General features: G+C 60.3%; 196 protein-coding genes, 5 tRNA genes, 6 rRNA genes and 2 pseudogenes (1 of these 209 cut by a window edge). 79 read left to right on the forward strand and 130 right to left on the reverse strand.

Annotated elements, in window-relative coordinates; genetic code table 11:
• Nucleotides 1-679, forward strand: the 3' portion of a protein-coding gene (nagE, locus tag J3D60_RS15580) for an N-acetylglucosamine-specific PTS transporter subunit IIBC (protein ID WP_253491927.1). It extends 1,028 nt beyond the left edge of the window; only the last 679 of its 1,707 coding nucleotides appear in the window; its start codon lies beyond the left edge, outside the window; it ends in the stop codon at nucleotides 677-679.
• Nucleotides 680-805: 126 nt separating this feature from the next.
• Here nagE and J3D60_RS15585 read toward each other — a convergent pair whose 3' ends face one another.
• The 3 genes from J3D60_RS15585 to J3D60_RS15595 all read right to left on the reverse strand — a co-directional run bounded on the left by J3D60_RS15585 (nucleotide 806) and on the right by J3D60_RS15595 (nucleotide 2,503).
• Nucleotides 806-1,069 (reverse strand): DUF6124 family protein, encoded by a 264-nt coding sequence (locus J3D60_RS15585; protein ID WP_253491928.1) that lies wholly within the window; start codon nucleotides 1,067-1,069, stop codon nucleotides 806-808.
• 362 nt (nucleotides 1,070-1,431) lie between these two features.
• The gene (locus J3D60_RS15590; RefSeq protein ID WP_253491931.1) at nucleotides 1,432-1,881 is read right to left on the reverse strand and encodes a hypothetical protein; all 450 of its coding nucleotides are present in this window, start codon (nucleotides 1,879-1,881) and stop codon (nucleotides 1,432-1,434) included.
• Nucleotides 1,865-2,503 (reverse strand): DUF6036 family nucleotidyltransferase, encoded by a 639-nt coding sequence (locus J3D60_RS15595; protein WP_253491932.1) that lies wholly within the window; start codon nucleotides 2,501-2,503, stop codon nucleotides 1,865-1,867. The genes J3D60_RS15590 and J3D60_RS15595 overlap by 17 nt, the downstream gene beginning before the upstream one ends.
• A gap of 251 nt (nucleotides 2,504-2,754) precedes the next feature.
• Between J3D60_RS15595 and J3D60_RS15600 the strand changes: the two genes are divergently transcribed.
• Complete coding sequence (locus J3D60_RS15600; protein ID WP_253491933.1) at nucleotides 2,755-8,472, forward strand: membrane-targeted effector domain-containing toxin; 5,718 nt, start codon at nucleotides 2,755-2,757, stop codon at nucleotides 8,470-8,472.
• Between the two features lie 94 nt (nucleotides 8,473-8,566).
• Here the strand turns inward: J3D60_RS15600 and J3D60_RS15605 are convergent, their stop codons facing one another.
• Complete coding sequence (locus J3D60_RS15605; RefSeq protein WP_253491934.1) at nucleotides 8,567-8,878, reverse strand: NGG1p interacting factor NIF3; 312 nt, start codon at nucleotides 8,876-8,878, stop codon at nucleotides 8,567-8,569.
• A 4-nt stretch (nucleotides 8,879-8,882) separates the two neighbouring features.
• Nucleotides 8,883-12,779: a phosphoribosylformylglycinamidine synthase gene (gene purL / locus J3D60_RS15610; RefSeq protein ID WP_253491935.1), complete on the reverse strand. Its 3,897-nt coding sequence runs from the start codon at nucleotides 12,777-12,779 to the stop codon at nucleotides 8,883-8,885.
• A 286-nt stretch (nucleotides 12,780-13,065) separates the two neighbouring features.
• Here purL and mltF point away from each other — a divergent pair, with 286 nt between their 5' ends.
• Nucleotides 13,066-14,526: a membrane-bound lytic murein transglycosylase MltF gene (gene mltF, locus J3D60_RS15615; RefSeq protein WP_027605438.1), complete on the forward strand. Its 1,461-nt coding sequence runs from the start codon at nucleotides 13,066-13,068 to the stop codon at nucleotides 14,524-14,526.
• A gap of 187 nt (nucleotides 14,527-14,713) precedes the next feature.
• Here mltF and J3D60_RS15620 read toward each other — a convergent pair whose 3' ends face one another.
• The 5 genes from J3D60_RS15620 to treP all read right to left on the reverse strand — a co-directional run bounded on the left by J3D60_RS15620 (nucleotide 14,714) and on the right by treP (nucleotide 22,121).
• Nucleotides 14,714-15,001 (reverse strand): PTS transporter subunit EIIB, encoded by a 288-nt coding sequence (locus J3D60_RS15620; RefSeq protein ID WP_253491936.1) that lies wholly within the window; start codon nucleotides 14,999-15,001, stop codon nucleotides 14,714-14,716.
• Between the two features lie 2 nt (nucleotides 15,002-15,003).
• Entirely contained in the window at nucleotides 15,004-17,529 is a 2,526-nt protein-coding gene (gene ptsP / locus J3D60_RS15625) for a phosphoenolpyruvate--protein phosphotransferase (RefSeq protein ID WP_253491937.1), read from the reverse strand.
• 61 nt (nucleotides 17,530-17,590) lie between these two features.
• The gene (locus J3D60_RS15630; protein WP_027605435.1) at nucleotides 17,591-18,811 is read right to left on the reverse strand and encodes a carbohydrate porin; all 1,221 of its coding nucleotides are present in this window, start codon (nucleotides 18,809-18,811) and stop codon (nucleotides 17,591-17,593) included.
• Nucleotides 18,812-18,975: 164 nt separating this feature from the next.
• Nucleotides 18,976-20,622: an alpha,alpha-phosphotrehalase gene (treC, locus tag J3D60_RS15635; RefSeq protein WP_253491939.1), complete on the reverse strand. Its 1,647-nt coding sequence runs from the start codon at nucleotides 20,620-20,622 to the stop codon at nucleotides 18,976-18,978.
• Between the two features lie 56 nt (nucleotides 20,623-20,678).
• Nucleotides 20,679-22,121 (reverse strand): PTS system trehalose-specific EIIBC component, encoded by a 1,443-nt coding sequence (gene treP / locus J3D60_RS15640; protein ID WP_115487235.1) that lies wholly within the window; start codon nucleotides 22,119-22,121, stop codon nucleotides 20,679-20,681.
• Nucleotides 22,122-22,360: 239 nt separating this feature from the next.
• On the opposite strand from treP, the gene treR reads away from it, so the two are divergent.
• The 4 genes from treR (at nucleotide 22,361) to J3D60_RS15660 (ending at nucleotide 29,758) form a co-directional block, all read left to right on the forward strand.
• A complete protein-coding gene (gene treR, locus J3D60_RS15645; protein ID WP_027605432.1) occupies nucleotides 22,361-23,065 on the forward strand; it encodes a trehalose operon repressor in 705 nt (234 codons plus the stop codon).
• 65 nt (nucleotides 23,066-23,130) lie between these two features.
• Nucleotides 23,131-26,190 (forward strand): membrane-targeted effector domain-containing toxin, encoded by a 3,060-nt coding sequence (locus J3D60_RS15650; protein WP_253491941.1) that lies wholly within the window; start codon nucleotides 23,131-23,133, stop codon nucleotides 26,188-26,190.
• A 155-nt stretch (nucleotides 26,191-26,345) separates the two neighbouring features.
• Complete coding sequence (locus tag J3D60_RS15655) at nucleotides 26,346-27,185, forward strand: alpha/beta hydrolase (RefSeq protein WP_141696517.1); 840 nt, start codon at nucleotides 26,346-26,348, stop codon at nucleotides 27,183-27,185.
• Nucleotides 27,186-27,454: 269 nt separating this feature from the next.
• The gene (locus J3D60_RS15660; protein ID WP_253491943.1) at nucleotides 27,455-29,758 is read left to right on the forward strand and encodes an autotransporter outer membrane beta-barrel domain-containing protein; all 2,304 of its coding nucleotides are present in this window, start codon (nucleotides 27,455-27,457) and stop codon (nucleotides 29,756-29,758) included.
• 156 nt (nucleotides 29,759-29,914) lie between these two features.
• Here J3D60_RS15660 and guaA read toward each other — a convergent pair whose 3' ends face one another.
• The 4 genes from guaA to J3D60_RS15680 all read right to left on the reverse strand — a co-directional run bounded on the left by guaA (nucleotide 29,915) and on the right by J3D60_RS15680 (nucleotide 34,555).
• On the reverse strand, nucleotides 29,915-31,492 hold the full coding sequence (gene guaA / locus J3D60_RS15665; RefSeq protein ID WP_027605430.1) for a glutamine-hydrolyzing GMP synthase: 1,578 nt from the start codon (nucleotides 31,490-31,492) through the stop codon (nucleotides 29,915-29,917).
• 81 nt (nucleotides 31,493-31,573) lie between these two features.
• Nucleotides 31,574-33,043, reverse strand: a complete 1,470-nt coding sequence (gene guaB, locus J3D60_RS15670) for an IMP dehydrogenase (RefSeq protein ID WP_010207937.1) — start codon at nucleotides 33,041-33,043, stop codon at nucleotides 31,574-31,576.
• Between the two features lie 104 nt (nucleotides 33,044-33,147).
• Nucleotides 33,148-33,696, reverse strand: coding sequence for a sugar ABC transporter ATPase (locus J3D60_RS15675; RefSeq protein WP_065924854.1), 549 nt, complete (start codon nucleotides 33,694-33,696; stop codon nucleotides 33,148-33,150).
• 91 nt (nucleotides 33,697-33,787) lie between these two features.
• Nucleotides 33,788-34,555 carry a sulfite exporter TauE/SafE family protein gene (locus J3D60_RS15680; RefSeq protein ID WP_253491945.1) on the reverse strand — a complete coding sequence of 256 codons (768 nt, stop codon included), beginning with the start codon at nucleotides 34,553-34,555 and terminating at the stop codon, nucleotides 33,788-33,790.
• 99 nt (nucleotides 34,556-34,654) lie between these two features.
• Between J3D60_RS15680 and J3D60_RS15685 the strand changes: the two genes are divergently transcribed.
• The 4 genes from J3D60_RS15685 to leuA all read left to right on the forward strand — a co-directional run bounded on the left by J3D60_RS15685 (nucleotide 34,655) and on the right by leuA (nucleotide 39,764).
• The gene (locus J3D60_RS15685) at nucleotides 34,655-35,545 is read left to right on the forward strand and encodes a LysR family transcriptional regulator (protein ID WP_253491946.1); all 891 of its coding nucleotides are present in this window, start codon (nucleotides 34,655-34,657) and stop codon (nucleotides 35,543-35,545) included.
• A 10-nt stretch (nucleotides 35,546-35,555) separates the two neighbouring features.
• The gene (xseA, locus tag J3D60_RS15690) at nucleotides 35,556-36,935 is read left to right on the forward strand and encodes an exodeoxyribonuclease VII large subunit (RefSeq protein ID WP_053135528.1); all 1,380 of its coding nucleotides are present in this window, start codon (nucleotides 35,556-35,558) and stop codon (nucleotides 36,933-36,935) included.
• 3 nt (nucleotides 36,936-36,938) lie between these two features.
• Nucleotides 36,939-37,760: a M23 family metallopeptidase gene (locus tag J3D60_RS15695; protein WP_065939243.1), complete on the forward strand. Its 822-nt coding sequence runs from the start codon at nucleotides 36,939-36,941 to the stop codon at nucleotides 37,758-37,760.
• 324 nt (nucleotides 37,761-38,084) lie between these two features.
• Nucleotides 38,085-39,764, forward strand: coding sequence for a 2-isopropylmalate synthase (gene leuA, locus J3D60_RS15700; RefSeq protein WP_027605424.1), 1,680 nt, complete (start codon nucleotides 38,085-38,087; stop codon nucleotides 39,762-39,764).
• A 90-nt stretch (nucleotides 39,765-39,854) separates the two neighbouring features.
• On the opposite strand, the gene J3D60_RS15705 is transcribed toward leuA, so the two are convergent.
• The 21 genes from J3D60_RS15705 to trmJ form a co-directional block, all read right to left on the reverse strand.
• Nucleotides 39,855-40,646 (reverse strand): amidohydrolase, encoded by a 792-nt coding sequence (locus J3D60_RS15705; RefSeq protein ID WP_065939245.1) that lies wholly within the window; start codon nucleotides 40,644-40,646, stop codon nucleotides 39,855-39,857.
• The gene (locus J3D60_RS15710) at nucleotides 40,634-41,782 is read right to left on the reverse strand and encodes a pyridoxal phosphate-dependent aminotransferase (RefSeq protein WP_253491947.1); all 1,149 of its coding nucleotides are present in this window, start codon (nucleotides 41,780-41,782) and stop codon (nucleotides 40,634-40,636) included. Before J3D60_RS15710 ends, J3D60_RS15705 begins: the two co-directional genes overlap by 13 nt.
• Before the next feature lie 135 nt (nucleotides 41,783-41,917).
• A complete protein-coding gene (der, locus tag J3D60_RS15715; protein WP_005791167.1) occupies nucleotides 41,918-43,387 on the reverse strand; it encodes a ribosome biogenesis GTPase Der in 1,470 nt (489 codons plus the stop codon).
• 139 nt (nucleotides 43,388-43,526) lie between these two features.
• Nucleotides 43,527-44,678, reverse strand: a complete 1,152-nt coding sequence (gene bamB, locus J3D60_RS15720; RefSeq protein ID WP_253491948.1) for an outer membrane protein assembly factor BamB — start codon at nucleotides 44,676-44,678, stop codon at nucleotides 43,527-43,529.
• Nucleotides 44,671-45,312, reverse strand: coding sequence for a YfgM family protein (locus J3D60_RS15725; RefSeq protein WP_027605420.1), 642 nt, complete (start codon nucleotides 45,310-45,312; stop codon nucleotides 44,671-44,673). The genes bamB and J3D60_RS15725 overlap by 8 nt, the downstream gene beginning before the upstream one ends.
• Nucleotides 45,313-45,353: 41 nt before the next feature.
• Nucleotides 45,354-46,643 (reverse strand): histidine--tRNA ligase, encoded by a 1,290-nt coding sequence (gene hisS, locus J3D60_RS15730; RefSeq protein WP_092489908.1) that lies wholly within the window; start codon nucleotides 46,641-46,643, stop codon nucleotides 45,354-45,356.
• Between the two features lie 23 nt (nucleotides 46,644-46,666).
• A complete protein-coding gene (gene ispG / locus J3D60_RS15735; protein ID WP_003175952.1) occupies nucleotides 46,667-47,776 on the reverse strand; it encodes a flavodoxin-dependent (E)-4-hydroxy-3-methylbut-2-enyl-diphosphate synthase in 1,110 nt (369 codons plus the stop codon).
• Between the two features lie 2 nt (nucleotides 47,777-47,778).
• Nucleotides 47,779-48,780, reverse strand: a complete 1,002-nt coding sequence (locus J3D60_RS15740) for a RodZ family helix-turn-helix domain-containing protein (RefSeq protein WP_065939249.1) — start codon at nucleotides 48,778-48,780, stop codon at nucleotides 47,779-47,781.
• A complete protein-coding gene (pilW, locus tag J3D60_RS15745; protein WP_253491949.1) occupies nucleotides 48,780-49,538 on the reverse strand; it encodes a type IV pilus biogenesis/stability protein PilW in 759 nt (252 codons plus the stop codon). The genes J3D60_RS15740 and pilW overlap by 1 nt, the downstream gene beginning before the upstream one ends.
• A gap of 12 nt (nucleotides 49,539-49,550) precedes the next feature.
• A complete protein-coding gene (gene rlmN, locus J3D60_RS15750; RefSeq protein WP_027605416.1) occupies nucleotides 49,551-50,699 on the reverse strand; it encodes a 23S rRNA (adenine(2503)-C(2))-methyltransferase RlmN in 1,149 nt (382 codons plus the stop codon).
• Nucleotides 50,700-50,728: 29 nt separating this feature from the next.
• The gene (gene ndk / locus J3D60_RS15755) at nucleotides 50,729-51,154 is read right to left on the reverse strand and encodes a nucleoside-diphosphate kinase (RefSeq protein ID WP_017846179.1); all 426 of its coding nucleotides are present in this window, start codon (nucleotides 51,152-51,154) and stop codon (nucleotides 50,729-50,731) included.
• Between the two features lie 91 nt (nucleotides 51,155-51,245).
• Complete coding sequence (gene iscX / locus J3D60_RS15760; RefSeq protein ID WP_017846180.1) at nucleotides 51,246-51,446, reverse strand: Fe-S cluster assembly protein IscX; 201 nt, start codon at nucleotides 51,444-51,446, stop codon at nucleotides 51,246-51,248.
• A 14-nt stretch (nucleotides 51,447-51,460) separates the two neighbouring features.
• Complete coding sequence (gene fdx, locus J3D60_RS15765; protein ID WP_027605415.1) at nucleotides 51,461-51,802, reverse strand: ISC system 2Fe-2S type ferredoxin; 342 nt, start codon at nucleotides 51,800-51,802, stop codon at nucleotides 51,461-51,463.
• A 3-nt stretch (nucleotides 51,803-51,805) separates the two neighbouring features.
• Entirely contained in the window at nucleotides 51,806-53,668 is a 1,863-nt protein-coding gene (hscA, locus tag J3D60_RS15770) for a Fe-S protein assembly chaperone HscA (protein ID WP_253491950.1), read from the reverse strand.
• 53 nt (nucleotides 53,669-53,721) lie between these two features.
• Nucleotides 53,722-54,243 (reverse strand): co-chaperone HscB, encoded by a 522-nt coding sequence (gene hscB / locus J3D60_RS15775; protein WP_027605413.1) that lies wholly within the window; start codon nucleotides 54,241-54,243, stop codon nucleotides 53,722-53,724.
• An 8-nt stretch (nucleotides 54,244-54,251) separates the two neighbouring features.
• Complete coding sequence (gene iscA / locus J3D60_RS15780; RefSeq protein ID WP_003175963.1) at nucleotides 54,252-54,575, reverse strand: iron-sulfur cluster assembly protein IscA; 324 nt, start codon at nucleotides 54,573-54,575, stop codon at nucleotides 54,252-54,254.
• Between the two features lie 28 nt (nucleotides 54,576-54,603).
• On the reverse strand, nucleotides 54,604-54,990 hold the full coding sequence (iscU, locus tag J3D60_RS15785; protein ID WP_003175965.1) for a Fe-S cluster assembly scaffold IscU: 387 nt from the start codon (nucleotides 54,988-54,990) through the stop codon (nucleotides 54,604-54,606).
• A gap of 99 nt (nucleotides 54,991-55,089) precedes the next feature.
• Entirely contained in the window at nucleotides 55,090-56,304 is a 1,215-nt protein-coding gene (locus tag J3D60_RS15790) for an IscS subfamily cysteine desulfurase (protein WP_017530022.1), read from the reverse strand.
• Nucleotides 56,305-56,354: 50 nt separating this feature from the next.
• Nucleotides 56,355-56,846 carry a Fe-S cluster assembly transcriptional regulator IscR gene (gene iscR, locus J3D60_RS15795; RefSeq protein WP_003194020.1) on the reverse strand — a complete coding sequence of 164 codons (492 nt, stop codon included), beginning with the start codon at nucleotides 56,844-56,846 and terminating at the stop codon, nucleotides 56,355-56,357.
• Nucleotides 56,847-57,149: 303 nt separating this feature from the next.
• A complete protein-coding gene (cysE, locus tag J3D60_RS15800; RefSeq protein WP_065924871.1) occupies nucleotides 57,150-57,932 on the reverse strand; it encodes a serine O-acetyltransferase in 783 nt (260 codons plus the stop codon).
• A gap of 2 nt (nucleotides 57,933-57,934) precedes the next feature.
• Nucleotides 57,935-58,705, reverse strand: a complete 771-nt coding sequence (gene trmJ, locus J3D60_RS15805) for a tRNA (cytosine(32)/uridine(32)-2'-O)-methyltransferase TrmJ (protein WP_003210307.1) — start codon at nucleotides 58,703-58,705, stop codon at nucleotides 57,935-57,937.
• 145 nt (nucleotides 58,706-58,850) lie between these two features.
• Between trmJ and suhB the strand changes: the two genes are divergently transcribed.
• Nucleotides 58,851-59,666: an inositol-phosphate phosphatase gene (suhB, locus tag J3D60_RS15810; RefSeq protein ID WP_003175971.1), complete on the forward strand. Its 816-nt coding sequence runs from the start codon at nucleotides 58,851-58,853 to the stop codon at nucleotides 59,664-59,666.
• Nucleotides 59,667-59,774: 108 nt separating this feature from the next.
• On the opposite strand, the gene J3D60_RS15815 is transcribed toward suhB, so the two are convergent.
• From J3D60_RS15815 to queA, 6 genes are all read right to left on the reverse strand, one after another.
• Nucleotides 59,775-60,317 (reverse strand): glycine zipper 2TM domain-containing protein, encoded by a 543-nt coding sequence (locus tag J3D60_RS15815; protein WP_015885750.1) that lies wholly within the window; start codon nucleotides 60,315-60,317, stop codon nucleotides 59,775-59,777.
• Nucleotides 60,318-60,441: 124 nt separating this feature from the next.
• The gene (gene secF / locus J3D60_RS15820; RefSeq protein ID WP_027605409.1) at nucleotides 60,442-61,356 is read right to left on the reverse strand and encodes a protein translocase subunit SecF; all 915 of its coding nucleotides are present in this window, start codon (nucleotides 61,354-61,356) and stop codon (nucleotides 60,442-60,444) included.
• Nucleotides 61,357-61,365: 9 nt separating this feature from the next.
• Nucleotides 61,366-63,234, reverse strand: a complete 1,869-nt coding sequence (secD, locus tag J3D60_RS15825; RefSeq protein ID WP_027605408.1) for a protein translocase subunit SecD — start codon at nucleotides 63,232-63,234, stop codon at nucleotides 61,366-61,368.
• 62 nt (nucleotides 63,235-63,296) lie between these two features.
• The gene (gene yajC / locus J3D60_RS15830; RefSeq protein ID WP_003175975.1) at nucleotides 63,297-63,635 is read right to left on the reverse strand and encodes a preprotein translocase subunit YajC; all 339 of its coding nucleotides are present in this window, start codon (nucleotides 63,633-63,635) and stop codon (nucleotides 63,297-63,299) included.
• Nucleotides 63,636-63,678: 43 nt separating this feature from the next.
• On the reverse strand, nucleotides 63,679-64,794 hold the full coding sequence (gene tgt / locus J3D60_RS15835; protein ID WP_003175976.1) for a tRNA guanosine(34) transglycosylase Tgt: 1,116 nt from the start codon (nucleotides 64,792-64,794) through the stop codon (nucleotides 63,679-63,681).
• A 5-nt stretch (nucleotides 64,795-64,799) separates the two neighbouring features.
• Complete coding sequence (gene queA, locus J3D60_RS15840) at nucleotides 64,800-65,849, reverse strand: tRNA preQ1(34) S-adenosylmethionine ribosyltransferase-isomerase QueA (protein WP_065939254.1); 1,050 nt, start codon at nucleotides 65,847-65,849, stop codon at nucleotides 64,800-64,802.
• A gap of 108 nt (nucleotides 65,850-65,957) precedes the next feature.
• Between queA and J3D60_RS15845 the strand changes: the two genes are divergently transcribed.
• Nucleotides 65,958-66,042 (forward strand) — tRNA-Leu (locus tag J3D60_RS15845).
• A 337-nt stretch (nucleotides 66,043-66,379) separates the two neighbouring features.
• Here J3D60_RS15845 and rrf (J3D60_RS15850) read toward each other — a convergent pair.
• The 5 genes from rrf (J3D60_RS15850) to J3D60_RS15870 all read right to left on the reverse strand — a co-directional run bounded on the left by rrf (J3D60_RS15850) (nucleotide 66,380) and on the right by J3D60_RS15870 (nucleotide 71,590).
• Nucleotides 66,380-66,495 (reverse strand): 5S ribosomal RNA (gene rrf / locus J3D60_RS15850).
• A gap of 152 nt (nucleotides 66,496-66,647) precedes the next feature.
• Nucleotides 66,648-69,539, reverse strand: a 23S ribosomal RNA gene (locus J3D60_RS15855).
• A 249-nt stretch (nucleotides 69,540-69,788) separates the two neighbouring features.
• Nucleotides 69,789-69,864: transfer RNA gene (locus J3D60_RS15860), tRNA-Ala, on the reverse strand.
• 30 nt (nucleotides 69,865-69,894) lie between these two features.
• Nucleotides 69,895-69,971: transfer RNA gene (locus tag J3D60_RS15865), tRNA-Ile, on the reverse strand.
• A gap of 82 nt (nucleotides 69,972-70,053) precedes the next feature.
• Nucleotides 70,054-71,590: ribosomal RNA gene (locus J3D60_RS15870) — 16S ribosomal RNA — on the reverse strand.
• Together the 16S, 23S and 5S rRNA genes with 2 tRNA genes alongside form the textbook arrangement of a ribosomal RNA operon.
• Before the next feature lie 602 nt (nucleotides 71,591-72,192).
• Between J3D60_RS15870 and J3D60_RS15875 the strand changes: the two genes are divergently transcribed.
• From J3D60_RS15875 to J3D60_RS15890, 4 genes are all read left to right on the forward strand, one after another.
• Nucleotides 72,193-72,522 carry a hypothetical protein gene (locus J3D60_RS15875; protein ID WP_092489666.1) on the forward strand — a complete coding sequence of 110 codons (330 nt, stop codon included), beginning with the start codon at nucleotides 72,193-72,195 and terminating at the stop codon, nucleotides 72,520-72,522.
• A gap of 24 nt (nucleotides 72,523-72,546) precedes the next feature.
• A complete protein-coding gene (locus tag J3D60_RS15880) occupies nucleotides 72,547-72,918 on the forward strand; it encodes a PH domain-containing protein (protein WP_253491952.1) in 372 nt (123 codons plus the stop codon).
• 653 nt (nucleotides 72,919-73,571) lie between these two features.
• On the forward strand, nucleotides 73,572-74,219 hold the full coding sequence (locus J3D60_RS15885) for an S-type pyocin domain-containing protein (protein WP_253491954.1): 648 nt from the start codon (nucleotides 73,572-73,574) through the stop codon (nucleotides 74,217-74,219).
• A gap of 7 nt (nucleotides 74,220-74,226) precedes the next feature.
• Entirely contained in the window at nucleotides 74,227-74,484 is a 258-nt protein-coding gene (locus J3D60_RS15890; protein WP_253491956.1) for a colicin E3-like toxin immunity protein, read from the forward strand.
• Between the two features lie 245 nt (nucleotides 74,485-74,729).
• Here the strand turns inward: J3D60_RS15890 and J3D60_RS15895 are convergent, their stop codons facing one another.
• The 3 genes from J3D60_RS15895 to J3D60_RS15905 form a co-directional block, all read right to left on the reverse strand.
• Nucleotides 74,730-75,272 (reverse strand): hypothetical protein, encoded by a 543-nt coding sequence (locus J3D60_RS15895; RefSeq protein WP_253491958.1) that lies wholly within the window; start codon nucleotides 75,270-75,272, stop codon nucleotides 74,730-74,732.
• 74 nt (nucleotides 75,273-75,346) lie between these two features.
• Nucleotides 75,347-76,699, reverse strand: coding sequence for a sensor histidine kinase (locus J3D60_RS15900; RefSeq protein ID WP_253491959.1), 1,353 nt, complete (start codon nucleotides 76,697-76,699; stop codon nucleotides 75,347-75,349).
• On the reverse strand, nucleotides 76,696-77,358 hold the full coding sequence (locus tag J3D60_RS15905; protein ID WP_027607596.1) for a response regulator: 663 nt from the start codon (nucleotides 77,356-77,358) through the stop codon (nucleotides 76,696-76,698). Before J3D60_RS15905 ends, J3D60_RS15900 begins: the two co-directional genes overlap by 4 nt.
• A 147-nt stretch (nucleotides 77,359-77,505) precedes the next feature.
• Between J3D60_RS15905 and J3D60_RS15910 the strand changes: the two genes are divergently transcribed.
• From J3D60_RS15910 to J3D60_RS15930, 5 genes are read left to right on the forward strand one after another with little or no spacing between them, the layout of a single operon-like run.
• Nucleotides 77,506-77,772 carry a PepSY domain-containing protein gene (locus J3D60_RS15910; RefSeq protein WP_167656666.1) on the forward strand — a complete coding sequence of 89 codons (267 nt, stop codon included), beginning with the start codon at nucleotides 77,506-77,508 and terminating at the stop codon, nucleotides 77,770-77,772.
• Nucleotides 77,772-78,317 (forward strand): cytochrome b/b6 domain-containing protein, encoded by a 546-nt coding sequence (locus tag J3D60_RS15915; protein ID WP_065939042.1) that lies wholly within the window; start codon nucleotides 77,772-77,774, stop codon nucleotides 78,315-78,317. Before J3D60_RS15910 ends, J3D60_RS15915 begins: the two co-directional genes overlap by 1 nt.
• 22 nt (nucleotides 78,318-78,339) lie before the next feature.
• The gene (locus J3D60_RS15920; RefSeq protein ID WP_253491960.1) at nucleotides 78,340-79,608 is read left to right on the forward strand and encodes an exo-alpha-sialidase; all 1,269 of its coding nucleotides are present in this window, start codon (nucleotides 78,340-78,342) and stop codon (nucleotides 79,606-79,608) included.
• Entirely contained in the window at nucleotides 79,608-80,207 is a 600-nt protein-coding gene (locus J3D60_RS15925; protein ID WP_065939040.1) for a hypothetical protein, read from the forward strand. Before J3D60_RS15920 ends, J3D60_RS15925 begins: the two co-directional genes overlap by 1 nt.
• On the forward strand, nucleotides 80,207-82,228 hold the full coding sequence (locus J3D60_RS15930) for an LTA synthase family protein (protein WP_253491961.1): 2,022 nt from the start codon (nucleotides 80,207-80,209) through the stop codon (nucleotides 82,226-82,228). The genes J3D60_RS15925 and J3D60_RS15930 overlap by 1 nt, the downstream gene beginning before the upstream one ends.
• Here the strand turns inward: J3D60_RS15930 and J3D60_RS15935 are convergent, their stop codons facing one another.
• Together J3D60_RS15935 and J3D60_RS15940 are read right to left on the reverse strand one after the other, a co-directional pair.
• On the reverse strand, nucleotides 82,229-82,603 hold the full coding sequence (locus tag J3D60_RS15935) for a cytochrome c family protein (RefSeq protein WP_141155962.1): 375 nt from the start codon (nucleotides 82,601-82,603) through the stop codon (nucleotides 82,229-82,231). It abuts the gene before it with no gap.
• 42 nt (nucleotides 82,604-82,645) lie between these two features.
• Nucleotides 82,646-83,188: a demethoxyubiquinone hydroxylase family protein gene (locus tag J3D60_RS15940; protein WP_253491962.1), complete on the reverse strand. Its 543-nt coding sequence runs from the start codon at nucleotides 83,186-83,188 to the stop codon at nucleotides 82,646-82,648.
• Nucleotides 83,189-83,386: 198 nt separating this feature from the next.
• On the opposite strand from J3D60_RS15940, the gene J3D60_RS15945 reads away from it, so the two are divergent.
• The 3 genes from J3D60_RS15945 to J3D60_RS15955 all read left to right on the forward strand — a co-directional run bounded on the left by J3D60_RS15945 (nucleotide 83,387) and on the right by J3D60_RS15955 (nucleotide 86,817).
• The gene (locus J3D60_RS15945) at nucleotides 83,387-83,767 is read left to right on the forward strand and encodes a response regulator (RefSeq protein ID WP_027607604.1); all 381 of its coding nucleotides are present in this window, start codon (nucleotides 83,387-83,389) and stop codon (nucleotides 83,765-83,767) included.
• Nucleotides 83,768-83,962: 195 nt separating this feature from the next.
• Nucleotides 83,963-84,577, forward strand: a complete 615-nt coding sequence (locus tag J3D60_RS15950) for a biliverdin-producing heme oxygenase (protein ID WP_115488669.1) — start codon at nucleotides 83,963-83,965, stop codon at nucleotides 84,575-84,577.
• On the forward strand, nucleotides 84,574-86,817 hold the full coding sequence (locus J3D60_RS15955; protein ID WP_253491964.1) for an ATP-binding protein: 2,244 nt from the start codon (nucleotides 84,574-84,576) through the stop codon (nucleotides 86,815-86,817). Before J3D60_RS15950 ends, J3D60_RS15955 begins: the two co-directional genes overlap by 4 nt.
• A 22-nt stretch (nucleotides 86,818-86,839) precedes the next feature.
• On the opposite strand, the gene J3D60_RS15960 is transcribed toward J3D60_RS15955, so the two are convergent.
• Entirely contained in the window at nucleotides 86,840-88,159 is a 1,320-nt protein-coding gene (locus J3D60_RS15960; protein WP_065939037.1) for an ATP-binding protein, read from the reverse strand.
• A complete protein-coding gene (locus J3D60_RS15965) occupies nucleotides 88,156-88,866 on the reverse strand; it encodes a response regulator (RefSeq protein WP_253491976.1) in 711 nt (236 codons plus the stop codon). Before J3D60_RS15965 ends, J3D60_RS15960 begins: the two co-directional genes overlap by 4 nt.
• 164 nt (nucleotides 88,867-89,030) lie before the next feature.
• On the opposite strand from J3D60_RS15965, the gene J3D60_RS15970 reads away from it, so the two are divergent.
• The 4 genes from J3D60_RS15970 to J3D60_RS15985 all read left to right on the forward strand — a co-directional run bounded on the left by J3D60_RS15970 (nucleotide 89,031) and on the right by J3D60_RS15985 (nucleotide 93,294).
• Nucleotides 89,031-89,819, forward strand: coding sequence for a VacJ family lipoprotein (locus J3D60_RS15970; RefSeq protein WP_253491977.1), 789 nt, complete (start codon nucleotides 89,031-89,033; stop codon nucleotides 89,817-89,819).
• Between the two features lie 127 nt (nucleotides 89,820-89,946).
• Complete coding sequence (locus J3D60_RS15975; RefSeq protein ID WP_065939035.1) at nucleotides 89,947-90,147, forward strand: hypothetical protein; 201 nt, start codon at nucleotides 89,947-89,949, stop codon at nucleotides 90,145-90,147.
• 110 nt (nucleotides 90,148-90,257) lie between these two features.
• On the forward strand, nucleotides 90,258-92,156 hold the full coding sequence (locus tag J3D60_RS15980; protein WP_253491978.1) for an alkaline phosphatase D family protein: 1,899 nt from the start codon (nucleotides 90,258-90,260) through the stop codon (nucleotides 92,154-92,156).
• Between the two features lie 136 nt (nucleotides 92,157-92,292).
• Nucleotides 92,293-93,294 (forward strand): diguanylate cyclase, encoded by a 1,002-nt coding sequence (locus J3D60_RS15985; RefSeq protein WP_065939033.1) that lies wholly within the window; start codon nucleotides 92,293-92,295, stop codon nucleotides 93,292-93,294.
• A 10-nt stretch (nucleotides 93,295-93,304) separates the two neighbouring features.
• Here the strand turns inward: J3D60_RS15985 and J3D60_RS15990 are convergent, their stop codons facing one another.
• A complete protein-coding gene (locus J3D60_RS15990; RefSeq protein WP_253491979.1) occupies nucleotides 93,305-94,333 on the reverse strand; it encodes an amino acid ABC transporter substrate-binding protein in 1,029 nt (342 codons plus the stop codon).
• A gap of 223 nt (nucleotides 94,334-94,556) precedes the next feature.
• On the opposite strand from J3D60_RS15990, the gene J3D60_RS15995 reads away from it, so the two are divergent.
• Complete coding sequence (locus J3D60_RS15995; protein WP_253491980.1) at nucleotides 94,557-95,807, forward strand: aspartate aminotransferase family protein; 1,251 nt, start codon at nucleotides 94,557-94,559, stop codon at nucleotides 95,805-95,807.
• 101 nt (nucleotides 95,808-95,908) lie between these two features.
• Complete coding sequence (locus J3D60_RS16000; RefSeq protein ID WP_253491983.1) at nucleotides 95,909-96,625, forward strand: hypothetical protein; 717 nt, start codon at nucleotides 95,909-95,911, stop codon at nucleotides 96,623-96,625.
• Nucleotides 96,626-96,674: 49 nt separating this feature from the next.
• Here the strand turns inward: J3D60_RS16000 and J3D60_RS16005 are convergent, their stop codons facing one another.
• Together J3D60_RS16005 and glyA are read right to left on the reverse strand one after the other, a co-directional pair.
• On the reverse strand, nucleotides 96,675-97,757 hold the full coding sequence (locus J3D60_RS16005; protein ID WP_253491984.1) for a pyridoxal phosphate-dependent aminotransferase: 1,083 nt from the start codon (nucleotides 97,755-97,757) through the stop codon (nucleotides 96,675-96,677).
• A 147-nt stretch (nucleotides 97,758-97,904) separates the two neighbouring features.
• Nucleotides 97,905-99,260 carry a serine hydroxymethyltransferase gene (glyA, locus tag J3D60_RS16010; protein WP_253491985.1) on the reverse strand — a complete coding sequence of 452 codons (1,356 nt, stop codon included), beginning with the start codon at nucleotides 99,258-99,260 and terminating at the stop codon, nucleotides 97,905-97,907.
• Nucleotides 99,261-99,564: 304 nt separating this feature from the next.
• Here glyA and J3D60_RS16015 point away from each other — a divergent pair, with 304 nt between their 5' ends.
• Nucleotides 99,565-100,170, forward strand: a complete 606-nt coding sequence (locus J3D60_RS16015) for a helix-turn-helix transcriptional regulator (protein WP_253491986.1) — start codon at nucleotides 99,565-99,567, stop codon at nucleotides 100,168-100,170.
• Entirely contained in the window at nucleotides 100,157-101,035 is an 879-nt protein-coding gene (locus tag J3D60_RS16020) for a queuosine precursor transporter (RefSeq protein WP_027607618.1), read from the forward strand. Before J3D60_RS16015 ends, J3D60_RS16020 begins: the two co-directional genes overlap by 14 nt.
• 47 nt (nucleotides 101,036-101,082) lie before the next feature.
• Here the strand turns inward: J3D60_RS16020 and queC are convergent, their stop codons facing one another.
• The 6 genes from queC to cyoA form a co-directional block, all read right to left on the reverse strand.
• Nucleotides 101,083-101,781, reverse strand: coding sequence for a 7-cyano-7-deazaguanine synthase QueC (gene queC / locus J3D60_RS16025; protein ID WP_065939028.1), 699 nt, complete (start codon nucleotides 101,779-101,781; stop codon nucleotides 101,083-101,085).
• 104 nt (nucleotides 101,782-101,885) lie between these two features.
• Nucleotides 101,886-102,773 (reverse strand): heme o synthase, encoded by an 888-nt coding sequence (gene cyoE, locus J3D60_RS16030; RefSeq protein ID WP_027607620.1) that lies wholly within the window; start codon nucleotides 102,771-102,773, stop codon nucleotides 101,886-101,888.
• 11 nt (nucleotides 102,774-102,784) lie between these two features.
• Nucleotides 102,785-103,126 carry a cytochrome o ubiquinol oxidase subunit IV gene (gene cyoD / locus J3D60_RS16035; protein WP_010206434.1) on the reverse strand — a complete coding sequence of 114 codons (342 nt, stop codon included), beginning with the start codon at nucleotides 103,124-103,126 and terminating at the stop codon, nucleotides 102,785-102,787.
• The gene (locus tag J3D60_RS16040) at nucleotides 103,126-103,752 is read right to left on the reverse strand and encodes a cytochrome o ubiquinol oxidase subunit III (RefSeq protein ID WP_010206435.1); all 627 of its coding nucleotides are present in this window, start codon (nucleotides 103,750-103,752) and stop codon (nucleotides 103,126-103,128) included. Before J3D60_RS16040 ends, cyoD begins: the two co-directional genes overlap by 1 nt.
• A gap of 3 nt (nucleotides 103,753-103,755) precedes the next feature.
• Entirely contained in the window at nucleotides 103,756-105,774 is a 2,019-nt protein-coding gene (gene cyoB, locus J3D60_RS16045; protein ID WP_065939027.1) for a cytochrome o ubiquinol oxidase subunit I, read from the reverse strand.
• A 3-nt stretch (nucleotides 105,775-105,777) separates the two neighbouring features.
• A complete protein-coding gene (gene cyoA, locus J3D60_RS16050) occupies nucleotides 105,778-106,719 on the reverse strand; it encodes a ubiquinol oxidase subunit II (RefSeq protein WP_027607622.1) in 942 nt (313 codons plus the stop codon).
• 27 nt (nucleotides 106,720-106,746) lie between these two features.
• Between cyoA and J3D60_RS31375 the strand changes: the two are divergent.
• Nucleotides 106,747-107,040, forward strand: a pseudogene (locus J3D60_RS31375) (hypothetical protein).
• Between the two features lie 473 nt (nucleotides 107,041-107,513).
• Here J3D60_RS31375 and J3D60_RS16055 read toward each other — a convergent pair.
• The gene (locus J3D60_RS16055) at nucleotides 107,514-108,020 is read right to left on the reverse strand and encodes a disulfide bond formation protein B (RefSeq protein ID WP_027607623.1); all 507 of its coding nucleotides are present in this window, start codon (nucleotides 108,018-108,020) and stop codon (nucleotides 107,514-107,516) included.
• Nucleotides 108,021-108,186: 166 nt separating this feature from the next.
• Nucleotides 108,187-109,368, reverse strand: coding sequence for an NO-inducible flavohemoprotein (gene hmpA, locus J3D60_RS16060; protein WP_253491987.1), 1,182 nt, complete (start codon nucleotides 109,366-109,368; stop codon nucleotides 108,187-108,189).
• Nucleotides 109,369-109,514: 146 nt separating this feature from the next.
• Between hmpA and norR the strand changes: the two genes are divergently transcribed.
• On the forward strand, nucleotides 109,515-111,059 hold the full coding sequence (gene norR / locus J3D60_RS16065) for a nitric oxide reductase transcriptional regulator NorR (RefSeq protein ID WP_065939025.1): 1,545 nt from the start codon (nucleotides 109,515-109,517) through the stop codon (nucleotides 111,057-111,059).
• A 65-nt stretch (nucleotides 111,060-111,124) separates the two neighbouring features.
• Here the strand turns inward: norR and J3D60_RS16070 are convergent, their stop codons facing one another.
• Nucleotides 111,125-112,036, reverse strand: a complete 912-nt coding sequence (locus tag J3D60_RS16070; protein ID WP_065939024.1) for a DMT family transporter — start codon at nucleotides 112,034-112,036, stop codon at nucleotides 111,125-111,127.
• A gap of 138 nt (nucleotides 112,037-112,174) precedes the next feature.
• On the opposite strand from J3D60_RS16070, the gene J3D60_RS16075 reads away from it, so the two are divergent.
• On the forward strand, nucleotides 112,175-113,047 hold the full coding sequence (locus J3D60_RS16075; RefSeq protein WP_253491988.1) for a helix-turn-helix domain-containing protein: 873 nt from the start codon (nucleotides 112,175-112,177) through the stop codon (nucleotides 113,045-113,047).
• Here the strand turns inward: J3D60_RS16075 and J3D60_RS16080 are convergent.
• From J3D60_RS16080 to J3D60_RS16120, 9 genes and pseudogenes are all read right to left on the reverse strand, one after another.
• On the reverse strand, nucleotides 113,044-115,545 hold the full coding sequence (locus tag J3D60_RS16080) for a LuxR C-terminal-related transcriptional regulator (RefSeq protein ID WP_253491989.1): 2,502 nt from the start codon (nucleotides 115,543-115,545) through the stop codon (nucleotides 113,044-113,046). The genes J3D60_RS16075 and J3D60_RS16080 overlap by 4 nt on opposite strands.
• 243 nt (nucleotides 115,546-115,788) lie before the next feature.
• A complete protein-coding gene (locus J3D60_RS16085; RefSeq protein WP_065939021.1) occupies nucleotides 115,789-117,147 on the reverse strand; it encodes a DUF1329 domain-containing protein in 1,359 nt (452 codons plus the stop codon).
• A gap of 26 nt (nucleotides 117,148-117,173) precedes the next feature.
• Nucleotides 117,174-118,955, reverse strand: coding sequence for a DUF1302 domain-containing protein (locus tag J3D60_RS16090; protein WP_081744486.1), 1,782 nt, complete (start codon nucleotides 118,953-118,955; stop codon nucleotides 117,174-117,176).
• Nucleotides 118,956-119,437: 482 nt separating this feature from the next.
• Nucleotides 119,438-120,349: an SDR family oxidoreductase gene (locus tag J3D60_RS16095; protein ID WP_253491990.1), complete on the reverse strand. Its 912-nt coding sequence runs from the start codon at nucleotides 120,347-120,349 to the stop codon at nucleotides 119,438-119,440.
• A 125-nt stretch (nucleotides 120,350-120,474) separates the two neighbouring features.
• Nucleotides 120,475-120,558 (reverse strand): annotated as a pseudogene (locus J3D60_RS16100) (outer membrane lipoprotein carrier protein LolA); the annotation flags it as partial.
• A 28-nt stretch (nucleotides 120,559-120,586) separates the two neighbouring features.
• Nucleotides 120,587-121,489 (reverse strand): alpha/beta fold hydrolase, encoded by a 903-nt coding sequence (locus J3D60_RS16105; RefSeq protein ID WP_065939019.1) that lies wholly within the window; start codon nucleotides 121,487-121,489, stop codon nucleotides 120,587-120,589.
• Nucleotides 121,489-122,271, reverse strand: a complete 783-nt coding sequence (locus J3D60_RS16110) for a class II aldolase/adducin family protein (protein ID WP_065939018.1) — start codon at nucleotides 122,269-122,271, stop codon at nucleotides 121,489-121,491. Before J3D60_RS16110 ends, J3D60_RS16105 begins: the two co-directional genes overlap by 1 nt.
• A 154-nt stretch (nucleotides 122,272-122,425) precedes the next feature.
• A complete protein-coding gene (locus tag J3D60_RS16115; protein ID WP_253491992.1) occupies nucleotides 122,426-123,112 on the reverse strand; it encodes an LrgB family protein in 687 nt (228 codons plus the stop codon).
• Entirely contained in the window at nucleotides 123,102-123,488 is a 387-nt protein-coding gene (locus tag J3D60_RS16120) for a CidA/LrgA family protein (RefSeq protein WP_115488650.1), read from the reverse strand. Before J3D60_RS16120 ends, J3D60_RS16115 begins: the two co-directional genes overlap by 11 nt.
• A 98-nt stretch (nucleotides 123,489-123,586) precedes the next feature.
• Here J3D60_RS16120 and J3D60_RS16125 point away from each other — a divergent pair, with 98 nt between their 5' ends.
• Entirely contained in the window at nucleotides 123,587-124,483 is an 897-nt protein-coding gene (locus J3D60_RS16125; RefSeq protein WP_027607636.1) for a LysR family transcriptional regulator, read from the forward strand.
• Here J3D60_RS16125 and J3D60_RS16130 read toward each other — a convergent pair.
• Nucleotides 124,464-124,919, reverse strand: coding sequence for a flavodoxin (locus J3D60_RS16130; RefSeq protein ID WP_253491994.1), 456 nt, complete (start codon nucleotides 124,917-124,919; stop codon nucleotides 124,464-124,466). The two genes, J3D60_RS16125 and J3D60_RS16130, sit on opposite strands and share 20 nt — an antisense overlap.
• A gap of 129 nt (nucleotides 124,920-125,048) precedes the next feature.
• Here J3D60_RS16130 and J3D60_RS16135 point away from each other — a divergent pair, with 129 nt between their 5' ends.
• Both J3D60_RS16135 and J3D60_RS16140 read left to right on the forward strand, forming a co-directional pair.
• Nucleotides 125,049-125,516 (forward strand): PAS domain-containing protein, encoded by a 468-nt coding sequence (locus J3D60_RS16135; protein ID WP_253491996.1) that lies wholly within the window; start codon nucleotides 125,049-125,051, stop codon nucleotides 125,514-125,516.
• 58 nt (nucleotides 125,517-125,574) lie between these two features.
• Nucleotides 125,575-126,180, forward strand: a complete 606-nt coding sequence (locus tag J3D60_RS16140) for a hypothetical protein (protein ID WP_253491998.1) — start codon at nucleotides 125,575-125,577, stop codon at nucleotides 126,178-126,180.
• 2 nt (nucleotides 126,181-126,182) lie between these two features.
• On the opposite strand, the gene J3D60_RS16145 is transcribed toward J3D60_RS16140, so the two are convergent.
• Nucleotides 126,183-127,142: a MerR family transcriptional regulator gene (locus J3D60_RS16145; RefSeq protein WP_253492000.1), complete on the reverse strand. Its 960-nt coding sequence runs from the start codon at nucleotides 127,140-127,142 to the stop codon at nucleotides 126,183-126,185.
• Between the two features lie 214 nt (nucleotides 127,143-127,356).
• On the opposite strand from J3D60_RS16145, the gene J3D60_RS16150 reads away from it, so the two are divergent.
• From J3D60_RS16150 to J3D60_RS16175, 6 genes are read left to right on the forward strand one after another with little or no spacing between them, the layout of a single operon-like run.
• Nucleotides 127,357-127,917 carry an antibiotic biosynthesis monooxygenase gene (locus J3D60_RS16150; RefSeq protein ID WP_253492002.1) on the forward strand — a complete coding sequence of 187 codons (561 nt, stop codon included), beginning with the start codon at nucleotides 127,357-127,359 and terminating at the stop codon, nucleotides 127,915-127,917.
• A gap of 57 nt (nucleotides 127,918-127,974) precedes the next feature.
• Nucleotides 127,975-128,685 carry a dihydromonapterin reductase gene (gene folM / locus J3D60_RS16155; protein WP_253492004.1) on the forward strand — a complete coding sequence of 237 codons (711 nt, stop codon included), beginning with the start codon at nucleotides 127,975-127,977 and terminating at the stop codon, nucleotides 128,683-128,685.
• A 20-nt stretch (nucleotides 128,686-128,705) separates the two neighbouring features.
• A complete protein-coding gene (gene folE, locus J3D60_RS16160) occupies nucleotides 128,706-129,266 on the forward strand; it encodes a GTP cyclohydrolase I FolE (protein ID WP_065939009.1) in 561 nt (186 codons plus the stop codon).
• A gap of 2 nt (nucleotides 129,267-129,268) precedes the next feature.
• A complete protein-coding gene (gene folX, locus J3D60_RS16165; RefSeq protein WP_003194073.1) occupies nucleotides 129,269-129,640 on the forward strand; it encodes a dihydroneopterin triphosphate 2'-epimerase in 372 nt (123 codons plus the stop codon).
• Nucleotides 129,641-129,663: 23 nt separating this feature from the next.
• Entirely contained in the window at nucleotides 129,664-129,960 is a 297-nt protein-coding gene (locus J3D60_RS16170) for a DUF1244 domain-containing protein (RefSeq protein ID WP_065939008.1), read from the forward strand.
• Complete coding sequence (locus tag J3D60_RS16175; protein ID WP_253492005.1) at nucleotides 129,953-130,294, forward strand: HopJ type III effector protein; 342 nt, start codon at nucleotides 129,953-129,955, stop codon at nucleotides 130,292-130,294. The genes J3D60_RS16170 and J3D60_RS16175 overlap by 8 nt, the downstream gene beginning before the upstream one ends.
• A 102-nt stretch (nucleotides 130,295-130,396) precedes the next feature.
• Here J3D60_RS16175 and trxB read toward each other — a convergent pair whose 3' ends face one another.
• Complete coding sequence (trxB, locus tag J3D60_RS16180) at nucleotides 130,397-131,359, reverse strand: thioredoxin-disulfide reductase (protein WP_025858049.1); 963 nt, start codon at nucleotides 131,357-131,359, stop codon at nucleotides 130,397-130,399.
• Between the two features lie 294 nt (nucleotides 131,360-131,653).
• Here trxB and cysZ point away from each other — a divergent pair, with 294 nt between their 5' ends.
• Both cysZ and J3D60_RS16190 read left to right on the forward strand, forming a co-directional pair.
• On the forward strand, nucleotides 131,654-132,418 hold the full coding sequence (gene cysZ, locus J3D60_RS16185) for a sulfate transporter CysZ (RefSeq protein WP_027607646.1): 765 nt from the start codon (nucleotides 131,654-131,656) through the stop codon (nucleotides 132,416-132,418).
• 54 nt (nucleotides 132,419-132,472) lie between these two features.
• Nucleotides 132,473-133,651: a glycosyltransferase family 1 protein gene (locus J3D60_RS16190; RefSeq protein ID WP_065925974.1), complete on the forward strand. Its 1,179-nt coding sequence runs from the start codon at nucleotides 132,473-132,475 to the stop codon at nucleotides 133,649-133,651.
• Between the two features lie 858 nt (nucleotides 133,652-134,509).
• Here J3D60_RS16190 and J3D60_RS16195 read toward each other — a convergent pair.
• The 7 genes from J3D60_RS16195 to rplU form a co-directional block, all read right to left on the reverse strand.
• The gene (locus J3D60_RS16195; protein ID WP_253492006.1) at nucleotides 134,510-135,613 is read right to left on the reverse strand and encodes an NADH:flavin oxidoreductase; all 1,104 of its coding nucleotides are present in this window, start codon (nucleotides 135,611-135,613) and stop codon (nucleotides 134,510-134,512) included.
• Between the two features lie 147 nt (nucleotides 135,614-135,760).
• A complete protein-coding gene (locus J3D60_RS16200) occupies nucleotides 135,761-136,243 on the reverse strand; it encodes a glutathione peroxidase (protein ID WP_253492007.1) in 483 nt (160 codons plus the stop codon).
• A gap of 101 nt (nucleotides 136,244-136,344) precedes the next feature.
• Entirely contained in the window at nucleotides 136,345-136,809 is a 465-nt protein-coding gene (locus J3D60_RS16205; protein ID WP_065939005.1) for a CreA family protein, read from the reverse strand.
• Between the two features lie 16 nt (nucleotides 136,810-136,825).
• Entirely contained in the window at nucleotides 136,826-137,944 is a 1,119-nt protein-coding gene (gene proB / locus J3D60_RS16210; protein ID WP_253492008.1) for a glutamate 5-kinase, read from the reverse strand.
• Between the two features lie 109 nt (nucleotides 137,945-138,053).
• On the reverse strand, nucleotides 138,054-139,277 hold the full coding sequence (gene cgtA, locus J3D60_RS16215; protein WP_015885843.1) for an Obg family GTPase CgtA: 1,224 nt from the start codon (nucleotides 139,275-139,277) through the stop codon (nucleotides 138,054-138,056).
• A gap of 194 nt (nucleotides 139,278-139,471) precedes the next feature.
• A complete protein-coding gene (gene rpmA / locus J3D60_RS16220; RefSeq protein WP_003176049.1) occupies nucleotides 139,472-139,729 on the reverse strand; it encodes a 50S ribosomal protein L27 in 258 nt (85 codons plus the stop codon).
• 34 nt (nucleotides 139,730-139,763) lie between these two features.
• Complete coding sequence (gene rplU, locus J3D60_RS16225) at nucleotides 139,764-140,078, reverse strand: 50S ribosomal protein L21 (RefSeq protein ID WP_253492009.1); 315 nt, start codon at nucleotides 140,076-140,078, stop codon at nucleotides 139,764-139,766.
• Between the two features lie 239 nt (nucleotides 140,079-140,317).
• On the opposite strand from rplU, the gene J3D60_RS16230 reads away from it, so the two are divergent.
• The 3 genes from J3D60_RS16230 (at nucleotide 140,318) to J3D60_RS16240 (ending at nucleotide 142,237) form a co-directional block, all read left to right on the forward strand.
• The gene (locus J3D60_RS16230; protein WP_027607652.1) at nucleotides 140,318-141,286 is read left to right on the forward strand and encodes a polyprenyl synthetase family protein; all 969 of its coding nucleotides are present in this window, start codon (nucleotides 140,318-140,320) and stop codon (nucleotides 141,284-141,286) included.
• A gap of 192 nt (nucleotides 141,287-141,478) precedes the next feature.
• A complete protein-coding gene (locus J3D60_RS16235; RefSeq protein WP_017254008.1) occupies nucleotides 141,479-141,820 on the forward strand; it encodes a zinc ribbon domain-containing protein YjdM in 342 nt (113 codons plus the stop codon).
• Nucleotides 141,821-141,979: 159 nt separating this feature from the next.
• The gene (locus J3D60_RS16240) at nucleotides 141,980-142,237 is read left to right on the forward strand and encodes a hypothetical protein (protein WP_003194088.1); all 258 of its coding nucleotides are present in this window, start codon (nucleotides 141,980-141,982) and stop codon (nucleotides 142,235-142,237) included.
• A 135-nt stretch (nucleotides 142,238-142,372) separates the two neighbouring features.
• Here J3D60_RS16240 and J3D60_RS16245 read toward each other — a convergent pair whose 3' ends face one another.
• The gene (locus tag J3D60_RS16245; protein WP_003176055.1) at nucleotides 142,373-142,990 is read right to left on the reverse strand and encodes an FKBP-type peptidyl-prolyl cis-trans isomerase; all 618 of its coding nucleotides are present in this window, start codon (nucleotides 142,988-142,990) and stop codon (nucleotides 142,373-142,375) included.
• Nucleotides 142,991-143,252: 262 nt separating this feature from the next.
• Here J3D60_RS16245 and J3D60_RS16250 point away from each other — a divergent pair, with 262 nt between their 5' ends.
• Complete coding sequence (locus tag J3D60_RS16250) at nucleotides 143,253-145,172, forward strand: methyl-accepting chemotaxis protein (protein ID WP_253492010.1); 1,920 nt, start codon at nucleotides 143,253-143,255, stop codon at nucleotides 145,170-145,172.
• A 225-nt stretch (nucleotides 145,173-145,397) separates the two neighbouring features.
• Here J3D60_RS16250 and J3D60_RS16255 read toward each other — a convergent pair whose 3' ends face one another.
• Genes J3D60_RS16255 through J3D60_RS16270 form a run of 4 tightly spaced genes read right to left on the reverse strand, consistent with a single transcriptional unit; the run spans nucleotide 145,398 to nucleotide 149,483 of the window.
• The gene (locus J3D60_RS16255) at nucleotides 145,398-145,766 is read right to left on the reverse strand and encodes a glyoxalase superfamily protein (protein WP_253492012.1); all 369 of its coding nucleotides are present in this window, start codon (nucleotides 145,764-145,766) and stop codon (nucleotides 145,398-145,400) included.
• 29 nt (nucleotides 145,767-145,795) lie between these two features.
• Entirely contained in the window at nucleotides 145,796-147,259 is a 1,464-nt protein-coding gene (locus J3D60_RS16260; RefSeq protein ID WP_253492014.1) for an amidohydrolase family protein, read from the reverse strand.
• 1 nt (nucleotide 147,260) lies between these two features.
• Nucleotides 147,261-148,121, reverse strand: coding sequence for a MurR/RpiR family transcriptional regulator (locus tag J3D60_RS16265; RefSeq protein WP_253492016.1), 861 nt, complete (start codon nucleotides 148,119-148,121; stop codon nucleotides 147,261-147,263).
• A gap of 12 nt (nucleotides 148,122-148,133) precedes the next feature.
• Nucleotides 148,134-149,483, reverse strand: coding sequence for a gluconate:H+ symporter (locus tag J3D60_RS16270; protein WP_253492018.1), 1,350 nt, complete (start codon nucleotides 149,481-149,483; stop codon nucleotides 148,134-148,136).
• Nucleotides 149,484-149,730: 247 nt separating this feature from the next.
• Here J3D60_RS16270 and J3D60_RS16275 point away from each other — a divergent pair, with 247 nt between their 5' ends.
• Nucleotides 149,731-150,111, forward strand: a complete 381-nt coding sequence (locus J3D60_RS16275) for a lysozyme inhibitor LprI family protein (RefSeq protein ID WP_065938998.1) — start codon at nucleotides 149,731-149,733, stop codon at nucleotides 150,109-150,111.
• Nucleotides 150,112-150,113: 2 nt separating this feature from the next.
• Here J3D60_RS16275 and J3D60_RS16280 read toward each other — a convergent pair whose 3' ends face one another.
• The 5 genes from J3D60_RS16280 to J3D60_RS16300 form a co-directional block, all read right to left on the reverse strand.
• Nucleotides 150,114-151,559 (reverse strand): SulP family inorganic anion transporter, encoded by a 1,446-nt coding sequence (locus tag J3D60_RS16280; protein WP_253492020.1) that lies wholly within the window; start codon nucleotides 151,557-151,559, stop codon nucleotides 150,114-150,116.
• A 239-nt stretch (nucleotides 151,560-151,798) separates the two neighbouring features.
• The gene (locus tag J3D60_RS16285) at nucleotides 151,799-152,692 is read right to left on the reverse strand and encodes an NAD-dependent epimerase/dehydratase family protein (protein ID WP_253492022.1); all 894 of its coding nucleotides are present in this window, start codon (nucleotides 152,690-152,692) and stop codon (nucleotides 151,799-151,801) included.
• A gap of 103 nt (nucleotides 152,693-152,795) precedes the next feature.
• Entirely contained in the window at nucleotides 152,796-153,692 is an 897-nt protein-coding gene (locus J3D60_RS16290; protein WP_065938995.1) for a LysR family transcriptional regulator, read from the reverse strand.
• A 30-nt stretch (nucleotides 153,693-153,722) separates the two neighbouring features.
• The gene (locus J3D60_RS16295; RefSeq protein ID WP_027607662.1) at nucleotides 153,723-154,313 is read right to left on the reverse strand and encodes an NAD(P)H-dependent oxidoreductase; all 591 of its coding nucleotides are present in this window, start codon (nucleotides 154,311-154,313) and stop codon (nucleotides 153,723-153,725) included.
• A gap of 118 nt (nucleotides 154,314-154,431) precedes the next feature.
• Nucleotides 154,432-155,196, reverse strand: a complete 765-nt coding sequence (locus tag J3D60_RS16300; RefSeq protein WP_253492023.1) for a sulfite exporter TauE/SafE family protein — start codon at nucleotides 155,194-155,196, stop codon at nucleotides 154,432-154,434.
• Between the two features lie 107 nt (nucleotides 155,197-155,303).
• Here J3D60_RS16300 and J3D60_RS16305 point away from each other — a divergent pair, with 107 nt between their 5' ends.
• Entirely contained in the window at nucleotides 155,304-156,200 is an 897-nt protein-coding gene (locus J3D60_RS16305) for a LysR substrate-binding domain-containing protein (protein WP_253492024.1), read from the forward strand.
• Here J3D60_RS16305 and J3D60_RS16310 read toward each other — a convergent pair.
• Together J3D60_RS16310 and kynU are read right to left on the reverse strand one after the other, a co-directional pair.
• Nucleotides 156,146-157,552, reverse strand: a complete 1,407-nt coding sequence (locus J3D60_RS16310; RefSeq protein ID WP_253492025.1) for an amino acid permease — start codon at nucleotides 157,550-157,552, stop codon at nucleotides 156,146-156,148. The genes J3D60_RS16305 and J3D60_RS16310 overlap by 55 nt on opposite strands.
• A gap of 102 nt (nucleotides 157,553-157,654) precedes the next feature.
• On the reverse strand, nucleotides 157,655-158,905 hold the full coding sequence (gene kynU, locus J3D60_RS16315; protein ID WP_253492026.1) for a kynureninase: 1,251 nt from the start codon (nucleotides 158,903-158,905) through the stop codon (nucleotides 157,655-157,657).
• A gap of 144 nt (nucleotides 158,906-159,049) precedes the next feature.
• On the opposite strand from kynU, the gene J3D60_RS16320 reads away from it, so the two are divergent.
• The gene (locus tag J3D60_RS16320; protein WP_003176072.1) at nucleotides 159,050-159,523 is read left to right on the forward strand and encodes an Lrp/AsnC family transcriptional regulator; all 474 of its coding nucleotides are present in this window, start codon (nucleotides 159,050-159,052) and stop codon (nucleotides 159,521-159,523) included.
• A gap of 59 nt (nucleotides 159,524-159,582) precedes the next feature.
• On the opposite strand, the gene catA is transcribed toward J3D60_RS16320, so the two are convergent.
• From catA to J3D60_RS16335, 3 genes are read right to left on the reverse strand one after another with little or no spacing between them, the layout of a single operon-like run.
• On the reverse strand, nucleotides 159,583-160,512 hold the full coding sequence (gene catA / locus J3D60_RS16325; RefSeq protein ID WP_253492027.1) for a catechol 1,2-dioxygenase: 930 nt from the start codon (nucleotides 160,510-160,512) through the stop codon (nucleotides 159,583-159,585).
• 41 nt (nucleotides 160,513-160,553) lie between these two features.
• The gene (gene catC, locus J3D60_RS16330; protein WP_027607668.1) at nucleotides 160,554-160,844 is read right to left on the reverse strand and encodes a muconolactone Delta-isomerase; all 291 of its coding nucleotides are present in this window, start codon (nucleotides 160,842-160,844) and stop codon (nucleotides 160,554-160,556) included.
• Between the two features lie 12 nt (nucleotides 160,845-160,856).
• Nucleotides 160,857-161,984: a muconate cycloisomerase family protein gene (locus J3D60_RS16335; protein WP_253492028.1), complete on the reverse strand. Its 1,128-nt coding sequence runs from the start codon at nucleotides 161,982-161,984 to the stop codon at nucleotides 160,857-160,859.
• 114 nt (nucleotides 161,985-162,098) lie between these two features.
• Between J3D60_RS16335 and J3D60_RS16340 the strand changes: the two genes are divergently transcribed.
• Complete coding sequence (locus J3D60_RS16340; RefSeq protein WP_253492029.1) at nucleotides 162,099-162,974, forward strand: LysR family transcriptional regulator; 876 nt, start codon at nucleotides 162,099-162,101, stop codon at nucleotides 162,972-162,974.
• 45 nt (nucleotides 162,975-163,019) lie between these two features.
• Here J3D60_RS16340 and J3D60_RS16345 read toward each other — a convergent pair whose 3' ends face one another.
• A complete protein-coding gene (locus J3D60_RS16345) occupies nucleotides 163,020-164,012 on the reverse strand; it encodes a helix-turn-helix domain-containing protein (RefSeq protein WP_253492030.1) in 993 nt (330 codons plus the stop codon).
• 312 nt (nucleotides 164,013-164,324) lie between these two features.
• Between J3D60_RS16345 and antA the strand changes: the two genes are divergently transcribed.
• Genes antA through J3D60_RS16365 form a run of 4 tightly spaced genes read left to right on the forward strand, consistent with a single transcriptional unit; the run spans nucleotide 164,325 to nucleotide 168,706 of the window.
• The gene (gene antA / locus J3D60_RS16350; protein ID WP_253492031.1) at nucleotides 164,325-165,716 is read left to right on the forward strand and encodes an anthranilate 1,2-dioxygenase large subunit; all 1,392 of its coding nucleotides are present in this window, start codon (nucleotides 164,325-164,327) and stop codon (nucleotides 165,714-165,716) included.
• Complete coding sequence (gene antB / locus J3D60_RS16355; RefSeq protein ID WP_065925950.1) at nucleotides 165,716-166,207, forward strand: anthranilate 1,2-dioxygenase small subunit; 492 nt, start codon at nucleotides 165,716-165,718, stop codon at nucleotides 166,205-166,207. Before antA ends, antB begins: the two co-directional genes overlap by 1 nt.
• 27 nt (nucleotides 166,208-166,234) lie before the next feature.
• Nucleotides 166,235-167,242, forward strand: a complete 1,008-nt coding sequence (antC, locus tag J3D60_RS16360) for an anthranilate 1,2-dioxygenase electron transfer component AntC (RefSeq protein WP_253492032.1) — start codon at nucleotides 166,235-166,237, stop codon at nucleotides 167,240-167,242.
• Between the two features lie 57 nt (nucleotides 167,243-167,299).
• Nucleotides 167,300-168,706, forward strand: a complete 1,407-nt coding sequence (locus J3D60_RS16365) for an amino acid permease (protein WP_253492034.1) — start codon at nucleotides 167,300-167,302, stop codon at nucleotides 168,704-168,706.
• Between the two features lie 42 nt (nucleotides 168,707-168,748).
• Here J3D60_RS16365 and kynA read toward each other — a convergent pair whose 3' ends face one another.
• Together kynA and kynB are read right to left on the reverse strand one after the other, a co-directional pair.
• Entirely contained in the window at nucleotides 168,749-169,606 is an 858-nt protein-coding gene (gene kynA / locus J3D60_RS16370) for a tryptophan 2,3-dioxygenase (protein ID WP_253492036.1), read from the reverse strand.
• Entirely contained in the window at nucleotides 169,603-170,253 is a 651-nt protein-coding gene (gene kynB / locus J3D60_RS16375; RefSeq protein ID WP_253492037.1) for an arylformamidase, read from the reverse strand. The genes kynA and kynB overlap by 4 nt, the downstream gene beginning before the upstream one ends.
• 366 nt (nucleotides 170,254-170,619) lie before the next feature.
• Here kynB and J3D60_RS16380 point away from each other — a divergent pair, with 366 nt between their 5' ends.
• On the forward strand, nucleotides 170,620-170,964 hold the full coding sequence (locus J3D60_RS16380) for a cupin domain-containing protein (protein WP_003230905.1): 345 nt from the start codon (nucleotides 170,620-170,622) through the stop codon (nucleotides 170,962-170,964).
• A 64-nt stretch (nucleotides 170,965-171,028) separates the two neighbouring features.
• Here the strand turns inward: J3D60_RS16380 and mmsB are convergent, their stop codons facing one another.
• Both mmsB and J3D60_RS16390 read right to left on the reverse strand, forming a co-directional pair.
• Nucleotides 171,029-171,916, reverse strand: a complete 888-nt coding sequence (gene mmsB / locus J3D60_RS16385; protein WP_027607678.1) for a 3-hydroxyisobutyrate dehydrogenase — start codon at nucleotides 171,914-171,916, stop codon at nucleotides 171,029-171,031.
• Nucleotides 171,917-171,930: 14 nt separating this feature from the next.
• Nucleotides 171,931-173,448, reverse strand: a complete 1,518-nt coding sequence (locus tag J3D60_RS16390) for a CoA-acylating methylmalonate-semialdehyde dehydrogenase (protein WP_253492038.1) — start codon at nucleotides 173,446-173,448, stop codon at nucleotides 171,931-171,933.
• Nucleotides 173,449-173,579: 131 nt separating this feature from the next.
• Between J3D60_RS16390 and J3D60_RS16395 the strand changes: the two genes are divergently transcribed.
• Nucleotides 173,580-174,527, forward strand: a complete 948-nt coding sequence (locus J3D60_RS16395; protein WP_253492039.1) for a LysR family transcriptional regulator — start codon at nucleotides 173,580-173,582, stop codon at nucleotides 174,525-174,527.
• A 144-nt stretch (nucleotides 174,528-174,671) separates the two neighbouring features.
• On the opposite strand, the gene J3D60_RS16400 is transcribed toward J3D60_RS16395, so the two are convergent.
• From J3D60_RS16400 to mrcB, 20 genes are all read right to left on the reverse strand, one after another.
• Nucleotides 174,672-175,163 (reverse strand): OmpA family protein, encoded by a 492-nt coding sequence (locus J3D60_RS16400; protein WP_253492040.1) that lies wholly within the window; start codon nucleotides 175,161-175,163, stop codon nucleotides 174,672-174,674.
• A 4-nt stretch (nucleotides 175,164-175,167) separates the two neighbouring features.
• Nucleotides 175,168-176,430, reverse strand: coding sequence for a diguanylate cyclase (locus J3D60_RS16405; protein WP_253492041.1), 1,263 nt, complete (start codon nucleotides 176,428-176,430; stop codon nucleotides 175,168-175,170).
• Nucleotides 176,427-176,993 carry a YfiR family protein gene (locus J3D60_RS16410; RefSeq protein ID WP_065938977.1) on the reverse strand — a complete coding sequence of 189 codons (567 nt, stop codon included), beginning with the start codon at nucleotides 176,991-176,993 and terminating at the stop codon, nucleotides 176,427-176,429. Before J3D60_RS16410 ends, J3D60_RS16405 begins: the two co-directional genes overlap by 4 nt.
• Nucleotides 176,994-177,005: 12 nt before the next feature.
• Nucleotides 177,006-179,111 carry an exodeoxyribonuclease V subunit alpha gene (gene recD, locus J3D60_RS16415; protein WP_065938976.1) on the reverse strand — a complete coding sequence of 702 codons (2,106 nt, stop codon included), beginning with the start codon at nucleotides 179,109-179,111 and terminating at the stop codon, nucleotides 177,006-177,008.
• Nucleotides 179,108-182,782: an exodeoxyribonuclease V subunit beta gene (recB, locus tag J3D60_RS16420; protein ID WP_253492042.1), complete on the reverse strand. Its 3,675-nt coding sequence runs from the start codon at nucleotides 182,780-182,782 to the stop codon at nucleotides 179,108-179,110. Before recB ends, recD begins: the two co-directional genes overlap by 4 nt.
• Nucleotides 182,779-186,228, reverse strand: coding sequence for an exodeoxyribonuclease V subunit gamma (gene recC, locus J3D60_RS16425; protein WP_253492043.1), 3,450 nt, complete (start codon nucleotides 186,226-186,228; stop codon nucleotides 182,779-182,781). The genes recB and recC overlap by 4 nt, the downstream gene beginning before the upstream one ends.
• A 136-nt stretch (nucleotides 186,229-186,364) precedes the next feature.
• Nucleotides 186,365-186,480, reverse strand: a 5S ribosomal RNA gene (rrf, locus tag J3D60_RS16430).
• 152 nt (nucleotides 186,481-186,632) lie between these two features.
• Nucleotides 186,633-189,524: ribosomal RNA gene (locus J3D60_RS16435) — 23S ribosomal RNA — on the reverse strand.
• Between the two features lie 249 nt (nucleotides 189,525-189,773).
• Nucleotides 189,774-189,849: transfer RNA gene (locus tag J3D60_RS16440), tRNA-Ala, on the reverse strand.
• Between the two features lie 30 nt (nucleotides 189,850-189,879).
• Nucleotides 189,880-189,956, reverse strand: a tRNA-Ile gene (locus J3D60_RS16445).
• 82 nt (nucleotides 189,957-190,038) lie between these two features.
• Nucleotides 190,039-191,575: ribosomal RNA gene (locus J3D60_RS16450) — 16S ribosomal RNA — on the reverse strand.
• A gap of 544 nt (nucleotides 191,576-192,119) precedes the next feature.
• The gene (gene msrQ / locus J3D60_RS16455; RefSeq protein WP_065938258.1) at nucleotides 192,120-192,740 is read right to left on the reverse strand and encodes a protein-methionine-sulfoxide reductase heme-binding subunit MsrQ; all 621 of its coding nucleotides are present in this window, start codon (nucleotides 192,738-192,740) and stop codon (nucleotides 192,120-192,122) included.
• Nucleotides 192,740-193,753: a protein-methionine-sulfoxide reductase catalytic subunit MsrP gene (gene msrP / locus J3D60_RS16460; protein WP_253492045.1), complete on the reverse strand. Its 1,014-nt coding sequence runs from the start codon at nucleotides 193,751-193,753 to the stop codon at nucleotides 192,740-192,742. Before msrP ends, msrQ begins: the two co-directional genes overlap by 1 nt.
• 63 nt (nucleotides 193,754-193,816) lie before the next feature.
• Nucleotides 193,817-194,674 carry a CDP-diacylglycerol--serine O-phosphatidyltransferase gene (gene pssA / locus J3D60_RS16465; protein WP_053137711.1) on the reverse strand — a complete coding sequence of 286 codons (858 nt, stop codon included), beginning with the start codon at nucleotides 194,672-194,674 and terminating at the stop codon, nucleotides 193,817-193,819.
• Between the two features lie 145 nt (nucleotides 194,675-194,819).
• The gene (ilvC, locus tag J3D60_RS16470) at nucleotides 194,820-195,836 is read right to left on the reverse strand and encodes a ketol-acid reductoisomerase (protein WP_003176099.1); all 1,017 of its coding nucleotides are present in this window, start codon (nucleotides 195,834-195,836) and stop codon (nucleotides 194,820-194,822) included.
• A 47-nt stretch (nucleotides 195,837-195,883) separates the two neighbouring features.
• On the reverse strand, nucleotides 195,884-196,375 hold the full coding sequence (ilvN, locus tag J3D60_RS16475) for an acetolactate synthase small subunit (RefSeq protein WP_003176102.1): 492 nt from the start codon (nucleotides 196,373-196,375) through the stop codon (nucleotides 195,884-195,886).
• A gap of 2 nt (nucleotides 196,376-196,377) precedes the next feature.
• The gene (locus J3D60_RS16480) at nucleotides 196,378-198,102 is read right to left on the reverse strand and encodes an acetolactate synthase 3 large subunit (RefSeq protein ID WP_065925350.1); all 1,725 of its coding nucleotides are present in this window, start codon (nucleotides 198,100-198,102) and stop codon (nucleotides 196,378-196,380) included.
• Nucleotides 198,103-198,533: 431 nt separating this feature from the next.
• Nucleotides 198,534-198,863: a YqcC family protein gene (locus J3D60_RS16485; protein ID WP_065938260.1), complete on the reverse strand. Its 330-nt coding sequence runs from the start codon at nucleotides 198,861-198,863 to the stop codon at nucleotides 198,534-198,536.
• Nucleotides 198,863-199,597 carry a hypothetical protein gene (locus J3D60_RS16490; RefSeq protein ID WP_253492046.1) on the reverse strand — a complete coding sequence of 245 codons (735 nt, stop codon included), beginning with the start codon at nucleotides 199,595-199,597 and terminating at the stop codon, nucleotides 198,863-198,865. Before J3D60_RS16490 ends, J3D60_RS16485 begins: the two co-directional genes overlap by 1 nt.
• Before the next feature lie 16 nt (nucleotides 199,598-199,613).
• On the reverse strand, nucleotides 199,614-201,938 hold the full coding sequence (mrcB, locus tag J3D60_RS16495) for a penicillin-binding protein 1B (RefSeq protein ID WP_253492047.1): 2,325 nt from the start codon (nucleotides 201,936-201,938) through the stop codon (nucleotides 199,614-199,616).
• Between the two features lie 118 nt (nucleotides 201,939-202,056).
• Here mrcB and J3D60_RS16500 point away from each other — a divergent pair, with 118 nt between their 5' ends.
• The 3 genes from J3D60_RS16500 (at nucleotide 202,057) to J3D60_RS16510 (ending at nucleotide 204,525) form a co-directional block, all read left to right on the forward strand.
• The gene (locus J3D60_RS16500; protein WP_253492048.1) at nucleotides 202,057-203,613 is read left to right on the forward strand and encodes a bifunctional aminoglycoside phosphotransferase/ATP-binding protein; all 1,557 of its coding nucleotides are present in this window, start codon (nucleotides 202,057-202,059) and stop codon (nucleotides 203,611-203,613) included.
• A 92-nt stretch (nucleotides 203,614-203,705) separates the two neighbouring features.
• Nucleotides 203,706-204,050 carry a pentapeptide repeat-containing protein gene (locus J3D60_RS16505; protein WP_065938264.1) on the forward strand — a complete coding sequence of 115 codons (345 nt, stop codon included), beginning with the start codon at nucleotides 203,706-203,708 and terminating at the stop codon, nucleotides 204,048-204,050.
• Nucleotides 204,051-204,252: 202 nt separating this feature from the next.
• Complete coding sequence (locus tag J3D60_RS16510) at nucleotides 204,253-204,525, forward strand: TfoX/Sxy family protein (protein ID WP_027605391.1); 273 nt, start codon at nucleotides 204,253-204,255, stop codon at nucleotides 204,523-204,525.
• Between the two features lie 244 nt (nucleotides 204,526-204,769).
• Here the strand turns inward: J3D60_RS16510 and J3D60_RS16515 are convergent, their stop codons facing one another.
• The 3 genes from J3D60_RS16515 to J3D60_RS16525 are packed head-to-tail and all read right to left on the reverse strand — an operon-like array spanning nucleotide 204,770 to nucleotide 207,449.
• On the reverse strand, nucleotides 204,770-205,537 hold the full coding sequence (locus J3D60_RS16515; RefSeq protein WP_253492049.1) for a heme ABC transporter ATP-binding protein: 768 nt from the start codon (nucleotides 205,535-205,537) through the stop codon (nucleotides 204,770-204,772).
• A complete protein-coding gene (locus J3D60_RS16520; protein WP_175539066.1) occupies nucleotides 205,537-206,520 on the reverse strand; it encodes an iron ABC transporter permease in 984 nt (327 codons plus the stop codon). Before J3D60_RS16520 ends, J3D60_RS16515 begins: the two co-directional genes overlap by 1 nt.
• 50 nt (nucleotides 206,521-206,570) lie before the next feature.
• Nucleotides 206,571-207,449 (reverse strand): hemin ABC transporter substrate-binding protein, encoded by an 879-nt coding sequence (locus J3D60_RS16525; protein WP_092488560.1) that lies wholly within the window; start codon nucleotides 207,447-207,449, stop codon nucleotides 206,571-206,573.
• A gap of 157 nt (nucleotides 207,450-207,606) precedes the next feature.
• Between J3D60_RS16525 and J3D60_RS16530 the strand changes: the two genes are divergently transcribed.
• Nucleotides 207,607-207,924 carry a Rieske 2Fe-2S domain-containing protein gene (locus J3D60_RS16530; protein ID WP_065925298.1) on the forward strand — a complete coding sequence of 106 codons (318 nt, stop codon included), beginning with the start codon at nucleotides 207,607-207,609 and terminating at the stop codon, nucleotides 207,922-207,924.
• On the opposite strand, the gene sfsA is transcribed toward J3D60_RS16530, so the two are convergent.
• Nucleotides 207,921-208,631, reverse strand: coding sequence for a DNA/RNA nuclease SfsA (sfsA, locus tag J3D60_RS16535; protein ID WP_253492050.1), 711 nt, complete (start codon nucleotides 208,629-208,631; stop codon nucleotides 207,921-207,923). The genes J3D60_RS16530 and sfsA overlap by 4 nt on opposite strands.
• Complete coding sequence (locus J3D60_RS16540) at nucleotides 208,631-209,803, reverse strand: pyridoxal phosphate-dependent aminotransferase (RefSeq protein ID WP_253492052.1); 1,173 nt, start codon at nucleotides 209,801-209,803, stop codon at nucleotides 208,631-208,633. The genes sfsA and J3D60_RS16540 overlap by 1 nt, the downstream gene beginning before the upstream one ends.
• Nucleotides 209,804-210,123: 320 nt before the next feature.
• On the opposite strand from J3D60_RS16540, the gene dksA reads away from it, so the two are divergent.
• The 14 genes from dksA to J3D60_RS16610 all read left to right on the forward strand — a co-directional run bounded on the left by dksA (nucleotide 210,124) and on the right by J3D60_RS16610 (nucleotide 229,666).
• Nucleotides 210,124-210,558, forward strand: a complete 435-nt coding sequence (gene dksA / locus J3D60_RS16545) for an RNA polymerase-binding protein DksA (protein ID WP_005791430.1) — start codon at nucleotides 210,124-210,126, stop codon at nucleotides 210,556-210,558.
• An 83-nt stretch (nucleotides 210,559-210,641) separates the two neighbouring features.
• Nucleotides 210,642-211,529, forward strand: coding sequence for a tRNA glutamyl-Q(34) synthetase GluQRS (gluQRS, locus tag J3D60_RS16550; RefSeq protein WP_141607328.1), 888 nt, complete (start codon nucleotides 210,642-210,644; stop codon nucleotides 211,527-211,529).
• Between the two features lie 176 nt (nucleotides 211,530-211,705).
• Nucleotides 211,706-211,882 carry a hypothetical protein gene (locus J3D60_RS16555; RefSeq protein WP_003176118.1) on the forward strand — a complete coding sequence of 59 codons (177 nt, stop codon included), beginning with the start codon at nucleotides 211,706-211,708 and terminating at the stop codon, nucleotides 211,880-211,882.
• On the forward strand, nucleotides 211,866-214,820 hold the full coding sequence (locus tag J3D60_RS16560; RefSeq protein ID WP_027605383.1) for a sensor histidine kinase: 2,955 nt from the start codon (nucleotides 211,866-211,868) through the stop codon (nucleotides 214,818-214,820). Before J3D60_RS16555 ends, J3D60_RS16560 begins: the two co-directional genes overlap by 17 nt.
• Before the next feature lie 22 nt (nucleotides 214,821-214,842).
• Nucleotides 214,843-216,282 carry a sigma-54 dependent transcriptional regulator gene (locus tag J3D60_RS16565; RefSeq protein ID WP_253492055.1) on the forward strand — a complete coding sequence of 480 codons (1,440 nt, stop codon included), beginning with the start codon at nucleotides 214,843-214,845 and terminating at the stop codon, nucleotides 216,280-216,282.
• 696 nt (nucleotides 216,283-216,978) lie between these two features.
• A complete protein-coding gene (locus tag J3D60_RS16570) occupies nucleotides 216,979-218,382 on the forward strand; it encodes a polynucleotide adenylyltransferase PcnB (RefSeq protein WP_027605381.1) in 1,404 nt (467 codons plus the stop codon).
• A gap of 2 nt (nucleotides 218,383-218,384) precedes the next feature.
• A complete protein-coding gene (gene folK / locus J3D60_RS16575; RefSeq protein WP_253492057.1) occupies nucleotides 218,385-218,882 on the forward strand; it encodes a 2-amino-4-hydroxy-6-hydroxymethyldihydropteridine diphosphokinase in 498 nt (165 codons plus the stop codon).
• 213 nt (nucleotides 218,883-219,095) lie between these two features.
• A complete protein-coding gene (panB, locus tag J3D60_RS16580; RefSeq protein WP_065938273.1) occupies nucleotides 219,096-219,896 on the forward strand; it encodes a 3-methyl-2-oxobutanoate hydroxymethyltransferase in 801 nt (266 codons plus the stop codon).
• On the forward strand, nucleotides 219,893-220,744 hold the full coding sequence (gene panC / locus J3D60_RS16585; RefSeq protein WP_027605378.1) for a pantoate--beta-alanine ligase: 852 nt from the start codon (nucleotides 219,893-219,895) through the stop codon (nucleotides 220,742-220,744). Before panB ends, panC begins: the two co-directional genes overlap by 4 nt.
• 223 nt (nucleotides 220,745-220,967) lie before the next feature.
• Complete coding sequence (gene pgi, locus J3D60_RS16590; RefSeq protein ID WP_027605377.1) at nucleotides 220,968-222,632, forward strand: glucose-6-phosphate isomerase; 1,665 nt, start codon at nucleotides 220,968-220,970, stop codon at nucleotides 222,630-222,632.
• A 105-nt stretch (nucleotides 222,633-222,737) separates the two neighbouring features.
• Nucleotides 222,738-224,675: an acetate--CoA ligase gene (acs, locus tag J3D60_RS16595; protein ID WP_253492059.1), complete on the forward strand. Its 1,938-nt coding sequence runs from the start codon at nucleotides 222,738-222,740 to the stop codon at nucleotides 224,673-224,675.
• Nucleotides 224,676-224,690: 15 nt separating this feature from the next.
• A complete protein-coding gene (locus J3D60_RS16600) occupies nucleotides 224,691-225,560 on the forward strand; it encodes an oxygenase MpaB family protein (RefSeq protein WP_253492060.1) in 870 nt (289 codons plus the stop codon).
• A gap of 67 nt (nucleotides 225,561-225,627) precedes the next feature.
• Nucleotides 225,628-226,644: a class I SAM-dependent rRNA methyltransferase gene (locus J3D60_RS16605; RefSeq protein WP_253492061.1), complete on the forward strand. Its 1,017-nt coding sequence runs from the start codon at nucleotides 225,628-225,630 to the stop codon at nucleotides 226,642-226,644.
• A gap of 88 nt (nucleotides 226,645-226,732) precedes the next feature.
• Entirely contained in the window at nucleotides 226,733-229,666 is a 2,934-nt protein-coding gene (locus J3D60_RS16610; protein ID WP_253492062.1) for a DUF748 domain-containing protein, read from the forward strand.
• Nucleotides 229,667-229,846: 180 nt separating this feature from the next.
• Here J3D60_RS16610 and J3D60_RS16615 read toward each other — a convergent pair whose 3' ends face one another.
• Nucleotides 229,847-230,467: a BON domain-containing protein gene (locus tag J3D60_RS16615; protein ID WP_027605372.1), complete on the reverse strand. Its 621-nt coding sequence runs from the start codon at nucleotides 230,465-230,467 to the stop codon at nucleotides 229,847-229,849.
• Nucleotides 230,468-230,686: the final 219 nt, after the last annotated feature.

The raw sequence follows: 230,686 nt of genomic DNA on the forward strand, positions 1-230,686 counted from the left end.
GGGCCTGGCATACGCGGCGATCTACTACAGCGTGTTCAGCTACTGCATCCGCCGCTTCAACCTGAAAACCCCGGGTCGTGAGGATATCCAGGTGGCACAGGCTGAAGCGATGACTGATAACCAGCGCGCCACGGCTTATATCCGGGCCTTGGGCGGTGCGGCCAATTTGCTCAGTGTGGGCGCCTGCACCACGCGCCTGCGGTTGGACATGGTCGACCGCAACAAAGCCGTGGATGCCGAGTTGAAAGCCCTGGGCGCCATGGCCGTGGTGCGGCCTGGCAATGGGGGAAGTTTGCAGGTGGTGGTCGGGCCGTTGGCGGACAGCATTGCCGATGAGATTCGGTTGGCGATGCCAGGGTTTGTGGCCCCCGCTCCCGTAACGGCTGCGCCTGTGGATAAGCCGGCTGCGGTGAATGTGCAGGAGGCCGAACAATGGCTGGCCGCACTGGGCGGTCGAGGCAATGTGCGCCAGCTGGAAGCGGTGGCGATGACCCGGCTGAGGGTGGAGTTGGGCGATGATTCGGTGGTGTCCGAAGCTCAACTGACGGCGTTGGGTTGCCAGGGTGTGCGCCAGTTGGATAGCGGGGTCTGGCACCTGTTGATGGGTGACAAGGCGTCGGGGTTGGGAGAAGCATTGGAGCGCCTGGTTGGTGGTCGTGAGGTAGGCGCCGGGGTATAGAGCTGCGGTGACCGTACTGGCCAATCGCGAGCAAGCCCGCTCCCACATTTTGATCGGTGCCCGACTTGGCAATTCGGTCAAATGTGGGAGCGGGCTTGCTCGCGAATGGGCCTCATCGGCGCCGAATTACTGCTGCGCAGGCACCTCGGATAAATCCAGCACTCGATCCACCATCAACTGGATCCCCTCCACCATCCGGTGAATGCCCAGCACCGCATCACGCTGCGAGCCGTCGATGTCAAACGCCAGATGGGCCGCCAGCGCCTGCACGGACGCCAGGTCCTGGGATGCATTGGCAAGCAAGGTTTCGCTGTTCAGATGGGGACGTACGGTGAAGAGTTGGTCGGTGGGTTGAGAGGCGGATAGGGGATTTGGACTGTCTTTGATCATGGTAAACCTCTGGTGTGAAGTAAGAGCTACCAGCATCACTTGCAGTTGATGGGTGGCAGCTGTGTGCAGGCCTGCAAGACCGAGAATCACCAGTAAATCTCGGTAGACCCGAAGGTCTCCCGCACACAGCCACCATTGGATGACCATGAAAAAGCGCCGCAATTATAAAGGCGCTTGTGACTAACTGGTGAGGTTTCGGCGGGCTTGCAGTCCCGGTCGCTGAATAAGCAGCGACTGGCGAAGGTTAGTGAGGGGCGTTCCGAGGGACAACCTGAACAGCTTGTGGGAAATCTCCGAGAGCTGAAGATATCGAAGACAATAAAAAACCGGCCTAAGCCGGGTCCTTTGATCGCGACCAACGCTTAGGTAGATGCTGCTTCACGTTGTTGCGCCTCGTAATGGCGGGTCTGAAAAGGTATCAACGCCTGGGCCTTCAAACCCAGCCCTTCACTCAACCCCCAAGACACTGCCAGCTCATCACGACGACGGCGAAGCGCAACAGTACCTTGTGGTTTCACGTTTTGTCTGGAAGCAGAAAACAACTCAAGCGCTTTCAACGCTTCCATTACCCGACTGTCTGTCGCACACGAAAAACGCGTGAATCGCTCAAGCAAGTAGCCTGCGCGACGAAGTTCCACCTCACTGGAGTGTTCCTCCAGAAAAGCTTTCACCTCGCCCACAAGGTTCGCTTCCGAGTACCAAACCGCTTTCGCTGCACTGACAAGAGCAGTGTCATCAGCCTGACTCAAAGGTTCTTTGACCAGAGTCCCCAAGGCGCAAGAGAGGACTGGACCATCAAAAGGCTTCGTCAACTTCAGTGTCCAGATAATCGTGCAAAATATTGGTCAGAATGGATATAGGTGGCTCTTTATTACCAACATACATATCAATCGCCTGCAACGCCAGCCGGCGGAACTCAGTGGTCACAATGAAGCCGGCCCTAAGCAACGCCATGATATCGCCAATGTCCTGATCAGTCGCTCTACCCAGTTTGGAAATTGCAATATCGATAGGCGCAGCTATACGCAGATGCAATGCAGACTCATCAGGAAACTCTTCGAGGGGAAGACTGCGTTCCCAGTAATCTTCGTGAAGCGGGCCAAAACCCGTGTTGTACTGAAGATCGTAATTCAGTTCCATTACACGGCCAGACTGCTGGTCGAAAAACTGCTCTGGAAACTCGGCCAGCAATGTCCGCAGACGCAGCTTGTCCTGAATATTCGCGCAATAAATCTCTGCATCCACGTCAGTGGAAACACGGTGGTGCGTATATAAATGAACAGCGCAACCACCGAATACAATGACCTTGACCGCGCCTGACGCGGCGCCCTCAAGCATTAACTCCACCTCGATGGACTTGAACATTGAAACCAATGCTTGCCCCAGTGCAGTACTCGTATTGAGCCTAGGAACAACGACGTCTGGTAACTCCATTATTGAATCTCAAGCCGGTGCAACGTTACTGAACGGGTCTTGAGTTCAAACCCCGATCACTGAATTGTCAGCGACCGGCGAAGGTTATTGAGGCGGGTTCCTAGGGACAACCTGAAAGGGTTGTAGGAAACATACAGGTTGTCGTCGGGTAGATTCATTCCCACAAATCAAAAAACCTACTTATCTACCTCTCTGCCAATGGCCCGCCTGCGCATGCTCAAGGTTCTTATCCCCGCATGGAGAGCGTACCCGTGAGCACAACATCCCAGACCTTTGAAGGTATCAAAGGCCACCTCAATCAGATCGGGCACCACCTGCTCCAGATCGAAAAGCCGCTAGTGCCCGAACACACACCGTCTACCGAACTGGCCTACCTGGAAAAAACCAACGGCATCCTGAAGCGTTACCGCCAGCAGTTCCTGGCCAAGAGCCGCGCGCTCTATCAGGACATCACCCAGGGCGATCTGCTCGCCCGAGTCGAAGCACTCAAGTCCAGCTTGAATACCTATCTGCTGGCACTCGATCGCAACGAGCAAATCGACGGCAAGCCGCGCAAATCCTTCATGACTTTTGAAGCCGGCTACACCGCCCTGGCCAATGAAACGGCGGTCAGTGCCCAGGACCGACTGCTGCATCCGCAGCAACAGGCCATGCTTGCGCGTGTACCGCTGGGCGCCACGTTGCGCCCAGGCCTGTATGCGCTGAGCTTTCGTTACCAGGACCGGACGGTGGAGCTGGCCGGCGCCTTTGTGCTGACCGAAACGTCCAGCCCCGTGGTCACCGACCTGAGCGCTGTGCCGGTAGGGGAAGTGATGCTGTTCACGCCTTCGCGCGGGATCGAGGCATTCGGCTCGCTGGCGCAACTCAATACGCACGTGCTCCAGGGCCTGGAGGATGCCGGGCAGCGACGCGACTTCATGGCATTGTTGCCCGTGCGTTATCGCGATGTAACGCCCGGCGCCATCTGGCCGCTGCAACTGACGCCGATCACCGACAAACCGCTGTTCGAACACACCTACAACGCCCTGCTCGACAAGCGCACCGAGGACATCGAGCGCGCCTTGAGCCTGGTAGATAATCCGGCCCACAAGGCCGCTGTGCTGATCGACGCCCTGGACCAGGCCATCGCGGCGGCCTTGCCGGACTTAGAAGCACGCCTGCAGTGGCGCAGCCGACGCCTGCTGGAGCGCCACCTGCGCCACAGCGCACCGGACTGGTATCGCAGCGCCAGCGAACCCCGCCGGGCCGCGCTCGCCGCTCACCTGGCGAGCTATAACGCGGCCCGCCAGGATCTGCTCGACGTGCTGGGCCCGGTCGCTACCCCTGAGGCCCTGGCCCGCTATCGACTGCTCGAACGCTTGAGCGATGAGCTGGACATCCACGACCTGGCGCCGGAACACCTGCTGGTCAACACCCGGCGCTACGTCGATCCCATCGGTGAATACGAACACGACCGCAACCTGGTTGACCTGGCCCTGCGCGGGCTGCAAGCCGGTGATGCCGAGCCGGGTTCGGACTTCCTGAACAAAACCACGCTGACCTACCACGAGGCACCGCTGCCGCCGGCCTATCAGGACCTGACCGCCGCCTGGCTGGCACAGGTATTGACCACCCTGCAGCCGCGTATCGAGTTCGGTGAGCTGCAACAGCAGATGCATGCCAAGCCTGCGCTCAGCCGCGCGATCGAACAGATGCTCGACCAGCGGATCAACGCACTGGCCTATACCGCCATGCTCCAGGGTCATCTCAGTGAAGAGGACTTTCAGTTGGTGCAGAATCTGCGCCAGGGCACCGACACGCGCCTGAGCGCCGCCACCCTGTCGCTGCACGAGGCCCAGTTGCAGGATATATGGGTATTGCGCCAAACCGACGCCAGCGGCGCGGTCACCCGCCTGCTGCTGTGCACGCCCGAGGCACCAAGGGAGCAGCAATTCCAGGCCTTCGACACTGAGCTTGCGTGCCAGCAGCACATCCTCGGCTGGAGCCTGGACAACGGTGCAAAACACCCGCCTGGCAGCCTGACCGACTACCTGATCAAGCGGGTCGCCCTGCGTTTTCGCGCAGCGATGAAGCGGGTGCTGAGCGGCTTGAGCTTCAAGTTTCAAGACCGCGAGTACACAGCGATCAGCTTTGGCAACGTCGGCAGCCACGCCGACTGCCTCAAGGCGATGTCTGCCCATGTGCTGGCGACCCGCGTCGACGACTACGAATTCAGCACCCCGAACTGGTACCGCTCCACCCACGCCGACAACCGCCGCAAGCTGTTGAAACTGGCCGAGGACAGCGAAGGCGCGTTGCTCACCTATCAGGACTTTCCGCTGTCTGACGCGCAGTTTCCCAGCTTCGCTGACTACCTGCATGACCAGGCAAAAAAACGCTTGAACCTGCTGCTGGGACGTCCTCAGAACGATGTCGACCCCGACACCATCTGGGCATTTTCACCGCCGGCGCTGCTCGGTTCATTGACCCCGCCGCCCCTGACCTACACCCAGCTGTACCGCGACGGTTATGCCGACGGTGTGGGGTTCCTCGACGAGAAGTTCTCCCGCGCCGCCCAGTTCAAAGGCCCCAAGGGGATTGACCTGAGCGCGTTGACCGCCGAGAAAGTCGCCCGCTCGGTCACCGGCACCTGGGTCGGCGCGCGCTATATCAGCGAGGTGCGGAGCCGATTGCTGAATGTCGGCAGCGCGGACTATGACCTGCGGCGCAATGCAACGCTGAGTATCACCCAGCGCCAGATGCAGAACGCCGCCCTGGAGTGCCGGCTCGAGGGCCACATCGCCGGGGTCGATTGGGACTGGCTGGAGCGCAGTATCGCCAGCATGGGGGAAACGGCCACCGAGACACGCGGCACCTACGCCATTCATCGCCTGATGATCAATGGCGAATGGGTGATGGGCACTTTCCTCTTCAGCCATGCTGATTTTCCGACCCTGCTCTATACCCCCAACGCACCGGATGGCATCAGCTTTCGCGAGGCCAGGCAGTTCAACTACCTGCTGAAAAAGGTGCCCGGCATGGTCGCCTATTTCACCCTACGGGTCGGTGCCCAATCCCAGGTTAAAGTGCGTACCTTTCTGGAGACCGCCAAGGCGCAGTTGCCCGAGGACCTGAACAAAACCGACACCAGCCCGGCACGCTATGACGCAACCCGTGCACAGCCGCCCCTGCTGGATCTGCGTCGGGCCCTGTACGACATGAAGCTGCAGCGCAGGATCGACGACGTTGAAGGCACCACGGCCAATCGCACCCAGGTGATCACGGGCATCCTCTGGACCTGCGTGGAATGGGTCACCGCCATTGCTACCGCACCGTTTCCCATCGTCAGCCTGAGCCTGGGCATGCTGCTGGCGTTCAAGGACGGCATGCTGGCCCTGAACGCCTATCAACAAGGCGATACAAGTGCCGCCGTGGCACACTTGATCGGTTATGTGCTGAACAGCGCCGGCGCGGCGTTCACCGACCTGCGTCCGGCATTGGTTTCCCTTAAACAGCTGGCAAGACCGGCCCTGCGCGAGGCCGCCCAGAGCGCCACCGCGACCAGCGAGGCCCTGAAGCTGGTGCATCCCCTGCAACCCCCGGTACTTGCGCCGGCAGACATGCAGGCGGTGCTGTTCGACGGCGAGTTGCTTTGGGCAAAAAACACCCCGGACCCGATCGGACGTTATTTGCTGTACCGACTCGATCCGCCTACCGGCAAACTGATCTCCACGACTCGCGTGGCCGCGCCCGATACACAAGGCGTCTGGCGCCGCACCGGCGTCACCGGTGGCGCACCCAAGTATGAAAAATTGCCCGACACACCGGAGCCGCTCAAGCCTTATGAGATGCCGGCAAAGTACGCCAACAAACTGGAACTGGTGCTCGACCCGGATGTGCGCACCGGGATACTGCTGCGGTCGGAGTGGGATTTCGGCTCGCAAGACGTGATCCTGGGAAGCGCCGCCATTGAACTCAAATCCCTTCGTACCGCTTACCTGCAACAGGCCGAACGCCTGGCCACCGACGCCCAGGACTTTTTCAAGACCCTTGACCCGTTGCCGGCCCGCGCCGAGCTTCCGGCCCTGGACGCCAGCACGTCGTTTGCACAACTGATCGCCAGCGATGCCTTCAGCGGTAACAAGAACCTGGTCATTGGCGCGGTGCCCGGCTCCATTGCCAGTAAACAGCTGCTGGTCACACACATGGACGCGTTGATCAGCAAGGGTTTCAAACACCTTTATATCGAGTACCTGCCCGGTGATGTGTTTCGTCCAAAACTGGAGAAGCTCAACAGCGGAAAATCCTGGCAGCACATCGAGCGGCACCTGAAGACTGTCGACAAAGCCTTTGGCTTGGCCGAGAACGCCGAGTACTCCTACGTCGCCCTGGTACGCAAGGCTCAGGAAAAGGGCGTGAAGATCAAGGCCCTGGATGCCTCAACCTCGTACTTGCTGGACGACGCCCTGCAAATGGGCGACACCCCACCGACGACGCCACGCGGCAACAGCATCAGAAACTATTACTCCCACAAGGCGATTCAGACCGATGCCCTCGACGAGCAGGATGAACGCTGGGTGGCCCTGGTGGATCATTCCCGGCTGCGTACTTTCGAGCAAACGCCTGGCCTGGCGGACCTGCAGGACGCGGTCGCGCTGCGCGTGGTGGATGTGGGTACGGACCAACCCGTGGGCGTGTGGATCGACACCCCCTTGGCGGGTGAAGCGCTGGCCAGAGGCGATTACCAATTGACCATGCGCACCCCGTACAAAGCCCCCGAACCGGCAACATCGCCCAGCGCTGCGCCTGTGGCCGCAGCGCATTACAGCGAGTACGACATTGCCGTCCCGCTCCGGGAGAGCATCGTCCGACAGACCAGCACACGGCATGGCCTGGACACGCGCTACTTCCCGCAGAACCCGGAGCATCAGGAAGCCTTCAGGGCATTTGTGGATACCCGCGCACGCCTGAGTGCGGATGCCGACACGTACCTGGCCAGCCACGTGCCGCCAGCCCGGCCCGAGCCATCCGTCCTGGGCCTGCCGAACACCCCCGAGGCATTGCTGGAGAAAATCCGTCACAGCGAGTTTTCGGGGCTGGTGATCGGTGAAGGGCACAACGCGCAATCGAGCAAACGCTTGCTGCGCGATTACATGGGAAAGCTCAAGGAACTGGAGTTCAAGACGCTGTACGTGGAGCATCTGCTGACCGATTTGCACCAGCACGAGTTGGATATTTTTCTGCAGACCCAACGGCTGCCGGACAACCTCAAGCGCTACCTCTCCCAGCTGGATCGGGGCCATATGCCGGGCTACAAAGGCAGCGATACCTACACGGAAGTGATCCAGATCGCGGCAAGACACGGCATGCGCATCCGCGCCCTGGACTGCACCGCCAGTTACCACATCAAGGGGTTGGGGGACGCGGATGTCTCACGCAACCAGCTGTTCAGTTACTTCGCCTCCAAGGTCATCGACGCCGACCAGGCCGCACACGGGCCCCACAAGTGGGTGGCCTTCGTGGGCAGCGCGCACACCAACACCCACCTGAGCGTGCCTGGCCTCGCGGAACTCCAGGGTGCCGTCAGCCTGCATGTGCGGGACACCGCCCCGGCGCTGGCCCGGAACATTCGAGCGGGGGCCTGGGAGACCGTTTCCGAAGGCATCAGCCCTTACACCAGGGCCTTGCGCAGCGACTTGATCCTCGACGCCGGAGTTGCCGGCACCAAAGCCCCGGCGCCCTTCGCAGCGGTGGACAGGACACGCCTGAACCGGCCCGGCCTGTTCCTGATCGAACGCCCGTCGCCCTCGCAGAACATCCTGCTGCACCGTTCGCGCACCGGGGAAATCGTGTCGACGCCGATCAAGGTCGACCACAATGGCCTGTTTTATGTCGAGCGCTGGGAGCCGATGCAGGGTAAGCGGTTCAGCTACGAAAACATGTTGATCAGTGCATTGAAGGCAGAAGTCGGGTTGACCCCCGCGCCCTGAGCCATTGAGACTTTGACACCGGGTTCATGACCACCCACAAAAAACCCGCTGGCCAAACTGGCCCAGCGGGTTTCTTGTTTCTACAGCGGGCGGATCAGAAATCCGCCAACGGCCACACTTCATAAGCCGGTGTCTCATAGGGGTGGCTGAGCTTCAACGCGGCGACCACTGCGTTGATCAACTCATCGGCCACCACCAGCTCGACCTTCCATTCTTCAACCACTTCAACCTGGCCAACCTGCCCGATAAACGGCTGGCTGCCGTCCAACGCGCGAAACTGGCCCTGGCCCGGCACTTGCCAGGCGCAGTGGTCGTAGTCGCCGATGCGCCCGCCGCCAGCAGCGAAGACGGCGGCTTTCACCGTCTCCACATGGCTGTCGGGCACAAAGAAGGCAAGCTTGTACACCGCCTTAGTTCACCCACACGCGGGCGTTGCGGAACATGCGCATCCACGCACCGTCTTCGTTCCACTCTTCCGGACGCCAGGAGTTCTGCACGGCGCGGAACACACGTTCCGGGTGCGGCATCATGATGGTCACGCGACCGTCGCGGCTGGTGAGGCCGGTGATCCCGCGCGGCGAGCCGTTCGGGTTGGCCGGGTAGCTTTCGGTGACCTTGCCGTGGTTGTCGACGAAACGCATGGCCACGCAGCCGGACAGATCGGCCTCGAGCAACGCCTCTTCGCTTTCGAACTCGGCATGGCCTTCACCGTGGGCGATGGCGATCGGCATGCGCGAACCGGCCATGCCTTGCAGGAAGATCGAGTTGGATTCCTGCACCTGCACCATGGCGACGCGGGCTTCGAACTGCTCGGAACGGTTACGCACGAAGTGCGGCCAGAACTCGCTGCCCGGGATCAGCTCGTGGAGGTTGGACATCATCTGGCAACCGTTGCACACACCCAGGGTGAAGCTGTCGTTGCGTTCGAAGAAGCCCTGGAACGCATCGCGGGCACGGCTGTTGAACAGGGCCGATTTGGCCCAGCCTTCACCGGCACCCAGTACGTCGCCGTAGGAGAAACCGCCGCAGGCCACCAGGCCTTTGAACTCGTTGAGGTCAACGCGACCGGCGAGGATGTCGCTCATGTGCACGTCGATCGCATTGAAGCCGGCGCGGTCGAACGCGGCCGCCATTTCCACCTGGCCGTTGACGCCCTGCTCTCGCAGCACGGCAACTTGTGGGCGGATGCCTTTCTTGATGTACGGCGCGGCGATGTCCTGGTTGACGTCGAAGCTGAGCTTGGTGCTCAGGCCTGGGTTGTCTTCTTCCAGGATTACGTCGAATTCCTGCTCGGCGCAGTCGGCGTTGTCACGCAGGCGTTGGATCTGGTAGCTGGTCTCGGCCCACTGGCGTTGCAGCAAGCGGCGCTGGCCGGCAAACACGGTGTCGCCATTGAACGAGATGTTGATCTCGCCGTTGTTGATCGGCTGGCCGATCACCGCGACGCAGTCGTCCAGGCCAGCGGCGCTGAACTGTGCGAGTACGTCCGGGGTTGCGTCCTGGCGAACCTGGATCACCGCACCCAATTCTTCGTTGAAGAGGATGCCGTTGATTTCAGAGGCGTCCTCGGCAACGCTGTCGAGCACGATGTTCAGGCCGCAGTGACCGGCGAAGGCCATCTCGACAACGCTGGTCAGCAAACCACCGTCGGAACGGTCGTGGTAGGCCAGCAGGTGGCCGTCGGCGTTGAGGCCCTGGATCACGGCGAAGAAGGCTTTCAGGTCTTCGGCGTCATCCACGTCCGGGGCCTGTTTGCCGAGCTTGCCGTGGGTTTGCGCGAGGATCGAGGCGCCCATGCGGTTCTGGCCACGGCCCAGGTCGATCAGGATCAGGTCGGTGGTGCCCTTGTCCATGCGCAGTTGCGGGGTCAGGGTCTGGCGGATGTCGGTGACCGGCGCAAAGCCGGTGACGATCAGCGACAGCGGCGAGGTGACGCTCTTGTCCACGCCTTCATCGTTCCAACGGGTGGCCATGGACATGGAGTCCTTGCCCACCGGAATGGTGATGCCCAGCTCCGGGCACAGCTCCATGCCGACCGCTTTCACGGTGTCGTATAGACGCGCGTCTTCACCGGGGTGACCGGCAGCGGACATCCAGTTGGCCGACAATTTGATGTCGGACAGCTTGCCGATGCGCGACGCGGCGATGTTGGTGAGGGTTTCACCAATGGCCATGCGGCCCGACGCCGGGGCGTCCAGCAGGGCCAGCGGCGTACGCTCGCCCATGGCCATGGCTTCACCGGTGTAGACGTCGAAGCTGGTGGCGGTGACGGCAACGTCGGCCACCGGCACCTGCCATGGGCCGACCATTTGGTCACGGGCCACCAGGCCGGTGATGGTGCGGTCGCCGATGGTGATCAGGAAGCTTTTGCTCGCCACGGCCGGGTGGTGCAGCACGCGTTCAATGCTGTCAGTCAGGTCCAGCGTGCTTGGGTCGAAATCATCGCCCAGCTCGGTTTCACGAACCGCCGAACGGTGCATGCGCGGGGCTTTGCCCAGCAGCACTTCGAGGGGCATGTCCACCGGGCTGTTGCCGAAGTGGCTGTCGGTGACCGTCAGTTGCGGCTCGGCAGTGGCTTCGCCGACCACGGCAAACGGGCAACGCTCGCGTTCGCAGATGGCCTGGAAGCGCGCGAAGTCTTCAGGGCCGACCGCAAGTACGTAACGCTCCTGGGATTCGTTGCTCCAGATTTCGTGCGGGGCCATGCCCGGCTCGTCGTTTGGAATGTTGCGCAGTTCGAAGCGGCCACCGCGGTCGCCATCGTTGACCAGCTCCGGGAAGGCGTTGGACAAACCGCCGGCGCCGACGTCGTGGATAAAGCTGATGGGGTTCTTGTCACCCAACTGCCAGCAACGGTCGATGACTTCCTGGCAGCGACGTTCCATCTCAGGGTTTTCGCGCTGTACGGAGGCGAAGTCGAGGTCTGCCGAGCTGGTGCCGGTGGCCATGGAGGAAGCCGCGCCGCCGCCCAGGCCGATCAACATTGCCGGGCCGCCGAGCACGATCAGCTTGGAGCCGACCAGGATCTCGCCTTTCTTGACGTGTTCTTCACGGATGTTGCCCATGCCGCCGGCCAACATGATTGGCTTGTGGTAGCCGCGCACTTCATCGCCACGGGGGGTGGTGATGGACTGTTCGAAGGTACGGAAATAACCGGTCAGCGCCGGACGGCCGAACTCGTTGTTGAACGCGGCGCCGCCCAGCGGGCCTTCGATCATGATGTCCAGCGCCGTCACGATGCGCTCAGGCTTGCCGTACGGCACTTCCCATGGCTGTTCGAAGCCCGGGATCTGCAGGTTGGACACGGTGAAACCGGTGAGGCCGGCCTTTGGCTTGGCGCCACGGCCGGTGGCACCTTCGTCGCGGATCTCGCCGCCGGAACCGGTGGCTGCGCCCGGGAACGGGGCAATCGCGGTCGGGTGGTTGTGGGTCTCGACCTTCATCAGGATGTGCACCGGTTCCTGCACCGCGCCGTATTGGCGGGTTTCAGGGTCCGGGAAGAAACGGCCGGCAACCGAGCCGACGATCACCGATGCGTTGTCCTTATACGCTGACAGAACGCCTTCGCTGTGCATCACGTAGGTGTTCTTGATCATGCCGAACAGGCTTTTTTCCTGGCTTTCGCCGTCGATGTCCCAACTGGCGTTGAAGATCTTGTGACGGCAATGCTCGGAGTTGGCCTGGGCGAACATCATCAGTTCGATGTCGTGGGGGTTGCGCTTGAGACCGTTGAAGGCGTTGACCAGGTAGTCGATCTCGTCTTCGGCCAGGGCCAGGCCCAGCTCGGTGTTGGCCTTCTCCAGCGCAGCGCGGCCACCGCCCAGCACGTCAATCGCGGTCAGCGGCTTGGGCTCGGCGTGGCTGAACAGGCCGGCAGCCTGTTCCAGCTGGCTGACGATGATCTGGGTCATGCGGTCGTGCAGGCTGCTGGCGATCAGCTCGGCCTCGGCGTCGCTGAACCCACCTTCGACGTAGAACGCGATACCACGCTCCAGGCGCTGGATCTTCTCCAGGCCGCAGTTGCGGGCGATATCGCTGGCCTTGCTCGACCAGGGCGAGATGGTGCCGAACCGTGGCAGGACCAGGAACAAGCGGCCGGTCGGCTCTTGAACGGGAACGCTTGGGCCGTACTTCAGAAGGCGTGCGAGCACTTGCTGTTCGTCGGCGGTCAAGACGCCGGTAACGTCGGCGAAGTGAGCAAATTCAGCATACAGGCCTGTAACCGCTGGAACCTTCTGGCTCAGTTGTTCAAGGAGTTTGCTGTGGCGAAAGGCAGAAAGGGCAGGAGCGCCGCGCAGGATCAACATCTTCGGGACAGCCTCGGGAAGGGGTGTGCTTTGAGGCCGTGCATTCTAGCGTAAACCATCGCCAACGGCACCCGAAACGGCACCGCTGGCGGCTGCCGAACGTCAGTTGGCACGGTTTGCACGCTATCGGGGCGTTATCCAAGGCATTCCGCGCAGTTATTTTAACCGTCACAATCGAGCGCCAAGCCACGTTTCTGCGGGTTGCAGCACAGTTTTGGCGGCGCTAGCAGACAAGTCCGCCGCTGTCGAGATATGGCGCCGTGGGCCGTTTGCGTATACTGCGCAGATGTTCTCCCCAACTGCTTTGCGCCCGCGATGCGCCAGATGGCTCATCGTCACCGGACTCTTCCTGATGCTCAGCGCCTGTGTTGATAAACCCAGCACGCTCGAGCGAATCAAGGAGGATGGCGTATTGCGGGTGATTACCCGAAACAGCCCGGCGACTTACTTCCAGGACCGCAACGGTGAAACCGGTTTCGAATACGAACTGGTCAAGCGTTTTGCCGATGACCTGGGCGTGAAGTTGGAAATCGAGACCGCCGACAACCTTGACGACCTGTTCGGCCAGTTGGGCAAACCCAACGGCCCGGTGCTCGCCGCGGCCGGCCTGGTCAGCAGTGAGCAACGCCAGCAACAGGTGCGGTTCTCCCACCCTTACCTGGAAGTCACCCCGCAGATCATCTACCGCAACGGCCAGTCACGCCCGACGAACGCGGCGGACCTGGTGGGCAAGAAGATCATGGTGCTCAAGGGCAGCACCCACGCCGAACAACTGGCCGCGCTTAAGAAGCAGAACCCGGCCATCGAATACGAAGAATCCGATGCCGTCGAGGTGGTCGACCTGCTGCGCATGGTGGACGAGGGGCAAATCGACCTGACCCTGGTGGACTCCAACGAAGTGGCGATGAACCAGGTGTACTTCCCCAACGTACGGGTGGCGTTCGACCTCGGCAACGCCAGCAACCAGAGCTGGGCCGTGGCCGCCGGCGACGACAACAGCCTGCTCAACGAGATCAACAGCTACCTGGACAAGGTGGAAAAGAACGGCACCCTGCAACGCCTTAAAGACCGCTATTACGGGCACGTCGATGTACTCGGCTATGTCGGCGCCTACACCTTCGCCCAGCATTTGCAGCAGCGGCTGCCCAAATACGAGAAGCACTTTCGCGCCTACGCCAAGGAAGAAAAAGTCGACTGGCGCCTGCTCGCGGCCATCGGCTATCAGGAATCGCTGTGGCAACCGGCGGTCACCTCAAAGACCGGCGTGCGCGGCCTGATGATGCTGACCCAGAACACCGCCCAGGCGATGGGCGTGTCCAACCGCCTGGATGCCAGGCAAAGCATCATGGGCGGCGCCAAGTACCTGGCCAAGATCAAGGACGAGCTGGACGACAAGATCGCCGAGCCCGACCGCACCTGGTTTGCCCTCGCCGCTTATAACGTCGGCACCGGCCATCTGGACGACGCGCGCATCCTGGCGAAGAAGGAAGGCCTGAACCCGAACAAGTGGCTGGACGTGAAGAAGATGCTGCCGCGCCTGTCGCAGAAGCAGTGGTACAGCAAGACCCGCTACGGCTACGCCCGGGGCGGCGAGCCGGTGCACTTCGTGGCGAACATCCGGCGCTACTACGACATCCTGACCTGGGTGACCCAGCCGCAGTTGGAGGGTAACCAGGTGGTGGAAGGTAATCTGCATGTGCCGGGTGTGGATAAAACCAAGCCGCCGGAAGACACCCCGCAGTTGTAAAACTGATCTTCCCAACACCACAAAACCAATGTGAGAGGGGGCTTGCCCTAATGCCAGTCAGTTAAGGCTTTTTGTAGGAGCGAGCTTGCTCGCGAAAAACTCACAGGCACCGCGTTCATTCAGGAAGCACGCGTTATCGTTGACGTTTCTCGCGAGCAAGCTCGCTCCTACAGGAGGCGATGTACGCCTACTTGGCTTCGAGCCCGATGAGCAAATGGACCACCCCACCCGTCAATACCATCACCCCAGAGACCCCCGCGGCCTTTAACGCCGCAGCATCAAACGTCTCAGCATCCTGCAATTGCACCCGCACCCGCGTCAGCGCCACACGCTGCTGCGACCTGAGGTTATCCGCACCGCCCAACGCGCTCAGCACCTCGGCCGACAACAGCACCTGTGTCGGCACCGCCACCGTCTCGGCAATCAAATCCGGGGTCAGGGCTTTCCAGAACGCCCGCTGCAATTTCTCGAACATGCTCAGTGCTCCACGACAGGTGAGGTTTCAACGGTGGCCGCGTGGTACAGGCGCAAGGCCTCGCGCACCTGGGCGGCCTCTTCCAGGCCCAGTACCTGACGGGCGATGGTCTGGCAGCCGGCCAGGTCCAGCTCGCGGACGGTGGCCTTGATGCTGGGGATCAGCGGCACACTGACCGACAGTTCATCCACCCCCAACCCGAGCAACACCGGCACCGCCAGGGCTTCGGAGGCCAGTGCGCCGCATACGCCCACCCACTTGCCATGGGCATGGGCGGCCGTGACGGTGGCGGCGATCAGGCGCAATACCGCCGGGTGAAAGCTGTCGGCCTGGCTGGCCAGGCGCGGGTGATCACGGTCCATGGCCAGGGTGTATTGGGTCAGGTCGTTGGTGCCGATGGAGAAGAAATCCACATGGGGCGCAAACACATCCGCCATCAGGGCCGCCGACGGCACCTCGATCATGATGCCCAGTTTGGGCAACGCGCTGAGCCCAAGGGCCTGGGCTTCTTCCTTCATAATCTGGCGGGCCAGGTGCAGCTCCGACAGCAGGCTGACCATCGGCAACATGATATGCAGGCGTGCCAGCCCGGCACTGGCGAGGATCGCGCGCAACTGTTCACGCAACAGCTCCGGGCGCTCCAGGCACAGGCGTATGCCGCGCAGGCCCAGGAACGGGTTGGTTTCACTGTCCATCGGCACGTACGCCAGGGGTTTATCGCCGCCGACGTCCAGGGTGCGCACCACCAGATTGCGCTCGGTGCCCAGGGCACGGGCGATGGCGCTGTAGGTGGCGGCCTGCTCATCCACGCTTGGGGCGCGATTGCGATCCAGGTACAAAAACTCCGAGCGCAGCAGGCCGACGCCTTCGCCCCCGAGGGCCCGGGCTTGTTCCACCTCCTGCAACGAAGCGACGTTGGCGCTCACCTCGACGTGATGGCCGTCGCGGGTAATCGCAGGCACTAAAGCCTGCGCCACGTCACGCTGGCGTCGCAGCACGTGCTGCTTACGCGCAGCTTCCAGCTGTTCGATCTCGGCCAGGTTGGGGTCCAGGTGCAGCTCGCCTTTGTCGGCATCGAGCAGGACCTGTTTGCCGTTGGCCAGCGCCAGCACTTCAGGCCCGACCCCACACATGGCAGGCAGGCCCAGGGCCCGCGCCAGGATCGCGACATGGCTGGTCGCCCCGCCGCCGACGGTGACAAACCCCAGTACCTTTTGGGTGTCGAGGCTGGCGGTTTGCGAAGGCGTCAGTTGCTCGGCGACCAGGATCGCGCGGTCGGGCAGGTCCCAGGCGCGGTCTTGAATACCGAGGATCAGCTTCAGCACACGCCGGCCGACATCCGCCAGGTCCGCCGCACGTTCGGCCAACAGGGCGTTGCCCAGGTTCTGGAACAGCTGGGCAGTGGCGACCGTGGCGCTGTTCCAGGCAAATGCGGCGCTCTTGCCTTCGGCCAGCAGGCCATCGGCTTGTTCCAGCAGCGTCGGGTCTTCGAGCAACTCCTGATGGGCGCGGAAAATCTGCGCCTGGGCACTGCCTGCCGCCTGGGTTTGCAGGGCTTGCAGCGCTTCGGTTGCAGCCAACAGGCCACGCGCCAAAGCGACACGTTCGAACGCCTCGCCAGCGCCCTGTTCAGTCACCTTCAGCTCGGGCTCAGCAACCTGGACCACCTGGCCAAACGCCGATCCCGGCGATGCGCAAACGCCTCGCAGCAGCGTCGCCGACGATACCGGCACGGGCGCTTCAAGCTGTGCAGCCGGTGCCGCGATGGCCTCGCCGCAGCCTTCAAGCAACAGCGCGACCAGCGCCTGGATCGCCGCCTCGGCGTCGTCACCGGCCGCACTCACTTGCAAGGTATCGCCCTGTACGGTTTGCAGCGCCATGATCGCCACCAACGACTTGGCGTTGGCACTCTGGGTTTGCTTGTGCAGGTAAATGCTCGCGTTAAAACCTTTCGCGGCTTGTGCCAATACGGCGGCCGGGCGCGCGTGCAAACCGTTGGCGTTGGGTAAGGTCAACGGCTTGGAGAAGCGTGCATCGCCCTCCTCCTCATCGGCCTCCTCTACCCGGTTGCCGGGTGCTACCTGCAACACCGGTTGGCCCAATTCCACCAGGCCGCTTGCCAATGGCGTGAACGGCTCGCCGCTGACCACCAGCATCAAGGTCAGCAAACTGCGTGCGTTGAGCGCCACGTAGTCGGCGTCGAATTCGATCAGCGCTTGCCCGGCCTCCACCCGCTGGCCTTCCTCGACCAGGCGGGTGAAGCCCTTGCCTGCCAGGCTCACGGTGTCCAGGCCGATATGCATCAGCACCTGCACGCCGTTGTCGTTGGTGACGCTGACCGCATGCCCGCTGTCCTGGATATTGCTGATCACCCCGGCCAGGGGCGCGCACAGGGTCTGCGAGGTGGGATCGATGCACAGGCCGTCGCCGATCATGCGGCTGGCGAACACCGGGTCAGGCACCTTGTCCAGTGCCAGCAGCACGCCGGACAAGGGCGCCAGCAGTTCCAGGGATTGAGTTGCGGTCATGACGTCACCTGCCGTTTTGTTCTGTAAAAATCCTTGGGTGGATGCCTATCCCATGGATGACTTATTTCCACCAGTATTCAACCTGCACGCCCACGTTCGACCCATGCCGCGCGGTGCCATAGGCGCCGGTGTCGGACAATGCCGAGCCCGCCGCCAGTTCATTCGCTGCACGCTTGGCCGCTTCGTTCCAGGTCGCATAGGTGTAGTACAAACGCACTTCCGGCCGCGCCCAGAAATCCGGGCCGTTGGGCGACCAGGTCGGGGCGAAGGTAAATTTGCTCAGCTTGCGCGTGCCGCCGGTGGCATCGACCTGATCATGCCCAAGCTCGGTGACCAACTTGAATTGTTCGCTGATCGCATACGCAGGGCGCACGCCGATGGACATCCAGGTCTGGTCCTGGCTGCCGGGGCGAATATCCTTCTGGTACACCGCCTCGATCTGCCCACCAAAGCGCGGGGTCACTTGCCAGTCGAAGAACTCCACGGCGCGATAACTTTTGCTGCTGTTATCCAGGAAGGTATTGCCGGTGTAGCCCAGGCCGGTGCCGGGGCCTTCGCCGTACTGCAAAGCGAATTTGTTCTTGCCGCCCAGGAAGGGCTTTTGCACATGCTGCGCGGTGAGTGCCCAGCCGCTGTGGGTATCGCGCCCACCGGCCTTTTCGATATGGCTCAAGCCCAGCTCCAGCTCGCCGCCGGGGTTGGTCTTGAAGCCCGCGACGTTGAAGTCGTGACGGGTGGCGTATTCCTTCTGGTACAGGTTGTCCTTACGCGAAATGGCGTAGCTGTACTTGAGGTCGCCGATCAGCACGTCCTCGATTCCGCCGCCGGTGGCGCTCTGGTTCCAGTAGTAGAAGTCGGAAATATGGATGTCATTGCGTTTGTAATAACGCCGACCGGCCCACAGCGAACCGCCATTGAGGGCAGGCAGGTTCGACCACTGCGCATACATCTGTGGCATGCGCGCCGAGCCGTTGTCTTCGCCCTGGAATTTAAGGGCGCGGTCGTATTGGTTGTACAGCGATGCCATGGCGTCGACGCTGAGCACCGAGCCATCGTCGAGGGTCAGCAGGTCCTGACGCAGTTCCAGCTCGGCGTACTGCTCGCATTCGTTGCCCAGTCGGTATTTGGTTTGCGCCCCCGGCAACTGGAAACACTGCTGCTTGCCACTGCCTGTCGACGTCCCCGCGCCGCTGCGTAAGTAACCGGCAAATTCCAGGGCCTGCGCGCCGAATGGCAGGCTCAGGCAGGATGCAACGAGGCCCAGCTTTATTGTTGTTTTCATGAATGCTCCTTCTATTTTTATTGTTTTATTACTGTCCTTGCACGACACGATTCCCTGTAGGAGCGAGCTTGCTCGCGAAGAACGCTAACGATTACGCAGCGATACTGGTTTAGCGCGGCGCTCTCAGGTTTTTCGCGAGCAAGCTCGCTCCTACAGGGGGCGTATCAATCAATCAGGTGCAGCACGAACGATTCGTAGGGACGCAAGACGACCGTGGCCGTGCGTGGTGGGCAGTCGGGGTAGTTGCTGATCAGCAGGCGTTGCTCGGTCGCGGCGCCGATCACGTCGCCAGGCAGTTGGATCTCACAGGGTTGGCCGTAGAAGTTGTTCAGCACCAGCAGGCGCTCACCGTGGCCTTCGCGCAGGTACGCCCAGACCTGCAAATGGTCTTGCAGCAGTTGGCGGTAAACCCCCTCTTGAATCAGCGGTTCGTGGCGGCGCAAGGCGATCAGCGCGCGGTAGTGATGCAGCACGGAGTCGGGATCGTCGCGCTGGTATTCAACGTTGATCTGCGCGGCATTCGCCGGGAGGCCGATCCAGGGCTCGCCGGTGCTGAAACCCGCATTCGGCTGCGCGTTCCACTGCATCGGCGTACGGCCGTTGTCGCGGGACTTCTGCATGATCGCCGCCATGCTCGCCGCTTCGGATTCACCGGCATCGCGCTTGAGGCGGAAGATGTTCAGGGTCTCCACATCGCGGTACTGATCGATGCTGTCGAAGCCCGGATTGGTCATGCCCAGTTCTTCGCCCTGGTACACGAACGGCGTGCCCTGGAGGAAGTGCAGCGCGGTGGCGAGCATCTTGGCCGAGACCACACGATGCTCACCGTCGTCACCAAACCGCGAGACCACCCGGGGTTGATCGTGGTTACACCAGAACAGCGCGTTCCAGCCGCCACCGGCCTGCATGCCCAGTTGCCAGTCGGAGAGGATCTGCTTGAGTTGCAGGAAGTCGAAGTCAGCCTTCACCCACTTCTGCAGGTTCGGGTAATCGACTTTCAGGTGATGAAAGTTGAAGGTCATCGACAGCTCTTTCGACTCTGGCCGCGAGTAGCGAATGCAATGCTCAAGGCTGGTGGACGACATCTCGCCGACGTTGATCAGGTCATGGCCTTCAAAGACTTCGCGGTGCATCTCCTGCAGGTATTCATGCACGTTCGGGCCGTCGGTGTAGAAGCGGCGGCCGTCGCTGTTGTCTTCGGGGAAATCCGCGGGCTTGGAGATCAGGTTGATCACGTCCAGGCGGAAACCGCCCACGCCCTTGTCGCGCCAGAAGCGCATCAACTTGAACACCTCGGCACGCACCTGGGGGTTGTCCCAATTGAGGTCGGCCTGGGTGTGGTCGAACAGGTGCAGGAAGTACTGGCCGGTTTGCGCCTCGTATTCCCAGGCCGACCCGCCGAACTTGGATTCCCAGTTGTTCGGCTGGTCGCGCCAGATGTAGAAGTCGCGGTAGGGGTTGTCGAGGCTGCTGCGCGCCTGCTGGAACCACTCATGCTCGATGGAGGTGTGGTTGACCACAATGTCGAGCATCAGCTTGATGCCACGCTTGGCCGCTTCGCTGATCAACAGGTCACAGTCGGCCATGGTCCCGTAGCTGGGGTCGATGGCGTAGTAGTCGCTGATGTCGTAGCCGTTGTCCCTTTGCGGCGAGCGCAGGAACGGGGTGATCCACAGGCAATCCACGCCCAGCCATTTGAGGTAGTCGAGTTTGTCCACGATGCCCAGCAGGTCACCGGTGGCGTTACCCGCGTGGCTGTGGAAGCTCTTGGGGTAGATCTGGTAGATCACCGAGTGTTGCCAGTCTTGCATGGTGGATTCCTTCAGTAGAGTTTTGTGCTGGCCTCTCGGGCCTTGATGGCGATTGATCAGGCGACGCGATAACCCGGCCGAACAATCTTCATGCTCAACGCACAGGTCAATGCAAACGGCACGACCATCGCGATGACCATCCCGATCACAAACATCGCGATGGATTGCGGCACGATCGAGATAAACCCAGGTAAACCACCGACGCCGATGGCCGAGGCCTGCACCTTGTTCAGCGACAGGAAAATGCTGCCCAGCGCCGAGCCCACCAGGGCCGCGTAAAACGGAAACTTGAAGCGCAGGTTCACCCCGAACATCGCCGGTTCCGTGATGCCGAAGTAGGCGGAAATCGCCGAGGTCGAAGCCATGCTTTTATCCCGCGCATTGCGGGTGGTGTAGAACACCGCGAGCGCGGCGCTGCCCTGGGCCAGGTTGGACATCACGATCATCGGCCAGATAAAGGTGCCGCCCTGGGTAGAAATCAGTTGCAGGTCCACGGCGAGGAACATGTGGTGCATGCCGGTGATCACCAGCGGCGCATACAGCAGGCCGAAAATCGCTCCGCCAACCATCGGTGCCAGGTCAAACAGGGTGACCACGCCTTCGGTGATCAGGATGCCGAGGTGACGGGTCACCGGGCCGATGATCGCCAACGCCAGCACGCCGGTGACGACGATGGTGGTGATTGGCACGACCAGCAATTGAATGGCGTTGGGCACGCGAGCGCGCAGCCATTTCTCGATGACACTCATGACATACGCCGCCATCAGGATCGGCAGGATCTGCCCCTGGTAGCCGACTTTCTCGATCTTGAACCAACCGAAAATATCGAAGTAAGGCAGGCTCTGGCCGTCGAGCCCGGCGACCGCCTTGCCGTAGTTCCAGGCGTTGAGCAGATCGGGATGCACCAGCATCAGGCCGAGCACGATGCCGAGGATTTCACTGCCGCCAAAACGCTTGGCCGCCGACCAGCCCACCAACGCCGGCAGGAACACAAACGAGGTGTTGGCCATCAGGTTGATCAGGCTCCACAAGCCATCCAGGTTCGGATACGCCTCCAGCAGCGTCTGGCCCTCGATGAACATGCCCTTGGCGCCCATCAGGTTGTTCACGCCCATCAACAGGCCGGCGATGATCAACGCGGGCAGGATCGGCATGAACACATCGGAGAACACCCGCACCAGGCGCTGCATGGCGTTGGTCTTGTCGGCGCCCTTCTTCTTCACATCGGCGATGGTGGCGGCAGCGAGGCCGGTCTGTTCGCGCAGGGCGGCGTAGACCTTTTCCACTTCGCCGGGGCCGATCACCACCTGGAACAAACCGCCGGTGAAGAACGAGCCCTTGACCAGATCGACCTGGTTCAACGCGCTGTTGTTGACCAGGCTCGGGTCCTTGAGCGCCAGGCGCAGGCGGGTCACGCAGTGGGCAGCTTGCTCAAGGTTGTCGCTGCCCCCGAGGTGCTCGAGGATCTCGCGGGCAATGTTGGAATAGTCGTGGCTCATGCTTGGTTTCCACTTTGATTTTTTTATTTGGGGGGCAGTCATTGGCAGCACGCCGAAGGCAAAAGTACTCGTACAGACGAGTTAAAGCAACAACTCGTCTGTACGAGTTTGATTTTGTTTATTCCCTACAGGACACCGCTGCGCTGCAAGCCGCAGAAATCCTTGGGTCTAATGGACAAACCGCCGCTCTGCCTCTAAGGTTCCTGCCTTGAACGCCAACGCGGCACAGAGCCCTATCCATGAGCAAATACAACCAGATCTATACCGATCTGCTTGCCAGCATCACCACCGAACGCCTGCAACGCGGCACGCGCCTGCCCTCCGAAACCGAATTGATGGACAGCTACCAGGCCAGCCGAGGCACCGTGCGTCGCGCCATCGAGCAGTTGCAGGAGCGAGGGTTTGCGCAAAAGATCCACGGCAAGGGCACCTTCGTGCTCTCGCCCAACCCGATTGAGTTCCAACTCGGCGGCATCGTCAGCTTCCACGAAACCCACGCCGACCTGGGCGATGACGTACGCACCGAAGTGGTCGAATTCACCCAGCTCCCCCTGGAAGGCCCGCTGTTGCAACACATCGAGGCCGAACCCGGCAGCCTCATCACACGCATCAAACGGGTACGGCGCATCGGCGGCAAACGGGTGATCCTCGACATCAACCACTTCGTCGCCGATCTGATCCCCGGCCTGGACCAGGCGATTGCCGAACAGTCGATCTACGCCTTCATCGAGCAGACCTTGCAACTGCAGATCAGCTACGCCCAGCGCACCATCGAAGCCCTGCCCCGCAGCAAGGACGACCAGACGCACCTGGACCTCGAAGGTCAGAGCCATGTGATCGTGGTGAGCAACCAGACGTTTTTGCAGGACGGGCGGCAGTTCGAGTACACCGAGTCGCGGCATACGTTGGATAAGTTTTACTTCTCCGATATCGCCAGGCGCTAACTATCTACCCAACGCCCGTCTAAACGGCTTGGCATGCTCGGCTCTTCCCCCTTAAGGAGAGCAGCATGCCGCTTGCCGACACCTCCCCCGCCGCTCAGCAACAACTCAGGGCCCTGGCGCCCATCGTGCTGGATGCGTGCCCGAACATGCAGAGGATGGCCATCGAGGCCGCCCGCGAGATTCTCGCAAAATACGATCTGGCGAACCTGGATCCCGATCACGTGTACTGGCACCGCTTCAACGGCGGCGTCGGTGACCCGGCGACGTTTACGGGCTGGAGCCACAACGAAAAACCCCAGGCGTCGATGACGCTGACGCAGTTGGTCATTCACCGCTTCGAGGTCCATGACCAGGACAATGCCGACCTGCTCGACGGTGATGGTGGCTTTTATCGCGAAGGTGCCGAAGCGCGGTTATTCGATCAGCATAACGAAGTGCCGCTGTCCGCCAGCGCGGTGCTCAAGGACTTCTGGGCGATCAATTTCAGCGATCGCTACACCACGCGCATGGATGCATTCTGGCGCACTCACTTCGATGATTTTCGCACCCTGGCCAAGGTCAACTGCCTGGCCGAGGCCCTGCAAGCACGACAGGCCGGGCATCTCAGCAAGTCGCAGTTGCAGACGGTGATTCGAGCCCTGGCCAGCAATCTGTGCTGGCCCCCAACCCTGTCCAACCTGCAAGCCAAGGCCACTTCAGCCAGCGGGCTGCGTGTGGCGGCGCTGGATATTGGTGGACATACCGCTACGGATATCCTGCGCATCGTCGACGGCGATGGCCGGCAAATTCTCTACGTTCCGGGTGAGTCCCAGGCCTTCCACTGTTTCGAGACCGCAGCTGACCTGCATTTCTGGCTGCTGAACCAGACCAGCCACCCGGATAATCGCGCACGCTTCATGGCTCACTTTCCACTGTCGGCCCAGGTGCAGCAGGACGACACCGATGCCGTGACGTGGAAACAGATGCTGCTCACCCCCGTGCTGATCTATCGCACCGCCCAGGCCCTGGCGGGTACCCTGCCGCCGGACTGGGTGGACAAGGGCCTGTCCCACCAACTCGACCAGTTGTTTGTCGACTGGGGCACCTGGGACCACCGCCTGATCAATCAAGCCGACCAGACCATCGAGGACGATGCCTTTACCTGGCTGGCGCAATCGAGTCAGACGCGCATGCGCAATGACGCGGATTTTTCCCTGCGCAGCAATGGCGACCTGCGCAAGAAACTCTGGATCGGCTACCTGAACGCCTTTGGCAAAACCTTCGGCCCGATGGCCGTGGTCGGCTGGCCGGTAGCGTTGGTGGTGGTGGGGGCCAGTGCGGCAAATCTTGGCCTGAACATCGACCAGGCCATCAACGGCAAGACCCCGGCCGAACGCCACGCCGGGGAGCTGGGCGCGGTATTCAGTGCCATCGATACGCTGTTTAACCTGGCACTGTTGAAAGCCGACGGGGTCGTGCCCGATATCACCGAAGCAGCCGATACCCTCGCAACGGAGCCCATTGAGCTGACGCCGCCCACAGCGCCCGCCAGCGCACCGCCGGTGCCTGAGCCTGTGGTACCCGCCACCTACCAGGCCAACCTGATACTGGAAGGAGAACACCTGGATACCGCCCCCGGAAAGTTCCAGCAGGTCTATAGCCTGCGGACCTCCGACGGCATGCCTCAGCAAGCCATCCTGATGAACGACCAAGCCTATTACGTGCGCTACGAAGCCGACCCCAACGGTCGTGGGCATTGGGCGATTGTCGACCCGAACAACCCCCATGGCTTTTCCGGCGCGCTGCCGGTGCGCCTGAACGAACTCAACGAATGGGAACCTGTGCCCCACGGCAACGGTTTGAAAGGCGGCGGGGGAAACTCCAGCAAAAGCGCCCGGAGGCTGGCCCCCTCGCAGGTTCCGCCACCGCCACAAGCGATGACCACGCCACCCCACTCGCTGCGCAGGGTGACCAGCCCCTTCGATACCCCGCCATCCACCCGCCCGGAAGTGAAACGCTGGGCAATGGGCCTCACTGAAACCCATGTTCACAGCCGCTTCGGCCGCATTGACCGCTTCACCTACTACTTCGGCGAAACTCAGCGCAAACTGCTGCAATCAGCACAAGACTTCTACAAGGAACTGTCCTGGACCCGCCTGCCACCTCGTCCGGACATCCCCGCCTTTGAACCGACAACGGCCTTCGAAGAAGTCCTCGAACGCCTGCCCGAAGACCTACCGGGCTACGTCATCGGCGAAACCCTGGACCGCATCACCAGCACCCGCCTGGTGATCAGCAACATGCCGCTCTTCGCGCGCAAGGGCGTGAAAACCTTGTATGTGCGGCGCCTGCTCAACGACTTCGCCCAGGATGATCTGAACCACTACTTCCAGACCGGCGAGATGCCGGAGGACCTGGAAAGCTACCTTGGCAAGCTGGGCACCGATCCATCCGGGCGGTTCAACGAACTGGAACTGGTCAAGACCGCCAGGGCCAATGGCATACGCGTGCAGGCTATCGACTGCGCAGCCCATTACAAATACCCCACCCCTATCGCCGATCTTTCAGAGCAGGTGATGAGCAATTACCTCGCCCACATCCTTGTTCAAGCCGACAGAGCGCTGAACGGCGGCGGTAAATGGCTGGTACTGACCGGCGCCAGAAACATCAACACCTTCAATGGATTCGCCGGTCTCAGTGAACTGGAAGGAGGTATCGGTCTGCGTATAGAAGAGGTCTTTCCGGGGCAAGGCAACGAGGTGCGTATCGACCCCGGCATCGCCATTGATCGCGACAGCGCCCCCAGTCATGAAAGCATCGGTGACAGCTTCGACACCTTGCATGCCGACCTGCGCGTACAAGTGGAAGCGCCGCCGGTGCACCGGACATTGGAGCAACAGCAGAGGCTGCTGTTTCGCAAGGGCATGTACCTGATCGACGAAAACCAGGGCAACTACACCCTGCGGCACCACAGCAGAGACAGGGGCATCGTTGCGACCCCCATCAATCGGCTGGCCGACGGCAGCTTTTACATTGACCGCCCGGCCTGGGCAGGCGTGCATGACATACGGTTCCCCACGCTGGAACAGCTGTCCAGCGCCCTCACCAATATGGGCATGAGTCTGCAAAGTCGGCTTCCTGCCTGACAGGTAATAAAAAACCTGGCCGAGGCCAGGTTTTTTACTCACTCTAGCGGAGGGTGTCGATGCCCCCGCCATCAGACTCAGACTTTGCCTTTCCCATGAATAAACACTTTCCCTGTCGTCGGACATTGGCCTGCCTTTATAAAGCCTGGATGGTGATGGTCAGCGCGCTTCTCATCGCCTGCCAATCGCCGCGCGAGGCACTGCAACAACTGGCTGAAGAGCATGGACGACAATTGGAAGTCCTGCCGGGACACGCCTTCCCCCTCTTCATACTTGCGCCGCGCACGGCAGAAAAGATGACTCGCCTGCGTGTTTACCTGGAAGGCGATGGCCATTCCTGGGCGACGGCCACTCAACCCAGCCTGGATCCGAGCCCGCACAATCTGTTAGTGCCACGGCTGGCAGTCGATGATCCGACACCGAATGCGTACCTGGCACGCCCCTGCCAGTTCGTCATGACCGCAGCCTGTCAGCCAGCACTCTGGACCAACCGACGATTTTCCCAGGAAGTGGTCACCCGCCTCAGCCAGGCGTTGGACCAACTAAAACAGCGATATGGCAATAGTGAGTTCGAACTGGTGGGGTATTCAGGTGGTGCCGCTCTCGCATTATTGTTAGCGGCGCAGCGCAATGATGTTACCCAGGTGCAGACCCTTGCTGGCAATCTCAGTCCACGCCTGTGGGCGACGATGAAAGGGCTGTCGCCGCTCGACGGTTCACTGGATCCGCTGGACTACCGTGATCGACTCGCCTTATTACCCCAGCGTCATTTCATCGGAGAAGCTGACCTGATCATTCCCGGTAAGCTAGCTGATAAGTACCAACAGGCGCTTGACTCCCCCCTCTCCCAATACGTTCCTGTACCAGGAGCAAACCACGACAGTGGGTGGGAAGCAACTTGGAGCCAATGGGTCAAAACTCCGTTGGCACATGAGAATCCTCAGATTGAGGACGGGAAGGTCCGTTTAAAAACATCCGAATCCCCTTCCCCCTAGTGCCTGACCCGCCCGGGACTGCAATAGCGACTCTAACGTTCCGATTATTGCTGAATGTTCCCGTAAAACTTCAAAAAACAACTGGGACGTCGCATTTTTTAGCTTTTTGTTCGGCATTAATTATTTTTATGATGAATTGTCCTACAGGGATCATGTAAATTCGAGCGCGCTTGAATCAGCACTCACTGACAAGCTGGCAGGGATGCCTAAAAACTGACGCTGACGCGTGCGTTATTCCCTGTCAGTTTTTGCCCTGTAAGGATACTGCCTTGAACATTTCCCACCTGCGCCGCTCGTTGTTGGCGCTGTCCGTCGCGGCTGCCACTGCCACGGTCCATGCCGCAGCCGCACCCGACCTCAACTACGACCTGAGTACAGGGGCGTACAGCAACTCCGATGAGGTTTTCAATAACGCCACCTTCACCGGGACGTCGCAAAACGCAGGTGTAAATCTGATGAATGTGACCCTGGCGGGTAACTTGGTCAACCAGGGCAAAATCAACCTGACGGCTGCGACCCCCACCGACTTCCCGTCCGGTATCGCCATGACCCTCAATTCCAACGTCGGTGGCGACTTGGTAAATAATGGCGACATTACGGTGAGCGGCAACGCCGTCGTCGGGCTGGACCTGTATCTGGCAAAGATCGCTGGTGAAGTGAACAACAACGGCAACATCACTGTGACTGGCGCAAATGCCGAAGGCATGCTGATCACCTCTACCCAGGCGCGCATCAATAACTCGGGCACTATCACCGCGCGTGGCATCGACTCTGTGGGTATCGACATCGAGAAAGCACGCTTTACCGGTCAGATGGCAGGCGCTCCCTTCAAGAGTGATATCAACAACAGCGGGACTATCTCCGCTGACGGGGTCGGCATCCGCTTTCGCAGCCTCGACACCTCCGGCGGTTTCGACACCCTCTCCATCAGGCAGACAGGTGGCCTCATCGAAGGCGGCACCGCAGCCATTCTGGCGGACGACAATACCTCCCCTTCGTATTTCTACTGGCAGGGTGGTCAGGTCAAGGGTGACCTGCTGGGCCTGAGTGGTGTGCTGGTGCGAGGGGACGCGATGTTCGATGGCTCGACCATCCGCGCCGGTTACGTCGATATCGACGGTGGCCGCCTGACTCTCCTTCGCCCGCAGACCACGATTGTGGGCGACCTCGACATGGACAGCGACACTGCGCGCCTGCGCCTGCTGCTGGATAACAACACGCAGCCCAACACGCCGATCCTGAAAGTCACCGGCAATACCTTCTTCTCTCCAGGCAGCCAGGTCGAACTGCAGGCTCGCTCCGACGACTTCCGCACGTCGGCCCAGGGCACCCGCTACACCCTCATTAACTCTGGCACTTGGGAAGACCCGCAGAACCTGTCCGTGGTTTCCTCCTCAGCGCTGCTTGAAGTGAGGAACTTCGGCATCGAAGGCCAGGACGTGAAAGCACTGGTTGCCACCCGCAGTGATGAGGTGATCACACAAGACCTGCTGGGTGCCCGTGGTTCGCGCAATGCGGTGAACGCCATCACGCCGCTCAAGAACACGGCCCTGGGCCAGATGGACGAAAGCGACCCGGTATTCCAGCGTTTCGCCAGCGCCGCCACCAGTGAAGAGCTGGCCAAGCTTGCCGAAACCCTGGCCCCGGACGTCAGCCGTGGGGCGATCAACGCCGCCACCAACAGCCAGAACCTGGTCGCAAGTGCCATCAACCGCCGCGCCAGCAAAGCACGTAGCGGCCTGTCCTCCGGTGACGTCCTGGCAGAACAAGGCGTATGGCTGCAAGCGCTGTCCAGCGATGCCAACCAGGACAGCCGCCACGGTGTCGACGGCTACGACGCCAACACCAACGGCATCGCCGTGGGTGCCGACGGCAAACTCAACACCGATACCACCGTGGGCTTGGCTTACAGCTACCTGACCAGCGACGTCAAATCCGACCTGGGCAACAAAACCGACGTCAGCGGCCATGCACTGACCCTGTATGGCAACTGGGCCCGTGACAACTTCTTCGTCGACACCTCGCTGATGTATGGCTGGAACGACAACGAGTCTAAACGCTACATCGCCGGCACCCGCGCCAAGGCCGACTACGACAGTGAGATCTTCGGCGTCAACGCACTGGCAGGCTACACGTTCCAGCTCGACAAGCAGTGGCTGCTGGAACCACAGGTCGGTGCGCGCTATGCCAACGTATCGATTGATTCGTACCGTGAAAAAGGCAGCTCAGCCGCCCTCAACGTCGGCAGCCAGCGTTATGAAATCGGCGAAATGGGCCTGGGCGCTCGCCTGGCGGCCGCTTTTGACGTAGGCGTGGGCAGCCTGGAACCGGAAGCCAAGCTGATGGCCTGGCACGATTTCATCGGCGACAAGGCCGGTACCACCTCCACCTTCGTGCTCGGCGGTACCCCGTTCACCACCACCGGCGCGACACCCGCACGCGACAGCTACGAGCTGGGACTGGGCGCGAACTACCGCGTGGGCGCGTGGAGCGTGGGAGGGATGTACAACTACCTGACCAGCAGCGGTTTCGACGCCGACACCTTCACTGCGAACGTGCGTTACGATTTCTGATTAACGTGTTCGTCTGAAACAACAAAGCCCGCCAATGCGGGCTTTGTTGTTTCAGACGAGACCCGCACCACGCACCATGAACCGAGCCATTGATGACGTGGGAAAATCGCAGCCACCTGGTTTTTTACCTATGAATCAGGTGGTTGCGGATCAGCCTTACTCCCACTCAATCGTCGCCGGCGGCTTGCTCGACACGTCATAAGTAACGCGCGAAATACCTTCGATCTCATTGATGATACGGCCGCTGACGGTTTCCAGCAGTTCGTACGGCAGGTGTGCCCAACGGGCGGTCATGAAGTCGATGGTTTCTACCGCACGCAGGGCCACGACCCAGGCGTAACGACGGCCATCGCCTACAACGCCTACGGACTTAACCGGCTGGAACACCACGAACGCCTGGCTGACCTTGTGGTACCAGTCGGCCTTGCGCAGTTCTTCGATGAAGATGTGGTCGGCACGACGCAGCAGGTCGGCGTATTCCTTCTTCACTTCACCGAGGATGCGCACGCCCAGGCCCGGGCCTGGGAATGGGTGGCGGTAGACCATGTCGTACGGCAGGCCGAGTTCCAGGCCCAGACGACGGACTTCGTCCTTGAACAGTTCGCGCAGCGGTTCTACCAGCTTGAGGTTCATTTCCTCAGGCAGGCCACCCACGTTGTGGTGGGACTTGATCACGTGGGCCTTGCCGCTCTTGGCGCCGGCCGACTCGATCACGTCGGGGTAGATGGTGCCCTGGGCCAGGTACTTGATGTTGTCCAGCTTGTTGGACTGGGCATCGAACACGTCGATGAAGGTGCGACCGATGATCTTGCGCTTCTTCTCCGGGTCGGACTCGCCGGCCAGGTTGTTCAAGAACTGCTCTTCGGCGTTGGCGCGGATCACCTTGACGCCCATGTTCTCGGCGAACATGGCCATTACCTGCTCGCCTTCGTGCAGGCGCAGCAGGCCGTTGTCAACGAACACGCAGGTCAGTTGGTCGCCGATGGCCTTGTGCAGCAGCGCAGCGACCACGGAGGAGTCAACGCCGCCGGACAGACCGAGCAGCACGTTGTCGGTACCGACCTGGGCGCGTACGTTGGCGATCGCGTCTTCAGCGATTTTCGACGGGGTCCACAGGGCTTCACACTCGCAGATGTCGAGAATGAAGCGCGACAGGATGCGCCCGCCTTGCTTGGTGTGGGTCACTTCCGGGTGGAACTGCACGCCGTAGTAGCGACGCTCGTCGCTGAACATGCCGGCGATCGGGCAGCTCGGGGTGCTGGCCAGGATGTGGAAGTCTTCCGGCATCCTGGTGACCTTGTCACCGTGGCTCATCCACACGTCGAGGCCGAACAGGCCGTCGGCGTCGATGTGGTCTTCGATGCCGTCCAGCAGGCGGCTCTTGCCGACCACGTCGACACGGGCATAACCGAATTCACGCAGCTCGGAACCTTCAACCTTGCCGCCCAGTTGCTCGGCCATGGTCTGCATGCCGTAGCAGATACCAAAGACAGGAACACCCAGGTCGAACACGGCTTGCGGGCAACGCGGGCTGTTGGCTTCGTGCACGGACTCGGGGCCACCGGCGAGGATGACGCCTTTCGGTGCGAATTCGCGAATCGCTTCGTCATCCATGTCGAACGGGTGCAGTTCGCAGTACACGCCGATTTCACGCACGCGGCGGGCGATCAGCTGGGTGTACTGGGAACCGAAGTCGAGGATCAGGATGCGGTGGGCGTGAATGTCGAGGGCCATGAAGTCAGTCTCGTCTAATGAATCAGAAACAACTCGGGGCTGAAAGAACAGCCCCGGTTACTTAACGTTTTGCTGGAAGCCTCAACCTACGCGGTAGTTTGGCGCTTCCTTGGTGATCTGCACGTCGTGGACATGGGATTCAGCCATGCCGGCGCCGGTGATCCGTACGAACTCTGGCTTGGTGCGCATTTCTTCGATGTCGGCGCTGCCGGTGTAGCCCATCGAGGAACGCAGGCCGCCCATCAGTTGATGGATGATGGCGCTCAGGGTGCCCTTGTACGGCACACGGCCTTCGATGCCTTCCGGTACGAGCTTCTCGGCGCCTGCCGAAGAGTCCTGGAAGTAACGGTCGGAAGAGCCTTGCGCCTGGGACATGGCGCCCAGCGAACCCATGCCGCGGTAAGCCTTGTAGGAACGGCCCTGGAACAGTTCGATCTCGCCCGGCGCTTCTTCGGTACCGGCGAACATCGAGCCCATCATCACGCAGGAAGCACCGGCAACGATGGCCTTGGACAGGTCACCGGAGAAACGGATGCCGCCGTCGGCGATCAGCGGTACGCCAGTGCCTTCAAGGGCAGCGGCGACATTGGCGATGGCGCTGATTTGCGGCACGCCCACACCGGCAACGATACGCGTGGTGCAGATCGAGCCAGGGCCGATACCGACCTTGACCGCATCGGCACCGGCTTCGGCCAGGGCCTTGGCGGCAGCGCCGGTGGCAATGTTGCCGCCGATCACCTGCACCTCAGGGAAGTTCTGCTTGACCCAGCGAACGCGGTCGATCACGCCTTTGGAGTGACCGTGGGCGGTATCGACCACCACCACGTCAACACCGGCCGCCACCAGGGCCGAAACGCGATCACCGGTGTCTTTGCCGGTACCGACCGCAGCGCCGACGCGCAGACGACCTTGGTCATCCTTGCTGGCCAGCGGGTAAGCCTTGGCTTTTTCGATGTCGTTGACGGTCATCATGCCCTTGAGGGCGAATTTGTCGTCGACGATCAGCACGCGCTCGATACGGTGCTTGTGCAGCAGTTCGCGCACGTCGTTCTTGTCGGCACCTTCCTTGACAGTCACGAGGCGCTCTTTAGGCGTCATCACTTCGCGGACGGTGACTTCAAGACGGTTCTCGAAACGCACGTCACGGGAAGTGACGATGCCGACCAGGTCGCCATCGTGCAGTACCGGAACGCCGGAGATGTTGTGCAGGCGAGTCAGGTCGAACAGGTCACGCACGGTAGCGTCGGCTTCGATGGTGATCGGATCCTTCACCACACCGGCTTCGTAACGCTTGACCTTGCGCACTTCGGCAGCTTGCTGCTCGATGGTCATGTTCTTGTGGATGATGCCGATGCCGCCTTCCTGGGCCATGGCGATTGCCAAACGGGCTTCGGTGACGGTGTCCATGGCAGCGGAAACCAGGGGAATATTCAGCTCGATGCCACGGGTTAGGCGGGTCTTGAGACTGACTTCGTTAGGAAGCACCTCGGAATAACCGGGCACTAGGAGAATGTCGTCGAATGTCAGAGCTTCTTGGCTGATACGCAGCATCGCGGGGGCTCCCGAGCGGGAAAATGGAAGCGCGCCATTATACTCAGACACCCCCCAGGTCTCAATGTAAAACTCTGACATATTTGGGAATAGTGATAGAAGGACTACAGCTCGACTTTGACCCAGCTGATCTTCTGGTCCAGCCAATCGGCGAATTCGTCGATAAAGCTCTGCTTGAACCCCGCCTCCGCCCAGTTGTTGAAGATGAATCCCAGGTTGGAAAACCCGCACGCCTGCAGGAACAGGAAGCCGTTGATGTCATCTTCATGCCCACACAGCGGGCAGGTGAAGTTGTCGGTGTGGCCGGGCATCCAGTCTTCCAGGCTTTCGAACAGCGCCTCGCCGACTTCCTTGAGGCATTCCGGGCAGCCGGCTTCTTCGAGAAAGCCCTTGGCCGGGGTATAGATGCAGCGCTTGTAGATGATCTCCAGGCCATTGACCGGCTCGTTGAACGGCAGCGCCTCGGGGTGCAGCACCACGGCGCGGGCGCCGTCGGCCAGGGCATAGGCCATGCGGTTGCCGGTGCGGCCACAGGTGGTCAGTTCTTCCTTGATGATGTTCTTGCGCACCAGCCACCGCACGATCGCCCGGGCGCGGGGTTCGTGGACGGGCAAGGTGGAGATTTTCGGGACAAGGATGCTTTGGGAATTCATGGGAGACCTGCGGCGTGGCTTCTGGCCTCATCGCGGACAAGCCCGCGATGAGGCTCGGGAGGACGGCAGCTTAATCCCTGAAGAAATCAGGTCAAGTGCTCAAGTACCGCCCAATCAACGCAATGCCACTGGCCAGCACCAACCACGTCACCAGCCGGACGAAGGCCTCACGGGACATGCGCATGGTCAGCCTGCGCCCACACCACAGCCCCAGGGCCATCGCCGGCAGCAGGCACAGCGCCAACATCAGTAGCGGCCAGTCAGCATACACCCCGGCGATCAGGAACAGGCTCAGGCGCACCACCGTGCTGCAGCTGATCAGCGCGCTTTGGGTGGCGCGCGCCGCGTCCTTGGGCAACCGGCTGTTGAGGTAGATTGCATATAAAAAGCCACCACTGCCGAACAACGCACCGAACAACCCGCCTACGGTGCCCATGGGGATCGACCAGCCAGCGGCCAGCTGCGTTGGCCGGGTTTTTACCGCCAGACTGTAAATCGCATAGGCGCTGATAAACAGCCCCATCAGCAGCAGCAACAGGTCCGAATGCAGGTTGAGCAGAAACACCACGCCCAGGGTGCAACCGATGGCCATGCACGGCAGCAGGCGCAGCAACTCAGCCTTGTTCACGTCACGCCGCGTTTGCAGCAGGCCGCCGAAGGCCGCGACGAAATCCAGCAGCACCAACAGCGGGATGATCTTCGACAGCGGCATAAACACGAGCAGGATCGGCCCCGCCACCAGCGCCGTGCCAAAACCGGCGATGCCGAACACGATATAGGCCACCCCCACGCCCAGGCCGATCGCCAGCCAATCCATACCACCAAATGACCACTGACTCATCAGCTCAACCGGGCTCATGGGTAATTCCTTATTGAAGATGACCATCACTTTAGCCATCGGTGAGGGATGCGACTAATATCTTCAAAGCCCTCTACCCATCTCGAAAAGGCATGACGTGTGATCTCCACCCGCCAACTGCGTTACTTCGTCGAAATCGCCGACAGCGGCAGCTTCAGTGCGGCCGCCGAACGTTTGTTCGTGGCGCAATCGGCCCTGAGCCGGCAGATCAAGGAGCTGGAAAACCAACTGCAAACCCCGCTGTTCGAACGCACCGCGCGCCAGCCGCGGCTGACCGCCGCCGGTGAAGCCTTCTATCCACGGGCACGCAACCTGCTGAGCGAATTGCTCAAGGCCAGCCAGATGGCGACCCAAGTGGGCAACGGCGAATTGGGCACACTGCGCCTCAGCCATTCGAGCACCGTGCCGATGAGCGGGCCTTTATTGCAAGGCATCGGCACCTGGCTGGAGCGCTGCCCTGGGGTGTCGATGGATATCGGCAAACTGTCCTCCGAAGCGCAGCTGGAAGAAATCGCCGACGGTCGCCTGGAAGTCGGGGTGCTGCGTTTACCCGTGCTGCGCCAGCGCGAAGGTGTGCGGGTCATGCCTTTATACAGCGAACCCCTGCTGCTGGCCGTGCCTGCGAATCATGCGCTGGCACGCAGCCAGGCGCCCATCGAACTGGAGCAACTGAAAGACCAAGCGTTTATCTCGATCCCCCATCCCCAGCGCGGCGGCCTGAGTTATCTGTCGGCCGAACTGTGCATGCGTGCGGGATTTTTCCCCAAGGCCGCGCGAGTGATGTCACGCAAGACCACCCAGTTACAGTTGATCCAGGCCGGTTTCGGTATAGCCTTGCTGCCAAAGTCCATGCAGGACATCGCCCCCGCCAACGTGCACTTTTTGCCCCTGGCCGACCCGGACTGCCTGAGCACCGTCGCCCTGGCCTGCCAGCAGTCACCGAGCGCGTTGGTGGAGCAGTTCTGTCAAACCCTGCGCGAATGCCTATAAACTGCCGCCCATGATTAAAGATCCCTTTGCCCGCTTGGGCCTGGACCGCGAAGTCCTGACTGTCAGCCAGCTCAACGGCCGCGCGCGGGTGTTGCTGGAAGACGTGTTCACCAATATCTGGGTCGAAGGCGAGATCTCCAACCTCGCCCGCCCGGCCTCCGGCCATGTGTACTTCACCCTCAAGGACAGCGGCGCCCAGGTGCGCTGCGCACTGTTCCGCAATAACGCCGCGCGGGTTCGCCAGGCGTTGAAGGATGGCCTGGCGGTGAAGGTGCGCGGCAAGGTCTCGCTGTTCGAGGGCCGTGGCGACTACCAGTTGATCCTCGATACCGTGGAGCCGGCCGGGGATGGCGCGCTGCGCCTGGCCTTCGATGCCCTGAAGGAAAAACTCAGCGCCGAGGGCCTGTTCAGTGCCGAACGCAAGGTGCCGCTGCCGGCGCACCCTCGGCGTATTGGCATTATCAGCTCGCCGACCGGTGCGGTGATACGCGACATCATCAGCGTGTTCCGCCGTCGAGCGCCGAACGTTGAACTGACCTTGATCCCGACGGCCGTGCAAGGCCGCGAAGCGATCCCCCAGATTGTACGTGCGTTGAAACTCGCCGACGCCCGCGGCTTTGACGCGTTGATCCTGGCGCGTGGCGGCGGTTCGCTGGAAGACCTCTGGTGCTTCAACGAAGAAGCCGTGGCGCGGGCGGTGGATGCTTGCGTGACGCCAATCGTCAGTGCCGTCGGCCATGAAACCGATGTGTCGATCAGCGACTTCGTAGCGGACGTGCGCGCCCCCACCCCCTCCGCCGCCGCTGAACTGCTGGCGCCGGACGCCAGCCACCTGGTGCGCCAGGTGGAGAACCTGCACCGCCGCCTGGTGATGCTGATGCGCAATCGCCTGACCCACGACCGCCTGCGTCTGGAAGGCATGGCCCGGCGCCTGCGGCACCCCGGCGAACGTCTGCGCCAGCAGGCCCAGCGCCTGGATGATCTGGATATGCGCCTGCGCCGCGCCTTCGAGCGCAGCCTCAATACCCGCCGCGAACGCCTGATCCGCCTGGAAACCCGCCTCGCCGGCCAGCATCCGGGGCGCCAGTTGGCCCTGCTGCGCCAGCGCCTGGACAGCCTTGCCGAACGCCTGCCCCGCGCCATGCGCGAAGGCCTCAAGGCGCGTCGCCTGCAACTGCAAAGCCAGGTGCAGACGTTGCAGGTGGTCAGCCCGCTGGCAACCTTGGGCCGTGGCTACAGCATCCTGCTGGACGAGCGTGGCCAGGCCATCCGCAACGCCGCACAGACCCACACCGGCCAGCGCCTCACCGCGCGCCTCGGTGAAGGCCAATTGCAGGTGCGGGTGGAAGATAACCACCTGACCCCCGTCACCCTTTCGTTATTGGATTGATTGATGCCACGTTTCTTTAGTGTGTTGTTGCTGCTATGCCTCGCCGTTAACGCTCATGCCGACAGCTATATCAGCCGTACCTTGAACAAGCCGGTGCCCGGCGGCGTTGCGGTGGTTGAACTCGGCCCTTCGGCTGCCGCGCCGAAAGCCACGTACCAGGGCAAACCCGTGCTGGTGGTGAAGGAGCAGGACAACTGGCTGGCGATTGTCGGCATCCCACTGACGGTCAAACCGGGCAACGAGCGTATCAGCAGCGGCGGGCGCAGCCTGCCGTTTATCGTTGGTTACAAGAAGTACCCGGAACAGCGCATCACCTTGAAGAACAAAAGCCAGGTCAACCCGGCCCCTGCGCAACTCAAGCGCATCGAGGCGGAACTGGCGGTACAGATCAAGGCGTATCGCAGCTTCAGCCCCAACCTGCCAAGCAATCTGGTGCTGGATAAGCCGGTGAACGGGCCGCTGTCGAGCAAGTTCGGCGTGCGTCGCTTCTTCAACGGTGAAGAACGCAACCCGCATTCGGGCCTGGATTTCGCCGTACCCGCAGGCACGCCGATCAAGACTCCGGCGAACGGCAAGGTGATTCTGGTCGGTAACTACTTCTTCAACGGCAATACCGTGTTTGTCGACCACGGCCAGGGCTTTATCAGCATGTTCTGCCACATGTCGAAGATCGATGTAAAAGTCGGCGATCAACTGGTGCGCGGTACGGTGGTGGGCAAGGTCGGCGCAACCGGCCGCGCCACCGGACCGCATATGCACTGGAATGTGAGCCTGAACGATGCACGGGTCGACCCGGCGATTTTCATCGGGGCGTTCCAACCGTGAATGAAGCGATTGCGCGCCCGATAACGGTCGCGCAATTTAATCTAGCCCAGGCGCAATTCCCAACCATAAAATCCCGTTTCTTACGCAGATAAAAGAACTTCTCTCAATTTTTAGCGACTGCTTGCCATCTTTCACCCCGGCGGTTAGGGTTGAGCTTATGAAAACCTCTCACACCCTCATTCAGCTCCGCCAGCACCGCAGCCTGTGCCTTGTCAGCGCACGACTGCCAGGCTGAATCGATCTGCCTCGTCTTTACGTTTTATCCCTAAAAACAGTTCTACGGCAGGCCGCCTTTTCTCGGCCCCTACAACAAAGGATTTCCCGATGAGCATGCTCAAAGACCCGTCTTCGAAGTACCGCGCGTTTCCGACCATCGACATCCCGGATCGCACCTGGCCTTCCAAAACCATCACCACCGCGCCGATCTGGTGCAGCTCCGACCTGCGTGATGGCAACCAGTCGCTGATCGAGCCGATGGACGCGGTGAAAAAGCTGCGCTTCTGGAAGACCCTGGTCGCGGTCGGCGTGAAGGAAATCGAGGCTTCGTTCCCGGCCGCATCGCAAACCGACTTCGACTTCGTGCGTACACTGATCGAAGACAATCATATCCCCGAGGACACCACCATCCAGGTGCTGACCCAGGGCCGTGAAGACTTGATCGCACGCACCTTCGAATCCCTGCGCGGCGCCAAAAAGGCCATCGTGCACCTGTACAACGCCACGTCGCCGTCGTTCCGCCGCATCGTGTTCAACCAGGACAAGGACGGCATCAAGGCCATCGCGGTCAACGCGGCCAAGCTGTTCGTCAAGTACGCCGCCCAGCAGCCGGAAACCCAGTGGACCTTCGAATACTCGCCGGAGACCTTCAGCGCTACCGAGCTGGAGTTTGCCAAGGAAGTCTGTGATGCGGTGATCGAGGTCTGGAACCCGACGCCTGAGCACAAGATGATCCTCAACCTGCCGGCCACCGTCGAGTGCGCCACGCCGAACATCTATGCCGACCAGATCGAGTGGTTCGGTCGCCATATCAACCGTCGTGACAGCGTGATCATCAGCCTGCACACCCACAACGACCGCGGCACCGGCGTAGCCGCCACCGAGCTGGGCCTGATGGCCGGCGCGGACCGTGTCGAGGGCTGCCTGTTCGGTAACGGCGAGCGTACCGGTAACGTCGACCTCGTCACCGTGGCGTTGAACATGTACACCCAGGGCCTCGACCCGCAACTGGACTTCTCCGACATCGACGGCGTGCGCAAAGTCGTCGAGGAGTGCAACCAGATCCAGGTTCACCCCCGTCATCCGTACGTCGGCGATCTGGTGCATACCGCCTTCTCCGGTTCTCACCAGGACGCGATCCGCAAAGGCTTCTCCCAGCAGAAAGAGGATGCGCTGTGGGAAGTGCCGTACTTGCCGATCGACCCGGCCGATATCGGTCGCAGCTACGAGGCGGTGATTCGGGTGAACAGCCAGTCGGGCAAAGGCGGCATCGCCTACCTGCTGGAGCAGGAATACGACATCAGCTTGCCACGCCGCATGCAGATCGAATTCAGCCAGGTGGTCCAGGCCGAAACCGACCGCGTGGGCCTGGAGATGACCGCACCGCAGATCTACGCCTTGCTGCAGCGTGAATACCTGCAAGCCAACACCCCGTATGCGCTGGTCAGCCATCGCCTGCAGGAAGAGAACGGCAACAGCTTTGTCGAAGTGGAAGTCTCGGGCAAGGGCCAGGGCGAAACCAACCTGCACTGGAAAGGCAAAGGCAACGGCGCACTGGAAGCGCTGGTGGCCGGCCTGCCAATTGGGGTGGAGATCATGGACTACAACGAACATGCCATCGGCGCAGGCACCAACGCCAAGGCCGCGGCCTATATCGAACTGCGTGTGAACGGTGAACGCCCGGTGCATGGCGTGGGTATTGATGAAAACATCACCACGGCGAGCTTCAAGGCACTGTTCAGTGCGCTGAACCGCTCGTTGAGCCAGCAGGAAGCGAAAGCGGCGTAACCTTCGCCGTCATACAGAAGGCCCCTGGGTGAGCACCCAGGGGCCTTTTTTATTGAGTTTCAGATTTGGGTTGCCCCCGATAACGGCCTGTCAGACAAACTGAAAGCTATCGGCATCCAGGTTCGCCGGAAACCTGGTGCGATACGCCGCCAGTTCAGCCGCGCCCAGGCACACCTGGAACACACCGTCGGCCTCCCCCGCACTCAGCAGGCTCTCGCCCTGGAAATCCAGCACCTGGCTATCGCCGGTGTAGGCAAAGCCCTTGCCGTCGGTGCCCACTCGATTCACCGCCGCTACGTAGCACAGGTTCTCGATAGCCCGCGCCGGCAACAAGCGGTTCCAATGCTGGCGCCGCGCCCCCGGCCAATTGGCGGTGTAGAGCAGCAAGTCAGTGTCGTGGGCATCCCGACTCCACACCGGGAAGCGCAGGTCGTAGCAAATCAGCGGCCGAACACGCCAGCCTTTCAACTCGAACTGCACCTGGCGCTCGCCGGGGGTGTAGTGATTGTGTTCACCGGCCATACGAAACAGATGACGCTTGTCGTAGTGCAACACCTCACCATCCGGCCGCGCCCACAACAGGCGGTTGCGGTGGCTGCCATCAGCGGCCTGGATGATCACGCTGCCGGTGATCACGGCGTTGTACTTCGCAGCCTGGGCCTGGAGCCACTGATGGGTCGGGCCGTTTTCCGGCTCGGCGAGGGTTTGCGACGCCATGGAGAAACCGGTGGTGAACATTTCCGGCAGTACGATCAGGTCGGCGCCGCGGGCCTGCTCCAGCAGCCCCTCGAAATGCTCGAGGTTGGCCTGGCGGTCGTGCCAGGCCAGGATGGTCTGGACCAAGGCGATATTCAAGTCAGGCAATGCCGTCAGATCACGCATAGTTTTTCAGCCGCTTGTCGCAGCGTCTCCTCGCGTTTGGCAAAACACAGGCGCACCAGGCGCTGGCCTTGCGGTGGGCTCTGGTAGAACACCGAGACCGGGATGGTCGCCACGCCATGCTCGCGGGTCATCCACAGGGACATGGCGACGTCATCCAGGTCCGGGCGTATTTGTGAGTAATCGACCAACTGGAAGTAGGTGCCGGCCACCCGGGTAAAGCTGAAACGCGACGGTGCCAGCAGGTCGCAGAACAGGTCGCGCTTGGCCTGGTAGAACCCCGGCAGTTCATCGACGTGCTCCGGGTGTTCAGCCATGAAATCGGCCAACGCGAACTGCAACGGGGTCACGCCACAGAAATTGACGTATTGATGCACCTTGCGCAGTTCGGCCGTCAGGGCCGGTGGCGCGACCACGTAGCCGGTTTTCCAGCCGGTGACGTGGTAAGTCTTGCCGAAGGAGCTGACCACGAACGCCCGCGGGTACAGCTCTTCATGGGCCAGCACGCTGACGTGGGGCACACCGTCGAATACCAGGTGTTCGTAGACCTCGTCGCTGACCAGGTAGATATCGCGGTCGCGGATCAGTTCAGCCAACTGGTCCAGCTCGGCGCGGTTGATCAGCGCGCCGGTTGGGTTGTGCGGGGTATTGAGGATGATCATGCGCGTACGTGGCGACAGCGCGGCCTTGATCTTCTCGAAGTCCAATGCAAAGCCTTGCAGGCTCAGTTGCACATGCACGCAGCGGCCACCGGCCAGTTCGACCGAGGGCTCATAGCTGTCGTAGCAGGGGTCGAACACAATGACCTCATCGCCAGTGCGAATCACCGCCTGGATCGCGCAGAAGATCGCGGCGGTGGCGCCAGGGGTGATGGTCACTTCGCTGTCGGCATTCACCGTGGCGCCATAGCTGCGGGCGATCTTGGTCGCCACTTGCTGGCGCAAGGCCGGCAGGCCGGTCATCGGTGAATATTGGTTGTGCCCGCTGGCAACATGTTTGCCCACGGCATCGAGCAAAGCCTGAGGCCCATTGAAGTCGGGAAACCCCTGGGACAGGTTGAGCGCGCCGGTTTCGGCAGCGAGTTGCGACATGGTGGTGAAAATGGTCGTGCCGACATTTGGCAGCTTGCTGGTGATCATGGGAGCCCCCTTCGGGTGAGCTGCAAGTTTTAAGCTGCAAGCTGCAAGCAGGTCAAGCGACAAACCGCCAGGCACAAAAAAGGGCTCCAAAGGAGCCCTCTCTTGCAGCCTGTAACTTACAACGTGAAGCGGCTGCTATTTCTTGTCGCGACGCTTCTTGTCGGCCTTCTTGTGGTGAGTCATCAAACGACGCTTCTTGTTCACCTGGCGGTCAGTCAGTGTGTTCTTGTTGCCTTCGTATGGGTTCTCGCCCCCCTTGAACTCGATACGGATCGGCGTACCCACCAGTTTCAGGACACGGCGGTAGGTGTTTTCCAGATAACGCACGTAGGACTTGGGTACCTTCTCGATCTGGTTACCGTGGATCACGATAATCGGCGGGTTGGCACCACCCAAGTGGGCGTAACGCAGTTTGATCCGGCGGTTGTTGACCATCGGCGGTGCGTGCTCGCCAACGGCGTCTTCGAGGATCTGGGTCAGGCGGTTGGTCGGCCAACGGGTGACCGCAGACTTGAACGAGTTCTGTACGGAAGCGTAGAGGTTGCCCACACCCGTGCCGTGCAGGGCCGAGATAAAGTGGATATCGGCGAACTCGACGAAGAACAGGCGGCGCTGCAGCTCGATCTTGACGAAATCGCGCTCGCTCGGCGTCATGCCGTCCCACTTGTTGATCGCGATAACCAGCGCCCGACCGGCTTCGAGGGCAAAGCCCAGCAGGTTGAGGTCGTGGTCCACCACGCCTTCGCGGGCGTCCATCACGAAGATCACCACGTTGGCGTCTTTGATCGCCTGCAGGGTTTTCACCACGGAGAACTTTTCAACTTCCTCGTGGATCTTGCCGCGCTTGCGCACACCGGCGGTGTCGATCAGCGTGTACTTCTCGTCGTTACGCTCGAACGGGATGTAGATACTGTCGCGGGTGGTGCCGGGCTGGTCGTAGACGATTACCCGGTCTTCACCGAGCATGCGGTTGACGAGGGTCGACTTGCCCACGTTCGGGCGGCCGATGATTGCAATCTTGATACCGTCTTTTTCGCTTGGGCCGGGAATGCGCTTGGCTTCCTCGCCTTCGGCAACGATCTCTTCTTCGCCTTCTTCTTCCTCGACGTCATCCTTGGGGAAGTCGCGCAGGGCGATTTCCAGCATCTGGGTGATGCCGCGACCGTGGGCACCGGCGACCGGGATCGCGTCGCCAAGACCCATCGGGCTGAATTCGGCACGGGCCGCCTCAGGATCGATGTTGTCGATCTTGTTGGCGACCAGATAGGAACGCTTGTTGCGCTTGCGCAGGTGCTCGCCAATCATCTGGTCGGCAGCCGTGTAGCCCGCGCGGGCGTCCACCAGGAACAACACGACATCGGCTTCTTCAATGGCCAGCAGGGACTGCTCGGCCATCTTTTCGTCCATGCCATGCTCATCACCGGAGATACCACCGGTGTCGACAATAATGTAGGAGCGCCCTTGCCACTTTGCCTCACCGTATTGGCGATCACGGGTCAGACCGGACAAGTCGCCGACGATGGCGTCACGAGTCCTGGTCAGGCGGTTGAACAAGGTGGACTTGCCGACGTTAGGTCGGCCCACCAGGGCGATTACGGGAACCATGCGGCTCTCCACTTCGTTATTTCAGAAAATACAAAAGCCGCTGCAAGGCAGCGGCTGGTGCTCGGGGCAGCATATTCAAATGCCGCATGCCCCGCCGAAGCGGGGCCGCCTGGGTTTTACCCCAAGCATAGTCAAACCTTTACTTGATGGTCAGGGCTTCCAGCTTGCCGCTGTTGCCATACACATAAAGCATGTTGCCCACCACCAGCGGACGGGCACGCAGGCCGTCGCTGTCGATACGCTCACGACCTACAAAACGACCATCCACCTGGCTCAGCAGGTGCAGGTAGCCTTCGAAGTCGCCGACCGCTACATAGCTGGAGAACACTTCCGGGGCCGACAGTTGACGACGGGCCAGGGAGTCATTGCTCCACAGTGCAGTGGTGGAACGCTCGTCGACACTTTCAACGGTGCCGGACGCCAGGCTTACGTAGACGCTGCCAAACCCTTGGGCGACACCCGCATAACTGGAAGCATCACGCTGCCAGTTGACACGGCCGCTCTGCAGGTCCAGCGCGGCAACGCGGCCCTGGTAAGTGGCGACGTAGAGGGTTTCACCCGACAGCAGCAAGCCACCGTCGATGTCCACTACGCGATCCAGCTCGGAACGACCTTGGGGGATGGCCACACGGGTTTCCCAGGCCGGCACGCCGTTCCTGGTGTCCAGGGCGACTACTTTACCGGTCGACAGGCCTGCAACGGCCAGATTGTTGGTCACAACCGGACCACTGGTACCGCGCAAGGTCAGCACCGCCGGGGTGCTGTCGTACAACCAACGCTGTTCGCCGGTGCCGGCGTCCAGGCCGATCACACGGTCATCCTGGGTTTGCACCACGACGATATCGCCGTTGGTGGCAGGCGGTGCGAGGACTTCACTGGTCACGCGAGCGCGCCATTTCTCTTCACCGGTGCTGGAGTCCAGCGCCACGACTTCGCCCTTGAGCGTGCCGAGCATGACCATGCCGTAACCCACGCCTACGGCGCCGGATACAGGCAATTCGAGGTCTTTCTTCCACTTCACGTCGCCGTTCATGCGATCCATGGAGATCACCACGCCGGTTACGTCAGCGGCCACAATGTTGTCACCGTCGATTGCCGGCACCAACATGTTGTAGGTCTCGCCCTGGCCATCACCGATGGAGCGGCTCCATTGCTTTTGCAGGACGACTTCTTCCTTGAAGCTGGTCAGCTCGGCCGGAGGCAGTTCTTTTTTACTGTTGCTGCTGCAACCCGCGGCCAGAACGGCCAGAGCCAGCAATGCTGCATGTTTCCAACGGATCACGTCATGCATCCCCTTTGGCCAAGTCGTCCAGCTTGATTTGTAAGCCACCGACCGCCGCTTCATCAGACAGCGCCGCCTTGGCTTTCTTGTACGCAGCATTGGCTTCGTCGGTACGACCCAATTGGACCAACAGGTCGCCCTTGAGCTCTTCGCGAGTGGCTACAAATGCCTTGTCCGCATCGCCGTCGAGCAGTTTGAGTGCTTCGTCAGCCTTGTTCTGTGCCGCCAATACCTGGGCCAGGCGCTGACGCGCGATTTCACCCAGGGTCGGGTTGGTCGGCTTGTCGGCGATGGCCTTGAGTTCTGCGGCGGCGTCATCCAGCTTGCCGGTATCGACCGCGACTTTCGCGACGAACAGGCTGCCGTATTGGGCGTAGGTGCTGCCGCCGAATTCGTTCTTCAGCTTGCCTGCCAGGTCTGCAACCTGCGCGGGGTCGGGCTTGCCGTCCGGCGTCAGGGTGGTTTCCAGCAATTGCTGATAAACGATCGAGGCGCCCTGGGACTGGTTGGCCTGATACTTTGTCCAGGCTTGCCAGCCGAACACCACCACTAAAGCCAGCAGACCGCCAGTAACCAGGGGCTTGCCGTTACGCTGCCACCAGTCCTTGAACTCGGCCAACTGCTCATCATCAGTACTCGACACCCCAATACTCCTTAATCGCTAAATTCGGCTGTTCGACAGCTTCAACCCTGCACGACGCAGGTGGCCAAGTGCGCAGCGAGCGCATCAAAGGCAATGTTCTGTTGCTCGCCCTGGCCACGCAGGGGTTTGAAACCTATCACTTGCTGGGCCAGCTCGTCATCGCCAAGGATCAGTGCGTACAGCGCACCGCTCTTGTCGGCCTTCTTGAACTGGCTCTTGAAGCTGCCTGCGCCGGCATTGACCTGAAGGCGCAGGTTGGGCAACTGGTCACGTACTTTTTCGCTCAGGGCCAGGGCAGCCAGTTCGGCGGCCTCGCCAAAGGCGCACAGGTACACGTCCACCTGACGGGAGATTTCTTCCGGAACCTTCTCCAGGGTTTCCAGCAGCAGGATCAGCCGCTCGATCCCCATGGCGAAGCCCACGCCGGTGGTCGGCTTGCCGCCCATCTGCTCGACCAGCCCGTCGTAACGGCCACCCGCACACACGGTGCCCTGGGCGCCGAGCTTGTCGGTGACCCACTCGAACACGGTCTTGCTGTAGTAATCGAGGCCACGCACCAGCTTGGTATTGATCACAAACGGAATGCCGGCCGCGTCCAGACGAGCCTTGAGGCCTTCGAAGTGAATGCGGGATTCGTCGTCCAGGTAATCGGCCATTTTCGGCGCATTGACCAGTACGGCCTGGGTGTCGGCGTTCTTGGTGTCGAGGACGCGCAACGGGTTGGTCTTCAGACGACGCTGGCTGTCTTCATCCAACTTGTCCAGATGGGCGGACAGATACTCGACCAGGGCCACTTTATAGCGGCCGCGGGATTCACTGGTGCCCAGGCTGTTGAGCTCAAGCTTGACCGCGTCGCGGATGCCCAGCAGGCCCCATAGGCGCCACGTCAGCACGATCAGCTCCGCGTCGATGTCCGGGCCGTCGATGTTGAACACTTCCAGGCCGATCTGATGAAACTGGCGATAACGGCCTTTTTGTGGACGTTCGTGACGGAACATCGGGCCGATGTACCACAGTTTCTGTGGCTGGCCAGCACCGGTGAGGCCATGCTCAAGCACGGCGCGCACGCACGCGGCGGTACCTTCCGGACGCAAGGTCAGGGAGTCGCCGTTACGGTCTTCAAAGGTGTACATCTCTTTTTCGACGATGTCGGTCACTTCACCGATGGAGCGCTTGAACAGCTCGGTGAACTCGACGATCGGCATGCGGATCTGCTTGTAACCGTAGTTATCCAGCAGGCGCGCGACAGTACCTTCGAAGTAGCGCCACAACGGCGTTTGCTCCGGCAGGATGTCGTTCATGCCACGAATGGCTTGCAGAGACTTGCTCACATCAAATCCTTAAATTCGTTCAATCAGCCGCGAGCGATCAGCGCTGCGTCAGCCGCGACCTTTTCGGCCGCTTTCTCGCGGATCAGCTTTTCCAGCTCATCCACCAGATTGTCATTCGTTAACTTCTGCGACGGCTTACCGTCGATGTAAATCAGGTTCGGTGTACCGCCAGTCAAGCCCACATGGGCTTCCTTGGCTTCACCCGGGCCGTTGACCACACAACCGATCACTGCAACATCCAGCGGCACCAGCAGGTCTTCGAGGCGCAACTCAAGGTCGTTCATGGTTTTCACCACGTCGAAGTTCTGCCGCGAGCAACTCGGGCAGGCAATGAAGTTGATACCGCGTGAACGCAAACGCAGGGATTTGAGAATGTCGTAGCCGACTTTCACTTCCTCTACCGGGTCTGCCGCCAACGAGATGCGGATAGTATCGCCAATCCCTTCGGCGAGCAGCATACCGAGACCCACCGCAGATTTCACTGTGCCTGAGCGCAAACCGCCGGCTTCGGTGATCCCCAGGTGCAGCGGCTGCACGATTTCCTTGGCCAGCAGGCGGTAGGCTTCCACCGCCATGAACACGTCGGAGGCCTTTACGCTGACCTTGAAGTCCTGGAAGTTCAGGCGTTCGAGGTGTTCAACATGACGCAGTGCAGACTCGACCAGCGCTGCCGGGGTCGGCTCGCCGTACTTCTTTTGCAGGTCTTTTTCCAGGGAACCGGCGTTGACGCCGATGCGGATCGGGATCCCGCGATCACGGGCAGCGTCCACCACGGCGCGCACACGGTCTTCACGACCGATGTTGCCCGGGTTGATGCGCAGGCAATCGACACCCAGCTCGGCCACGCGCAGGGCAATCTTGTAGTCGAAGTGAATGTCGGCCACCAACGGCACCTTGACCAGCTGCTTGATGCGACCGAAAGCCTCGGCAGCGTCCATGTCCGGGACGGATACCCGAACGATGTCTACCCCAGCCGCTTCCAGGCGATTGATCTGGGCAACGGTAGCGGCAACGTCATTGGTGTCGCTGTTGGTCATGCTCTGTACCGCGATGGGGGCGTCGCCACCCACCGGCACCGAGCCAACCCAGATCTTGCGCGATACGCGACGTTTGATTGGAGATTCGCCGTGCATGACTATTGTCCCAACTTCAGGCGAGCGGTCTCGCCAGTGGTGAACGGCGCTACGTCTACAGGCTGGCCGTTGTAGGCCACTTGCGCGCCACGGGCGAAGCCCAGACGCAGCGTCAAAGGAGGCTTGCCGCCCAGGTCGAGCGTATCGCCCTTACGCTTGAGACCACTGGCCAGCACTTTGCCGTTGCCATCGGTGACTTGCGTCCAGCAGTCAGCGACGAAGGTAATTTGTACACGCCCGTCACCGGCGATCAACGCAGGGGTGGTGGGTGGTGAAATCGCCGGGGCTGCCGGAGCGGTTGGCGCCGTAGTCGCTGGCGCCGGGGCCGGAGCAGCCGGCGTATGAGCCTGGGCAACCGGAGCCGCGGGTGTGTGAGCTGGCGCTGCCGGTGTCACTGGGGCCGGTACGGCGGCGGTCGAGGCGCTTTCCGGCTCGGACGGCTCAGCGGCGGCCGGGGTTTCGGGGGCAGCCTGGCCTTGGGCTACGGCCTGGTCTTCCGGCTCATCCAGCGGATGAATCTGGGTGGTGCCGTCGGCGCTTTCGACTTCGACGTGCTCCATGGCGTTGCTGGTCAGGTCCTTACTGCGCTGGGACGTCTGGTCTTGCCACCAGACGAAACCGCCGCCGATCACGGCGATCAGCAACAACAGGCTGACAATACGCAGGATTGTGTGGGAAACCCGCACCGGCTCTTCGATGCGCCCCAGGCCATGCACATTGCTGCCCTGGGAGTCGGTGCCGGTGAACTGGTCGAATTCCTGGACCAACACGGCCTGGTCGATGCCCAGCAACTTGGCGTAGGCGCGGATATAACCACGGGCGAAGGTATGCCCAGGCAGCTTGTCGAATGCGCCGGCTTCAAGGTTGCCCAGGGAGGTGGTGGTCAAATTGAGCTTGAGGGCCACTTCCGCCAGCGACCAACCATTGCTTTCGCGGGCCTGACGCAAGGTGTCGCCTGGGTTTACGCGATTAGCTGCTACAACTTCCGGGTGCGCCGCTTTCATCATTGCTCCGACAGGTATTGCTGATATTCCGGCGTACCGGGATAGAGTCGTTCGAGTTGCTGGCCAAAACGTGCGGCCGTGTCGTGTTCTTCATGAACCGTCGCCAGGCGCACGCCGAGCAATAGACTACGTGCATTTTGCCCGCTGAGCAGGCTAAAACGCTCGTAATAGTCACGTGCCGGCACATAATGCCTGTCTTCGTAGGACAACTCAGCCATTTCGAGCAGCGCTCGTGGCTGATGGCCGTTCAAGTGCAGGGCTTTTTCCAGCTGCTGGCGTGCGCTGTCGCGCTGGCCGAGGCGCATCGAGGTTACCCCAAGGTTCTCGAACACCCGTGCGCGCTCAGGATAGAGGGTATCGGTACTGGCTTGCTGGAAATAAAGGGCGGCCTGTTCATAACGCTTTTGCTTGAACAGGAAACTGCCGTAATTGTTCAGCAGTTTCGGATCGGCAGGCCGTGCGGCCAGGGCTTTGTTGAAGTACCGGTCAGCCAGTTCAGGCTCGGCCTGGGCGTGGAACACCAGGGCCAGCGCAGCGTTGGCGTCGGCATCGCCGCTGTCCAGTTCAAGGGCTTTTTTCAACGGCACCTTGGCCTGCTCGCTCATGCCTTGTCGCAGGTAACCCAACCCCAGTTGCACATAGGCAACCCGCGCCTCGTCACGGCCCTTGCCGGTTTGCAAAGGGCTGTCATGGCCCGATGAAACACAACCGGCGGCGAGGCCGGTAACCAGCAAAAGCAGCGCAAGGCGCAAGGGCATAGAGATCCTCTCTCAGATTCGATTCACAGCAATTTGCGGCAGATCGTCGGCGGCGTTCAATTCACGCACGGCGATATAGCGCTCGCTGCGGCGGGTACGGTCCATCACCTGCCCGACCAACTGACCACAGGCGGCGTCGATGTCTTCACCACGGGTGGTGCGCACGGTGACGTTGTAGCCGGCCTGGTGCAGTTGATCCTGGAAACGGCGAATGGCGTTGTTGCTTGGCCGCTCGTAACCAGAATGTGGAAACGGGTTAAACGGAATCAGGTTGATCTTGCACGGGGTGTTCTTGAGCAGTTCAATCATCTCGACCGCGTGTTCGACCTTGTCGTTAACATCCTTGAGCATGGTGTACTCAATGGTCAGCACACGTTTCTCGCCCAAGGTCGCCATATAACGCTGGCAGGATTCGAGCAGCATCTTAAGCGGATACTTCTTGTTGATCGGCACCAATTGGTTACGCAATGCGTCATTGGGTGCGTGCAGCGACAACGCCAGGGAGACGTCGATGTGCTTGGCCAGCTCATCGATCATCGGGACCACGCCGGAGGTCGACAGGGTCACACGGCGCTTGGAGATGCCGTAGCCCAGGTCGTCCATCATCAGGTGCATGGCTGCGATGACGTTGTCGAAGTTCAGCAGCGGCTCACCCATGCCCATCATCACCACGTTGGTGATGGCACGGTCGACGGTCGCCGGGACGCTGCCAAAGGATTTGTTGGCAATCCACACCTGGCCGATCACTTCGGCGGCAGTGAGGTTGCTATTGAAGCCTTGCTTGCCGGTGGAGCAGAAACTGCAGTCCAGGGCACAGCCTGCCTGGGACGAAACGCACAAGGTACCGCGCTTGCCCTGGGGAATGTACACGGTCTCGACGCAGCTGCCGGACGCTACGCGCACCACCCACTTACGGGTGCCGTCGCTGGAGATGTCCTCGCTGACCACTTCGGGGCCACGTACTTCAGCAATAGCCTTGAGCTTGTCGCGCAGGGCCTTGCTGACGTTCGTCATGGCGTCGAAATCGTCGACGCCAAAGTGGTGAATCCATTTCATTACCTGACCGGCACGGAAACGCTTCTCCCCGATTGAGTCGAAGAATTTTTCCATTTCCTGTTGAGTCAGACCCAGCAGGTTGGTTTTTACAGTCGATGTCGTCATGGATTCACCCTCACTCTTTAAGCCGATGCTTAGCGAGTGGTTACTTCGGTAGCTGCGAAGAAGTACGAGATTTCGCGAGCAGCAGCGGCTTCGGAGTCCGAACCGTGTACAGCGTTGGCGTCGATGGAGTCAGCGAAGTCAGCACGGATGGTGCCGGCAGCAGCTTCTTTAGGGTTGGTAGCGCCCATCAGCTCACGGTTCAGAGCGATGGCGTTTTCGCCTTCCAGAACCTGAACAACAACAGGACCGGAGATCATGAAGGCAACCAGGTCGCCGAAGAAGCCACGAGCGCTGTGCTCAGCGTAGAAGCCTTCAGCTTCAGCCTTGGACAGTTGCTTGAGTTTCGAAGCTACAACCTTCAGGCCGGCTTTTTCGAAACGAGTGGTGATCTCGCCGATGACGTTTTTTGCAACAGCGTCAGGCTTGATGATGGAGAAAGTACGTTGAACAGCCATGGTGTAACTCCAGAAACGGTAATTTACGAAAAATTAAACCCGCGAATTATACGCGGGTTCTTGGGTATTGCCTAACTGCGTAAGGGAGGCGTCAGTCCTGTTCTTCTTTCCAGGCAGTCTGGATAGCTTCCAGAACCTTTTCGCCACCGCGATCGCGCTCATCATCAAAGCCTGGCAAGGCCATGACCATGTCACGCAAAGCAACAAAATTCAGGGAGTAGGGATCCATATCCGGGTTGCCGTCGGCCAACAGGATAGCGATCTCTTGCACATCAACCCATTTAAGACTCATGACACTTCCTTGAATCAGTGCGGCGCTTCGGCCGCATGGTTGAGCGAATATTTCGGAATTTCGACGGTAATGTCTTCAGTCCCGACCCTGGCCTGACAGCTTAGGCGAGAAGTGGCTTCCAGGCCCCAGGCGCGGTCAAGAAAATCCTCTTCCAGCTCATCGGCCTCTTCCAGGCTATTGAAGCCTTCGCGAATGATGCAGTGGCAAGTGGTGCAGGCACACACACCACCACAGGCACTTTCGATCTCGATATGGTTGTCATGGGCAACTTCGAGGATGGACTTGCCGGTCTCAGCCTCAACAACCATACCGTCCGGGCAATGCTCGGCGTGTGGCAGAAAAATGACCTGCGGCATTAATTATTCCTCGATTTCATTCAGGTTGCGCCCGGCCAGTGCGGCTTTCACCGTCTGATCCATGCGGCGGGCGGCAAAGGCGTCAGTGACCTGCGACAAGCGCTTGGTCTGTTGCTCGATGGCGTAACCATCGTTGCCTTTCATCAGTTCGGCCAGTTCCTGCATCTGCAGGTCGATGACCATGCGCTCTTCGGCATCCAGCAGGCGCTCGCCGTCGGCATCCAGGGCGCCCTGCACCGCTTCGAGCAGGCGCTGGGCATCCACTTGTTGCTCGCGCAGTACGCGCGCGACCTTGTCGTCGCCGGCGTATTGGAACGAATCCTTGAGCATCTTGGCGATTTCACCGTCAGTCAGGCCGTAGGACGGCTTGACCTGGATGCTGGCTTCAACGCCGGACGCCAGTTCGCGCGCGGCGACGCTGAGCAGGCCGTCGGCGTCGACCTGGAAGGTCACGCGAATCTTCGCCGCACCCGCGACCATGGCCGGGATGCCGCGCAATTCAAAGCGGGCCAGGGAGCGGCAGTCGCTGATCAGCTCGCGCTCACCTTGCAGCACATGAATCATCATGGCCGTCTGGCCATCTTTGTAGGTGGTGAAGTCCTGGGCGCGCGCGACGGGGATGGTGGTGTTGCGCGGAATCACCTTCTCCATCAGGCCACCCATGGTTTCCAGTCCCAGGGACAGCGGGATGACGTCGAGCAGCAGCAATTCGCCGCCATCACGCTTATTGCCGGCCAGGGTATCGGCCTGGATGGCGGCGCCGATGGCGACCACCTGGTCCGGGTCGATTTCTGTCAGCGGCTGGCGACCAAAGGCTTCGGCCACGGCTTCGCGAACCCGCGGCACACGGGTTGAACCGCCGACCATGACCACGGCACCGACGTCTTCCAGCTCGATACCGGAGTCACGCACGGCTCGACGGCAGGCTTTCAGGCTGCGGGCGATCATCGGTTCGATCAGCGAATCGAAGGCTTCGCGAGTCAGCTTGGCGCACCAACTGCCGTAGGAAACATCAACAGAAGCAGCGTCAGTCAGCGCCTCTTTAGCAGCACAGGCCGTTTGCAGCAAGTTACGCTGCTCACCCGGATCCAGGTCAGCGGACAAGCCGGCGCTGCTGATGATCCAACCCGCGATGGCGTGGTCGAAGTCATCGCCACCCAGGGCTGTATCGCCACCGGTAGCCAGTACCTCGAATACACCGCCAGTCAGGCGCAGGATCGAAATATCAAAAGTGCCACCACCCAAGTCGTAAATAGCGACCAAGCCTTCGGCATGCTGGTCCAGGCCATAGGCCACGGCCGCAGCAGTCGGCTCGTTGAGCAGGCGCAACACGTTCAGGCCGGCGAGTTTCGCCGCGTCCTTGGTGGCCTGGCGCTGCGCATCATCGAAATACGCCGGGACGGTGATCACCGCGCCGACCAGTTCGCCACCCAGCGTGTTTTCCGCGCGCTGGCGCAGCACCTTGAGGATATCCGCCGACACTTCCACCGGGCTTTTCGGGCCCTGGACGGTGTCGATGAACGGCATATGGGATTCGCCACCGACAAAGCGGTACGGCAGTTGGTCGCCCAATTGCTTGACGTCGGACAGACCACGACCCATCAAGCGCTTGACCGACAGCACGGTGTTCAAGGGGTCGGTAGACGCCGCCAACCTGGCTGATTCACCGACTTCGGTGCGATCAGCGTGATAACGCACGGCGGACGGCAGGATCACCTGGCCATCGGCATCGGGCAGCGGCTCGGACAGGCCGCTGCGCAAGGCAGCAACCAGGGAATTGGTGGTACCCAGGTCAATCCCCACCGCCAGGCGACGCTGGTGCGGTTGAGGGCTTTGGCCGGGTTCGGCGATTTGCAGTAGAGCCATGGTAATCAGGTCTTATCTGTCTATCAGGCGCGCATCACGGGCAGCACACTGGGTTAATCGTCGAGGCGCTCTTCCAGCTGGCGCACTTCGTAGGTGAGCTTGTCGAGGAACTGCATGCGCCGCATCAGGCGCTCGGCCTGTTCACGTTGCGCTGCATCGTCCCAACAGGCTGCGAAGCTTTCGTTGAGCTCATCCTGGGCAACTTTCAGACGACGCTTGAAGACCGCGACACCCGCCACATCGGCTTCGTCCTGCAGGTCTTCGAGTTCTTCACGCCATTGCATCTGCTGCATCAGGAAGTCCGGGTCGTGCACGGTCACTTCCAGCGGCAACTCGCCACCGTTCATCGCGAGCAAGTAACGCGCGCGTTTAGGAGGGCTCTTGAGCGTCTGATAGGCTTCGTTGAGGCTGGCCGACTGCTCCAGCGCCAGGCGTTGCTCACGCTCGGAGGCGTCAGCAAAACGGTCCGGATGCACCCCACGCGCCAATTCTCGGTAGCGCGTGGCAAGCTGCTCGAGGTCCAGCCGAAAACTCGGCTGCAGCTCGAATAAAGCGAAATGACAAGGAGTACCCACGAATAGCCTCAGATGTTGAAGCTTTCGCCGCAGCCACATTCACCGCGTACGTTGGGGTTGTTGAACTTGAAGCCTTCGTTCAACCCTTCCTTGACGAAATCGAGTTCGGTGCCGTCCAGGTAGGTCAGGCTTTTAGGGTCGATGATCACTTTCTCGCCGTGACTTTCGAACACCTGATCTTCCGCAACCACCTCGTCGACAAACTCCAGCACGTAGGCAAGGCCGGAGCAGCCTGTGGTGCGAACACCCAGACGAATCCCCTCACCTTTACCGCGCCCATTCAGGGAGCGGCGAATGTGCTGTGCAGCCGCTTCTGTCATGCTGATAGCCATCGTTGACTCCTTACTCGTCGCCAAATGCTTAGATCAAGCCTTTCTTCTGCTTGTAGTCGCGAACGGCCGCCTTGATGGCGTCTTCAGCGAGCACGGAGCAGTGGATTTTCACTGGCGGCAGGGCCAGTTCTTCGGCCAGCTGGGTATTGCTGATAGTCACAGCCTCATCCAGGGTCTTGCCTTTCATCCATTCGGTCGCCAGGGAGCTGGAGGCGATGGCCGAACCGCAACCGTAAGTCTTGAACTTGGCGTCTTCGATAACGCCGGCGTCGTTGACCTTGATCTGCAGGCGCATCACATCGCCGCACGCCGGAGCGCCGACCATGCCGGTGCCGACATCAGGATCTTCCGCGTTCATCTTGCCGACGTTGCGCGGGTTTTCGTAGTGGTCGATGACCTTTTCGCTGTAAGCCATGGTACTGAATCCTCACTCATCAGGGCCGCTCTGGAACCCTGTAGAAACGCCTGCGTTTTCCGCCACGTTCCTACAGAGCTGGGGTGGCGGCTTCTATAGTTAGTGTGCCGCCCACTCGATCTTGGAAATATCGACACCGTCTTTGTACATGTCCCACAGCGGCGACAGGACACGCAGCTTGTTGACGGCTTCGCAGACCTTCTGCGCGGCGTAGTCGACTTGCTCTTCGGTGGTGAAGCGGCCGAACGTAAAGCGGATCGAGCTGTGTGCCAGTTCGTCGTTGCGACCCAGGGCGCGCAATACGTACGAAGGCTCAAGCGAAGCCGAGGTGCAGGCCGAACCGGACGAAACCGCCAGGTCCTTGAGCGCCATGATCAGCGACTCGCCTTCGACATAGTTGAAGCTCAAATTCAGGTTGTGCGGTACACGGGCAGTCATGCTGCCGTTGATGTACAGCTCTTCAAGGTTCTCGACCTGCTTGTAGAAGCGATCGCTCAGGGCCTTGATACGTACGTTTTCGGCTGCCATGTCTTCCTTGGCGACGCGGAAGGCTTCGCCCATGCCGACGATCTGGTGGGTCGCCAGGGTGCCCGAACGCATGCCGCGCTCGTGACCGCCGCCGTGCATGGTGGCTTCGATGCGCACGCGTGGCTTGCGGCTGACGTACAGGGCGCCGATGCCTTTGGGGCCATAGGTCTTGTGGGCCGAGAACGACATCAGGTCGACTTTCAGCTTGGACAGGTCGATGTCGACCTTGCCGGTGGACTGAGCGGCGTCGACGTGCAGCAGGATGCCTTTGGAACGAGTCAGCTCGCCGATGGCCGCGATGTCGTTGATGGTGCCGATTTCGTTGTTAACGTGGATCACGGAAACCAGGATGGTGTCTTCACGCAGCGCGGCTTCGATCATCGCCGGGGTGACGATACCGTCGGTGGTTGGCTCGAGGTAAGTGACCTCGAAACCTTCACGCTCCAGTTGGCGCATGGTGTCGAGGACAGCCTTGTGCTCAATCTTGGTGGTGATCAGGTGCTTGCCTTTGGTCGCGTAGAAATGCGCCGCGCCCTTGATAGCCAGGTTGTCGGACTCGGTGGCACCGGAGGTCCAGACGATTTCACGCGGATCGGCGCCAACCAGGTCAGCAACCTGGCGACGAGCGTTCTCGACCGCTTCCTCGGCTTTCCAGCCGAAAACGTGGGAACGGGAGGCCGGGTTGCCGAAGTTTCCGTCGACCAGCAGGCACTCGCTCATCTTTTGCGCGACACGCGGATCAACCGGGGTGGTCGCTGAGTAATCAAGGTAAATCGGCAATTTCATGGACTTTCTCCTAAATCAGGCTGGCTGGCGTGCCGTTAGCTCTTCGGCTGTCACTCGACGGCGGACGCTTCGATCTTGTCCAGACGCGGCGCCTTGGTGTTGCAACGGCGCTGGTCCTGACGCTGGGCTACTTCTTGCACCTCACGGCGAGTCACAAGATCAGCCAAGCTGATACCACTCAAAAACTCATGGATCTGCAGGCTCAAGTCACACCACAAGTGGTGCGTCAGGCAGGTGTCGCCGGCGTGGCAGTCACCCAGGCCCTGGCACTTGGTGGCGTCGACGGATTCGTTGACCGCATCGATCACCTGGGCCACCTGGATGCCCTGCATGTCGCGGGACAGCTGATAGCCGCCGCCCGGCCCACGCACACTGGAGACCAGATTGCTACGGCGCAACTTGGCGAACAACTGCTCTAGGTAGGACAGGGAAATGCCTTGGCGCTCGGAGATATCGGCCAGGGACACCGGCCCAGTTTGCGCGTGCAAGGCCAAGTCAAGCATGGCGGTCACCGCGTATCGGCCTTTTGTAGTCAGTCTCATGGACAAGTACCAAGGTGTTTCAGAATGGGAGCAAGTATGCGATTCCCGAGTATTTAAGTCAACTATAAGACCTAGTACTTTAGTCAGGATTACCCGTAAAAAGGGCGCGCGAATCATAGCAGGATGGGGCGAGGACGAACAGCAGCAGCGGGGGTGATGGCTTGATATCAAGACCAATGGAGATCAAATGTGGGAGGGAGCTTGCCCCCGATAGCGGTTGATCAGTCAATATATTGGATGACTGACAGATGGCCATCGGGGGCAAGCCCCCTCCATCATGGGCCTAGCAGCAAATGTAAGATCTCAGCCAGCCTTGGTGGCGGGCTCACTCTTGATCTCGGCAAAGTCCTCTTCGCGCAGCTCAGGCAGGTCTTTGGCACAGTAGCTGCTGCCCAACTCTTTCAGCGCGCCGCACATACCGTCCAGCTTGCCGTCCACCGCTTGCAGGTGATCAAGCAGCTGGCCGATGGCGCGCGCCACCGGGTCGGGCATGTCTTCGCTGACACCGTAGGCATCGAAACCGATTTTCTCGGCCATGGCCTTACGCTTGGCTTCCTGCTCATCGCCCACTTCCGGCTTGACGATGATCCGCCCCGGAATCCCCACTACAGTGGCGCCGGCCGGCACCGCCTTGGTCACCACGGCGTTGGAGCCGACTTTGGCGCCAGCGCCTACGGTGAACGGACCAAGCACCTTGGCACCCGCACCTACCACCACGCCATCCTCCAGCGTCGGGTGGCGCTTACCCTTGTTCCAACTGGTGCCGCCCAATGTCACGCCCTGGTAGAGGGTCACGTCGTCACCAATCTCGGCAGTCTCGCCAATGACGATGCCCATACCGTGATCGATAAAGAAGCGACGTCCCACCTTGGCACCTGGGTGAATCTCGATCCCGGTCAACCAGCGGCCGAAGTTCGACACCAGCCGCGCCAGCCATTTCCAGCCCATATTCCACAAGGCACCGGACAGCCGATGAATCCAGATCGCGTGCATGCCCGGGTAGCAGGTCAGCACTTCAAAGGCGTTGCGCGCCGCCGGATCACGGTGAAAAACACTCTGGATATCTTCTCGCAAACGCTCGAACATTTTTAATCCTTCCGCTTAAGAAGCTCGCCACGGGCCGCTTTCTGGGTTTCCGTGAGGATGCCACGCAATATATTCATTTCCGCCCGGCTGACCGAGCTACGCCCGTACAGGCGGCGCAGGCGCGCCATCAAGTGCCGAGGCTTTTCCGGATCGAGGAATTCGATGGCCACCAGGGTTTGCTCCAGGTGCTCATAGAACCGCTCCAGCTCGTCCATGGTGGCCAGTTCACCACTCTTGGTCGACGCCACTTCATCCTTCTCTACCTTGCTCGGCTGGCCTTCAGCGGCCAGCCAGGCCATGCGCACTTCGTAACTCAACACCTGCACCGCTGCCCCGAGGTTCAGCGAACTGAACTCAGGGTCTGATGGAATGTGCACGTGATAATGACATCGTTGCAGCTCTTCATTGGTGAGGCCGGAGTCTTCACGGCCGAATACCAGGGCGATTTCAGCACCGCCGGCCGCCTCTTCCACCACCTTGGTACCGCACTCACGCGGATCCAGCAGCGGCCAGGGGATGCGGCGGTCACGGGCACTGGTGCCAAGCACCAGGTTGCAGCCGACCAAGGCGTCTTCCAGAGTGGCGACCACCTGGGCTTTTTCCAGGATGTCATTGGCGCCGGATGCGCGGGCATCGGCCTCGTGGTGCGGGAACACGCGCGGCTCGACCAGCACCAGGCGCGTCAGCCCCATGTTTTTCATGGCTCGCGCCACCCCGCCGATATTGCCGGGATGACTGGTATTGACCAAGACGACACGAATGTTTTGCAGCAAGGTAGGCGCTCTCGGACACGGGAAAGGGGAGCAAATCTTACAGAACAGCCTAAGGTTATGCCATGAAAGCTAACGTCGTCCTTCACCTGAAGAAAGTTTCTGCTAGAATGCTCGGCTTTCTTTAACAACCTTAGGTGACACATCCATGCAGCCCATGCTGAATATCGCGCTGCGCGCCGCCCGCAGCGCCAGTGAATTGATCTTCCGCTCCATCGAGCGCCTGGATACCATCAAGGTCGACGAAAAAGACGCCAAGGATTATGTGTCCGAGGTGGATCGCGCCGCTGAACAGAAGATCATCGACGCGCTGCGCAAGGCCTACCCTACCCACGGCATCCTCGGCGAGGAAACCGGCCTGCACAAAGGCAGCGGCGAAGGCGAAGACTACCTGTGGATCATCGACCCACTGGATGGCACCACCAACTTCCTGCGCGGCATCCCCCACTTTGCCGTCAGCATTGCTTGCAAATACCGTGGCCGCCTGGAACACGCTGTAGTACTCGATCCTGTTCGCCAGGAAGAATTCACCGCCAGCCGTGGCCGTGGCGCCCAGTTGAACGGTCGTCGCCTGCGCGTCAGCGGTCGCACCAGCCTGGACGGCGCCCTGCTGGGTACCGGCTTCCCGTTCCGTGACGACCAGATGGACAACCTGGAAAACTACCTGGGCATGTTCCGCGCCCTGGTTGGCCAGACTGCGGGCATCCGTCGCGCTGGCGCGGCCAGCCTGGACCTGGCCTATGTGGCTGCCGGTCGTTTTGATGCGTTCTGGGAGTCAGGCCTGTCCGAGTGGGACATGGCTGCAGGTGCCCTGCTGATCCAAGAGGCCGGCGGCCTGGTGAGCGACTTCACCGGCGGTCATGACTTCCTGGAAAAAGGCCACGTCGTTGCCGGCAACACCAAATGCTTCAAGGCAGTATTGACGGCGATCCAGCCGCACCTGCCGGCTTCGCTGAAGCGCTAAACGAGCGAGCAAAAAAAAGCACCCTGTGGGGTGCTTTTTTTATGCCTGGGATTTGCTTGATGTGAGCTTAAATACCAACAACACCACAAATCAAATACAAGAGAAGACTTACTGCTGGTTCTGGCCCAGGACGAGACGCCCTTCCTTGTCGACTGGAATCTGGCCGCCCGGATCACGATCCATGCGCACCGAACCTTCCTTGCCATCCAAGGTGTAACGCACGTCATAGCCGACGACCTTGTCACTGATGTCGTTGACGGTGTTACAGCGAGTCTGGGTGGTGGTATAGGTATCGCGGTTCTGCATGCCTTCCTGAACCTTGTTACCGGCGTAACCACCACCGACCGCACCGGCCACAGTGGCCAGCTTTTTGCCGTTACCGCCACCGACCTGGTTACCCAACAGGCCACCGGCCAGTGCACCCACCACGGTACCGACGATCTGATGTTGATCCTGCACCGGCTTCTGCCGGGTCACTGCGACGTCCTTGCAGACTTCGCGAGGTGTTTTAATCTGGGTTTTCACCGGCTGCACCGCCAGCACTTGCGCATACTCAGGGCCGCTTTTTACCAGGCTGTAGGTGGCAACAGCACCCCCGGCAGTCACACCGACAGCACCCAATACCGCACCAACCAGTAACGACTTGTTCACGTTGAACCTCCTGACCATCACAAACGGACCGAAAGATCCGCGCTATACCCAGCCTTGGAGCAAAAAAAAAGGCACGAGTTCAATACTCGTGCCTTTTTCGTAACAGCAGATCAACAAGCGCCCATCAAGGACGGTCGTCGACCTCCTTGCCAGTGGCGGCAGGAGGGATCAGGTCTTCGCTGTTGAGGTTCAGCCAGATCAGCACCACGTTAGCGATGTAGATCGACGAGTAGGTGCCCGCCAGGACGCCGATGAACAGCGCCAGGGAGAAGCCCCACAGGTTGTCGCCGCCGAAGATCATCAGCGCCGCGATCGCCAGCAAGGTGGAGATCGACGTCGCCATGGTCCGCAACAGGGTCTGGGTGGTGGAGATATTGATGTTCTCGATCAGCGACGCCTTGCGCAGTACGCGGAAGTTCTCTCGAACCCGGTCGAATACCACGATGGTGTCATTGAGGGAGTAACCAATGATCGCCAGTACGGCCGCCAGCACGGTCAGGTCGAAGGTGATCTGGAAGTACGCCAGGATACCCACGGTGACGATCACGTCGTGGATCAGCGACACAATGGCGCCGACACCGAACTTCCACTGAAAGCGGAAAGCCAGGTAGATCATGATGCCGACCAGCGCCATCAGCATGCCGAGGCCGCCCTGGTCGCGCAGCTCTTCACCCACTTGCGGGCCCACGAACTCGACGCGCTTGACCGACGCCGGGTTGTCGCCCCCCACCTTCTGCAAGGCCTCGGCTACCTGGTGACCCAGTTGCGGGTCTTCGCCAGGCATGCGCACCAGCAGGTCGGTGGTCGCACCGAAGCTCTGCACGATGGCTTCGTGATAGCCGGCCTTGACCAGCTCACTGCGCACCAAGGTGACGTCGGCAGGCTTCTCGTAGGTCAGCTCGATGAGCGTACCGCCGGTGAAGTCCAGACCGTAGTTCAGGCCCTTATGGAACCAGCTGAACAACGCCAGAACGGTAAGGAGCACAGTGACGCCGAACGCAATGTTGCGAACGCCCATGAAGTTGATTGTACGTAACATGGCAGCCCCTTAAATCCACAACTTCTTGAAGTCACGCCCGCCAAAGATCAGGTTGACCATTGCGCGGGTCACCATGATGGCCGTGAACATCGAGGTAAAGATACCGAGGGACATGGTTACCGCAAAACCTTTGACCGGGCCGGTGCCCATGGCAAAGAGGATCCCGCCGACCAGCAATGTGGTCAGGTTGGAGTCGAGAATCGCGGTAAATGCCCGGCCGAAGCCTTCGTTGATTGCACGCTGTACGGTCATGCCAGCGGCGATCTCTTCACGAATCCGCGAGAAGATCAGCACGTTGGCGTCTACCGCCATACCCATGGTGAGTACGATACCGGCGATACCTGGAAGGGTCAGCGTGGCGCCCAGCAGCGACATCAGGGCCAGCAACATCACCATGTTGCCCGCCAGTGCCACGGTGGCAATGATGCCGAAGAAGCGGTAGATGGCGATGATGAACAGCGACACGAACAGCATGCCCCACAAGGCCGCGTCGATACCCTTGGTGATGTTGTCGGCACCCAGGCTCGGGCCGATGGTACGTTCTTCAGCGAAGTACATCGGCGCAGCCAGGCCGCCGGCACGCAGCAACAGGGCCAGCTCAGAGGATTCGCCCTGGCCGTTCAGGCCGGTGATGCGGAATTGAGCACCCAGCGGCGACTGGATGGTCGCCAGGCTGATGATCTTCTTCTCTTCCTTGAAGGTCTGCACCGGTACGTCTTTCTCGACGCCGTTGACCATTTGCTTGGTGTAGGTGGTCACCGGGCGCTGCTCGATGAAGATCACCGCCATGCTGCGACCCACGTTGCTGCGCGTGGCGCGGCTCATCAGTTCGCCGCCGTGGCCATCCAGGCGGATGTTCACTTCAGGGGTACCGTGCTCGCCGAAACCGGCCTTGGCGTCGGTCACCTGATCACCGGTGATGATCAAGCCACGCTCGATCAGCGCCGGAGGACGATTGCCTTCACGGAACTCGAACTCTTCGGAAGTTGCACGGGAAGCACCCGGCTCAGCCGCAAGACGGAACTCCAGGTTGGCGGTTTTACCCAGGATACGCTTGGCTTCAGCGGTGTCCTGCACGCCCGGCAGCTCAACCACGATGCGGTTGGCGCCCTGACGCTGAACAATCGGCTCGGCCACACCCAGCTCGTTGACGCGGTTACGTACCGTGGTCAGGTTCTGCTTGATGGAGTACTCGCGGATTTCCGCGATTTTGGCCGGGCTCATCGCCAGACGCAGTACCGCCTGACCATTCAGGTCGGCCGGTACGATGTCGAAATCATTGAAGTTCTTGCGGATCAGCGCACGGGCCTGTTCACGAGAGGCCTCGTCAGAGAAGCCCAGCTGGATGGCACCGTTGAGCTGCGGCAGGCTGCGATAACGCAGCTTCTCTTTGCGCAGCAGGCTCTTCACGTCGCCTTCGTAGACCTTCAGGCGTGCGTCGAGGGCTTTGTCCATGTCGACTTCCAGCAGGAAGTGCACGCCGCCGGACAAGTCCAGACCCAGCTTCATCGGGTGCGCGCCAATGCTGCGCAACCACTGCGGAGTGGTCTGTGCCAGGTTCAGCGCAACGACGTAGTCGTCACCCATGGCCTTGCGTACGACATCTTTTGCCGGCAATTGGTCTTCTTGCTTGGTCAGGCGCAACAACCCGCCCTTCGCACCAGCTGCCAATGTTGCCGCTTTAACCTGGATACCCGCGTCGGCCAGTGCCTTGCTCGCGCGTTCCAGGTCAGCCTGGTTGACCTGCAGCGAAGTGCTGGCGCCAGTGATCTGGATCGCCGGGTCATCAGGGTAAAGATTGGGAGCGGAATAAATAAAACCGATCGCCAGCACCGCCAGGATCAGTACGTATTTCCACAGAGGGTATTTGTTCAGCATCACGCCGCCCGCTTATAACGCGGGGCGCCTTGCGCGCCCCGTCGATTGGTAAAGGTTGGAACTTAGATCGCTTTGAGCGTGCCTTTTGGCAGCGTGGCGGCGATGGCGCCCTTCTGGAACTTCATTTCCACGGTGTCGGAAACTTCCAGAACCACGAAAGCATCGGAAACCTTGGTGATCTTGCCCGCGATACCGCCGGTGGTCACGACTTCGTCGCCTTTCTGCAGGCTGCCCAGCAGGTTCTTCTGCTCTTTGGCACGCTTGGCCTGTGGACGCCAGATCATCAGGTAGAAGATGACCAGGAAGCCGACCAGGAAAATCCACTCGAAACCACCGCCCATAGGGCCGGCAGCAGCAGGCGCAGCGGCGTCAGCCATGGCGTTAGAGATAAAAAAGCTCATTTAGCACTCCAGTTGCAAATAGTGAATCTTAGGGTCGGAAAACTCAGTCCAAGGGCGGCACAGGGAGCCCGCGCTTGGCATAGAAGGCATCGACGAAGGCGGCCAATGTACCCTGTTGAATAGCCTCGCGCAAACCAGCCATCAGGACTTGGTAGTGACGCAAATTGTGGATGGTATTCAACATGCTACCCAGCATTTCCCCGCATTTGTCCAGATGGTGCAGGTAAGCACGGGAGAAGTTCTGGCAGGTGTAGCAATCACAGGTGGGATCCAGCGGCGAATCATCATGGCGATGGAACGCGTTACGGATCTTGAGCACGCCTGTATCGATGAACAGATGCCCATTGCGGGCATTACGGGTTGGCATCACGCAATCGAACATGTCCACACCGCGGCGCACACCCTCTACGAGATCTTCGGGTTTGCCAACGCCCATAAGGTAACGAGGTTTGTCAGCGGGCATCAGGCCTGGCAGGTAGTCCAGTACCTTGATCATCTCGTGCTTGGGTTCGCCCACCGACAGACCGCCGATGGCCAGGCCGTCAAAACCGATCTTGTCGAGGCCTTCCAGCGAGCGCTTGCGCAAGCTTTCATGCATGCCGCCCTGGACGATGCCGAACAACGCCGCGGTGTTGTCGCCATGGGCATTCTTCGAACGCTGGGCCCAACGCAGGGAAAGCTCCATGGAAATCCGCGCGACGTCTTCATCGGCCGGGTACGGCGTGCACTCGTCGAAAATCATCACGATGTCCGAGCCCAGGTCGCGTTGCACCTGCATGGACTCTTCAGGCCCCATGAATACCTTGGAACCGTCCACCGGAGAGGCGAAGGTCACGCCCTCCTCCTTGATCTTGCGCATGGCACCCAGGCTGAACACCTGGAAACCACCCGAATCCGTGAGGATCGGGCCTTGCCACTTCATGAAGTCATGCAGGTCGCCATGCTTCTTGATCACTTCAGTGCCTGGACGCAGCCACAGGTGGAAGGTGTTGCCGAGGATGATCTCGGCGCCGGTGGCGACGATGTCACGCGGCAGCATGCCTTTGACGGTGCCGTAGGTGCCCACGGGCATGAATGCCGGGGTCTCTACCGTACCGCGCGGAAACGTCAGGCGGCCGCGACGGGCCTTGCCGTCGGTGGCGAGCAATTCAAACGACATACGACTCATAGTTGTTCCTCTGGGCCGCGCGGCGCCGGATTACGGGTGATAAACATCGCATCACCGTAGCTGAAAAAACGGTATCCATTGTCGATGGCTGCTTTGTACGCCGCCATTGTTTCGGGATAACCCGCGAAGGCCGACACCAGCATCAATAGCGTGGATTCCGGCAAATGGAAGTTGGTCACCAGGCAGTCGACCACATGGAACGGCCGGCCTGGGTAAATAAAGATATCGGTGTCGCCACTGAACGGTTTGAGCACGCCATCACGCGCCGCGCTCTCAAGGGAGCGCACGCTGGTGGTGCCCACCGCAACCACCCGCCCGCCGCGCGCCTTGCAGGCGCTAACTGCGTCCACGACGTCCTGGCTGACTTCCAGCCATTCGCTGTGCATATGGTGGTCTTCGATGTTATCCACACGCACCGGCTGAAACGTGCCGGCCCCCACGTGCAGGGTCACATAGGCTGTCTCGACGCCCTTGGCTGCAATCGCATCCAGCAGCAGCTGGTCAAAATGCAGCCCGGCAGTCGGCGCGGCAACCGCACCGAGGCGCTGGGAATAGACCGTTTGATAGCGCTCACGGTCCGAGTCTTCGTCCGGGCGGTCGATATAAGGAGGCAACGGCATATGGCCGACACGCTCCAGCAACGGCAAAACCTCTTCGGCGAACCGGAGTTCGAACAGCGCATCATGACGCGCCACCATCTCGGCTTCACCGCCACCCTCGATGAGGATGCTCGAACCCGGTTTCGGCGACTTGCTGGAGCGTACATGGGCCAGCACACGATGGCTGTCCAACACCCGTTCCACCAGAATTTCCAGCTTGCCGCCGGATGCTTTCTGGCCAAACAGCCGTGCCGGGATGACCCGGGTATTGTTGAACACCATCAGATCGCCCGGACGCAAATGCTCAAGCAAATCAGTGAATTGACGGTGTGCGAGGGTGCCGCTGGCCCCGTCCAGAGTCAGCAGTCGACTGGCGCGACGCTCGGCCAAAGGGTGGCGAGCAATCAGCGAATCAGGGAGTTCAAAAGTAAAGTCAGCAACGCGCATGATGGGGTTCGTCTAGCAGGGCCGGGAAGTCTAGCGGAAATAGTGAAAATAGACCATGAAACGTGATTGACCAACGGTAATCTCATCTCTATACTTCGCCGCCATTGAGCCCTGATGGCGGAATTGGTAGACGCGGCGGATTCAAAATCCGTTTTCGAAAGGAGTGGGAGTTCGAGTCTCCCTCGGGGCACCATCTTAAAGAAAGACCTTGAATTTCAAGGTCTTTTTTTTCGTCTGCAGAAAAGCGCCCTGAGGCCGCGACAGCTCCCAGAGAGCGAGATAGCGAGACACCCCTCCATCGCCATCATAAAGTCCAGCAGGCCCACTCACAGGCCTTGCAGGACGCTAAAACGCCCCTTGGTTACCCCTGGACTCACCCAAAGTACTGCTAGCACTTCGAGCGGAGATTCTGTTTCCTTTAATGGGCATGGACTCTAGTGCTGAAGGCCCTCCCGAGGCGCCTCCTCGCACTTTTCGACCGCCCAAAACAAAACCCCATCTGCTTTCGCAAATGGGGTTTCGGAATTTAATCTTGACGATGACCTACTCTCACATGGGGAAACCCCACACTACCATCGGCGATGCATCGTTTCACTGCTGAGTTCGGGATGGGATCAGGTGGTTCCAATGCTCTATGGTCGTCAAGAAATTCGGGTACTGAGTCGTGGCCAGCGGGCCTCGCTTCAGCAAATTGGGTATGTGACAGCTGTCGGTGTTTTGTGAAATCTCGAACTTTCGGTTCATTGCGTCTTCACACACCGCAATCTGGCCTTTCGACGCAAATTGCTTGGGTGTTATATGGTCAAGCCTCACGGGCAATTAGTATTGGTTAGCTCAACGCCTCACAGCGCTTACACACCCAACCTATCAACGTCGTAGTCTTCGACGGCCCTTCAGGGGACTCAAGGTCCCAGTGAGATCTCATCTTGAGGCTAGTTTCCCGCTTAGATGCTTTCAGCGGTTATCTATTCCGAACATAGCTACCCGGCAATGCCACTGGCGTGACAACCGGAACACCAGAGGTTCGTCCACTCCGGTCCTCTCGTACTAGGAGCAGCCCCTCTCAAATCTCAAACGTCCACGGCAGATAGGGACCGAACTGTCTCACGACGTTCTAAACCCAGCTCGCGTACCACTTTAAATGGCGAACAGCCATACCCTTGGGACCGGCTTCAGCCCCAGGATGTGATGAGCCGACATCGAGGTGCCAAACACCGCCGTCGATATGAACTCTTGGGCGGTATCAGCCTGTTATCCCCGGAGTACCTTTTATCCGTTGAGCGATGGCCCTTCCATACAGAACCACCGGATCACTAAGACCTACTTTCGTACCTGCTCGACGTGTCTGTCTCGCAGTCAAGCGCGCTTTTGCCTTTATACTCTACGACCGATTTCCGACCGGTCTGAGCGCACCTTCGTACTCCTCCGTTACTCTTTAGGAGGAGACCGCCCCAGTCAAACTACCCACCATACACTGTCCTCGATCCGGATAACGGACCTGAGTTAGAACCTCAAAGTTGCCAGGGTGGTATTTCAAGGTTGGCTCCACGCAGACTGGCGTCCACGCTTCAAAGCCTCCCACCTATCCTACACAAGCAAATTCAAAGTCCAGTGCAAAGCTATAGTAAAGGTTCACGGGGTCTTTCCGTCTAGCCGCGGATACACTGCATCTTCACAGCGATTTCAATTTCACTGAGTCTCGGGTGGAGACAGCGCCGCCATCGTTACGCCATTCGTGCAGGTCGGAACTTACCCGACAAGGAATTTCGCTACCTTAGGACCGTTATAGTTACGGCCGCCGTTTACCGGGGCTTCGATCAAGAGCTTCGCGTTAGCTAACCCCATCAATTAACCTTCCGGCACCGGGCAGGCGTCACACCCTATACGTCCACTTTCGTGTTTGCAGAGTGCTGTGTTTTTAATAAACAGTCGCAGCGGCCTGGTATCTTCGACCGGCATGAGCTTACGGAGCAAGTCCTTCACCCTCACCGGCGCACCTTCTCCCGAAGTTACGGTGCCATTTTGCCTAGTTCCTTCACCCGAGTTCTCTCAAGCGCCTTGGTATTCTCTACCCAACCACCTGTGTCGGTTTGGGGTACGGTTCCTGGTTACCTGAAGCTTAGAAGCTTTTCTTGGAAGCATGGCATCAACCACTTCGTTACCTAAAAGGTAACTCGTCATCAGCTCTCGGCCTTAAGATCCCGGATTTACCTAAGATCTCAGCCTACCACCTTAAACTTGGACAACCAACGCCAAGCTGGCCTAGCCTTCTCCGTCCCTCCATCGCAATAACCAGAAGTACAGGAATATTAACCTGTTTTCCATCGACTACGCTTTTCAGCCTCGCCTTAGGGACCGACTAACCCTGCGTCGATTAACGTTGCGCAGGAAACCTTGGTCTTTCGGCGTGGGTGTTTTTCACACCCATTATCGTTACTCATGTCAGCATTCGCACTTCTGATACCTCCAGCAAGCTTCTCAACTCACCTTCACAGGCTTACAGAACGCTCCTCTACCGCATCACTTACGTGATACCCGTAGCTTCGGTGTATGGTTTGAGCCCCGTTACATCTTCCGCGCAGGCCGACTCGACTAGTGAGCTATTACGCTTTCTTTAAAGGGTGGCTGCTTCTAAGCCAACCTCCTAGCTGTCTAAGCCTTCCCACATCGTTTCCCACTTAACCATAACTTTGGGACCTTAGCTGACGGTCTGGGTTGTTTCCCTTTTCACGACGGACGTTAGCACCCGCCGTGTGTCTCCCATGCTCGGCACTTGTAGGTATTCGGAGTTTGCATCGGTTTGGTAAGTCGGGATGACCCCCTAGCCGAAACAGTGCTCTACCCCCTACAGTGATACATGAGGCGCTACCTAAATAGCTTTCGAGGAGAACCAGCTATCTCCGAGCTTGATTAGCCTTTCACTCCGATCCACAGGTCATCCGCTAACTTTTCAACGGTAGTCGGTTCGGTCCTCCAGTTAGTGTTACCCAACCTTCAACCTGCCCATGGATAGATCGCCCGGTTTCGGGTCTATTCCCAGCGACTAGACGCCCTATTAAGACTCGCTTTCGCTACGCCTCCCCTATTCGGTTAAGCTCGCCACTGAAAATAAGTCGCTGACCCATTATACAAAAGGTACGCAGTCACCCAACAAAGTGGGCTCCCACTGCTTGTACGCATACGGTTTCAGGATCTATTTCACTCCCCTCTCCGGGGTTCTTTTCGCCTTTCCCTCACGGTACTAGTTCACTATCGGTCAGTCAGTAGTATTTAGCCTTGGAGGATGGTCCCCCCATATTCAGACAAAGTTTCTCGTGCTCCGTCCTACTCGATTTCATGACTAAGAGATTTTCGCGTACAGGGCTATCACCCACTATGGCCGCACTTTCCAGAGCGTTCCGCTAATCTCAAAGCCACTTAAGGGCTAGTCCCCGTTCGCTCGCCACTACTAAGGGAATCTCGGTTGATTTCTTTTCCTCAGGGTACTTAGATGTTTCAGTTCCCCTGGTTCGCCTCTTGCACCTATGTATTCAGTACAAGATAACCATCTTATGATGGCTGGGTTCCCCCATTCAGACATCTCCGGATCAAAGTCTGTTTGCCGACTCCCCGAAGCTTTTCGCAGGCTACCACGTCTTTCATCGCCTCTGACTGCCAAGGCATCCACCGTATGCGCTTCTTCACTTGACCATATAACCCCAAGCAATCTGGTTATACTGTGAAGACGACATTCGCCGAAAATTCGATCATACTCAATTAAGAGCCACTCACAAATTTTACCTTAGCCTGATCCGTTACCAGTGAAAGTAACGTTCAGTCTATCTTTCTATCACATACCCAAATTTTTAAAGAACGATCTAATCAAAGACTAGAAATCAACATTCACCATCATACCGATGGAATGCTCATTTCTAAGCTTTCAAAACGCAGAAGCAGTAGTGGTGGAGCCAAACGGGATCGAACCGTTGACCTCCTGCGTGCAAGGCAGGCGCTCTCCCAGCTGAGCTATGGCCCCGTATTTCTACAGGCGTTTCCCACACAAAATTGGTGGGTCTGGGCAGATTCGAACTGCCGACCTCACCCTTATCAGGGGTGCGCTCTAACCAACTGAGCTACAGACCCAATTTCGGGCTGCTTCTTATCGTCCTCTTCAATGAATCAAGCAATTCGTGTGGGAACTTATGGAGCAGCTGATGTCGTCGATTAAGGAGGTGATCCAGCCGCAGGTTCCCCTACGGCTACCTTGTTACGACTTCACCCCAGTCATGAATCACACCGTGGTAACCGTCCTCCCGAAGGTTAGACTAGCTACTTCTGGTGCAACCCACTCCCATGGTGTGACGGGCGGTGTGTACAAGGCCCGGGAACGTATTCACCGCGACATTCTGATTCGCGATTACTAGCGATTCCGACTTCACGCAGTCGAGTTGCAGACTGCGATCCGGACTACGATCGGTTTTCTGGGATTAGCTCCACCTCGCGGCTTGGCAACCCTCTGTACCGACCATTGTAGCACGTGTGTAGCCCAGGCCGTAAGGGCCATGATGACTTGACGTCATCCCCACCTTCCTCCGGTTTGTCACCGGCAGTCTCCTTAGAGTGCCCACCATAACGTGCTGGTAACTAAGGACAAGGGTTGCGCTCGTTACGGGACTTAACCCAACATCTCACGACACGAGCTGACGACAGCCATGCAGCACCTGTCTCAATGTTCCCGAAGGCACCAATCTATCTCTAGAAAGTTCATTGGATGTCAAGGCCTGGTAAGGTTCTTCGCGTTGCTTCGAATTAAACCACATGCTCCACCGCTTGTGCGGGCCCCCGTCAATTCATTTGAGTTTTAACCTTGCGGCCGTACTCCCCAGGCGGTCAACTTAATGCGTTAGCTGCGCCACTAAGAGCTCAAGGCTCCCAACGGCTAGTTGACATCGTTTACGGCGTGGACTACCAGGGTATCTAATCCTGTTTGCTCCCCACGCTTTCGCACCTCAGTGTCAGTATCAGTCCAGGTGGTCGCCTTCGCCACTGGTGTTCCTTCCTATATCTACGCATTTCACCGCTACACAGGAAATTCCACCACCCTCTACCATACTCTAGTCAGTCAGTTTTGAATGCAGTTCCCAGGTTGAGCCCGGGGATTTCACATCCAACTTAACAAACCACCTACGCGCGCTTTACGCCCAGTAATTCCGATTAACGCTTGCACCCTCTGTATTACCGCGGCTGCTGGCACAGAGTTAGCCGGTGCTTATTCTGTCGGTAACGTCAAAACCATCACGTATTAGGTAATGGCCCTTCCTCCCAACTTAAAGTGCTTTACAATCCGAAGACCTTCTTCACACACGCGGCATGGCTGGATCAGGCTTTCGCCCATTGTCCAATATTCCCCACTGCTGCCTCCCGTAGGAGTCTGGACCGTGTCTCAGTTCCAGTGTGACTGATCATCCTCTCAGACCAGTTACGGATCGTCGCCTTGGTGAGCCATTACCCCACCAACTAGCTAATCCGACCTAGGCTCATCTGATAGCGCAAGGCCCGAAGGTCCCCTGCTTTCTCCCGTAGGACGTATGCGGTATTAGCGTCCGTTTCCGAACGTTATCCCCCACTACCAGGCAGATTCCTAGGCATTACTCACCCGTCCGCCGCTCTCAAGAGAAGCAAGCTTCTCTCTACCGCTCGACTTGCATGTGTTAGGCCTGCCGCCAGCGTTCAATCTGAGCCATGATCAAACTCTTCAGTTCAAACATCTTTGGGTTTTTAAGAAACCCTAAACTTGGCTCAGCAATCGTTGGTTATTCTTTGATTTCTCGCGGAGTAACTTGTGATGCTGATAATCTTGTTGACTATCAGTCTGACTCCACAAGCACCCACACGAATTGCTTGATTCAGTTGTTAAAGAGCGGTTGGTTAAGAGCTTTCGTCTCAACCGAGGCGCGCATTCTACAGCAGCCTCATTTGCTGTCAAGTGATTATTTTCAGAAGCTTTCGAAGATTTCTTCAACAACTTCAACCACTTGCGCTTGCGATCTCTCGTCAGCGGGAGGCGAATAATACAGTATTGAATTACCTGGTCAACCCCCTTCTGGAAAATCTTCTCCTTAACAGAGAACCCACACCGCGACGCAACGACGCTCTCCTTTATAAAGAAGGGCTTCGTGGCTTCTATATAGATAGAAGGTGTACTTGGCCAATAGGGGATGCGGCTGCCAAGGATCACGGCGGTGTCCCCATGAAGTCAGGCGACTCTCTAATACCGCAGGAGAGCCCGGTACGCATCGGGTCTTTGTTTTCACGCCCAGAACAGGGATCATCGCCCTCCCCCAACCCCAGAGGAACCGAGACCATGGAATTGACGCTGGAAGCTGTTGCGCTCTTTGCACTCAAGCTCGTGCATGAGGAGGACGGCGGCAGCCCGGTGTTGAGGGACGACCTGGTGATGGATCGGTATGAGCGGGAGGTATTCGGGTTGCTGGTGCGACAGGGGGATCTGCCGGGAGTTCTGCTGAAGATAGACGAATGTGTGGTGCAGGCACTGGTCGCTTTGGGTGGGGCCGATACAGTATTGGGACGTGAGCTGCAGCGGTTATCTACCGACGTACAGCAAGCCTCCACGCTGGAGGAACTCAAGCCACTGCTCGCGACACTGAAGGACTACCTCAAAGCCATTCAATAACGGACTCACCACAAGGACCTTCACATGATCGACTTCAACAACAAAGGCTTCTTCAAACTCAAGCAAAACAACGAATACGCAGAACGCGTCGCGGCCCTGCTGCTGGAAGACGAAGAAGTCATCGACGCCTACAAAGCCATGCGCGACGGCGTGGTGTTCACCACCAAACGCATCATCGCAGTGAACGTACAAGGCATAACAGGCAGCAAGAAGGACTTCACCTCGCTGCCGTACAAGAACATCGTCGCGTACTCGGTGGAAACGTCCGGCACGTTTGATCTGGATTCGGAACTGGAGATTTACTTTTCGTCGTTGGGGAAAGTGAAATTTGAATTCACCGGCAAGACCTCGATTGTTGAAATCTCGCGCTTGATCTCCAAGCACTTGCTGAGCTGATCAGCAGGCATGCTTCAGAGCATCACCGATGACGCCTATTGATCGTCACCCACGCTGTTGAACCGAGCCCGATCACCTAAAAGCAAATCGACGCTGACTACACGCAACCTCATCAAATAAATGGAGCCCCCAGTCAACAGCTGACGCTTCACCGCCACTGAAGTGAACGTGACAGTAAACCGTGCCAGCGGCCTGTGGTCGTTCGATTTCGCGCCGATGTAACGTTGAACCGCGCGGCGAGCAAATCGCCGCGCGCCTTACCTGGCCACACTCTCCACCACTACCTGTTGCCTGATTTCTCGCCGACATGGATACAGTGAGTGTCATGCCAGTTGAAAACCCGGCCTTCACCGACAATTCCCACATTTGAGTCACTGAACGAAACAACCGAAAATCGAAATAATCGAAGCAGCGCGACTGACCCAAACATCAGTCTACTTTTCCGACACTAGCCAACGAATTAAGCCGACATCAGCTTCTGATCCCCCCTCGGGGCCTCGCTCCCTCGCACAAGGAAGTGAGCCATCCATGTCAGAACGCTTTTATCCCCCCACCGAAGAAGAGTTACTCAAACAGCGAATCCTGACCCACAGCCGTCGCGGGCGCCGTATTCGCCATCTGTTGATTTTTACGAGCCATCCCCGCGTTCGCAGATGCGTTTGCATATCGAGCAACGCGAGGACGGCACGCTCAAGGGGTATGGGTTTTACACCGGCAATAATCCTGATTGGCAAATGATTGATGTGGTGCAGTTCCAAAGCCGTGGCGATCAATTTGTGGCGGATTTGGGTGAGGGTGTCGAGCTGATCTGGACGCCCGCCGTTGATCCAAGTGACACGCTGGGTATTCCGACCCTGGAGGCTGCGCCGCCAGCGCCGGTAATCTGGATTTACCCACCGACGGAGAAGGCCGCGCAGATTCTGGTTAACCCGATTTATCCGCCGGAGTATCGGGATTTTATTCTGGTGTTCCCGGTGGAGTCGGGGGTTCGACCGCTGTATGTGGTGGTTAGTGTTAAGGCTGGGGATCACAAGTACCACAAGGCTCCAAATACTGAACAAATAACTGGCTTTGGAAACCTGATAAAAGCAAAACCCATGACTCCCAGACAGGGCGGTGCCGGGCTGAGAGAGCGTTGGATTGAGGAAAAAGGCAGGAAGATCTATGAATGGGACTCCCAACATGGAGAGTTGGAAGTTTATCTCGCAAGTGATGGGAGCCATTTAGGTGCGTTCAGTCACATAACCGGCGAGCAGCTAAAAGAGCCGAAGAAAAAACGAAACATCAAAAAATATCTATGAGGGACACATGGGACTAAAAATGAGATTGGAATGGTTCGACAGAACCACAGAGTGGCTACGCGGAACGGAGGACTCAGCGGACCTAGGAAACGACTACTCCGTGATTTCTAAACTTGGACTGTCGATAGACGAGGACGTCAATAACGGTATGTTTGAACTGCGGCGGGAATGGCTATCACTGATACAGACACACTTCTCTCATGAAATTGCTCTTTCAGAAAGCGACTACTTCATCGCGTTTGATTACGAAGGTACAAACGAATAACACAGACTTAGAGAATTCGTCTTCATGCGCAGACTGTCGTTCAGGCAGGCCTCCACGAGTTGGCTTTCACTTCATCATCCACGAGGACGAAAAAGGAAACGTTTTCGATCAGAGCATTGGTACTCCGGCGAAGTCAGCACGACCGATGAAGACCCTGGCGGATAGCGCTGGAAGTATCAAACCTTCACGTCCTTCCAGGCGCAGCATCCGCATTTGTTCGGCCGTCCACCTAACCCTCTTTCGCCTCACTCCCCAATCAGAACCCGTTTCCCCGGATCCGTAATATCAAACACCTGCTGCGCACACGCCGAGGGTTTGAACTGGAACTCCACCAGATACACCTTGCCCTTTTCAGGCTGGAAGCTACTTAACAGAGGCCCGCAAATGGCGTAGATGCCAGGGCGTGAGTCGGTGGACGAACTGGCAACGGTCAACTTCTTGCCAGGATCTGCCTGGATCTCCAACTGCGGGAAGCGCTTGAACCCAGCACTGGCCACCGTCTGGTTGAGCTTTGCAATCCAGTTGAAAACGCGGCCTTCACCTGCATCCATCACCGTGCCCAGGGTTTCCATGCGTTCATCGGGGTCGCCTTCGCGGCGTATCGAGAACTCAACGGGAGCGGTGCCGCCATAGGCTTTCATGATGACTTTGGCGTGGCCCGCATCGACGGACACGGTTTTCTGACGCAGTTGGATGCCGTCCTTGAGCAGACTGGGGGATGAGTCACGTTGGTTGGATTGACAGGCACATAGCGCCAGGACCAGGGACAGCAGCGCGATTCGCTTCACGGGAGGATGTCCTTATCAGGGTGAACGATGATGACTGGACCTGTGATTAAACAGAATGTTCCGCCATGATCGCCTCAGGTCTCGTTAAACACCAACCGCGCGCACAACCCGCCCTGCTCCCGGTTATACAACGCCAACCGGCTACCGATCTTGCCCACGATCATCTCCACAATCGCCAGCCCCAGCCCAGCGCCATTGGCATTGCCACGGCTGTAGAACCGCTCGAACAAACGCCCCATTTCTGCCTCATCAATGCCCGGGCCCTGGTCCTCCACGCTCAGGCAATGGGCGCCAATGACCACTTTGACTTCGCTGCCCGGCGGGGAGAAGTTGAGGGCATTGGTCACCAGGTTTTGCAGGGCGATGGCCAGCGCCACCGGCTCGGTTTCGATCCAACATTCTTCATCCCCTTCCAGCACCAACTCCACGCCTTTCTCCATGGCCAGCGGTGTCAGTTCGGCGAGTTCTTCGCGCACCAGTTCGGTGAGTTGTACACGGCTGCGCTTGGGGTTGTTCAACTGCGGTTCGATACGCGCCATGGTCAGCAGTTGGCTGCCAATACGGGTGGCGCGGTCGACGCCGTTGACCAGGAAGTCCAACGCTTCGCGCCGCTGGGCCTCGGTGCCGGCACTTTGGGCGTTTTGCGCGTGGATGCGCAGGATCGCCAGGGGTGTGCGCAGTTCGTGGGCGGCGTCGGCGATGAAGCGGCGCTCGCGTTCCAATAGGTCATCCACTTGGACCAACAGCCGGTTGAGCGCGGTTTGCATCGGCTCCAGGTCGCTGGGCAGCGGCTTGAGGTGCAGCGGTTGCAGGGTCTCGGCGGTTCGCCCGCGAATCTTGCGGGCCATGGCGCGCAGGGGTTTGAGGCCCCAGCCGATCACCAGCCAGATCAACACCGTGAGCAACGGCACGCCGATCAATGTAGGCCAGAGGGTGTGGCGCATGATGCGCTGGATCACGTCCTGGCGAATATCGTCGCGCTCGCCCACCCAGATCAGCAGGCCCTGTTGCGGATCGGCGAGGAGAAAAGCGCACCAGTCGTTGCCGTTGTCCATGATGTCGTGGGAGCCGAGGGTAGCCGGCGGTGCGGCCAACACCGGCGCTTCGGTGGAGCGTACGAGCAATTGGCCGTCGCTGCGCCACACCTGGAAGGTCAACCGGGTTTCATAAGGGTGAGCGACGCCGCCTTCGCCGACACGGCTCATGGCCTGATCGAAGGCCTGGTACAGCCGGTCCCAATCAGCCTCGCCGGGGTCGCGCTGGCGCAATACGCCTTGCAACAGGCGCGCGCTTTGGGCGAGCTGGGCGTCGTAGACTTCTTCGATTTCGTGGTGGCTATCGCGCAGCACCAGCCAGCTGATCAGCGCGTCGCCCAACAGGATCAGCACCAGGACAGGGATGAGGATACGAGCACGCACGGAGGTCATGGTTTGAGCGCCAGTACATAGCCAACGCCGCGCACGGTGCGGATCAGCTCGGTGGATAACTTTTTACGCAGGTTGTGGATCAGCACTTCCAAGGTGTTGCTCTCGACCCGGTCCTGCCAGCCATATAACGCGCGGGACAGGCGCTCGCGGGTCACCACTTTGCCGGGGCGCACCATCAGTTGGTGCAGCAGTTGGTACTCCATCGGCGTCACGATGATGTCCGCGTCCAGGTAGCGCACCTGTTGGGTGGCCGGGTCGAGGCTGACGCCGGCATGTTCCAGCATCGGTTGCGCGCGCCCCTGGCTGCGGCGCAGCAGGGCACGCACGCGGGCCTTGAGCTCTTCCACATCGAAGGGCTTGACCAGGTAATCATCGGCACCGGCATCCAGGCCGGCGATGCGCTCGGCGGTGCCGTCGCGGGCGGTGAGGATCAGCACCGGCAGGTCGTGCTGCTCGGCGCGCAGTTGCTGCAACAGGTCCAGGCCATCGAGGCGCGGCAGGCCGAGGTCGAGCAGCAACAGGTCGAAGCTTTCCGTGCGCAGGGCATGCAGGGCCGCAACGCCATCCTGCAACCAATCCAGGGTGTAGCCTTCAACGCCCAATGCCACGCGAATCCCTTGGCCAAGGGCGCGATCATCTTCGACAAGGAGTAGGCGCATAGCAAAGTCTCTGTAGGAATCGGCGGCATCATGCCGGGTTCTGGGCGGGGCTATTCCGGCAAAGATGTTACGGCGCGTTGCCAACTAAGGTTGCCCTAAGGTTGGTTTTGCACTGTTAAATCTCCCACATCTGCTGAGAGCTTTTCCATGCGCAAAATTCTCCTGCTGTCCCTGATTATCGCCAGCCCCCTGGCCGTTGCCGGTCCGCAATGCACCACCGCCGAACGCTCGCAATGGCAAGACGAAAAAACCTTCCAGGACAAGCTCAAGGCCGAAGGCTACGAGATCAGCAAGTTCAAGGTCACCGATGGCAACTGCTACGAGATCTACGGCTTCGACAAGGACAAGCGTAAGGTCGAGATCTACCACGACCCGGTCACCGGCAAGGCCGTGAAGACTGAGATCAAAGGCTGATGCCAGGCGAATCCCTGCGCCTGTGGGACCCACTGGTGAGGCTGTTTCATCTGTCGATCGCCGGGGTCTTCGTCGCCAATTACTTCTTTAACGAAGCGGGCGACGACTGGCACGTCTGGCTGGGCTACTACGCCATGGCCTGGCTGCTGGTACGAACGGTGTGGGGGTTCATCGGGCCGCGCAGTGCACGCTGGGCGGACTTCTGGCCGACCCCGAAACGCTTGAAAACCCATCTGCGCTCGCTGCTCAACCGCCGCCCGCAGCATCGCCTGGGCCATTCGCCCCTCGGTGCGCTGGTGATGCTGTCGATGTTGCTGGCGTTGCTGACCATCGGTGTCAGCGGCTTTTTGATGCAGGAAGTGGATGCCCTGTGGGGCGCCGATTGGCCCCTGCAAATCCATGAGACCGCCGCCAATGTGCTGCTGGGCCTGGTGTGCATCCATGTGCTGGCCGCGGTGTTTGAAAGTATCCAGGTGCGGGACAACCTGCCGTTATCCATGCTCACCGGTCGCAGGAAGCGCCTGCCGGATGAACGTGCGCAGTAATCCTTTTCTCGACAGGTCCTCTATGCGCTCCGCCTTACTGATCTGCAGCCTGCTCGCCGTCTTCGTCGCCGCGTGGCTAAGCCATCCGCCCCATGTGCTGGCCCCCTTTGCCCAAGTGACGCCAAACACCTCGAAGGTGGCGGCGGCGCCGCAATACACCAGCCGTTTTGTGTCCTCGCAGCTCACGGACTTTGTGCACTCTTCCTCCGTCACCGCCCTGCCCGGCGGCGACTTGATGGCCGTGTGGTTTGCCGGTTCGCGGGAAGGCGCCGCCGATGTGCAGGTGCGCACCGCACGCTTCGATGCGCGCAGCGGCGAATGGGGCACCGAGCAGGTGCTGGCCACGCGGGAAAGCACCCGCGACGGCACCCAGCGCTATATCCGCAAACTCGGCAACCCGGTCATCGCCCTCGGGCCGGATAAACGCCTGTGGATGTTTTATGTGTCGGTGTCGGTCGGCGGCTGGGCCACCAGTGCGATCAACCTGATGGTCTCGGATGACCTCGGCGCCAGTTGGTCCGCGCCCCGGCAGTTGGTGACCTCACCGTTTTTCAACATCAGTACCCTGGTACGCGCCGCGCCGGTGTTCCACGCCGACGGCTCCATCGGCCTGCCGGTGTACCACGAGTTCATGGGCAAGTTTGCCGAGTACCTGTACTTGAGTGCCGACGGCGCGGTGATCGACAAATTCCGCATCAGCCGCGGCAAGAATTCCCTGCAACCGACCATCGTGCCGCTGGATGGCAAGCGTGCCGTAGCGATGTTGCGCTACGCCGGCGACACCCACCACCGCGTCCTGGCCAGCCGCACCGAAGATGCGGGGCAAACCTGGAGCGAGCCATACCCGCTGGAACCGGCAAATCCCAATTCATCGTTGGCGGCGGTGGGTACCGAGGATGACGGGCTGCTCGTGGCCCTCAACGACCTGCAGGACGGCCGCTTCAAGCTCAGCCTCTACGGCACCGACGCCCAGCTCAGCCAATGGCGCACCGTGGTGCAACTGGATGAGTCACCCGACCCGCTCGGCCAACCGTTCTCCCCCGATGCCTATAAAGCAATCATCGGCGAAGGCTTCCGCGCCTCCAGCGGCGCCAAACGCCTGCCGCTGGAACAGCGCTTTCTCAGCAACCTCGACTACCGCGTGTGCAAACCCCGGGGCTGCGATTTCGAATACGAGTACCCGTACTTCAGCCGCAGCCCGGACGGCATGTACCACGTGGTGTACTCGTGGAATAACACCTTTATCAAACATGTCAGCTTCAACGAAGCCTGGCTGGCGGAGCGTCTGTGATGGTTTCTGTGTGGCAGGCCCATTTGAGTTTTGTGCTGTTGGGGTTTGTGCTATTGAGCGCGCTCAGGTTTACCGCGCCCTGGCGGCCATGGCTACTGCCGGTGCTGGTGGCGGTCAGTTTTATCCCAGTCAACGCGCTGCCGCTGGCGGCGTATGTGCGCAGTTTTACCGATGACCTGGCCATCTGCACATTGGTGCTGTTGGCGTGGGTCATGCTCTGCCGCCTGGGCTTAGTGCAACCGCTCGCTCGTCGGCATCAGGTGCAGATGTTGCTGCTGTTTGGCTTGCTGAGCCTGGTGCTGTACCCAGCCACGTTGGGCCTGACTTACTTTGACCCGTACCGCTGGGGCTTCAACCCGCGGCCGATGATCGTCCTGGTGGCGGCAGCCGCACTGTTGATGCTGTGGCTGCGTAATACGCTGGCGGCGTGGATGCTGGCGGTGGGCACGTTGGCCTTTGCGTTACGGCTCAAGGCGTCGGAAAACTATTGGGACTATCTGGTCGATCCGTTGCTGACCGGTTACTGCCTGATCGCCGGCGCGGGGCTGCTGATCAGCGCCGCCTGGCGCCCTCTTTTGAAATGGCACCGGGGTCAATGATGAGTGCGTTGCAATCACGCCGCCTGCGCTACGGTCTGGGCGCGATCGGGTTGGTGTTTGTGTTGCTGGCTGCGTTGCGGCTGGTGTTTGTGCTGGTTTTTTCCGGCCTGGACTTGAACACCCCGGCACTGTTGGAAACCCTGGGGATCGGCCTGCGCTTCGACCTGCGCCTGGCGGTGTTGCTCCTGCTGCCGCTGGCCGTGCTGGCGTGGCTGCCGCGCTGGAACCTCACCACTCTGCCGGCCCTGCGCTGGCTGGCGCGCGCTTACCTGGTCATCGCACTGGCGGCAGTAGGGCTGGTGTACATCATCGACTTCGGCCACTACGCCTACCTCGGCGTGCGTATCAATGCGACGGTGCTGCGCTACCTGCAGGATGCGCAGATTTCCCAGCAGATGGTGTGGGAAACCTACCCGGTACTGTGGATAACCGCCTGCTGGCTCGCGGCGGTGGCGCTTTGGGTCTGGGCGTTGGTCTGCCTGGAGCGGTTGACCCTGGATCGAGCGCCCGCCCTTATCGGCAAACCGGCACTGGCGGTGGTGAGTGTGATGGGCGTCGTCGCGGTGCTGCTGGCCCTGCTCGGCCGTGTTGCCCATCTCAACCTGGAAAACCCGGTGCCCCTGCGCTGGAGCGATGCCTTCTTTGCCGGCAACAGCCAACTGGCCGCCGTGGGCCTGAACCCGGTGCTGTTTTTGTATGACACGCTCAAGGTCGGCCAATCGCAGTTCGATGAGGCCCAGGTCCGCCAGTATTACCCGCAAGTCGCCCAATACCTGGGCGTGACCCAGCCCGATGCCCAGTCCCTGGACTTCATCCGCGAACAAACCGTGCAGCCCTATCGACTGGCCGGCGAGCGCCCACCCAACGTGATTTTCGTGATGCTCGAATCCCTCGGCACCAGCGCCGTGGGCGCCTATGGCAACCCGCTCAACCCCACACCGAACCTGGACAAACTGGCGACGCAAAGCTGGTTCTTCAAACACTTCTACGTCCCCGTCACCGGCACCGCGAAAACCGTGTGGGCCAGCATCACCGGCGTGCCCGACGTCACCCGCCAGGAGACCGCCACGCGCAACCCGCTGATCACGCGGCAACACACATTGATCAATGCATTCGAGGGCTACCAGAAGTTCTACATGATCGGCGGCAACGCCGGCTGGGCGAATATCAATGCACTGATCCGCCAGAGCATCGACGATGTGCAACTGTTCGAGGAGAGCGACTGGCAGTCGCCACGGGTAGACGTGTGGGGGATTTCCGACCTGGACCTGTTCAAGGAAGCTGACGATCTGCTGAGCACGCTTCCCAAGGACCAACCGTTCTTTGCCTACCTGCAAACCTCCGGCAACCATCGCCCCTTCACCATCCCCAGGCACAACGATGGCTTCCAGCTCAGCCACGTGACGCTGGAACAGGCCCAGGCCGCGGGGTCCCGCAGTGTCGAGCAGTACAACGCCGTACGCCTGCTGGACTACAACATCGGCCGGCTGATGGACATCGCCAAGGCCGGTGGCTACTACGACAACAGCATTTTTGTGTTCTTCGGCGACCACAACACCCGCATCAGCCAAATCCCGCACATGGCGCCGGCCTTCGAACAGCTGGGCCTGGAAAGTAACAACGTGCCGCTGCTGATCCACGCTCCCGGCCTTGCGCCTCGGGTGATCGAAGAAGCGGTGGGGCTGGCCGACCTGCTGCCCACCGTGGCCGGCATGGCAGGCGTACCGTTCCGCAACGGTGCAATGGGCCGGGACATCCAGCAACCGGCGCCCGAGGGCGAGCGCGTGGTGCCGCTGGTATTGCGCGAAGGCACCTTCCCGATCATCGGCGGCGTAACCCGGCACTTTTTGCTGCAGATGCAGCACGACGGCAGTTCACCCACCTTGCATGACCTGGCATCACTCACCCCGCGTGACGATGTGGCCGCGCAGCACCCCGAGGAATTCCAGCGCCTGCAGGCACTGACCCGTGGGCTGCATGAAAGTGCGCGGTTGATGCTGTTCAGGAATGTGCGTGAGTGATTACTTGGGCTGGAACGTCTCGAGGTACGCCAGGATATTGTCGATTTTTTCCGGGTCGCTGATGCCCCAGAAAATCATGCGCGTACCACTCACCACCTTTTTGGGCGCTTCGATGTAGGCCGCGAGCTTGTCGCGGGTCCAGACCACACCGGAGTTTTTCATCGCGTCCGAATATTGATAGTCGGTGGTGGTACCGGCAGGTCGGCCGATGATGCCGTTGAGCTCCGGGCCAAAGCCACCGCGCGCGCCTTCGCCAACGCTGTGGCAGCCGCCGCAGGTCTTGGTGAAGAGCTTGCCGCCGGCCTCGGCATCGCCGGCGGCATTGGCGGCGCCGGTGTCGAGGATCAGCGCAAGGGTCAGCAGGACGTACTTCATGGGTGACTCCACATCGGTGTTGGCGGCGATTATGCCGGTTTGTCAGGAGCGCATGCCCATCCAGATCACCGCTTCGGTCCACGCCGTAACCACCGGCGTCAGCGCACGAAACCAGGGATCCTGCACATCGATCTGCGCAGCCGAGTGGTCGTGGTGGTGTTGCTCTTCGTCGACGATGGAAGCAATGGCCGCCACGGCCAGCGGGTCTATATCACGTAACGTGTGAAGTTGATGAGCCAGGTGCTTGAGCACCACGCTTTCCACCGCGACGGTGGTGGCAACAATAGCCTTGCGCCCGCACACCCCGGTGAGCAGGCCCAGCACCAGTCCGCCAAAGCCGCACAGCCAGTAGCTGCGGCAGCGTCGGTAACCCCGTCGTTGCAACTCGGCCTGGAACACTGCGCGATGGCGACGTTCGTGGGACAGGAATTCCTCGAGCTCACCCACCATGCCGGGTACAAACAATCGCGCCATAAACAGCTGGCCGCTGTAGATACAGATCGCGCCATGCTCGCCGGCGTGGTCGACTTTGATCATGCGATTGCCCAGGTCAGGGTCGATCAAGGGGGCTGCGGAAGCGTTCACGGTTGACGACCTTGTGCGAGGGCCTACGGGATTCGGGCCGATCCTGATTGCAGAACGCCGGTATCCTGCCGTACCTCCGCGCAAATGCGCAACCTAGACCCTCGAAACTGACCACCCATCGCCCCATACGCATCCAATCGAACCTATCCGCCCCCGTTCCACTCCACCTTACTGAACCCTGATGGTGGAGTAAGGATCATGGCTCAGCCATCGATTTTGGTATTGGAAGACGACGAGATCATTCGGTCGTTGATGGTGGATGTACTGGAGGATTTCGGCGCGGTTGTGACGTCTTTTCCTTCAGCCGATGAAGGAATGATTTACCTGGAACGCGGCGATGATCCGGTGGACTTGATTGTCAGCGATGTGCAGATGCCGGGGCTGCTCAACGGCTATGACTTGAGCCGGGTAGTGGCTCATCGCTGGCCGTCGGTGCCGGTACTGCTCACCTCCGGCAATGCCAAACTTGCACAGCAATTGGGCGGCTCCGTGCGGTTTCTGCCCAAGCCGTGGAGCACCGAACATTTACTTGAGTGTGTGCAAACGGCGCTGACTCAGCAGGGCTCATCCATGCATTGATAGCTTCGCGATATCACTTTTGCCGAACTTCACCGCCTGCCTTGTGGTCACTTGCATCAGCAGGGAGCGACTTTTCTGATCCGCTGGTCAGCCTTTTCGTCTGTGCGTTCAGCCGATGCCCACCTGTTGTGTAGAATTGTCGCCTTTTACAACGCGTCATTCATGGCCGGAAGGCCCACAGTTCGAGCTCATTGCATGCATTCACAGGCCCATGATGGTGGTGCGCCCTCATTGCTGGACGCGTTGCGCGCAGGCACCGGCCTATTGCACGTAGCCTTGGAAGAACGCCTGCCGTTTTTTTCCGAGGAGCTGGATGCCGACTGGTATCGGCGCCTGATCCAGGCGTATTACGGGTTTTACCGGCCGATTGAAGCAGCGCTGTACGGCTGTGAGTTTATCCCTGAAGGCTTCGACCCGGCGTTGCGTATGAAAACACCGACGCTGATCGACGATCTTCACGCCCTTGGCCTGGACGCCTGCGCGATCAACGCCTTGCCGCACTGTGGGCAATTGCCCGCTTTCGACACCCCCGCCGCCTGCCTCGGCGCCTTGTATGTGCTTGAAGGCGCGACCCTGGGCGGCCAGGTACTGCGTCGGGAAATGGCTCGACGCCTGGCGCTGGACGCCGATAACGGAGGGGCGTTCCTTGATGTCTACGGTGCCGAAACCGGTCGGCGCTGGAAAGATTTTCTCGACTACCTGGGCCGTCTGCCGCTGGACGCGCCAGCCAAACAGCGCGCGGTACACGCGGCCCGTTCGACATTCAGCTGCTTTGAGCAATGGCTCGACAGCCAGGAGGTACTGCTATGAAACCCGAAGACTTTGAAGAGCTGCTTGCCAACTGTGCCGACGAGCCCATCCGCTTTCCAGGGGCGATCCAACCCCACGGTGTGCTGCTGACGTTGTCTGAGCCCGACCTGAACATCATTCAAGTCAGCACTAACGTCGCCAGCCTGTTCAACCGCGCCCCCGAGTCGTTGCTGGGCCAGCCACTGCACACGCTGCTCGGTGCCGAGCACGCCCAGGCCGTGCAGGCCATGGCCGAACACAACAGCTTCCTTGATGCGCCGCCTTTGCACGTCACCCTCAACGGCGCCGAGTTCGAAGGCCTGTTGCACCGCCATCAGGACGTGCTGGTGCTGGAATTCGAACCACGGCTCAAGGACTTCCGGCCACGGGCCCTGAAAGGCCGCAGCAGTGACTTGGGCAAGATGCTGCAACGTTTGCAATCAGCGAAAACCCTGCAAGCGCTGTACGAAATCAGCGTGACTGAAATCCAGGCCATGACCGGTTACGACCGGGTGTTGATCTACCGCTTCGAAGAAGAAGGCCATGGCCAGGTGATCGCGGAAGCATCGGCACCGTCCATGGAGCTGTTCAACGGGCTGTTCTTCCCCGCGTCCGATATCCCGGAGCAGGCCCGCGAGCTGTATCGCACCAACTGGCTGCGCATCATCCCGAATGCGGCCTACGAGCCGGTGCCATTGCTGCCCAAGCTGCGCCCGGATACCGGTGAGCCGCTGGATTTGAGCTTTGCCACCCTGCGCAGCGTGTCGCCGATTCACTGCCAGTACATGCAAAACATGGGCGTGCTGTCGTCCATGAGCATTTCGCTGATGAAGGGCGACAAGCTCTGGGGCCTGATCAGTTGCGGCAATCGCGAGCCGCTGCTGGTACCCAATGATTTGCGCATCACCTGCCAGACCATCGGCCAGGTGCTGTCATTGCAGATCAGCGCCATGGAAGCCCTGGACCTGAGCCGTCAGCGGGAAGAAAAAGTCGAGGCCCTGGCGTTGCTGGATAAAGCCATGAAGGCCTCCGAAGAAAACGTGTTCGACGGCCTGGCCCAGCGCGGCCAGGTGCTGATGGACCTGACCTTGTCCGGCGGCGTGGCGATCATCGAAGACAAGCAACTGCACCGCTACGGCAACTGCCCGGAACCGGCGCAGATCCGGGCCTTGCACAAGTGGCTGCAGGACAGCGGCGAGCCGGTGTTCTCCAGCCATAACCTGGTGTCGATCTACCCGCCAGGCGCCGAGTTCCAACAGGTGGCCAGCGGTGTCCTGGCCATGAGCCTGCCAAAGCCTGTGGATAACGGCGTGCTGTGGTTCCGCCCGGAAGTGAAAGAAAACATCAACTGGAGTGGTGACCCGAAAAAGCCGCTCGACCTGGAAAGCTCCGACGCCGGCCTGCGCCTTCGCCCACGTACCTCGTTTGAAATCTGGAAAGTGGAAATGGCCGGTATCTCCACCAAGTGGAGCCATGGCGACCTGTTCGCCGCCAACGACCTGCGTCGCTCTGCCCTGGAGAACGACCTGGCTCGCCAGGTGCTGCGCGAGCAACAGGCCGTGCGCGCCCGCGATGACCTGGTGGCGGTGGTGTCCCACGACCTGCGCAACCCGATGACGGTGATCTCCATGCTCTGCGGCATGATGCAAAAGGCCTTCAGCTCCGACGGCCCGCATACCTCGCGACGCATTTCCTCGGCCATCGACACCATGCAACAGGCCGCCGGACGCATGAACGTCTTGCTGGAAGACTTGCTCGACACCTCGAAAATCGAGGCCGGGCGCTACGTGGTCAAACCCGTGGCCCTGGACGTCAGCCAAATGTTCGAAGAGGCCTACTCCCTGCTCGCGCCGTTGGCGATGGAAAAAGGCATCGACCTGTCGTTCAACGCCGAGCCTGGCCTGCAGATCAACGGCGACCCGGAGCGGCTGTTCCAGGTGCTGTCGAACCTGATCGGCAATGCCATCAAGTTCACTCCGCGCCAGGGCAATATCGGCATCAGTGCGATGACCAACGGTGAAGAGATCGTGTTTTCGGTGCGTGACTCAGGCGAAGGTATTGCGCCTGATCAACTGCCCCACGTGTTTGATCGCTACTGGACCCAATCGGAAAACAATCCCACCGGCACCGGCCTGGGGCTGTATATCACCCAGGGGATTGTCCAGGCCCATGGCGGCAAGATCATGGCTGAAAGTGAAGTGGGGCGTGGCAGTGAGTTCCGGTTTACGGTGCCGAAGGTGATTGCGGACTCCCATACCTGACCGCCCCTGTGGCGAGCTCCGGTTACACCGGCAACACCACCACCGCCTCCAACCCTCCACCCTGGCGCTCCGACAGGGTGAGTGTGCCGCCGTGTTCCAGCACAATCGCACGGGCGGTAGACAGCCCAAGTCCGACGCCGCCGGTGCTTTTGTTGCGTGAATTTTCAAGGCGGTAGAACGGCAGGAACACCTGTTCGCGATACTGCACCGCAATCCCCGGGCCGCGATCCAGCACGCGGATCACCACTTCGGCCGGCCCTTGTTGCAGTTCGATTTCCGGCGCCCGGCCGTAGTGGATGGCATTGTCCATCAGGTTGGTCATCACCCGCTTGAGGCCCAAGGGCCGGCCAAAGTACACCAGGCGCGGCGGTCCGCTGAAAGCCAGTTCAATCGCCTGGTCGCGGTAGTCGTCGATCAGGGTTTGCAGCAGTTCCGCCAGATCCAGCTGGGTGGCCTGCTCCAGGCGTGCGTCGTCGCGGAAGAACGCCAGGGCCGTGTTGATCATGGCCTGCATTTCATCGACATCATTGAACAGCCGGCGTTGCTGGTCGGCATCTTCGATGAATTCACCGCGCAGGCGCAGGCGGGTCAGGGGCGCACGCAGGTCGTGGGAGATGGCCGCGAGCATTTGCGTGCGGTCCTGGATAAAGTGCCGCAACTGCGCCTGCATGCCGTTGAACGCGAGGATCGCCTGGCGGATTTCGTGGGGCCCGACCGGTTCGATGGGCGGCGCGCGGAAGTCGGCGCCAAAGCGCCGCGCGCCCTGGGCGAAGTGTTGCAGGGGGCGAGCCAGGCGACGGGTCGCGACCAGGGTGACCAGCGCGGTGGAGATCAGCACCAGCAACACCACGATCACACTGCGTGCACCCTCGTCCAAACCCCAGCTGCGCGCACGTGCGCTGAACATCAGCCAGGATTGATCGGCCAGTTGCATCAGGAGCACATACTGCCCGTTGCCACCTGGCCAGTCGGACGGTTCGTAGGCTTCCATGGGCCGGGTCGGTCCCTGAAGCAGGTGCTTGAACGCTTGCTCCCCCGAATCAAAGTCCGGGTCGTTCAGCACGGGCAAATCAAAGGCCGCGCGCTGCGCTACCCACGTCACGCTGAAGGACTCATCGCCCATCACCTGAGCCAGGTGTGCTCGCTGGGCAGGCTGCGACGCCTCGACCGCGCGCACCACCACGGCGATCTTTTCCAGCAAGCCGATTTCGGTCAACGGTGGTCGTGCCCACACGCCCGCCAATTGTACGAACAGGGCGTTAAGCGCCAGCGCGGTAAACATCGCAACCAGGATGGTCAGGGCGATCCAGCGCGCTACGGTGTCACGCGGGCGGCGACTCATGAACGGCTCACGCTGGCCGTGAATTGATAACCGCCATTGCGCACGGTGCGGATCATGGCCGGGCGCTTGGTATCGAATTCCAGCTTGCGCCGCAGGCGGCTGACCTGCACGTCGATGCTGCGGTCGAACGCGTCATGGCTATGGCCCCGCGCCAGGTTGAGCAGTTGTTCGCGGGTCAACACGCGCTGGGGGTGTTCGACAAAGACCAGCAGCAGGTCGAATTCGCCGGATGACAGCGGGATCATCACCTCGTCGGGGGAGCGCAGTTCACGGCGCGTAACGTCCAGTTGCCAGCCCGCAAAGCGAATCAAGGGACGGGCAGACTCGCCCAACACCGGCCCCCCCTCGCCTGCCCGACGCAATACCGCACGCACCCGCGCCAGCAGTTCACGGGCGTCGAAGGGTTTGCTCAGGTAATCGTCAGCGCCCATTTCCAGGCCTACCACGCGGTCACTGAGTTCGCCCATGGCGGTGAGCATGATCACCGGTGTTGCGTACTGCTGGCGCAGGCGCTGGCACAGCAACAGGCCGTTTTCCCCCGGCAGCATCAGGTCAAGGATGATCAGGTCTGCAGGATGACGCTCCATGGCGGCCCACAGTTCGGTACCACCGGCGACGGTCTCGACCGCATAGCCATGTTGCATAAAGAATTTCTTCAGCAGCGCGAGGACTTCAAGGTCATCGTCCACGATCAAAAGGTTGCTCACAGGCGGGCATCACTGGGTGTTGTCGATGCGCCATCTAAAACCATTCGGCGCAGCCCGTCATATATTTCAATCGTGCAATAAAGCGTCAGCGCCGCAATAAACCAGACATCTTTGCGCAAGGGACGGCTGCCAGCATCGGCCTCCCTTTTGCGGAGACCGTGCTTATGCGCTCGCTGACCTATCCCCGGCACCTGGCTCGTCAGGTCGTGCTGTTGTTGACCGTGTCTTACCTCACGGGCTGCGCCAGCCCGGCCCCCTCGGGCACCACCACCCGCTGCGCACAGGTGAATTACCCGGTGTATGACCCGGCCGAACCGCTCAATCGCGGGGTGTTTGCCTTCAACCGGACGGTGGATAACTACGCCCTGGCGCCGGTAGCACGTGGCTACCGCTACCTGCCGGATTTTTTCCAGCAGGGTGTGCATAACTTCGCGAGCAACTTCAGCGAGCCGAAGGTGTTTATCAATGACCTGTTGCAAGGCAACCCAAGGCGCTCGGTCAATACCCTTGGGCGTTTTGCGCTGAATACCACAGTAGGGGTGGTGGGACTGATCGATGTATCAGACCGCGTGGGCATCCCGCGCCATAGCGCCGACTTCGGCCAGACATTCGGCGTGTGGGGCATCGGCAACGGGCCGATTGTCGAACTGCCACTGCTGGGTACCAGCAACAGCCGCGATGCGGCAGGCAAAGTCTTGAGTTTCCTGGTCTCGCCGTTGGGAGACAGTGACACCGTGCAGACCCTGGGCACCCTCAGCCTGGTGGGGGGGACCGTGGACACGCGGGCATCGCTGTTGCCGCTCACCGACAGCCTGCAAAAATTGCCGGACTACTACAGTGCATTACGTAACGTGGTCGCGCAAAACCGCGCGGCCTTTGTGCTGGAAGGCAAGCGCGGCGCGACTTCCCCCAAAGTTGACGAATGCACCAAAAGCAGCGCTGATGATTTCTGAGGGGAATAACACGCCGTCGTCATCATTTGCAGCGAGGCGTTTATAGTTCCCCCCTCTTACCCTTCTGTAGGCTTGACTGCGCTTCACTGCTCACGGTGAGGTGTCCAACCGACAGAAGGATTTCCCCATGATTGACTCCATCTTTCACACACTGAATATGAATCGCGCACTGAATGTGCGGCAAGAGTCTGAGGCGCACCGGCGCCAGAATCGCAGCATCGAACCCATTCAGGAGAGATCCTCCACCATCGAATTGGGCGGCATCGCAGCGAAAGACACGCACAAGAATCAGGGCACACTGGTTAGCATTGGAGGAAAACTGCTTTGACACATCACAAAGGGCAGCCATCCGGGCTGCCCTTTGCGCCGTATTAACAAAATGCTGACATTCACTGCGATAACCTCGCCGGTTCTATAGCGCCTGGAGCCTCTGCCTACATGTCTCAACCAGATACTTTGCCCGACGTTCTGGCAGGCCCGTTACTGCGGCGCCTGGAGCCCCGACGGCTGGTGCTGTGGCTGGTGGGCAGCCGGGCGCTGGCACTGACCCTGAAGCTGTACATCGACGGGCAGCCCCGCGATATCCCGCTGGATCAGGGCCAATGCAAAACCGTACCCGTAGGCCGCCACGCCGTTATTCATTTGATCGATGTACCGTTGGACGACGCCCTGCCCTTGGACGTGGGGATCGGCTATGACCTGCTGATTGAAGACACCGGCATTACCGAATGGGCACCGCACCTGCTGTACACCGACACACACTGCCCAAGTTTTGTACTGCACAGCCACATCCATCAGTTGGTACACGGCTCCTGCCGCAAACCTCACCACAGCGCCGACGAAGGCCTGCTCTGTGTCGATCGGCTGCTGGCCGATGCGCCGACCCCGGCCGACCGCCCAGCCTTGCTGATGATGAGCGGCGACCAGGTGTACGCCGACGATGTGGCCGGGCCGATGTTGCGGGCGATCCATGGGCTGATTGCGCGCCTGGGCCTGTTCGACGAGTACCTGGAAGGCGCGGTGGTAGACGACAGCGCCAGCCTCTACGGGCATCACGCCAGCTACTACCACCGCGCGGACCTGCTACCCGCGCTGGACAGCAACGAGACCCTGCGCGAACGTTTTTTTGGCGGCGTGAAAAAGCCGATTTTCACCAGCAGCACCGCCGACAATCACCTGGTGACGTTCGCCGAAGTCATGGCGATGTACCTGCTGGTGTGGTCGCCCACCCCCTGGTCCCTGATCACCGTACAGCCACCGCAACTGAACGCCGATGAAGCTGCGCGCTATGCCCGCGAACAGGTGCAGGTGGATAAATTCCGCGATGGCTTGCCGGGCGTGGCACGGGTATTCGCCCATCTGCCCACCCTGATGATCTTTGACGATCACGACATCACCGACGACTGGAACCTCAGCGCGCAATGGGAAGAAACCGCTTACGGCCATCCGTTCTCCAGACGCATCATCGGTAACGCCCTGCTGGCGTACCTGCTGTGCCAGGGCTGGGGCAATAACCCGGACGCCTTTGATGAGCTGGTGGGCCACACCCAGGCACTGGCCACCCAGGCGCAGAACAATCATTTGGACGCCCAGGCACAGGATGCTTTGCTCGCGGCGCTGCTGAAGTTCCAGCAGTGGCACTACGTACTGCCCACCACCCCGGCCCTGGTGGTGCTCGACACCCGCACCCGGCGCTGGCGCAGCGAATTCACCCTCAAGCAACCCTCCGGCCTGCTGGACTGGGAAGCCTTGAGCGAACTGCAACAGGAACTGCTCGACCATCCCTCGGCCATCATCGTCTCCCCCGCGCCGATCTTCGGCGTCAAGCTGATCGAGACCGTGCAGAAAATCTTCAGCTGGTGCGGCCACCCGTTGCTGGTGGACGCAGAAAACTGGATGGCCCATCGCGGTGCGGCCCAGGTGATCCTCAACATCTTTCGTCACTCGCGCACACCGGGTAACTACGTGATCCTCTCGGGGGATGTGCACTATTCGTTCGTCTATGAAGTGCTGATCCGCCATCGCAACGCCGGCCCCAGGATCTGGCAGATCACCAGCAGCGGCATCAAGAATGAATTCCCGCCGCGCTTGCTGGAATGGTTCGACCGCCTCAATCGCTGGCTGTACTCGCCACGCTCCCCCCTCAACTGGTTCACTCGCCGCCGCACCATGCAGGTGGTGCCGCATATCCCGGAGCATGCCGAGGCCGGTGAACGGTTATGGAATTCAGCAGGCATCGGCCAAGTGTTCTTCAACGAGCGGGGGCAGCCTGACACGATCTACCAGCACAACGCCGACGGGAAGGCGCGTACGAGGATGATCGCGCCGAAGCAATAGCCCATGGCCACCCTCCTGTAGCCGTCCATCCGCCCTATTCAAAGCGCACAAGCTCCGTTGTACAGTAGCTCCAGCCACGGAGTATCGGCATCAATATGACTGGCCTTGGACGCCAGCCCATGCAAGGAGCGCACAGATGGACGATACCTCCGACAACGGTAATTTCTCCCACCTCAATGCCGACATGCTGCATACCGTGCTGGAGCTGGTCAGCGACGGGATCTGGGACTGGAACGCCAATACCGGGTTCGTCTACCGCAACCCGGGTTGGTACGAAATGCTGGGCTACCCCCGCCATTCCCTGGAAAACAGCGTGTTCACCTGGGAGACCGTCATCCACCCGGAAGACTACCCCCACGTGATGACGCTGTTCGATGACTACATCCACCGTCGCGCCCCCCATTATCAAATCGAATACCGTTGCCGCAAAAAAGATGGCAGCTACCTGTGGATCGAAGACCGGGGCTACGTGATTGCCCGTAACCCAGATGGCTCGGTGGCGCGGATGGTCGGCGCCCATCGCGATATTCATATACGCAAGTGCTCCGTCGAACAGCTGGAGCGGCGCAACCAATCCCTTGAGGCACTGGTGGCCGAGCGCACGCGCGAGTTGTCACGGGTCAACCAGCAGTTGCAATTACAGCTGGACGAAAACCGCTCCCTGGCCGAACGGGATGCCCTGACCCTTGTTGCCAACCGCTATCGCCTGGAAAAAGTCCTGCTGGAAGAGTGCGACCGTGCCCAGCGTTTTCGCCTGCCGCTGGCATTGATCGCGATGGATATCGATGACTTCAAGCCCATCAACGACCGGCACGGGCACGGCGTCGGCGACCAGACCCTGGTGCAGGTCGTGGAATGCCTGGAAAGCTGCCTGCGCCAAGGCGACCTGCTGGCCCGCTGGGGGGGCGACGAGTTCATGGTGGTCCTGCCCAAGAGTTCGCTGGAAACCGCCACGCAGTTGGCCGAGACCATCTGCCAGACGATGCGCAAGCGGCCGATGCGCGGCGACCTGCCCGTGACCCTGAGCCTGGGTGTGGCCGAGCGCCATATGGATGAGTCCCCCGCCGCCCTGATGGCGCGTGCCGATCAGGCGTTGTATCGCGCCAAGGCCGCGGGGAAAGATGGCGTGTCGGCGTAAGCCGAGCCTGTCAGCGCACCGGTGGCGCGTACTGGATGCCGCCGTTGCTCCACAGGGCATTGAGCCCGCGCTTGATCTTCAACACACTGCCTTGGCCGATGTTGCGCTCGAACACTTCACCGTAGTTACCCACCTGCTTGACGATCTGCACCACCCAATCCTTGCGCAGCTTGAGGTCCTTGCCGTACTCGCCGTCGGCGCCCAGCAGTCGCGCTACATCCGGATTTTTCGTGGTCTTGGCCTGCTCTTCGACGTTCTGCGAGGTGATGCCCATCTCCTCGGCGTTGATCATCGCAAACAGGGTCCACTTGACGATGCTGAACCACTCGTCATCGCCCTTGCGCACCAGTGGCCCCAGCGGCTCCTTGGAAATCACTTCCGGCAACACCACGAACTCATCCGGGTGGGCCATCTTGATCCGTTGGGCATACAGCCCCGACTGGTCGGTGGTAAGCACATCGCAACGCCCGGCTTCAAGGCCCTTGGCGCTTTCGTCGGCGGTGTCGAAGGTGATCGGCGTGAACTTCATGCCATGGGTACGAAAATAGTCGGAAACGTTGAGTTCGGTGGTCGTGCCGGCCTGGATGCACACGGTTGCACCGTCCAGTTGTCTGGCGGCGGTGACCCCCAGTTTGTTGTTCACCAGAAAGCCGATGCCGTCATAGTAGGTCACCCCCGTGAACACCAGGCCCATGCCCGAGTCGCGGGAGCTGGTCCAGGTGGTGTTGCGCGAAATCACGTCGATTTCGCCGGACTGCAGGGCAGTGAAACGCTCCTTGGCGGTCAATTGGGTGAACTTCACTTTGGATGCGTCACCGAATACGGCGGCCGCAACGGCGTGGCACACGTCCACATCGATGCCGGTCATCCTGCCCTGGCTGTCAGGCACGCCAAAACCTGGCAACCCGTCGCTGACCCCGCACTGGATAAACCCTTTTTTCTGGATCGCGTCCAGGGTCGAACCGGCGTGCGCGGTGCCGGCCAGGCCAAACACGGCGGCGGCACTGATCATGGCCAAGGTAATGTTGAATCGGTTCATGCGAGGCTCTCCCTGTCGTTTCTTGTTATTCGGCGCCACACCGCCCGCGCCGGCTTCTGATGCTGCCGAGGGAGTATCGACGGGTTTACCGCGTGGCCACAAACGACCTTTTGGCAACAGCTCCTTCCGATTTGGAATGACCCGGCGACTTTATTTCGTTTGCGGCAGGGCCTGGCCCACGGCTTAGATAAAAATACGCCCGCCACTGCCGAGTCCGAGATTCATGAGCCGCGAAACCATCAGCCAGTCGATTTCCATCGTTCATCCCATCAGCCTCAGCCATGGCAGCAACGCCGAGGTCTGGGACACCACGGGCAAACGCTATATCGATTTTGTCGGCGGGATCGGCGTGCTCAACCTTGGCCATTGCCACCCGGGCGTGGTGGCGGCGATTCGTGAACAGGCGACGAAGTTGACCCACTATGCGTTCAACGCTGCACCGCACACGCCCTACATCGAACTGATGGATCGCCTGACCGGGTTTATCCCGGTGGACTACCCCGTCAGCGGCATGCTCACCAACAGCGGTGCGGAAGCGGCAGAAAACGCCTTGAAGATCGTGCGCGGCGCCACCGGCCGCACGGCGGTGATCGCCTTTGACGGTGCCTTCCACGGCCGCACCCTGGCCACCCTCAACCTCAATGGCAAGGTGGCGCCCTACAAACAAAAGGTCGGCGTCCTGCCCGGCCCGGTGTATCACCTGCCCTACCCCAGCGCCGATAACGGCGTGAACTGCGCTGAAGCGCTGAAAGCCATGGACCGCTTGTTCAGCGTGGAAATCGACGTCGGTGACGTCGCCTGTTTCATCATCGAGCCGGTGCAGGGCGAAGGCGGTTTCCTGGCGCTGGATATCGAGTTTGCCCAGGCCCTGCGGCGCTTTTGCGATGAACACAATATCCTGCTGATTGCCGATGAGATCCAATCGGGCTTCGGGCGCACCGGCCAGCGTTTCGCCTTCTCACGCCTGGGCATCGAACCGGATCTGATCCTGCTGGGCAAAAGCATCGCCGGCGGCGTGCCGCTGGGTGCGGTGGTCGGGCGCAAGGCCTTGATGGACAACCTGCCCAAAGGCGGCCTCGGTGGTACTTACTCGGGTAACCCCATCGCTTGCGCAGCGGCATTGGCCACCCTCGATGCGATGACGGACGAACACTTGCAGGTCTGGGGCTCGCAACAGGAAGAGGCGATCGTTGGCCGCTATGCCGCCTGGCGTTCGCAGCACCTGTCGCCGTACCTGGGCCGCCTGACCGGCGTCGGTGCCATGCGCGGCATCGAACTGGCCAACGCCGACGGCACGCCTGCGCCCCGGCAACTGACCCAATTGCTGAGCCTGGCGCGAGACGCCGGGCTGTTGTTGATGCCCAGCGGCAAGTCGCGGCACATCGTGCGCTTGCTGGCACCGCTGACCATCGAGCCTGCGGTGCTGGAAGAAGGACTGGATATTCTCCAGGCGTGCCTGAAGCAGTTGGTTTGACGCCCTGCATTCGCCGGTCGGCAGCCTTGACCTGATCCCCCTCCCCGCTGAAAATGCGCGACGCTTTTTTGTCTTCCGTTTACTGAAGTAGTGAAATTTCAATGTCCGATTCTTACACCGAACACTCCGCCGAAGAATCCGTAGTCGCCTTGCACGCCAAGGCTGAATACGAAAACGCCATCAATCTTTCACAGCATGTGCCAGCCGCCAAGATCATCAGCGAGATGGTGCTGGACGCCTTTCACACCTCCAAGGAAAGCGACCAGATCCGCGAACTGCGCGTGGCCATCCGTCAGGCCCACGACGCCTTCGACGACGACAAGGCCTACGACCTGATGGGCCAGCTCAAGCAGCTCAAGGACGCCGAAGCCGCTGACAACCTCGCCCTTGAAGACCTGAGCAGCAAGTTCTCCATCAGCCGCATCCTGTCGAGCTTCAAGGATGATCCTGAGTTTCAGGAGCTGGTCTACGGGCTGGCCCTCAAAGTGCTGAACCAGTCTCACCAGGCCATCAGCAACCCAAGCGCCGGCAAAGGCAAGGCGGCTCGCCCCAAGAAAGAAGCCGAAGTGTTTGTGATCAGCAAGGACGGCACCAGCGTCACCCTGCCGCTGCGCACGCCACGCTCGCGGTTGAACGTCGACCGTGAGGCGTTTGAGTTCCTGGGCTTCAGCTTTGTAGGCGAAGGCGACGAAGCCGAGCTGGAGGTTGAAAGCTTTGTGGATAACGCCGGCGTCGAGCAGCCGCTGAGCCGCAAGAGCGTGATTACTGCGCTGCAACAGCAGACGGCGTTTGAGGGCTACAGCATCGCGCAGCAGTGACATCCCTGAACTGAATGTGGGAGGAAGAAAGCCCCCTCCCACATCGGCGCTAGACCGTCGCCGCAAACACCTCGCGAAACCGCTCCATCTCCCGCTTGTTCCCCACCGTCACGCGCACCCACTGCGGCCAGTTTTTCCACACCCGCCCGATGAACACGCCCTGTGCGGCAAGCTTGTCGATGACCTGCTCGGCCGGTTGCTTCACGTCGATCATGAAGCAGTTGGCCTGGGAGGGCGTGCAGGTGAAGCCACGGCCCTTGAGCCAGGTGATTGTTTCATCGCGCAGCTGAGCATTGAGTGCCTTGCGTTGTGGCAACAGCTTCACGTCTTCCAGGCTGGCGAGGCCGCCGAGCAGGGAGGAGCCCGCCGGGACATTGTCACCGCCGAACACCGCCAGCCGTTCCAGCAGCGCCGGGTGGCCGATCGCCAGGCCCAGGCGGGCGCCGGCCATGCCGTAGATTTTCGAGAAGGTGCGCAACACCAACAGGTCGTCATGGTCCTTGACCCAGCTCACCACGCTTGGGGTGTCGGCGAAGTCGATGTAGGCCTCGTCCACCACCAATACGCTGCCTTTGGGCTTGTTCGCCAGCGCCTGGCGAATAGCCCCGGTGGAGGTGATGGTGCCCGTCGGATTGTTGGGATTGCAGACATAGAGCATCCCCGCCTGGGGATCGGCGGCGAGCATGGCGGGAACGTCGTGGGCGTGGTCGGCGTCAAGGTCCACTTCGCGCACCGGCGCCTTACGGGACTCGGCGGCCTGGCGCGGTACTTCGTAGGACGGCGTGGCCATCACCAGGCCGCGGGTTTCGCTGGTGAACGCCAACACCGCGTAGCGCAGCGCGGCCATGGAGCCGGCGAATACCGCCACCTGCTCTTCGGCAATCCCGTGCTGCTGGGCAAACAGGCCGGCCAAGGCGTACATATGTTTGTACGGATACCGCCCGGCTGTCGCGATGCCGCGCTGCATCGCTTCGCGGGCCGCCGTCGAAGGCCCGTAGGGGCTTTCGTTGTAGTTGAGCAGTACCTTGTCAGCCTTGGTCGGCGCGGGTGCGGCGAGCGCCCAATCCAGGCGCCCGAGCAAAGGCAGGGCGGCGCCAAGAGCGAGAAGGGATCGACGACTAACGCTGACCATGGTGACTACTCCTTGTAGACGGGTGAGGAATTCGCACAACTCGTATAGAAGGGTATGACGAGACAAGGAACGAAGGATTTAACCGAGCCACCATGAAAAAGCCCCGTACAACGTGCGAAGACGGGGCTTTTTTTCGAGCAGGGCGCTTCAGCGTTCCCAGTAGCCGGCGATGGGATATTTCGCACACAAGGCTTCGAGTTCTGCACGCAGTTGTTGCTGCAGAATCGGTTCGAGGCGGTACGCGTGCTCCCCCAGCGGGGTGACATTGTCCAATACCCGGCACACCAGATCGATGATGTGCCGACAGCCCTCGGCATCGACACCGCGTTGCGCCATGGAGCCCGTGCCGATACACAAGCCACTGGCGACGGCAGACGAACGCGTCTCGCCCGGTATGCGGTTTTTATTCACCACGACACCGCAGCTTTCCAGCGCCGACTCGGCGATAGCGCCGGTAACGCCGCCGCGCAAGCGAATCAGCACGGTATGGTTTTCACTGCGCCCGCCGACCACTTCATAGTCATGGGCCTGAAACGCGCTGGCCACTTCATCGGCCAGGGCGCGAATCCGCCCCATGCACGCGTCGAACTCCGGCGTCATCGCGTAGCCCAGCGCAGCGGCTTTGGCGGCGATCATATTGACCGCCGGCGCGCCCTGCATGCGCGGGAACACGGCTTGTTCAAGTACACGGCTGAAGGTCGCCCTCAAGCCGGGCACCTTGGTATGGGCATCGCGTCCGGACAGGATCAAGCCTCCGCGCGGCCCACCCAGCTGCTTGTGGGTACAGGTGGTGGTGACATGCGCGGCGTTGATCGGACTCGGGTGCCGCCCCGTCACGACCAGCCCGGCAATATGAGAAATGTCGGCGAGCAGGATCGCACCCGCTTCATCGGCTATGGCGCGAAACCGCTCGAAATCCACAACCCGCGAATAAGCCGATGCACCGCAGATGATGATGCGTGGGCGATGGGCAAGCGCCAGACTACGCACCTGCACGTAATCGATCAGTCCGTCGGCGGTGGTGCCGTAGCGAATGGCCTTGTAGTAGGCACCGGTAAATACGGCGGGGCTGCCATGGGTAAGGTGCCCACCGTGATCGTGGGCCATGCCCAGCAGGGTATCCCCCGGTTCAAGCAGGGCTGACAGCACTTGGGCGTTGGCGTTGGAAGCCGAGTGCGACTGCACGCCGGCGTAGTGGGCATCGAACAATTCACGCGCCCTGCGGATAGCCAGGGACTCGACCAGATCGACATTCTCGCAGCCCGCCCGATGGCGTCGGCCAGGCGCGCCCTCGGCAGTGATGTTCACCAATGCAGACGCGGAGGCCACCAGGGTGCGGGGTTCGACCGCACAGGAGGACGCGACCAGTGACAGTGTGCGGTGCTGGCGCGCCACTTCCGCATCCAGCAGCATCGCCAACTCCATGTCCTCGGCGTGCAGATCCGCCATGCCTCGGCGCAACAGGTCAGCCTGATCCTGCAGGTGTACGGTATTGACTGCCATGGGGAGAGTCCCTTCCTTGGTCGCTGCGTAGCGGTTCGTCCTGAACCGTGGCGCCCAATTAAACAGTAAATTAAACATTTTCCAAATTAAATGTTCGCTTTTGTCCCCCTTTGCCGAGTAACTGGCCATTTGCCTTACCGCCTGACAGGGTCGAGCATCTTGGGCTTTATTGTTAAGCCACGCGCGTGCAACACTTGCGCCCGCCGCAAAGCCTGAACGCCCTGGATGGGTACTTCAGTGCTGAAAGAGCCTGCGTGGCGTCTTCAAGGATCAACGGTTTTTACTAAAGGGAAGTGGTGAGCACGTGATGCACAGACGAGAAAAAACCGAGCACTTGAAGAGCAACATCAAGTACTTGATCAAGAGCCGCGGCGAGACCCAACTGTCGTTGTGCAGCGCGGCCGGCCTGACCCGCACCACGATCTACAACATCCTCGAAGGCAAGGTCGTCAACGTTCAACAGTCGACCCTGCGCAAGATTTCCGATTTTTTCGGCGTGTCTTACGAAGAAATCGAGACCATCGATTTTGAAGCCAAGGAAATCATTGAGAGCAGTGTTTCGCCCCAGGGCAATATGAACCCGGCAGCCGTGCCTGTGCTCAAGCAAAGCCAGGTCATGCAACACCTGGACAAGCGCATCGGCGAACTGGCCACCCTCTTCCCGCTCACGTACTACTTCGGCGCGTCCCATAACCTGATCGGCGTGCAGCTGGAGCACCCCATCGCGGGTATGAACGAGCCAGGTGACCTGCTGATCATCCAGAAGGGTTCATCGAGCGATGCCAAGGAAAAGCTGGTGTTCGACAGGATCACTCAGACGCTGTTGATCAGCCGTGAGGCCTGCGCCAACTCAGAACGCCTGTGTGTACTGGGCGATATCATTGAGGAGCGCTTCAATGACCACGCATGAAAGCGAGATAGAAAACAGCAAGTACAAACTGCTTGGCTTCGAAAATGACAAGAGCCTGGCCGTGATCATGATCATCGCCACGGGCAAGATCATCCGGGTCAAGTTGAGCGAAGTCATCAACAGCGAAATCATGGACAACTTAAATAAAATGGAAGTTAAAAACCTGTACAAGAAGTTCTATTCCCAAGGCGGCTCGGTGACCGCGTACGACCTCAATGACCGTAATGAAAACTCATGGATGATCTACATCATCCTGAACCTGCTGCTCTTCACTTTTTATATTTTCACCAGCATCGCCGCGACCAAACCGATCTACATCGAGTCACTCGACATCATCGTCACGCCCGGCACTTTCCTGTATCCGTTGACCTTTTTGATCGTGGACCTGCTCAACGAAAACTTCGGCCTGAGACTCGCCAGAAAGGCCATTCTGTTTGCCTTTGCCAGCAACGCGATGATCATCATCCTGCTCTACGGCTCGACCTTCCTGCCCGGCCTGCCAGGTTGGAAGCTCGACGGTCCTTACAACGACGTGATCGTCCAGGTATCGTCGGTATTGATCGCCTCTTCGGTGTCGTTCCTGGTGTCGGAAAATATCAACTCGTATTTACTGTGCAAGATCAAAGAACTGACCAATTCCAAATACCTGTACCTGCGCATTTTCCTCAGTACGTTCTTTGCGGTGATTATCGACAGCTTCCTGTTCTGCTTCATCGCGTTCTACGGCGCCATGCAGACCAGCGACATCCTGAGCATGATCTACGTACAGATCGCGATCAAAGTCGGCTTTGCGTTCTTCAATATCCTGCCGGCCTACGGTGCCCGCTCGTTGTTCAAGCGTTACCTGACCGCCGCCACTGCCTGATGCGTAGCTGTCGAGCCTTGTCGAGGCTCGACAGCTACGTGTTGGGGTCAGTTCAGCTGCAATTTCTGCTTAAGGCTCTGCATGACCGCTGCCTTGTTCTGCAGGTAGTCATTCAAGCCACGTGCGCGCAGGTTGCACGCATCGCACTCGCCGCAGCCGGTGCCGATAATGCCGTTGTAGCAGGTCAGGGTCTGCTCGCGGACCAGGTCCAGTTGCTGGTGGTAATCCGCCAATGCCCAGGTCTCGGCCTTGTTCAGCCACATCAACGGGGTTTCCAGGCGTACGTCGTACTCCATGCCCAGCTTGAGCGCCTGGTTCAAGGCTTTGACGAACTCATCGCGGCAATCGGGGTAGCCGGAGAAGTCGGTTTCACACACACCGGTGATCACCGCCCCGGCCTTGACCTGATACGCGTAGATAGCCGCCAGGGTTAAAAACAGAATATTGCGGCCCGGCACAAAGGTGCTCGGCAGGCTTTCTCCGGAGCTGTTCACGGTCGGCACCGGGATGTTGTCGCGGGTCAGGCTGCTGATCGCCAGTTCGTTGAGCAGCGACACATCCATCACTTTGTGCACGGTGGCCCCCAGTTGCTTGGCCAACTGCCGGGCGACTTCGATTTCCGCCACATGGCGCTGACCGTAATCGAAGGTGATGCAGTGCACTTCGTCATACAGCGGCAGCGCCTGGATCAGGCAGGTCGTCGAATCCTGACCGCCACTGAACACCATAACGGCTTTTTTACTCATCACTTTGCTTCCTGCAGGGGTAGGGTTTGGTCGTAGTTTAAAGGCCACTCAATAAAAAACCCCGCGCTTCTTTCGAAGGCGGGGCCTTTTTATTACTCGGACACTCAGTGGGCGTAGGTAAGCAACAGCTCTTTCGGCACTTGGAAATCCAGGGACATCATCACGCTGAGCGCGGTGATGGTGAAGATCGAGAACACGAACAGCTTGCGCGCCCAGACGGTGTCGTCCACCGCCTTGTAGCCGGTCCAGGCCATGTACAACCAGTACATGCCCATGGCCGCAGCGACGGCAAGGTAGCTCATGCCGGCGTAGCCACTGAAGGTCAACATCAAGGTCGCCACGAGGAAGGCCAGGATGTAGAGCAGGATGTGTTTCTTGGCGACCTGGATGCCACGCTTGACCGGCAGGACCGGAATCGACGCAGCCAGGTAGTCGTTGAAGCGGAAGATCGCGATGGCGTAGGAATGCGGCATCTGCCACAGGCTGAACATCACCAGCAGCACCAGCGCAGCCATGTCGAAGCTATTGGTCACAGCCACATAACCAATCACCGGCGGCATCGCCCCCGACAGACTGCCCACCAGCGTGCCGTGCACCGACTTGCGCTTGAGGTACAGGCTGTAGAGGCCGACGTAGATGACAAAACCGATCACGGCAAACAGCGCCGCCAGCGGGTTGGCCACCTGGTACAACAAAGCCACACCGGCAACACCCAGGACGGTCGCGAAGATCAGTGCCAGCTTCAGGGAGATCAGGCCCTGGACCAGCACGCGATTCTTGGTGCGCTCCATCTTGATGTCGATGTCACGGTCGATGCAGTTGTTGAAGACACAGCCGGAAGCTACCACCAGGGACGTACCGATCATCGCAGCCAGGAAGATGGCCAGATCGACATGTCCCTTGGAGGCCAGGAAGAAACCGCCCGCCACAGAAAGCACGTTACCGAAAATGATCCCCGGTTTGGTGATTTGGATAAAGTGCTTAAGCGACATCGGGTCTTACCTCACTTCGCCATCATGAACGTATGGATGCTGAACATGATCCATATCGACAGGCCAACCAGCAGCAGGATTACTAAGCCTGCGAACACGAACGCAATCACGTTATCGCGCTGCTCTTTAGAGCGATCCAGGTGCAGGAAGTACACCAGGTGAACCAGAACCTGAATCACCGCGAACGCCAGCACGATCATCAAAGTGATCGACTTCGGCAGGGTCGGGTACATCACCAGACCGAACGGGATGAGCGTCAGGATTACCGACAGGATGAAGCCGATGGCGTACGACTTAACGCTGCCGTGGCTCGCATCATGGCTGTCATGGTCATGGGAGTGTGCATTAGCCATTACAGAGTCCCCATCAGGTAAACAACGGTGAAGACGCAGATCCAGACCACGTCCAGGAAGTGCCAGAACAGGCTCAGGCAGCTCAGGCGAGTCTTGTTGGTGTTGGTCAGGCCGTGTTTATTGACCTGATACATCATCACCGCCATCCACAGCAGGCCGGCCGTTACGTGCAGACCGTGGGTGCCTACCAGCGTGAAGAACGCCGACAGGAAGCCGGAACGGTGCGGGCCGTAGCCTTCGGAGATCAGCAGGTGGAACTCGTTGATCTCCATGCCGATGAAGCCCAGGCCGAACAGGAAGGTCAGTGCCAACCAGCTCAGGACGCCTTTCTTGTTGCCCTTGTAGAAGGCCAACATGGCGAAACCGTAGGTGATCGAACTGAACAACAGCAAGGCGGTTTCGCCGAGCACGTAAGGCAGTTCGAAGATGTCGTGGCCCGACGGGCCACCCGCAACGTTGTTTACCAGTACCGCGTACACCGCGAAGATCGACGCAAACAAGATGCAGTCGGTCATCAGGTAGAGCCAGAAACCGAAGACGGTCATCGGCCCCGAGTCGTGGTGATGGTCATCGTGCCCATGGTCATCGACATGGGCGTGTCCAGCATTGGTCACTAAGTTCGACATGGTTTAAGCCTGTTCCAACGAGGTTTCTACACGGTTGGCCGGGATTTTCTTCTCGGCGACCAGGCGAGCGTGCTGCTCGGCTTCGATGCGCTCGATCGTTTCGACCGGCACCATGTAGCCTTGATCATCACGTGCTGCGTGGACAATGAAGTAGCCGATGGTGCCCACCAGGCTCACGATTGCCAGCCACCAGATGTGCCAGATCATCGCGAAACCGAACACGGTCAACAGCGCACCCATCACCACGCCAGTAGCGGTGTTGCTTGGCATGTGGATCGGCTCGTAGTGCTTGGGCTTCTGGTACGCAGTACCGTCTTCCTTGGCTTCGGTGAACGCATCGATTGTGTTCGCAGTCGGGATCACGGCGAAGTTGTAGAACGGAGGTGGCGACGAGGTCGACCATTCCAGGGTGTGGCCATTCCATGGGTCGCCGGATTCGCAAGCGTTCTGCTTACGGTCACGGATGCTCACGTACAGTTGGATCAACTGGCAGGCGATACCCACAGCGATCATGAGTGCACCAAACATGGCGACGTACAGGTACGGCACCCACTCAGGGTTGGTAGTGGCGTTCAGACGACGGGTCATGCCCATGAAGCCCAGTGCATAGAGCGGCATGAACGCAACGAAGAAGCCCGAGATCCAGAACCAGAACGCAGCCTTGCCCCAGCCTTCGTGCAGCTTGAAGCCGAACGCTTTCGGGAAGTAGAAGCTGAAACCAGCGATGTAGCCGAATACCGCACCACCGATGATCACGTTGTGGAAGTGCGCGATCACGAACAGGCTGTTGTGCAGCACGAAGTCAGCACCCGGGATGGCCAGCAGTACGCCGGTCATGCCGCCGATGGCGAAGGTCACCATGAAGCCCAGGGTCCACAGGACCTGGCTGGTGATGCGCAGACGGCCGTGGTAGATGGTGAACAGCCAGTTGAATAGCTTCACCCCCGTCGGGATGGAAATCAGCATCGTCGCCAGGCCGAAGAAGGCGTTGACGCTGGCCCCCGAACCCATGGTGAAGAAGTGGTGCAGCCACACCATGAAGCCCAGTACGGAGATTGCGCCCGATGCGTAGACCATCGAGTGGTGACCGAACAGGCGCTTGCCGGTAAAGGTCGAGATCACTTCGGAGAAGATACCGAACGCTGGCAGGATCAGGATGTACACCTCAGGGTGACCCCATGCCCAGAACAGGTTCACGTACATCATTGGATTGCCACCAAGTTCATTGGTGAAAATGTGGAAATCCAGGTAACGGTCAAGCGACAGCAGCGCCATGGTAGCGGCCAGGATCGGGAACGACGCCACGATCAGGACGTTGGCCCAGGTGCAGGTCCAGGTGAAGATCGGCATGTCCATCAGTTTCATGCCAGGGGCGCGCATTTTCAGGACGGTGGCCAGGAAGTTGACCCCCGTCAGCGTCGTCCCGAGTCCTGATAACTGTAGCGCCCAGATGTAGTAGTCCACACCCACGCCAGGGCTGTACTGGATGCCCGACAATGGCGGATACGCAACCCAACCGGTCTTGGCGAATTCGCCGACACCCAGGGAAACGTTGATCAGCACCACGCCGGAAACCAGCAGCCAGAAGCTCAGGGAGTTCAGGAACGGGTAGGCAACGTCACGCGCACCGATCTGCAGCGGCACTGCAAGGTTCATCAGGCCGGTGAAGAAAGGCATCGCCATGAAGATGATCATGATCACACCGTGGGCGGTGAAGATCTGGTCATAGTGTTCAGGCGGCAGGTAGCCAGGCGAACCTTCGGTGGCCATGGCCAACTGGGTACGCATCATGATGGCGTCGGCAAAACCACGCAGCAGCATGACCATGGCAACGATGATGTACATCACGCCGATTTTCTTGTGGTCGACCGACGTCAGCCACTCGGTCCACAGGTAGGTCCACTTCTTGAAATAAGTGATTGCTGCAAACAGTGCCAGACCACCCAGCGCGATCATGGCGATGGTAATCATCACAATCGGCTCGTGGAACGGGACCGCATCCCAACTTAATTTACCAAACATCGTTTACTCCTCTGCCCCAGCAGTTGAATGCGAGCCCGTGTCAGAACCTTCAACCGCGGCCACTTCTTTCTTCTCGTGCTTGACCGGCTTGCCTGGCTTCATACCTTCGTACTTGTCGACGATTTTCTGAAACAGGTTCGGCTCATACGCGGAGTACAGGGCGACAGGGTTGTTCTGGCTTGGTTTGGTCAGGGCGTCGTATTCAGCTTGATCAAGCTGTTTAGGTGCGGCCTTGACTTCGGCTACCCAGGCGTTGAAATCTTCCTGGCTCGTCGAGATCGCTTTGAATTTCATGCCGGTGAAGCCAGCGCCGCTGTAGTTCGCGGAGATGCCTTCCATTTCAGCTTTTTCGTTGGCGATCAGGTGCAGTCGGGTCTGCATGCCTGCCATCGCGTAGATCTGACCGCCCAGGGCAGGGATGAAGAACGAGTTCATCACGGCGTCGGAGGTGATCCGGAAGTTAAGCGGGGTGTTCTCAGGGAAGCGAATCTGGTTGACCGTGGCGATACCCAGGTCCGGGTAGATGAACAGCCACTTCCAGTCCAGCGCGACCACTTCGATGTTGATCGGCTTGACGTCGGACTCCAGCGGACGGTACGGGTCCAGCTCGTGGGTCGACTTATAGGTGATGTAACCCAGGGCGATGATGATGAGGATCGGGACCAGCCACACCGCGATTTCGATCTTGGTGGAGTGCGACCACTTAGGCGCGTAGGTCGCGCTGGTGTTCGACGCGCGGTATTTCCAGGCGAAGGCAAAGGTCATGATGATCACAGGCACCACGACCAACAACATCAGCAGGGTGGCAGTGATGATCAGGTTTCGTTGATCCAGACCGATCTGTCCTTTTGGGTCCATCAAGGTCCACTTGCAGCCTCCCAGCATTAACATCATGCCAAGCAGCGGCAAAAAGCCTAGTAATCGGGGGTACCTGTTTTTACTCATCTCACGACCTCTAAAGCAGCTTGCGCAATGCAGTTGGGTTTTGATCGCCAACACTTCACCCTGCCAAGGGTTGGCATTTCTCTTCGATTGAATAAGAGCCTGCCCGGCACGCCATATAACGGAGCGTTTCACGGACCTGCGGTGAGTTCTTATTCGATTTCGTGGTTAAAGGCCTTGTTACAGACCAATTCCCTTTGGTGCGGATAGTTGAAAGGCTGCCGGAACCTTGGGGTCGCACAGAGCCGTCCATCTGCCCCTCGACCGCTCCAGTGCTCAAATATTGAGCAGCACCGGACATTCAGTGCGGGCGATTGTAGTTAGCTAGCGATGTATAAACCATGTCTTATAAAGAAATAATTTTTATCGATTACAGCAATAATCCTTCACCAATATTGCAATGGTTCGCGATCTTATCGCGTTCGATTCTCAACAAAAACCACAAAAATTGCCGTGTTATAGGGCAAACGGTCACACCCCTTACCCCCCGTAAGGGTCTACGAAACCTATGCAACCCCCCATAAAACAAGGCATTCAGACATCACTCAGAGCCTTGTACGACGTGAGGTACGTGGCGTCGTCCAAACCACGAACTGACAGCACATCCTGGAGGCTTTTTGCAAATTTAAGCGTTGGTTTGGCGGGCCAGAAACGTCCTGCGGCGGCTTCCGTGTGACAACATGTCGCACACTGCGCGCAGCCAAAATTGTCCGGCGTCACGCTCTGTTCACAAAAGCCTACATGCAAAAACGCCCCGGCCTACCTTGAGGAAAGACCGGGGCGTTTCACTGATGGGTTCAGCCTTTGTGGCGGCGATTACGATAGATGCCCAGAGGCACCAGGATGACCGTCAACACGAACGCCACCAGCGCCCATTGCGCCAAAGACAGGCCCAGCACCGGCGGGTACGGGGTGCTGCAGAAGCCATCGACCTGGAAGCCCAGCGGGAAGACCTTGGCCAGGGGCAGGTCGTCGACGATAGGTTGCAGTACATCGACGCCGCAGCTCACCTGCGGAAAGAACTGGGTGTACACATGGTGACCGGCCGCGGCCACCCCGCCGAGGGCGCTGAGTACCACCAGGCCTTCGAACAGCGTGAGGGCGCCCTTGGTGCGCATGGCGGCACCGATGAACGCGAAGATCGCAATCAACAGCAAGGCATAGCGTTGCAGGATGCACAACGGGCACGGCGCCTCGCCCAACACCACCTGCATGTACAACGCTCCACCGATCAGCGCCAGGCAGATGATGCCCAGCAACACCAGAAAGCGCCGCTCCCTGCCTAAACGCAATTCGTCACTCATCCCCGTATCCCTTTGTTTGGTTGTACCAATGGCCGCAAGTTTACACACAGAGAGTGGTTTAAACAGAGAGGGGTTAACAGGGGATTAATCGAGAGGAACAGAGATCCAAATGTGGGAGAGGCAAGCCCCCTCCCACATTATTTTGAACAGTGTGAACCTTCAGGTCTTATTCCAAGGCAGCCGCCGGGCCGAAGAATTCGTAGCGACTTTGCTTTTCGGGTACGCCCAGAGCCTTGAGGTGACGCTTGATCGCCGCCATGAAGCCTTTAGGTCCCAGGAAGTACGCGTCCAGGTCACGCTGCTCCGGCAACCACGCCGCCAGTTGCTCCTGGCTCAACAGACCGACTTTATCCGCCGCCGGGCTCACGCCGTCGTCCTCGGCATAGCAATAAAAGCGCTTGAGCTGCGGGTGCTTGGCCGCCAGTGCATCCACGCAATCGCGGAACGCATGCACCCCGCCATTGCGCGCGCAGTGGATAAAGTGCACCGGACGCTCGGTGGCCAGTGCGGCCTCCAGCATCGGCAAGGTTGGGGTGATCCCTACCCCGCCGCTGATCAGCACCAGCGGCTTATCGCTGGCCGCCAGGGTGAACTCGCCCGACGGCGGAAACAGGTCAATCGTCGCACCGACCTGCAACTGGTCATGCAGGTGGTTGGAAACCCGCCCGCCGGCCTCGCGCTTGACGCTGATGCGGTATTCACCCCCATCACTCAGGGCCGACAGTGAATAGTTGCGGCGCACTTCCTCACCGTCGAGCACCAGCCTCATGCCGATGTATTGGCCCGGCGCGGCCGCGAGGATCGCCCCGTTGTCCGCCGGCGCGAAATAGAAGGAAGTGATCTCGGCGCTCTCCTCTACGCGCTTGACCACAGTGAACGCCCGCGCACCGCGCCAGCCGCCGGGGGCCTGGGCTTTCTCTGCGTAAATAGCGGCTTCGGCACCGATCAGGATGTCCGCCAGTTGGCCGTACGCGGCGCCCCAGGCATTCATCACCTCAGGGGTGGCGATCTCACTGCCCAGCACCTCGGAAATCGCCCGCAGCAGGCAAGCGCCCACGATCGGGTAATGCTCCGGCAGGATCTGCAAGGCGACGTGCTTGTTGATGATCTTCGCCACCAGGTCGCCCAGTTGGTCGAGCTGGTCGATATGCCGCGCGTACATCAATACGCCGTTGGCCAGGGCCCGGGGCTGGTCACCGCTGGCCTGGTGAGCCTGGTTGAACAGCGGGCGAACCTCAGGATACTCGGAGAGCATCATGCGGTAGAAATGGGTGATCAGCGCTTCACCGCCGCTTTCCAGCAGGGGCACGGTGGATTTGACGATGGCACGGTCTTGGGCACTAAGCATGGGAGCCTCCTGGGCTTCTTTACTGGTGCCCTTAGCTACTCAGTATTCATGCCAACTTATAAATCCTTTAATTTCAATAAGTTGAATATTATGTAGTCAGTATGACCTCCTACACCTTATAGTCATATGGACTACAAGGAGTCATTATGACTGCACACTCGCTGCTCACCACCCTGCTGCCGCTGGTCGCCGACCTGTCGCGGGAACTGCCCGAAGGCGAACGCTATCGACGCCTGCTGCAAGCCATGCGCGCCCTGTTACCGTGTGATGCGGCCGCCCTGCTGCGCCTGGACGGGGAGTCGCTGGTGCCGCTGGCGGTGGATGGCTTGAGCGCAGACACCCTGGGCCGCCGCTTCAAGGTCAGCGAACATCCGCGCTTCGCCGTGTTGCTCAGCAGCCCTGGGCCCACACGCTTTGACAGTGACAGCGAATTGCCCGATCCCTACGACGGCCTGGTCGATGGCGTGCACGGCCACCTGGAAGTCCACGACTGCATGGGCTGCCCGCTGTTTGTCGACGACCTGCCCTGGGGCCTGTTGACCCTGGACGCGCTGGACACCGAGCGCTTCGAACGGGTGGAGCTGGACGCCCTGCAAGCCTTCGCCAGCCTCGCCGCCGCCACCGTCAACGTGGCCGAACGTATCGAACGCCTGGCATTGCGCGCCGAAGACGAACACCAGCGCGCCGAGATCTACCGCCAGGCCAGCGGCCAGCAGCACAAGGAAATGATCGGCCAGAGTAAAACCCACAAGCGCCTGGTGGAAGAAATCAAGCTGGTGGGTGGCAGCGACCTCACGGTGCTGATCACCGGCGAAACCGGGGTGGGCAAGGAACTGGTGGCCCAGGCCATTCACGCGGCGTCGTCCCGGGCGGACAAACCACTGATCAGCCTCAACTGCGCGGCCCTGCCGGAAACCTTGGTGGAAAGCGAGTTGTTCGGCCATGTGCGTGGCGCCTTCACCGGCGCGCTGAATGAACGGCGCGGCAAGTTCGAGCTGGCCAATGGCGGCACGCTGTTTCTGGACGAAGTGGGCGAACTGTCCCTGAGCGTGCAGGCCAAGCTGCTGCGGGTGCTGCAAAGCGGCCAGTTGCAGCGCCTGGGATCGGACAAGGAACACCAGGTGGATGTGCGCCTGATCGCCGCCACCAACCGCGACCTCGCCGACGAAGTGCGCAACGGCCGCTACCGCGCCGACTTCTACCACCGCCTGAGCGTGTACCCGTTGCAAGTGCCGGCCCTGCGCGAGCGCGGGCGTGATGTGTTGCTGCTGGCCGGCTTCTTCCTCGAGCAGAACCGCTCACGCATGGGCCTGGGCAGCCTGCGCCTGACCAGCGATGCCCAGGCGGCGCTGCTGGCCTATAACTGGCCGGGCAATGTGCGGGAGCTGGAACATTTGATCGGCCGCAGCGCGCTGAAAGCCCTGGGCAACTGTCGCGAACGCCCGAAGATTCTGAGCCTGAGTGCCCAGGACCTGGACTTGCCCGACGTCAGCACGCCGGCGATCGAAGCAGCGGCAGAAACCGCCCTGGCCGTCACCGGTGACCTGCGCCAGGCCACCGAGGACTACCAGCGCCAAGTGATCAACGCCTGCCTGGAACGCCACCAGCACAACTGGGCCGGCGCCGCCCGCGAACTGGGCCTGGACCGCGCCAACCTCGGCCGGATGGCCAAGCGTTTAGGGCTCAAATAAACCAGACAACTCGGTCAAATGTGAGAAATGCAGGAAATGTGGGAGAAGGTTTACCCCCTCCCACACTAGACCTGCTTTGCCTGAAGGATCGGATTCACCGGCTGAGCCACCTTAGGCTTACGAAACACCAACACATTCCCCAGCATCACCAGTACCAACCCCGCCAACGCCGGCGCGGTCCACTGGTAGCCTTCGGCAAACGCCGACACATTCAGCGCCACCACCGGGAACAGCACCGTGCAATACGCCGCACGCTCCGGTCCCATGCGCCCGACCAAGGTCAGGTACGCGGTAAAACCGATCACCGAACCCGGAATCACCAGGTACCACAACGCACCGATGTAACGTGCGCTCCAGTCCATCTCAAACGGAATGCCGCGCACCACGCAGTAGGTCGCCAGCATCAACGAACCATACAACATGCCCCAGGCATTCGTGGTCAACGGCCTCAAACCGGCCTTCTGCTGCAGGCTCGAGAGCATATTGCCCGCCGAGAAACACATCGTCCCCAGCAATGCCAACCCCAAACCCAGCAAGGTCTGCGGACTGGCGGTATGCCCCACCAGTTCCGGCCAGAACAGCAAGCCCAAGCCGGCCAAGCCCAGGCCACCGCCCATCAACACATTGCGTGCCACCCGCTGACCGAAAAACACCCGGGCATTAAGCGCATTCCACAGCGTGGCGGTGGAAAACACCACCGCCACCAGGCCGCTGGGGATCCATTGGCTGGCCGTGAGAAAGCACATGAAGTTGACACAGAACAGGCACAACCCCTGGGCCAGGCAGATGAGGTGCCCGCGCCGGTTCATCACCTGCAACTTGCGACTGACCAGCAACAACGCAAACAACACCAGGGCCGCCAGGCCGAAGCGGTAGACGATGGACACGGGAATCGCCACCACGCCCAATTGCCATTTGAGGGCGATCCAGGTGGTGCCCCAGATCAGCACAGTGAGTAAGTACAGGGAAAGGTTCATAGCGGGCTCCATCGATTGAGCCACAGTGTCGCCTTCAACCCGGGCAAGGCTCTTGCACAATCTTGCGCTTTTGTCGGGCGATGGGATCACAGCGCCAGCCTCGCGGAGTAGGATGCAAGGCGTCGGAGAATACACACCATGCCAGACCTGGAATCCCTGCAAGTCTTCCAAGCCCTTAACCGCTCGCCCAACGCACGCCTGGAAGCCTGCGCCGAGCTCGGTGACGGCTTGTCCGCGGCCTTGTGGAGCAACCATCACGATTCCCAGGACTACCAGGCGCCCAGCCATCACACCCTGTCCTGCTATGTCGGTGGCGGCACCGGCACGTTTCGGCGCGACCGTCCGGGCACCAAGGGCGGCCCCGACAAGCTGTGCATCCTGCCTGCCGAGCACCAATCGGCCTGGGTGATCAACGGTGAAATCCGCCTGGCCCACGTGTATTTCAGCCCGGAACAATTTGCCCTGGGCTGCGTTACCCTGCTTGACCGCGAACCGCGCGCGCTGGAACTGCGGGAAAGTACCTTCCTGGAAGACCAGCGCCTGGCCCGACGCTTCCACCAGTTGATCGCCCTCAACTGGGATGAACCCGCCGAACGCCTGCTCACCAGCAGCCTCGCCCATGAAATGCTCAGCCACACCCTGCTCAGCCAGGTGGGCGCCCGCGAAGGCCTGCGGTTGAAAGGCGGGCTGGCCGCCTACCAACGACGGTTGCTGGTGGACTACATCGACCAGCACTTGGAGGAGCCCATCAGCCTTGGGCAACTGGCTGGGTTGTGCGCGTTGTCGGAGTACCATTTCGCACGGATGTTTCGCCAAAGCTTCGGCCTGCCGCCCCATCAGTACCTGCTGGCGCGTCGGCTGACCCGCGCGCAAAACCTGCTGCGTGGCGGCGCCCTGCCGTTGGGCGAGATTGCCTTGCTGTGCGGTTTTTCCAGCGCCAGCCACTTTACCCATCGCTTCCGCCAGGCCATGGGCGCGACGCCCGGCGAATACCGTCAGGCGTTCATCTAAACCATCAGGCCCAAGGTCTTGGCCTTGGCCACCGCCTGGGTACGCCGCTCCACGCCGAGCTTGCTGTGAATGCGCCGCGCGTGGGTCTTGACGGTGTGCAGGGAGATAAACAGGCGGTCGGCGATCTCCAGGTTGGAACTGCCGAGGGCGATCAGTTGCAGCACTTCCAGTTCGCGCTGGCTCAAGGGGTTTTCCACCGTGCCCGGGGTTGATGCCTGAGGCTCCAGGCCCAGCTCACTCAGCAGTCCCGGCGCGCGCAGACGCAATTCGCGAATCGCTTGCTGCACCTGGCAACGCGCCGCCAGCTCCAGGCCGGCTTGCAGCGAGCGGCGCGCCAAGACCGGATCACCCAGCTGCCAGGCGACTTCGCCCAGCACCAGGTGCAGTTCGATTTCCAGGCACAGCATGCCGCGCTGATGGGTGGCTTGCAGCAACGCGTTGAGCCGTTCCAGCGGTTGCTCGGCGCAGCCCAGCTTCACCTCCGCCAGCACCAACAGGTATTCAAGACGCGGGATCAGTTCCAGGGTGGCCGGCGGTGCTTGTTTGGCCTGGGGCCCACGGAAGTGACGCAGCACGCGGCGCACCGCTTCCACAGTCAATTCGGCGCGCCCCTGCTGCAACCAGAAGTGCCCGCTGACCAACAGCAGCACCGCGCGGTACACCGTGTCCGGCACCTGGCGTTGCTGCATCAGCCGTTCGGCCTCACGCAACTGGACAAAGGCCTGGGCGTAATCGCCACGGTTGGCAGCCAACAGTGCCAGGCCGAGAAAGCCGTAGAGCACGCGCTTGTCCTGGCTGTGCAGGCACATTTTCAAGCCCGTGTCGAAACACTCGGCGGCCAGGCTGTCCTGGCCCTGGCGCAAGGCCAGGTGCCCGCGTCGCAGGGCGATACGCCCCACCAAGGGGCCGGCCTTTAGCCGCTGCTCAAGTAACATGGCCTGTACATTTTCCAGCAGGCTCTGGGCCCGGTACGGTGCCCCGCGCTGTTCCAGCAGTTGAGCGTGATCCAGTTCAAGCAGCGCCTCCAGCAGCAACGAACCCTGAGCGCGCGCCAGGCACAGCGCTTCGCGGTTCAGGCTTTGGGCCACGTCCAGTTCGCCGCGCAACAAGGCCTGCTGGGTCAGGCCCGACAGGCACATCAGCCGCGAGGTCCACGCGCTGTCGGGCAAGGCTTGCAGCGCCTCCAGAAAATGCAGGCGCGAGCCCTCGGCATCGCCGCCCAGGTGCAGCAGCCAGCCCCATTGCGCCTGCCAGCGCGCCAATAAATACCGCTGCTGCGCCGCCGTCGGTTGCGGGGCAAACCGGGCCAGTTGATCGATGCACACCGCTGCCTGCTCGAAACGCCCGGCAAACAGCAACGCCGCCGTCACCAGCCCCACCAGTTGTGCCGAGCCGAGCATCAATTCATCGCCATGCTGCTCATGCAGGTGCAACAGCAAGACGGCGTTCTGCTGGCGGAACAGGTCCTCGAAACTGAAATGCTGCAACAGGCTCACCGCCATTTCATATTCTTCGGCCAGCAGCGCCTGTTCGAAGGCGGCCTGCCAGTCCTGTTCGGCGCAGAACCATTGGCAGGCGCGGCGATGCCAGGAGCGTTTGGCCGGCCAGGGTTCGTTTTGCATCAGTTGCGCCAGGGGCGGAAAAACCTGCAGCCAGTCGGTGTCTTCCCACGGCTGAATAAAGGCGCCGAGCACCTGCAGATCCCTCAGGTACTGGTCACCGTCTCCCGCGCCGAACAAGTGCTCGCACAAGCCGGCGTTGAAGCGCGGCAGATGAGCCAGTACGCGCCAGGCCTCCGCCAGCTCCGGCGGCAGTGTGCTGAACAGTTCGTGTTGCAGGTAGTCGAGCAAGGTCTTGTCGGGGTGCCCATCCCCCAGCAGGGCGATGCGCACACCCGCGCACCAACCGGCGCTGAACTGCTGCACGCTGTCGACCGAATGCCCGGGGGCATGGCTGAGCAGTTGCTGGATCTCCCCAGGGCTGAAGGCCAGTTCGGCGCCACATTCAAGCAACTCATCGTCGAGCAGCAGGCGCGGCCAGTTGCACGCCGGTCGCCGTCGTGCGCCCAGCCACCAGGTCAGGGCCGGGCTGCTGGCGGTGAGCAGCCGGTCAAGCAAGGCGTCGGTGTCGGGCGTGGGCAAGCGGCAAAAATCATCAAGGAAAAGCCACGCCGAAGCCTGCCAGCGACTGAGATCGAGCAGCAGGGTGGCTTCATCGGTAAACGTCAGGCCCAGGTTTTGCGCCAGCCGCAGGCACAGGTCGAGGGGGCTGAGCACCGCGCCATTGAGGGGCAACCAGTACACCTGGCAACCCGCAGGCGCCTGCAACGCACATTCGGCGAGCAGCGCACTCTTGCCACTGCCGCCGGGGGCGCAGAGTAATTTGACCCTGGCCTGGTCCGTCAGCAACGGCTCGGCCAGGCGTGGGCGCAGCAGATGGTGAGCGGACAGCCGGGGCATGAATCCAGGACGGTCCAGGCAGCGTGTCATGGCAGTCATTGCTGCATCCTGCTTTTTTATTGTTATGCAACCTGGTGCTTACCCTAGTCCTGTGGCGGGTGGTTGTTGAAGAAGTATTCAGCGGGGTGATTGAAGGCCATGCACAGAACCCCATGTGTAAAAAACCCACTGTGGGAGGGGGCTTGCTCCCGATGAGGGACTGTCAGTCACTGGATTGGTTGACTGATACACCGCCATCGGGGGCAAGCCCCCTCCCACATTTGATTGCATTTCATATTGGGATCAGCGCACGCCTTCAGCCCTCAACGCCGCCGGGGTGTAGTCCGCTGCCTTGGCCGCAAAGCCGAACACGAAGCTGCTCTTCTCCTCGTTCTTCATGCCCAGTGCGATATAGCGCCCGGCAATGATGTCGTACAGGGTCTCGACGGTGTAGGCAGGCACCTGGTGGTCGTAGTAGAACTGCGCATGACCTTCGGCGACGCGCCACAGTTGGCCACGACCGTCGTAGTGATCCACCAGCGCGACTTGCCAGCTGTCTTCGTCGATGTACATGTGGCGCTTGGCGTAGATGTGCCGCTCGCTCGGCTTGACCGTGCCGACCACTTCCCACACGCGGTGCAGTTCGTAACGGGTCAGGTCCTGGTTGATATGACCGGCCTTGATGATGTCGTCGTACTTGAGCGACGGCGAATCGAGCTTGTAGCTGTTGTAGGGGATGTACATCTCTTTCTTGCCCACCAGCTTCCAGTCATAGCGGTCGGGGGCGCCGGAGAACATGTCGAAGTTGTCGGTGGTGCGCAGGCCGTCGGACGCGGTACCCGGGCCGTCATAGGACACTTGCGGCGCGCGGCGCACGCGGCGCTGGCCGGCGTTGTAGATCCAGGCCAGGCGCGGTTCCTTCACCTGGTCGAGGGTCTCGTGCACCAGCAGTACGTTGCCCGCCAGGCGTGCCGGGGCGGTCACCGATTGCTTGAAATAGCTCAGCACGTTGGCCGCCTTGGCCTGGTCGATATCGGGAATCGCCTGGGGCACCGCCACTTCCTCCTCGAAGCGGATCGGCGTGTAGCTGCCATTGGTCTGCGGGGTGGCCTGGGTGATGATGCGGCGCAGGTTGCCACCGTGGTAGCGGGTGATGTGGTTCCACAGCACTTCCACGCCATTCTTGGGAATCGGGAACGCGTAGTAACGGTTACCGGTGAAGTTTTCCAGGCCGTTGCCGTCGTTGATCGTCTTGACGTTCAGCGCGCTGCGCTTGATCGACTCGTAGATGTCCGGTGGCAGGTTGACCGTACGGTGGCTCGGGTACACCGGGATCTTGTAGGTCTCGGGGTAGCGCTTGAACATCGCCACCTGGCCGTCGGAGAGTTTGTCCTTGTACTTGTCCACCGTGGCGGCGGTGATCACGAACAGCGGTTTTTCATTGGCGAACGGGTCGGCGAGAAAGCCCTTGCTGTCTATCGCGCCAGCGTTTTTCGGGATACCGCCGGTCCACGCCGGGATCGAGCCATCGGCGTTGCCGGCTTTTTCGGCGCCGACCGGTGTCAGGGTGGTGCCCAGCTTGGCCGCCTCTTCCGGCGACACCGCCGCCATCACGTGGGAAGCCAACAGGCTGAGGGCCAATACTGCAATTGTCTTACGCATGGATTCTTGTCCTTCTTTAAGCCAAATCAGAAGTTCACGCCGAAGCTGAGGGCGAGGAAGTCGCGGTCGGTCAGGGTGTTGTAGTCGCCGCCAAAGAAGTCGGTGTAGCTGAGGCTGGCGGTGTAGGTGCTGCGATAGTCCGCATCCACGCCGACGCTGATGGCCTTGGCGCCTTTATTGAAGATCCCGTTGGGCCCGTAGCCGGCCACGTCATGGGACCAGGACAGGTTGGGCTTGAGGTTCACCCCGGCAATCGCATTGTTGTAGTCGAGGATCGCCCGCGCGCGGTAGCCCCAGGAGGTGGAGGTGACGAAACCGTCGGTGTCACCCTGGAAACCATAGGCGCCGTACACCGAGTCGCGGCCGTAACGCAGCTTGGATTTATCCTCCAGGCCGGCGACATGGACCACGGCCGCTTCGCCCACCAGGGTCAAGCGTTCAGCGCCCAGCACCTGGTCGAAGAACTGGGTCATGGTGCTTTGGATCTGGGTGATTTCCTTGCGGCGGTAGCCCTTGTTGTCGGCGCCGAAGGAGGAACGGATCGGCGATGCCGCATTGCCGGCAATCGGGTTGATCAGAGCCAAAGTCAAGTCAGTGGTGTTGAGCTGCACCGGTGCATTCGGGCGGTAGCTGATCTCGCCGGTCCACGCCGTACCGGTGGGCAGGGTGGTGGAGAAGCTGGCACCGAACAGGCGGATGTCTTCCGGATAGTCGAGGTAGTACTGGCCACGACCAAGCATGGTGCTTTGGGCCAGGGCCGAACCGAAGCCCGCCGGAGCAGCCGCCGCGATACCACCGATGGTCGCCAGATTGGTGTTGGCGGTAATCGTGCCCACAGTCGGCGTACGGCTGTGGTAGTTCATGAAGTACAGGCCGTACTCCGTGTCATCGCCCAGCCAGCGCAAGGCTGCGCCGAATTGGCCGGAGTCCCGTGCATCGCGATCACCGGCACGCTGCACCACCACACCTTCGCGGGTCACCACAAAGCCTTGCCCGCGAGCCGCTGCGATCGGTTGGAGCGGTGCAATCGCCGGACTACCCACCGTGTAGTTGCCGGTGCAGCCATCCGCCGCCACGTCATTGCCAAAGAAGGTGCCGCAGTTATCCAGCACCGTCTGATCCCACTCCAGCTGGTAGAAGCCTTCCACGGTCAGTTGGTTGGTCAGGCTCTGGGACGCGAACAGCATGTTGACCGGAATCAGCCCTTCCTTGATCTCGGCACCGGGCCGACGGAACGCCGACACGTCAATCGGGTTGATGCTGTTGATGGAGTTGCCGATGAAGGTACTTTCGCCCCAACTGACCACCTGCTTGCCTGCGCGCACGGTGCCCGGCAGGTCGCCCAGGGAGTAGTTGTGGTAGACGAACGCATCGAGGATCTGCGCGCCGCTGGACTTGGCGCCTTCCTTGCGGTTGTGGTCGCTGATCTGCTTGAACTCGCGGTCTTCGTCCTTGAGTTCGAAGTCGTACCAGTACTTGCCGCGCACGAACACACCGGTGTCGCCGTACTTCAGCTCCAGGTCATGCAGGCCTTTGAAGATCTTGGAGAAGGTCTCGCCCTTCTTGAAGTTGAGACGCCCGTCATCCCCCGTGGAAGCTTGCCCCGTGCCGCCATTGACGGTGCCCACGAGTTTTTTATCGGCATCGCGCATGCCCCAGCTCGAGCCGACCGACAGCGAGGAGTCGAATTGCCCTTCGATCTCGCCGATGTTGAAGGAAACAGCCTGTGCCTGGGCACAGCAACCCAACGCAACCGCAGCGGCCAGCGCCTGTGGCGTGAAGATGGCGCGCATTGTTGTTTTTGTCATGCGTCTTCCCCGGTGAGTGACAGAAGGCCTCACCCTACTGCCGCGCATCAGGAGCGATAAGCGCACCAAGGAGGGATTCGCTCTATCGCTCGAAAGGATGACAAGCCGCTCTGGCCGGGGTGCGGGCGGGCCCATGGATTGGGTGGATGGCGGGTTATCAGGGGAATGGATGGCTTGCCCTGAAACTGTTGCGTTTTCAGTAACAGTCCTTGTCATGAATCGGGATTACTCATTTTGTAACAACCGACTATTCTTGCCTGGCTTTCAGGGCAAACAGCCCGCTTCCCCATCGGGAAGAACAGCCAGATTCGAATGGATTGATGCCTTTTTTCAATCTGTTACCCGTGTTCACTGACGTTGATTTGTCGCTCCTTGATCCAACGTCTGACTTCAGCCGCTGCGTTTGCAGCGGCTTTTTTTTGTCTGAAATAAAACGGGGCGCCATCAGCGCCCCGTGGGATTCAAGCTTTTTCAAGCAACGATCACAGGCTGTACTTCTGCAAGTTCGCCATCATCTCCTTCAACGCTTCGATGTTGTCGTTGGGGTGGGCTGCGCCTTCAAAGTCGCAGATCTGCGCCCAATGCGCCGCCACGTCATCGGGGGAGAACCCGGCTTCAGGGTCGAAGCCCACGCCCAGGCTGCGTTCCCAGCGGGTCTTGCCGATCCAGCCACCACCCACCTCGAACAGCCCGGACGTTTCCCGGCACGCTTCGCTGCCCAGGTACACCACCAGCGGGCTGACCAGTTCCGGCTTGAGGCGCTCGAACACTTGCGGCGGGATCAGGCCTTCGGTCATGCGCGTACCGCCGGTGGGGGCAATCGCATTGACCAGGATGTTGTTCTTGCGCCCTTCCAGGGCCAGGGTGCGGGTCAGGCCGTACAGCCCGAGCTTGGCCATGCCGTAGTTGGACTGGCCGAAATTGCCGTAGATGCCCGAGGTGGACGCGGTGAAGATCACCCGGCCATAACCTTGCTCACGCAGGTGAGGCCAGGCGGCGCGGGTGACTTTGTAGGCACCTTCGACATGCACGCGGTAAACCAGGTCCCAGTCGGCGTCGTCCATTTTGTGGAAGGTTTTGTCACGCAGGATGCCGGCGTTGTTGACCACTACGTCGATGCGGCCGAAAACGTCGAGGGCGTTCTGGACGATCTTGTCACCGTCGGTGACAGAGTCATGGTTGGCCTCGGCGACACCGCCCGCAGCACGAATCTCGGCGACCACCCGGTCGGCGGCGGAGGCATTGGCGCCCTCGCCCTGGGTAGAACCGCCGAGGTCGTTGACCAAGACCTTGGCCCCGTGCCTGGCGAACAGCAGCGCATGGGCCCGGCCCAATCCGCCGCCGGCACCGGTGACGATCACGACCTTATCCTGGAACTGCACTGACTCACTCATACCAAACTCCGCTGGCGACAATGGGAATGGTTCGAGTGTCCGGCAACGCGCCTGCGGTCACAATAAATACGGCGGAGGATGAATGGTGCTCGATAAGGCTGGGGGATGATGACTCGTCTCTCTGCAGGAGCGAGCTTGCTCGCGAAAAATCCCAGAGCGCCGCGTGGTGTCAGGATTCCCACGTTATTGTTGACGATTTTCGCGAGCAAGCTCGCTCCTACAGAAACGGATTCGGGATCAGGAATAGGCCACTTGCGAGGCCGGCTGCCCGAGCCGATCACGAAAGGCCTGGTAGTGCCTGAGCACCTGCACCGGCGCCTCGATCTGCGGGTAGTGGCCGATATTGGCCAGCAACACCGTGTCGGCGTCGGGCACCAATTGCTGGTAACGCTCGACCATATGAGCGCCGGAGATCGGGTCCACTTCGCCGTCGATCACCCGCAACGGCACTTCGCCGCGCTGCATCGCGCCGACCCAGCGATCACGCAGGCGGCGGCGCTGGGGGACGTAGGCGATCAGTTTGTGCAGGATACGCGTGCCGCCGTTGCCGTTGATCAGGCTCCAGAAATCATCCAGGGCACTTTCACTGGGGCGGGTGTCGGGGCCGAATATCTGGCTGAAGCTGTCTGCCAGGGCATTGCGCCCGAACGCGCGGCCGATCATCCAGCCCAGGGGGCTGAGCAAGAGCTTTTGCACCAGCGCCAGGCGATGGGTTTCGGGGAACAACCCACCATTGAGGAACACACAGCTGGCCATCTCAAACCGGCCTTCGTAGTGGCGGGCCAGGAGTTCCTGGGCGACGCTGTCACCATAATCATGGGCCAACACATGCACCGGCTGTTCCACCCGCAAGTGTTCGAGCAGGGCCTGTTGCAAGTCCGCCTGTTCCAGCAGGCAGTAATCGTGATCCAACGGCTTGGCCGAGTCACCGAAGCCGAGCATGTCGCAGGCGATCACCAGGTGCCGTTGGGCCAGGGGTTGCCACAGGTAATGCCAGTCCCAACTGGCCGTGGGGAAGCCATGGATCAGCAGCAGCGGTTCGCCCTGCCCGGCCACCCAATAGCGAAGGGTACGGCCGCGAAAGACGAAATCCTGGCCACGCTTGCGCCAGGCTCTGAGCGGGATTTCGGCGAGTGGCATCAGCGGTTATACCCTGGATCTTGCAGGTCCAATTTGCGCAGCAAGGCCGGCCAGGCCAGCGCGCCGCCCATGCCTTGGGCACTCTTTGTAACAGCCGCCACCATCGCCTTGGCACCGGCAAGAATCTGCGGCCCGATGGCGATCAATTCGGCGCCGCCGCTCTGCGCCAGCACCTGAATATCGCAGGCGCGCTGGAAGGTGAACATCATCAGAAAGGTGTCGGCAATGGTACTGCCGCAGGTCAGCAGGCCATGGTTGTGCAGCATCAGGAAATTGCTATCCCCGAGGTCGGCCTGCAAGCGGGCTTTTTCTTCGTGGTTCAAGGCCACGCCTTCGTAGGCGTGATAGGCCAGGCTCGACAGTACGAAGAGCGATTGCTGGCTGATGGGCAACACGCCCTGCTGCTGTGCAGCGACGGCCACACCCGCAGCCGTGTGGGTGTGCAGCACGCACGTCACATCATGGCGAACTTCATGGATGGCACTGTGGATGGTGTAGCCCGCCGGATTGATGTCGTAGGGGCTGTCCATCAGTTTGTTGCCGGCCAGGTCGACCTTGACCAGGCTCGACGCGGTGATCTCGTGGAACATCAGCCCGTAGGGGTTGATCAGGAAGTCATCGGTGCCCGGCACCTTGGCCGAGATATGGGTGAAGATCAGGTCATCCCAGCCATGCAGCGCCACCAGGCGATAGCAGGCCGCCAGGTCGACGCGGGTCTGCCATTCGGCAGCGCTGACCTGGTCTTTGACATTCTGCGGCGATAGAACGGGGGCTAGGCTCACGGCGATGACCTCCTTGGCGCACTGTCTTATTGTTGTTTTTTTTGTGTGATGGGCCAGTCTAGTCAGACCTCATGCCTGCCGGAGTTGCCTTGGCAGCCAGCTTGATGACCGAGCGGGTCAGTTCAGAGAATAGTTGAAGTTTGTTTAAAGCGCGTCAGAGAAGCGCCGCCAGAAAAGGCACGGCAAACAGGTTGAGCAACCCCGTCAACACCATCACCAGGCCGGCGACCGAGCCCTCTTCGCCCCCCACTTCATGGGCGCGACTGACACCCGCACCGTGGGCGCCCACGCCAAACAACGCGCCACGTGCCAGGGGTGTCCGCAGCGGCAGCCATTTGAGCAATACACCACCGAGCATGGCGCCGAACACACCGGTGAACATCACAAACACCGCCGTCAGCTCCGGCACGCCACCCAGGTCGGAAGACACCGGCATGGCGAACGGTGTGGTGATCGAGCGCGGCACCAGCGACATCGTCACCGCGCTGTCCAACGCCAGGGCTTTTGCCAGGCCGAACGAGGTCGCGATCGACGCCACGCTGCCCGCCATCATGCCCAGCAACAACGCTGGCCAGTGCCGCGCCAGCAAGCGGCGCTGCTGCCAGATCGGCACGGCAAACGCCACAGTCACCGGGCCCAGCACCAGCATCAGCCAGTGGGTGTCGGTGGCGTATTCGGCATAGGCGGTGCGCATCGGCACGGCCACCGCCAACAACAGTGCCGGCACCAGGATCAGTGGCGACAGCAGGTAGCGCCCGGTACGCCGGTAGAGCCAGCGGCTGAACACGTAGGCGCCCAGGGTCAAGGCGAGCCAGAACACCGGCATCAGCTCAAGCTTCATGGCGCAACCTCCAGCGGCACACCGCTTCTACCGTAAACGCCGTGACCAGCATCACCGCCAGCGTGCTCAAGCCGATCACCAACAGGATGCGCCAGCCATCATTGCGCAGCAGGCCACCGTAATCGAGCAGGCTCATCAGGGCCGGGATGAAGAACAGCAGCATCTCGGCCATCAACACCCCGGCGCCCAATTGCAGTGCCGCCGGTTTGACCAGGCCGCTGGCGAACGTTGCCAGCAACAGGCCCAGGCCCACCACGCCACCGGGAATGGGCCAGGCCAGCCAGGTCGCCAACTGGGTGCCCAGCAGATAAATCGCGAGCAGCACGACCAGTTCAGTCAGCAAACGGCCAAGGTGTTTGAAGGGAAAACGTTTCATGGGCTTTGGGTCCTCGCAGGCCCCTATTTTAGAGTGCGGCCTTCCATCCCCACAGCGAATTGTTAGACTGCCAACCATTCCAAACTGGAATCAGGCCGATGGAATTCAAACAGCTGCGCAGCTTTGTCGAAGTGATCCACCGAGGGGGCTTTACCCAGGCGGGGAAAACCCTGCATATCAGCCAGTCCGCCGTCAGCAAACAGGTGGCGCAACTGGAGCAAAGCCTTGGCACACCGCTGCTTGACCGCATCGGCTCGCAGACCCGCCTGACCGCCGCCGGCCAGGTCGTACTGCAACGCGCCGAAGCCATGTTGCGCCTGCAAGCCGAACTGCTGAGCGAGCTGGACGATATGCAGCAGCTCACCCGCGGCGAGTTGCGCCTGGGCCTGCCGCTGCTGGCGGGTGACACGCTGTTCGCCGGGCTGTTTGCCGAGTACCGCCGGCGCTACCCGAACGTCACCATCCAACTGCTGGAAGGCGGCAGCCGCAATATCGAACAGGCCATCCTGAGCGGTGAGCTGGAAGTGGGCGGCAGCTTGAAACCCAATGACCCGGCGTTTGCCTGGCAAGCCTTTTGCGATGAACCCCTGGACGCACTGCTGCCGATTGACCACCCCCTGGCGGACAACGCCCAGGTGCGCCTTGAGGAATTGGCGGACACACCGTTCCTGATGTACCAGCGCAGCTTTGTGCTTAACGACCGCCTGATGCAGGCGTGTCAGCAGTTGGGTTTTACCCCGAAGGAAATCGGCCGCAGCGGCCAGGCGGACTTCCTCGCAGCCTTGGTGGCCGCCGGCCAAGGCGTGGTGCTGCTGCCCAGCGTGGTCGCCCGTGGGCTGGTGCGACCTGGGGTGGTGCGCCTGACGTTGAAGGCGCCCGATTACCTGCGCTGGGACATTGCCTTTATCTGGCGTGAGGGCGCCTACCTGTCGAAAGCCGCCCAGGCCTGGCTGGCGTTGTTACGCGAGTTTCCGGTCAAGCGCGCAGTGCAGTGACCAGCTCGGCCAGCCATGGCTCGGCGTCGGCTTCCGGGGTGACGCTTTCGCTGGCGTCCAGGCGCAGCATCGGCAGCACTTCACGCACACCCAACTCGCCGAACAGCTCGCGCATTTGCTCGCCACCGCCACAGAAGGTATCGCCGTAGCTGGCATCGCCCAGGCCGATCACTGCGCCGGGCAACCCGCGCCAGGCGCCGGGCAGTTGGTCGCGAATGGAGGAATACAGGGGTTGCAGGTTGTCGGGCAATTCCCCCATGCCGGTGGTGGAGGTCACCGCCAGAAAGGCTTGCGGACTGAAGGCTAGTACATCCGCCAAGGTCGCACGGGGATTGTGCCAGGCCTCAAAGCCGGCCTTGTTGAGGAGGTCGGCGGCGTGGTGCGCGACTTCTTCAGCCGTGCCGTACACCGAGCCGGAAAGGATGGCGACTTTCATCAATCTGATCCTGTAGTTGAGCGAAAGCCTGGGATATTAGCAGCTGGCGCAAATATTTCGGCGCCCGCCGTGCAAGATTCAAGGCATGTCTTAAACTGCCCACTCCAACCACAAGCCATGGACCGCTCAATGATTAACGCCAAGCTGATGCAAATGGTGATCAACGCTTCCAACGACGGCATCGTCGTCGCTGAAAGAGAAGGCAAGGACAAGCCGCTGATCTACGTGAACCCTGCATTCGAACGGCTGACCGGCTACACCCTCGACGAAATCCTCTATCAGGATTGCCGCTTCCTGCAATCCGGCGACCGCGACCAGCCGGCCCTGATCGCCATCCGTGACGCGTTGGAGAACGGCGGTGCCTGCCGGGAAACCCTGCGCAATTACCGCAAGGACGGCAGCCACTTCTGGAACGAACTGTCCCTTTCAACGGTTTACAACGCAGCGGACAAGCAGACGTATTTCGTCGGTGTACAAAAGGACGTCACGCTCCAGGTCAAGGCCCAGCAGCGTGTTGCGCAGTTGGAAAGCGAACTGGCCGAGGTCAAGGCCGAGCTGGCAGCGCTCAAAGTGACAAGCGGATTAAACAAAATTTAGAAAGTGCAGCGATAAGAGCGGATAATGGCACTTTAGCACCCTCCATTGAGCAAGCACGATGCAACGCAATGCGCTTCTGACCCAGGATGAGCTGGATTTCATTCAGAACATGCAGCACAACCCGCAACTCAACCTGCGGGATGCTTCGTCGAGCCTGACCGTCAACGGCGGTGCGCAGATTCGCGACTTGCTCACCCGCCTCGCCGCCCACGACCATGTCACCATCCAGGCGCAGTTCGACAACCAGCAACTGACCTTCCCCCTGCATCTGGTGGAGGATGAGTTCAATGCGGTGCATCTGCGTTTGGGCGTGCCGAGTATTTTCGAAGACGGGCCGATGATACGCCCGTGGCGCCTGGCGCTTGAAACGCCGGTGCCCCTGGAGAACATCCGGGGCACTGCGAGCGCTCTGTGGGTGCATGAAGTGTCATTCAAGGGCGTGCTGGTGGAGATTCGCGGCCGGAGCAAGCCGCCAAAAACCTTTTCCCTGTGGTTCAGCCCGTCGGGGTACGAACGCATCGCGCTGCGCGGCGCGTTCGAGCGGGAAACGGCGCGGGGCTTGTTTGCCTACCGCTTGAGCCAAAGCGATGCGGATGAAACCGAGCGTCTGCGTCAGTTCATCCTGCACCAGCACCGCCTGGTCCACCCGCACATGCATGCCTGAAATCAGGTATCCAGCCCGCCGCTGAGAAACTGTTGCAAGCGCCGCCGCATCAAGCGACCTTCATTGCCCAGGCAGCCGATGGACGTGCCGGCCAGGTCGTCCTCGGCAAGATCCGACGCCGCACCTGCAAGCAGCAGCGGGCAATCCAGAGTCAACGCCAAGCGGTTCAAGCGCCCGGCAAGATCATGGTTATGCGAGTAATTGGAGAAGAGGATCAGCGCCTGTGGGTGAGTCTTCTCGCAGACCAGCGTCAACTCGTCAAACGGCTGTCCCATGCCCAGCACCTTCACGGCCAGGTCATCCCGGCTCATCAAGAGCGCCGCCACCAGCAACTCCAACTTGCGGCACTCACCCGCCATGGCCGCCAGCAATACCCGCGGCACGGGTGAAGCACACGCCAGTTGCAGGCGCTCCAGGGCACGTACTCGCAGGAAGTTGTCGAAGAACAACCACTCGCTGGCCTGGCCGAAACGCCCCTGATGACGCAACAGCTCATTCCACAGAGGCATCAGAATGTCCTGGAACACCACATCAAGTGGGTAGGTAGCCAGAATCTGCCCATACACACGTTCCAGTTGACGGTCATCGAAGTCGCTGACGGCCTGCATCAGCCGCGCCTGCCACTGCGGCCATTCACTTTCCTCGACCGCATCGCGCTGCGCACGAACGGCTTCGGCCTGCTGATCGTCGCGAGCGAGGATCTTGCCCACTTTGCTCACGGCCACGCCGCGCTCGATCCAATCGAGAATACGATGGACTGTCTGTATATCGGCCTTGGAATAGAGGCGATGCCCACTTTCGGTGCGCGTGGGCTGTATCAGCCCATAACGGCGCTCCCAGGCACGCAGGGTGACCGGGTTGACGCCTGTCAATCTCGAGACTTCACGGATCGGAAACAGCTCATCGGAATCAGTGGAATCCAGATGCGAAACACTTTCAAGCGGAGCAGTAATCACGGGCATTTTTGACCAAAAAACCAACGTTAACTGGGCGCTCATTTAACGCCTTTACACCTGTCTTTTTCAAGTTTCCCGCTTTTCGGACCAATGTCGCTGGTGTATTCGGGTAAAACAGGAATAATCCTTGCCTGCTTTTTACACGTCGCTGCAACACCCCGCAGCTTCGTCTGTGCGCCACCTACACGGTCCAGTGCACCCGTACATTTGGAGATACACAATGTCTACCTCTCCCGTCACCTTGATGGTTGCGCGCCGCGTGGCCAAAGGGCGCTATGAAGAACTGATGGCCTGGCTGCGCGAAGGCGAGCAATTGGCCACCGACTTCCCCGGTTACCTGGGCTCCGGCGTGCTGGCCCCACCGCCCAATGACGATGAATTCCAGATCATTTTCCGCTTCGCCGATGAGAAGACCCTGCACGCCTGGGAGTTTTCCGCCTCACGCAGTGCGTGGTTGAGCCGTGGCAGCGATTTGTTCGCCGCCCCGTCCGAGCACCGTGTACGGGGCATCGATGGCTGGTTTGGCGCAGCGGGTGCCCGTCCGCCACGCTGGAAGCAGGCGGTGGCGATCTGGCTGGCGTTTTTCCCGGTGTCGCTGCTGTTCAACTTCGTCCTGGGGCCGCTGCTCAGTGAACTCGAGCTGGGGCCACGGGTGCTGGTCAGCACAATGGCACTCACGCCCTTGATGGTGTACTGGTTCATTCCGCTGTCGACCCACCTGCTGGCGAGCTGGCTGCACCCAGCGCCAGCCCCGCGCAAGGCCTCCGAAGCGGCGGCGTGAGTACAGGGGCGGCCCGTCGCTGGTATGATTTGCACCTGCCAGCGACGCGAGCCTCCCATGACTGCAACGAACGCCCCGATCCTGATCACCGGCGCCGGCCAGCGCGTCGGCCTGCATTGCGCCGAGCGCCTGCTGGACGAAGGCCAGCCAGTGATTTTCAGCTACCGCAGCGAACGCCCCGGCGTGCAGGCCCTGCGTGAGCGTGGCGCAGTCGGCGTGTTTGCCGACTTTTCCACCGAAGCCGGGATTCTCGCGTTTATCGCTGAACTGAACACCCACACCCAAAGCCTGCGTGCGATCATCCATAACGCTTCGGCTTGGGTCGCGGAGGCGCCGGGCGACGAAAGCCGTGCCTTTACCGACATGTTCAGCGTGCACATGCTTGCGCCGTACCTGATCAACCTGCATTGTTCACCCTTGCTGCAACGCTCTACACCTGCCGACATCGTGCATATCAGCGATGACGTGGTGCGCAAGGGCAGCCGCCAGCACATCGCCTACTGCGCCACCAAGGCCGGGCTCGACAGCCTCACGCTGTCGTTCGCCGCGCAGTTTGCGCCGCTGATCAAGGTCAACGGCATCGCCCCGGCGATGGTGATGTTCAACGAAGAGGACGACGCGGCCTATCGCACCAAGGTGCTGGCCAAGTCGGCCCTGGGCATCGAACCTGGTCCCGAGGTGATCTACCAGAGTGTGCGTTACCTGCTGGACAACCCCTATGTCACCGGTACCACCCTGACCGTCAACGGCGGGCGGCATATCAAGTAAGCCGTTTGTGAGGATGTTGCATGACCTTATCCCTGCCCCACCATTACCGCGAGATCCTCAAGGGCCTGGGCGAAGACCCGGAACGCGAAGGCTTGCTCGACACCCCCAAGCGTGCCGCCAAGGCCATGCAGTACCTGTGTCATGGCTATGAACAGAACCTCGAGGAAATCGTCAACGGCGCACTGTTCGCCTCCGACAACGACGAGATGGTGATCCTCAAGGACATCGAGCTGTATTCACTGTGCGAGCATCACCTGCTGCCCTTTATCGGCAAGGCCCACGTGGCCTATATTCCGACCGGCAGGGTGCTGGGCCTGTCGAAGCTGGCGCGCATCGTCGACATGTTCGCCCGGCGCCTGCAGATCCAGGAAAACCTCACCCGGCAAATCGCCGACGCCATCCAGGGCGTGACCCAGGCCGCTGGCGTGGCCGTGGTGATCGAAGCCAAGCACATGTGCATGATGATGCGCGGCGTGGAAAAACAGAATTCAACCATGAACACCTCGGTGATGCTCGGCGCGTTCCGCGAGTCGAACACCACGCGCATGGAGTTCCTGCAACTGATTGGACGGAGCAAGTAGCAATGCCACAACTTCAACCAGGCATGGCGCGCATCCGGGTCAAGGACCTGTGCCTGCGCACCTTCATCGGTATCAATGAGGACGAAATCCTCAACAAGCAGGATGTGCTGATCAACCTGACCATCCTGTATGCCGCCCAGGAAGCCGTGCGCGACAACGACATCGACCACGCGCTGAACTACCGCACCATCACCAAGGCCATCATCGCACACGTGGAAGGCAACCGCTTTGCCTTGCTGGAGCGCCTGACCCAGGAACTGCTGGACCTGGTGATGAGCAACGAATCGGTGCTGTACGCCGAAGTCGAAGTGGACAAGCCCCATGCGCTGCGCTTTGCCGAGTCGGTGTCGATTACCCTGGCGGCCAGCCGCTAACCCCTGAATTGTCAGTGAGCCCTATGAACGATCAACAACGCCTCGAACTCGAAGCCGCCGCCTTCCGCCGCCTGGTGGCGCACCTGGACAGCCGCAAGGATGTGCAGAACATCGACCTGATGAACCTCGCCGGTTTCTGCCGTAACTGCCTGTCCAAGTGGTACAAGGCCGAGGCCGACGAACGCCAGATCGAGCTGAGCCTCGATGACGCCCGTGAAGTGGTGTACGGCATGCCGTACGCCGAGTGGAAAGCCCAATTCCAGCAAGAAGCCAGCGCCGAGCAACAGGCGGCGTTTGCCAAAGGAAAAACCCATGACTGATTTGAACACCCTGCGCGCCAGCCTCAACAGTGGCGAACACGTTTTTGCCGACACCCTGGCATTTGTCGCTGCCGGTTACGATTACCAGCCACAGGCCTTCACCAATGGCGATGTGGAAAACGCTGCCGGGCAGAACGAAGGTTCGTGCAAGACCTTGGGCCTGGCCCTGCTGGAAGGCTTGAGCGACCAGGAAGCGCTGCTGGCGTTTGGCGAGCATTACCGCTCGGTGGTGGCCACGCCTGAGGGCAGTGACCATGGCAATATCCGCGCGTTGATTGCCCATGGGTTGGCAGGTGTGAAATTCGCCGCCCAGCCACTGACCCGCAAATCCTGAGTCAGATGCAGATCAAAATGTGGGAGAGGGCTTGTCCCTCCCAGATTTAAATTGCACCCATAAAAAAACCGGCCTCGTAGCCGGTTTTTTTATTTCAACAATTTAGAACGCAGCGTCCTTCAAACCGTCGAGGTAACGCTCGGCGTCCAGGGCCGCCATGCAACCGGCGCCGGCCGAGGTGATGGCCTGGCGGTAGACGTGGTCGGCCACGTCGCCGGCAGCGAAGATGCCTTCGATGTTGGTCGCGGTGGCGTTGCCTTCACGACCGCCTTGCACCACCAGGTAACCGTCTTTGGCTTCCAGCACGCCTTCGAACAACGACGTGTTCGGGGTGTGGCCGATGGCGATGAACACGCCGTCGACTTTCAGCTCGTCGAAGCTGCCGTCGTTGTTTTTCAGGCGAGCACCGGTCACACCCATGTTGTCGCCCAGGACTTCATCCAGGGTGGCGTTGAGCTTGAGGATGATCTTGCCTTCGGCGACACGGGCGTGCAGCTTGTCGATCAGGATCTTCTCGGCGCGGAACGTCTCGCGGCGGTGAACCAGGGTCACGGTGCTGGCGATGTTGGCCAGGTACAGCGCCTCTTCCACGGCCGTGTTGCCGCCACCGACCACGGCGACCGGCTTGTTGCGGTAGAAGAACCCGTCACAGGTGGCGCAAGCGGAAACGCCCTTGCCCATGAACGCTTCTTCCGATGGCAGGCCCAGGTAGCGAGCGCTGGCACCGGTGGCGATGATCAGTGCGTCGCAGGTGTAGACGCCGCTGTCGCCGGTGAGGCTGTAAGGCTTCTTGGAGAAGTCGACCTTGTTGATGTGATCAAACACGATCTCGGTTTCAAAGCGCTCGGCGTGCTCTTTCATACGCTCCATCAACACCGGGCCGGTCAGGCCGTGGACATCGCCCGGCCAGTTGTCGACTTCAGTGGTGGTGGTCAACTGACCGCCCGCCTGCATGCCGGTGATCAGCAGCGGCTTGAGGTTGGCCCGGGCAGCGTAGACGGCAGCGCTGTAACCGGCAGGGCCGGAACCGAGAATAATCACTCGCGAATGACGGGTATCAGACATGACTCACTCCTATCGACCGCCCGGACTACAAGACGGCTGGAATAAAAAAGGGACCACGAAGCACTTGGGGAAGGCTTTAACTCGCAGGCCCTGAAAAATAATGGGTGCAGCGTATCGAGGGGGGCAAGATTAAGGAAATACGGAATAACAATCCAGCTCATAGGCGGTCTCTATGCAGTCAGGCCGATTAATCGACGCCTTTGTTACCGTTGATGTCGTCACACCGACCACGCTTTCGCCTTGAAGGCAAAGCCGGTAAGGTCGGCGCGTTCGTCATCCTGCTCGGAGTTCTCCATGCCCGCCCCTGTTCTTTCCGGCCCGCAATACCTGCGTGAAGGCCTCAAACTGGTGCTGAGCCCCGGCCTGCGCCTGTTTGTGCTGCTGCCGCTGGCGATCAACCTGGTGCTGTTCGTCGGCCTGATCTACTTTGCCGGCCATCAGTTCAGCCTGTGGGTCGACCACTTGATGCCAACCCTGCCCGGCTGGCTGAGCTTTCTGAATTACCTGCTATGGCCGCTGTTTGTGGTGCTGGTGGTGCTGATGGTGTTTTTCACCTTCACCATGCTCGCCAATATCATCGCGGCACCGTTCAATGGCTTTCTTTCCGAGAAAGTCGAAGTGGTGGTACGGGGTACCGATGACTTCCCGGCCTTCAGCTGGGGCGAACTGATTGAAATGGTTCCGCGTACCCTGGCCCGGGAAATGCGCAAGCTGGGCTACTTCCTGCCACGGGCCATCGGCCTGTTTATCCTGTCGTTCATTCCGGTGGTCAACCTGATCGCCGCGCCACTGTGGTTGCTGTTCGGCGTGTGGATGATGGCGATCCAATACATCGACTACCCGGCCGATAACCACAAGCTGGGCTGGAACGAAATGCTCGCCTGGCTGCGCCAGAAGCGCTGGCAGAGCATGAGCTTCGGCGGCATCGTCTACCTGGTGCTGCTGGTGCCGGTGGTCAACCTGCTGATGATGCCGGCGGCAGTGGCCGGGGCGACCTTGTTCTGGGTGCGCGAACAGGGCGCCGAAGCCATGGCGACGCCGAAAGTGGCCAAGTCATAAATCCATCATCTGCATGACACAATGGCGACATGGCCCACAGCGACACTGTGGGTCATGACGACAGCTTCGCTTCACATCACTCTCATCACCGAAACCTTCCCGCCAGAGATCAACGGGGTGGCCAATACCCTTGGCCGCCTGTGCGAAGGTTTGCGCGCGCGCGGCCATCAAGTCGAACTGGTTCGCCCGCGCCAGGGCGCCGATGCAAGCCGGCCCAGCGATGATGGCTTGCTGCTCTGCCGCGGCTGGCCGCTGCCGGGTTACCCAGGCCTGCAATGGGGCCAGTCGTCGATGCACAAGTTGCTGCGCCGCTGGACACGCCAGCGCCCCGACGTGCTCTACATCGCCACCGAGGGCCCGCTGGGGCTGTCGGCGCTGCGGGCGGCGCGGCGCCTGGGAATCAGTGTGGTCAGCGGTTTTCACACCAATTTCCAGCAGTACTCCAACCAGTACGGCCTGAGCCTGTTAAGCCGCATGGTCACGCACTACCTGCGTTGGTTTCATAACCGTTCGACCTTGACCCTGGTGCCCAGTGCCAGCCAACGCCTGGAACTGGAGCGTCGGCATTTCGAGCGCTTGGGGATGCTGGCGCGCGGGGTGGACAGCCAGTTATTCCACCCGGCCAAGCGGGACAACGCACTACGGGAAAGCTGGGGCCTGGAAAACGACGATATTGCCGTGCTGCACGTGGGGCGCCTGGCCCAGGAGAAAAACCTCGGGCTGCTCAAGCGCTGCTTTGACGCGCTGCAGGCAACTTATCCACAGCGTCGGCTGAAACTGATCATCGTCGGCGATGGCCCGCAACGCCCGATGCTCGAGCGCGACCTGCCCGATGCGGTGTTCTGCGGCACCCAGCGCGGCGAAGAACTGGCGCGACATTACGCATCAGGGGACGTGTTCCTGTTCCCCAGCCTGACCGAAACCTTCGGCAATGTGGTGCTCGAAGCCATGGCCTCCGGGCTGGGTGTGGTGGCGTACGACCAGGCGGCGGCGACCCAGCATATCCGCCATGGTTACAACGGTGTGCTGGCCATGCCGGGTGATGAGGACGCGTTTTGCGATGCGGCCAGATGGTTGCTGGAAGACAGCGAACATTTGCGCAGGGCCCGCCTCAATGCACGCCAACATGCGAGCCGCCAGGGCTGGCCGGCGATTATCGAGCAGTTCGAGAACCAGTTACGCGATGTGTGCGCAGAACATTTGGCAGCTCCAACACTGCCTGACATTCGTTGAACGCTCTACGAATGAAGTAGGCCAATTCCCCGCCCTGCCTGCCTACCCCTTGAATACTGGTTTCAACGGTAGGAATGCCTGCCTGAGACTGCCTGAATCGGCACGCCACAACAGGATATTTCCGGAACGTCGAGCGAATTATCACCACTGATATGACACCTGCCGTAAGAGGGGGTGTGTCCCTGTGAAACACACTCGAACAAGGCAGGTCATTCATGCTGAAAAACTAATAGAGAGCACTATGTCGACACTGATAAATGGATCAATGGCGCTGAGATTCCAACCATTCAACCCCTCCGCATGGGCATCCCCATCCGGAAGCGGTCAAAACCACCAGAACCACACCAACACTGGCTGGAACCGCCCGCAACCTTCGCGCCCGCAAAACAACTGGCAAACGGCGCAGAATGACTGGCAACGCCCATCGCACAGCCATGACAACCGCCCGCAGCCCACACGCCCGCAAAACGCCTGGCGGCCGGCGCAGAACGACTGGCAACGCCCATCGCACAACCATGACAACCGCCCGCAGCCCACACGCCCGCAAAACGCCTGGCGGCCGGCGCAGAATGACTGGCAACGCCCGCAGCCCACTGACAGCCTTCCATTACCTGGTGGTACGCGCCCAAACCAGGAGCAATGTTCCGTCAGGCCACCTCAATGGGTACGTTCCGACCAGACGGACAGCACTTCTAGCTTTAACCAATATGGACCAAGGACAAGGCAATAAGCATTGAGGCGAATGATGGCCTGAACACAAGCGGAAGGCCGGGTACTCAATACCCAGCCTTTCGCCTGAAACAGCGAAACCCTCACGCTCAGCCGTCGATAGCGAACGCCGGCTGGGCTCCAACGCCCCTACACCAGAGTCGTCAACGCCTCGCGACTGAACGGCAGAATGTCGCCTTCACGACCTTCACGCACCTTCACGGCCCAATCCGGATCTACCAGCAGCGCACGGCCAACAGCGACCAGGTCGAACTCATCGTTGTTCAAGCGCTCCAGCAGTTTTTCCAGACTGGCCGGTTGCGCAACCTTGTCGGTGTTGACCATGAACTGCAGGAATTCGCCATCCAGGCCGACACTGCCCACGGTGATCGTCGGTTTGCCCGTGAGTTGGCGGGTCCAGCCGGCGAGGTTGAGGTCGGAACCTTCGAACTCCGGCTCCCAGAAACGGCGGGTGGAGCAGTGGAAAATATCCACACCGGCATCAGACAACGGCTTGAGGAATTCACCCAAGGCCTCGGGGGTTTGCACCAGGCGCGCGGTGTAGTCCTGCTGCTTCCACTGGGAGAAACGCAAGATGATCGGGAAGTCCGGGCCGACGGCGGCGCGGGTGGCCTGGATCAACTCGATGGCAAAGCGCGAACGGTTGGCCAGGCTGCCGCCGTATTCGTCGGTGCGCTGGTTGCTGCCTTCCCAGAAGAACTGGTCGACCAGGTAGCCATGGGCGCCATGGATTTCCACGCCGTCCATGCCGATGCCCTGGGCATCCTTGGCGGCTTGGGCGAACGCGGCAATGACATCCTTGATGTCCTGGGTGGTCATGCCGTGGACGACCACGTTGCCATCCTTGAGTTTTTCCATCGGGCCGTAGGCCGGCACACTGGCGTCAGGCTCGGTACCGATGCGGCGCACACTGCCCACGTGCCAGAGCTGCGGGACAATCTTGCCACCTTCGGCGTGCACGGCATCGACGACCTTCTTCCAACCGGCCAGCGCCGCCCCGCCGTAGAAATGCGGGACATTCGGGTAGCCGTTGGAGGCCGGGTGACCGACCACGGTGCCTTCGGTAATGATCAGGCCCACGCCGGCAGCGGCACGGCGGCGGTAGTACTCGATGACCTTGGAATCAGGCACGCCACCTGGGGAAAACGAGCGGGTCATCGGCGCCATGACCACACGGGTCGACAGCTGCAGTGCACCGAGCTGGAACGGTTTGAACAAGGCTTGGACAGGCATGGGAGCACTCCGCGGAAGACGAGGTTTATGATGCGGATAATATGGGGAGTGCAGAGCGCTGAACAGCACTATTGATTTGGGTGATTAAGGGGTATGAAAGCAGCGGCCAGCTTCAAGCCTGAAACTTGAAGCTGCGCCTGCTGGTGCTCAATTCAGGGCTTTTTCGATAGCCTGCACGACCGTTGGATCATCCGGTGCGGTGCGCGGCGAGAATCGCGCGAGGACCCGGCCATCCTTGCCCAGCAGGAATTTCTCGAAATTCCAGGTGATATCCCCTGGAAACTCGGCGCCCTCGCCCGCCAGCAAACGGTACAGTTGGTGACGCTCAGGGCCGTTCACATCGAGTTTGCTGCCCAGGGGGAAGCTCACGCCGTAGTTCAGGCTGCAGAACTCGCGGATTTCTTCCTCGGTGCCCGGCTCCTGGCCTGCAAACTGGTTGCACGGCAGGCCAAGCACGGTAAATCCCTGGTCCTTGTACTGCTGATAAAGGTTTTCCAACGCCGCGTACTGCGGGGTCAAGCCACATTTGGAGGCTACGTTGACCACCAGCACAACATGCCCCTTGAAGGGCGCCAGTGGCAGCTCTTGTCCGTCCAAAGCTTTGAGTTTCAGGTCGTGGAAAGCACTCATGACGAACTCCAGATTTCCCATGTTCTTAGCAAAGCAGCGCTTCGAGATTACAACCCGCAAGCCTGCAATCATAGACGCCGATTGCAAAACTCGCTTGCGGATTACTGAGCGGTCGGCCACGGCAGAATGGGAATCGCCGTCACCGCGTTCTGCGGACTGCCTTCGATCAATCGGTCACTGTAGACCAGGTACACCAGGGTATTGCGCTTCTTGTCTAGGAAACGCACCACCTGCATGGTCTTGAACACCAGCGAGGTGCGCTCCTTGAACACTTCGTCGCCGTCCTTGAGCTCGCCCTTGAAGCGAATCGGGCCGACCTGACGGCAGGCGATCGAGGCTTCGGCACGGTCTTCGGCCAGGCCCAGGCCGCCTTTCACGCCGCCGGTCTTGGCGCGCGACAAATAGCAGGTCACGCCGTCGACCTTGGGGTCATCGAACGCTTCGACCACAATCCGGTCGTTGGGGCCGACAAACTTGAACACCGTTGACACCTGGCCAACTTCTTCGGCCGAAGCCAGCAGCGGCAGGGCCAACAGCAGGCCGAGCAATCCCTTTATCACGCGCATCGTGTATTCCCTTTGTTTAGACCAGGATCAGGTTATCGCGGTGAACCAGTTCCGGTTCCGCCATGTAACCCAAGAGTCCGACAATCGCGTCAGACGATTGTCCGATGATTTTCTGCGCTTCCAGGGCGCTGTAATTGGCCAGACCCCGGGCGATCTCACGACCGTCAGGCGCCACGCATACCACCATCTCGCCACGGCGGAAGCTGCCCTGCACCAACTTGACGCCCACCGGCAGCAGGCTCTTGTTGCCCTGGGACAACGCCGACACCGCGCCATCGTCGAGCACCAGGGTGCCACGGGTTTGCAGGTGCCCGGCCAGCCATTGCTTGCGCGCTGCCAGCATGCCGCGTTCGGGCGACAGCAACGTACCGATGCGCTCACCGGCCTTGAGGCGATCCAGCACACGCTCCAGGCGCCCACCGACGATGATGGTGTGGGCCCCGGAACGTGCTGCCAGGCGTGCTGCGCGCAGCTTGGTCTGCATGCCGCCACGCCCCAGGGCGCCGCCGACGCTGCCGGCCACGGCGTCGAGCGCCGGGTCATCGGCGCGCGCTTCGTAGATCAGTTGGGCATCGGGGTTGTGGCGCGGGTCGGCGTCGAACATGCCGTCGCGGTCGGTGAGGATCACCAGCAGGTCGGCCTCCACCAGGTTGGCCACCAGCGCGGCCAGGGTATCGTTGTCGCCGAAACGGATCTCGTCGGTGACCACGGTGTCGTTCTCGTTGATCACCGGGATGACCTTGAGCTCCACCAGCGCACGCAAGGTGCTGCGGGCGTTGAGGTAGCGCTTGCGGTCGGACAGGTCATCGTGGGTCAGCAGGATCTGCGCCGTGTGGCGGCCGTGCTCGGCAAAGCTGGATTCCCAGGCTTGCACCAGGCCCATCTGGCCGATGGCGGCGGCGGCTTGCAGCTCGTGCATAGCGCTGGGTCGCGCGGTCCAGCCGAGGCGGCTCATCCCGGCGGCAACCGCCCCGGACGACACCAGCACCAACTCGACACCTGCTGCATGCAAGGCCACCATCTGCTCGACCCAGACGCTCATGGCTGCACGATCCAGGCCTTTGCCATCTGCCGTCAGCAGCGCACTTCCGATCTTTACGACCCAGCGCTGCGCACCTGTCACTTTGCTCCGCATCATCTTCAACCTTAGATTGAGGGCCGCGCGACCCAGCGCCGCCCATAACGTTATACCCGGATACCAAAACGCCGCTCCAGGGAGCGGCGTTCAAGTTTATCGCAACGGATCAGTCGCGCACGTAAATGATTTCCGGACCGTCTTCGTCATCCACGTCTTCTTCGTCCCAATCATCGTCGCCGATGTCATGGACCGACTTCACGCCGCTGCGGCGCAGGGCACGCTGGTCATCCAGGGCTTGCAACTGGGCACGGGCCTCGTCTTCGATCTGCTGATCGAGTTCGGCGAGTTCGGCCTTGAATACCGGGTCGGCCGCCAGACGGTCGGCACGGTCTTCCAGGTAGCGCATGATGTCGCGGGTCAAGCGCTCGGTGCCTTCTTTGGCGATCGCCGAGATCACGTAGACCGGACCGGTCCATTCCAGGCGATCGACGATTTCCTTGACGCGCTCCTCATGCTCTTCTTCGAGGATCTGGTCGCATTTGTTCAGCACCAACCAGCGATCACGCTCGGCCAGGGCCGGGCTGAACTTGGTCAGTTCGCTGACGATCACTTCGGCGGCGTCCGGTGCACTGGTGTCATCCAAGGGCGCCATGTCGACGAGGTGCAGCAGCAAACGGGTACGGGACAAATGCTTGAGGAAGCGAATCCCCAGGCCTGCACCGTCGGAAGCCCCTTCGATCAGGCCGGGAATGTCGGCGATCACAAAGCTTTTCCAGCGGTCGACGCTGACCACGCCCAGGTTTGGCACCAGGGTGGTGAACGGGTAGTCGGCGACTTTCGGCTTGGCGGCCGACACCGAGCGGATGAAGGTACTTTTGCCGGCGTTCGGCAGGCCCAGCAGGCCCACGTCAGCCAGTACCTTCATTTCCAGCTTCAGGTCGCGCTGCTCGCCCGGCTTGCCCGGCGTGGTCTGGCGCGGTGCACGGTTGGTACTGGACTTGAATCGGGTGTTACCCAGACCGTGCCAGCCGCCCTGTACAACCATCAGTTTCTGGCCGGCCTTGGTCAGGTCGCCAATCACTTCCTGGGTCGCGGAGTCGATGATCGTGGTGCCGACCGGTACGCGCAGTACCAGGTCTTCGCCTTTTTTACCGGTGCAGTCTGTGCTGCCGCCGTTGGAGCCACGCTCGGCATCGAAATGCCGGGTGTAACGGTAGTCCACCAGGGTGTTGAGATTTTCGTCGGCCATCATGTAGATGGAACCGCCGTCACCGCCGTCACCGCCGTTGGGGCCACCGTTTTCGATGAATTTTTCGCGACGGAAACTCATGCAACCGTTACCGCCGTCGCCTGCTTTTACTCGGATGGAAACTTCATCAACGAACTTCATAACAAAACGCCTCTCGCCGCACGGACGAGCTTAAGAAACCAAGACATAAGACTCTTGCAAAAATGAGCGCAGCGACCTCAATCAACAGCCGCAAATCCAGCTGCTCGAGCCCATTACAAACAGCTTTGCAAGAGACTCACTCCACAAACGAAAAAGCCCCGTCGCAAGACAGGGCTTTTCCAGCGATCGCGCAATTAAGCGGCGACAACGCTCACGTAACGGCGGTTGAACGCGCCTTTTACTTCAAACTTGATCACGCCTTCGATTTTCGCGAAGAGGGTGTGATCTTTACCCATGCCAACACCGTAACCGGCGTGGAATTGGGTGCCGCGCTGACGCACGATGATGTTGCCCGGAATGATTTTCTGGCCGCCATACATCTTAACGCCAAGGCGTTTGGCTTCTGAGTCGCGACCGTTACGGGTACTACCACCAGCTTTTTTGTGTGCCATGAGTCAATTCTCCTAGTGAGGAATTAGGCTGAAATTAAGCCTGAATACCGGTGATTTTGATCTCGGTGTACCACTGGCGGTGGCCCATACGCTTCATGTGGTGCTTACGACGACGGAACTTGATGATGCGGACTTTATCGTGACGACCTTGGGAGATCACTTCAGCCACAACGGTAGCGCCAGCAACAACTGGAGCGCCGATGTTCAAGTCATCGCCATTGGCGACCAACAGAACGCGATCAAAGGTAACGGATTCGCCGGTAGCGATTTCCAGTTTTTCGATCTTCAGGTATTCACCTGGGGCGACCTTGTATTGCTTGCCACCAGTAACAATTACTGCGTACGACATGGTATTTCTCCGATAATCCTGCTCACCCAGCGCTTTATAAGAAGAGGTATTGGCTGGCATGGCTGCATGGGATGGACGTCCCGAATGCAATTGCGTAAGGCAGGTGCTGCCCAGGAAGTTCAGGGTGCGCGATTGTACGCAAGGTAAATGGGTGTTGCAAGTGGCCGTCTATCGCGCCTTGACACCCGGGGGTCAGGGTCCTAGCATGCCGCGCAACCCTTCTGGAGCGACTGTCGCTGATGCAACCCCAAGCTTTCTACCGCGCGGTCGCGGACGATTTTAGCGCCGTCGACGGCATCATCAAGCAGCAGCTGACGTCTAAAGTGCCGCTGGTCTCCAAAATTGGCGACTACATTACGTCGGCGGGCGGTAAACGCCTGCGTCCTTTATTAGTGCTGCTGTGTGGCAAGGCCCTGGGCCGCGAAGGCGATGACCTGCGCCTGCTGGCCGCCACCATCGAATTCCTGCACACCGCGACCCTGCTGCATGACGACGTGGTCGACATGTCCGGCATGCGCCGTGGTCGCGAGACCGCCAATGCGATGTGGGGCAATGCCCCGAGCGTGCTGGTGGGCGACTTCCTGTACTCGCGCTCGTTCGAAATGATGGTCGAGCTCGGCTCGATGCCGGTGATGAAGATTCTTTCCCAGGCCACGCGCATCATCGCTGAAGGCGAAGTGCTGCAGCTGTCCAAGGTTCGCGACGCCAGCACCACCGAAGAAACCTATATGGAAGTGATTCGCGGCAAGACCGCGATGCTCTTCGAAGCCTCCACACACAGTGCCGCCGCGCTCTGCGGCGCGACCGCCGAGCAGGCCGAAGCCCTGCGAACCTTCGGTGATCACCTGGGCGTGGCATTCCAGCTGGTGGACGACCTGCTCGACTACCGTGGCGATGCAGAGACCCTGGGCAAGAACGTCGGCGACGACCTGGCCGAAGGCAAACCGACCTTGCCGCTGATCTACACCATGCGCGAAGGCACGCCGGAACAGGCGGCTCTGGTGCGCAAGGCGATCCAGAAAGGCGGGATCGAAGACCTGGAGGCCATCCGCGCTGCCGTGGAAGCGTCCGGTTCCCTGGAGTACACCGCGCAACTGGCGCGTGATTACGTAGCCCGTGCGATCCAGTGCCTGCAAGCCCTGCCGGCCAGCGAGTACCGGGATGCCCTGGTTGAGCTGAGTGAGTTTGCGGTCGCGCGTACTCACTAAGACATACCTGCAAGACCAATGTGTGAGGGGGCTTGCTCCCGATAGCGGTGGATCAGCCAGTCGATATATCGACTGGAACACCTTCATCGGGGGCAAGCCCCCTCTCACATTTGGATTTCATACAGCCTGCAACATCACAAAACCCTATATAATGTGCGACTTTTAGTCATCCCTGAATCTCAAGGAGCTTTAGTGAGCACGTTGCCACCCTGCCCGAAATGCAATTCCGAATACACCTATGAAGACGGCGCCCAGCTGATCTGCCCGGAATGCGCCCATGAGTGGTCCGCCAATGGCGAGGCCGAAGCAGCCGGCGATGAAACCGTGAAGAAAGACTCTGTGGGCAACGTCCTGCAGGACGGCGACACCATCACCGTGATCAAAGACCTCAAGGTCAAGGGCACGTCCCTGGTCGTGAAGGTCGGCACCAAGGTCAAGAACATCCGCCTGTGCGACGGCGACCACGATATCGATTGCAAGATCGACGGTATCGGCCCGATGAAACTCAAGTCCGAGTTCGTGCGCAAAGTCTGAACCTGCTGCATCCATCCCGCGCCCGCGCGGGATGGCGTTTTGCCCTCCCCGTTGACCCCTCGCAATATCCACACAGAAAAACCAGGAAACTGCCAATAGGCACTTGCTATTCTACGAATAAGAATTATTCTCATTGAAACCCATCAAGGAGATGTACCCATGACTTATTTGATAGATGCCTGGCTCGACCGCCCACACCCTTACCTGCGCATCCTTCATCGGGAAACCGGCGAAGTCTGTGCGGTGCTGGAAGAAGAAGCGCTGAATGAATTGCAGGATCAGGGTGACCTGGACGTCAACGGCCTGAGTTCGAGTGAACCAGGAGTGCTCAAGGAAGTGGTGCGCAATCTGTTTCTGTTCTGCTATGCCCGAGCGTTGCGCCCGGCGACGGAGCTCAATGGCAAGTTCCATCCATGAGAAAACCAGCAAAACACTGTAGGAGCGAGCTTGCTCGCGAAGACCGCACAAACAACGCGCTCATCCAGGATGCCCGCGTCATCGTTGACGTTTTTCGCGAGCAAGCTCGCTCCTACAGGTAATCAAAAGCAGGTCTTACAGAACGTCGAGCAGCTCGACGTCGAATACCAGCACGCTGTGCGGCGGAATGCTGCCAACGCCTTGAGCGCCATAAGCCAGTTCGCTCGGCACGTACAGGCGCCATTTGCTGCCGGCATTCATCAGTTGCAGGGCTTCGGTCCAGCCGGCGATCACGCCACCCACCGGGAATTCTGCAGGCTGGCCACGCTCGTAGGAGCTGTCGAACACAGTGCCGTCGATCAGGGTGCCGTGATAGTGAGTGCGCACCTGGTCTTCACGGGTGGGCTTGGCGCCATCACCGGCCGTCAGCACTTCAAATTGCAGGCCGGAAGCAAGGGTAGTGATGCCATCACGCTTGGCGTTTTCAGCCAGGAACGCCAGGCCAGCACCGGCAGCGGCTTCAGCCTTGGCAGCGGCCTCGGCTTGCATGATTTCGCGGATGACCTTGAAGCTGGCAGCCATTTGCTCCTGGTCAACACGGCTTGGTTTGCCGGCGAATGCGTCGGTCAGGCCAGCCAGGATCGCGTCCAGGCTCACACCCGGTGGCGGGTTGTCACGCAGTTGGTCGCCCAACTGACGGCCGATACCGTAGCTGACGCGGGTTTCGTCGGTGGACAGATTAACTTCGGACATGAAGAGGCTCCGCTGTAGGGCAGCACTGGAAACAGTGATGTGCGCGCCGCCCTGAACTAAAAGGGCCAGCAGACTAGCACACAAGACCTGCTGGTGATGAGCCCCCCACCGCGGCGCGGCACCGGGATCGCGACCCTTCGTCGCACGCGCAATAAAAGCGCTTCAGATTCAACCCTCCCCGCCGATACAGCGCTACACACTTTGGCTGGCTCAAACAACAACACCGTCCAGCAGACAAAAAATCACCTTCGCGGAGCATTCGATGAACAGCTGGTTCGGTAACATCAGCGTCAACCTCAAACTGGGCCTGGGCTTTGGCCTGGTACTGGTTCTCACCTCGATCCTGGCCTTCACCGGCTGGACCAGCCTGGGCAGCCTGATCGACCGCAGTAACTGGATGAGCGACATTACCCAGCTCAACGCGTCGCTGACCAAACTGCGCATCGTGCGCCTGCAATACATGTTGGCCAACGGCGATGAAGCCGTGGCGCAGAACGTGCAGAGCAGCCTGGATGCCTTTGCTGCCCAGCAACAGAAACTCCTGGACAGCTTCAAGAGCCCGGAAAACGTCAAGCTGCTCAACGAGCAGAAAGCCATCATCACGGCTTATCAGCAATCCCTGAACAAAATGCGTGAGGCTTACCGTAACGGCAACGCTGCTCGCCAGGTCATGGGGGACAAGGCCGATATCGCCAACGCCCAGATCGATGCGCTGGACACCAGCGTGCAGCAGATGCCCGACAGCCCGGAGCGCTTCACTCAGTTCCAGGCGGTGACCAACGCCAAGCAGGCGTTCCAGTTGGCCCGCTACGAAGTGCGTGGCTACACCAACAACGTCAACCCGGACACCGAAGCCCGCGCGGCGGCACAAATCGAGAAAGCCATCGGCGGCTTGAAAGGCCTCAGTGTCGCATTCGGCGCCAGCCAGCAAAGCGCGCTGAGCGCCCTGGAAACCGCCCTGGGCGCCTATCGCACAGCCGTTCAAAACTACAAGACGGCCAACGCCAACATCGTGGCTGCCCGTGCCGAAATGACCACCCAAGGCGCCGACATCGTCACCATCAGCGACAAGCTCTACGACATCCAGCTGGATCGTCGCGACGCCGAAAGCGCCCAGGCCCGTAGCCTGCAGTTGATCAGCACGCTGCTGGCACTGCTGGTCGGTATCATCGCGGCACTGGTGATCACCCGCCAGATCACCCGCCCACTGCAGGAAACCCTGGCCGTGGTTGAGCGCATCGCCTCCGGCGACCTGAGCCACAATATCCAGGTCACCCGTCGCGATGAGCTGGGCGTACTGCAACAAGGCATCCAGCGCATGGGCACCACCTTGCGTGAACTGATCAGCGGGATTCGCGACGGCGTGACCCAGATCGCCAGCGCCGCCGAAGAGTTGTCGGCCGTGACCGAGCAGACCAGCGCCGGTGTGAACAGCCAGAAGATCGAGACCGATCAGGTCGCCACGGCAATGCACGAAATGACCGCCACTGTGCAGGAAGTCGCACGCAACGCCGAGCAAGCCTCTCTGGCTGCCGCCGACGCTGACGGCCAGGCCCGCGCAGGCGATAAAGTGGTGGCCGAGGCCATCGCCCAGATCGAACGCCTGGCCGCCGAAGTGGAACGTTCCACCGATGCCATGGCGCACCTGCAACAAGAGAGCAACAAGATCGGCAGCGTGATGGACGTGATCAAGGCGGTGGCCGAACAGACCAACCTGCTCGCGCTCAACGCAGCGATCGAAGCGGCGCGTGCCGGTGAAGCCGGTCGCGGCTTTGCCGTGGTCGCCGACGAAGTGCGTGGCCTGGCCCAGCGCACGCAGAAATCCACCGAGGAAATCGAAGGCCTGGTCGCCGGTTTGCAGAACGGCACCCAGCAAGTCGCCAATGTGATGAACAACAGCCGCAGCCTCACCGACAGCAGTGTCGAACTGACGCGCAAGGCCGGTGTGTCCCTGGAAAATATCACCCGCACGGTGTCGAACATCCAGTCCATGAACCAGCAGATCGCCGCTGCCGCCGAGGAACAAAGCGCCGTGGCCGAAGAGATCAGCCGCAGCATCGTGAATGTGCGTGATGTGTCGGAACAGACCGCCACCGCCAGTAATGAGACCGCTAAATCCAGTGTGGAACTGGCGCGACTGGGTAGCCAGTTGCAGCAGATGGTCAGTCACTTCCGGGTGTAAAAACCGCTCTCACTGTGGCGAGGGAGCTTGCTCCCTCGCCACAGGCAAACCTGGACATACTCGGCCCTCCGTGAATTGGGCCTTACCTCCAGCACACTTACCGGAACATGTGGGCCCTAGGATGCTGGTCATAGCTTCCGCTGAATATGCAACCCCAGCTACTAACCGGGATTGCAATAAAAAACCGCCTACCAAGGCGGTTTTTTATTGCCTGCGATTTACCTCTCAGCCCTCACCTTCCTCAACAAACACCACCCGATTCCCAAACGGATCCTTGATGCTCATCTCCCGCGATCCCCAAGGCGTTTCCTCAACCCCAGGCTTGGCGTAACGGTAATCCTTGCCCGCCAACTGCTGCTGATACGTGTCCACCCCTTGCGCCTGAATCCGCACCGCCGCGCCCGGCGAAGCATCGCCATGATGTTCGGACAGGTGCAGTACACAATCGCCCAGCGACACTTGCAGATAGAGTGGATAGTTCGCCTCAAAGCGATGCTGCCAATCGACCTTGAATCCCAGGAAGTCGACGTAGAACTCCAAGGCCTTGGCCTCGTCGAAAATCCGCAGGATGGGGGTGACGTTTCCTAAGTGCATGGCAACCGCTCCGTGTATGAAAGCGCCCACTATAGAGTCGAAAACCCACCACGCAAATCCCCACTGCGCGCCAGGAAGCGCCCCGGTCGCTGACCGTTCGCTTGGCCATCGCTGTAGCTCAATACGCCGTTGACCCACACGCCATCAATGCCTTGCGCTGCCCGCTGTGGCTCATTGAAATCCGCCACATCCCGCACCCGCAACGGATCGAACAACACAAGGTCGGCCCAGTGCCCTTCACGAATTTCACCACGCTCGGATAACCCAAAACGCGCTGCCGACAAGCCGGTCATCTTGTGCACGGCGGTATGCAACGGGAACAAGCCGACATCCCGGCTGAAATGTCCCAGCACCCGTGGAAACGCCCCCCACAAGCGTGGGTGTGGAAACGGGTCTTCGGGCAACCCATCAGACCCCACCATCGACAATGGATGCGCAAGGATGCGTCGCACATCCGCTTCATCCATCCCGTAGTACACCGCTCCCGCAGGCTGTAGACGACGAGCGGCATCCATCAACGAGACGTCCCATTCGCCGGCAATGTCCTGCAAGTCGCGCCCCCCCACTTCCGGGTGCGGCGTCGACCAGGTAATGGTGATGCGAAATGCGTCGGTCACCTGCTTGAGGTCCAGGGTCGAAGAACTGGCCGCGTAGGGATAACAATCACACCCCACCGGATGGGTTTTCGCCGCCGACTCCAACGCCGCCAACAGCTGCGGACTACGCCCCCAGTTCCCCGCGCCCGCACATTTGAGGTGGGAAATGATCACCGGTACCTGTGCGTGCCGACCGATCAGAAAAGCCTCGTCCATCGCCTCCAGCACCGGTTCGAATTCGCTGCGCAAATGGGTGGTGTACACCGCACCGAAGGCCGTGAGTTCTTCACTCAGTTGCAGCACCTCATCGGTCTCGGCATTAAACGCGCTGGCGTAGGCCAGGCCGGTGGATAAACCGAGGGCGCCGGCCTCGAGACTCTCGTGCAACTGCACACGCATGGCAGTGATTTCATCCGCTGTGGCGGTGCGATGCAGGTCGTCCATGTGGTTACTGCGCAGCGCCGTGTGGCCGATCAATGCCGCGACGTTCACCGCTGGATGAGCGCTTTCAACGGCGCTGCGATAGTCGCTGAAACGGGGATAAACAAACGCCGCAGCGCTACCCAACAAGTTCATCGGGTCCGGCGGATCGCTGCGCAAACTCACTGGTGAGGCGCTGATGCCACAGTTGCCGACAATCACAGTGGTCACGCCCTGGCTGAGCTTGGGCAGCATCTGCGGCTGGCGGATGACCACCGTGTCGTCATGGGTGTGGACATCGATAAAGCCCGGCGCCAGCACCCGGCCTGTCGCGTCGATTTCATGCGCGGCCACCGCCGTCGATAAGTCACCGATCGTCTCGATGCGCCCGTCACGCAGCCCCACATCGGCGACAAACCCTTCGGTGTTGCTGCCATCGATGATCAGCGCCTGGCGAATCAGCGTGTCGTACGTCATGTCAATCTCCAAGCGGCATGCGGTCAGGGCCGCCGCGATAATCGTCGAGGGCCAGCTTGATCCGGCGCAAGCGTTCCTGGTTGTCGTCGGGCAGGGCCAGCGCCAGTTCGGTGGCGAGCAGGTCGATGGCCAGCAGCATGCCGTAGCGCGCCGCCGTGGGTTTGTAGATAAAACTGGTTTCGGCCGGTTGCAGCGGCAGCAGCACATCCGCCAACTGCGCCAGGGGTGAGTCGGCCAGGGTGATGGCGACGATGCGCGCGTCGTAGTTGCGTGCCAGCGCCACCACATCGAGCAACTCAGGGGTGAGGCCCGTGAGCGAGCAGACAATCAGCACGTGTTCCGGCCCCAGGGTTGCCGCCGTGACACGCATCATCACCGGGTCGTGGCTGGCGGCAATCGGGTAGCCCAGGCGAACCAGGCGCACCTGCAATTCATCGCTGCACAAACTCGACGGCCCGCCCATGCCGAACGCGTGGATCATCCGCGCCCTGCCCAGCAGGTTGACCGCATCGACAAAGCTGGCCTGGTTGAAACCCGACAAGTGCTGGCGCAACGTCGCTTCGATATCGCCGAGAATCTGCCGATGAAATGCCGACTGTTCAGGCAGCCCCGCCGGGTCCAGGAAGCGGCTGCCGACGCCGCTGGCCTGGGCCAGTTGCAGGCGCAGGTCGCGCAAATCCCGGCAACCGACACTGCGGGCAAACCGCGACAACGTCGCGGTACTGACCTCGGCCCGTTGGGACAGCTCTTCCAGGCTGGCCGAGGCGGCAAAGCCCACGTCCTCCAGCATCAGCCTGGCGATACGCCCTTCGCCGGCGCTGAAAGAATCCTGACGGGCGCGGATCTGGTAGAGGATGTCCATGAAGGCTCCGGGTTACAAAATACAGGACAGGCCGTAAGTCAGACCGAAGGCAACCACAGAGATCAGCGTCTCCAATACGGTCCAGGTCTTGAAGGTCTGGATCACCGTCATATTGAAGTATTCCTTGATCAGCCAGAAGCCGCCGTCGTTAACGTGGGAAAAGATCACCGAACCCGCGCCAGTGGCCAACACCAGCAATTCCGGGTGTGGATAACCCAGGCCCAGGGCGACCGGCGCAACCACGCCGGATGCGGTGGTCATGGCCACCGTGGCCGAACCTGTGGCGATGCGCATCAGGGCCGCAAACAGCCACCCCATCACCAGCGGCGACAACTGAAACGCGTGGGCCAGGCCGAGGATCTCATGAGTGACGCCTGCATCCACGAGGATCCGGTTCAGGCCACCGCCCGCACCCACCAGCAAGGTGATGCTCGCAGTCGGCGCCAGGCATTCATTGGTGAACCTGAGGATCGACTCACGGTTGAAGCCCTGCGCCAGGCCCAGGGTCCAGAAACTCACCAGGGTCGCCACCAGCAGCGCAATCACCGAGTTGCCGATAAACAGCAGGAACTGGTTGAAGCCCGTACCTGGGGTGGAGATCACGTTGGCCCAACCGCCGATCATCATCAGCACCACCGGCAACAGGATGGTGCCCATGGTCAGTGTGAAGCTCGGCAAACGCTCACGGGGCTCGCGCTCGATGAATTGGCGTTCCAGTGGGTTTTCCGCCGGCAGGTGAATACGCGGCACGATGAATTTGGCGTACACCGGGCCGGCGATGATCGCCGTGGGTATACCGATGAGGATCGCATAGAGCACGGTCTGCCCCACCGACGCGTTATACGCCAGCACGGCCATCATCGCTGCCGGGTGCGGCGGCACCAGCGCATGCACCACCGACAAACCGGCGACCATCGGCAGGCCGACCATCAGGATCGACACCCCCACGCGCCGCGCCACGGTAAAGGCGATTGGCACCAGCAGCACAAAGCCCACTTCGAAAAACAGCGGCAGCCCCACCAGGAAGGCGATGCACACCATGGCCCAATGGGCATTCCGTTCGCCGAAACGGTTGATCAGGGTGCGCGCCACCTGCTCGGCGCCACCGGACTCGGCCATCATCTTGCCGAGCATGGTGCCCAGTGCCACGACCAGGGCGATATGCCCCAATGTTTTGCCGACGCCCGCCTCGTAGGAGCCCATGATGGTATCCGCCGGCATCCCGGCCATCAGCGCCAGGCCGATGGACACCAGGGTGATGACGATAAACGGGTTGAGCCGGTAACGTGCGATCAGCACGATCAAAGCAATGATGGCGATGGCAGCGTATGCCAACAGCCCGAAGCCCGGTGATGCGGCCATGCGGTACTCCTCGGAAAGGGTCACGTCGAATTGATTGTGAAACTCATAAATCATTACCGAGGAGCATTTTCAAATTTCATGAAAGTAACTTTCGCCCACGGATAAGCGCTGTCGCGTTGGGACATGCCCAAGGGCCGTGCATGAAAATCCGGGGGGTGTTCTTACATGAAGATCGGAGAAGGCTGGAAACTCAACGAATACCCTTGAGTCATAGAATGCACATCCACCGTTGCCAGGAAAATCGAGCATGATTCGTACGACACTCGCCGCCGGCGCCCTGCTTCTCGCTGTGTGCGGCACTGCCGCCGCCGCCGACAACCCGGCGCTGAAAAAATGCATGGACGGCGCCAACACCACTGCCGACATGGTCAGCTGCAACGTCAAGGAAACCAAGGTGCAGGACACGCGCCTGAACAAAGCCTACAAAACCGCCCTCGCCGCCCAGGAAGGCAACCGCAGGCAGCAACTGCAGGACCTGCAGCGCCTGTGGATCAAGTACCGTGACGCCAATTGTGCCTTCGCCGGCTCGGCTACCGGCGGCACCATCGACCAGGTCAACGGCACCGGCTGCGTGCTGGACATGACCCAGACCCGCGCCCAGGAACTGGAAGACCTGGTCGGGCCATAAAATCAGTCGTGATGCACCCTCGCGCGCTTGAGCAGCTTCTTGCAGCGTTCGGACAAATGCAGCACGCGCAAATGCTTGCCGGCCTTGCTGTAGCGCTCGCGCAGGGTCATCAGCGCGGCAATCGCCGAGTAGTCGACAAAGCTCAGGTGACGACAATCCAGCGTCACCTGGGCGGGGTCGTTGGCCGGGTCGAACTGGTTCAGGAACGGCGTCGTCGAGGCAAAGAACAGCGTGCCGTGCAGGCGATAGAGCTTGCTGCCATCCGCTTCCAGATGCTCATCGGCGTACAGCTCACGGGCCTGTTGCCAGGCAAAGTTCAGTGCTGCGATCACGATGCCGCACAGCACGGCGGTGGCCAGGTCGGTGAACACCGTGATCACGGTCACTGCGATGATCACCAGCACATCATTGAGCGGCACCTTGTTGATCACCCGCAGGGACGCCCAGGCGAAGGTCTGCTGGGACACCACGAACATCACCCCCACCAGCGCCGCCAGCGGGATCCGCTCGATCAGCGGTGACAGAAACAAAATAAACAGCAGGATCATCACCCCGGCGAACACCCCGGAGAAACGTCCGCGCCCGCCGGAGCTGAGGTTGATCACGGTTTGCCCGATCATCGCGCAACCGCCCATGCCGCCGAACAGGCCCGAGAGCATATTCGCCGCGCCCAGGGCCACGCTCTCGCGGTCAGGATAGCCACGGGTCTCGGTGATTTCGTCGGTGAGGTTCAGGGTCAGCAGGGTTTCCAGCAGGCCGACCATGGCCATCAGGAACGCATAGGGGGCGATGATGCCGAGGGTTTCCAGGGTCCAGGGGATCTGCGGCAGCGCGAAGCTCGGCAGTCCGCCGGCGATGTGGGCCATGTCGCCGAGGGTACGGGTCGGCAGGCCAAGCAGGTACACGGCCAGGCCCACGCCAAGGATCGCCACCAGGGCCGGCGGCACCGCACGGGTGATGCGCGGCAGCAGGTAGACGATGGCCATGGTCACCAGCACCAGGCCCGTCATCACGTACAACGGCATGCCGCTGAGCCAGCTCTCACCGTTCTTGAAATGTTCCAACTGGGCCAGGGCAATGATGATCGCCAGGCCGTTGACGAACCCCAGCATCACCGGGTGCGGCACCATGCGCACCAGCTTGCCCAGGCGCAACAGGCCGAACGCGACCATGATCAGCCCGCCCAGCAGCACTGTGGCCAGCAGGTACTCCACGCCGTGCTGCACCACCAGCGCGACGATCACCACCGCCATCGAGCCTGCCGCCCCGGACACCATGCCGGGCCGGCCACCGAACAAGGCGGTGAGGGTGCAAATGATAAAGGCGCCGTACAGCCCCATCAGCGGGTTGAGGTGAGCCACCAGGGCAAAGGCGATGCACTCGGGCAGCAGCGCGAAAGACGTGGTGAGGCCGGCCAGGGCATCGGCGCGCAGACGGGTGAGGTTCATGAGGTACCAGGGCATTGCGGGGGATAAGGCGGGGAATGGTACGGAATTGAGCGCGGTGGGGCCAGATTTTTAAGGCAAGCACACACCCTGTAGTGAGCGGGCTTGCCCCGCGTTGGGCTGCGAAGCAGCCCCAAAACCATTCACCGTATTTCTGTCTGAATGTATGCGATTACTGACAGGGGGCCGCTTCGCAGCCCGACGCGGGCAGGCCCGCTCGCCACAACTAAACGGCGGAAAACTTAGACCATCTCCTGACGAATCCACTCCACCACCGACGTACGCTTCGGCGCCCAATCCAGCAACTCGCGGGCATGCCTGCCGCGCACGCGGCTGTTGGAGCCCAGGCCATAGTTGGCCATTTCATAGCCCCACTCGGCCTCAGCGTCGGCCAATGGCCAATCCTGCGGCCGGCCCAGGTTCAGGGCTTGGGCAATCGCCGTGGTCATGTCGATAAACGAGGCCTCGCCGCTTTCCACAAAGTAGAACGTGCCCGGCACGTTGCGGGTCAGTGCCAGCAGGTACAGCGCCACCACGTCTTCAATGTGCACATTGGACCAGATGTTCTGCCCGGTGCCGACATGGCGCACCACGCCGCTCTTGCGTGCCTGCTTGAGCAAGCGCGGCAGTTGCACGCTGTCGCGCTTCACACCGAGGCTGTGGCCGTAGATCAGGGTGTTGCAGATCACCGCCGAATTCACCCCGTCTTTGGCCGCTGCCAGGATCAAGTTGTCGATGGCCACGCGGGCAGCCTTGTCGACGGTCGGTTCCGGCAGGCTGTCTTCGAAATAGATGACATCGCTGGACTTGCCGCCCGACGCATCCCCCACGATGCTCGAACCGCTGGTGTGCAGGAATGGCTTGTCCGAACCTTTCAGTGCGGCCAGCAGGGTTTCCACTGCGGCACGATGATCGCTGCTCGCGGCATTGATCACTGCATCGGCTTTGTGCGCTTGCTCGGCCAACACAGCAGCATCGTCGAGGGTACCGATCACCGGGTGAATGCCCAGGGCGGTCATTTCAGCCGCTTGCTCGGCGCTGCGTACCAGGCCGGTAACCGTGTGACCGGCCTTGACCAGGCCAGTGGCGATGGAACCGCCGATAAAACCGGCTGCGCCGGTAATGAATACGTTCATGGAGAGTGCTCCTGACGGGGTAAGTGATGGGTCCATTGTTACGGACTCATCCCTGGCGAATAAGCCCGCACCGCCCAATTCACTCTTGCGTGAGGGTCACGAATCAGCACGCATACCGCGCCAGCTTGGCCTGGATAAAGTCCAGGAAGCACTGGATGCGCAGCGCCAATTGCGAGTTGCGGTAGAACACCGCGTGGATCGGTTGGCGATACCCGCTGTTGAACGCCTCCAGCACCGGCACCAAGCGCCCGGCATTGATGTCTTCGACGGTCATGAAGTTCGACAGGCAACAAATGCCCTGCCCTTCCAACGCCAACTGGCGCAGGGTTTCACCACTGGACGCGGCCACGCTGGGCTCGATCAGCCAGCGGTCACCTTCCACATGGCGCAGCGGCCAGTGGTTGAGGGTTTCGGTCTGGGTAAAGCCCAGCAGGGTGTGGTCAGCCAACTCGGCGACCGTCGTCGGCGTGCCGTACTGCTTGAGGTAGTCGGGGCTGGCGAGGATATGCAGCGGCGTACAGCCCAGGGATCGCGCATGCAGGGTGGAGTCGGCCAGGGCACCGATGCGGATCGCAATATCGGTACTCTGTTCCAACAGGTCGATGATCAGGTCATCGCTGTTCAGCTCCAGCTGGATCTGCGGGTACAAACGGCGGAATTCGGCGATGTAGGGCACGATCCCATGCAGCATGAACGGCACGGCGGCATTGATGCGCAGGCGCCCGGCGGGGTTTTTCTGGCGTGACGACAGGCGCTCCTCCAGCTCGTCCATCTGCGCCAGGATCAGCTTGGCCTGCTCGAAGAAGTACTTGCCCTCCTCGGTCAGGTCCATGCGCCGCGTGGTGCGGTTGATCAGCGTGGTATCAAGCTTGGCTTCCAGGCGCGACAGGGTGCGGCTGACCGCCGACGGCGTCTGCCCGACCTGCTCCGCGGCGGCGGAAATCGAGCCGCACTCAATCACGCTGACGAAGATCTGTAGCTCATCGGATCGGGCTTTCACGGGCGGTCCTCGTTATAGGTGTACCGCAGCTTACACCGAGAGGTTGAACACCCGCGCCAGATGCTGTTCGTAGCGCGCCACATCCACCTCGATGGCCGGGCGTTTCATCACGTCCACGCACAGGAAGGTCGGCAGGCCGGTCATGCCGAGGAACTCGTTGGCTTTGTGGAACGGGAAGTACACCGCATCCACGCCCTTGGCTTCGAAGAAGTCGGTCGGGTCGTCGAAGGCTTGCTGCGGTGCATTCCAGGTCAGTGACAGCATGTAGTGCTTGCCCTGGACCAGGCCACCGCTGCCGTATTTCTGCGAGGCGTCGGAACGGGTGCGACCATCGCTGGCATACAGGCTGCCGTGGCCTTCGGTGAAGACTTCGTCGATGTACTTCTTGACGATCCATGGCGCGCCCATCCACCAGCCTGGCATCTGGTAGATGATCACGTCGGCCCAGAGGAATTTGGCGACCTCTTCGGCCACGTCGTAGCCTTCGTCGATATGAGTGACCTTGACGTCGATACCGCCTCGGTCCAACACCGCCAAGGCGGTGTCATGCAGGGTGGCGTTATAGCGGCCGTCGGAGTGGGCGAACTTTTTACCGCCGTTGAGCAGGAGTACTTTTTTCATGGGAGGCATCCAGAAGGTTGAAAATGTCTGGACGCAGACTATCCACCTCGGCCCTTCGGAATAAGCGGCCACCGGGCAAAATACCTTTGACCACAAGGCACGAATGGATCGCTAATTGTTAACCGCCGATCAGCAAATGCCCGCCCAGCAGTACCATGCCGATAAAAAATACCCGCTTGAACAGCACCGCACTGATGCGCTGGCGCACCACCTGGCCCAGCCACATGCCCAGCAGCGCCGGCACCAAGGCCAGCAACGAGGCATTGATTGCGCCAGCGCCCAAGGTGCCGCGCCAGGCCAGACCGGCGGCCAGGGCCAGGGTCGATACCGTGAACGACAACCCCAACGCCTGCACCAGTTGATCGCGATTCAAACCCAGTGCCTGCAGGTACGGTACGGCAGGAATCACAAACACACCGGTGGCCGAGGTGATGAGGCCAGTGATCAGCCCGCACACCGGGCCCAGCCAACGCTCGGTCCGGGCCTTGACCTTGAACGTGGGCAGGAACAGTCCGCTCAGTGCATACGCCAGCAACGCCGCGCCCAATGCGCGCACCACCCATTGCCCGCCGTCCATCCCCAGCCACACCGTGCCCAGCCCGGTGCCGAGGAAAATCAGCAGCAACATCGGCCACAGGCGCTTGAGCAAAGCACTCAGGTGCCCGCCGAATGCCAACTGCCACAGGTTGGTGACGGTCGAAGGGATGATCAGCAATGCGGCAGCCTGCGCCGGTAACATCGCCAGGCCGAGCATGCCCATGGCGACAGTGGGCAGGCCCAGGCCGATAACCCCCTTGACCGTACCGGCCAGCAGGAAGGTGCCGATCACCAGCAAGGTAAGGGCGGGGCCGAGGTTCTGGTAAAACGCTAGGAAGGTATTCATGGGCAGAGTGTGCGACTTTTCGATGCGCTCTAAAATTCGCCATATACTGAGGCAGCCTCTTGTTTTGCGTGAGCCTGAGGCCAATCCAGTTATCCGAGCCATCAGCCATGCACTTTGACCTGATCGACCTGCGCCTCTACCTGCACACCCTCGACACCGGCAACATCACCGCCGGCGCGGCCCGCAGCCATTTATCCCTGGCCGCCGCCAGTGCCCGCATCCGGGCGATGGAGGCGTCGTTGGGCATCGAGTTTCTCCAGCGTGGACGTCGCGGCGTCACCCCCACACCGGCAGGCAAGGCCCTGGCCCGTCACGCCCGCCTGTTGTTGCAACAGGCCGAGCACCTGCAACAGGACCTGGCGGAATACGCCAACGGCGTCAAAGGCCAGGTGCGCCTGCTGTGCAACACCACTGCGCTCAGCGAATACCTGCCGGAACTGCTTGCGGACTTTCTGCGCGAACACCCCAACCTCGATATCGACCTGCAGGAATTGCCCAGCCTGCGCATCACCCAGGCCTTGCGCCAGGGCACGGCGGAGTTGGGGATCATCTCCGACGCGGTGGACACCCACGGCTTGCAGACCTTGCCCTTTCGCGACGACCCGCTGGCGCTGATCATGCCGCACGACCATCCCCTGGCGGGCGGCACGGTGAGCTTTGTCGACAGCCTGCAATACGACTACGTGGGTCTGGCCGCCGCCAGCGCACTCGCGGTGTACCTGGAAGAACAGGCACTGCACGCGGGCTTTCGTGTGCAAACGCGCATCCGCGCCGACGGTTTTGACGGGTTGATTCGCATGGTGGCCCGCGGCGCCGGCCTGGGCATCGTGCCCCAGGCGGCGTTGGCGCGCTGGCCAGCGCCGCGCCGCTTCATCGCCCAACCGTTACAGGAAGAGTGGGCTTGCCGCACGTTGCTGTTATGCGCGCGTTCGTTCGAACAATTGCCGGGTTACGCCAGGGCCTTGTTCGATGCCTTGGCCCTGCCCTTGCGGAAAACCCCGTAATACACCGCCGACAGGATCAGCAGGAACGGCACGCCAAACACCAGGGTCATCTTGAACGCTTCGGTGAAGTACGTGGTGATCATCACCGCGCCCATCAGCACCAGGCCCAATAACGTGCTGTAGGGAAACAGGCGCAACTGGAACGACAGCTTCGCGCCGCCATGGCGCTTGCGATAGCGCCGGAAGAACAGGTGCGTGAGGAAGATCATGAACCAGGTGAAGATCGCGCCAAACATCGAGATAGCCATCATCAGGGTGAACGAACTTTCCGGGTACACCAGGTTCAACAGCGTCGCCAGGGCGATGCCCGAGCTGGACAACAGCAAGGCATTCAGCGGAATGCCGCTCTTGCTCAAGGCCCCCATGGACCTGGGCGCAAAGCCGGCGCGGGACAGGCTGAACATCATGCGCGTGGTGATGTAGAGCTGGCTGTTCATCGCCGACAAGGCCGCGATCAGGATCACGAAATTCATCACCCCGGTGGCGCCGGGAATGCCGATGGTCTGCATCACCGTGACGAACGGGCTCTGGGCCTGGCCGGCCTGGTTCCACGGCACGATGGCGAGCATCAGCGCCAGGGTAAGCAGGTAAAACACCACCAGCCGCACGATGGTCGCGCGAAAGGCTTTCTTCACGGCCTGCTCCGGGTCTGCCGCTTCACCGGCGGCCACGGCGATCATCTCGACGCTCAGGTAGCTGAAGATCGACACGATCACGGCGATCCACATGCCGCTCACGCCATGGGGGAAAAACCCGTCGTGGGCCGTGTAGTTCTGCACCCCGTATTGTGGGTTGCCGGAGCCGAATACCACGTACACCGCGAGGATGATGAAGCCGACAATGGCGCTGATCTTGATCGTCGAAAACCAGTATTCGAAGTTGCCGAAAGTCTTGACGCTGATGGCGTTGAGCAGGATCAGCACGCTGGAAAACGACACGATCCACACCCATTCCGGCACGTGGGCGAACCAGTACTTCATGTACATCGCCACCGCCGTGACCTCGGCCCCCACCGCCAGCACAATCGCCGCCCAGTAGGCGTAACGCACCAGGAACCCGGCCAGCGGGCTGATATAGAACTCGGCATAGGCGCCGAAAGAGCCCGAGGTGGAATGGGCCACCGTCATCTCGGCCAGGCAGCCCATCAGCAGCAAGGTGATCAACGCGCCGATCGCGTAGCTCACCAGTACGCTGGGCCCGGCGTAGCCGATGGCATAGGCGCTGCCCATGAACAGCCCGGTGCCGATGGCGCCACCGATGGCGATCATGCTCATCTGGCCGGAAGAGAGCTGGCGCCTCAGGCCCAGTTCGCGGTGGGTGATCTCGGCAAAGCCGTTGTCTGGCGTGGTCACGTGGTGTGCCCCTTTATTATTGTGGTTGTACTGTCTAACCGTTGTCACAGATCCCCTGTAGGAGGGGGCTTGCCCCCTCCCACATTTTGATCTGCATTATCTTCAGGTGACGCTATGGCGGACCTTGAATTGGGGTTGGTCCCAGGTGGTGTTATCGAGAATCTCACCGAGGATTTCCACCGCATCCCACACCTCGGTAAAGCTCGTATACAGCGGCGTAAACCCAAAACGCATGATGCGCGGCTCGCGGTAATCACCGATCACGCCACGTGCTATCAGGGCCTGGATCACCGCATAGCCTTCCGGGTGTTCGAAGCTCACATGGCTGCCACGCCGGGCGTGCTCGCGCGGAGTGATCAGCACAAGGTTGTGGGCGGCGCAGCGGCTTTCGACCAACTCGATAAACAGGTCGGTCAGCGCCAGGGATTTGCTGCGCAGGCGGGCCATGTCGGTCTGTTCGAAAATCTCCAGGCCGCATTCCACCATCGCCAGCGACGTGATCGGCTGGGTGCCGCACAGGTAGCGGGCGATGCCGGCGCTCGGCGCATAGCTGGATTCCATGGCGAACTGCCGGGTATGCCCGAACCAGCCCGACAGCGGCTGGTGCACCAGGTCCACCAACGCCGGGTTGACCCACACGAACGCCTGGGAACCGGGGCCGCCGTTGAGGTATTTGTAAGTGCAGCCAATTGCATAGTCAGCACCGGCCCCGTGCAGGTCGATGGGCACCGCGCCGGCCGAATGCGCCAGGTCCCAGATGCTCAGCGCGCCGCATTCATGGCTCAAGGCCGTGAGCGCCTGCATGTCGTACATGTAGCCGGTCTTGTAGTTGACGTGGGTGAGCATCACCACCGCCACGTCCGCATCGATGGCCTCGGGCAATTCATCCGGGCTGTTGACCAGGCGCAGGGAATAGCCCTGTTGCAGCAACTCGGCGAGGCCCTGGGCGATGTACAAATCGGTGGGGAAGTTGTTCGCTTCGCTGACGATCACCTTGCGCGCCGGCTCACGTTGGCGCTGCACGCTCAAGGCGGCGCTGAGCACCTTGAACAGGTTGATCGAGGTGGTATCGGTGATCACCACCTCACCGTCCCGCGCCCCGATCAGCGGCGCCAGGCGGTTGCCCAGGCGCTGGGACAAGTCGGCCCAGCCGGCGCTGTTCCAACTGCGAATCAAGCCATTGCCCCACTCTTGCGCGATGACCGCCTGCGCCCGCTCCAGCGCCGCCACCGGACGCGCACCGAGGGAGTTGCCGTCCAGGTAGATAACGTCCTGCGGCAAGGCGAACTGCTGACGTAGCGGCGCCAGCGGGTCCTGGGTGTCGAGGGCTTGGCAATGGCTGCGAGGGGTCATGGGTTGTCCTGGTTTTTGTCAGTGAGGATGCAGCAAATAATGAACGAAGATTTAAAGAATTTTCGTGCAAAGTGGTGGGCAACAGGCTAATTAAGCTGTAGGAAATTCGAAGTTAACCCCTAAATACGCGGATTTATTCTAACCATGATCCTTGACGCCACCGACCTGCGCCTCCTGCATTTCCTGCAACAGGATGGCCGTATCAGCAACCAGGAACTGGCGGAAAAAGTCGCGTTGTCGCCCTCTGCCTGCCTGCGTCGTCTACGCCTGCTGGAGAGCGAAGGGATTATCAGCGGCTACCGTGCGGTGTTGAATGCCGAGCAGTTGGGGATTGAACTGGAGGCCATCGTCCACCTGTCATTGCGCCAGGATGTGGAGGATTGGCATGAGACGTTTATCAAGAAGGTGCAAGGCTGGCCGGAAGTGGCCAGCGCCTACGTGATCACCGGCGCCAGCAACTATGTGCTGCGGGTGCAGGCGCGCAACCTCAAGCACTTTTCGGACTTTATCGTGAACCACCTGAACCGCACGGCGGGGGTGATGGATATCCGCTCGGAGATTGTGCTGCAGAAGATCAAGGATCGGGATGAGGTGCTTGATCTGGTGGTACGCAAATAGGAGCAGCGCCATCGGTAAAATGTGGGGGGGTAAGCCCCCTCCCACACTTTTGACCGCATTTAGTCTTCGAGGGCGCGAACCCGCTGCATACGCTTTTGCTCTACCGGCGCTGCGGCGGTTTGCAACTCAAAGTCAAAATCAATCTGCGCAAACCGCCCCTCCACGCCAAACTCCCGCGCCAGTTGCTGATCGTCACTGAAGCGAATCTCGGCAATCAACTCATCCCGCGTCGCGTAGGCAAAATCATCGTGCAGGTACGGGTCATCCGACAGGTTGATCTGGGTGGTCAAGTGCCGATACCCCGGCGCCGAGATGAAGAAGTGGATATGCGCCGGGCGCTGCCCGTGGCGCCCCAGTTGATCGAGCAACTGCTGGGTCGGCCCGGTCGGCGGGCAGCCGTAGCCCGACGGCACGATGCTGCGAAAGCGGTAGTTGCCCTGGGCGTCGGTCTCGATACGCCGACGCAGGTTGAATTCGGATTGCGTCGGGTCGAACCACGAATACGTACCGCCGGTATTGGCCTGCCACACATCGACAATCGCCCCGGCCAACGGCTTGCCGTCGGTGTCGCGCACCTGCCCGCGCATAAACAGCGGCACCGCGTCGTCCTTGCCATCGTCCAGCCGCGCTTCGTACTTCGACAGCGGCGCGCCGGCCACATACAGCGGGCCTTCGATGGTGCGCGGGGTACCACCGGATTTGCCGGCTTCCTCGTCGGCGGCGTCCATCAGCATATCCAGGTAATGCTCCAGGCCGAGCCCGGCTGCGAGCAGTCCGGCTTCCTGGTGCTTGCCCAGTTCGTTGAGGTAGTTGACCGCCTTCCAGAACTCTTCCGGGGTCACGTCCAGGTCTTCGATGATGTTTACCGTATCGCGCAGGATCCGGTAGATCAGCGCCTTGGTGCGCGGGTTGCCGCCGTCAGTGAGGTTGCCGCTGGCTTCTTCGAGAAACCGTTGGGCGTGGGCAGTCTGGGACAGTCGGATGGACATGGTGCGTTCCTCATCTTGTAGTTATCAGGGTGAAAACCGGCCTAGCGGTCGTCTTCATGGATCGACGAAGGGTGTCGGCACAAGGCATTCACTTCGATGGCCATGTAGGGATAAAGCGGCAGTTGCATCAGCAGGTCATGCAGCTCTTGCACGCTGTCGACGTCGAACACGCTGTAGTTGGCGTAGAGCCCGGCGATGCGCCATAAGTGGCGCCATTTGCCCTGGTGCTGCAGACGCTGGGCAAAGGCCTTTTCGTCGGCCTTGAGGCTGGCGGCGCGCTCGGGGTGCATGTCGACGGGCAGGTTCACGGTCATTTTTACGTGGAACAACATGGGCGGCGCCTCTTAGTGTTTGTCACGACGGAAGAACGCCAGGCGCTCCTCATCGATGGCCAGGCCCAGGCCCGGCAAGTGGGAGACATGCAGCTGGAAATCGCGGTACAGCGGCGGCTCGGCAAGAATGTCTTCGGTCAGCAACAGCGGGCCGAACAACTCAGTGCCCCATGCCAGCCTGTTCAGGGTGAGGAAGGCATGCGCCGACGCCAGGGTGCCGATCCCCCCTTCCAGCATGGTGCCGCCGTACAGGCCGATACCGGCGGCTTCGGCAATCGCGGCGGTGCGCAATACCGCACGGGGGCCGCCGTTCTTGGCGATCTTCAGGGCGAACACCGAGGCCGCGCCTTCACGGGCCAGGTTGAAGGCATCTTCGACACACTCGATGGATTCGTCGGCCATGATCGGCGCCGGGCTCGATAGGTTGAGCCGGGCCATGCCGCCACGGTTGTTACGCGAGATCGGCTGTTCGATCAGCTCGATGCCGTGGTCGCCGAGCACCTTGCACGCCCGCAGGGCCACGGCTTCGTCCCAGGCCTGGTTGACGTCGACGCGCACGCTGGCACGTTCGCCCAGGGCCTGTTTGATCGCGATGACATGGGCCAGGTCCTCGCCCACTTCACCGGCACCGATCTTCAATTTGAAGATGCGGTGGCGGCGCAGGTCGAGCATCTTTTCGGCCTCGGCAATGTCCTGGGCGGTATTGCCGCTGGCGAGGGTCCAGGCCACCGGCAGTGCATCGCGCACACGCCCACCGAGCAGTTCGCTGACCGGCAGATTCAGACGCTTGCCGAGGGCGTCGAGCAAGGCGCTTTCGATACCGGATTTGGCAAAGGTGTTGCCGCGAATGCTGCGCTCCAGGCGCAACATGGCCGCGTTGATATTGCTGGCGTCCTGGCCGATCAGCAGTGGGGCGAAGTGACGGTCGATGTTGACCTTGATGCTCTCGGGGCTCTCGTTGCCGTAGCTCAGGCCGCCGATGGTGGTGGATTCACCGATGCCTTCGATGCCGTCGGCGCAGCGCACGCGGATGATCACCAGGGTCTGGTTTTGCAGGGTGTGCATCGCCAGCTTGTGCGGGCGAAGGGTGGGAAGGTCGACGATAATGGTCTCGATCGACTCGATGGCGCAAATCGGCATGGCAATACCCGCTGGGTTCTTTATAGATTTACGTCGATTCTGTGCCGCATCTTTCCTGGCTTCCAATATAGAATTGGTCTCGAGCAATACCATTAAGGTATGAAAGGAGCCGTTATGGAACTGCGTCATCTGCGCTACTTCCAGGTGCTGGGGCAGACCCTCAACTTCACCCGTGCGGCCGAACGCCTGCACATCGCCCAGCCGCCGTTGAGCCGGCAGATCCAGCAATTGGAAGAGGAATTGGGCGTGATTCTGCTGGAGCGTGGCCGACCGCTGCGGCTGACCGAAGCAGGGCGGTTTTTCTATGAGCACGCCAATGTGTTGCTCGAACAATTGGCCAAGGTCTGCGACAACACCCGCCGCATCGGCCAGGGCGAGAAGACCTGGCTGGGCATCGGCTTTGCGCCGTCGACCTTGTATGGCGTGCTGCCGGAATTGATCCGGCGCTTGCGCACCCATGAGGCGTTGGAACTGGAACTGGGGTTGTCGGAAATGACCACCTTGCAGCAGGTCGAGGCGCTCAAGGCCGGGCGTATCGACGTGGGCTTCGGGCGCATTCGCATCGACGACCCGGCCATCGTCCAGCGGGTGTTGGTGGAGGATCGGTTGGTGGCCGTGCTGCCCGCCGCCCACCCTTTGCTGGCCGCCCCCGCGACCCTCGCCCAACTGGCCGCCGAGCCGTTTGTGCTCTACCCCGGCAACCCGCGCCCCAGCTATGCCGACCATGTGATCGCACTGTTCGACGCCCACGGCCTGAGCCTCAAGGTGGCGCAGTGGACCAACGAACTGCAGACCGCCATCGGCCTGGTCGGTGCGGGCATGGGCGTGACACTGGTGCCGGCGTCGGTGCAGGTGCTGCATCGCGCGGATATCGGCTACACGCCGGTTGTGGAAGCGACGGCGACCTCGCCGATCATTCTCAGCCGACGGGTGAATGATCAGTCGCCGGGGCTCAGTCATTGCCTGCAGTTGGTTGAAGAACTGATCTGAAATCGCCCAGGCACCGCCCCTCCCACAGGTTGATCTTCATCAGCTTCAAGTACTGCGCATACGCATGCGTTGCAACGTCTGGCTGGGGGATTCATCGAACAGTTTCCGATACTCCGCCGAGAACCGCCCCAGGTGGGTAAAGCCCCAGCCGAAGGCGATCTCGGAGATGGTGCGGATCGATCCATGCTCGAGGATTTCCTGGCGCACCGCACTCAGCCGGTGCTTCTTCAGGTAGGCCATGGGCGACAGGGCAAAGTACTTGCGAAACGCATCGAACAGTTTGAACCGCGACACCCCGGCAGCGGTTTCCAGGTCTTCCAGGTGCAGCGCCTCGCGGGCGTTGTCGTGAATGTACTGGCGCGCACGGATCAGGTAATGGGGCAGTTTCACCCCCAATACGTCGCGCAGTTCTTCCGAGTAATTGTTCGGCTGGGCGAGGATCAGGCCCTTGATCAATGAGCTTTCCAGGTCTCGGGTGAACGCCGCCTGTTCATACAATTCGCTACGGCACTCCAGCTCCGCGATGAAGTAGCGCGCCATGCGCCACCACGACGCCGACGCCCCCTCCACTGCATCCATCACCGGTTCAAATTGCAGCGGCGCCTCGATCGGCCGTTGCAGCAAGCCCTCCAGCGACTCGCTCATCGCCGCCCGCGTGATCACCACCTGCAACTTGCGACAGTCACCGGATATGGCCAGCACCTGGTGCTCATTGGGCGCGATGATCACGCCCTGGTCGCGGTTGGAACTCAGGCGTTGGCCGTTCTTGCTCAGCTCCTGCTCCCCCACCAACGGCAGCGTGAGGCTGTAGCTGCTGAAGTGCTCGGCGTCTTCGATATCGATGGTCACGTCGGTGCCGTACTCGATCACCCCCAGGGTGGTAGCCCGGGACTTGAACACGTTGGCGCTGTGATGAAAACGCAGGCGCGCGGGCGTGGCCGTCGCCAGGCGATGGGGCCCGCAAATGCCGGACATCCAGCTGCGGGCGCCTTCGAGGTCGAAGCGTTGGACATGGATATCGCGTGTAGGACTATTCATCAGTGTGCACCCACGGCGGTCAGGCGGTTGCGCGCTCTGGCGGCGCGTCGTTGTGGTTCCACAGCAAGTTCTACGCCACGCCGACCCGATTGCAACCGGGTGGATAGCAACGGCCGACTATGTGGATAAACCACAGGTTTTGCCGCCCCTGGCCGCACCGGACAGTGGCGCGTTGCGTCACCGCCCCGCACCGCCGTGGGTATTTGCTGCCCAACTTTGCGGCCCACCTTCCCCCATTAAGCGGATAGCCCGCCACCTTGTCGCAGCCTCTTAATGGCTCACCTGTTCAGCCATTATCAAAAGGTGCCCCCCATGAGTGGTGCAAGAAGCGTCGAGCAATGGAAAAGCTTTATCGAGAGCTGCCTGGATTTTCGCCCGGCAGACGCCGTGTTCCGCATCGCCCGCGACATGTTCACCGAGCCGGAACTGTTCGATCTTGAGATGGAGTTGATCTTCGAGAAGAACTGGATCTACGCCTGCCATGAAAGCGAACTGGCCAATCATCATGACTTCGTGACGATGCACGCCGGGCGCCAGCCGATGATCATTACCCGTGATGGCGAGGGCCGGCTCAATGCGCTGGTCAACGCCTGCCAGCATCGCGGCACCACCCTCACCCGGGTCGGCAAAGGCAACCAGTCCACCTTCACCTGTCCGTTCCACGCCTGGTGCTACAAGAGCGATGGCCGGCTGGTGAAGGTCAAGGCGCCGGGGGAATATCCGGAAAGTTTCGACAAGGCGACACGCGGCCTGAAAAAGGCCCGCATCGAGAGCTACAAGGGTTTTGTCTTCATCAGCCTGGACGTGAATGGCCGTGACAGCCTGGACGACTTCCTCGGCGATGCCAAAGTGTTCTTCGACATGATGGTCGCGCAGTCCGCCACCGGTGAGTTGGAGGTGCTGCCGGGCAAGTCGGCCTACACCTACGACGGCAACTGGAAACTGCAAAACGAAAACGGCCTGGACGGGTATCACGTCAGCACCGTGCACTACAACTACGTGGCCACGGTGCAGCATCGCCAGCAGGTGAATACCGAGAACGGCAGCGGGTCCGCCAGCACCCTGGACTACAGCAAGCTCGGCGCCGGCGACGCCAACACCGATGACGGCTGGTTCGCCTTCAACAATGGCCACAGCGTGCTGTTCAGCGACATGCCCAACCCCAGCGTGCGCTCCGGCTACGCCACCATCATGCCGCGCCTGGTACAAGAGCACGGCCAGCAGAAGGCCGAGTGGATGATGCACCGCCTGCGCAACCTGAATATCTACCCGAGCCTGTTCTTCCTCGACCAGATCAGCTCGCAGCTGCGCATCATCCGTCCGGTGGCGTGGAACAAGACCGAGATCATCAGCCAGTGCCTGGGGGTGAAAGGCGAATCCGACGCCGACCGCGAAAACCGTATTCGCCAGTTCGAAGACTTCTTCAACGTCTCGGGCATGGGCACTCCGGACGACCTGGTGGAGTTCCGCGAAGCCCAACGTGGTTTCCAGGGCCGCCTGGAACGCTGGAGCGATATTTCACGCGGCAGCCATCGCTGGGAGACCGGCCCCACGCCGAACAGCGAAGCCATCGGCATCTCGCCGGCCATGACCGGCACCGAATTCACCCATGAAGGCCTGTACGTCAACCAGCACCGCAACTGGCAGCAGTTCCTGCTCAAGGGCCTGGATCAACAAGCGCTGACACTGCGGGAGGTGGAATGATGAATGCGCCATTGCAGTATCGGATCGAGCAGTTTTTCTACCTTAAGTCCGAGCTGTGCGACGCCCAGGACTGGGACGCCTACGTGCAGTTGTTCGACCCCCAGAGCGAATTCCACCTGCCGCAATGGGACTCTGAGCACGTCTACACCCGCGACCCCAAGCGCGAGATGTCGCTGATCTACTACGCCAACCGTTCGGGCCTGGAAGACCGCGTGTTCCGCCTGCGCACCGGCAAGGCGGCATCCGCTACACCGATGCCGCGCACCTTGCACCTGATCAACAACGTGCGCATCGCCGAGCAGGCGGACGGCACGCTGGAGGTCCGGTTGAACTGGCACACACTGTTCTATCGGCTGGCCACATCGGAGCAGTTCTACGGGCATGCCACCTATCGCCTCAAGCCCCATGGCGACAGTTGGCTGATCACTCGCAAGCATGCGCTGCTGCTTAACGACACCATCAATTCGGTGCTGGATTTCTATCACCTTTGAAGCACATCACGCGTGGAGTTTCCGTGAATGAATCACAAAGTGGCCTTCAGTTTTGCCGACGGCAAGACCCTGTTTTTCCCGGTGGGCGCAAATGAAATCCTGTTGGATGCGGCGCTGCGCAATGGCATCAAGATCCCCCTGGATTGCCGCGAAGGCGTGTGCGGCACCTGCCAGGGGCGGTGCGAGTCGGGTGACTACACCCAGGACTATGTGGACGAGGAAGCTCTCTCCAGCCTCGACCTGCAACAGCGCAAGATGCTCAGTTGCCAGACCCGGGTGAAGTCCGACGCGGCATTCTACTTCGACTTCGATTCGAGCCTGTGCAATGCGCCGGGGCCGGCGCAGGTGCGTGGCACGGTAAGCGAGGTGCAGCAGGTGTCGGCCAATACGGCGATCTTGACGGTGCGGTTGGACGCGGCGCTGGATTTCCTGCCGGGCCAATATGCGCGCATCTCGGTACCCGGCACCGACTGTTGGCGTTCCTACTCGTTCGCCAACCTGCCGGGCAACCGGCTGCAATTCCTGATCCGCCTGCTGCCGGATGGGGTGATGAGCAATTACCTGCGGGAACGTTGCCACGTCGGCGATGGGTTGCTGATGGAGGCGCCGCTGGGTGCGTTCTACCTGCGCCATGTCAGCAAACCGCTGGTGCTGGTGGCCGGCGGCACCGGACTGTCGGCGTTACTGGGCATGCTCGATGAACTGGCCGCCACGGGCTGTGATCAGCCGGTGCACCTGTACTACGGCGTGCGCGGGGCCGAGGATTTATGTGAAGCGCAGCGTATCCATCAATACGCCTCGACAATCCGCGGCTTTCGCTACACCGAAGTGCTGAGCGCACCGTCGCCTGAATGGCCCGGCAAGCGCGGCTACCTCACCGAGCATTTCGACCTGGCCGAATTACGCGACGGATTGGCGGATATGTACGTATGCGGCCCTCCGCCAATGGTCGAATCCATCCAACAATGGCTGGCGGATCAGGCACTTGATGGCGTTCAGCTGTATTACGAAAAGTTTACGCAGAGTAATATCTGACTCCTCAGCACTTCTGAGGGGTTCTACCCCGAGAAAAACAAGTAGAAGGGAACGTTAATGGCGGATGACATGGTTAACCCGGTAGGCCTCAAGCGTGGCCTGAAGAACCGGCATATTCAGTTGATCGCCTTGGGCGGGGCGATAGGCACGGGGCTGTTCCTCGGTTCGGCCGGGGTACTCAAGTCGGCGGGGCCGTCGATGATCCTGGGCTACGCGATCGCCGGTTTCATCGCGTTCCTGATCATGCGCCAGCTCGGCGAGATGATCGTCGAAGAACCGGTGGCCGGCTCGTTCAGCCATTTCGCGCACAAATACTGGGGCGGTTACGCGGGCTTCCTGGCCGGCTGGAACTACTGGGTGCTCTACGTGCTGGTGGGCATGGCCGAGCTGACTGCGGTGGGCAAGTACATCCAGTTCTGGTGGCCGGAGATCCCGACCTGGGTCAGCGCCCTGGTGTTCTTTGTCGCGGTGAACCTGATCAACACTCTTAACGTGAAGTTCTTCGGTGAAGCCGAGTTCTGGTTCGCGATCATCAAGGTGGTGGCGATTGTCGGCATGATCGTGCTCGGCTGCTACCTGCTGTTCAGCGGTACCGGCGGCCCGCAAGCGTCGGTCAGCAACCTGTGGAGCCACGGCGGGTTCTTCCCGAATGGCGGCATGGGGCTGTTGATGTCCATGGCCTTCATCATGTTCTCGTTCGGCGGCCTGGAGCTGGTGGGTATCACCGCTGCCGAGGCCAGTGAGCCCCGCAAGGTGATCCCCAAGGCGATCAACCAGGTGGTGTACCGGATCCTGATTTTCTACGTCGGCGCATTGACCGTGCTGCTGTCGCTGTACCCATGGGATCAACTGCTGCAAACCCTCGGCGCGTCAGGCGATGCCTACAGCGGCAGCCCGTTTGTGCAGATCTTCTCGCTGATCGGCAACGACACCGCCGCCCACATCCTCAACTTCGTGGTGCTGACCGCGGCGCTGTCGGTGTACAACAGCGGCGTGTACTGCAACAGCCGCATGCTGTTCGGCCTGGCCGAGCAAGGCGATGCGCCGAAAGCGCTGATGAAACTCAACAAGCAAGGCGTGCCGCTGCGGGCCCTGGCGATCTCGGCGCTGGTGACGATGCTGTGCGTAGTGGTCAATTACGTGGCACCGCAAAGTGCCCTGGAGCTGCTGTTCGCGCTGGTGGTTGCCTCGCTGATGATCAACTGGGCGCTGATCAGCATCACCCATATCAAGTTCCGCAAGGCCATGGGCGAGCAAGGCGTGACGCCGTCGTTCAAGACCTTCTGGTTCCCGTTCAGCAACTACCTGTGTCTGGCGTTCATGCTGATGATCATCAGTGTGATGCTGGCGATCCCGGGGATTCGCGAGTCGGTGTATGCGATGCCGGTTTGGGTGGGGGTTATCTATGTGGCCTACCGGTTGCGAGCGAGTAAGACGAAAGCGGTCGCCGCCTCCCGCATTTGATTGCATTGCAAATGAAAAGCCCCGGTGATCCGGGGCTTTTTTTTACAGCGTGGAGCGCACTCGCCACAGCTCGGGGAACAGCACCGTGTCGAGCATATTGCGCAGGTAACCCACGCCCTCGGTGCCGCCAGTGCCGGGCTGGAAGCCGATAATCCGCTCCACTGTGGTCACATGCCGGAAGCGCCATTGGCGGAACGAATCCTCCAGGTCGATAAACTTCTCGGCCAACTGGTACAAGTCCCAATACCGGCTCGGATCGCGATACACCTCGCGCCACGCCGCCTCCACCGACTCATCGTGCACGGTCGCCGCCGTCGGGTCGCGCTCGGCACGCTTGGGGTCAATCGCCAGGCCCGCCTTGACCATCAGGTTGATCGCCTCGTCATACAGCGACGGCGTGGCAATCGCCACCTGCAACGCCTGCAACAACTCAGGCCGATGGGCATGGGGGCGCAACAGCGCCGGGCTCTTGTTGCCGAGGATAAATTCGATCTCGCGGTACTGGAACGACTGGAACCCCGACGACTGCCCCAGGAACGGGCGAATCGCCTTGTACTCTGACGGTGTCATGGTCGCCAGCACGGCCCAGGCGTGCACCAGTTGATCGAAGATCCGCGACACCCGCGCCAGCATCTTGAACGCCGGCGGCAACTCGCCCAGGCGCACGTGTTCGCGGGCGGCCTTGAGTTCGTGGAGCATCAGCTTCATCCACAGCTCGGAGGTCTGGTGCTGGATGATGAAGAGCATTTCGTTATGGTCCGGCGACAGCGGGTGCTGGGCACTGAGCACTTTGCCCAGGTCCAGGTAGTCGCCATAGCTCATGGACTCGGAAAAATTCAGTTCGGCGTTATGCCATTCTTCCGGTGGCTGGTAGTCGGCAGAGAAAGGACATTGGCTCATCGCGTGGGCTCCTTGAGCGGGCGGAGAATGGCACGGACCGGGCTGGCGTCCAGGTTGGCGAAACGCAGCGGCAGGGCGATCAGTTCGTAGTCGCCCTCCGGTACGTCGTCGAGCACGATGCCTTCAAGGATCGCCATGCCATGCCGCGCCACGGCGTTGTGGGCATCCATGGTCTTGGACTGTTGCGGGTCCAGGGAGGGCGTGTCGATCCCGATCAGGCGCACACCCAGGCTGGCCAGCAGCTCAATAGTCTGCGGGGCGATGGCGGTGAAGTTCGCATCCCATTCGGTCAGCGGCGCCTGTGGATAAGTCCGCAGCAGCACGCGCTCCGGCAGGTTATCCACACGCCCTTGCAACTGATGGGGCTGGACCAGCGCGCCGCTGTCCAGGCAATGCAGTACCCGGCACGGGCCCATGTACACCTCCAGCGACACCTCGCCAATCGGCGCTCCGTCGGCGCTGTAATGCAGCGGCGCATCCACATGGGCGCCGGTGTGCGGCGACAGGGTGATGCGTCCGACATTCACCGGGCACTCCGGGCCGAACTGCCACACACGCTCTTCCTGGAACGGCGTATCGCCCGGCCAGGTCGGGGTTGCCGTGCTCAAGGGCGGGCTGATGTCCCACCACGTTTTTATTGGGTTCATTTGAAGGCTCTCGGCGGTTACTGGGGTGAATGATACGAGGGCCAGACGTGAATTTTCTTGCGAATTCGTGCGCCGAGGGGAAAATCTTTCGCACTTACTGCGAGGAAATGGCTGATTTACGCTCAAAAGTGTCGGCTAGAGAGGATTAATGTGGGAGGGGGCTTGCCCCCGATGGCAGTGGGTCCGTTTACACAGGTGCCAACTGACCCACCGCTATCGGGGGCAAGCCCCCTCCCACACTGACTCGCGATGCCCCGACAATCGTGTTCACCTGCGCTTCTGGGCATCCCGATGTCGAGTTCAGACCACTGGCGCAACGCCCCAGGCCTTAGGGTGCATCTTTCCATTCCCTGCCTCGGAGTCATCATGTCCAAGCCCATCACCGTACTGCGCGACACCCATCCCCTGCCGGTCCTGGATGCCTGCAAATGGGAAAAGCTCGAAGGCGACCCGCACACCGTCAACCTCAACGCCTACACCAGCGAAGACGGCAGCAAGATCATGGGCACCTGGATCTGCACGCCGGGCAAGTGGTATGTCGAATACGTGAAATGGGAATACTGCCATTTCCAGGAAGGCTACTGCGTGATCACGCCTGAGGGGATGGAGCCGATTCACTTGCGGGCTGGAGATATCTTTGTGGTGGAGCCAGGGATGAAGGGGACGTGGGAAGTGGTCGAGACGGTACGTAAGTATTTTGTGTTTGCTTGAGCCACCTCTTCCAGTGAACTGATTTTTTGTGGTGAGCGGGACAAGCCCGCTCGCCACCGTCAGTTTATTCGGGTTTGCGATAGCTGTTGATGATCGCCGAAAAGTCCTTGCCCCCTTCGCCGCGCTGACTCATCGATTGATACAACTGCTGGGCCACCGCACCGAGGATCACCGGTTGCTTGGCCTGGCGAGCGGCTTCGGTGGCCAGCCCCAGGTCCTTGAGCATCAAATCGGCGCCGAACCCGCCGGTATAACCACGGGACGACGGCGCGGTTTCGATCACGCCCGGCCATGGGTTGTAGGTGTCGGAACTCCAGCAACGCCCGGTGGAGCTGTTGATGATCCCGGCCAGCACCTGGGTATCGATGCCCAGCGCGTCGCCCAAGGCCATGGCTTCGCTGACGCCGACCATGCTGATGCCGAGCAGCAGGTTATTGCAGATCTTGGCGATTTGCCCGGTGCCCACATCGCCGCAGTGCACGATGTTACGGCCCATCTGTGCCAGCACCGGTTGCAGGGTGGCGAACAGTTCCGGGGTGGCGCCGACCATGAAGGTCAGGGTCCCGGCCTGCGCCCCGCCGGTGCCGCCGGAGACCGGTGCGTCGGCCATTACCACGCCTTGCTTGGCGGCAGCAGCGGCGACGTCGCGCGCGGTCTGTGGGTCGATGGTGCTGCAATCCACCGCAGGCACGCCGTTGCCGATCCCCGCCAGTACACCGTCTTCATTCAGCCAGACGCTGCGCACATGGGCGGCGGCGGGCAGCATGGTGATCACCAGCTCGGCGCCTTGGGCAGCGTCACGCGGCGAGTCGCTGATGTTGCCGCCCAATTCGGCGAGTTCCTTGAGCACCGTCTGGTTCAGGTCGAACAGGTTCAGCCCATGGCCGGCTTTGATCAGGTTGCGGGCCATCGGCGCGCCCATGTTGCCCAAGCCGATAAATGCAATCTTCATGGTCGTCTCCCGAATCAGCGCAGGTTGATGGTGGTATTGACGCCATCGTTGACCGTGTCGTCGTCGAACCAGCGGCTGGTGACGGTCTTGGTCTGGGTGTAGAACTGCACCACTTGCTTGCCGTACGGGCCGAGGTCGCCGAGCTTGGAGCCACGGGAACCGGTGAAGCTGAAGAACGGCACGGGCACCGGGATCGGGATGTTGATACCGACCTGGCCCACATCGATTTCGCTCTGGAATTTACGCGCCGCCGCCCCGCTCTGGGTGAACAGGCCGGTGCCGTTGCCGAACGGGTTGGCGTTGACCAGCGCAATGGCCTGGTCGAGGGTGTCGACTTCCAGCACCACCAGCACCGGACCGAAGATTTCCTGGGTGTAGATCTGCATATCGGTGGTCACGCCCGAGAACAGGGTCGGGCCGACGAAGTTGCCGTGCTCGAAGCCCGGTACCTTGATATCGCGGCCATCCAGCTCGAGCTTGGCGCCTTCTTTCACGCCGCTTTCGATCAGCTCCAGGATGCGGGCCTTGGCGCGCTTGGAGATCACCGGGCCGACATCCGTGCCGGCTTCGCTGCCGGCGTTGACCTTGAGCTTTTGCGCCAGCGCTTTCAGATCCGGCAGCCATTGCTTGGCCGCCCCCACCAGCACCACCACCGAGGTGGCCATGCAACGTTGGCCCGCCGCGCCGAAACCGGCACCGACCAGGGCATTGAAGGTGTGTTCACGGTTGGCATCCGGCAGCACCACGGCGTGGTTCTTGGCCCCCATCATCGATTGCACGCGCTTGCCGTGCTTGCCGGCCAGGTCGTAGACATGAGTGCCGACGGCAGTCGAACCGACAAAGGACACAGCCTTGATGTCTTTATGGGTGCACAGCGCATCCACCACGTCCTTGCCACCGTGCACCACGTTGAGCACACCCGCCGGTACGCCGGCTTCCAGCGCCAGCTCCACCAACAGCAGGGTCGACAGTGGGTCCTGTTCGGACGGCTTGAGGACGAAGGTGTTGCCGCAGGCGATGGCCATGGGGAACATCCACAGCGGAATCATTGCCGGGAAGTTGAACGGGGTAATGCCGGCACACACGCCGATGGGTTGGCGCAGGGTGTAGGTATCGACGCCACCGGCGACGTTCTCGGCGAACTCCCCCATTTGCAGGGTGCCGATGGAGCAGGCGTGCTCCACCACTTCCAGGCCACGAAAAATATCGCCCTCGGCATCGGCAATGGTCTTGCCCTGCTCGGCGCTGAGGACCACCGCGATACGCTTGGAGTGTTCGCGGATCAGGGCTTGCAGCTTGAGCATGATGCGCATGCGCGCGCCGATCGGCGTCAGCTTCCAGGTCTGGAAGGCTTGATGGGCGGCGTCGATGGCGGCATTGACTTCATCGGCCGTGGCGAACGGGACTTTGGCCAGCACTTGCTGAGTGGCCGGGTTGACGATGTCTTGCCAATGGGTAGTCCTGGACTCGACCCACTCACCATTGATGAGCAACTTGACCTGTTGCACGGAAATATCGGCAGATGCGTTCATGTGGTCTCCAACTCTTATATTTATACAGAGACAAGGCGCTTGAATCGCCTTGAAGAATGAGGCGTTCGGACTGTTTTTGGAGTATAGATGTGCAAATCTCTAATAAGAACGCACATAAAAGCCGGTCCAATATGCAAAAAAACATCACATCACTGGGCTCCCTGAACTGGGATGACCTGAAGTTTTTCCTCGAAGTGGCCCGCACCCGCAAGGCCAGCGTCGCTGCCAAGCGCCTGGCGGTGGACTACACCACCGTGTCGCGGCGCATCAGCTCATTGGAAGTGTCCCTCGGTACGCTGCTGTTTGAAAAATCCCGGACCAACGGCTTCGTCCTCACCTCCGAAGGCCAGCGTTTGCTGGGCTACGCCGAGTCCATCGAAAGCACCCTGCACATGGCCTGCGAACAGGTGTCCGGCTCCGGCGTGGCGCTGTCCGGCCATGTGCGCATGGGCTGCACCGAAGGCTTCGGCAGCTTCTTCGTCACCCCGCAGTTGAGCCACTTCGTCGACACCTACCCCGCCATCTCGGTCGATATCCTGCCCCTGCCCCACTTCATCAGCCTGTCCAAGCGCGAAGCCGACATCGTCATCGCCCTGGAACGCCCGGAACACGGGCCTTACGTATGCTGCAAACTGTGCGACTACAAACTGCAGCTGTACGCGACCCAGGAATACCTCGACCAACACCCGCCCATCCAGCGCCCGGCCGATTTAGCCGAGCATCCGTTTATCAGCTATGTGGATGATCTGGCCTTCAGCTCGGAGCTGCTGTACCTGGCCAACGTCGTGCCCGGCGCCAGCGCCAGCCTGCGCAGTACCAGCGTGATTGCACAGTACGTGGCGGCGCAGCAAGGGCGATCGATGGCGATCTTGCCGTGCTTTCTGGCGGCGCAGGATCCACGGTTGCTGCCGGTGTTGGGGGAGCAGATTGCGATCACTCGCCAGTTTTGGATGTATTGCCGGGAGGATCTGAGGAAGTTGAAGCGGATTACGTTGTTGTGGGATTACATCCGGGAAGTGACGGAGCAGAACCAAGGGTTGTTGATGGGGGAGACGCGGGAGATGCGGTTTGCGGATTAAGGGCCAGCAACGATAACTCCCCTTAAATTGCAGGAGGCTCCTAGAGAATCTCCGGCCAATTAAGCGAACACCGTTCGAATGTGGGAGGTGGCAAGACCTCTCCCACATTTTGATTGGATTTCAGATTGAAACCGGACTGCTGGCTCAGTCCGCGATCACCACAATCGACACCCGCCGATTCTCGGTACGCCCTGCCGCTGTGTCGTTGGCGGCCACCGGTTTACTGCTGCCCAGCCCACGCAGCTGAATGTTTTCTTCTTTCATGCCCACGCCCTGCAGCACCGTGGCCACGCTTTTCGCGCGGCGCAGGGACAGTTGCTGGTTGTAGGTTTCCTTGCCCGAGCCGTCGGTGTGGCCATCGACGCGTACGCGCTCGATGCCTACACCCAGCAGGGCCTTGCCGATGTGCTGGACGATGTCGGTGCTGGCTTGGTTAAGGGTTTCGACGTCACTGCCAAACAGCACTTTGCCGGACAGCCCGAACGCCCAGCCGTCATCGGTAAGCTCGAAGCCCTGTTGCTTGAGGACGGCGACTTGCGCCGGGGTCAGGCCTTTGGGAGGCGCCGTCTGGCAGCCGCCAAGGGCGAGCAAAGCCACCAGCAGGGTGATAAACATAAAACGCGCGGTCGAGAACAAGGGATCAACTCCTGTGTTGAACGTTGACGACGGGGCTCTCCGGCTCCGCCGTTTGCTGGCCGCCCGAGGACAAACGCTTGGCCTGGTACATCGCGGCATCGGCGGCATTGAGCAAGGTGCCGGGTGTGACGCCATGTTCGGGGTAGATGGCGATCCCGATACTGAGGGAGGTCAATACCTGGGTGCTGCCGGGCACGGCAATCGGCATGTCCATGCTGGCGATGATTTTTTCGGCGATGCGCTGGGCGTCTTCGACTTTGTGCAGCGGCGCCAGCAGGATGGCGAACTCGTCACCGCCCAGGCGCGCTACCAGGTCATCTTCACGCAATTGCGTACGCACCCGCTCGGCGACGGCCACCAGCACGGCATCACCGGCGGCATGGCCGAAGCTGTCATTGATCTCTTTGAACCGGTCGCTGTCGAGGTACAGCACGGCTACCTGCTCCTTGGCTTTGGCGGCGCTGCGCAGCGCGCGAATCAGGCGGCCTTCGAAGTACGCGCGGTTGGGCAGACCGGTCAGGCTATCGTGGTTGGCCTTGTGGGCGAGGGTTTCGTTTTCGCTTTGCAGGTGGTTTTGCCAGGCTTCCATCTCGCCGAGCAGGGCATTGAAGTCGCTGCCCAGGCTGTCGAGTTCGGCGATGCGGGCCGGCGGCACGCGACGGTCGAAGTCCCGCTCGCTGCGGGCGGCGTGGGCCACGGCGGCGAGGCTTTGCAGCGGCCCGGTGATGCCGGTCAACAAGCGACGGGCCAGGTGCAGCGCGACCCAGGCACTGAGGACGGTGCAGATCAGGATCCCCGCCAGGCCGCTGAGCAGGAAGCGCAGCAGGCTACCGCCGTGGCCGGTCAGGTGAATGCTGCCGATGGTGCGCCCCTGGTGGAGGATCGGCTGGCTGATGGGCTGTTCGAGCAGGGTATGCGCCAGCGCCAGTTCAACCCGGGAGAGCATCCCGTTTTCCGGGCGTTCCCAGTGCGCCAACAGCCGGCCACTGCTATCGAACACGTCAGCCTGGGCGACTTCTTCGGTGGAGGCAATCAGGCTGAGGGCTTCGGTGGCCGCGCCGCGGTCGTTGAACACCACGGCTGCTTCCACGGTGTAGTTGATGGACCGGGCGATCAGGTGCAGGTTGTGTTCGGCGTAGACCCGCAGCGCCAACACGCCGAGCAGGGTCAGGGAAACACTGGCCAGCGTCACCGCCACCAGCGCCAGGATCATGTGCCCTCGGCCGATGACGGAACGCAGGGTAGGTCGTACGTTCGCCGCTTTCATGTGGCGGGCGCCCGGCGCCGGGACAGTTGCAACACGCTGGGATGAATGCGCACGCCACTGCGCGCCACCGAGTCGAGATTGACCTCAAACGACACTTGCTCATCGCCCACTCGCAGGCAGAACAGGCTGCCCACGGTGCATTGGTCGCCGCCTTCGCTGATGCTGAGCACCGGGTGGCCAATCAACGAGGCAAACAGGCGGCTGCGTTCGTCATTGCTGAGTTTGCCGATGTACACGGCATCGCAGGCATTGACGATATCGGGATGGTCGGCCAGCAGGCGCCGCACCACAACCGGACGACCGGTGGCCTGGGTGGTGCCTTTGATCAGGTCGTCGGTGTATTGGGTCGGGCCGACGATGCACAGGCGCAGTTGCGCAGGCTCTACTGGCCAGCGGGCATAGCTGAGGATACCGAGTACTACCTGGGTAACCGCCTGGGCGCGCTGGTCAGCCGGGCCTGGGGCCTCGGCAAATACCCGGGCTGCCAGCAGGCATAGAACCGCCACCAGCAGCAGGCGTCTCCAGCTCAAACTACGCTCTGTGGGCGAGACGGCCAGGTTCATGCAGCGATTCTCTCAGGTGTTTTCGGGGTGATGCCGCAACGATAGCACAGCGTCAGATATTTCTGACTCCTGACCCAACTCCAGCATCAACCCACTCAAGCGTTTGACCTTGCGGCGCACGGCCTCTTCAAACACACCGTCACGGGGTTCGATCAGGCTGAACCAGCGCTTGGCGCGGGTGATGCCGGTGTAGATCAACTCTTTGGTGAGCACCGGGTTCAGCGCGTCCGGCAGGATCAATGCGGTGTGGGTGAACTCCGAGCCCTGGGATTTGTGCACGGTCATGGCGTACACGGTTTCCACGTCATTGAGACGGCTGGGCAGGACAAAGCGCACGCCACCCTGGCCATCGTTACGTGGGAAAGCCACCCGCAGCACCTGGGGGCCGCCGTCGCTTTCAGGCAGTTTGAGGGCAATGCCGATATCGCCGTTCATCAAGCCCAGGCCGTAATCGTTGCGCGTCATCAACACCGGACGGCCTTCGTACCATTGCTCATCCCCCTCGATCAGCCGCACTTTGCGCAAGGCGGCCGTGATGCGCAGGTTCAGCCCTTCCACCCCCCAAGGCCCCTTGCGCACGGCGCAGAGCAGTTGGAACGCATCGAAGGCTTGCAGCAGTTGCTGGGCCCAGTGGGTCCAGGCGAGGTCATCGCGCGGGGTGTCGACGGTGGGGCGCGCGCTGTGCAGCAGGTTGAGGTAATAGCGATAACCCTCGGCGCCGTCGCCCTGCCCGTCCAGCACCAGGCGCTCCAGGGCGTGGTCGTGCTCACCTTTGAGGCTGACGCAGAACAGGTCGCTGTGGCTGCGTGCGGCCAGCAGCTTGCGCGCCTCGTCGGCGTTTTGCTGGTTGACCCAGCGCGCCAGTTGGCCGATGCCGCTGCCTTCGCCGAAACGCCGTGAGTAGCGCAGCATCACCACTTGCTGAGCCAAGGGATGGCTGCCATCGAGGTCTTCGTGCAGGCCACTGGCGCTGAGGTCTTCGCCGCTGACGGTTTGCAGCCATTGGCGGGTATCGGGGCTGTACCAGCCGGCTTCAGCGTCGCGGCACAAATCACCGAGTACGGCGCCGGCCTCCACCGAGGCGAGTTGGTCCTTGTCACCCAGCAGCACCAGGCGCGCGTGGGGCGGTAACGCATCCAGCAGGTTAGCCATCATTTCCAGGTCGATCATCGAGGCTTCGTCCACCACCAGCACATCCAGGGGCAACGGATTGCCAAGGTGATGGCGGAAGTGCCGAGTGCCCGGGCGACTGCCCAGCAAGCGGTGGACCGTGGTGACCTGGGTCGGAATCTTTTCCTTCACGCTTTGCGGCACTGTCAGCGACAGCACTTGCTGGCTGATGGATTCGGTCAAACGCGCGGCGGCCTTACCGGTCGGCGCGGCCAGCCGGATGCGCAACGGGCTGCCGGACTCTACGGCCGGCGCCTGCAACAGCGCGAGCAGGCGCACCACCGTGGTGGTCTTGCCGGTGCCGGGGCCGCCGGTGACGATGCTGAATGCACCGCGGGTGGCCAGGGCGCAGGCGAGTTTCTGCCAGTCGATCACGCCATCGGGCGCCGGTTGGTCAAACAAGCCATTCAAGCGCTGGGGCAAATCGGCGGCGACGCGTTCCTGGGTGGCGAGACGCAGGCGCAGGGCGCTGTCGATGCGTCGCTCGTAGGTCCAGTAGCGGCGCAGGTACAGGCGTTTGCCCGACAGTACCAAGGGACGACTGTGTGCCGATTCGCTGCCGTCCACCGCCAGGGCGACCAACGGACTGGCGGCCAAGGCGTGGCACCAGTGGGCGCCGTCGAGGCCGTCGAGCAACTGCGACGGCAGCAGCATGGCGCCGCTGTGCAGGTCGCCTTCGGGCGGCAGGGACAGGGCAAAATCCGGCGCGTTGAGGGTTTCGAACAGGTCCAGGCACACATGGCCGTGGCCGAGTTGGTGGCTGGTCAGCGCCGCCGCCAGGAGCACCAAGGGGTCGGCGTGTGGATCGAGCTCGTGCAGGAAGCCCACGAACGCCTTATCCAACGCCCGCAGCCACCCCCGGTCAACCCAACGCTCCAGCAGGTGCACCAGGTCGGCGGCGCGGCTCAAGGGCGCTAACGCCTCAAGCGGTAACGGCGACAGGCTCATAACAACACTCCTTGTTCCCAGGCAGGCTCAGCCTTGGGCGGGATGGGCTTGCCCTGGAACAGCAGGTCCAGGCCTTCGATCAGGTCCCGTGGCGGCCGGGTGAAAAACGCCCCTCGGCTGACAGCCTGGGTGCCGCGCAGGAACAGGTACAGCGCGCCGCCGACATGCCGGTCGTAGTCATAGTCCGGCAGGCGCGCCTTGAGTTGGCGATGCAGCGCGAGCAGGTAAAGCACGTATTGCAGGTCGTAGCGGTGCTCGAGGATCGACTGTTCCATGGCGTCCTGGGTGTAGGCCGAATCGTCAGGACCGAGCCAGTTGGATTTGTAGTCGGCCACGTAGTAGCGGCCATCATGTTCGAAGGTGAGGTCGATAAAACCTTTGAACATGCCGTTGAGCAGCACTGGTTCCGCGGCGACGCGGGACACACCGTTGTGGGTGTACTGGCATACCAGCTTGTCGAGGGCGAGCACGTCGACTTTATGGCTGGCGAACCAGAACTCCATTTCGATCTGGTAGTGCTGCAGGTCGCTCAGGGCGACCTGGTCGTTATCCACCGGCAGCGGCGTGTGCAGCAGATGGCCCAGCCAACCGCTGAGGGTGACGATCCAGCCTTCCCAGTGGCGGCGATTGCAGCGTGCGCCTACAGCTTGTTCGATCGCTTGGGAGGTCACGTTGAAGCCTTCTTCCCCGGCCCACTCCAGCAGGCCGTGAAGGAAGGTGCCGGGGTTCGGACCGCGTGGGAAACGGTGAATGTCTGCGCCGGACGCCGCCACGTCACGCGGGGCATCGGGATCGAGACGTTCGTCATCGAACAGCTTTTGCGCCTGTGGGCTTTCGGGCGCTTCGAGGTGGGCGACGCTCATGCTGTCGCCAATGCGCAAGGCACTGTAGGACGCGATCCACCAGTTCTCGGCGGCCTTGCGCTTGGGTAACAAGGGCGCGAGCAAGTGGGCAGTGTTGCGCGGCGGGTGGAACAGGATGTCCTGGGCGTCGGGCACCGGGGCGTAGTGGATGGCCGGGCAGCCGTCCTGCAGATCCAGCAGCCAACGCGCGAGGCCGGCGGATTCACTCAACGACGCACCGGCGCCGAGCAAGTAACCCAGCGCCGACAGGTGCAGTACCGAGCTGCTGCTGTTGCCACGCTTGAGGTCGGCAACGCCGAGCCAGCAGGCATGTTTGGCGCGGGTCAAGGCCACGTAGAACAAACGCAGGTCTTCGGCCAGGCGCTCATCGTCGGCCTGGGCGATCAACTCGGCGGTCGGGCGCAGGCTGACATGGGATTTGCCGTGTTCGTCGTGGTAATGCAGCGGCAGGCGACTGCCGTCGACCGGCTTGGCCGAGCAGATGAAAGGCAGGAAGACCAGGTCGTACTCCAGGCCCTTGGATTTGTGAATGGTCACCACCTTGACCAGTTGCTCGTCACTTTCCAGGCGCAGGATTTGCTCTTCGCCGGCCTGGCCGGACAACGCCAGGTGTTCGGCCAGGTGGCGGATCAACGCCTGTTCGCCGTCCAGTTCCGACGCGGCTTGTTGCAACAACTCGCTGAGGTGCAACAGGTTGGTCAGCACACGTTCGCCGTCGCTGCGGGCGATCAGGGTTTGCGGCAGTTTGAAGTCGTGCAGCAGGCGACGCAGCATCGGCAACACGCCTTGGGTGCGCCAGATCGTGCGGTAGCCTCGGAACTGCATCACGCGGCGTTCCCACGCCAGTTCGTCCTGGTTCAGACGCTCCAGTTCCGGCAGTGACAGGTTCAAGGTGACGCAAGCCAGGGCCGCCCGCAGCGGCCGCTCGACGTCCGGCTCGGCGCAGGCCTTGAGCCAGGCGAGCAGGTCGTGGGCTTCCTGGGCGGCGAAGACGGAGTCCTTGTCGGACAGGTACACGCTACGCACGCCACGGGCGGCCAACTCGGCGCGCACGGCCTGGGCTTCCTTGCCGTCGCGCACGAGGATGGCGATGTCCGACGGCAGTACGCCTTTGAAGCTGTCGTCCGCTTGCAGGAAACCGGCCGTACCTTGCTGCCCGCCGTTGAGCAATTCGACAATCCGGGTGGCGCAGGCGCCGGCCAGTTGGTGGCGGTACACCGCGTTGGAAACCGGCTGGTCGGTGGGCAGGTGCCACAGGTTCAGCGCCGGCAACGTTTGGCCGTCGACCTGCAGTTTTTCCTTGCGGCCTTGGGACAACACCGGGTGGAACGGCACCGGGTTGTCGCCGTTCGACTCCCGGAACAGGAACGCGCCGCGGCCGGTTTCCGCCCGCAGGAACACGTGGTTCACCGCCTCGACCATCGCATGGCTGGAACGGAAGTTGGTGCCCAGGGTGTGATGACGGCCGAGCGTGGATTTGCGCGCACGCAGGTAGGTGTAGATATCGGCGCCGCGGAAGGCGTAGATGGCTTGCTTGGGGTCGCCAATCAGGAACAGGCCGCTGTCGAGGTGGTTCTCTTCGATGCGGTAAATGCTGTCGAAGATGCTGTATTGCACCGGGTCGGTGTCCTGGAACTCGTCGATCAGGGCCACCGGGAACTGCTCGCGGATCACACTGGCCAGGCGCTCGCCGCCATCGGCCTGCAGGGCGGCGTTGAGGCGGATCAGCATGTCGTCGAAGCCCATTTCGGCGCGACGGCGCTTTTCTTCTTCGAAGCGCTTGCCCACCCAACCGGCAGCGTGTTGCAACACCGCCGCGTCGGGGGTTGGCAGCGCGTCGAGGGCGGCCTTGAGGCCGGCCATAGCGTCGATGCCAGGATGTTGCGGCGGGTCGCCCTTCCAGGCTTCGGCCATGCCGTCGGGGGTGAGGCGGGTGAACCCGGTGCCGATGTCCAGTTGCTCGAGGGTTTCGTCAGCGGCCCAGGCGCTGATCTTTTCGAACCAGGGCTCGAAGTAACGCGCTTGCATCTTGCGGCCGTCGACGGCTTTGGCGGCTACGGCTTGCAGACAGATATCGCGCAACTCGGCGGCCCATTGTTGCCAGGGAGCCTTGATGTTTATCAACGCTTCACGGCGTTCTTGCAGGCAAGCGTTGATCAACTCGGCGGGTTCGCGGGTTTCATCCGTCGGCCGTTCGCTGCCGAACAGTGCGCGCACGCGTGGCATCAACGCGGCCGGGCCGCCCCAATTGCTGCGTACCCAGTTGAGTGCGTCGTCGTGCATCGGGTAGCAGAACAGACGCCAATAATCGCGCAGCACTTCGCCGAGCAGGTCACTGTGGTCGGTTTCCAGGGTCTGGGTGAACAGGCTGCCGCTGTCGAACGCGTGTTCGCGCAGCATGCGCTGGCACCAACTGTGAATCGTGGAAACCGCCGCTTCATCCATCCACTGGGCGGCGATGTCCAGGCGGTTGGCACAGGCGGGCCATTGCTCGGGGAGGTATTGCGCACGCAGGTCGGCGATCAGCGCGTCGGGCTGTTCAATCTCTTCGCGGAAGAAACGTGCAGCTTCGGCCAAACGAATGCGGATGCGTTCGCGCAGCTCTTTGGTGGCGGCATCGGTAAAGGTCACCACGAGGATTTGCGGCGGCAGCAGTTCACGACCAAAACCGGACTCACCGTCACCGTGGCCAAGGACCAGACGCAGGTACAAGGCGGAGATGGTGAAGGTTTTGCCGGTGCCGGCGCTGGCTTCAATCAGCTGGCTGCCATTCAACGGGAAGGCCAGGGCCAAGGGTTTGCTGCTCATGGGCCGGCCTCCTCGCCTGTGAGTGATCGCCATGGGGCGTTGATGAGCGGTCGATACAAGGTTTCGCACCAGCCTTCGAACTCTTCGCTGGCGACCAGGGCGGCGTAATCGGGGAACTGTCGGGTGAGCGCCGGGGTTTCGCGACGCTCGCCGTCGGTGGTCAGGCCGTCGCCTTCATAGGCTTTGCTCGCGGCGGCGTGGGCTTTGACCGGATCGGTCTGGCTGAGCCAGGCGAAGGCGGTCTTGACGGCTACCGGCAGCGGTTCTCTCATGCCGCTGTGCCAGGCCAACAGCAGGTTGCCGAGGATTTCCCGGGCGATGGGCTGATCCAGCGGGGCCAGTAGCAACGTATCGTCGCTGGCCACCAACCCCGTGCTCAAGGAAAAGCCACAGGCGCAGGCCACTACGTGATTGACCCAAGGACGGATCAGGCGATGCCATTTGCGTGTTTTGATCGAGCCGATGCTATTGGGGATGGTGGTGACACTCAGCAATCCGCCATCACCGCGTCGATGCAGGCCGCTGATCCAGCCTTCAAGCGCGATACCCTGATGCTCGAAACTGATCGGTTCTGCGGCGGTGTGTGGTGTTGGCCAGAGCGCCAGCAACTGCTGGTAACGTTGCAACAAGTCGGGCAGGGGCTCAATGAGTTCGTTGCGCAGGCACTCGCCGAAACCGACCATCGGCAACAGGCCACTGCCTTGCAGCCGTAGGGCCTGGGCGTTGAGGGCTTGGTCGAGGTGTTCGGGCTGGGACAGCGCAGCGTTCAACAGGCTGTCGCTCAGGTTGTAGCGTTGCAGCGCGTCAAGCACGAAGGGTTCTTCATCGGCCAAGGGTACTTCAGCGGCTTCGAAGAACACTTTCAGACGCTGGCTGAAGAAGTGTTTGACCGGGTTGCGCAGGAAGTCCTGCAACTGGCCGAGACTCAGGGGCTCTTCCTGTTGGTGCTGCGCCAGTTGATCCTCTTTGGGGACGTTATCCACAGCTTGGTGGAGTAACTGCCATTCGCGGGCGTAGCTGAACAGTGGATCACCTTCGTGGAAATAGCGGGCGCTGAAGGGTTGGAGCGGGTGTTCCTGGGTCATCGCGTCCAGTAGCGGTATTTCTTGTGTGTTGTGCCAGCCACTGGCGATATGGTCGCGCAGTTGGCCGATGAGTACAGAGGCCGGGCGCTCGCTGTTATCGCGGATGCTACGGCCCACCCAGCTGATATAGAGCTGATCGCGGGCGGACAGCAGGGCCTCGAGCAGCAGGTAACGGTCGTCTTCGCGGCGCGAACGGTCGCCGGGACGGTAGTCGCTGCCCATCAGGTCGAAATCCAGCGGTGGCTGGGCGCGAGGGTAGTCGCCGTCGTTCATGCCGAGCAAGCACACCAGCTTGAACGGGATCGCGCGCATGGGCATCAGGGTGCAAAAATTGACAGCCCCAGCGAGAAAACGCTGGGACAGACGGCCTTGGTCAAGGCCGGCCAGCCAGGCTTCGCGGACTACGGTAAGCGGTAACTCATCCTGCAGTCCAACGGACTCGCAGGTTTCCAACCAGGTTTCCCTGAGTTGCTCAAGCTGACCCAACAGGTAGTCGTCGTGCTCGCTGCTGGGTAGGAAGAAGAGTTGCATCAGGCGTTGCAGACGCTCGCCCCATTCGTGGGGCGGCGCGGGTTGTGACAGCGCTTGATGGGCATCGCCGAGGGCATCGAGCAAAGCGACCAGGGGGCCGATCAAGGCCGCATCAAGTCCGCCGATTTCGTCGTAAGGTTCAATGCCTTCGCAGGCCGCACCGGTGCCGACGGCGTAGCCTAGAAGCATACGGCGAAGGCCGAATCGCCAGCTGTTTTGTTCCAGTTCACTCGGCAGACCGAGCCCCGCACGTTGCTCGGCGTTGAGGCCCCAACGGATGCCAGCGCCTTCGATCCAGCGGTGCAGCGTGGGCAGATCGCGCTCCTTGATGGCGAAGCGTTCGCGCAAGGCCGGGACGTCCAACAGGTCGAGAATCTCGCTGACGGGGAAGCGGCTGTCGGGGAGTTTGAGCAGGTGTTCAACGGCGATCAGCAGGGGATCGCGGCCACGCTGACCTTGATCGGTCAGGGTGAAGGGGATGAAGCGGGGATCGATTCTGTCCAGTTGACCGAATACCGCGCGGATATGCGGCGCATAGCTGTCGACGTCGGGGACCATGACGATGATGTCCCTTGGGCGAAGCGTGGGGTCGGCGCTGAAGCGTTGGAGCAATTGGTCGTGGAGAATTTCCACTTCGCGTTGGGCGCTGTGGGCAATGTGGAAGCGGATGGATGTATCACGCTCCAGATCGACAGCGGGCCATCGTTCCCGAGTCTCATTGAGTGGGCGCAGTTCGAGGATATCGTCCTGAAGCTGGTTGAGCAGTGTGGTGGGTTCGCTATCGCTGAACAGGTCGATTCGACCATCGCGAAAAGCGGCGCGGTAGCTGTTGGGATCGTCGTAACTGTCCAGCAGGCTGATGTAGTCGCGACCTTGTTTGCCCCAGGCAGCCAACAGCGGATGGGCGTGTTGGTGCAGGGTTTGTGGGTCGATGGTAACGGGCATGCCGGCTTTGCGCGCCTGGCGTTTGTATTCGTTACGCAGCAGGTCTTTGTCGGCGACGATGTCGGACCAATGGTGGCGACACGGGTTGTGCACGCACAGCAGGACTTGGCTGAAACGGGCCAGACCGGCCAGCGCCTCCAGCGCTTGGGCGGGCAAGGAAGAAATCCCGAAGACAATCACCCGGGAAGGCAAACCCTTCGGTGCTTGCTCAAGCGTATTGATACGTTCGATAAAGCGCTGGTGCACGCCGGCGCGGCTTTCGGCCATGCCCTCTTCACCGACGTCCAACAGCAGCGCGCGCCATAACTCGGCTTGCCAACAATTGGCAGGGTTGAGTGGCTTTGACTCGCCTCGACCGTTACGCAATTGATGGCGGCCGGCAGCCCAGTCTTCCAGCCAGTCAGCGCGGTAGACCTGGTATTGGTCGAACAGGTCAGCCAGTCGTTCCGCCAGTTGGTAGCGTTTGCGCAGGTCGGAGTCGTGGGTCAAGAAACGTTGCAACGGCTCGAAGTGCTGTTGATCGATGAGTTCCGGGAGCAGGCGCATCAGGCGCCAAGTGAGCGGGGCTTTATCGAGCAGGGATTTTGGAGGGATTTCGTCACGTCCCAGGACCATGCGATAGAGCTGCCACATGAAGCTGCCGGGGAGCTGTACATCGATGGCGGCGGCAATTCCGCAGCCTCCCATATCGTCGTCTTGCGGGTCTTCAGCCAAGGCCAGTTTGAGCCACTGGGCAATGCCGTTGCTTTGTACCAGGGCGATTTCGTTTTCCAGAGGCGCCAAGGGATAACGGCGCATCCAACTCACCACCAGGCTGCGCAGTTCGTCCAAGCGGTTGCCGTGAACCACCATGAATCCAGCGCTGAGGGACGTCGCATCCGGCATAACGGCTTCCTTGGGAAAAGCAAAATCGAGGGCATGGACTTTAGCACTGAAGGCCCTCCCTAGGCGCCTCTTCGCACTTTTCGAGCGCCCAAAACAAAACCCCATCTGCTTTCGCAAATGGGGTTTCGGAATTTAATCTTGACGATGACCTACTCTCACATGGGGAAACCCCACACTACCATCGGCGATGCATCGTTTCACTGCTGAGTTCGGGATGGGATCAGGTGGTTCCAATGCTCTATGGTCGTCAAGAAATTCGGGTACTGAGTCGTGGCCAGCGGGCCTCGCTTCAGCAAATTGGGTATGTGACAGCTGTCGGTGTTTTGTGAAATCTCGAACTTTCGGTTCATTGCGTCTTCACACACCGCAATCTGGCCTTTCGACGCAAATTGCTTGGGTGTTATATGGTCAAGCCTCACGGGCAATTAGTATTGGTTAGCTCAACGCCTCACAGCGCTTACACACCCAACCTATCAACGTCGTAGTCTTCGACGGCCCTTCAGGGGACTCAAGGTCCCAGTGAGATCTCATCTTGAGGCTAGTTTCCCGCTTAGATGCTTTCAGCGGTTATCTATTCCGAACATAGCTACCCGGCAATGCCACTGGCGTGACAACCGGAACACCAGAGGTTCGTCCACTCCGGTCCTCTCGTACTAGGAGCAGCCCCTCTCAAATCTCAAACGTCCACGGCAGATAGGGACCGAACTGTCTCACGACGTTCTAAACCCAGCTCGCGTACCACTTTAAATGGCGAACAGCCATACCCTTGGGACCGGCTTCAGCCCCAGGATGTGATGAGCCGACATCGAGGTGCCAAACACCGCCGTCGATATGAACTCTTGGGCGGTATCAGCCTGTTATCCCCGGAGTACCTTTTATCCGTTGAGCGATGGCCCTTCCATACAGAACCACCGGATCACTAAGACCTACTTTCGTACCTGCTCGACGTGTCTGTCTCGCAGTCAAGCGCGCTTTTGCCTTTATACTCTACGACCGATTTCCGACCGGTCTGAGCGCACCTTCGTACTCCTCCGTTACTCTTTAGGAGGAGACCGCCCCAGTCAAACTACCCACCATACACTGTCCTCGATCCGGATAACGGACCTGAGTTAGAACCTCAAAGTTGCCAGGGTGGTATTTCAAGGTTGGCTCCACGCAGACTGGCGTCCACGCTTCAAAGCCTCCCACCTATCCTACACAAGCAAATTCAAAGTCCAGTGCAAAGCTATAGTAAAGGTTCACGGGGTCTTTCCGTCTAGCCGCGGATACACTGCATCTTCACAGCGATTTCAATTTCACTGAGTCTCGGGTGGAGACAGCGCCGCCATCGTTACGCCATTCGTGCAGGTCGGAACTTACCCGACAAGGAATTTCGCTACCTTAGGACCGTTATAGTTACGGCCGCCGTTTACCGGGGCTTCGATCAAGAGCTTCGCGTTAGCTAACCCCATCAATTAACCTTCCGGCACCGGGCAGGCGTCACACCCTATACGTCCACTTTCGTGTTTGCAGAGTGCTGTGTTTTTAATAAACAGTCGCAGCGGCCTGGTATCTTCGACCGGCATGGGCTTACGGAGCAAGTCCTTCACCCTCACCGGCGCACCTTCTCCCGAAGTTACGGTGCCATTTTGCCTAGTTCCTTCACCCGAGTTCTCTCAAGCGCCTTGGTATTCTCTACCCAACCACCTGTGTCGGTTTGGGGTACGGTTCCTGGTTACCTGAAGCTTAGAAGCTTTTCTTGGAAGCATGGCATCAACCACTTCGTTAACTAAAAGTTAACTCGTCATCAGCTCTCGGCCTTAAGATCCCGGATTTACCTAAGATCTCAGCCTACCACCTTAAACTTGGACAACCAACGCCAAGCTGGCCTAGCCTTCTCCGTCCCTCCATCGCAATAACCAGAAGTACAGGAATATTAACCTGTTTTCCATCGACTACGCTTTTCAGCCTCGCCTTAGGGACCGACTAACCCTGCGTCGATTAACGTTGCGCAGGAAACCTTGGTCTTTCGGCGTGGGTGTTTTTCACACCCATTATCGTTACTCATGTCAGCATTCGCACTTCTGATACCTCCAGCAAGCTTCTCAACTCACCTTCACAGGCTTACAGAACGCTCCTCTACCGCATCACTTACGTGATACCCGTAGCTTCGGTGTATGGTTTGAGCCCCGTTACATCTTCCGCGCAGGCCGACTCGACTAGTGAGCTATTACGCTTTCTTTAAAGGGTGGCTGCTTCTAAGCCAACCTCCTAGCTGTCTAAGCCTTCCCACATCGTTTCCCACTTAACCATAACTTTGGGACCTTAGCTGACGGTCTGGGTTGTTTCCCTTTTCACGACGGACGTTAGCACCCGCCGTGTGTCTCCCATGCTCGGCACTTGTAGGTATTCGGAGTTTGCATCGGTTTGGTAAGTCGGGATGACCCCCTAGCCGAAACAGTGCTCTACCCCCTACAGTGATACATGAGGCGCTACCTAAATAGCTTTCGAGGAGAACCAGCTATCTCCGAGCTTGATTAGCCTTTCACTCCGATCCACAGGTCATCCGCTAACTTTTCAACGGTAGTCGGTTCGGTCCTCCAGTTAGTGTTACCCAACCTTCAACCTGCCCATGGATAGATCGCCCGGTTTCGGGTCTATTCCCAGCGACTAGACGCCCTATTAAGACTCGCTTTCGCTACGCCTCCCCTATTCGGTTAAGCTCGCCACTGAAAATAAGTCGCTGACCCATTATACAAAAGGTACGCAGTCACCCAACAAAGTGGGCTCCCACTGCTTGTACGCATACGGTTTCAGGATCTATTTCACTCCCCTCTCCGGGGTTCTTTTCGCCTTTCCCTCACGGTACTAGTTCACTATCGGTCAGTCAGTAGTATTTAGCCTTGGAGGATGGTCCCCCCATATTCAGACAAAGTTTCTCGTGCTCCGTCCTACTCGATTTCATGACTAAGAGATTTTCGCGTACAGGGCTATCACCCACTATGGCCGCACTTTCCAGAGCGTTCCGCTAATCTCAAAGCCACTTAAGGGCTAGTCCCCGTTCGCTCGCCACTACTAAGGGAATCTCGGTTGATTTCTTTTCCTCAGGGTACTTAGATGTTTCAGTTCCCCTGGTTCGCCTCTTGCACCTATGTATTCAGTACAAGATAACCATCTTATGATGGCTGGGTTCCCCCATTCAGACATCTCCGGATCAAAGTCTGTTTGCCGACTCCCCGAAGCTTTTCGCAGGCTACCACGTCTTTCATCGCCTCTGACTGCCAAGGCATCCACCGTATGCGCTTCTTCACTTGACCATATAACCCCAAGCAATCTGGTTATACTGTGAAGACGACATTCGCCGAAAATTCGATCATACTCAATTAAGAGCCACTCACAAATTTTACCTTAGCCTGATCCGTTACCAGTGAAAGTAACGTTCAGTCTATCTTTCTATCACATACCCAAATTTTTAAAGAACGATCTAATCAAAGACTAGAAATCAACATTCACCATCATACTGATGGAATGCTCATTTCTAAGCTTTCATAACGCAGAAGCAGTAGTGGTGGAGCCAAACGGGATCGAACCGTTGACCTCCTGCGTGCAAGGCAGGCGCTCTCCCAGCTGAGCTATGGCCCCGTATTTCTACAGGCGTTTCCCACACAAAATTGGTGGGTCTGGGCAGATTCGAACTGCCGACCTCACCCTTATCAGGGGTGCGCTCTAACCAACTGAGCTACAGACCCAATTTCGGGCTGCTTCTTATCGTCTTCTTCAATGAATCAAGCAATTCGTGTGGGAACTTATGGAGCAGCTGATGTCGTCGATTAAGGAGGTGATCCAGCCGCAGGTTCCCCTACGGCTACCTTGTTACGACTTCACCCCAGTCATGAATCACACCGTGGTAACCGTCCTCCCGAAGGTTAGACTAGCTACTTCTGGTGCAACCCACTCCCATGGTGTGACGGGCGGTGTGTACAAGGCCCGGGAACGTATTCACCGCGACATTCTGATTCGCGATTACTAGCGATTCCGACTTCACGCAGTCGAGTTGCAGACTGCGATCCGGACTACGATCGGTTTTCTGGGATTAGCTCCACCTCGCGGCTTGGCAACCCTCTGTACCGACCATTGTAGCACGTGTGTAGCCCAGGCCGTAAGGGCCATGATGACTTGACGTCATCCCCACCTTCCTCCGGTTTGTCACCGGCAGTCTCCTTAGAGTGCCCACCATGACGTGCTGGTAACTAAGGACAAGGGTTGCGCTCGTTACGGGACTTAACCCAACATCTCACGACACGAGCTGACGACAGCCATGCAGCACCTGTCTCAATGTTCCCGAAGGCACCAATCCATCTCTGGAAAGTTCATTGGATGTCAAGGCCTGGTAAGGTTCTTCGCGTTGCTTCGAATTAAACCACATGCTCCACCGCTTGTGCGGGCCCCCGTCAATTCATTTGAGTTTTAACCTTGCGGCCGTACTCCCCAGGCGGTCAACTTAATGCGTTAGCTGCGCCACTAAGAGCTCAAGGCTCCCAACGGCTAGTTGACATCGTTTACGGCGTGGACTACCAGGGTATCTAATCCTGTTTGCTCCCCACGCTTTCGCACCTCAGTGTCAGTATCAGTCCAGGTGGTCGCCTTCGCCACTGGTGTTCCTTCCTATATCTACGCATTTCACCGCTACACAGGAAATTCCACCACCCTCTACCATACTCTAGTCAGTCAGTTTTGAATGCAGTTCCCAGGTTGAGCCCGGGGATTTCACATCCAACTTAACAAACCACCTACGCGCGCTTTACGCCCAGTAATTCCGATTAACGCTTGCACCCTCTGTATTACCGCGGCTGCTGGCACAGAGTTAGCCGGTGCTTATTCTGTCGGTAACGTCAAAACCACCACGTATTAGGTAATGGCCCTTCCTCCCAACTTAAAGTGCTTTACAATCCGAAGACCTTCTTCACACACGCGGCATGGCTGGATCAGGCTTTCGCCCATTGTCCAATATTCCCCACTGCTGCCTCCCGTAGGAGTCTGGACCGTGTCTCAGTTCCAGTGTGACTGATCATCCTCTCAGACCAGTTACGGATCGTCGCCTTGGTGAGCCATTACCCCACCAACTAGCTAATCCGACCTAGGCTCATCTGATAGCGCAAGGCCCGAAGGTCCCCTGCTTTCTCCCGTAGGACGTATGCGGTATTAGCGTCCGTTTCCGAACGTTATCCCCCACTACCAGGCAGATTCCTAGGCATTACTCACCCGTCCGCCGCTCTCAAGAGAAGCAAGCTTCTCTCTACCGCTCGACTTGCATGTGTTAGGCCTGCCGCCAGCGTTCAATCTGAGCCATGATCAAACTCTTCAGTTCAAACATCTTTGGGTTTTTAAGAAACCCTAAACTTGGCTCAGCAATCGTTGGTTATTCTTTGATTTCTCGCGGAGTAACTTGTGATGCTGATAATCTTGTTGACTATCAGTCTGACTCCACAAGCACCCACACGAATTGCTTGATTCAGTTGTTAAAGAGCGGTTGGTTAAGAGCTTTCGTCTCAACCGAGGCGCGCATTCTACAGCAGCCTCATTTGCTGTCAAGTGATTATTTTCAGAAGCTTTCGAAGATTTCTTCAACAACTTCAACCACTTGCGCTTGCGATCTCCCGTCAGCGGGAGGCGAATTCTACAGCGTTACACGCTGCTGTCAACACCTCTTTTTCTCCGCTTTCGACCGAGAAGATCGAATCGTTAATAGCGTCAAACAACACGACTCTACCAACTCCTTCTGGGCTTCGATGAACTGAAGCAAACCGCTGCCTTATCCTGCATAACTCATTGTTTACCAAGGAGTTTTACGTTTCGACCGCGCCGGAAGTGGGGCGAATTATAGACGTCTACAACCTGCGGTCAAGCGTTAATTACGCTTTTGTTGCAGTGGGTGCTTTTTTAGTAATAAGTCGGGGGATTCGGCGCGCCACTGGCGGTACACGCAGTACCAGAAGCAACGCACCTATAGAAGCATAGATAGCCCATTCCTTCAGATCAGCCCGCACGATCCACAGCATGTGCAACAGACCAAGCCCAAGAATCACATACACCAGCCGATGCAGCTTCTTCCAGCGACTACCCAGTCGACGTTGGCTATAGCGATTAGACGTCACCGCCAACACAAACAAAGACAAGAATCCCAGCGCCCCCACAATAATGTAAGGCCGTTTGCGCAGCTCCACACCCAATTGCGACCAATCCAGCCCCAGAACAAACACACAATAAGCCGCCAAATGCAGCACTACATAAGCAAAGCACCACAATCCAAGCTGCCGGCGCACCGCGATCCACCCCGCCCAACCGCTCAGTTTCTGCAGCGGCGTCATTCCAAGGGTAATCAGCAAGAGGATCAGGGTACCCAGGCCAAGCCGATCAACCAGCACCTTGCCCGGATCCGGCCCCAAGGCAAAACTCCATGCCTCATACAGCCATAATAACGGCCACACTGCCGCAGCTATAAAAACGCCAACGCGCCAGATGGGGTAACGCATCAGTAGTTCTTCCGCAGATCGAGGCCTGTATATAAAGAGGCGACCTCATCCGAGTAGCCATTGAACATCTGCGTCTCACGCACATTCGGACTGAACAGGCCGCTTGGCAGACGACGCTCCCGCGCCTGGGTCCAGCGGGGATGATCCACCGTAGGGTTCACATTCGCATAGAAACCATACTCATCCGCAGCGATACTCTGCCAAGTGGTTTTTGGCTGCTCGCTCACAAGACTGATACGCACAATGGATTTCACGCTCTTGAAACCGTATTTCCAGGGCACGACCAGACGTAACGGTGCACCGTTCTGATTGGGTAACTCGCGCCCATACATGCCAACGGCAAGAATCGCCAAAGGATTCATCGCTTCATCCAGACGCAGCCCTTCTACATATGGCCAGTCAATCAAGCCAAAACTCGAGCGCTGCCCAGGCATGCTCTTGGCATCCTGAAGGGTTTCAAAGCGGATGTACTTGGCCTTGGAGGTCGGCTCAACCTGCTTGAGTAAGGCAGAGATCTGAAAACCCATCCACGGGATGACCATCGACCACGCCTCGACACAGCGTAAACGGTAGATCCGCTCTTCTAATTGATAGGGCTTCATGAAGTCTTCAAGGGCGTAACGCCCCGGCTTTGCAACCTCACCATCAATCACCACACTCCAGGGCTCGGTCTTGAGTGATCCCGCATTTTTCGCAGGATCGCCCTTGTCTGTTCCGAACTCATAGAAGTTGTTGTAGTGAGTTGCGTCCTTGAAGGGGGTGATGGACTCATCCTTGACCGTCACCGCCTGCCATTTCGTTGCCGGCAATTTTTCGGCAAACCAATTGGGCGCCTTGCCAGGCTCAACATCGGGATAACGCACGGCCTCGTCAGCACTGGCCCAACGCGGCAGGCTGCTGGCAGCAATGCCGGCAAGCGCACCACCGAGCAAGCTACGGCGAGAAAGGTAGAAGGACTCAGGCGTGACATCCGATTCTTGGCAATCGGACGCTTTGGGCAATTTGATTAACATGGCAACTCCGCAGCATTGGAGAACTGATGCACCAATAGACTGCGGAGTATGGGGGAAATTACATTAAGGCAATGTTTTGTCCCGGCGCATATGCAGCAAGTACTGAATCGGACCCGAAGCGGCGTAGACCAGGAAGGCCAATAGCAGGATCCGAGGAGGGTCACTGAAGACCACCGCAAACACCAGTACCACTGCCAGGATTGCCACGAACGGTACACGCCCCTTGAGGTCAAGCTCCTTGAAGCTGTTGTACTTGATATTGCTGACCATCAACATACCGGCCGCAGCAACCATCAACGCCACCAGGAACGACATTTTCGAACCCTGGATGCCGTAGTCGCTGAACGCCCAGACGATACCCGCCACCACGCCCGCCGCTGCCGGACTGGCCAGACCGATGAAGTAACGCTTGTCAGCAGTCCCCACCTGGGTATTGAAGCGAGCCAGACGCAACGCCGCACCCGCAACATAGATGAAGGCGACCATCCAGCCAACCTTACCCATATCACCCAGCGCCCAGGCAAAGGCCAGCAGTGCAGGTGCAACACCAAAGGCAACCATGTCCGATAGCGAGTCATACTCGGCTCCGAAGGCGCTTTGGGTATTGGTCATGCGCGCCACACGACCATCAAGGCCATCCAGCACCATGGCCACGAAAATCGCGATGGCAGCAAAGCCGAAATACTTGCTGGCGCTCGCCGCATCACCTGCCGCCAGGGCACTTTGGGCACTCATTGAGTTGATGATGGAATAGAACCCGGCAAACAGGTTTGCCGTAGTGAACAGATTGGGTAGCAAATAGATGCCACGATGCCGGACCTTGCGGCCTTCAGCGTCATGCCCTTCTTCGACATGTTCATCGATCGGCAGCAGGCTTTCGGCGTCAGAAGCCTGGTTTGGCTCTTCGGGACGTTCGCTCATGGACTTTACCTTGCAACGGTGTGAAAAAAATTCGACCAATACTTGCGGCGAGTGTTCGCCCGCAAACGATGCAGCTTTATACCAGAACCCGCCCCCCAAACGAAAAAACGCGGCCTAAGCCGCGTTTTCTGTTGATACGTACGACTTAGTTTTTGGCTTTGTCGACGATCTTGTTGGCACCGATCCACGGCATCATGGAGCGCAGTTGCTCGCCGATGACTTCGATACCGTGAGCAGCGTTGTTACGACGCTTGGCGGTCATCGAAGGGTAGCCGGTAGCACCTTCGCTGATGAACATTTTGGCATACTCGCCGTCCTGAATACGTTTCAGGGCGTTGCGCATAGCTTGGCGGGACTCGGCGTTGATGACTTCCGGGCCAGTCACGTACTCGCCGTATTCGGCGTTGTTGGAGATCGAGTAGTTCATGTTGGCGATACCGCCTTCGTACATGAGGTCAACGATCAGCTTCAGTTCGTGCAGGCATTCGAAGTAGGCCATTTCCGGCGCGTAGCCAGCTTCAACCAGGGTTTCGAAACCGGCTTTAACCAGCTCAACGGTACCGCCGCACAGAACGGCTTGCTCGCCGAACAGGTCGGTTTCGGTCTCGTCCTTGAAGGTGGTTTCGATGATGCCGGTACGACCGCCACCCACGCCAGCAGCGTAAGACAGCGCAACGTTCTTGGCGTTGCCCGAAGCATCCTGGTAAATCGCGATCAGGTCAGGGATACCACCGCCTTTGACGAACTCGGAGCGTACGGTGTGGCCCGGTGCCTTCGGCGCAATCATGATCACGTCGAGGTCTGCGCGCGGTACAACCTGGTTGTAGTGGATCGCGAAGCCGTGGGAGAAGGCCAGGGTGGCGCCCTTCTTGATGTTCGGCTCGATTTCGTTCTTGTACAGCGCGGACTGGAACTCGTCCGGGGTCAGGATCATGACCAGGTCGGCGGCAGCAACAGCGGAAGCAACGTCAGTCACTTTCAGGCCGTGGGCTTCAGCCTTGGCAACGGTGGCCGAGCCTTTACGCAGGCCAACAGTCACGTCAACGCCGGAGTCTTTCAGGTTGCAGGCTTGCGCGTGACCCTGGGAGCCGTAGCCGATGATGGCGACTTTCTTGCCCTGGATGATCGACAGGTCACAATCTTTATCGTAATAAACTTTCATGAGGTTCCTCTATATATCCAGGCCTTAAGGCCATTCGCTAATTTGGGTTAGATGCTGAGTACTTTGTCGCCACGGGCAATCCCGGTGACACCACTGCGTACCGTTTCCAGAATCGAGGCCGTCCCGATCGACTGGATGAAGCTGTCCAGCTTGTCGCTCGTACCGGTCAGTTGAACGGTATAAACACTGGCGCTCACATCGACGATCTGCCCGCGATAAATATCGGTAGTGCGCTTGATCTCGGCACGCTGGGCACCCGTTGCCTTGACCTTGACCAGCATCAGCTCGCGCTCAATGTGGGCACTTTCCGACAGGTCGACCAGCTTGACCACTTCGATCAGCTTGTTGAGGTTCTTGGTGATCTGCTCGATCACCTCATCGTGGCCCACGGTGGTCAACGTCAGGCGCGACAAAGTCGGGTCTTCGGTCGGCGCCACGGTCAGGCTTTCGATGTTGTAGTTGCGTTGCGAAAACAGGCCGACAACACGAGACAGAGCGCCGGGTTCGTTCTCCAGAAGCAGGGAGATAATGTGCCGCATGATTAAGTACGCTCCGTCTTGTTCAGCCACATGTCGCGCATAGAGCCGTCTTTGATCTGCATCGGGTAGACGTGCTCGCTGGTATCCACCTGAATATCGAGGAACACCAGGCGGTCCTTCATGGCGAACGCTTCTTCCATCTTCGGCTTCAGATCTTTCAGATCGGTGATGCGAATGCCAACGTGGCCATAAGCCTCAACCAACTTGATGAAATCCGGCAACGATTCCATGTAGGAATGGGAGTGACGGCTACCGTAGCTCATGTCCTGCCACTGACGAACCATGCCCAGCACGCCGTTGTTCAAGCAGACAATCTTCACAGGAAGACCGTACTGCAGGCACGTCGACAGTTCCTGGATGTTCATCTGAATGCTGCCTTCACCGGTGACGCAGGCAACGTCAGAGTCCGGGAAACTCAGTTTCACCCCCATGGCTGCCGGGAAACCAAAGCCCATCGTGCCCAGGCCACCGGAGTTGATCCAGCGGTTAGGCTTGTCGAACTTGTAGTACTGCGCGGCGAACATCTGGTGCTGGCCCACATCGGAGGTCACAAAGGCGTCGCCCTTGGTCACTTCGCAGAGCGTCTCGATCACGGTTTGTGGCTTGATGATGCTGCCGTCGCCCTTGTCGTAAGGGAACAGGCCACGGTCACCACGCCATTCGTCGATCTGCTTCCACCAACTGGCAACGGATTCCTTGTTCGGCGTCTCGCCGATGTCCTTGAGCGCAGCGACCATTTCGGTCAGTACACTTTCCACAGGACCTACGATCGGCACATCGGCCTTGATGGTCTTGGAGATGGACGCCGGGTCGATGTCGATATGGATGATCTTGGCATTCGGGCAGAACTTGCTCGCGCCATTGATCACGCGGTCATCAAAACGCGCGCCCACTGCCAGGATCACGTCGGCGTGGTGCATGGTCAGGTTGGCGGTGTAGCTGCCGTGCATGCCCAGCATGCCCACGAACTGACGGTCCGTACCCGGGAATGCGCCGAGGCCCATCAGGGTATTGGTGACAGGCAGGTTGAGCAGCTTGGCCAGTTCGGTCAACGGTGCAGAACCGCCGCCCAGGATCACGCCACCACCCGAGTACAGCACGGGACGCTTGGCCGCCAGGAGCATTTCTGCCGCCTTGCGGATTTGCCCCGAGTGCCCGCGAACGGCCGGGCTGTAGGAACGCAGCTTGGCTTTCTTCGGGAAAACGTATTCGAACTTTTCAGCCGGGTTGGTCATGTCTTTCGGGATATCGACCACGACAGGCCCCGGGCGACCGGACTGTGCGAGGTAGAAGGCCTTTTTCATGACGTCCGGGATTTCCGACGCATGCTTGATCATGAAGCTGTGTTTCACGATCGGCCTGGAGATACCGATCATGTCGGTTTCCTGGAACGCATCGGTCCCCACCATGGTGCTTGGCACCTGGCCGGAAATGATCACCATCGGAATGGAGTCCATATAAGCAGTCGCGATGCCGGTAATGGCATTGGTTGCGCCTGGGCCGGAGGTTACCAGTACCACACCGGCTTTACCGGTGGCACGGGCATAACCGTCAGCCATATGGGTCGCGGCCTGTTCGTGGCGAACCAGGATGTGGGTAACAGCCGGTTCCTTGAACAGTGCGTCGTAAACATGCAGCAGAGCACCACCTGGGTACCCGTAGATATAGTCGACGCCTTCGTCACGCAAAAAGCGGACGAGCATCTCACCGCCAGATAAAAGCTCCACGTTGTTCACCTCTAAAACGCCAGAATACCGTCCGTTGAAAACCGACGGGTCTTAATAGGTTTACTTCTCAACAGAGCATGAGCGACGGTGGTCGCCGACTACGTCAGCACTGACTGAGCAAGTATTGGGATCGTCCCAAGTGTTGCGGGCTTTTCCCACCCAGCGCGAGGTAACGCGTTGCGGGTGTAACAGGTCGGCGCGGATGTGCGCCTCATGATCTGCTGAGCGGGCCTGCTTCTGGCAGTCCCGATACAGCGGACTTTGGATTCTTCTGTTTCAGGCCTCTCAAGTCAAGCAATAATTGCGCTTTTTTCCAACTAAGCGCATGAGAACGTAGAAGAAAGGGCTTTGAGGAGGGATAAAACTCGCCTGAATGTCGTCAAGCGGTAGAAATGTGCGCAAGACTGCCGGAAAAACCGGCAGCCAGGCAATTAACGAGCGTCGACGATCAGTTGGTCGAACTTTTTCAGCGCATTGCGCAAACCAAGGCTCTCGAGCGGCCGGTCGGCATAGACCATCTCGGCCATCTCCATGATCCCGGAAGCATTGGGCAAGGGCAGATCCTGTTCGAGAATCTGCTTCATGCGCACAAGGAAGACCCACTGCAACCACTGGTGGAAGTCCAGAGTATCCACCGAAAAGGGCTCGACACTGCTGAGCGCTTCGGCACTGGGGCGCACCTCATCCCACCAGCCCTGCACGCGCAATTCGCGCTCGATCAGCAATAACTGTTCGGCAATCGCGGGAAACCGTGCATCCATCAGAGGTTGACCTTGGCTTTTTGCCGAGCCTGGGCAGCGCCGGCAGCGTCACCTTGTGCCGCACGCGCATCGCCGATCAACGCCCACAGGCTGGCTTGCAGGTCGGGACGACCGTTGGCCAGCGTGAGACCACGACGAGCGAATTGTTCGGCCTGGGGCGCATCGCCCTGGGCCATGCGTACCTGGGCAAGGCGATACAGCACTTGCGGCTCGCGCGGAGCAACACGTTGCGCACGCTCAAGGCTGGATGACGCACCATTCAAGTCACCACCCGCCTGCTGTTGCTGCGCGGTGGTCAGCAAGGCCAGCACCGGGCCGTCCAATTGCTCGTCGGCTGACAAGCCGCCAGCGCTGGAGGACGATGGAATGCCACTCGGCGTCGACGGCATGGTGTAGGTGCCCTGGTTGATCGGCGCGGTCTGCATCGGCGCGGCATCAATCGGCCCGGAGGAGCTTGGCCCAGGCGTCCAAGGCTCGGCACTGATTGGCGCCGAGGCAGCAGCACCGCCGCCCGGCACCATCACGACCACACCCGAATCCTGCGGCACGGCCTGAGGCTTAGCTTGGGCCGGACGGTTGGTCACGGTTTGGCGGAAACCGCCATTGGCCGAGATACGGTCATTATTGGAGACAGCTGTACTCGAATCCACCACAGGAATAGAGCCGCGCTGCACGCTGGAGCAACCGCCGAGCAAAGCCAGAGCTGTAATAGCTGGAATCCACCACTTGTTCACTTGAAACCCTCTTTGCTTAATTCATCCAGCCCTTGACCCAATCCATCACCGATTCCGCATCTGCAGGGGCTCCGCCACCGCACGCAGCACCGGGTGGTGGTTCGCTGCCGCGAATATACGGCATCTGCACCGCGCCCGGACAGTTGGCATCGGAGCCCTGGCCGGTATGCGGATCAATCCAGGCCTGCACGATGTTATCCGGCTGCGGCATGTTCAACGGCAGCGGGTCGGCCTTGCGCATGAAACTGGTCCAGACCTGCAGCGCGCCGGTGGCGCCGGTGAATGGTGTCTTGCCATTGTCGTCACGGCCCAGCCACACCACGGCGAGCACATCCTGGCCGAAACCGGCGAACCAGCTGTCACGGGAGTCGTTACTGGTACCGGTCTTGCCCGCCAGTGTCAGGTTGGAAGGCAAGACTTTATAGACCGAGCTGCCGGTACCTTCACGCATCACACGCTGCATGGCGTTCTGGATCAGATAGATGGAGCCCGCGTCGAAGCGTTGCTGAATCTGGAACGGATAGCGCTTGAGTGGCTCACCCTCGGCCGTCAGTACACTGCGGATCCCGCGCATCGGGGTATTGAAGCCACCGTTGGCGAGGGTCTGATACATGGTCGCCACTTCAATCGGCGTCATGGCACCGGCACCCAGCAGAATCGACGGGAAAGCCGGGAATTCGCGGGTGATGCCCAGGCGCGCCAGTGTCTTGAGGACATTCGGCACGCCAACCTCCAAGCCGAGCCGAGACGTGGAAATGTTGTAGGAATGCGCCAAGCCCTGATACAGGAACACCGTGCCGTGGGAGCGGCGATCAAAGTTCTGCGGCGTCCAGACCTGGCCGTCGCCCCCTTTGACCGACAGCGGGTCATCCGACAGCCAACTGGTGAGGGTGTATTTGCTCGGTTTTTCCAACGCTGTCAGGTAGACCGCCGGCTTGACCAGCGAGCCGATCGGCCGCACGGCATCGAGTGCGCGGTTGAAACCGGCAAAGCTGGCCTGGCGACTGCCGATCATGGCCTGGACTTCACCGGTTTCCGGGTTGGTCACCACCATGGCGGCTTCTACTTCGTCGGCGCCCTTACGGCCAGTCAGGCGCTTGAAGGTGTCGTTGACCGATGCTTCTGCCTTCATCTGCAGGATCGGGTCGAAGCTGGTGAAGATCCGCAGGCCTTCTTCGGTCAAGTCTTCGTCGCGATAGTCTTCACGCAACTGGCGCTTTACCAGATCGATAAAGCCTGGGAATGAACTGTCCGCCAACTTCCCGCGGGTTGTCACACCCAGTGGCATTTTTTTCGCCGCGGCCACTTGTTCCGCCGTGGCAACGCCTTGCTGTTCAAGCACATCGAGCACCAGGTTACGGCGCTCAAGCGCACGCTCCGGATTGCGACGCGGGTTGTAGTAGGAAGGCCCCTTGACCATGCCCACCAACAAGGCAACCTGATGCAACTTCAACTCGGACAGCGGTTGACCAAAGAAGAACTGGCTGGCCAAACCGAAGCCGTGCACCGCGCGCTGACCATCCTGGCCGACGAATACCTCGTTGAGGTACGCCTCAAGGATCTCCTGCTTGCTGTAGTGCAACTCAAGCAGCATCGCCATCATGGCTTCGGTGAGCTTACGGGTCAGACTGCGCTCGTTGGTCAGGTAGAAGTTCTTCACCAACTGCTGGGTCAGCGTACTGCCGCCCTGGGTCATCCTGCCGCCGGAAGTATTCACCCAGACGGCACGGGCAATCGACTTCGGCGAAACGCCCCAGTGACTATAAAAGTCGCGGTCCTCTACAGCCACTAACGTTTCCAGTAGATACGGCGGCACCTGATCAAGCTTGATCAGGATGCGATCTTCAAGGTTCTTAGGGTAAATCCCGCCGATCATCAGCGGCTCAAGGCGCACCACCGGCAACTTCGAACCGTTGAGGGACGACAGTTCGGCCACGTAGTCGCCGGAGAAGCGCACGCGCACAGGCTGGGCCTTCTCCAGGCCTTCATAGAACTGGAAGCCGCGGGTATTGAGGTCGACGGTGTTGCCGCTGACTGCAGCCGCCCCTGGACCATTGCTCACGGGTTCGCGTCGATAGCCCAGGGCGTCGAGTTCGGTGAGGAAGTCATCCTTGCTCAGCTTCTGGCCGGTAAAGAGTTCCAGCGGGCGTGCATACACCTTGGCCGGGATAGTCCAGCGCTTGCCGGAGAACTTCTCCTGGACCACAGCGTCGAGGTACACCGCAAAGCCAGCGAGCACCACAAGGCCTACCAGGCCGAGCTTGAGCGCCCAGCCAAGCCACGGGCGCAGGCCGCGGGAAGGAGGTTTTTTACGGGAACGGGGAGATCGGGTTCGAGTCATGGCGGCGGATTATACGCACTTTATTGATGATCAACATGAGCCGGACAGCGGTTTGCACGACCGCCCGTAGCAGCCATAATGCGCGCCATGATTTCCCACCGACTCTGAAGGATCGCCCGTGAGCCAGTCACTGATCGCAGCCCTGCAAAACCCGGCTTTGTACCCTCATCCGGTTGAAGCGTTCCAGGTCATCGAAACGCATATTTCATGGGTGGTCCTGACCGGCCCCTACGCCTATAAATTGAAAAAACCGATGAACTTCGGGTTCCTGGACTTCACCGACCTGGAAAAACGCGGGCACTTCTGCAACGAAGAACTGCGCCTCAACCAACGCCTGACCACAGATCTGTATCTGGAAGTGTTGCCGATTACCGGCACAGCCGAAGCCCCGCAACTGGGTGGCGACGGCCCGGTGATCGAATATGCCCTGAAGATGCGTCAGTTCCCGCAGAGCCAATTGCTCAGCACCTTGCAGGCCAATGGCGAATTGACCGCCGCGCACATCGATGAAATGGCCAGGCAGATCGCACGCTTTCACCTCGCCGCACCAAAAGTGCCTCAGGACCACGCGGCCGGCACCCCCGATGAAGTGATGGCACCGGTACGACAGAACTTCGACCAGATCCGCCCATTCCTCAGCGACAAAGCCGACCTGATTCAACTGGAAGCCCTGCAAGCCTGGGCCGAAAGCAGCTTCGAACGCCTGAAACCGCTGCTGGCACAGCGCAAGCTCGACGGTTTCACCCGCGAGTGCCACGGTGACATCCACCTCGGCAACGCCACCTTGATTGACGACAAGGTGGTGATCTTCGACTGTATCGAGTTCAACGAGCCGTTTCGCTTCACCGATGTGTACGCCGACATCGCTTTCCTGGCCATGGACCTGGAAGACCGCGGCCTCAAGTCCCTGGCGCGGCGCTTTATCAGCCAGTACCTGGAACTGACCGGTGATTATCAGGGCCTTGAAGTGCTGAACTTCTACAAAGCCTACCGCGCCCTGGTGCGTGCCAAGGTGTCGCTGTTCAGCATGCCGAGCGAGGCAAGCCCGGTGCAGCGCGCCACCACCCTGCGCCAATACCGCAACTACGCCAACCTGGCGGAAAGCTACAGCACCATTCCATCGCGCTTCCTGGCAATTACCCATGGCGTCTCGGCAGTCGGCAAAAGCCACGTTGCCATGCGCATGGTGGAAGCATTGGGCGCTGTACGCCTGCGCTCGGACGTGGAGCGCAAGCGCATGTTCGGTGAGCAGCAGGTGGAAAACACGCCCCAGGCCGGCATCTATGCGTCCGACGCCAGCGCCAGGACCTACGCTCGCTTGAATGACATCGCGGATACCGTGCTGCGCGCCGGCTTCCCGGTAGTACTGGATGCCACCTTCCTCAAACGCGAACAACGCGACGCCGCAGCCAAGGTGGCCGAAGCCACGGGTGCGCCGTTCCTGATCCTGGACTGCAACGCGCCACAGGCGGTTATCACCAGTTGGTTGGCGCAACGTCAGGCCGACAAAAACGATCCATCCGACGCGACCCTGAGCGTTATCGAAGAACAACAGGCCAACCGTGACCCACTGACCGCCGAAGAACTGTTGCTGAGTAAACGCGTCGAGACCAACCAAAGTGGAACCCTCGATGCGTTGGTCGCACAAATTCGCCAGCGCCTGCCAGGCCTGTAAGAAAAATTTCTTGGGCGTGTCGTCTACTTGGACGCACGCCCAAGAAATAGTGGCACTATAATGGCGTCATAAATCCAACAGGAGTCGTTTTCATGAGTCAGCCCAAGCTTCTAGATACACCGCTCTACGCACTCCTGCATAAAGACGATATTCGTGGCTTCAATCAGGCACGCCCGGCAGGCGGCATTATCGACATGCGCGGCGGCGACTTCCGTGGGCTGGACTTGCGCGACCTGAACGCCACCGGCGTGGACTTCACCGACGCGTATTTCCGCTCCGCCGACTTGCGCGGCCTGGATTTGCGCGACTGCTCGCTGGAAGGCGCCAGCCTGGCCCATGCGCAGATTTCGGGCACCTACTTCCCGCCTGAATTGACTGCCGATGAGATCCTCATGTCGGTCAATTTCGGCACTCGCCTGCGCTACCGCACCAAGTAAGATTCGATCCAAGCCCGACTACGCGCAACGCGTAGCGGGTGCTTCACGCCTGCCCGGCGTCAAAATCCCCGCGCCATTCTTATAAGCTTTTTGGCCGTTTCGGACCAAAGAACTACGCTTTTCCTACTGAGCGCTACACTGCTGTTCAGGCCTGCCTGGTCACGATACCCACCGCACCATTCGGCCGTCGCAAGGAGGCTTGATGAACGATGAGCTGCAACACCTGAAAAACCTCGGCAAGACGTCAGCGCAGTGGCTGCATGCGGTGGGCATCCACAGTGCATCCGACTTGCGTCGCCTGGGAGCGGTCGATGCGTATCGAGCCGTCAGGACTCGCGGATTTCGCGCATCAAAAGTGTTGCTCTATGCGATCGAAGGGGCCCTGATGGACGTGCACTGGAATGACATTCCGGTCGAGCGTAAGGAGGCGTTGAACCGCCAGCTGGATGCCATTTCAGCGCGTCAGAAGAGCTAGGTCGTCAGCAAGGCCCAATGTTTATGCGCACTTCGAACGGACGTTTGAGGAAAACCGCAGATCCTTCAAAAACAACTGTTGACTCTCAAATGAGAATCGTTATGATTATCACAACTGGTCGCGAGATCAGCCGATAACTGAAAGACCATTGGTTCGGACTCTCAGATTATCTCCTCATCAGGCTAATCACGGTTATTTGACCCGGCTTTTGCCGGGTCTTTTTTTGCCTATGAAAAAGCACGCCTCAGCGAGCAATGATTAACGGATGCCCACGCTCCGGGTGCGGCTGAACCAATACTTCCAAACCAAACACGGCCTTAAGCGGCTCGGGCCGCAGCACCTGCGCCGGTGTATCCAACGCGTGGGGACGGCCCTGCTCCAGCAGCAAAATGCGATCACAGTAGCGCGCAGCCAGGTTCAGGTCATGGAGGATCACCAGCACCGCTGCACCACGATCGGCAAAGCGGCGGATCGCTTGCAGGGTCGTGTGCTGATGCAGGGGGTCCAGCATCGATGTCGGCTCATCCAGCAGCAATGTCTGCCCCGCCTCACCCGGCCATAGTTGTGCCAACACCCGCGCCAAGTGCACGCGTTGACGCTCGCCACCAGACAGCGCCAAGTAGCTACGACCTTTCAAGTGTGCGACGTCCGCCGCCAGCAAGGCTGCGTGGATAATTTCATCATCGCGCACACGCCCCGCCTGGTGGGGCAAACGGCCCATGCCGACCACCTCTTCGACACGGAACGCGAAGTCCAGGGTCGAGGTTTGTGGCAACACCGCCAGCCGCTGCGCGCGCTGCGGTCCGCTCCAGTCTTTCAACGCCTGCTGCCCCAACCACACCTCGCCCTGATCCGGATGCAACTCGCCGCACAACGCCCCCAGCAACGTACTCTTACCCGCGCCATTGGGACCCAGCACACCGATCACTTCACCCGGCAGCAACTCCAGAGTGACGTCCGCCAGCACGACCTTGTGGCCACGCCGGATCTGCAGGTCTTCAACACGCAGCATCAGGCACGCCCCCGTAACAACAGGTAAAGAAAAAACGGCGCGCCAATAAACGCAGTCACGATACCAATCGGCAATTCAGCCGGTGCCAAGGCCAGTCGCGCAACCAAGTCGGCAAACAGCAACAAACTCGCACCCGCCAATATCGACGCCGGCAGCAGCACGCGGTGATCAGGCCCGGCCAGCAACCTGACCAGATGCGGCACCACCAGCCCGACAAAACCAATCATGCCCGCCGCAGCCACCGCAGCACCTACACCTAATGCGGTACAGAACACCAACTCGCGCTTGAGCCCTTCAACATCAATTCCCAGGTGATTGGCTTCGGATTCACCGAGCAACAGCGCATTCAATGCCTTGGCCCGGCGCGGCAACCAGAGCGCCACTCCGGCACTGACCAGCAATAAGGGCCATAACCGCGAATAGCTCGCACCGTTGAGGCTGCCAAGGTTCCAGAACGTCAGGGTACGCAGGGTGGCGTCGTCCGCCAGGTAGGTGAACAGGCCCACCGCCGAGCTTGCCAGTGCAGTGAGGGCAATGCCGGCAAGCAGCATGGTCGCCACATTGGTCTGACCGTTACGACGCCCCAGTCGATAAACCAGTGCGGTCACGCCCAGCCCGCCTAGAAACGCGCACAGCGACAGCACATAAGGCCCGAATGCCTCCGGTAACCCACCAAAAAACGCACCGCCGACAATCGCGATTGCCGCCCCCAGTGCCGCCCCGCTGGAAACCCCGACCAACCCCGGATCGGCCAACGGGTTGCGAAACAACCCTTGCATGGCCACGCCGGACAATGCCAATACGCCGCCAACCGCCAAACCAAGCAACGTCCGCGGCAAACGAATCTGCCCCAGGATCAACTCAGCCTGCTCCAGGCCTTGCGCCTCTATCGGCACGCCCATCAAGCGCAATGCCGCCTTGAGCGTGTCCAGCAACGGCAAGCTTACCGGGCCCAATGCCAACGAGAGCCAGGTCGCCAACAGGCATAACAGCGCCAGGCCGATGAACAGCGTTTTCGGTTTAACCAGAGTGGTCATGGAGCGGGTTTAGCCTGTGGCGGGTAAAAGCCGGCCGAGAGTTTCACCAGACTTTGCGGCAGGCGCGGTCCAAGCCCACCCACCAGCAAGGTCGGGTCCAGCTCGAACACACGCCCACGCTTGGCCGCCGGCGTCGAAGCCAGGATAGGATTCTCCTTGAACAACGCCGCGCGCGCCGCGTCTCCGGTAAGGGCACGATCGGCAAACACCAGCACATCCGGGCTCAACCCTGCCAACGACTCCGCCGAAAACGGCTTGTAACCGCTGTGGGTAGCCAGGTTATGCCCGCCGGCCTGCTGCACCACCCAATCGCCCGCTGTGTCCTTACCGGCAATCAGCGGCTTGCCGCCAGCATGACCGATCAGCAGCAACACGCCAGGTGCCTTCTGCGCGGCCTGAGCCTTGACGACCCAGCTTTTCTGCTGATCAAGGGCCCGTTCATATCCGGTAAACAATGCACTGGCCTTAGCCTCATCTCCCAGCAACTTGCCCAGGTGCTGAAGATTACCCTTCAAGGTCGGCAAATCCGGCTGCGCCGAGAACATCTCGACCTGGACACCTGCACTGCGAATCTGCGCCAGCACCGGCGGCGGCCCCATCTCTTCAGTCCCCACCAGCACCTGTGGGCGCAGGCTGAGAATGCCTTCGGCCGACAATTGCCGCTGATAGCCGATACTTGGCAACGCCTTGAGCGATTCAGGATGCTGGCTGGTGGTGTCCACGCCGACCAACTTCGGCTCACCGCCCAACGCCGTGACCCATTCCGACAGCGCCCCACCGGCACTCACCCAGCGTTGTGGCAGTTCAGAGGCTTGCGCCCCATGGTTGACCAGCAGTCCGACAACAAGCGCAATAGCGCTGGCACTCAGGCGCATAACAGGGTTTCCTTCCAAAGGGCAGGGCCTTTCGAGCACTCATCGATGTGACAGATAACCCCTGGCGGACATCGAACTGAGCACCCAGTCAGCTAACGGGCGAAGCCGGCATTTGATAATTGTTTGCATTTGAACGTCAAGGCACTTAAGGATTGAAATGAAGTTTCTCTGCCCCTCGGACATGCTCGCGCCCAACAGCAGCCTCGGTTTTACGATGGATGGCACGCCGCTGCTGGCGGTACGCCGGGACGGCATCGCCTACTTCTATATCAACCGCTGCCCTCATCGCGGCATTCCACTGGAGTGGCAACCCGACCGGTTCCTTGACGACAGCGCCAGCCTGATCCAATGCGCCACCCACGGCGCGCTGTTCCTGATCGAAAGCGGCGAGTGCATTGCCGGCCCATGCGCAGGTAAAAGCCTCAAGGCCCTGCGCGGTCGCGAAGACGCACAGGGCCTGTGGGTGGATCTCTAGTCGAGCAACACCTCTAACCGACGATCCACGCAAATCTCCTCGGACGTCACGCGCACCCCATACGCCAACACTTCCACCCCGGCAGCTTTAGCCTCGCGCAAGGCCGCACCGTAGGCAGCATCGATTTCCAGCGCCGGGCGCACCGCGTCAATCCCCGAGAGGTTGACGCAATACAACTGCACCGCCCGCACACCTTCACGCGCCAGGTGCGCCAGCTCCCGCAGGTGCTTGGCGCCACGCTGGGTCACCGCATCGGGGAAAGCGGCAACCCGGGTGCCATCAAACCCCAGCGTGACACTTTTAACTTCCACATACGCCGCGCCGTCGGGATATTCGAGACGAAAGTCGATGCGGCTTTTCTCCTGGCCGTAAGGCACTTCCCGCTTCAACGCGGTGAAACCGTTGAGTTCAGTGATCACGCCAGCGCGCAATGCCTCCTCGACCAACGGATTGGCGCGTGCCGTGTTAACGCACGCCAAGCGGCCCTGGGGCGTTTCGGCAATTTCCCAGGTACCGGGCAACTTGCGCTTGGGGTCATTGGAGCGACTGAACCAGACCTGCCCGCCTTCCACCATGCAGTTGAGCATCGAACCGGTATTTGGGCAGTGAATAGTCAACAACTCGCCGGTAACGGTTTCGATATCGGTGAGAAAGCGCTTATAACGGCGAATCAGCCGGCCTTCTTCGAGGGGAGGATAAAAGCGCATCAGCCTTGCCAGCTCCGTAGGCCACGCTGGATTCGTTCCACCGCCTCCTGTAGTCGATCAAGGTTTTGCGTGTAGGCAAAGCGCACATGATGACCCGCTTGATAGCGGCCAAAATCCAGACCGGGGGTAAAGGCGACATGCTCGGTTTCGAGGAAATGACGACAAAATGCGAAGGCATCGACGCCGAACGCACTGATATCGGCATACAAATAGAACGCACCTTCCGGTTCTACCGCAATCCCGAAGCCCAACTCGCGCAAGGCAGGCAGCAGGAAGTCGCGACGCCGGCCAAATTCGGCACGGCGCTCCTCCAGAATGCTCAGGGTCTGCGGGGTAAAACAGGCGAGCGCCGCATGTTGGGCCATGCTGGGCGCGCTGATATACAGATTTTGCGCCAGTTTTTCCAGGTCGCCGACCGCAGCCGGCGGCGCCACCAGCCAGCCCAGGCGCCAGCCGGTCATGCCGAAATACTTCGAAAAACTATTCAGGACGAAGGCCTCATCGTCGACCTCCAGCACGCTGGCGGCGTCAGTGCCGTAGGTCAGGCCGTGATAGATCTCATCCACCACCAGATGGCCGTTACGCGCCCTGATTGCGTCGGAAAGCCCGGCTAATTCATCACGCGTGAGGATCGTGCCGGTGGGATTCGCCGGGGAGGCAACCAACGCGCCCACGCTGTCCTGATCCCAGTGTCTGGCCACCAGATCAGCGGTCAGTTGATAACGCACTTCAGGGCCTACCGGCACCAGTTGCGCGGCACCTTCCACCAGGCGCAGGAAGTGCCGGTTACACGGGTAACCCGGGTCTGCCAGCAGCCAATGCTTGCCGGGGTCCACCAACAGGCTGCTGGCCAACAACAGTGCGCCGGAGCCCCCGGGAGTGATCAGGATACGCTCGGGATCGACGTTCAATCCGTAGCGCTGCTGGTAGAAACCGCTGATGGCTTCACGCAATTCCGGCAGGCCACGGGCCGCAGTATAGCGGGTCTTGCCATTGGCCAGCGCCGCCTGGCCGGCCTGGATGATCGGCTCGGCCGTGGTGAAATCCGGCTCGCCGATCTCCAGGTGGATCACATCATGGCCGGCCGCTTGCAGCTCATTGGCTCGCGCCAGTAACGCCATGACATGAAAAGGTTCGATGGCGCGACTGCGCGCACTGTAGGGCTGAGCCATTAGCCTTCCTTAACGGTGAGGACAAAATCAGGATTCTACCGAACCCTCGCGGTAAAACATGCTCTATTGCCTGCCTGGCCGTCCAAGATGAACCCGGCAAGCGCTTGCAAAACGACTAAAATCAACATTCGAGACGATGCATACCCAGCCACAGCGGGCTGCTGCAGTTTGCAACCCCTGCATGACGGGCGTCGACAACCGGGAGTGGCGCACCCTGAATCTATCTGGTAAGTTCGCCCGCTTGCAGCCGCAGGGCCGGCAGGTGTCGGTGACGTTGCAATCCTGCGCAATGGATTAGAAGAGTGAGAGGCGGTCTATTCATGTCCACCCAAGCAAAGCAACAGAGCATCAGCGGCTTCCAACCCTACGTTGAATCGAAGGGTGAGGAATACATGGGCAAGCCCATGCGCGAGCACTTCTCCAAAATCCTGAAGCAGTGGAAGCAGGACTTGATGCAGGAAGTCGACCGCACGGTTGACCACATGAAGGATGAAGCCGCCAATTTCCCGGACCCGGCAGACCGTGCCAGCCAGGAAGAAGAGTTCGCCCTCGAACTGCGCGCCCGCGATCGCGAGCGCAAGCTGATCAAGAAAATCGACAAGACGTTGCAACTGATCGAAGACGAAGAATACGGCTGGTGCGAATCCTGCGGTGTCGAGATCGGTATCCGTCGCCTGGAAGCCCGCCCTACTGCGGACCTCTGCGTAGACTGCAAGACCTTGGCTGAAATCAAGGAAAAACAGGTCGGCAAGTGATCCAGCCGAGCTGAACGAATGGGGCGTGCGAACGCCCCGTTTTTGTTTCTGGGATTTACCGATTTTCCAGTAGTATCCGGCCCATGACTGCCTCTACCTATATCGGGCGTTTCGCCCCCACGCCCAGCGGCCATCTGCACTTCGGTTCCCTGGTCGCCGCCCTCGCCTCCTACCTCGACGCCCGCGCCAATCACGGCCGCTGGCTGATGCGCATGGAAGACCTCGATCCGCCCCGCGAAGAGCCCGGCGCCCAGGCGGCAATCCTGCATGCCCTGGAAAGCTACGGCTTTGAGTGGGATGGCGAACTGGTCCGACAAAGCGAGCGGCATGACGCCTACGCCAAGGTACTGAACGACATGTTCAACCACGGCCTGGCCTACGCCTGTACCTGTTCACGTAAACAACTGGAGCCCTACGACGGGATTTACCCAGGCCTGTGCCGAAATGCCGGTCACGACCAGCAGGACGCCGCCATCCGCCTGCGTGTTCCGGAGCTGGAGTACCACTTTACTGACCGCGTACAAGGAGAATTCCGACAACACCTGGGCCGTGATGTCGGCGACTTCGTCATCCGTCGCCGCGATGGCCTCTACGCCTACCAACTGGCCGTGGTGCTCGACGATGCCTGGCAAGGGGTTACCGATATCGTGCGCGGCGCCGACCTGCTCGACTCCACGCCACGCCAGCTGTACCTGCAGGAGTTGCTGGGCCTGCGCCAGCCGCGCTATCTGCACGTACCGTTGATCGTCCAGCCGGACGGTAACAAGCTGGGCAAATCCTATCGTTCCCCGCCGCTGCATCCCGACCAGGCCACGCCGCTGCTATTGAGAGCCCTGCGCGCCCTTGGCCAGCAGCCTGGCAACGAACTGCTTCATGCCAGCCCACGGGAGTTGCTGGATTGGGGCATTGTGCACTGGGATGCCAGCAGGATCCCGCGCACACTGACCCTGGCCGAAGCGCAATTACGCTGAAGGCGCTTGCAGCCTGCCAGCCATCCGTTACCATCGCGTAGGAGCGAGCTTGCTCGCGAAAAATTCCGAGGCAACACGTTTATCCAGGATGTACGCGTTTAGGTTAGCGCCCTTCGCGAGCAAGCTCGCTCCTACAGAAAACCGTTGCATTACCGCACTCTCAATCAAAGGCCAACATGTACATCTATCGATTGGTCCTGCTGCTGGTCGTCGGGATCTACCTGTTTTCCCCCGCCATCATGGATTGGTGGATCGACGCCACGGGCGCCTGGTATCGCCCCTATCTGCTGTGGCTGATCCTGATCGTCGTGACCTTCATCCTGCAGAGCCAAAAAGATGCCGATGAGCTTTAGCCTCACCCAGATGCTGCTGATCAGCGCCGCCTACCTGGCGGCACTGTTCGGCGTCGCCTGGATCAGTGAGCGCGGAATGATTCCGCGGGCGATCATTCGCCATCCGTTGACCTACACCTTGTCCCTCGGCGTGTACGCCAGCGCCTGGGCGTTCTATGGCACCGTCGGCCTGGCCTATCAATACGGCTACGGCTTTCTCTCCAGCTACCTGGGTGTGTCCGGCGCGTTCCTGCTGGCACCGGTGCTGCTGTACCCGATCCTGAAAATTACTCGCACCTATCAGTTGTCGTCACTGGCCGACCTGTTCGCCTTCCGCTTCCGCAGCACGTGGGCCGGGGCATTGACCACGGTGTTCATGCTGATCGGCGTGCTGCCCTTGCTGGCCCTGCAGATCCAGGCGGTAGCCGACTCCATCAGCATCCTGACCCGCGAGCCGGTGCAACACCGGGTCGCCCTGGCGTTCTGTGCGCTGATCAGCCTGTTCACGATTTTCTTCGGCTCACGCCACATCGCCACCCGCGAGAAGCACGAAGGGCTGGTATTTGCGATTGCGTTCGAATCGGTGATCAAGCTGATCGCCATCGGCGGCGTCGGCCTCTACGCGCTCTATGGCGTGTTCGACGGCCCGCAACAGCTGGAGCTGTGGCTGCTGCAAAACCAGACCGCTCTCGCCGCCCTGCACACGCCGCTGCAGGAAGGCCCATGGCGCACGCTGTTGCTGGTGTTCTTCGCCTCGGCGATCGTAATGCCGCACATGTACCACATGACCTTCACCGAGAACCTCAACCCGCGCTCGCTGGTCAGCGCCAGCTGGGGCTTGCCGCTGTTCCTGCTGTTAATGAGCCTTGCGGTGCCGCTGATCCTCTGGGCCGGCCTGAAACTGGGGGCCACCACCAACCCCGAGTATTTCACCCTGGGTATCGGTATCGCCGCCAATAGCCCGGCGTTGGCGCTGCTGGCGTATGTCGGCGGCTTGTCTGCTGCCAGCGGGCTGATTATCGTCACGACGCTGGCCCTTTCGGGCATGGCCCTCAATCACCTGGTGCTGCCGCTGTACCAGCCGCCCGCCGAAGGCAATATCTACCGCTGGCTGAAATGGACGCGCCGCGCGCTGATCGTCGCGATCATCATGGCCGGCTACGGGTTCTACCTGTTGCTCGGCGCCGGGCAAGACCTGGCCAACCTGGGCATTGTCGCGTTTGTCGCCACCTTGCAGTTCCTGCCGGGAGTGCTGTCGGTGCTGTACTGGCCGACCGCCAATCGCCGTGGGTTTATCGCCGGGCTGCTGGCCGGGATCCTGGTATGGATCGTCACCATGCTGCTGCCGTTGGTCGGCAACCTGCAAGGTTTCTACATTCCGCTGCTGAACATGATCTACGTGCTGGACGACACCAGCTGGCACATGGCGGCAATTGCCTCACTGGCCGCCAACGTACTGATGTTCACCCTGATCTCGCTGTTCACCAATGCCAGCCCGGAAGAGACCAGCGCCGCCGAGGCGTGCGCGGTGGATAACGTGCGTCGCCCGCAACGCCGCGAACTGCACGCAGCCTCGCCCCAGGAATTCGCCACGCAACTGGCCAAGCCCCTCGGCGCCAAGGCGGCTCAGAAGGAAGTCGAGCAGGCGCTGCGCGATCTGTACCTGCCCTTTGACGAGCGCCGGCCGTATGCGCTGCGTCGCCTGCGCGACCGCATCGAAGCCAACCTCTCCGGCCTGATGGGCCCCAGCGTGTCCCAGGACATGGTGGAAACCTTCCTGCCCTACAAGGCCGGCGGCGAAAACTACGTCACCGAGGACATCCATTTCATCGAAAGCCGGCTGGAGGATTACCACTCACGCCTCACCGGCCTGGCGGCCGAACTCGACGCCCTGCGCCGCTACCACCGCCAGACCCTGCAGGAACTGCCGATGGGCGTGTGTTCCCTGGCCAAGGATCAGGAGATCCTGATGTGGAACAAGGCCATGGAAGAACTCACCGGCATCGCCGCGCAACGGGTGGTGGGCTCGCGCCTGAATACCCTGGGCGATCCGTGGAAAGAACTGCTCCAGGGCTTTATCAACCTGCCCGACGAGCATTTGCACAAACAGCACCTGGCCCTCGACGGCCAGACCCGCTGGCTCAACCTGCACAAAGCCGCGATCGATGAACCGTTGGCCCCGGGTAACAGCGGCTTGGTGCTGCTGGTCGAAGACCTGACTGAAACCCAGATGCTCGAAGACAAGCTGGTGCACTCCGAGCGCCTGGCCAGTATTGGTCGCCTGGCGGCGGGTGTGGCCCACGAAATCGGCAACCCGATCACCGGTATCGCCTGCCTCGCGCAAAACCTGCGGGAAGAGCGTGAAGAAGACGGCGAAATCATCGAAATCAGCGGGCAAATCCTCGAACAGACCAAGCGCGTCTCGCGCATCGTGCAGTCGCTGATGAGCTTTGCCCATGCCGGCGGCCATCAGAATCTGGATGAGGCCGTGTGCCTGGCCGAAGTGGCCCAGGATGCCATTGGGCTGCTCGCCTTGAACCGGCGCAATTTCGAAGTACAGTTCTTCAACTTGTGCGACCCCGACCATTGGGTCGACGGCGACTCACAACGCCTGGCCCAAGTGCTGATCAACCTGCTGTCCAACGCCCGTGACGCAACCCCGGCCGGTGGTGCGGTACGCGTCAAGACCGAGGCTTTCGAACATACCGTCGATCTGATCGTCGAAGATGAAGGCAGCGGTATTCCACAGAACATCATGGACCGATTGTTCGAACCCTTCTTCACCACCAAGGACCCGGGTGAAGGTACCGGTCTGGGCCTTGCACTGGTCTATTCCATCGTTGAAGAGCATTATGGACAAATCACCATCGACAGCCCGGCTGACACCGAAAGCCAACGCGGCACCCGTATTCGGGTGACCTTGCCGCGTCATGTCGAAGCGACGTCCGCTGTGAACTGAGACCGTCGAGAGAATTGAATCAATGCCGCACATTTTGATCGTCGAAGACGAAACCATTATCCGCTCTGCCTTGCGTCGCCTGCTTGAGCGCAATCAGTACCAGGTCAGCGAAGCCGGCTCGGTGCAGGAAGCACAAGAGCGTTTCAGCATCCCCACGTTCGACCTGATTGTCAGTGACCTGCGGCTGCCCGGCGCACCGGGCACCGAGCTGATCAAGCTTGGCCAGGGCACCCCGGTGCTGATCATGACCAGCTATGCCAGCCTGCGCTCGGCGGTTGACTCCATGAAAATGGGCGCGGTGGACTACATTGCCAAGCCGTTTGACCACGATGAAATGCTCCAGGCCGTGGCCCGCATCCTGCGTGACCGCCAGTCAGCCAGCAGCGCGCCTGCCGAACAGCGCCCCACAGGCAAGGCGACCAACGGCGCCGACAAACCGGGGATCGACAACAGCAACGGCGAAATCGGCATCATTGGCTCCTGCCCGCCGATGCAGGACCTGTACAGCAAGATCCGTAAAGTTGCGCCCACCGACTCCAATGTATTGATCCAGGGCGAGTCAGGCACCGGTAAAGAACTGGTGGCCCGCGCCCTGCACAACCTGTCCAAACGCGCCAAGGCACCGATGATTTCGGTGAACTGTGCGGCGATTCCAGAATCCCTGATCGAGTCCGAACTATTCGGCCACGAGAAAGGCGCGTTTACCGGCGCCAGCGCTGGGCGTGCGGGCCTGGTGGAAGCGGCGGACGGCGGGACGCTGTTCCTTGATGAAATCGGTGAGTTGCCGCTGGAGGCCCAGGCGCGACTGCTGCGTGTGCTGCAGGAAGGTGAGATTCGCCGTGTAGGCTCGGTGCAATCGCAGAAGGTTGACGTACGCCTGATCGCGGCCACCCACCGCGACCTCAAGAGCCTGGCCAAGATCGGTCAGTTCCGTGAAGACTTGTATTACCGCCTGCACGTGATCGCGCTCAAATTGCCGGCCCTGCGTGAGCGCGGCGCCGACGTGAATGAGATCGCCAACGCATTCCTGCTGCGCCAGAGTGCGCGCATCAACCGCACCGACCTGACGTTCGCGCCCGACGCCGAGCAAGCCATTCGGCATTACTCATGGCCGGGTAACGTGCGGGAGCTGGAGAATGCGGTCGAGCGTGCGGTAATCCTGTCGGAAAGCCCGGATATTTCCGCCGAGCTGCTGGGTATCGATATTGAACTCAGTGACTTGGAGGATGACGATTTCATTGGCCTGGTCCCGACACAGGGCGGCGGTAGCAATACCAGCCATGAGCCGACGGAAGATTTGTCACTGGAAGACTATTTCCAGCATTTCGTCCTGGAGCACCAGGACCACATGACCGAGACCGAGTTGGCACGCAAGCTGGGCGTGAGCCGTAAGTGCCTGTGGGAACGCCGCCAGCGCCTGGGCATTCCACGGCGCAAGACCGGGGTGGCCAGCGAAAGCTGAGGGTGCGCCTCCACAGGTAACACCCTCCGATGTGAAAAAACTGTTACCGCGGATATTTCGCGTAACAAAAGCCGGGGCTTACGGTAACGAAGCCCCGGCTTTTTTTCGCCCTTCAAAAACCAAAAACCACCTCAACCCCCCGGTTTTGCTGGGCGACGCAAAAGTTGGCACGCACCCTGCTATATGCTTAGTACAAAAACAATAACAAGCTTTGTACAAGACAATAAAAATAAGACGAATCGACTCACGCATAACAAAAACAACACGGCGGAGGCGCAGCTAACTGATTCTTTTGGAGAGGCGTTGCATTTGGGGCTTGCCCCGCAACCAGGCCGAGAACAACAAAAACTGCCCTAAGGCAGAGCCTGAACTGGTTGGATCGTAGATCAGCAACACAGCGACCAAAGCAATCCGTTTGCTCTTGACTCCCGATTGGGAGTGTCATGAAGGTGAAGCTTCATGGCGAGGGCGATCAACAAAAACAAGAAGCCCGAAATCAATAATAAAAATAGAGCACGCAACTACTTCTGGGGGAGCTTCGGCTCCCCTTGTAGTTTCCGGGATTTGACGATTTAAGGCTTATGGCGCAACGCCGAAGCTTGTTCCTACACCATCCCCTGACTAAATGCTAGAATCCCCGCCCATCATGCGGTCATTCTTCGTTATGGCCGAACATTCCTTCAAACAGTGCATCCCATGCTGAAGAAGTTGTTCCAGTCATTCCGTTCTCCCTTGCGTCGTACGCAACACAAACGCAGCACGCCTGAAGTGCTCAACAGCAGCCAGCATTCGTTGCAGCGCGCTCAATTCAGCCGTTATGCGGTGAATATCGTCGAACGGTTGCAGAACGCCGGTTACCAGGCCTACCTGGTAGGCGGCTGCGTACGCGACATGCTGCTCAATATCACGCCTAAGGATTTCGACGTCGCCACCAGTGCCACGCCTGAGCAAGTGCGTGCCGAGTTTCGCAATGCGCGAATCATCGGTCGCCGCTTCAAGCTGGTGCACATCCACTTTGGTCGCGAAATCATCGAGGTCGCGACCTTCCGTGCCGGCCACCCGCAAAACGATGAAGAGGAAGATACCAATCAGTCCTCCCGCAACGAGAGCGGGCGTATCCTGCGCGACAACGTCTACGGCACCCTGGAAGAAGACGCGCAGCGCCGCGACTTCACCATCAACGCCCTCTATTACGATCCGGTCAGCGAACGCATCCTCGATTACGCCAATGGCGTACACGACATCCGCAATAACCTGATCCGCCTGATCGGCGACCCGACACAGCGCTATCAGGAAGACCCGGTGCGCATGCTGCGGGCCGTGCGCTTCGCCGCCAAGCTCAACTTCGGCATCGAAAAGCATACCGCCGCACCGATACGCGAGCTGGCACCGATGCTGCGGGAAATCCCGTCCGCGCGTCTGTTCGAAGAAGTGCTCAAGCTGTTCCTCTCGGGCTACGCCGCCGACACCTTCGAAATGCTGGTTGACCTGCAGTTGTTCGACCCACTGTTTCCGGCCAGCGCCGAAGCACTGGAGTACAACCCGACTTATACCCACACGCTGATCAGCGAAGCGTTGATCAATACCGACCTGCGCATCAAGCAGAACAAACCGGTCACGCCGGCGTTCCTGTTTGCCGCCCTGTTGTGGCCGGCCCTGCCCAAGCGCGTACTGCGTCTGCAGGAGCGTGGCATGCCGCCGATCCCGGCCATGCAGGAAGCCGCTCACGAGCTGATCGCCGAACAGTGCCAGCGCATCGCTATCCCGAAACGTTTCACGATGCCGATCCGCGAGATCTGGGACATGCAGGAACGCCTGCCGCGCCGCAGCGGCAAGCGCGCCGACCTGTTGCTGGACAACCCGCGCTTCCGTGCCGGCTACGACTTCCTGCTGCTGCGCGAAAGCGCCGGTGAGCAGACCGACGGCCTGGGCGAATGGTGGACCGACTATCAGGATGCCAATGACAGCCAACGCCGCGACATGATTCGCGACCTCGGCAGCAAGGGTGATGGCGAAGGCGCAGGGCCGAAGAAGCGTCGTCGCAGCGGCACCAAGCGCAAACGCAGTGCTGCCGATGCCTCGGGCGCTGCGGGCGAATAAACGTGGAACGCATCTACATCGGCATGGGCAGCAACCTGGCAGCCCCGGACCAGCAATTGCGCAGCGCTATCGAAGCGCTGGCGCAATTGCCAGACACTTGCGTCGCGGGTGTGTCCGCCTTTTACCAAAGTGACTCCCTGCTCCCGGGCCAGCCGCGCTACACCAACGCGGTTGCTGCCCTGGACAGCCGCCTTGCGCCACTTGACCTGCTGGATGCGCTGCAAGCCATCGAAAACGACCAGGGCCGCGAGCGCCTGGAGCGTTGGGGCCCTCGCACCCTTGACCTGGACATTCTGCTGTTTGGCGATCGCCTGATCGACGAACCGCGCCTGAAGGTGCCCCATTACCAGATGCACCTGCGTGCGTTTGTGTTGTATCCATTGGCCGAACTGGCGCCTGCCGCATTGCAATTGCCGGATGGAAAGCGCCTCAGTGCCCTGCTTGAAGCCTGCCCGTTTGTCGGCCTGGAACGGCTCCCGGTTGCTGAATCGCGTCAGTAACAGCGGTAACACCGCCATCGTAACAATGCGGTAACACATCCAATTGACTTCCCGTGTCCTCCTCACGACTATAGGCGTCCCGCTGCCGCCAACCCGGCGCTGAAGGGCGCAATCCAGGCCTTATAAGCACTGCTCTCAAGACGGTGCGCCTGAATAACGAAGACTCACGCGCGTAACTCGCTGTTTCCAAGCGCCTGAACGAGGACCCTTTTCATGCCAGACATTACCCTGACCACCTTGCAGAGCCTCAAGCTCAAAGGTGAAAAAATCACCATGCTGACCTGCTATGACGCCACCTTCGCCCACGCCTGCTGCCAGGCCGGGGTTGAAGTGTTACTGGTAGGCGACTCCCTGGGCATGGTCCTTCAAGGGAATGACAGCACCCTGCCCGTCACCACCGATGAACTGGCCTACCACACCGCCAGCGTCAAGCGCGGGAACGACGGCGCATTCATCATCGCCGACCTGCCGTTCATGGACTACGCCACCGTCGAACAGACCTTCCTGAACGCCGGCAAACTGATGCGTGCCGGTGCACACATGATCAAGGTGGAGGGCGCCGTGTGGCTCGCCGAGTCGATTCGCCTGCTGGCTGAGCGCGGCGTGCCGGTCTGTGCACATATGGGCCTGACGCCACAGTCCGTGAACATCCTCGGCGGCTACAAGGTCCAAGGCCGCAACGAAGCCCAGGCGCGCCAGATGCGTGCCGATGCCATCGCCCTGGAGCAGGCGGGCGTTGCGATGATCCTGCTCGAATGCGTGCCCAGCGAACTCGCAGCAGAAATCACACAGGCCGTCAAAGTGCCGGTGATCGGTATTGGCGCGGGCTCGGCCACCGACGGCCAGGTGCTGGTGCTGCACGACATGCTCGGCCTGTCGATTACCGGCCGCGTGCCGAAGTTCGTGAAGAACTTCATGACCGGCCAGGACAGCATCCACGCGGCATTGAGTGCTTACGTCGCCGAAGTCAAAGGCGTGACCTTCCCAGGCGCCGAACACGGATTCTCTGCATGAACACCGTAAAAACCGTACGTGAACTCAGAGCCGCCGTCGCCCACGCCCGCAAGGCCGGCAAACGCATCGGCTTCGTGCCCACCATGGGTAACCTGCACAGCGGCCATGCCAGCCTGGTCAGCAAGGCTGTGCAGCAGGCGGACTTTGTCGTAGCGAGTATTTTCGTCAACCCGCTGCAATTTGGCGCCGGCGAAGACCTGGACAAGTACCCTCGCACCTTGGCCGCCGATCAGGAAAAGCTCCTGCAGGCCGGCTGCAACCTGCTGTTCGCGCCGACCGTCGAGGAGATGTACCCCGGCGGCATGACCGGCCAGACCCGCGTCAGCGTCCCGCAACTGTCCGAAGGTTTGTGCGGCGCCAGCCGTCCCGGGCATTTCGAAGGCGTGGCGACCGTGGTCAGCAAATTGTTCAACATGGTCCAGCCGGACATGGCTGTATTTGGCCAGAAGGACTACCAGCAACTGGCCGTGATTCGCGCCATGGTCCATGACCTGAACATGCCGATCCAGATTATCGGCGAGCCCACCGTGCGCGCCGATGATGGCCTGGCGCTGTCCTCGCGCAACGGCTTTCTCAGCGAAGAACAACGTGCGATCGCGCCGGTGCTGTACCGCAGCCTCAGCCAGATTGCCGCAGCCATCAAAAGCGGTGATCACGACTTCGCCAGGCTGCGTGCCGAACAGGTGCAGCAGATCGAGGCTGCCGGGTTGCGCCTGGATTACCTCGAAGTGCGCCAGGGCGTGCACCTGCGGGCCGCTACGGCGGAGGATCGGGATATTGTGATTCTGGTGGCGGCCTTTCTAGGCACGACCCGCCTGATCGACAACCTGCATCTGACCCTCGACTGACCCCTCTGAACACCCCGCCGATTGCCCTGATCGCTGTGCCGGTATAAAAAAGTACCGGCCACAGCGCAGACAAAGCCAAGACATATCGACACGCTAGGTTTAATGTAATCGCCCTGCGCTATGGTTAGCGCTGTCTGGAACCCAACCCTTGAGATAAGACTGGATGTTCCGGGCTTTGAAGTGTCCTAAAGGCAGTCCCCGTAATAAAAGGAAACCCGCAGCGATGGCGTACTACCGCACCCCTCATGACGTTACCGCTCTGCCCGCCTGGCAAGCGCTCAATCAACATCGCCAAGCCATGCAGGATTTCAGCATGCGCGAAGCGTTCAATGCCGATCCCCAGCGCTTTTCCCAGTTCACCTTGAGCAGCTGCGGACTTTTCCTCGATTACTCGAAAAACCTGATCACCGGCGAAACCCGCGACCTGCTGGTGGGCCTTGCCAACGAAGTGGGCCTTAAGGACGCAATCAACTCGCTGTATGCGGGCGAGCCGGTCAACTCCTCCGAAGGCCGCCCTGCCCTGCACACCGCCCTGCGCCGCCCAGTGGGCGACAAGCTGTCGGTCAACGGCGTGAACATCATGCCGGACGTGCATAAGGTGCTGAACCAGATCACCGACCTGGTCGGCCGCATCCACGACGGCCTGTGGCGTGGCTACACCGAGAAACCGATCACCGACGTGGTGAACATCGGCATCGGCGGCTCGTTCCTCGGCCCGGAGCTGGTCTCTGAAGCGCTGTTGTCCTACGCCCACAAAGGCGTGCGCTGCCACTACCTGGCGAACATCGATGGCAGCGAATTCCATGAGCTGACCATGAAGCTGCGCGCCGAGACCACGCTGTTTATCGTCTCATCGAAATCCTTCAACACCCTGGAAACCCTGAAAAACGCCCAGGCCGCCCGCGCCTGGTACCTGGCCCAGGGTGGCTCGGAAGCCGAGCTGTACCGCCACTTTATCGCCGTGTCGAGCAACAACGCGGCCGCCGTGGCCTTCGGTATCCGCGAAGAAAACATCTTCCCGATGTGGGACTGGGTGGGCGGCCGTTATTCGTTGTGGTCGGCCATCGGCCTGCCAATCGCCCTGGCCATCGGCATGTCCAACTTCAAGGAACTGCTGTCCGGTGCCTACACCATGGACCAGCATTTCCAGAACGCGCCGTTCGAACAGAACATGCCGGTGCTACTGGGCCTGCTGGGCGTGTGGTACGGCAACTTCTGGGGTGCGCAGAGCCATGCGATCCTGCCGTACGACCACTACCTGCGTAACATCACCAAGCACTTGCAACAGCTGGACATGGAATCCAACGGCAAGAGCGTGCGCCAGGACGGCAAGCCGGTGTCCACCGACACCGGTCCAGTGATCTGGGGTGGCGTCGGCTGCAACGGCCAACATGCTTATCACCAATTGCTGCATCAGGGCACCCAACTGATCCCGGCCGACTTCATCGTGCCGATCGTCAGCTTCAACCCGGTGTCCGACCACCATCAATGGCTGTACGCCAACTGCCTGTCCCAAAGCCAGGCACTGATGCTCGGCAAGACCCGCAGCGAAGCCGAAGCTGAGCTGCGCGACAAGGGCATCCCGGAAGACGACGTGCAGAAGCTGGCACCGCACAAGGTGATCCCGGGCAACCGTCCGAGCAACACGCTCGTGGTTGAACGCATCAGCCCGCGTCGCCTGGGCGCCCTGGTTGCGATGTATGAACATAAAGTGTTCGTGCAAAGCGTGATCTGGGGCATCAACGCCTTCGACCAATGGGGCGTGGAGCTGGGCAAGGAGCTGGGCAAGGGCGTATACAATCGCCTCACCGGCGCCGAAGAAACCTTGGCCGAAGACGCTTCGACCCAGGGCCTGATCAACTACTTCCGCGGCCGTCACCGCGGCTGATGCAGGCACCGCAAGGCCAACGTCCGTTTGGACGTTGGCCTTGAACCCTCTCCATACAGGGTGCATCTTTATGACTTGTCGCAAAAACAAGAATAAGGATCGCTCATGTTCGATATCAGCACGTTTCCCACCGCCGATGCCGTCCGCCGGGCTGCGCAACTCAGTCAAGAGGACTACCAGCGCCTCTATCGCCAATCCATCGAACAGCCGGACACGTTCTGGGCCGAACAGGCCAAGGGCTTTCTCGACTGGATAACGCCGTGGCACACCGTCCAGCAGTCAGACATCCAGACCGGTGCCGCCCAGTGGTTTGCCGGTGGCCAGTTGAACGTCAGCTACAACTGCATCGACCGTCACCTGGCGCAACGCGCCGATCAGCCGGCCTTCATCTGGGAAGGTGACGATCCTGCAAAATCGTCCAAAATCACCTACCGCCAACTGCACCAAAACGTCTGTCGCCTGGCCAATGTGCTGAAAAGCCGTGGCGTGAAAAAAGGCGACCGGGTGTGTATCTACATGCCGATGATCCCGGAAGCGGCCTACGCCATGCTGGCTTGCACACGGATTGGCGCGGTGCACTCGGTGGTATTTGGCGGGTTCTCACCGGACGCCCTGCGTGACCGCATTCTGGACGCCGACTGCCGCACCGTGATCACAGCCGATGAAGGCGTGCGCGGTGGTAAGCCGGTGGCGTTGAAACAGAATGTCGACAAGGCCCTGGCCAGTTGCCCCGACGTCAGCACGGTGCTGGTGGTACAACGCACCGGCGCACCGGTGAGCTGGAGCGAAGGCCGCGACCTCAAGTATCAACAGGCCCTGGATGCAGCGAGCGACCATTGCCCTCCAGAACCGATGGACGCCGAAGACCCGCTGTTTATCCTCTACACCTCCGGCAGCACCGGCAAACCCAAGGGCGTGCTGCACACCACGGGCGGCTACCTGCTCCAGGCGGCAATGACCTTCAAGTACATACTCGATTACCGCGACGGTGAGGTGTTCTGGTGCACCGCCGATGTGGGTTGGGTCACCGGCCATAGTTACATCGTGTACGGGCCGCTGGCCAATGGCGCGACCTCGCTGATGTTCGAAGGTGTGCCGAGCTACCCGGACAGTTCGCGCTTCTGGCAGGTCATCGATAAACACCAGGTGAATATCTTCTATACCGCCCCCACCGCCTTGCGCGCGTTGATGCGCGAGGGTCACGCCCCGCTGGAGACGACCTCCCGCGCCAGCCTGCGGCTGCTGGGCAGCGTGGGCGAACCGATCAACCCGGAAGCCTGGGACTGGTACTTCAACGCGGTGGGCGAACAGCGTTGCCCCATTGTCGATACCTGGTGGCAGACCGAGACCGGCGGCATCATGCTCAGCCCGCTGGTCAGCGCCCAGCGGATCAAACCGGGTTGCGCCACCCAGCCGATGTTTGGTGTGCAGCCCGTGCTGCTGGACGAACAAGGCAAGGTCATCAGCGGAGCCGGCAGCGGCGTACTGGCGATCAAGGCCAGTTGGCCGGGACAGATTCGCAGCGTCTACGGCGACCCGCAGCGCATGGTCGACACCTATTTCAAACCCTACCCCGGTTACTATTTCACCGGTGACGGTGCGCGCCGCGATGAGGACGGTGACTACTGGATCACCGGGCGTATCGACGATGTGATCAACGTATCCGGCCACCGTATCGGCACCGCCGAGGTAGAAAGTGCGTTGGTACTGCATGACCAGGTGGCCGAGGCTGCCGTGGTGGGCTACCCCCACGATGTCAAAGGCCAGGGCATCTACGCCTTTGTCACCCCCATGAATGGCGTAGAACCCAGCGAGGCGCTGAAAAAACACCTGCTGGAACTGGTCAGCAAGGAAATCGGCAGCTTTGCCAAGCCGGAACTGATCCAATGGGCACCGGCCTTGCCGAAAACCCGATCCGGCAAGATCATGCGCCGGATTTTGCGCAAGATCGCCTGCAACGAACTGGACAGCCTGGGTGATACCTCGACCCTGGCCGACCCCAGCGTCGTCGACGGCCTGATCGACAAACGCCTGAACCGCTAGGAAACCCGAGTCACCATGGAATTTATCCGCAGCCGTATCGAAACCCAGTTGATGAGCCTCACCGGCTTGTCACTGGGCCAACTGGACCTGGAAAACCCCAAGGGCGATCCGGGCCTGTTCGGGCCGGACTCGATCAGCTGGCAAGTCCATGGTGACTTCAGCAGCATGCTTATCGGCGGTATCAGCGCCTTGATGCTGCAAGCCTTGCACCCATTGGCCCTGGCCGGCGTGTGGGACCATTCGAACTTTCGCCAGGACATGCTTGGGCGCCTGCGCCGTACCTCGCAGTTTATTTCCGGTACCACGTTCGGCGCGCGCAAAGACGCCGACTGGCTGATCGAAAAAGTGCGCACCATTCACCTGCAGGTGGTGGGCCATGCCCCGGACGGGAGGCCTTATGCGGCCAGCGATCCAGCGCTGCTGACCTGGGTGCATGTGGCGGAGGTGAGCAACTTTCTTGCTGCCCACTTGCGCTATCGCAACCCGTACCTCTCTGGCCGTGATCAAGACCGTTACTACAGCGAGATCGCCGTCGTCGCAGAACGGCTCGGCGCGCAGGATGTGCCGCATTCACGCCAGGAAATTTCCGATTACCTTGAGAATATCCGCCCGCAATTGCTGTGCGACGAGCGCAGCCGCGAAGTGCTGCGCCTGTTGCTGAACGCGCCCTCCCCCAGCCTGCTGGCCAAGCCTTTTGGTGCCTTGATGATGCAAGCCGGGATCGACCTGCTGCCGGACTGGGCCAGCACTCTGCTCGATCAGCACCAGAGCCCGCTGCAACGCCGGATGATCCGCGCCGGGGTCAAGCGCAGCGCGCCGTTGTTGCGCTGGGCGATGCGTAACGGTTCGGTGCAGCGTGCACACCGGCGGATGGGGTTGATGTAGGCAACGCGCCATAGCTGCTAAACTCCGCGCCCTTATTTCCCCCATTTACCTAAGCAAGGCGCGCTCCATGTCTCCCTTGAATCAGGCGCTGCGCGCCGCCCTCGATCATCGCCAGGATCTGATCAGCGAACTGCACGCCCAGGGCACCGACTGCTATCGGCTGTTCCATGGCAGCCAGGAAGGCGCCGGCGGCCTGACCATCGACCGCTATGGCCCGCAGTTACTGGTGCAAAGCTTCCATCAGTCGCTGGAAACCGCCGACCTCCTGGACATGCACCAACTGATCAACCAGTACATGGGCCTGGAGTTGCTGCTGGTCTACAACGACCGCTCCCGCGGAAACTCGCGGGTCGATCGCGAAGATTCGGTATACCGCGCCGAACCTGCCGCGCTGGAAGACCTGGTCGGCCACGAATGGGGCCTCAATTACCGTGTCCGTGGGCGCCACGCCGGCCAGGACCCACTGCTGTTCCTCGACCTGCGCAATACCCGCGGCTGGGTCAAGGACCACAGCGCCGGCAAAAGCGTACTGAACCTGTTTGCCTACACCTGTGGGGTGGGCCTGAGCGCCGCTGCCGGTGGTGCGCGCGAGGTATGCAACCTGGACTTCGCCGAGGGCAACCTGGCGGTGGGGCGAGAAAACGGCCAGCTCAATCCACAGCTTCCCACCATGGAGTTCGTGCAATCGGACTACTTCCCGGCGATTCGCCAACTGGCCGGGCTGCCGATCACCCAGCGTCGCGGGCAGAAACTGCCGAGCTATCCGCGCCTCGAGCAGCGTCAATATGACCTGGTGTTGCTCGACCCGCCGGCCTGGGCCAAGAGTGCCTTCGGTACCGTTGATCTGTTACGTGACTACCAGAGCCTGCTCAAGCCGGCACTGCTCGCCACAGCAGACAATGGCGTGCTGATCTGCTGTAACAACCTGGCAAAAGTCAGCATGGAAGACTGGCGTGACCAGGTTTTGCGCTGCGCCGAGAAAGCCGGGCGTCCGGTACGCGACTGGCAAATCATGACGCCTGGCGCGGACTTCCCTTCACAGGATCAACAGCCACCGTTGAAGACCCTGATCCTGCAGTTGTAGTACTTTTCCCATGTTCCTCGGTGCTTCGGAACCGAAATCCCGTGCCATACTCCAAGGCACTCCTGTTTGACATAGATGGCGCCGCCCCATGCCCAAAGGATTGATTCGCGCCACTGGCGCCTTGTTGACTGCCCTCGCGTTGTACAGCTTGCTGGGCTTTCTGATTTTGCCTGGCATCGCCCTTCGTATTGCCAACCAACAGTTAGCCAATTACGCCACGGTGCCGGCACGCATCGAGCGGATCGAACTTAACCCGTTCAGCCTGGAAGTCACGGTTTGGGGCTTGAAAATCGGCGAACCGGGTAAGGAACAGGTAGGTTTCGAACGGCTTTACGCCAACCTGCAGGCCGATAGCCTGTGGACCCGCGCCCTGCACCTGGCGGATGTGCAACTGGACAAGCCCAGGACCGAGTTGTTGTTCGACAAGTCAGGCCAGCTGAATCTGGCGCAGTTGTTCAAGCTGCCACCGAGCGAGCCGACCCCGGCAGACCCTGACGCCAAGCCGTTCCCGCTGCGTGTCGACAGCATCAAGCTGGCTGGCGGTTATTTGCATTTCCAAGACCTGCGCCCCAGCGAACCCATCGAATTCCTCTACGACACCCTCGACTTCGAACTGAAGAATCTCAGCACCCTGCCGGAAGACAATGCGGACATGACCTTGGTCGCCGCCGGCCCTGAAGGCGGACAGATCGACTGGAAAGGCAACTTCAGCCTGGTGCCGATCACGTCCGAAGGTACGCTCAAAGTCACCGGCGGCAAAATGAAAGCCTGGTGGCCTTATGTACGTGACGCCTTACCCCTGGTACTTGAAGACGGCGTGCTCAACTTCAGTACCGAATACAGATTCAGCCTGGCCAAAGAGACCGAGCTGAACCTGACCAACACCGCCGCCAGCATCGCACCGTTCGCGATCAAGGCCCCGGATGGCCGGCCGTTGGTGCGCCTGGAGCGTTTGGACGTCAGCGAGACCACGGTGGACCTGGCCAAACAGCAGGTGGTGGTGGGCAAGATCCGCAGCAATAAACTCGAGACCTGGGCGGCTCGTGAAGCGGATGGGCAACTGGACTGGCAAAAACTGTTCGCCGGCCAGCCGAACAAACCGGCCAAGGCGCCGGAGCCTGCGACTGCACCCGCCACTGCCGACTCGCCAAAGCCTGCGCCCGTCGCCCCAAGCAAGCCCTGGCAAGTGCTGCTCAAGGATGTACAGCTGCGCAACTACCAAGTGCACTTGGCCGACCGCCAGGCCAAACCTGCAGTGGCGCTGGAGCTCGGCCCGTTGAACGTCGACGTGCAGAACTTCGACAGCCTCAACCAGAGCCCTTTTACCCTGAAGGTCGACACCGGCCTGGGCAAGCAGGGCAAGATCCAGGCAACCGGCACGGTTAACCTCAACCCGGTCAGCGCCAAGTTGAAGGTCAATACCAAGGACATCGACCTGCGGGTCGCCCAGTCCTATATCAGCCCGTTTATCCGTCTGGAGCTGCGCAGCGGCATGCTTGGCAGCGACCTCGACGTGAACCTGAAAAGCACCGACCCTCTGGCGCTGCAGATCACCGGCCGCGCGCAGGTTGACCAGTTGCATACCCTCGACACCCTCAAGACCCGCGACTTCCTCAAGTGGCAGCGCCTGGTGCTCGAAGGCGTGAACTACCAACACGGCGACAGCCTGTCGATCGACAAGGTCAACCTGCTGCAGCCCTATGCGCGGTTCATGATCAACGATGACCGCACCACCAACGTCGACGACTTGCTGATCCCGCAGCCGGCCGACAGTGGCGCCAAATCGTCAGCCAAACCTGCCGCGAGCAAAGAAAAACCCCTGGGCATCCATATCGGGCAAATTGCGATCAACGACGGTTCGGCCAACTTCGCCGACTTCAGCCTCACCCCCAACTTCGCCACGGCGATCCAGCAGCTCAATGGGCAGATCGGCACCATCGACAGTCGCCAGGCCAAGCCGGCGAGTGTTGACATCAAGGGCAAGGTGGACCGTTATGCACCGGTCACCATCAAAGGCAGCGTGAACCCGTTTGACCCGATGGCGGCGCTGGACATCGCCACGAGCTTCAAACGTGTCGAGCTGACCACCCTGACGCCTTACTCGGGCAAGTTCGCCGGTTTCCGCATCCGCAAGGGCCGCCTCAACCTGGACCTGCACTACGTGATCACCAAGGGCCAATTGAAGGCTGAGAACAAAGTGGTGGTCGAGCAATTGCAACTGGGCGAAAAAGTCGACAGCGCCGATGCCGTGGACCTGCCGATTCGTCTGGCAATCGCCTTGCTCAAGGACAGCGACGGCAAGATCTCCATCGAACTGCCCGTATCCGGTGACCTGAATAACCCGCAATTCAGTGTGATGCCCATTGTGTGGCAAACCCTGCGCAATCTGGTGGTGCGGGCGGCCACTGCGCCGTTCAAGTTTATTGGCGGATTGGTCACCGGAGGCGGAGCGCAGGACCTGGGCAGCGTGTCGTTCGCGCCGGGCTCCAGCGAGTTGAACAAAGACGCCGAAGGCGCTCTCAACACCTTGGCCAAAGCTTTGAAAGAACGCCCTGCCCTACGCCTGGAAATCGAAGGCACGGCCGCAGCCAGCAGCGACGGCCCATTCCTGGCGGCCCAGCGGCTGGAGCGGGAATACCAATACAACTACTACAAAATGCTGCAGCGCCGTGGCGATAAAGTCCCGGCGCAGGCGTCCTTGCTGGAAGTCCCTGAGAGCGAAAAAGCCCCCTTGCTCGAAGGTATTTACCGCACCCGCTTGAAACAGCAGCCTCCGGCAGAATGGAAGGACCTGAGCAGCAGTGACCGCTCCGCCAGGCTGAAGGAGGGCGTGATCAAGTTCTGGAGCGGCAGTGACGTGCTGCTGCGCCAGTTGGGCCAGGACCGTGCGAGCACGATCAAGGACTACCTGGTGGATAAAGCCCAGCTGGAGGACGACCGGGTCTACTTCATTGACGCGCAACTGGGCCAGGCAGAGAAAGACGGTCGAGTGATAACGCCGATGCACCTGGACGCCGAGTAGGCGTCCACAGCAAGCCGCTGGCGCATTACTTTCCCGCCCCAATAGAACAGGCCCCGACACAGAAGTGCCGGGGCCTGTAATGACCACATCCGTGTGGTCGGTCGCATGAAACTTAGAGGTGCATTGAGTGGATATCTAACTCACGCGCCGCCGCCGCTAGTTCAGACGAGTGCTTGAGCGTTACTCTGCTTTCAGGCCATCGGCCGATACAGCTTTAACGCCTTTGATTTTCTTGGTGATGTTCACCGCGGTCGTTTTCTGTGCCTCGGTCACAGCGACCGAAGAGGACAGGGAAACTACACCCTTGTTGGTTTCGACTTTGATGTCGGTGCCAGGAATGCCTTTCTCGGTGACCAGGTCAGCTTTGACTTTGGTGGTGATCCAGGTATCGGAGGTTGCGCCTTTGGCGTCAGCCGCTGCACCTTTGGTTTTGTCGATGTTGTCTGCCTTGGTAGCGCCGCCAGCCAACAGGCCGTCAGCAGAAACTGCGGTTACACCTTTGATTTTCTTGGTGATCGCTACGGCAGTTTCTTTCTGCGCGTCCGAAATGGCTACGGTCGAAGACAGGGAAACCACACCTTTGTTGGTCTCAACCTTGATGTCCGAACCAGGAATGCCTTTTTCGGTCAGCAGATCGGATTTAACTTTGGTGGTGATCCAAGTATCCGAAACGCTTTCTTTTGCCTTGGTGGCTTCACCGGCCGCCAGGGTCATTGGAGCTTGGGAAGTCTGGGCAAAGGCCACGTTAGCACCCATGGCCAGGGTCAGAGCGGTAGCAGTAGCGAGAGCGAACTTCTTCATACGAGTAACTCCTGTTTTATTAAAAGTCTGCAGTGTGTGAACCTTGATGCTGCAGCGTTAACAGGGTTATTGCAGGCAGTGTGCCAAGTCGCCATGGAAGATTAAATCGTTAAAAATCATACACTTATAAAAACACCCGAATTTCGGAATCGTGCAACTTGCATGAACGCCATCGTGCCTGCGTGCAAGTTGCGGCTTTTGCGATTTACTAAGCGTCTG

Source organism: Pseudomonas sp. S3E17, assembly GCF_024168685.1.
Taxonomy (GTDB): domain Bacteria; phylum Pseudomonadota; class Gammaproteobacteria; order Pseudomonadales; family Pseudomonadaceae; genus Aquipseudomonas; species Aquipseudomonas marginalis.

Coding starts and splice junctions, on each gene's coding strand:
- J3D60_RS16380 (WP_003230905.1), top strand. CDS start 170,620: ATGTCCAAGCCCATCACCGTACTGCGCGACACCCATCCCCTGCCGGTC.
- J3D60_RS16610 (WP_253492062.1), top strand. CDS start 226,733: ATGCCCAAAGGATTGATTCGCGCCACTGGCGCCTTGTTGACTGCCCTC.
- iscU (WP_003175965.1), bottom strand. CDS start 54,990: ATGGCTTACAGCGAAAAGGTCATCGACCACTACGAAAACCCGCGCAAC.
- yajC (WP_003175975.1), bottom strand. CDS start 63,635: ATGAGCTTTTTTATCTCTAACGCCATGGCTGACGCCGCTGCGCCTGCT.
- iscA (WP_003175963.1), bottom strand. CDS start 54,575: ATGGCTATCAGCATGACAGAAGCGGCTGCACAGCACATTCGCCGCTCC.
- acs (WP_253492059.1), top strand. CDS start 222,738: ATGTTCGATATCAGCACGTTTCCCACCGCCGATGCCGTCCGCCGGGCT.
- J3D60_RS16530 (WP_065925298.1), top strand. CDS start 207,607: ATGAAGTTTCTCTGCCCCTCGGACATGCTCGCGCCCAACAGCAGCCTC.
- J3D60_RS16305 (WP_253492024.1), top strand. CDS start 155,304: ATGCACTTTGACCTGATCGACCTGCGCCTCTACCTGCACACCCTCGAC.
- glyA (WP_253491985.1), bottom strand. CDS start 99,260: ATGGCAGTCAATACCGTACACCTGCAGGATCAGGCTGACCTGTTGCGC.
- J3D60_RS15975 (WP_065939035.1), top strand. CDS start 89,947: ATGATTGACTCCATCTTTCACACACTGAATATGAATCGCGCACTGAAT.
- J3D60_RS15915 (WP_065939042.1), top strand. CDS start 77,772: ATGCCAGGCGAATCCCTGCGCCTGTGGGACCCACTGGTGAGGCTGTTT.
- recD (WP_065938976.1), bottom strand. CDS start 179,111: ATGAGCCTGTCGCCGTTACCGCTTGAGGCGTTAGCGCCCTTGAGCCGC.
- J3D60_RS16130 (WP_253491994.1), bottom strand. CDS start 124,919: ATGAAAGTCGCCATCCTTTCCGGCTCGGTGTACGGCACGGCTGAAGAA.
- J3D60_RS15650 (WP_253491941.1), top strand. CDS start 23,131: ATGCCGCTTGCCGACACCTCCCCCGCCGCTCAGCAACAACTCAGGGCC.
- J3D60_RS16280 (WP_253492020.1), bottom strand. CDS start 151,559: ATGAACCTCACCCGTCTGCGCGCCGATGCCCTGGCCGGCCTCACCACG.
- J3D60_RS16020 (WP_027607618.1), top strand. CDS start 100,157: ATGACCACGCATGAAAGCGAGATAGAAAACAGCAAGTACAAACTGCTT.
- J3D60_RS16250 (WP_253492010.1), top strand. CDS start 143,253: ATGAACAGCTGGTTCGGTAACATCAGCGTCAACCTCAAACTGGGCCTG.
- ptsP (WP_253491937.1), bottom strand. CDS start 17,529: ATGACCGCAACTCAATCCCTGGAACTGCTGGCGCCCTTGTCCGGCGTG.
- cysE (WP_065924871.1), bottom strand. CDS start 57,932: ATGTTCGAGCGTTTGCGAGAAGATATCCAGAGTGTTTTTCACCGTGAT.
- J3D60_RS16200 (WP_253492007.1), bottom strand. CDS start 136,243: ATGAGTGCTTTCCACGACCTGAAACTCAAAGCTTTGGACGGACAAGAG.
- J3D60_RS16260 (WP_253492014.1), bottom strand. CDS start 147,259: ATGACGTACGACACGCTGATTCGCCAGGCGCTGATCATCGATGGCAGC.
- J3D60_RS16140 (WP_253491998.1), top strand. CDS start 125,575: ATGCAACGCAATGCGCTTCTGACCCAGGATGAGCTGGATTTCATTCAG.
- cysZ (WP_027607646.1), top strand. CDS start 131,654: ATGCCCGCCCCTGTTCTTTCCGGCCCGCAATACCTGCGTGAAGGCCTC.
- secD (WP_027605408.1), bottom strand. CDS start 63,234: ATGCTGAACAAATACCCTCTGTGGAAATACGTACTGATCCTGGCGGTG.
- hscA (WP_253491950.1), bottom strand. CDS start 53,668: ATGGCTCTACTGCAAATCGCCGAACCCGGCCAAAGCCCTCAACCGCAC.
- msrP (WP_253492045.1), bottom strand. CDS start 193,753: ATGTTAATCAAATTGCCCAAAGCGTCCGATTGCCAAGAATCGGATGTC.
- kynA (WP_253492036.1), bottom strand. CDS start 169,606: ATGAGCCAATGTCCTTTCTCTGCCGACTACCAGCCACCGGAAGAATGG.
- treC (WP_253491939.1), bottom strand. CDS start 20,622: ATGCAAGACTGGCAACACTCGGTGATCTACCAGATCTACCCCAAGAGC.
- J3D60_RS15960 (WP_065939037.1), bottom strand. CDS start 88,159: ATGAGTCGCCGCCCGCGTGACACCGTAGCGCGCTGGATCGCCCTGACC.
- J3D60_RS16075 (WP_253491988.1), top strand. CDS start 112,175: ATGCCAGACCTGGAATCCCTGCAAGTCTTCCAAGCCCTTAACCGCTCG.
- J3D60_RS15710 (WP_253491947.1), bottom strand. CDS start 41,782: ATGATCACCAGCAAGCTGCCAAATGTCGGCACGACCATTTTCACCACC.
- J3D60_RS15705 (WP_065939245.1), bottom strand. CDS start 40,646: ATGCGTGATCTGACGGCATTGCCTGACTTGAATATCGCCTTGGTCCAG.
- J3D60_RS16270 (WP_253492018.1), bottom strand. CDS start 149,483: ATGGCCGCATCACCGGGCTTCGGGCTGTTGGCATACGCTGCCATCGCC.
- J3D60_RS16570 (WP_027605381.1), top strand. CDS start 216,979: ATGCTGAAGAAGTTGTTCCAGTCATTCCGTTCTCCCTTGCGTCGTACG.
- antB (WP_065925950.1), top strand. CDS start 165,716: ATGAATGCGCCATTGCAGTATCGGATCGAGCAGTTTTTCTACCTTAAG.
- J3D60_RS16115 (WP_253491992.1), bottom strand. CDS start 123,112: ATGAAGCTTGAGCTGATGCCGGTGTTCTGGCTCGCCTTGACCCTGGGC.
- J3D60_RS16085 (WP_065939021.1), bottom strand. CDS start 117,147: ATGCGTAAGACAATTGCAGTATTGGCCCTCAGCCTGTTGGCTTCCCAC.
- J3D60_RS15595 (WP_253491932.1), bottom strand. CDS start 2,503: ATGGAGTTACCAGACGTCGTTGTTCCTAGGCTCAATACGAGTACTGCA.
- J3D60_RS15680 (WP_253491945.1), bottom strand. CDS start 34,555: ATGAGCCCGGTTGAGCTGATGAGTCAGTGGTCATTTGGTGGTATGGAT.
- J3D60_RS16170 (WP_065939008.1), top strand. CDS start 129,664: ATGAACGATCAACAACGCCTCGAACTCGAAGCCGCCGCCTTCCGCCGC.
- J3D60_RS15655 (WP_141696517.1), top strand. CDS start 26,346: ATGGTCAGCGCGCTTCTCATCGCCTGCCAATCGCCGCGCGAGGCACTG.
- J3D60_RS15695 (WP_065939243.1), top strand. CDS start 36,939: ATGCCACGTTTCTTTAGTGTGTTGTTGCTGCTATGCCTCGCCGTTAAC.
- J3D60_RS15875 (WP_092489666.1), top strand. CDS start 72,193: ATGGAATTGACGCTGGAAGCTGTTGCGCTCTTTGCACTCAAGCTCGTG.
- J3D60_RS15675 (WP_065924854.1), bottom strand. CDS start 33,696: ATGAATTCCCAAAGCATCCTTGTCCCGAAAATCTCCACCTTGCCCGTC.
- iscX (WP_017846180.1), bottom strand. CDS start 51,446: ATGAGTCTTAAATGGGTTGATGTGCAAGAGATCGCTATCCTGTTGGCC.
- J3D60_RS15985 (WP_065939033.1), top strand. CDS start 92,293: ATGGACGATACCTCCGACAACGGTAATTTCTCCCACCTCAATGCCGAC.
- J3D60_RS16245 (WP_003176055.1), bottom strand. CDS start 142,990: ATGTCCGAAGTTAATCTGTCCACCGACGAAACCCGCGTCAGCTACGGT.
- J3D60_RS16205 (WP_065939005.1), bottom strand. CDS start 136,809: ATGCGCGTGATAAAGGGATTGCTCGGCCTGCTGTTGGCCCTGCCGCTG.
- cyoD (WP_010206434.1), bottom strand. CDS start 103,126: ATGGCTAATGCACACTCCCATGACCATGACAGCCATGATGCGAGCCAC.
- J3D60_RS15885 (WP_253491954.1), top strand. CDS start 73,572: ATGCGTTTGCATATCGAGCAACGCGAGGACGGCACGCTCAAGGGGTAT.
- secF (WP_027605409.1), bottom strand. CDS start 61,356: ATGTTACGTACAATCAACTTCATGGGCGTTCGCAACATTGCGTTCGGC.
- folX (WP_003194073.1), top strand. CDS start 129,269: ATGCCACAACTTCAACCAGGCATGGCGCGCATCCGGGTCAAGGACCTG.
- J3D60_RS16340 (WP_253492029.1), top strand. CDS start 162,099: ATGGAACTGCGTCATCTGCGCTACTTCCAGGTGCTGGGGCAGACCCTC.
- norR (WP_065939025.1), top strand. CDS start 109,515: ATGACTGCACACTCGCTGCTCACCACCCTGCTGCCGCTGGTCGCCGAC.
- der (WP_005791167.1), bottom strand. CDS start 43,387: ATGGTTCCCGTAATCGCCCTGGTGGGCCGACCTAACGTCGGCAAGTCC.
- J3D60_RS16265 (WP_253492016.1), bottom strand. CDS start 148,121: ATGGACATCCTCTACCAGATCCGCGCCCGTCAGGATTCTTTCAGCGCC.
- J3D60_RS16505 (WP_065938264.1), top strand. CDS start 203,706: ATGAGTCAGCCCAAGCTTCTAGATACACCGCTCTACGCACTCCTGCAT.
- J3D60_RS16365 (WP_253492034.1), top strand. CDS start 167,300: ATGGCGGATGACATGGTTAACCCGGTAGGCCTCAAGCGTGGCCTGAAG.
- J3D60_RS16515 (WP_253492049.1), bottom strand. CDS start 205,537: ATGCTGCGTGTTGAAGACCTGCAGATCCGGCGTGGCCACAAGGTCGTG.
- hmpA (WP_253491987.1), bottom strand. CDS start 109,368: ATGCTTAGTGCCCAAGACCGTGCCATCGTCAAATCCACCGTGCCCCTG.
- J3D60_RS16395 (WP_253492039.1), top strand. CDS start 173,580: ATGCAAAAAAACATCACATCACTGGGCTCCCTGAACTGGGATGACCTG.
- J3D60_RS16135 (WP_253491996.1), top strand. CDS start 125,049: ATGATTAACGCCAAGCTGATGCAAATGGTGATCAACGCTTCCAACGAC.
- iscR (WP_003194020.1), bottom strand. CDS start 56,846: ATGAGACTGACTACAAAAGGCCGATACGCGGTGACCGCCATGCTTGAC.
- J3D60_RS16275 (WP_065938998.1), top strand. CDS start 149,731: ATGATTCGTACGACACTCGCCGCCGGCGCCCTGCTTCTCGCTGTGTGC.
- J3D60_RS15905 (WP_027607596.1), bottom strand. CDS start 77,358: ATGCGCCTACTCCTTGTCGAAGATGATCGCGCCCTTGGCCAAGGGATT.
- purL (WP_253491935.1), bottom strand. CDS start 12,779: ATGTTGATCCTGCGCGGCGCTCCTGCCCTTTCTGCCTTTCGCCACAGC.
- cyoB (WP_065939027.1), bottom strand. CDS start 105,774: ATGTTTGGTAAATTAAGTTGGGATGCGGTCCCGTTCCACGAGCCGATT.
- J3D60_RS15945 (WP_027607604.1), top strand. CDS start 83,387: ATGGCTCAGCCATCGATTTTGGTATTGGAAGACGACGAGATCATTCGG.
- cyoA (WP_027607622.1), bottom strand. CDS start 106,719: ATGAGTAAAAACAGGTACCCCCGATTACTAGGCTTTTTGCCGCTGCTT.
- guaA (WP_027605430.1), bottom strand. CDS start 31,492: ATGGCCCTCGACATTCACGCCCACCGCATCCTGATCCTCGACTTCGGT.
- folE (WP_065939009.1), top strand. CDS start 128,706: ATGACCTTATCCCTGCCCCACCATTACCGCGAGATCCTCAAGGGCCTG.
- pgi (WP_027605377.1), top strand. CDS start 220,968: ATGGCGTACTACCGCACCCCTCATGACGTTACCGCTCTGCCCGCCTGG.
- J3D60_RS16300 (WP_253492023.1), bottom strand. CDS start 155,196: ATGAATACCTTCCTAGCGTTTTACCAGAACCTCGGCCCCGCCCTTACC.
- J3D60_RS16485 (WP_065938260.1), bottom strand. CDS start 198,863: ATGGATGCACGGTTTCCCGCGATTGCCGAACAGTTATTGCTGATCGAG.
- mrcB (WP_253492047.1), bottom strand. CDS start 201,938: ATGACTCGAACCCGATCTCCCCGTTCCCGTAAAAAACCTCCTTCCCGC.
- J3D60_RS16320 (WP_003176072.1), top strand. CDS start 159,050: ATGATCCTTGACGCCACCGACCTGCGCCTCCTGCATTTCCTGCAACAG.
- recB (WP_253492042.1), bottom strand. CDS start 182,782: ATGAGCAGCAAACCCTTGGCCCTGGCCTTCCCGTTGAATGGCAGCCAG.
- treR (WP_027605432.1), top strand. CDS start 22,361: ATGAGCAAATACAACCAGATCTATACCGATCTGCTTGCCAGCATCACC.
- J3D60_RS15740 (WP_065939249.1), bottom strand. CDS start 48,780: ATGAAAGCGGCGCACCCGGAAGTTGTAGCAGCTAATCGCGTAAACCCA.
- J3D60_RS15900 (WP_253491959.1), bottom strand. CDS start 76,699: ATGACCTCCGTGCGTGCTCGTATCCTCATCCCTGTCCTGGTGCTGATC.
- J3D60_RS16405 (WP_253492041.1), bottom strand. CDS start 176,430: ATGAAAGCGGCGAACGTACGACCTACCCTGCGTTCCGTCATCGGCCGA.
- J3D60_RS16090 (WP_081744486.1), bottom strand. CDS start 118,955: ATGACAAAAACAACAATGCGCGCCATCTTCACGCCACAGGCGCTGGCC.
- ndk (WP_017846179.1), bottom strand. CDS start 51,154: ATGGCTGTTCAACGTACTTTCTCCATCATCAAGCCTGACGCTGTTGCA.
- J3D60_RS16230 (WP_027607652.1), top strand. CDS start 140,318: ATGCAACCCCAAGCTTTCTACCGCGCGGTCGCGGACGATTTTAGCGCC.
- J3D60_RS15910 (WP_167656666.1), top strand. CDS start 77,506: ATGCGCAAAATTCTCCTGCTGTCCCTGATTATCGCCAGCCCCCTGGCC.
- J3D60_RS15970 (WP_253491977.1), top strand. CDS start 89,031: ATGCGCTCGCTGACCTATCCCCGGCACCTGGCTCGTCAGGTCGTGCTG.
- J3D60_RS16560 (WP_027605383.1), top strand. CDS start 211,866: ATGCCGATGAGCTTTAGCCTCACCCAGATGCTGCTGATCAGCGCCGCC.
- J3D60_RS16055 (WP_027607623.1), bottom strand. CDS start 108,020: ATGAGTGACGAATTGCGTTTAGGCAGGGAGCGGCGCTTTCTGGTGTTG.
- panC (WP_027605378.1), top strand. CDS start 219,893: ATGAACACCGTAAAAACCGTACGTGAACTCAGAGCCGCCGTCGCCCAC.
- rpmA (WP_003176049.1), bottom strand. CDS start 139,729: ATGGCACACAAAAAAGCTGGTGGTAGTACCCGTAACGGTCGCGACTCA.
- J3D60_RS15955 (WP_253491964.1), top strand. CDS start 84,574: ATGAAACCCGAAGACTTTGAAGAGCTGCTTGCCAACTGTGCCGACGAG.
- J3D60_RS16005 (WP_253491984.1), bottom strand. CDS start 97,757: ATGGTCAGCGTTAGTCGTCGATCCCTTCTCGCTCTTGGCGCCGCCCTG.
- rplU (WP_253492009.1), bottom strand. CDS start 140,078: ATGTCGTACGCAGTAATTGTTACTGGTGGCAAGCAATACAAGGTCGCC.
- J3D60_RS15935 (WP_141155962.1), bottom strand. CDS start 82,603: ATGAAGTACGTCCTGCTGACCCTTGCGCTGATCCTCGACACCGGCGCC.
- J3D60_RS16175 (WP_253492005.1), top strand. CDS start 129,953: ATGACTGATTTGAACACCCTGCGCGCCAGCCTCAACAGTGGCGAACAC.
- recC (WP_253492043.1), bottom strand. CDS start 186,228: ATGCCGGATGCGACGTCCCTCAGCGCTGGATTCATGGTGGTTCACGGC.
- J3D60_RS16190 (WP_065925974.1), top strand. CDS start 132,473: ATGACGACAGCTTCGCTTCACATCACTCTCATCACCGAAACCTTCCCG.
- J3D60_RS16040 (WP_010206435.1), bottom strand. CDS start 103,752: ATGTCGAACTTAGTGACCAATGCTGGACACGCCCATGTCGATGACCAT.
- J3D60_RS15920 (WP_253491960.1), top strand. CDS start 78,340: ATGCGCTCCGCCTTACTGATCTGCAGCCTGCTCGCCGTCTTCGTCGCC.
- J3D60_RS15980 (WP_253491978.1), top strand. CDS start 90,258: ATGTCTCAACCAGATACTTTGCCCGACGTTCTGGCAGGCCCGTTACTG.
- J3D60_RS16335 (WP_253492028.1), bottom strand. CDS start 161,984: ATGCCGATTTGCGCCATCGAGTCGATCGAGACCATTATCGTCGACCTT.
- J3D60_RS16240 (WP_003194088.1), top strand. CDS start 141,980: ATGACTTATTTGATAGATGCCTGGCTCGACCGCCCACACCCTTACCTG.
- J3D60_RS16410 (WP_065938977.1), bottom strand. CDS start 176,993: ATGAACCTGGCCGTCTCGCCCACAGAGCGTAGTTTGAGCTGGAGACGC.
- J3D60_RS15995 (WP_253491980.1), top strand. CDS start 94,557: ATGAGCCGCGAAACCATCAGCCAGTCGATTTCCATCGTTCATCCCATC.
- treP (WP_115487235.1), bottom strand. CDS start 22,121: ATGAGCCACGACTATTCCAACATTGCCCGCGAGATCCTCGAGCACCTC.
- J3D60_RS16105 (WP_065939019.1), bottom strand. CDS start 121,489: ATGCCACTCGCCGAAATCCCGCTCAGAGCCTGGCGCAAGCGTGGCCAG.
- J3D60_RS16555 (WP_003176118.1), top strand. CDS start 211,706: ATGTACATCTATCGATTGGTCCTGCTGCTGGTCGTCGGGATCTACCTG.
- J3D60_RS16125 (WP_027607636.1), top strand. CDS start 123,587: ATGGAATTCAAACAGCTGCGCAGCTTTGTCGAAGTGATCCACCGAGGG.
- xseA (WP_053135528.1), top strand. CDS start 35,556: ATGATTAAAGATCCCTTTGCCCGCTTGGGCCTGGACCGCGAAGTCCTG.
- rlmN (WP_027605416.1), bottom strand. CDS start 50,699: ATGACGACATCGACTGTAAAAACCAACCTGCTGGGTCTGACTCAACAG.
- mmsB (WP_027607678.1), bottom strand. CDS start 171,916: ATGAAGATTGCATTTATCGGCTTGGGCAACATGGGCGCGCCGATGGCC.
- J3D60_RS16070 (WP_065939024.1), bottom strand. CDS start 112,036: ATGAACCTTTCCCTGTACTTACTCACTGTGCTGATCTGGGGCACCACC.
- J3D60_RS16600 (WP_253492060.1), top strand. CDS start 224,691: ATGGAATTTATCCGCAGCCGTATCGAAACCCAGTTGATGAGCCTCACC.
- J3D60_RS16080 (WP_253491989.1), bottom strand. CDS start 115,545: ATGACTGCCATGACACGCTGCCTGGACCGTCCTGGATTCATGCCCCGG.
- J3D60_RS16345 (WP_253492030.1), bottom strand. CDS start 164,012: ATGAATAGTCCTACACGCGATATCCATGTCCAACGCTTCGACCTCGAA.
- J3D60_RS16120 (WP_115488650.1), bottom strand. CDS start 123,488: ATGAAACGTTTTCCCTTCAAACACCTTGGCCGTTTGCTGACTGAACTG.
- J3D60_RS16295 (WP_027607662.1), bottom strand. CDS start 154,313: ATGAAAAAAGTACTCCTGCTCAACGGCGGTAAAAAGTTCGCCCACTCC.
- J3D60_RS16255 (WP_253492012.1), bottom strand. CDS start 145,766: ATGCACTTAGGAAACGTCACCCCCATCCTGCGGATTTTCGACGAGGCC.
- J3D60_RS16540 (WP_253492052.1), bottom strand. CDS start 209,803: ATGGCTCAGCCCTACAGTGCGCGCAGTCGCGCCATCGAACCTTTTCAT.
- J3D60_RS15880 (WP_253491952.1), top strand. CDS start 72,547: ATGATCGACTTCAACAACAAAGGCTTCTTCAAACTCAAGCAAAACAAC.
- J3D60_RS16510 (WP_027605391.1), top strand. CDS start 204,253: ATGAACGATGAGCTGCAACACCTGAAAAACCTCGGCAAGACGTCAGCG.
- tgt (WP_003175976.1), bottom strand. CDS start 64,794: ATGTCGTTTGAATTGCTCGCCACCGACGGCAAGGCCCGTCGCGGCCGC.
- J3D60_RS16605 (WP_253492061.1), top strand. CDS start 225,628: ATGTCTCCCTTGAATCAGGCGCTGCGCGCCGCCCTCGATCATCGCCAG.
- J3D60_RS15790 (WP_017530022.1), bottom strand. CDS start 56,304: ATGAAATTGCCGATTTACCTTGATTACTCAGCGACCACCCCGGTTGAT.
- catC (WP_027607668.1), bottom strand. CDS start 160,844: ATGTTGTTCCACGTAAAAATGACCGTGAACCTGCCCGTCGACATGCAC.
- panB (WP_065938273.1), top strand. CDS start 219,096: ATGCCAGACATTACCCTGACCACCTTGCAGAGCCTCAAGCTCAAAGGT.
- J3D60_RS15930 (WP_253491961.1), top strand. CDS start 80,207: ATGAGTGCGTTGCAATCACGCCGCCTGCGCTACGGTCTGGGCGCGATC.
- msrQ (WP_065938258.1), bottom strand. CDS start 192,740: ATGCGTTACCCCATCTGGCGCGTTGGCGTTTTTATAGCTGCGGCAGTG.
- J3D60_RS15620 (WP_253491936.1), bottom strand. CDS start 15,001: ATGTTCGAGAAATTGCAGCGGGCGTTCTGGAAAGCCCTGACCCCGGAT.
- bamB (WP_253491948.1), bottom strand. CDS start 44,678: ATGCATGACGTGATCCGTTGGAAACATGCAGCATTGCTGGCTCTGGCC.
- cyoE (WP_027607620.1), bottom strand. CDS start 102,773: ATGTCGCTTAAGCACTTTATCCAAATCACCAAACCGGGGATCATTTTC.
- J3D60_RS15950 (WP_115488669.1), top strand. CDS start 83,963: ATGCATTCACAGGCCCATGATGGTGGTGCGCCCTCATTGCTGGACGCG.
- trxB (WP_025858049.1), bottom strand. CDS start 131,359: ATGTCTGATACCCGTCATTCGCGAGTGATTATTCTCGGTTCCGGCCCT.
- pssA (WP_053137711.1), bottom strand. CDS start 194,674: ATGAGCGAACGTCCCGAAGAGCCAAACCAGGCTTCTGACGCCGAAAGC.
- queA (WP_065939254.1), bottom strand. CDS start 65,849: ATGCGCGTTGCTGACTTTACTTTTGAACTCCCTGATTCGCTGATTGCT.
- J3D60_RS16000 (WP_253491983.1), top strand. CDS start 95,909: ATGTCCGATTCTTACACCGAACACTCCGCCGAAGAATCCGTAGTCGCC.
- ispG (WP_003175952.1), bottom strand. CDS start 47,776: ATGCACGGCGAATCTCCAATCAAACGTCGCGTATCGCGCAAGATCTGG.
- J3D60_RS15890 (WP_253491956.1), top strand. CDS start 74,227: ATGGGACTAAAAATGAGATTGGAATGGTTCGACAGAACCACAGAGTGG.
- mltF (WP_027605438.1), top strand. CDS start 13,066: ATGTTCTCCCCAACTGCTTTGCGCCCGCGATGCGCCAGATGGCTCATC.
- J3D60_RS16565 (WP_253492055.1), top strand. CDS start 214,843: ATGCCGCACATTTTGATCGTCGAAGACGAAACCATTATCCGCTCTGCC.
- kynB (WP_253492037.1), bottom strand. CDS start 170,253: ATGAACCCAATAAAAACGTGGTGGGACATCAGCCCGCCCTTGAGCACG.
- J3D60_RS15990 (WP_253491979.1), bottom strand. CDS start 94,333: ATGAACCGATTCAACATTACCTTGGCCATGATCAGTGCCGCCGCCGTG.
- J3D60_RS16195 (WP_253492006.1), bottom strand. CDS start 135,613: ATGCCTGTCCAAGCCTTGTTCAAACCGTTCCAGCTCGGTGCACTGCAG.
- gluQRS (WP_141607328.1), top strand. CDS start 210,642: ATGACTGCCTCTACCTATATCGGGCGTTTCGCCCCCACGCCCAGCGGC.
- J3D60_RS16615 (WP_027605372.1), bottom strand. CDS start 230,467: ATGAAGAAGTTCGCTCTCGCTACTGCTACCGCTCTGACCCTGGCCATG.
- fdx (WP_027605415.1), bottom strand. CDS start 51,802: ATGCCGCAGGTCATTTTTCTGCCACACGCCGAGCATTGCCCGGACGGT.
- leuA (WP_027605424.1), top strand. CDS start 38,085: ATGAGCATGCTCAAAGACCCGTCTTCGAAGTACCGCGCGTTTCCGACC.
- dksA (WP_005791430.1), top strand. CDS start 210,124: ATGTCCACCCAAGCAAAGCAACAGAGCATCAGCGGCTTCCAACCCTAC.
- pilW (WP_253491949.1), bottom strand. CDS start 49,538: ATGCCCTTGCGCCTTGCGCTGCTTTTGCTGGTTACCGGCCTCGCCGCC.
- folM (WP_253492004.1), top strand. CDS start 127,975: ATGACTGCAACGAACGCCCCGATCCTGATCACCGGCGCCGGCCAGCGC.
- antC (WP_253492032.1), top strand. CDS start 166,235: ATGAATCACAAAGTGGCCTTCAGTTTTGCCGACGGCAAGACCCTGTTT.
- kynU (WP_253492026.1), bottom strand. CDS start 158,905: ATGACCCCTCGCAGCCATTGCCAAGCCCTCGACACCCAGGACCCGCTG.
- J3D60_RS16390 (WP_253492038.1), bottom strand. CDS start 173,448: ATGAACGCATCTGCCGATATTTCCGTGCAACAGGTCAAGTTGCTCATC.
- J3D60_RS15925 (WP_065939040.1), top strand. CDS start 79,608: ATGGTTTCTGTGTGGCAGGCCCATTTGAGTTTTGTGCTGTTGGGGTTT.
- J3D60_RS15585 (WP_253491928.1), bottom strand. CDS start 1,069: ATGATCAAAGACAGTCCAAATCCCCTATCCGCCTCTCAACCCACCGAC.
- guaB (WP_010207937.1), bottom strand. CDS start 33,043: ATGCTGCGTATCAGCCAAGAAGCTCTGACATTCGACGACATTCTCCTA.
- J3D60_RS16525 (WP_092488560.1), bottom strand. CDS start 207,449: ATGCGCCTGAGTGCCAGCGCTATTGCGCTTGTTGTCGGACTGCTGGTC.
- sfsA (WP_253492050.1), bottom strand. CDS start 208,631: ATGCGCTTTTATCCTCCCCTCGAAGAAGGCCGGCTGATTCGCCGTTAT.
- antA (WP_253492031.1), top strand. CDS start 164,325: ATGAGTGGTGCAAGAAGCGTCGAGCAATGGAAAAGCTTTATCGAGAGC.
- J3D60_RS16095 (WP_253491990.1), bottom strand. CDS start 120,349: ATGAGTGAGTCAGTGCAGTTCCAGGATAAGGTCGTGATCGTCACCGGT.
- J3D60_RS15630 (WP_027605435.1), bottom strand. CDS start 18,811: ATGAAAACAACAATAAAGCTGGGCCTCGTTGCATCCTGCCTGAGCCTG.
- J3D60_RS16150 (WP_253492002.1), top strand. CDS start 127,357: ATGTCTACCTCTCCCGTCACCTTGATGGTTGCGCGCCGCGTGGCCAAA.
- J3D60_RS16145 (WP_253492000.1), bottom strand. CDS start 127,142: ATGCCCGTGATTACTGCTCCGCTTGAAAGTGTTTCGCATCTGGATTCC.
- ilvC (WP_003176099.1), bottom strand. CDS start 195,836: ATGAAAGTTTATTACGATAAAGATTGTGACCTGTCGATCATCCAGGGC.
- J3D60_RS16285 (WP_253492022.1), bottom strand. CDS start 152,692: ATGAACGTATTCATTACCGGCGCAGCCGGTTTTATCGGCGGTTCCATC.
- suhB (WP_003175971.1), top strand. CDS start 58,851: ATGCAGCCCATGCTGAATATCGCGCTGCGCGCCGCCCGCAGCGCCAGT.
- cgtA (WP_015885843.1), bottom strand. CDS start 139,277: ATGAAGTTCGTTGATGAAGTTTCCATCCGAGTAAAAGCAGGCGACGGC.
- ilvN (WP_003176102.1), bottom strand. CDS start 196,375: ATGCGGCACATTATCTCCCTGCTTCTGGAGAACGAACCCGGCGCTCTG.
- proB (WP_253492008.1), bottom strand. CDS start 137,944: ATGCGGAGCAAAGTGACAGGTGCGCAGCGCTGGGTCGTAAAGATCGGA.
- queC (WP_065939028.1), bottom strand. CDS start 101,781: ATGAGTAAAAAAGCCGTTATGGTGTTCAGTGGCGGTCAGGATTCGACG.
- catA (WP_253492027.1), bottom strand. CDS start 160,512: ATGTCCATCCGACTGTCCCAGACTGCCCACGCCCAACGGTTTCTCGAA.